We start from the raw sequence: 230,686 nt of genomic DNA, 5'->3' as shown, positions 1-230,686 counted from the left end.
GCACGCCCCTCGCGTCCGGAGGCACCCCGAGGCGGGCCACGTGAACCAGCGCCGCCTGCGGGACGCCTTCGGCCGCTTCGCCACCGGCGTCACCGTCGTCACCTGCGCCACCTCGGACGGCGGACGGCACGGCGCCACCGTCAACGCCTTCACCGCCGTCTCCCTGGAACCGGCCCTGTGTCAGGTCACCCTCACCCGGCAGTCCAAGGCGTGCAGCTACCTGGCGGACACGCCGTTCGCGGTGAACATCCTCGCCGCCGACCAGATCGACACGGCCTGGCACTTCGCGGGGCGGCCCGCGCACCCCGAGCCGGAGTGGTCCGACGGCCCCCTCGGCCCCGTGCTGACGGGCGCCGCCGCGACCCTCTCCTGCCGCCCCTGGCGCACCTACGACGGCGGCGACCACCTGATCGTCATCGGCGAGGTGGCCGAGGCCGAGATCACCGACCTGGAACCGCTGCTGTTCCACGCCGGAACCTTCCGCCACCTGGGCCGGCGCGACGCGAGTACCCACTGGGGCGCCTGCCTGGACAGCCCCGAGAGCGGCTGGTTCACCGGCGCCCCCGCCTTCACCACGATGCACGCGGACCGGGCCACGAACCGCGCCTCCTGATCCCCGTCCACCCATCCCGACACCAGCGAGGAACCACATGACCTCCCCCGACCCCCGCACCGAGGCCGCCCCGCCCGCGGCGGACGCCCCCGTGTCCCGCCCCCTGACCGGCGACGAGTACATCGAGTCCATCCGCGACGGACGGGAGGTGTGGGTCTACGGCGAGAGGGTCAAGGACGTCACCGAGCACCCGGCGTTCCGCAACTCGGTGCGCATGACCGCGCGGCTGTACGACGCCCTGCACGACCCGGCGAAGCAGCCGGTGCTCACCGTGCCCACGGACACCGGCAGCAACGGCTTCACCCACCCCTTCTTCCGCACCCCGCGCAGCCGCGAGGACCTGGTCGCCGACCGCGACGCCATCGCCGAGTGGGCCAGGATGACCTACGGCTGGATGGGCCGCAGCCCCGACTACAAGGCCGCCTTCCTCGGCACCCTCGGCGCCGACAGCGACTTCTACCAGCCCTTCGGCGACAACGCCCGGCGCTGGTACACGGAGTCGCAGGAGAAGGTCCTCTACTGGAACCACGCGATCATCAACCCGCCGGTGGACCGCGACCGCAACCCGGACGAGGTCAAGGACATCTTCGTCCACGTCGAGGACGAGCGCGACGACGGCCTGGTCATCAGCGGCGCCAAGGTGGTCGCCACCGGCTCGGCCATCACGCACTACAACTTCATCGCGCACTACGGACTCCCCATCAAGAAGAAGGAGTTCGCGCTCGTCTGCACCGTCCCGATGGGCGCGCCCGGCATGAAGCTGATCAGCCGGCACTCCTACGCGATGAACGCCGACGTCATGGGCAGCCCGTTCGACTACCCGCTGTCCAGCCGCTTCGACGAGAACGACACCATCTTCATCCTCGACAAGGTGAAGATCCCCTGGGAGAACGTCTTCATCTACGGCGACGCCGAGAAGGCCAGCACGTTCTTCCCCGGCTCCGGCTTCCTGCACCGTTTCACCTTCCACGGGTGCACCCGCCTCGCGGTCAAGCTCGACTTCATCGCCGGCCTGCTGATGAAGGGCGTGGAGGTCACCGGCACGAAGGACTTCCGCGGCATCCAGACCCGGGTCGGCGAGGTCATCGCCTGGCGCAACCTCTTCTGGGGCCTGACCGACGCCATGGCGAACAACCCGGACTCCTGGAAGAACGGCGCCTTCCTGCCGAAGCTCGACTACGGGCTCGCCTACCGCTGGTTCATGACCCTGGGCTACCCCAGGATCAAGGAAATCATCATGCAGGACCTGGGCAGCGGACTGATCTACCTCAACTCCAACGCCAAGGACTTCTCCGTCCCCGAGATCCGCCCGTACCTCGACAAGTACGTGCGCGGCTCCAACGGCTACGACTCGGTCGAGCGGGTCAAGCTGATGAAGCTGATCTGGGACTCCATCGGCAGCGAGTTCGGCGGCCGGCACGAGCTGTACGAGCGCAACTACTCGGGCAACCACGAGCAGGTGCGCGCCGAGATGCTCTTCACCGCCCAGGCGTCCGGCACCGCCGACGCCATGAAGGGCTTCGCCGAGCAGTGCATGGCGGAGTACGACCTCGACGGCTGGACCGTGCCGGACCTGATCAACCCGGACGACGTGAGCATCCACCGCCGCTGACGCCGCCGCCCTCCCGGGCCGGGGCGGTGCCGCACACCGCCCCGGCCGTCCGCCGCCCCCCGGGGCGGCCTGTTCCTGGAGCCGCACGATGACCGTACGAACGAGCCCGGCCCGCGCGGGCGCCCCGGCCACCGGCCCGGCGCCGGGCGCGGTGTGGACGGGACTGGGCGACGTCCCGTCCGACTGGCCGGGGTGCGCCGTGACCATGGGTGTCTTCGACGGGTTCCACCGCGGTCACACCGCGCTGGTCCGGCGGGTGCGCGAGCGGGCTGCCGAGCACGGGCTGCCGTCCGTGCTGCTCACCTTCGACCCGCACCCCCTCACCGTGACCCGTCCGGACCGCGCCCCGCGGCAGCTCACCTCCCTGGAGGAACGGGTCCGCCTCGCCCACGCACTGGGCGTCGACGCGGTGCTCGTGCTGCCGTTCACCACGGCGCTGGCCGCCGTGCCGGCCGGCGAGTTCGCCGACCGGGTCCTCGCCGCCGGGCTCGGGGCGCGGGCCGTGGTCGTCGGCGAGAACTTCCGCTTCGGCAGGGGCGGGGAGGGCGACACCGTCCTGCTGGGGCGCCGGGGCCGGCGGCTCGGCTTCACCGTGGACGCGGTGCCGCTCGTGGCCCGCGACGGGCACACCTGCTCCTCCACCCTGATCCGCAGCCGGCTGGCGGCGGGTGATCTCCGCGCCGTCGAGGAACTGCTGGGCCGCCCCTGGTGAGGGTCCCTGCAGCGACGCCCCGCGCCCCGGACCACAGCGGTCCGGGGCGCGGGGCGTCGGCGTGCGTGCGGCCCGGCGGGCCGGCCGCGGTCACCGGAAGTGGGCGGTGAGGACGGCGTCCAGGGCCTCGGGCCGCTCGACGGCGAGGTGGCCGCAGTCGACGATCTCCAGGGCGGCGCGCGGGATGGAGCCGGCCAGTTCCCGGGCGTGCTCCGGCGGGGTCGCCGTGTCCGCGCCGCCGCCGACCACCAGTGTGGGCGCGGTGATCCGGCCCAGGTCGGGCCGCAGGTCCAGCACGGCGAGCGCGTCGCAGCAGGCCGCGTACCCCGCCGGGTCGGCCTCGGCGAGCGTGCCGAGCAGCCGGCGTCCGAAGGCGGTGTCCGCGGTGGCCGCGTCGGCGAACCAGCGCTCGGGGCTGGTGGCCAGCAGGGGCGCGGTGCCCTCGCGCCGGACGAGGTCCGCCCGCAGGAGCCAGGGCGCGGCCGGTCCGAAGTGGGCGGAGGAGCAGACGAGGGCGAGCGAGGCGACCCGCTCGGGGTGGAAGGCCGCGAGGTGGGCGCCGAGCGCCCCGCCGAGCGAGATGCCCGCGTAGTGGAAGCGGTCCCAGCCCTGCGCGTCCGCGAGGCGGAGCACGAGCGCGGCCAGGTCCCGGGCCGTCGTCCGGCCGGGCGCGGGATCGGGCAGGGCGGCGGTGGGGGAGCCGCCGTGGCCGGGCAGGTCGAAGCGCAGCACGCGGAACGTACGCGCCAGGGAGGCGAGTTGGGGCTCCCAGACCGCCGACGAGGTGCCCAGGGAGGGGCCGAGGATCAGCGGCGGCGCGTCGACGGGACCGGCCAGGTCGTGGTGGAGCGGGGGAGCGGGGGACACGGCTCTCCTGGTACGGGACGGAAGGTGGGGAGGAACGGGGAGGGAACGCGGCGGGACGGGGCGGTACCGGGGTGTGCCGACGCCGACGCCGACGCCGACGCCGACGCCGACGCCGACGCCGATGCCGAGGACGGGGTGGCCGTCCTCGGCATCGATGGGCGCGGTGTGCGGTTCAGCGGCTCACGCCGCGGGGTCGCCGGCGGCCAGGTCCGAGGGGTGCTGGGCCAGCGGGGTGACCTCGATCCGCATGTAGGGGAAGAGCGGGAGCTGCCACAGGAGGGCGTGCAGCGCCTCGTTGTCGGCCACGTCGAAGACGCTGATGTTGGCGTACTGCCCGACGCAGCGCCAGATGTGCACCCACTGTCCGGACTTCTGGAGTTCCCGGCAGTACGCCTTCTCGCGGGCCACCAGGTCCTGCCTGACCCCGGGGTCGAGGTCACGCGGGATGTCGACGTCCATGCGCACGGCGAAGAGCACGGCCGATCACGCCTTGTCGAGGGCGAAGTCGTACGTGACCTCGCGGCCCGTGCCGTCGGCGACCGGGGTCGGGTCGAGGATCAGCTCGGGCTTGACGGCGGAGGCGATGTCGTCGCCCACGTACTCGCCGCCGCGGAAGTAGAGCTGCGTCGTGATGAGCCGGTGGCCCGGTGCCGAGACCTTCAGGTGCAGGTGGGCGGGGCGCCACGAGTGCCAGCCGGCCGCCTGGATGAGGCTACCGCAGGCGCCGTCGGTGGGGATCTGGTAGGGGGCGGGCTGGATCGTGTGGATCCGGAAGTGGCCGGTGGCGTCGACCGGGACCGTGCCGCGCAGGTTCCACTCGGGCAGGTTCGGCGCGAACTGGGAGTAGTACCCCTGGTCGTCCGCCTGCCAGATCTCGACCTTGGCGTCCGGCAGCGGCCTGCCGTCCACGGCGGTGACCTGGCCCTGGAAGAGCAGCGGGGTGCCCGCCTCGTCCTCGCGCATCGGCAGGGTGGCGGCGTCGCCGGGCAGCTCGGGCGCGTCCGGCACGTAGTACGGGCCCTCGATGGTGCCCTTGGTGCCCTCGCGGGAGTCGTTGGCGACCTCCTCGACGACGTGCTCCAGCCACACGTCGAGGAAGAGCGGCCACTCGCCGTCCTCGCCGACCCGGATGAGCCAGGACTTGAGGGCGTCGTACTCCGCGTAGGTGAGCTGGTGGCGGCGGATGATGTCGTGGGCCGCGGTGAGGAGTTCCGTGACGAGGGTGTCGACGCGCCCGGTGCCGGTGGCGGCCGTCTCCTCGCGCCGCTTGGTGCGGAAGCGCTCGGTGGCGGCGGCTCCGGAGGCGGCGGCCGTGGCCTGCTCGGTGATGATGTCGCTCATGATCGTCCCGTCTTCTGAGAGGTGGGTCAGCGGTCCTGGCGGTAGCGCGCCAGCTTGTCGGGGTCGATGTCGATGCCGAGGCCGGCGCCCTCGCGGACCCGCAGGGAGCCGTTCTCGATGGACAGCGGCTCGGTGAGGAGGTCGTCTGTCATACCGAGGAAGTTGGAGAGTTCGCCCGCGTGGCGGGAGCTGGCCCGGTGGGCCGCGCCGAAGGCGGCCGAGCACAACGAGCCGATCTGGCCGTCGATCTGATTGCCCATCACGACTTCGACGCCCAGGCCCTCGCACTCGTGCAGGATGCGCTGGGAGGCGGTGAAACCGGTGCGGGCGGTCTTGATGCTGATGGCGGTGGCGGAGCCGCCGAGGAGTTCGCGGGTCACCTCGCCGGTGCGCGTGGCGCTCTCGTCGGCGATGAAGAGCACCGGGCTCTGCGCCACCAGCCAGCGGCGGCCCAGCACGTCGTCGGCGGGGCACAGCTCCTCGGCGAAGGTCAGCCCGAGGTCTTCCATCTCCCGCAGGGCGCGGGCGGACTCGGAGACCGTCCAGCCGCGGTTGCCGTCGATGTACAGCTCCACGTCGGGGCCGAGGGCCTCGCGCAGCGCCCGGCAGGCGGCCACGTCCTCGCGGTAGGGGCGGCGGCCGACCTTCACCTTGAAGGTGGTGACGCCGTACGCCGACCGCATGTACTCGGCTTCGGCGACCATCTCGGCGGCCGGGGCGAAGCCGACCATGTGGCTGACCCGGACGCGGTCGGTGTAGCCGCCGAGCAGCGCGGAGACCGGGAGGCCGGCGGCCTGGCCGAGGATGTCCCACAGGGCCATGTCGAGGGCGGCCTTCGCGGCCGGGTTGCCGACGGTGCGGTCGAGGCGTTCGTGCACCGCCTCGCGTTCCAGCGGGGTCAGCCCGAGGAGCTGCGGCGCGAAGATCTTCTCGATCACCGCGACGATCGACTCCTGCGTCTCGCCGTAGGTGTACGGCCGTGGCGGTGCCTCGGCGGTGCCGACCAGTCCTTCGTCGGTGTGCACCCGGACCAGCACGTGGTCGGCGGTGTGCACCTCGCCGCTGGCGAACTTCAGCGGGCGGGCGTAGGGGATGGCGAAGGGGATGGTCTCCACCTGGACGATCTTCATGCCGGTCCTTCGAGAAACAGGTCGTTCTGCTCCAGCACCGTGAGGAGGCTGTGCAGCAGGGGGGAGTCGTCGTCCTCGCGCCAGGCCAGGGCCAGGGGGATGGACAGTGCGTCCTCGATGTCCTTGCACAGCACGCCCTCGCGGGGTGCGGCACGGATGGAGTCGGGCAGGACGGCGATGCCGAGCCCGGCGGCGACCAGCGCCAGCGCGGCGGAGGTCTCGGTGACCTCGTAGGCGCGGTGCGGGTAGAAACCGCTGGCCAGGCAGGCGCGGACGACGGCGTCGTTGACGACGGAGCCGAGCGTGGCGGCGTACATGATGAAGTCCTCGTGCCGCAGTTCGTCGATCCGCACGGTGTCCGCGCCGGCCAGCCGGTGCCGTTCGGGGACGACGGCGACCAGCGCCTCGTTGTCCAGGGGGCGGTGGGCGATGCCGTCCAGGCGGACCGGCGGCCGGAGGACGCCGATGTCGAGGCGGCGCTCGATCAGCCCCGACTCCTGTGCGGGCGTGAGCATCTCGGTGTGCACCTCCAGCATCACTTGGGGCATCTCGCGCTTCATCAGCCGTGCGAGGGTGGGCAGTTGTCGGTACGCGGCGGACCCGGTCAGGCCGATCCGCAGCACCCCCTCCGCCCCGGCGGCGAAGCGCCCCACCCGGGCGACCGCCTCGTCGACGGCCTTGAGGATGCGCTGCGCGTCGGTGCGGAAGACCTCGCCGGCTCCGGTCAGGGAGACCTGGCGGGTCGTCCGGCGCAGGAGTTCCACGCCCAGCTCCTTCTCCAGCCGGCGGATCGCCTGGGAGAGCGGGGGCTGAGCCATGTGCAACTGTTCCGCGGCCTTGCCGAAATGGCGGGTCTCGGCGACGGCCACGAAATACCGGAGGTGCCTGAGTTCCATCGGGTAGCCCCTTTCCTGTGATCGGGGCCCTCGAATACGCCACAGCGTAGGAGAGGCTCCCATACGGCACAAATACCTGATTGCAGGGTATTGAGACCGCAGGAATATCAATAGGTCTGTGCGGAAACCGCTCCGGGAGCTGCCCCGGCCGGGTGCGCGAGTGGAAGGTCCGCCACCGGGACGGGGAGCGCTCCCGCCGGAGCCGGCGGCCCGCGGAGCCGGGACGGGAGCGGAGGCGGTGGCGGGGCCGGGCCGGGACGGGAGCGGAGGCGGTGGCGGGGCGGGGCCGCTCGGGGGCCCGCCCCGCGCGGGCCGTCAGGGCCGCGTGCCGGTGTCGGCGTCGATGCCGGCCCGCGCCCGGTAGGACCGGACCAGGTCGACCGAGGCCGGGCCCCTCGGGCGGCGGCCCGGCCGGATGTCCACCGCGAACGCCTTGGCCTCCTGGATGTGGGTGTTCGGGTCCAGGGACAGGTGCAGCAGCTCGTTGGCGGCGTCACCGGTGCTGTAGCCGTTCGGGCCCCAGTGGTAGGGCAGCCCGACCTGGTGCAGCCGGCGGCCCTGCACGGTCAGGGAGGCCATCCGGTCGGTGACCAGCACCCGGGCCTCGATCACCGCGCGGGCGCTGACGATCGTCGCCCACCCGGCGTGCTCCAGCCCGCGTTCGGCGGCCAGCTCCGGCGAGACCTCGCAGAAGAACTCCGGCTGCAGTTCGGCGAGGTAGGGCTGCCAGCGGGACATGCCGCCCGCGGTGTGGTGCTCGGTGAGCCGGTACGTGGTCGCCACGTAGGGGAAGACGTCCGAGCCGGGTTCGGTGCCGCTGGGCTGGTAGCGGTTGTCCGGGTGCGGGGGCGGCAGGTGCCGCACCGGGTTGCGCTGCTGCCCGTACAGCCGGTTCGGGAACGGCGAGTCCTGCGGTTCGTAGTGGACGGGCAGCGGGCCGTCGGTGAGCCCGGACGGGGCGTACAGCCACGCCTTGCCGTCCGCCTGCATGACGAACGCGTCCGTCCCGCCCAGCGCCTCGGGCCCCCGCGCGCCAGCGGGCGGGACGTGGCCGGGGGCCTTGCCGGCCGTGAAGTCGGGGGTGTCGTGGCCGGTCCACCTGCCCTGCTCCTCGTCCCACCACACCAGCGACTTGCGGGCGCTCCACGGCCGTCCCTCGGCGTCGGCCGAGGCCCGGTTGTAGAGGATGCGCCGGTTGGCGGGCCAGGCCCAGCCCCACTCCTTCGCCACCCAGTCCTGCTCCTCGCCCGGCCGGCGGCGGGCCGCCTGGTTGACGCCGTCGGCGTACACCCCGCAGTAGATCCAGCAGCCGCACGCCGTGGAGCCGTCGTCGGCGAGCTGCTCGTAGGAGGACAGCGGGTTCCCGTCGGCGTCGTGGCCGTTGATCTCGGCGAGGACGGCCTCGGCGTCCGGTTCGGCGATCGCGCCGTGCGTCGGGTAGTCCCAGGTCAGGTCGAGCAGCGGCCGGTCCATCGGGTCACGGGAGGCGGCGAGCTTCTCCCGCACGAGCCGCCCGAGGTGGTACGTGAACCACAGGTCGCTGCGCGCCTCGCCGGGCGGCGGCACCGCCTGGTGGTGCCATTGCAGGAGCCGCTGGGTGTTGGTGAAGGAACCGTCCTTCTCCGTGTGCGCGGCGGCCGGCAGGAAGAAGACCTCGGTGCCGATGTCCTCGGTGCGCAGCTCGCCCGTCTCGATCTCCGGGCCGTCCTTCCACCAGGTGGCCGACTCGATCAGGGAGAAGTCCCGCACCACGAGCCAGTCCAGGTTGGCCATGCCGAGCCGCTGGAGCTTGGCGTTGGCCGAGCCGACCGCCGGGTTCTCGCCCATCAGGAAGTAGCCCTTGCAGGTGCCCTCCAACTGGGCCATGACCGTCTCGTACGTCGAGTGGGAGCCGGTGAGCCGCGGCAGGTAGTCGAAGCAGAAGTCGTTCTCCTCGGTGGCCGCCGGGCCCCAGTACGCCTTGAGCAGGCTGACCAGGTAGGACCGCATGTTCCCCCAGTAGCCCTTGCGGGCCGCCTCCGCCCGGACGAAGGCGTCCAGGTCCTGCCGCTGGTGCGCGTGCGGCATGGGGATGTAGCCGGGCAGCAGGTTGAACAGGGTCGGGATGTCCGTCGAGCCCTGGATGGAGGCGTGCCCGCGCAGCGCGAGGATGCCGCCGCCGGGCCGGCCGATGTTGCCGAGGAGGCTCTGCAGGACGGAGGCCGCCCGGATGTACTGCACGCCCACCGTGTGCTGCGTCCAGCCGACCGCGTAGGCGAACGCCGTGGTGCGCTCCCGGCCCGAGTTCTCCGTCAACAGCTCGCACACCTGAGCGAAGAGGTCCCGCGGCACTCCGCAGATCTCCTCGACGACCTCGGGCGTGTAGCGGGCGTAGTGGCGTTTGAGGACCTGGAAGACGCAGCGCGGGTGGGTCAGCGTCTCGTCGCGCTCGGGTTCGCCCGCCCCGATGTCGGCGCCGCCGGAGCCGTGCGACTCGCCGCGCGCCGCGTCCGACACGGAACCGATGCCGTCGGTGCGCCGGTCGGGTTCCCGGTCGCGTTCGCCGGAGACGGCCCGCATCCGCGTGCCCTCGTACTGCCAGGTGGCCGTGGAGTAGTGGCGGCCGTCCGGTTCGAGTCCGGAGAACACCCCGTCCAGGTCGTCGGGGCCGCGGTAGTCCTCGCGCAGGACGACGGGCCCGTTGGTGTACGCCACGACGTAGTCGTGGAAGTACCGGCCGCTGGTCAGGACGTGGTTGATCAGCCCGCCGAGGAAGGCGATGTCCGAGCCCGCGCGCAGCGGCACGTGCACGTCGGACAGTGCGCTGGTGCGGGTGAAGCGCGGGTCGATGTGCACCACCTTGGCGCCCCGCGCCTTGGCCTCCATCACCCACTGGAAGCCCACCGGATGGCACTCGGCCATGTTGGAGCCCTGGATGACGACGCAGTCCGCGTTCTGCAGGTCCTGCTGGAAGGTGGTCGCGCCGCCGCGGCCGAACGAGGTTCCCAGACCGGGAACGGTGGAGGAGTGTCAAACACGCGCCTGGTTCTCGATCTGCACGGCTCCCAGCGCGGTGAACAGCTTTTTGATCAGGTAGTTCTCCTCGTTGTCGAGCGTGGCCCCGCCGAGGCTCGCGATGCCCATGGTGCGCCGGGTGCGGGCCGCGTCGACCTCCCACTGCCAGCCCGCGCGCCGGGCCTCGATCACCCGGTCGGCGATCATGTCCATCGCCGTGTCCAGGTCGAGCCGCTCCCACTCGGTGGCGTGCGGGCGCCGGTGGAGGACCTGGTGCTCGCGGGCGCCGCCGGTGGTGAGCTGGAGGGTGGCCGAGCCCTTGGGGCAGAGCCGGCCGCGGGAGATGGGGGAGTCGGGGTCCCCCTCGATCTGGGTGACGCGCTCGTCCTCCACGTAGACGTTCTGGCCGCAGCCCACCGCGCAGTACGGGCAGATCGACTTGACCACCCGGTCGGCGGAGGCGACCCGGGGGGTGAGCCGCGCGCTGGGCCCGCTCTTGGCGGCGGCCCCGCGGCCCAGGGGGTCGGTGCCCTTGAGCTGGCGGTAGACCGGCCAGGAGTCGATCCAGGTGCGTACGCCCATCGCCTCTTCCCCTTCCGCGCCGCCGGTGCCGGTGCACCGCCGTGGTCCGGTACGGCCCTCCGCGTGCCCGTTTCCGGCGGGCCCAGTCCTCCGGCCCGCCGCGGGCGCGACCCGTGCCCTGCCCGCAGTCTGCCGCGACCGGGCGGGGACGGCATCCGCGGCGCGGGTCCCGGTGCCCCCGGCCGGTCCGGCGGCGACCCGCGCGGCGGGCCTCGTGGTGCGCCGTCCGGCCCCCGGTCTCAGAGGACGACGCGGAAGTGCGTGGTCAGCCGGTGGTCGTCGTCCAGGACGTGGTAGGCGAGGCCGGGCGGCCGGTCGCGGTCGGCGGGCTCGTCGCCCTCCCAGGGCAGGCGGAGCGTCCAGGTGACCGCCGGGGAGACGATCACCGGGCGCCCGGCGAAGGCGGACGCCGCCGCGGTGTGCGCGTGGCCGGTGAGGAGGGCGACGACCCGGGGGTGCGCGTCGAGCAGCGAGGCGAGGTCCCCGGTCTCCTGGAGCGGCCAGGTGTCGGGGAGCGGGTGGTGGACCGTGACCGGCGGGTGGTGGAAGGCGAGCAGCGCGGGGGTGCCCTCGGCGAGACCGGAGAGGGTGGCGTCGATCCAGTCCAGGGTCTCGGGCGCGAGGCGTCCCTCGTCGCGGCCGGGGACCGTGCTGTCGCACATGAGGATCACGGCGCCGGGCACGTGGTGCGCCCGGTTGACGGGGCCGTCGCCGGGGGGTTCGGAGAGCAGGACGGTGCGGTAGGCCGACCGTTCGTCGTGGTTGCCGGGGCAGAGGTACACGGGGAACGGCGCCTTCAGCAGGCGCGCGGCCTCCTCGTACTCCGCCTCCTCGCCGTGGTCGGCGATGTCCCCGGTGACCAGGACCGCGTCCGGCCGGCGGGGCAGCGCGCGCAGGTGGTTCATGACCCGCTCGGCGCGGCGGGTGGCCCGCTCACTCCCGTCCAGGTGCAGGTCGCTGATCTGGGCGAGCAGCAGCGTCATGACGTCAACCCCGTAATCTCCGCTGGACCCACTCGCCGCCGCCCGGTACCGGGCCCGGCGCAACACCCCGGCCCCCGACGGGAGTTCCCCGACTCACCGGGTGACTCTAGGCGCCGACCCATCCGACGATCAAGACACCTCAGCCAACCGGCGCAGTGCATGGCGAGCCTTCCGGCGGGGAGCCCCCCTGGTGACGTAGGCAGCCGTCCGCAGCCACATGAGTTGCCTGCTTGGCCTCGATGGGGGCGGCCGAAAATGATCTTGTCTGCCGCCTGAGTGATCAATACGCTCCGGCGAGCCACGATCTTTGATCATGGAGTGACGGTTGCGGAAATTCCGTGAACTTGACGGGCGTGGGGTGGGAAGTGCGCGGAAAAGTCGGGGTGTTCGGTGCTCTCCTGGGGCTGGTGGTGGCCTCGGCTGCCGTGCCGGGCAGCGCTCATGCCGGGCCCTCTCATGTGAGGGCGGCAGCGGCGGCGTGTCCGGGCACCGACTCCGACTTCAACGGGGACGGTCTGTCCGACCTCGTGGTCGCCGACCCCGAGGCATCGGTGGACGGAGTCGAACGCGCCGGACTGGTCCGCGTCGTCTACGGCGGAGGCAAGGGCACCGTGGAGCTGTCACAGGCGCTCCCCGGTGACAACGCAGTCCCGGAGCGCGGGGACCAGTTCGGGTTCTCCTGGGCGGTGTACGACGCGGATGGTGACGCGTGCTCGGACCTCGTCGTGGGGGTGCCGTACGAAGACGTGGCCGTCGACGGCGTGAACCAGCTCGATGCCGGTGCGGTCTTCGTCTATCACGGGTCGCCGTCCGGTCTGGGGCAGGGCGCTCCCATCGACAACTGGACGCAGCACGCGTTGAATCGCGGGGCGCTGACGGAAGCCCACGACCTGTTCGGATACTCGCTGGCGGCTGGACGCACGGTCTCGGGGCAGCCGTGGCTCGCCATCGGTGTGCCCGGTGAGGCACTGACGTCCGGCAACGCCCTCCGGCCGGAGGCGGGAGCAGTGGAGTACGTGCAGGGTTCCACCGTGTGCGGGTTCCACCAGGACAGCCCGAACGTGCCGGGAGTCGTGGAGGCCCACGACCGGATGGGTACGTCGCTCGCCGGCACGGACCGCTTCCTCGCAGTCGGCAGCCCCGGCGAGGCCATCGGGCCGGAGGCGTTCGCCGGCATGGTGACGGTGTTCGGCCACACCCTGCAGAACGGCTGCCCGACGCCACTGGCCGGCCTGGACCAGGCCGGAGTCGGGGACGGCCTGCCCGGCGTCGCGGAGGCGGGCGACCAACTCGGCGCCTCGGTGAGCATGGCCCCCTACCGGCCCGCGGACCAGAACCACACCTCGGACGCCTTGCTGGCGATCGGTGCCCCGGGTGAGGCGATCGGTGATGTGGCAAGCGCCGGACTGGTCCACGTGCTGCGCGTGCAGCCGTCGGGCAGCGTCGCGACCGTGACGACCATCGACGCCTCCCTCGCCGGTGTGGAGGGGCAAGCGACGACGGGAGACTTCTTCGGGCAACGGGTGACGATCGCGAACACCGACACGTCCGTGGTCACCGGAACGGCGACGGTCCGCCTCGCCGTCGGCATCCCGGGGAGGGACGTCGCCGAGGCCAAAGACGCCGGCGTCGTGCAGGTCTTCAGGCCGCTGGACGCCTCGGTCGGCACCTCGGACAAGGTGCTGTTCCGCCAACCTTCCGGCGGCCTGCTGCCCGGCGTGGCGACGGCCCGGGACTACCTCGGAGTGAGCCTGCGGTCCGACGGCACCGACCTTCACGTGGGCGTGCCGTACAGCAAGGAACCGGCCACCGCGAAGGGCGCGCTGTACTCCGTCTCCTGGGCCGCCGTGGACTCCGGATCGGGCGCGGCGACCGTGTACCGGCCCGGTGCGGGAGGTCTCCCCGACGCCGGTGTCTCCTTCGGCGTGGTGGGGTGAACATGAGGAGCACGTCCATACGGGGCAACGGTGGACGGAGCCGGGTCCGCCGGGTCCTGGCCGTGGGGATCATGTCCGCGGTCGTGGCCACCGGCCTCGGTGTGGTGCCCGTCGGCGCCGGGCAGCCGAGCCCCGTCACCGCAGCGGAACGAACCGGTGTGCCGCGGATGTCCGGAGAGGAGTCGGCCCTCAAGGCCGCCGCGGCCGGCGGCGAGAGCGTCGAGGTCACCGAACTGCGCACCGAGCGCGGTACGACGGTGGCCAACGCGGACGGCACCTTCACCCAGACGGAGTCCGTGCAGCCGGTACGGACCCGCAAGGAAGGTGTCTGGCGGGACATCGACACCACGCTGGAACGCCGCCCCGACGGGACATGGTCGCCCAAGGCCGCCGTGACCGCCATGTCGTTCTCCGGCGGCGGCGAACAGGCCTTCGCCAGGATCGAGAAGGACGGCCGGGAGCTGTCCCTGTCCTGGCCGAGCGCGTTGCCCCAGCCCCACATCGAGGGGTCGACCGCCACCTTCGCCGAGGTCATGCCGGGGGTGGACCTGCGCCTGACCGCGGATGCCGAGGGGTTCTCGCACATACTGGTGGTCAAGGACGCGGCGGCGGGCGCCAACCCGGACCTGACGCGTCTGGAACTGCCCGTGCGCACCCGGAACCTGGAGCTGACGGAGACCGAGACCGGAACGGTCGAGGCACGGGACGCATCCGGCTCCGGCGTCGTCTTCGAAGCCCCCGAGCCCCTCATGTGGGACTCCAGTCACACCGGGTCGGAGTCCGGTGCCGGCGCAGCACGGACACAGGGTGTGACCGCCGCTGAGTCCGCCGGCGCCGGCTCCACCCCGCCGGACGGTGCCCAGGTGGCGGATGTGGCCGTCGAGGTGGCCGAAGGCATGATGACCCTGCGGCCCGACACGAGCCTGCTGACGGGCAGCGAGACGGTCTTCCCGGTGTACATCGACCCGGTCGTGAAGACGGCCGGACGGTCCGGATGGACGATGGTGCCGTCCTACCACTCGTCCGCGGAGTTCTGGAAGTTCGGCGCCGACGAGGGTGTCGGACGCTGCCCCGCCAACGTCTCGGCCCGGTGCTCGTCGAGCAACGACGTGAAGCGCCAGCTTTTCGCCATCCCGACGGGCGCCTTCGAAGACAAGGACATCATCGCGGCGGAGTTCGCCGTGACCATGGTGCACGCCTACAACGACACTCCCCGTTCCGTGGTACTGGGACGGGTCAACTCCGGCGGCGCCGCAGCCATCAACTCCGCGACCAACTGGGCCAATCAGCCCTCCCTGAAGGAGACCATCACCACCCGCTCACCCACGAATCCCGCGGGCTCCTGCACCGGCACGAACCAGAACGTACGCTTCAACGTCAAGAGCACGGTGCAGAGGGCGGCGGACAGCGGCTGGGACACCACGACGTTCCGTCTCGCCGCGGGGAACGAGCAGGACTACTCCTTCTGGAAGCGCTTCTGCGGGAACGCGCAGTTGGAGGTCACCTACAACCGCCCGCCGGCGCAACCGCTCATGACCGACCTGAAGATGGCGCCGGGCGGGAGTTGCGAGTACGGGCGAGCCACGGATCACTACGTCTCCGAGGCACCGAAGCTCACCGCGGTGATCAGGGACTACGACCACGGTGACACCGGCGGCAACTCGGAACGCCTGAAGGCCCAGTTCTCGGTGTGGTGGACAGCCGGCGGAACGCTCCACCAGCACTACGCCACGACAGCGGCCAAGAGCACCGTGGACAGTACGTGGAGCGTCCAGACAGGGGTGGCCACCTTCACCTACACCGTGGGTTCGGACCTGGCCGGCGACGGTGAACCCGGATTCGCCCTCCCGCAGAACACGGTCATCGGCTGGTCCGTACGCGGCCATGACGGCACGTCCTACGGCAAATGGAGCCTCGACGGCGACGCCACGCGCTGCGAGTTCATCTACGACTCGACCGTACCCAAGGCGCCGGTCGTCACCTCCGACCGCTACCCGGACGACGAGGAGTGGCACGCCGGCGTCGGCGACTACGGCACCTTCACCTTCGACTCGCCCTCGGCGGACGTGGCCTCCTACAAGTACCGGTTCAAGGGCGAGAGCTGGAAGTCCGTGAACACCGCCACGCCGGGCGGCCCGGCGAGCACGTCGTGGATGCCTCCGGACCAGGGCCCGATGTTCGTGGACGTCCTGGCGGTGGACGGGGCCGGCAACGCCCAGAAGACGCCGACGACGTACACGTTCAACGTCGGCCGTGGACGCGCCCCCGTCGCGGGCTGGAGCCTCGGCGACGCTCCGGGCTCTTCCGAGGCGGCGGGCACGAGCGGCTCACCGGCCGCGGTCCCCGGGCCGGGGGCGACCTTCGGGCAGGCAGGGCCCCTGGGCGGCACGGACAGGGCCGTGACGCTCGACGGTACGGACGGCGGCTACCTGGACGCGGGGGAGCCCGCCGTGGACACCGGCTCCACCTTCTCGGCGAGCGCATGGGTCCACCTCACCGAGAAGCCGGACGACGACATCACGGTCGTCAGCCAGGACGGCGTCGCACAACCCGGCTTCGACCTCGGCTATGAGGCCGACACCGAGTCGTGGACCTTCTCCATCCCCGTCTCCGACATGCTGACCATGGGCTCCTGGAAGGTGTCCGGCGGGAGAGCCGTGCCCGGAGGCTGGACCCACCTCATCGGGGTCTACGACGGCGTCACGGGCCGGATGGCCCTGTTCGTCAACGGCGACCTGATCGAAAGCGCCGTCCAGCCCCGGCACACGGTCTGGACCGCGGACGGTGCCGTGCAGATCGGCCGGAGGATCGCGCCGGACGGCTACACCGACCACCTCAGGGGCGGTGTCGCGGACGTCAAGATCCACGACCGCGTGATCACCGAGGCCGAAGGGCTCGGCCTGGGCGGGGTTCCCGCACGGCAACTGGCCTACTGGGAGGTCGACAGCGTCACCGATGGGGTCTCCCCGGACGCGCAGGGCGGCACGGGCCTGACACTCGGCGGCGGCGCGGCGGTCTACGTGCCCGACGACTCCTGCGACCCCGATCTGGACTTCGGGTGCTCGCTGCCGGCCGAACCGCTCTGGGGCGACGGACACCTGCAACTCGACGGCCTCGGAGCCCATGCCGCCCGGGGTCCCGGCCTCCTGGCCGCGGAGGACAGCTTCACGCTCACGGCTCGGGCGAGGCTCGCCGCCGCCGTGCCGACGCGGGACCAGACGGTGTTCTCCCTGTCGGGAACCGGCGGCAGCGCCGTGACGGTCAAGTACCTGGCGTCGGCCGGGCGCTGGGCCGTGGTCACCACATCCGAGGACGGAGCGTCGGTCACCTCCACGACGACGGTGGCCGGTGCGGCACTCCCGAGCAGCGAGGGCAAGGGCGACCATCTGGCCCTAGTCTACTCGGCGGTGTTCGGCGACGTCCGGCTGTACGTGAACGGCGCGCTCGCGGCCACCGCCTCCTGGGACAACACCTGGGACTTCACCACCTCGTCTCTCCAGGTCGGACGCACTCTGGGCGGTGCCACGGCAGGCGCCCACTTCGCCGGAGCCCTGGACGAGATCCGGGTCTTCGCCGGGGACCTGGACACCGGCGTCGTCGCCCAGGTGAGCCAGTTGCCCGCGGGCTCCGGCCTTGAGGAGTCGGACATGGCGTCCTGACGCCCATCGGGGCGTCCGGTGATCCCCCGGACGCCCCGCGCCGGCCTTCAGCCCTCGCGGTACGTCCGCCTTCCCTCTCCTGGAGCTGACATGCGCTCGACACCCCGGCCGTCCGGAGCCGTGAGACGTGTTGCCGCCGTCCTGGGCCTGGCCCTCGCCGTGTCCCTGCTGCCACAGATCGCGCCGTCCCCGGCGGACGCGCGAGCCGCGGGGCTCGACCGGCTGCCCACGCAGACCGACTTCGACCGCCCGGTGCGCGGGAAGGACCTCAAGGCAAGCCGCTATCAGAAGGAGGACGCCGCAGCGAAGGCTGCGGTCACCGAGGCGGAAGCCTCCGCCTGGCCCGCCGAGGACCGTGCCAGAGTGACGCTGGGCAAGAAGGCGGTGCGAGCCGGCACACTCCCGGTCCACGTCTCCAAGGCGGGCGAGACCAGTCCGGCGGCGGTCGACGTGGCCTTCCCCGGCCGCACCACGGTGACGCGGGCCGGACTCGACGGCATCCTGCTGACCGTGACCCGCGCGGACGGCCGGGACGAGACGTCCGGCACCGTCCAAGTGACCTTGGACTACGCGAAGTTCGCCTCGGCCTACGGCGGTGACTACGCGTCCCGACTGCGGCTGGTGCAGTACCCGGCCTGCGTGCTGACCAGCCCCGAGAAGAAAGGGTGCGTCGAGCCGACCCCTCTGCGGTACGTCAACGACACCCAGGACCGCACCCTCACGGCCACCGTCGGAGTGACGGCGGGCTCGTCGGACGCCGACGGCACCGCCGCGCAGCCGACCGTCCTCGCGGCGACGGCCGGGGACTCCGGCGCACAGGGCAGTTACGCGGCCACGGGACTGGCCCCCTCCGCGCAGTGGAGCGTGTCCAACGCGTCCGGCGCGTTCAACTGGTCCTATCCGATCAGCGCGCCACCGGTGCCGGGAGGACTCGTCCCCGAGGTGGCGCTGAGCTACAACTCGCAGTCGATCGACGGGCAGACGTCGGCGACGAACAACCAGGGATCGTGGATCGGCCAGGGCTTCTCCTACGAGCCGGGCTTCATCGAACGCCGCTACAAGCCCTGCGCGGACGACGGCCACGACAAGACCAACGGTGACCAGTGCTGGGGCACCGACAACGCCACGCTCTCCATCGCCGGTGGCGCGTCCGGAGACCTGATCAAGGACGACACCACCGGCAAGTGGCATATCGCCTCCGACGACTACTCGAAGGTCGAGCGGCTCACCGGGGCGAACAACGGCGATGCCGACGGCGAGTACTGGAAGATCACCGACACCGACGGCACCCAGTTCTTCTTCGGCCTCAACCGCCTCTCCGGCTGGTCCAGCGGTGACGAGACGACCAACTCGGCCTGGACCGTCCCGGTCTACGGGGACGATCCCGGCGAGCCGTGTCACAAGGCCGTCTTCGCCGACGCCTACTGCGACCAGGCATGGCGCTGGAACCTGGACGCGATCGTCGACCGGCACGGCAACCAGGTCTCGTACTTCTACGGCACCGAGACCAACCACTACACCCAGGGTCTGAAGACGGCGGAGAACGGCAAGCCGTACATTCGCGGCGGCTACCTCAAGCGCATCGACTACGGTCAGCGGTCCGGTTCCGTCTACGGCTCCAAGCCCGCGGCACGGGTCACCTTCAGCACCTCCGAACGGTGCATCGGCGACCTCACCGACTGCGAGGCCGCCGACCTCACCGATGCCACCGCCGCGGACTGGCCCGACGTGCCGTGGGACCGCAACTGCAAGGCGAACAGCAAGTGCCCCGGCCAGAACTCGCCCACCTTCTGGACGCGTAAGCAACTCGACAAGATCACCACCCAGATCCGTACCGGCGCCTCCGCCTACACGGACGTCGACTCCTGGTCCCTGGGCCACCTCTTCACCGACAACGGGGACGGTTCCAAGTCCCTGTGGCTCAGCCGGATCGACCACAGGGGCCTGACCGGCACCGCGGTCTCCGTCCCGACCGTGAAGCTGCACGGGCTGCAACTCGCGAACCGGGTCGACAAGGCCGGTGACAACATCCAGCCCTTCATCCGGTTCCGGCTCACTGCTGTGGAGAACGAGTCCGGCGGCGTGCTCACCGTCGACTACGCGAGCACACAGTGCAACGGGACCAGCCTGCCGGCGCCGGGCGGGTCGAAGGTCCGCTGCTACCCGGTCAAATGGAACCCCCCGGGTGAGAAGGACCCCATCACCGACTGGTTCCACAAGTATGTCGTCTCCTCCGTGAAGGAGACGGATCTCATCGGGGGTGGCCCCGACCAGGTCACTTCGTACACCTACCTCGGTGACGCGGGCTGGCGGAAGGCCAAGCCGGACGGTCTGACCAAGTCCGAGTACCTGACGTGGAGCGACTGGCGCGGCTACCAGCGCGTCCGCGTCCAGACCTCCGACGGCACCAACCACCCATCGAACACCCGCACCGAGCACCTGTACTTCCAGGGCCTGGACGGAGACGCCACCGCCAGTGGCGGGACCCGGACCTCGACGGTGACCGACTCCACGGGGACGTCACACACCGACGACGACTGGAAGTCCGGCTTCGCACTCGAAACGCTCACCTACAACGGTGACAGCGTGACCGCGAAGTCCGTCAGCACCCCTTGGACCAAGGTCACCGCCACCGACGTCGAGGACTGGGGCACCCGCACAGCCCGCTACGTGCGCGGCCTCCGCACCGACACCTACGAGGCACTCGCCTCCGGCGGGTGGCGTCAGTCCGCGGCGTCCCACACCTTCGACGCGACGACCGGTCGGCTGGTGCGAACCGCCGACTACGGCGAGACCGCCGTGAACGACAACCAGTGCACCACCACCCAGTACGCGGACAACCCGGACCGCCACATCTACGGGCTCGTCGCCAGGGTCGAGCGACTCGCCGTGGACTGCGCCACCACGCCCGACCGGTCCAAGGACGTCATCTCCGACGACATCACCCTCTACGACGGCACCACGACCGTCGGCGCGGCCCCCACCAAGGGCGACCCGACCACCGTCAAGCGCCTGGCCACCCACGACGGCACCACCGCCACCCACCAGACGGTCTCCCGCGCCACCTACGACGATTACGGCCGCCCGCTGACGGTCACGGACGCCGCCGGGGAGACCACGCGCACCACATACACCGACACGTACGGTCTCGCCACGAAGAAGGTGGACACCAACCCGCTCGGCTGGGAGACCGCCACCGAGTACGCCCCTCAGTGGGGGCAGCCGGTCGCCGAGACCGACATGAACGGCAAGCGCTCCGACTTCGCGTACGACGGCCTGGGCCGTCTCACCGCCGTGTGGATGCCCGACCGGCCCAAGTCCGCCGACCTCACCCCGTCCATCCGCTACACGTACGCGATCCGCAAGGACGCGCCGACCTACGTCCGCACCGAGAAAATTGAGAAGAGCGGCAGCACCTACGGCAGTGAATACCGCCTTTTCGACGGCCTCCTGAGGACGCGTCAGCTTCAGACTCAAGGTCCGGGCGGCGGCCGGCTCATCGCCGACACCCACTACGACGGCTCCAGCCGTGTCGTGAAGGTCAACGACACCTATTACGTGAGCGGCGCCCCGGGCACCAGCTTGTTCCAGCCCGACCCCGTGGACATCGACGCCCAGACGGTGACCGAGTACGACGGGGCGGGACGCACCACCGCCACCATCTTCAAGGTCGGCGGAGTCGAGGAGAACCGCACCACCTACACCTACGGCGGTGATCGCGTCCACGTCGACCCCCCGAACGGACAGACACCCACGACCACCATCACGGACGTACGGGACCGGACGGTGGAGCTGCGCCAGTACAAGAGCGACGCGCCACGGCCGTTCGGAACCGCCGACGACTACGTCTCGACCCGGTACGCGTACACGCCGTCGGATCAGCTCAAGAAGGTCACCGACCAGTCCGGCAACATCTGGACCTACGACTACGACCAGCGCGGCCGTCAGGTCGCCGGAAGCGATCCCGACGCCGGCCGGACCACGTTCACCTACGACGACCTGGACCGCAGGGTCTCCGTCACCGACGCCCGCGGCAACACGACGACCACGACCCACGACGTCATCGGCCGGCCCACCGGAACCTGGCAGGGCCCGGCGGAGACCGGAACCCCCCTCTCGGCGATGCGCTACGATGCCGTGGCCAAGGGCGAGTTGTACGGGGAGTACACCTACCGCGACGGTGCGGTCTACAGCTCCGTGCTCTATCCGTCTCTCGACAAGATGTACCAGCCCGAGGCGGTCAGGTACACGGTGTCGAAGGCGGCCGAGCCCGAGTTGGGCGGCACCTACGAGTTCACCATCGGGTACAACCTCGACGGCACGATCCTGGCACAGGGCCTCCCGGCGGCCGGCGGGCTGCCCGGGGAAAGCGTGTCCTTCCAGTACGACGCGCTCCAACGGCCCATCGCCATGGGAACGTCGCTGAACGGTACGGGCAAGTACGTCAACGACGCGGTGTATTCACCCACCAGCGATCTGGAGGGGCTCGAACTGTGGACCGGGCGTTCCGCGGATCGCAGGACGTGGCTGGACTTCCGGTACGAGCGAGGCACGCACCGCCTGGTACGGCAGAGCGTGCGCGTGGAGGGCGCGGCCTCACCCGCCCTTGACGCCACCTACGGCTACGACGACGGCGGCAACGTCCGTTCCATCGCCGACCGGCCGGCCGGCGGACCGAACGACGTGCAGTGCCTCACGTACGACGCCCTCGGCCGCATGACGGAGGCATGGACCGCGGCGGGCACCCCCGACGGAGCGTCCGGCACCGGTACCCGGGACGCGGCCTGTACCCCGGCCCCCTCCACAGCCGGCTTCGGAGGGGTCTCCCCGTACTGGAACACCTACACCTACGACGCCACCGGCAACCGCACCGGCCTGACCCGGCACGGAATCGGGAGCACACCCACCTCCACCGCCGCGTACACCTACGGCGAGGGCGGCGCGGGTCCCCACCAGCTCGCCAAGACCGTGACGCGTACCGAGGCGGCGGGCACCGCCCCCGCCGTCACCTCCCAGGACACCTACACCTACGACCGGGCCGGCAACACCAGCAGCCGCGTGCTGAACGGGGACACCCAGAGCCTCACCTGGGACAAGCAGGGGGCCCTCACCGAGGTGAAGGAGGCCGACGGAAGCAGCACCGGCTACGTGTACGACGCCGCCGGCACCCGCCTGATCCGGGAAACGCCGCAGGAGAAGGTGCGGTACCTGCCGGGCCTGGAACTCCGGCTGAACAAGGCGAGCAAGACTGTCGAGGCCACCCGCTACTACTCATTCGGCGGGCAGACGATCGCCCAGCGCACTACCGGTGGGGTCACCTACCTGGCATCGGACCACCAGGGGACGGCCCAACTCGCCATCGCCGCGTCGGACGGCTCCACCCAGCGCCGGCGCATGGACTCGTTCGGTGTCGTCAGGGACCAGGGCACGGCGGGTACCTCCTCCTGGGTCAACGACAAGGGCTTCGTCGGCGGCACCAACGACGAGAGCACCGGGCTCGTCCACCTCGGGGCACGGGAGTACGACCCGTCCAGCGGGCGGTTCATCTCCATCGACCCTGTGATGAACCTCGCCAATCCCCAGCACATCAACGGCTACACCTACGGCAACAACAACCCGGCCACACACGCCGACCCGTCGGGCATGTGCCCGTTCATCGACTGCCCGACCCGGCCGTGTGCCCTGTGCGAGAACACCACTCCAGGACAGAAGCCCGGCCCGCCCAAGCTGTCGGCGAACGCGCTCGCGGCGGGATGGACTCTCGAGAAGGCCCTCGCCAACGATTCCGTCGCCGCGGTCAAGAAGCGGCAGAAGCAGGAGGTACAAGCCCAGGCGGACGCCGCCAAGCGGAGGGTCCAGAGCGCGGCCAAGGAAATAGCGAAGATAGTCTCGGACGAACTCGGCATCACCGCGGCGCTCGACTGCTTCACCACCGGCGCACTCGGCTCCTGTGCGGAGACCGCGTTCAATATCATCACGAGCTTCATCGGCGGCGTTGTCGGAAAGCTCATCACCAAATACGGCATCAAATGGCGCTGGGACAAAGCAGCCGCACTCGCCAAGAGGCTATACGCCTTGGGTGAGAAGCTCGTCGATGCGGCGAATGACTGGTGGAGCCATAGTCGACTGGCCCGGAAACTCGGCCGGGGATGCAACAGCTTCACGCCGGAAACACGCGTCCTGATGGCCGACGGGACGACCAAGGCGATCAAGGACGTCGACATCGGCGACGAAGTCCTCGCCACCGACCCCGAGACCGGTGAGACCGCCCCCCAGACGGTCACCTCCGAAATCAAGGGAAGTGGTGTCAAGCACCTCGTCCGCGTCACGGTCGACGCCGACGGAGACACCCCTGGCAAGACGGCTTCGGTCACCGCGACCGACGGCCACCCCTTCTGGGTCGAGGAACTCGGCGAGTGGATCGACGCCACCGACCTGAAGCCCGGCCAGTGGCTGAAGACCAGCGCCGGCACCTACGTAGAGGTCACCGCCATCCAACGATGGACGACCCTCTCCACAACAGTCCACAACCTGACCGTCGGCAACTTCCACACGTACTATGTGCTGGCGGGGCAGACTCCGGTACTCGTTCACAACTGCAACCTGAGTGGCTACGCCGACAGCATTCGCAACGAACCTGGGGTGAAGTTTGCCTCCGAGTACACATCCCCTTCAGGGGCGAAGTACTACGGCCGCAATAAGCATGGCCAGCAGGCGGAAGGGCCGTTGGCGGATGCACTCGAACGGACAGGTCACCATGGAGGGTGCGCGGAGGTGCACTGTCTAATTCAGGCGCAGGCAGCGGAAGGGCCCGAGGCCATCAGGGGTGGAACCATGCGAACGGTAAGAACGCGGAATAACTCCATGCCGACATCGAATACGGATGGGCATGGTGAACCGGCTCACCCCTGCGGCCGCTGTGGTCGGCTGCTAGAAGACCTGGGGATCAACTGATGTCCATGATTCGATTCGACTCGCTCAGTGAGGATCTGTGTGGGGCGCTTGTTGCGTCCGGATGGAGTGCGGACAGGGAAGTTGACGCCGGTCAATGGGTGAAGCCGTTGGAGGGTGAAGGATACCGGGCCCACCCGTTGGCTGAAGAAATCCTCGCGGCGGTGGGAGGGCTCTCGATCGATCCCGTCAATCGAGTCGGCCCGAACTTCAGTAATGACGAGCCTTACAATTTCGATCCCCTCGCCGCTGGATCGGGGCAGCGTGATCTAGCGGCAGAGGTAGAGGGTGTTCTCGGTGGAGACTATTTCCCTATCGGTGAATGGCTCAGCTATTCAAGCGTATTCGTCGAGGCTGGAGGGAGGGTGGTTGCTGCTGGTATGGGTTGGATTTGGGAGCTCGGTTCTACCTTTGCAGACTCCCTGGAGCTGGCAGTCTGCGCGAATCGCCCGCTGGTCTGTCTGCACTCCGATCCGGGACTCGATCCTTGGCCGAGACCTGATTCCCCTTAGTGAATCTCGGCCGCGTGGAGCTTCCTGTAACGGGGCCTCTGGCCGGGTTGACGGCAGTAGTTGACGGCAACGGAGGCGGACACCCAGGTGTCCGCCGCCGTTGCCGTACGTATGTCAGGGGTGGTCGAGGGCGCGTCCGAGTCGATGGCGTCTCGCTGGAGGCGGAGTCGGACGTGCGCGTAGACGGTGGCGGTGACGCCGATGTGGGCGTGGCCGAGTAGTTCCTTGATCACAACGAGCTCGACGCCCTGTTCCAGGAGCAGGGTGGCGGTGGAGTGGCGGAGGTCGTGGAAGCGGATGCGGCGGAGGCCGGCCTTGCGTAGGAGCGTGAGGAAGGTGCGGGTGAGGTTGGTCGGGTCGATCGGTCGGCCCTGCGCGGTGGTGAACACGTGCCCGTCGTGCTGCCACGTCGTGCCCGCAGCCTCACGCTCGCGCTTCTGCTATTCGTGGTGGAGCTTCAGCGACTGGAGGCAACGGGTGGGGAGGGCGATGCGGCGCTCGGAGACCCTGGTCTTGGTGGGCAGTGTGGTGAGGCCGCCAGTGCTGGTGCGCTGAAGGGTGCGGCGGATTGTGGCGGTGCCGGCGTCGAGGTCGAGGTCTTCCCAGCGCAGGCCTAGGTGTTCTGTCCCGGGAGGTTGTGGACGGGTGAGTCAGGTCTCGGTTGTGGGATCTTGAACAGGTGAGGGCCTTCCGGTTCGGTGTGGATTGCGACGTCTACACCTGACCGAAAGGCCCTCGTGCCCCACCGTAATGCACCCCTGACCGAGACCGGACGGCTGCGCCTGGCTCGCTGCGTGGTCGAGGACGGCTGGCCCCTGCGCCGGGCCGCCGAGCGCTTCCAGGTCTCGCCGACCACCGCCCAGCGCTGGGCCGGGCGCTACCGGCAGTTCGGCGAGGCCGGCATGTCCGACCGCTCCTCCCGCCCGCACGCAAGCCCGCGCCGCACCCCGACCCGCACCGAACGCCGGATCATCAAGGTCCGTCTCCTGCGCCGGTGGGGACCGGCCCGCATCGCCCACCTGCTGCGTCTGGTGCCCTCGACCGTGCACCGGGTACTGACCCGCTTCGGCCTGGCCCGCCTCACCCACCTGGACCGGGCCACCGGCCGGGTCATCCGCCGCTACGAACGCGAGCGGCCCGGCGAGCTGGTGCACGTGGACATCAAGAAGCTGGGCAACATCCCCGACGGCGGTGGCCACAAGATGCTGGGCCGGCAAGCGGGCCGCAGGAACCGCAAGAACGTCGGCTACAGCTACCTGCACACCGCCGTCGACGACCGCTCCCGCCTCGCCTACAGCGAGATCCACACCGACGAGAAGAAGGAGACCGCCACCGGCTTCTGGACCCGTGCCCACGCCTTCTTCAGCGAGTGCGGGATCACCGTCGAGCGCGTGCTGACCGACAACGGCTCCTGCTACCGCTCACGCGACTGGCGCGACGTGCTCACCGCGGCCGGGATCACCCACAAACGCACCCGGCCCTACCGCCCGCAGACCAACGGCAAGGTCGAACGCTTCAACCGCACCCTGCTCGACGAATGGGCCTACGCCCGCCCCTACCGGTCCGAAGCCGAGCGCCGCGAAGCGTTCCCGCGGTGGCTGCACACCTACAATCACCACCGCGGACACACCGCACTCAACGGCCAACCACCCGCCAGCCGCGTCCCCAACCTCACAGGGCAATACACCTAGGAGTTCGCCCTTGCGGAGTCCGGTGTGGAGGGCGAGTTCGAACAGCGCGTGCAACCGGTGACCGTGTGTGGTGGTGAGGAGCTGGCGGGCTTCGTCGGCGGTGAGGGGTTCGAAGCGGCGGGGGCGTGGGGTGCCGGTGCGGACGTTACGGGCGACGTTGCGCGGGATCTCCTCCTCGCGGACGGCGTGCTCCAAGGCGGACTTGAGCACGGAGTGGATGTAGGTCAGCGTCAGCGGGGAGAGCAGTTTGCGGCAGCACTGGCCGACGGCGCAGCAGCGGGGCTGGTCGCGCCGGACGTCGATGCCGCGCGTGCAGCACTGGCAGGTGGTGCGGAGCTGGTTGAGCCAGGTGCGGATGTCCTTGGCGGTGAGCTTGGTGAGCTTCTTCTTGCCGAGGCCGGGGATGAGGTAGCGGTTGACGCAGGTGGTGTAGCGGGTGTGGGTGTTCTCGCGGAGGTGGTGGACGGCGACGTTCTCCAGCCAATAGGTCAGGTACGCGGCCACGCTGCCCTGCGCGGAGGGGATGGGGAGGCCACGGTTGCTGGCGGCGATCTTCTCGGTGAGCTTGGCCAGGGCGTCTTTGCGGGTGGTGCCGTAGACGCGGATGCGCTTGCGGGTGTTGCCGGGGGCGAGGACGTATCCGGCGGCTTCCCAGCGGCCGTCCTTGCGCTGGTAGACGGTCCCATCGCCGTTGGCGCGCACGCGGCGGGAGGGGCTGGTGTCTCGGGGCGAGGTCATCAGGCGGCGTCCTGTTCGAGGCGGGTGCGGATGAAGTCGGTCAGGGCGTGGGTGGGGATGCGGCGGGCTCGGCCGAGGGTGATCGAGGCGAGCTGGCGGGTGCGGAGCAGGTCGTAGACGGCGGAGCGGCCGAGCTGGAGGCGGGCCATGACCTGGGGAACCGTCAGCAGCTCCTCCGGCGTACTCAGCGCCTGGTGGGGCGCGGCGGGCGCGTGCGTGGTCATCAGCAGCCCCCTTCGAACGCGGACTGGCGTGCCAGTTCTCTGCGGTGCCAGACGGCAGCGGCCAGGAGGGCGGCGCCGGGGCTGTAGCCGGTGCCGAGGTAGGCCCAGTGGCCGACGACGAGGGTGGTCGTCGGGTCGAGTTCGGGCAGGCCGGAGTGGGTGCGGGCCTGTCCGGTGCGCCAGACGCGGCGGGCGTCGCGCAGCGCGCCGAGGGTGGTCGAGTAGGAGCGGGACTTGGTGGAGAAGTGGCCGCGGAAGCCGAGCATGTGCGCCCACTTCCAGAGTTTGAGTTCGGCGAATTCGGGCAGGCGCCCCAGCTCCCAGCAGGTGCGGATCATCTGCCGCACGTGGCGGGCGACGGCGAGCCGGGGCAACAGCCGGGCCTGCCCGGTGCCGTCGCATGCGGTGCACGGGAGCGGGGTCCCGTGGGGCAGGAGGGTGGCGCCGCGTCCCTGGCAGGGGCGGCAGAACAGGGCACGGTCGAGGGTGCCGGAGGCGTCGGCGGACTTGGTGGCGTACTTGGCCACGTAGGCGGCGATCTCGCGCATGTCGAGCTGTTCGCCCCAGGTGAGTTCGCGTTCCCCGATCGCATCCGACACGACGGCCACTCGGACACGAAGGGCGGCGGCCCGGATGGCGTCAGCGAGCATGGCGACGGTGGCATACGGCGGTGGGGGCTGGCTGGTGCCGTCCGGGCCGTCGAGGCTTCTTGATCTCGGTGAGGATGTGCATCCAGTGCTTGGCGGCCTCACCGCCGTCGCCGGCCCACAGCCCGAGGATGTCGCGCCGGCCCTCGACGGTGACGGCCAGGGCCACGTGGACCGACGCGCGCCGGTCGGGCGGGAGTGGTCCGGTTGGGGAGATGGTGTGGTGGGGGGAAGGCGGGGGCTGGGGCGGTGGGGGAGGGGCTTCTAGCCTGGGGTGGTGGCTTCCGGGGGGCGAGGGCTGCGGGCGGCACAGGTCGTCTGCCTGGTCGGTCTGATCGGGCTGTACCTCTTCTCGGCGTTCGCCGATGTGCAGGGGCGGGCGAGGACCGGGCTGTCGGTGGCCATCGCCGTACTCACCACCGTGTTCTCCCTGTTGAACCGGCCGGTGCTGAGGCCGCCGGAGGGGCGTGGCGTACCGCGGTCCGGGTTCGTCGCGTTCGCCGGGCGGCTGGGGATCGTGGTCGTCTGGATCGTCCAGGCGGGCCTGTTCGGCTTCTCCGGCTTTCTCGTCTCCGCCAACTTCCAGGAGGAGCCCGGGTTTCACGGCCGGGTCGCGCTGATCGCCGCCGTCGGGCAGGTGCTGGCGTTCGGCGCGCTGTGCGCTCGGAGCATGGCGGGGTTCCGGCCCGACCGGGGTTTCCGCTTCACCGTGTTCGGCGTCCTGCGCCATCTGGTCGACAGGGTCGTCCTGGTGGTGCTCGCCGGGTACGCCGGCACCCTGCCGCAGGTCGCCGAGACCGCCGTCGCCTGGGTGCCGGAGCATCTGCACGACCGGGTCTCCGGGCTGCTGCCGGGATGGCTCGCCTGGCCGGTGACGATCGCCGCGTGCGCCGTCTGGTTCGTCGGCGTCCTCGTCGTCGAGAGCCTGGTGCAGCGGCTGATCGCCTCCGGGCTCGGCCCCGACAACTCCCTCGGCGCCTGGCTCGGCGACCACACCCCCGTCTCCTACCGCCGCACCGACACCGACGTCACCTTCGACTTCGACTTCCTGCTGGTCCGCCTCTACTACTACAACAGCACCCTCGGCTGGGCGTTCCTCGGCAGGGTGCTGATCGAGATGCGGTACAGCAGCAGCTTCGGGCCCCGCTCCCGGCCACCGACCCGGCGCCGGATCGCCAAGGGGCGACGGTACGAACGGCCCCTGGCCGAAGGGGAGATGGACCGGCTGCGGGAGGAGATCGCCGGCGCTGCCGTGGCGGCGGCCCCCCGGGAATGGCGGCTGCTGCTCCTGGAGTACCGGGCCGCCGGGCGGTACGAGGAGGCGCAGGTGCGGGTCGACCCCCGGGACCGGTGGGCCCGCGGCTGGGACCCGCCCGCAACGGAGGACCCCGAGGCGGACACCGACGCGGAACCGGGGGAGGAGAGCGAGGGAGAGGGGGCGTCCGGGGTGCCGGTCGACCTGCCAGGGTTCGCCGGGCTGCCCGCCCTGCGGAGGTGGCGCGAGGCGAGCTACACCGCCGAGAACGGCGTCGCCCACGTCCTCGTCGTCAGCGTCGAGAAGATCGATCCGACCGCGTACTCGTACTCCCCCGAGCACCCGTGGCGCACCGCCTCCTGGCAGGAGTACGACGCGCCCGGGTGGCGGCAGCCGCCGTCCGTCCGCGAGTACCGGCGTGACCTGCGCCGTTTCCCGACGGCGCGGGGAAGCCGGCCGTTCTGGCTGCGGAACCGGGTGAAGCGGATCGGCTGAGCCCCGCCCGCCGCACCGCGCCCCCGCCGTTTCACCGGCCGCGGGGAGGAAACCCCGGCCAGGGAGTGGAGGCAGCCATGCGATTCCCCCATCGCCGCGCGGCCGGCCGCGAACTCGCCCGCCGGCTCGTGGAAACGGCGCCCGGCGGCGCCCTGCCGCGCCCCGTCGTCCTCGCCCTGCCCCGGGGCGGCGTGCCCGTCGCCGCCGAGGTCGCCCGCGCGCTCGACGCGCCCCTCGACGTGCTTGTCGTCCGCAAGATCGGTGTCCCCGGCCGGCCCGAGGCGGGGATCGGCGCGATCGCCGGGGACGACCCGCCGCTCTTCGACCGGCGGACCCTGGGACGGCTCGGCCTCGACGAGGCCGACCTCGCGGCGGACGTGGCCCGCGAACGGGCGGAACTCGGCCGCCGCGCCCTGCGCTACCGGGGCGGCCGGCCCGCCCCCGACGTGCGGGACCGCACCGTCGTCCTGGTCGACGACGGCCTCGCCACCGGCGTCACCGCCCGTGCCGCCCTGCGCCACCTGCGCCGCCGGGCGCCCGCCCGGCTGATCCTCGCCGTGCCCGTCGGCGCCCCCGAGGCCGTCGCCGCGCTGCGCCGGGAGGCCGACGACGTCCTCTGCCTCTCCCAGCCGCCGGACTTCGGCGCGGTCGGCCTCTGGTACGACGACTTCGCGCAGGTCACCGACGAGGAGGTCATCGCCCTGCTGGACGCCCGCCAGCCCCCGGCCGGGGAACGGTGAGGGCGTACCGGCGTGTTGTTTGCCGCGTCGCCCACCGGGCTACCCGGGCCCGTGTGCGGCGGCGACGCCCAGCGCCCTGCCCGGCCACAGAGAGGCCGGCGGACTGGCCGGCGGGCCGGCGGCACAGCGTCCGCGGACGGCCGCGGACCGACCATGGACCCCCGTACGGACGACGGAACGGAGTGACGGCATGCGGATAGGGATCATCGGGGCGGGCCGGATCGGCTCCACCCTCGCCCGGCGCTTCGCCGGCAACGGCCACGAGGTGCGGCTCGCCAACTCGCGCGGCCCGGACACCCTCTCCGGCCTCGTCGCGGGCATGGACGGGCCCGTGGAGGCGTCGACCGCCGAGGACGCGGCCCGCTTCGGCGAGGTGGTGGTCGTCTCCATCCCCTACGGGCGCGTCGACGAACTCCCGCACACCGGACTCCGCGACAAGATCCTCGTCGACACCTGCAACTACTACCCGCAGCGCGACGGGCACGACCCCGAACTGGACACCGGCTCCACCACCTCCAGCGAGAAGGTGCGCGCGGCGACCGGCGGGGACGTGGTGAAGGCGTTCAACGCGATCTACTGGGAGAACCTGCGCGACCACGGCCGGCCCCCCGGCGACCCGGAGCGCATCGCCATCCCGGTCTCCGGCGACGACGAGGAGGCCAAGGCCGTCGTGGCGACCCTGATCCAGGACATCGGCTTCGACGCGGTGGACGCCGGCCGGCTGGACGCGGGCGGGCGCAAGCACCAGCCCGGCAGCGACGTGTACACGGCGGAGCTGGACGCCGAGGAACTGGACGCGCGGCTGCGGACCGCCTGACCCGCGGCGAGGGGCGGTCCGCGGACCGGCATCCGGCTACTTCTCGTACGTGGACAGCGCCAGTCCGAGGCCGAAGAAGGTCGGCGCCCATTCCCCGACGAAGATGCCCCAGCGGTCCGCCCGCTCCTCGCCCTTCTTCTCGACGCCGCGCGAGGCGCCCCAGGACAGGACGGACAGGCCGATGGACACGAACGCGGCGGCATAGGCGTGCTCGGAGCGGATGCCGGACTCGTGCAGCTTCTTGACGATCACCACTGACTCGCTTCCTGCGTGGAGGGGGGTTTCCCTCCATCCGAGGGCAGGCGGGCGGCCCCGGCGACCGCGCGGGTCCGAACGGCCCAACCGGTCACCCGGCCCGCCCCCTCACCCCGCCGCGCCGCCCGCGTTCTCCGCGGGGAGGTGACCGAGGCGGGCGGCGACGCGTTCGCGCAGGAGGAGGTACTCCGCCCGGCGCCGGGCGGGAGGTCCCGGCGGGCGGCGCACGAGGCGGGGCGCGTCGACGGTCTGACCGTCCCGGAACTGCTCGCGGGTCAGGTCGAGTTCCACCCCGGAGGGCAGCCGGTTCCACCAGTGGTGGCCGTGCCGTTCCGCACCGAGGTACACCTCGCCGACGACGAGGTCGCCGCCGAAGACGTCGTGCACGACGAGCGCCGTGATGTCGCACTGGCCCCAGGCCGGATTGTCCGGCTGCCAGGGGGCGCGCTCGGCGTCGTCCGGCGAGCAGGTGTCGGCGGCCCAACCGGCCCGCAGGGCACGGTCGATGGCGAGAAGGTCCCAAGGAGGCATAGGAGCACCCTCTCAGCCGCCACCGACAAGGGCCGCGAAACCGGTCCCCCGGCCCGGCCCGGCCCCGCCCGGCCCGACCTCGCCCGCCCGGCCCCCGGCCCCCGGACTGCCCGGCCCCCGGCCCGGCGGCGGCCCCGTGCCCGCCCGGCGCCGCCGAAGTCCGTACCGCGCCACGACGCGGCGCCGCGGGCACACCCCGCGGGGGCCGGGCCCGGGGACCGGCTCACCCGGGCCCGGCGACCGCCGGGGCCGCCCCGCCCGGCGCGTGTCCGCCCCGCGCCGCTCCGTCCGGTCCGGCACCGTCCCGCGCCCCCTTCTCCGGTCCCGGCCCCAGCCGGTCGAGGGCCGCCGCCGCCAGGGCCGCGACGGCCGGGCGCAGGGCACCGGCGAGGTGCGGGGCGAAGAAGGGGGAGTGGTTCGGGTGGGGCACGGCGCCCGGGGCCGGGTCCGCCACGCCCAGCATCCAGTAGGCGAGCGGGATCCCGCCGCGGCCGTGCACCGGCGTACCGGCGTCGCCGAAGAGGGGGAAGTCCTCCGTGGCCATGGAGCCGGGCCAGGGAAGGACCCGCCCCGGGCCGAGCAGCGCGGCGTGGGCCCGGCGCAGCGCGTCGGTGGTGTGCGGGTCGCACCACAGGGCCGCCGCGCGGGAGACGACCTCCACCTCGGGCTCCTCGGGGGCACCGGAGGCGGCGCCCTCGGCGCGGACGACCCGGCGCAGGGTGTCCAGCGCCCGGTCGAGGCCCGTCTCGGTCGCGGCGCGGACGGCGACGCCGAGGTCCGCGCGGTCGGGGACGACGTTGGCGGCGGTGCCGGCGTGCAGGGTGCCGACGGTCAGGGTCACGCGGTCGGCGGGGGCGCTCTCCCGGGCCACGGCGGCGTGCAGCCGGGTGACGAGGGAGGCCGCGGCGAGGACCGGGTCCACCGCGAGGTGCGGGGTGGCGGCGTGCCCGCCCCGGCCGTGCAGGACGATGTCGAGCACCGCGCCGGCCGCCGCCATCGGCGTCCCCTCGGACGCGTGGGCGACGGTGCCGGCGGGGAGCGGGGCGGCGTGCTGGGCGAGGACGACGGCGGGGGCGGGGAAGCGTGCGTAGAGCCCGTCGCGCAGCATCGCCTCGGCCCCGGCCAGCGTCTCCTCGGCGGGCTGGCCCACCACGACGAGGGTGCCGCGCCACCGGCCGGAGAGCCGGGCGAGCAGGCCGGCGGCGCCCGCGGCGGCGGCCAGGTGGAGGTCGTGGCCGCAGGCGTGCATGGCGTCGGTGCGGCTGGCGTAGGGCAGGCCGGTGCGTTCGCGCAGCGGGAGGGCGTCGAGTTCGGCGCGGAGCCAGACGGCGGGTCCGGCGCCGTTGCGGAGCACGCCGACGACGCCGTGGCCGCCCACGCCGTGGGTGACCTCGCAGCCGGCCGCCGCGAGCCGCCGTCCGAAGCGGTCGGCGGTGCGGGCCTCCCGGCCGGACGGCTCGGGGTGCGCGTGCAGGTCCAGGTAGAGGTCGAGGGCCGGGCGCAGGACCTCGCCGGTGCGGGCGAGGAGGTGCGCCGCGCGGTCCGGGGCGGGCTCGGGCGGGTGGCTCATGGGCGCTCCGGGGAGAGGACGGGCCGGGCCTCCCCCGCGGGGAGGCCCGGAAGGGGCACACGGGCACGGCGGCCCCACACGGTGGCGCCGGCGGACGTACGGTCCGAACGCGGTGCGTACGCCGGCGCCCTCACGGGAACGGGTGGGGGGCCCGGTGGACCTCCGCGTCGGTGAGGTCGTCGTCCCGGTGCCCGCCGCGCCGCAGCGCGGTGCGCAGCCGGGGCATCAGCGGGGCCCGCTGCCGGTTCCAGCCGAAGTCGATCGGCAGCAGTCCGGGCACCACCGTGCCGACCGTGCGCAGGCCCATCCGCTCCTGCTCGGGCGAGGTCTGGTCGACGACGATGACGTCGTGTCCGGCGCGCACCAACTCGTCCACGACCAGGGCGACGTCGTCGCGCAGGTCGCCGGTGCGGGGCCGGCGCCCGCGCTCCCAGTCGCCGTACGTCTCGTCGAACGACCGTGTCTCAGCCGGCTCCAGGTAGGCGCGGGCGTAGGCGGACATGCGGGGGAGCCCGTAGAGCTGCGGGTGGTCCTTCAGGTGCCGCACCAGGGTGAAGTCGTCGGCCATGGCCTCCAGTTCGGCCCGGCGTTCACCGGTCTGCCGGGCCAGGTGCGGGATGTAGCTGAGGACTTCGGACAGGGCGCCCTCGATCGCCGAGCGCGGGTCCAGGGAGGCCGCGGCGGCGAAGGACAGCGTGCCCGGACCGCCGTCGCGGCGGACGCCGACCACGGTGACGGCGGGCACCGCCAGGTCGATGCGGTTGTCGAAGGCGTGCACGTCGTAGCCCTGGAGGGCGGCGCGTTCGGCCATCGCGGCGGCGGTGGTGCCGCCGACGGTCGCCAGGTCGACGCGGGGCAGGCGGGCCGCCGCGTACCATCCGTTGAGGAAGGCGTCGCGCTCGATCAGTTCGAGCAGCCCGCCGAGGACCGCCTCCTCCAGACAGCCGCCGATGGCGCAGCCGTTGGAGCACTCGAAGACGAAGTTGTCCCCGGCCGTCGGCATGCTGTAGTAGACCAGCCGCGACGGCACCAGTACCGGGCGTTCGTCGCGCAGCGACCAGCCCCAGTCCCAGGGCAGGGGCCGGGCCGGGTCGAAGGGGTCGACGAGCGGGTCGTCCCGGTAGGTCCCGGCCGCGTACAGGCCGCACTCGGCCGGGTCGACGGCGTCGGCCCGCAACTCCTCGTACGAGCCGACGACCGGCGCGTGCCCGACGCGGCGGCGGGTGCCCGCGTACCGCTCCAGGCCCTCCAGGAAGGCCAGCCGGCGGCTGGTGGCGAAGGAGTTCTCCTGCCCGCTCCAGGTCACGTCGTGGAGCCCCGCGTACCCCCGGACGAAGGCGCTGCCCGCCACCGGCGCGGTGGTGGAGGACGTCACGTCGGTCCAGGTGCCCGCGCCGAGGGCCCCGCAGACCGGGTTGGCGAGGGCGTCGGTGGGCAGCGGGTGGGCGAAGGCGGAGCGCACCCGGTAGGTGCCGGGGTCCGGTTTCGGGCGGGTGGCGAGGGACAGGGGCGGGACCTCGTGCGCCGCCCGGGGACCGGCCTGGGGACCGCAGTCCGGGCAGAGCGGGTCGGCGAGCAGCGGGTAGGTGCGCACCCCCAGCGTGGCCAGGTCCAGCCGGGTCACCTGCGGCAGTGCCCGGTCGGCGGCCAGTTCGGCGGGCGGCACCGGGCGGGGCCCGCGCAGCAGCGCCTCGCACAGCGCGGCCACGCCGTCCAGGACGTGGGCGGCCGGCACCGGCCAGGCCCCGGCGGGGCGGGGGCCGTCGGGGCCGGCGGTCTCCAGGGCGTTGCGCTCGCTGCGGCTGCGCAGGCGCTGCCAGCGCAGGGCGAGGCAGCGCCCGCAGGCGGGGGCGGTGCCGTCGCCGCCCCAGGGGCCGAGCAGTACCGCCGAGGCGCTGACGTGCACCAGCGCCGTCGGCCGGTCCGCCGCCCAGGGATCGGGGGCGCCGGTGTCCGCGCCGCCGGCGCCGACCGCGCCCACCGGCACGACGCGCGGGGCGCCGCTGCCGAAGCGGTCCTCCAGGTACGCCGCGACCGCGTCGCGGGCCTCCCGCATCGGATGCGCGGGCGTGCGGGCCGCGGTGGTCATGAGGTCTTCGTCCAGCGGAAGAGGCGCGCCGCGAGCGCGCCGAAGACCACGGCGAACACGACCAGCCCGAGGCAGCCCACGCCGACGTCGGAGAGGTCGCCGCGGCCGACGAGGGCGGCCGAGACCGCGTCGTTCAGGTAGCGCAGCGGCAGCACCAGGGAGATCTTCTGGAGCCAGTCCGGCATGGCGTCCAGCGGGAAGAACGACCCGGACAGGAACGCCATCGGCAGCATCAGGAAGTTGGCGATGGCGGCGACCGACTCGGGGGTGTCGGCGATGCTGCCGATGACCACGCCGAGCAGCAGGAAGGTGGTGATGCCGAGGGCGAGCACGGGGATCAGCAGCGGCCACCGGGAGTCCGGCACCAGATCGAAGCCGGGCAGCATCGCCACCCCGACGAACAGCACCGACTGGACCAGGCCCACGCCCAGCGCGAGGACGTAGCGGGAGCCGATGACGGAGGACAGCGGGGCCGGCGACATGCGGATCATGCGCAGGATGTCGTCCGCGCGCCACTGCATCAGGGTGAAGCCGATGCCGAAGACGGCGGCGTTGGCCACGCCCCAGGAGAGCACGCCCGCGGCGGTGTAGGAGAGGTAGGAGAAGCCGCTCTCCTCGACGTCCCGGCCGCGGAAGACGAGGCCGAAGACGACGAGGAAGATCAGCGGGAAGGCGAAGGTGAAGAAGACGGTGGTCTTGTCGCGGACCTGGGCGCGGTAGCCCGCCCCGGTCAGCGCGGTGTAGGCGCTCATGCCTGCTGCTCCTGGTGGTTCGGGGCGAGGGGGGTGCCGGTCGGCCGGGTGGTGATGTCGAGGTAGACGTCCTCCAGGCTCGGGGTGCGGGTCTGCACCCCGTCCAGGCCGGTGAGGGGGTCGAGGGCGGCGAGGACGCGGCCGGTGGCGCGGGTCTCCAGGACGAGGTGCCCGCCCTGGACGCTGACGGCGTCCACGCCGGGCAGCGCGGCGGCCCGTTCCTCGTCGATGCGGCCGAGCGGGACCAGCAGGCGGCTGCCGGCGCCGAAGGTGCCGATCAGGCGCTGTGGTTCGTCGGTGACGACGAGGCGGCCGGAGACCAGGATGCCGACGCGGTCGCAGAGTGCCTCGGCCTCGTCCAGGTGGTGCGTGGTGTAGACGATGGTCCGGCCGCGCGCCTTCAGGCCGCGCAGCACCTCCCACAGATCGCGGCGTCCGGCCGGGTCGAGCGCCGCGGTCGGCTCGTCGAGGAAGATCAGCTCGGGTCCGTGGACCAGCGCGGAGGCGATGGCGAGCCGCTGCCGCTGGCCGCCGGAGAGGCTGTCGACCCGGACGCCGTGCCGGTCGCCGAGCCCCACCGCCTCCAGGGTGGAGTCGACGGCGGCGCGGTCGGCGCCGAACAGGGCGGCCACCGTGCGCAGGTGCTCGTGGACGGTCTGCCGCACGAAGAACGCCGAGGACTGGGTCTGCACGCCCATCCGGGGCAGCAGGCCGGTGTTGCGCGGCCAGGGGGACTCGCCGAGGACGGCGACCTCGCCGGAGTCGGCCTGCCGCAGCCCCTCCATGATCTCCACCAGGGTGGACTTGCCGGCGCCGTTCGGGCCGAGCAGCCCGAAGAACTCGCCGCGCCGGACGTCCAGGGACACCCCGTCGACGGCCCGCCGGCCGCCGTAACTCTTCGTCACGCCGGTGACGGACACGGCCGGTTCGGACGCGGCCCCGGCGGTGGGGGAGGTGGAGCTCATACGGGTACCTCATTCATGGTCGCGTGGTCTTTCGGGTTCGGGGCGTCAGTGCAGGACGAGCAGGACGACGGCGGTGACGGAGCCGGCCGCGGCGAGCAGCACGAGGGCGGCGGCGGTGACGGCGTAGGACGTGTAGAGGCGGCGGGCGCGCGGCGGGTAGGCGGATACGGCGTCGCGTCCGCGCCGGCGCAGCGCGAGGTAGGTGCGGGTCTCGGGGGCGAGGTTGGCGGTGTCGAGGGTGTGGCCGAGGATGCGGTAGCCGTCCAGCGGCGGCAGTGGCACCAGGTTGCTGAGGGCCTGGACGATGCCGACGAAGAGCATGCCGGTCAGGAGCGGCCGGACGGGGTCGGCCGGGTCCAGCAGCGCCCACCACGCCCCGAAGGGGAGCAGGAGCAGCAGGTTGGCGTGGGCGCCCGCGGCGGCGACCACCAGTTTGGCCCGGCGGCCGGGCAGGAACAGGTAGTTGTCGACCGTGCAGTACATCATGAGCGCCGGGAAGCGCCAGCGCAGCCCGATTTCGGTGACCTTGCCGCCGTAGTGCCGGGCGGCGACGCCGTGGGCGAGTTCGTGCAGGCAGACGCTGATCCAGAGGAACACGGCGAACGGCACCAGCGCGAGCGGCCGGCCGAGCAGTTCCCGGGTGCCGTCGAGCAGCGCCGGCGGATCGGCGAGGACGGCGCCGGTCATCACCAGGACGGCCGCCAGCAGGGGGAGCTGGACCCACCGGTGGAGCAGCGGGCGCAGCAGCCGGTGCAGGCGCCCCGCGGTGGCGTGCGCGTCGGCGACGGTGCGGCGGCTGCCCTTCCAGAAGGTGTTGGCGGGGGCCGGGGTCCGCTCGGGCGGGGCCGGGTCGGGGGAGCCGGCGAGCAGGCCCCGGGTGCCGAGCAGTCCGAGCAGCCGGGTCCACTGCTCCTCGGGCAGCCGGCGGCGGAACCGGTCCGCGTACGCGGTCACGACGTCGTCCAGGGTGCGGCTGCCGTCGAGGCGGCTGATGACGAAGTGCTCCTTGGGGCCGACCTCGAAGGCGGCGCCGCTCACCGGGTGCTTGATGAGGTGCACGGTGCGCGGTCCGCGCAGCAGGGCCGGGCCGATGAGCACCCCGGGGCGCAGGGCGGGCCGGTAGGCACGCAGCGCGGCGGAACGGCCGGCGGAACGGCCGTCGGGGCGGTCGGCGGAGGGGCCGTCGGCGGGCCGGGGCGCGGGGTCCGGGCCGGTCGCCGGGGCGGGGGCGCCGTCGGGGGCGGGCGCCGGGGTGGGCGCGTGGTCGGGGTCGGTGTGGCCGGCGGTGCTCATGAGGCGTTCCGTCCGGCGACCGGCTCGCGCAGCACACGGCCGAGGACGAAGGCGAGGTACGCCTCGTCCCGGATCGTCACGTGCAGCCGGTTGTTGGTCATGTGCATGTACGGCGAGAGCAGGCGGGGCAGCACCGCCGGCAGGTGGGTGACGGTGACCAGCGGGGCCGCGTCGGCGTCCTCGGTCCGCTGCTGTCCGCTGTCCTCGCGGGCGGGCCCCTCCCAGGCGGGGAAGGCCAGTTCGCCCCGCTCGGTCAAGTCGGCCACCCGTTCCCGGAGTTCGAGACAGTGTTCGGCCCAGCGGCGCAGGAAGGCGGGCAGCCGGGACAGGTCGCCGCTCGCCACCGCCTCCCGCAGCCGGGCGAAGCGCGCGCCGAGGGAGGGCGCCATCCTCTCGTAGGTCTTCTCGTACTCGGTGGAGCCGATGAAGCCGGTGCCCGGGAAGAGCCGGTGCCAGAAGGCGTAGTAGGAGTCCAGGTAGTCGGCGAGCCGGTCCTCCTCGGGCAGGAAGCAGCTCGCCATCACCATCATGAGCTGGGCGGAGGTGCCGAGCAGCACCGTGCGCAGGTGCAGGTTCATGCTCCGGTACGCCTCCAGGACCAGGTCGCTGGAGTGCCGGAAGTGCCATTCGGCGAGGTCCACGCCGGCCGGCCCGCCGTACTTGGCGTACTCGGGTGCGTAGACCTCGTGGGAGAAGGAGTTGTTGGGTCTGAGGTTCATGCGGCCGTCCGCGCCCATGTAGGCGTCCCGGTCCTCGCCGGGGAACTCGATGTCGAACAGGGCGTTGTAGAAGTCCTTGAGGAAACCCGAGTCGACCTCGTAGAGGGCGGGGCGGGTGGTGAGGAAGGAGCCGATGGCGTCCTCGGCGCGGCGGCGCACCTCGGCCTCGGCGTCGGGGCCGCTCGGGCGCAGGCGGAGCCTTACGTGCGGGCCCTCCAGCCAGTAATTGATGAAGAAGTAGCCGGACAGCAGGCCGTCCTCGGTGAGCCGGTCGACCAGCGGGCGCACGCAGTTTACCAGCAGGGGCTGGGGGTTGGCGGCGTAGAAGACGTGCAGGGCCAGCCAGGGCGAGGCGGTCGTGCCCGGGGCGGGCCGGAAGGCGGCGGGCTCGGTCAGTTCGGGCATGACGGGGCGACCTCCGGGACGGACTGCGGTGCGGGAGCGGGGAGTTGACGGTCGGTGTAGGTCTCGACGGCGAGTTCGGCGACGTGCCGGCCGTGGGGTGAGGTGAGGTGGAGTCCGTCCTCGGCGGGGAGCATCTCGCGGAAGGTCACCCGGTTGCCCGGCTCGCGTTCCACCAGCGCGTCGAGGACGGACAGGGAGAGCGGGCTGTCGAAGTCGACGTGGACGGGCTTGGCGCCGGCCGGCCCCCGGCCGGGCCGGGAGACGGTGGCGAAGCAGCGGTCGGGCAGGCCGTGGGCGCGCTGCCAGCGCCGCAGGCCCAGGTACTGCTCCGCCTCGCCGGCGCCGGGCGGTCCGGCCGGCAGGGCCTCTGCGTCGGCCGTCCAGCTCCGCCTGCTCACGACGACGTCGCCGTGCCGTACCCGGGGGCGGTGGGTGACGCCGTCCCGGGAGGCGCCCTCGGGGACCCCGGCCCACACGTCCAGGGGAGCCATGGTGGAGGGCGAGAGCAGGAGCAGGGTGCGGGGGATCTCCGGGAGCGCGATCGGCACGAGGTAGCCGAGGTAGACCGGCACGACCTCGCGGTCCAGGCGCCGGGAGCGCAGCACCAGGCGGCCGGCCCGCTCGTCGTGCTCGACGTACAGGTCGTCGAGGTGGATCTGCGCCTCCTCGGGCACGGTGCTGGTCTCGCCGGGGCAGACGATCTGGTGGCCGGTGAGCCGCCCGTGCAGGTTGAGGTTGCTGCTGACCGGGCCGCCGGTGACCTCCGCGAGCACGGCGCCCTCGGGGCAGCGGGCGGCCAGTTCCCCGCGCAGCGCCTCGGAGAGGCCCGGCGGCACCGCGTCCCCGGCCCCGTCCCCATCCCCGTCCCCGGACGGGGCCGGGGCGTCGTAGAGGTGGGTGAAGCGGCTGAAGGGGAAGGCCACCCCGCCGTAGGACTTGTTGAGCACGACCAGGGGCCGGTCACCGGGCGGGCGGGAGAGCTGGATGTGGTGGCTCTGCGGTACGAAGTGCCCGGTGAGCGGGGCGAGTTCGCCGGCCGTACCGGAGAGCAGCGCCGCCGGCAGCTCGATCTCCTCGCTGCCGCGGCCGGCCGCCTCCTCCCACAGGGCGCGCATACCGCCGTGGAAGCGGCGGCGGGCCCGGTCGAGGGTGCGCATCTCCTCCTGGCCGAGCCAGTTCTCCTCCGGCAGGTAGGAGCCGTCCTCGGCGAAGGAGCCCCGCTTGGCGGTGAACGACACGTACTGGTCGAAGAAGTCCTCGTGGAAGTCGTGGACGAGGCCCAGCAGGTCCTCGCACCGCCCGCCGCGGCCGTAGCGGGCGAGGAAGAAGCCGAGCAGGGTGATCCGCTGCGGCAGGGTCAGGTCGAACAGCGGCAGGACGCCCTCGACCGCCCGCAGCGCCCGGCCCGTCTCCCCGCCCAGCACGCCGGGACCGCACACCAGGTCCTCGCCCACGCTGACGTCCTCGTACACCAGGGTCTGCGGCAGCGTCGGTTCCCGGGCGCCCACCTCGCGCTGCGCGTCCAGGAGCCGGGCGCGCAGGGTGCTCAGCAGCGCGCGCCGCTCGGCGACCCCGGCCCGCGGGTAGCGGGCGAGGCAGCCGGCGGGGCCGTCCAGCAGCGCGGCGAGCCGGTCGGCCCAGTCGGCGCCGAGCGTGCGCAGCGCCGACCGGTAGGCGTCGAGCGGGTCGCGGTCGTGCACGTCCGGGCGGAGCACCGGCACCTGCACCATGCCGAGGTCCAGCAGGGCGGACGCGTACCGCTCGCACGCCTCGCGCCCGGCGTCGTGCTCGGCCTCCAGCCAGTCGACCAGTTCCCGGTGGCGCACCGGCGTCCGGTGCCCGCCGAGCCAGTCGAGGAGCCGTTCCAGGGTGCCGCTGCTGCGCAGGAAGAACAGCCGGTCGCGGACCGCGTCGAAGGTGACGGCGGCCCGGTCGTCGCCCGCGGTCGTCACGTGCCGCACGTAGCGGATGCGGTCGGCGTCGCGGCCCCAGCCCGGGGAGAGCACCACCGGCAGGTCCCGGCGCAACTCCGGGTCGGCGGTGATCAGCTCGGTCAGCCGGGCCAGCGCCACCACGTTGAGCCGCACCCGGCTCACCCACCGCTCTCCGGCGTCGAGCGCGGCCGGGCCGTCGGACGCCGCGCCCGCGAAGGTGCCGAGCCCGATGCCGGTGAAGGTGCTGAAGGGGCTGGTCTTCAGGGCCGTGCGGTACAGGTACGTGAGCGCCGAACGCTCGATCTTGCGCAGCCGGTTGGCCGGGCGGTCGGCGGTGTCGCGCAGGTAGGCGTCGAGCCGCCCGTCCAGCGCGGGGGAGGCGAGCAGCAGCCCGTGGCGCAGCCGGTCGTCGGCCAGCACCTTCCGCAACGCCCGCCTGCTCTCCCGCAGTTCGTCTGCCATCAGCGCGGCGCCCTCGGCCCGCAGTTCCTCCAGCCGGGCCCGGTCGCGCAGCCACTCGGCGGTGCGCCGGCCGGCCTCCGGGTCCCGCCCGGCCACGAGGCGGGCGGCGGCCTCCGGGTCGGCCGGGAGCCGGTTGTTGAAGACCTGCCGCCGCAGCGCGAGCAGTCCGCGGCGGGCGGCGGCGCCGTCCCGGTCCTCGTCGCGGCCGGTGGTCGACCTGACGAGGGAGTGCAGCAGGTCGCTGAGGTCCGCTCCGGCGGCCCGCAGCCGCTCCTCCTCGTCCAGGACGGCGTCGGCCCAGCGGCGGGCGCGGGGGCGGCGCAGGGGGTGCACGGCCTCGACGGGCAGCCCGGCCGCGCGCAGCAGGAACCGCCGGCCGACCTCCCAGCGGGCGTCGTCGGCGCGGGCGGGCGTGTCCGCGGGGGCGGAGTCTGTGGTGGTCATCGGTGTCCCCTCGGCCGTCAGGCGATCTCGTGGCGGAAGTCGGCGGGCGCCGGCCGTTCGTGGCCGAGGGCCATCACGAGCAGCGGGGCCTCGTCGCCGCCGTCCAGGGCGAGCCGTTCGACGTACGAGACGTTGTCGAAGCCGAGCGCCACCCCGGCGCCCAGCCCCACGGCGGCCGCCGCCAGGTAGAAGCTCTGGGCGACGGCCCCGGCGGTGCCCACGGCGAGCCGGTAGCCGCGGTCGCCCAGGGCGTCCAGCACGGCCGTGGTCCGCACGGTGGGCACCAGGACCGCCCCGGCCTGCTCCAGGTTGTAGTTGGCCAGGAAGTAGTTCTCCTGGAGGAACGTGCCCTGCGCCCCGGCGGCGACCAGACGCAGGTCGCCCCGGTCGGGGTCGTAGGCGTACGCGCCCTGCTCCACGCCCTCGACGTGGTTGACGAAGACGTACATCCGGGCGAGGCGCACCGCGCCGGCCGGGTCGGTGTCGCCCGCCAGCCGGGTCCGGGCGCAGGCCGCGAGCACCGCCGACAGCGGTTGGGTGCCGACCTGCCGGCGGGCGTCGAACCGGCCGAAGCTGGACCGGCGTTCGCGCAGCGTGCGGCGCAGGCCGGTCTCCGGGAAGGCCGGTGTGGGCAGGGCCACGCGGACCCCGGTGCCGTCGTCGGGGAGAGCCGCCGCGGCGGCCGGCGCGCCGGGGGCGGGCCGCTCGGCGGCGCCCTCCAGGGTCGCGGCGTGCATCGCGCTCAGCGCGTCGAAGTCCCGCAGGACCCGTGAGCGTTCGGCGTCCCGGTGGAGCACCCGGGGGTCCGGGCCGGGCCGGGTGGCCGGGACCGCGGGCGCCTCGGCCCGCCCGCGCCGCTCCCAGCGCAGCGGTACCACCGCGAACACCGCCTCCTGCTCGCCCGGCACGCCCAGCAGCCGGTTCAGGCGGGGCTCGTCGAACCAGAGCACCGGCGCGATCCGCAGACCCCGCGCGGCGCCCCAGATCCGCCACGTCTGCACCAGCGTGCCGACGTCCGTGCAGACCACGTGGAAGGAGAAGCTGTTGTACTTGAAGGAGTTCTGCCAGTACTTGACGCCGAGGATCAGGTACTGGTCGGTGTCGAGGGCGTCGGCGGGCGCGTCCGGGCCGAGCGCGTCGCGGACCAGGCCGGTGACGTCGCCGACGAGGAGCCGTTGCAGGGCGTGCCGTTGGACGTCGTAGTGGTGCAGCCCCGGGGTGAGCGGGCCGGAGGGGCCCGACGCCCAGTGCACGGTGACCGGGTAGAGGCCGCCGCCGCCCGCCGTGCCGCGCGACCAGTTGGCGTGCGGGTAGAACGGCAGTCCGGCGAGGTCGGTGTTGGCCTGCACGCCGAGCCGGCGCCCGGTCAGGCCGTAGGAGTCCCGGAGCATCGCCGACAGCAGCGGCAGCCCGAACCCGGCCCCCTCGCCGTCCGGTTCCGCCGGCCCGGTGCCCGGCAGCAGGCCCGGGGCGACCGGGACGTCGGGCAGGTCCTCGGTGCCGGGCAGGGCGAACGCCTCGGCGTCCGGGTAGAACTTGCCCTTGCGCGGGCCGTCGGCCCAGTTCACGACGTGGTCGGTGGGTTCCATCGGGACGCGGCCGCGGTGCAGCACGGCGTGCGCGTACTCATGGGCGTACCCCATGGGCTCCCCCTTTCCTCGGTTCCTCGGTTCCTCGGTGCGGTGGTCCCCGGGCGCGTTCGCGCCGGGTGCGTACGGGCGGCCGGTCACGGGAAGGGGTGCGGGCCGGGGTGGAGACCGGACTCGGTCAGGTCGTCCGGCCGCAGCCCCGCCTCGCGCAGCGCGGTGCGGGTGCGGGGCAGGTGCCGGGCGCGCTGCCGGGTCCAGCCGAAGTCGAGCGGGAGCAGCCCCGGCACCAGCACCTTCACGGTGTGCAGGCCGAGGGCGCGCTGCTCGGGCGCGGTCTGGTCGACGACGACCACGTCGAACCCGGCGGAGATCACGGCGCCGGCCGCGGCGAGCAGGTCGTCCCGTACGTCCGGTCCGGAGCCGTCGGCCTTCGCCCAGCGCAGGTCGGCCACGCTCCTGGTGCCGGGCGGCGCGGCGGGGCGGAGCAGGAAGTCCGCGTGACGGCCCATCTCGGGCACGGCGTAGACCAGCGGGTGGTCGTGCAGGCTGGTGATCTTCTCGTGGTCCTCGGCCATGGCCCGGTACGCGGCCTCGTCACGCTCGAAGCGCTGGAGGAGTTGCACCGAGTCGGTGGCGATCTCGCACAGGGCGGCGGCGAGCGCGGCCTCCGGGTCGAGTGCCGCCCCCGCGCCGAAGCACATCCGGCCGGGCCCGCCGTCGAACCGCTCGGCGACCCCGGTGACCACCGGCACGGGGAAGGTGATCCGGGTGTCGAAGAACCGGGCCCGGTACCCGTAGAGGGCCATCCGCTCGACCATGATCCGCGTGTGCGGGTCGGCGCTGCTCGACGGGTCGATCTCCGGCAGCGGCTGCCGGCCGTGCCAGGCGAGCAGGAACGCGTCCCGCTCCACCACCTCCATCAGCCCGCCGAGCACGGCCTCCTCCAGGCTGCCGCCGGAGGCACAGCCGTTGGAGCTCTCCTGCACGAACCGGTGCTCGATGCCCGGCTTGTGGTAATAGGCGAGGACCTCGGGTACGGGGCGGGGGCGCGCGTCGCGCAGCGACCACCCCCACACCCAGGGGACCGGCCGGTCCGGGGCGAACGGCGGCACCCACGGGTTGGCCCGGTGGAAGGCGTCGGTGTACAGGCCGGTCTCGCGCGGGTCGACGGCGTCCGGCCCCAGCTCGTCCAGCGTGGCGGTCAGGGTGACCTCGCGGCCCCGGGCGCGCATCCCGGCGAAGCGCTCCAGCCCCTCCAGGACGCCGATCCGGGTGCTGTCGTGGTAGCTGTCGGCGTGCCCGCCCCAGAACGTCTCCCGCAGGTAGTCGCCGGAGCGGCTGGAGAAGCAGCCCACCGTGGCCGAGGTGGTCGGCGAGGTCACGTCGCACACCACCGAGGGGCCGACCGCGCCCCAGTGCGGGTTGGCGAAGGCGTCCACCGGCAGGCCGTACGCGTCCAGGGGCCGGACCCGGCTCACCCCGGGCCGGTACTTGGGCGCGGGGCCGAGGGCGAGCGCGGCCGACGCGGCGGTCAGGGGCTCCGGGGTGCCGCAGCCGGGGCAGTCCGGCTCGGGCACCAGCGGGTGGTGACGTACCGTCAGGTCGTTGAGGTCGACCAGCCACACGTCGGGGAAGGGCCCGGTGTCCGTACGGGGCCCGGCGCCGATGCGGGCGATCAGCGCGGCGACGGCCTGCGCCGCGAACGGCACCCCGTAGGGCCAGGGGCCCGACTCCCGTGTGCCGCCCCGCAGTTCGAGCCCCTCCCGCAGGCCGACCGAGCGCACGCCCTGCCAGCGCCTGCGCAGGCAGGTGGCGCAGCCGGGACGTCCGCCGACGTCCTGACGGCCGGGCTCCCCGGCGGCTTGGCCGGGAGCCGTCCCGCCGGGCCACGGGCCGACCAGCGCGTGCCGTCCGTACAGATGCACCGGGAGCGCCGAACGGTCCGCGACCGGGGGCTCGGCGAAGGCGTCCCGCACGCCGAGCGCCGCCACGGCGACCTCGGGCAGCGGGCGTTCCGGATCGCCCGCCAGCTCCGCCAGGGCGCGGCGCAGGTCCCGCGCGAAGCGGCGGCAGGCCGCGTCCCGGGGCTCCGCGCCGACGGCCGGCGCGCCGACGAGGTCAGCGGTCATCGCCGGCCGCCTTGGTGAGCAGCACCCGCACGGTGTGCAGACCGGCGGCGGGCAGGTCGGCCGCGTGCGTCGGCACCACGAAGGCGTCCCGGCCGGCGGCGGCCAGCCGGGCCAGCACGTCCGCCCAGCCCGCGACCGGCGGCCGGCCCCCGGGGGAGTCCCCGTCCGGGGACGGCGCGGCCCCGGCCGTGACCGGTATCAGGGCCGGGTCGAGGTCGGCCAGGAGCGGGTCGCCGGTGTCGGGGGCGCCCAGCACGCCCTCCGCGGCGAGCTGCGCCTCCCCGAGCAGGTCCCGCAGCGCGTCCACGGCCGCCGCCGTACGCTCCAGCGCGGCGCCCACCGCCCAGCGGCCCCGCCCCTTCGCCGGCCGCGTCCGGGCCAGCACCACGCAGACGCCGCTGTGCCCGGCCTCCCCGAGGTCGAGCAGGTCGACGTCCAGCCCCAGGTGCCCGGCGGACCGCAGCAGGAAGGTCGTCTCCGGATCGTCACCGAGGAGCGCGGGGGGCAGCACCGCCGTCCGCCCGGCGCCCCGCACCGCCCGCAGCAGCGCGTCGTGGGCGAGCGCGGACAGCAGCCCGGCCGCCGCCGCCCCCGGCAGCCCCGCGCCCGCGCCCGCCCCGGCCCGGGTCGGCTCGAACCGGCGGTCCGCGTTGTCCGGACCGAAGGGCCGGACCGCGCCCGCCGGCACCCGCGCCCGCTCCTTCGTCAGCAGCGACACCGCCGCCGCCCACGAGCCGACCGGCCCCTCGCCGGCCCCGGCCGCCGTGGTCAGCGACTCCGGTGCCACCGCGGGCACCGCCTCGTCACCGGCCGCGGGCGCCGCGGGCACCACGTGCTCGGCGTAGACCGCGGCGGCGGCCTCCAGCGCCCGCAGCCGGGCCCCCGCCGTGTGGTGCACGTCGAAGGCGACCACGGTCCGGGTGCCGGCCGCGCCGAGCGGGACCTCCACGGCGCCCGCCTTCAGCGGGGTCTGGGTGACCGGCTCGTCCGCGTACCGGGTGAAGACGCCGACCGACGGCCGCACCGCGAGCCCGCGCTCGTCGAGGTCGGCGAGGGGGCCCTCGGCCGCCCCGTCGTCCGGCGCGGCGGCCACCACCGGCCGGAACGCGGGCCGCCCGGGAGCCTCGCCCAGGTCCACCGGCTCGACGGCGGCGGCCGGCGTCCGGCAGTGCGGGCAGCGCGGGTGCGGCAGCAGCCGTTCCGCCTGGACGTCGAAGGACGCCATGTCCTGGAGCAGCACCTGCCCCCGCGTCTCCGCCGGCAACGCCTCGGTGACCAGCCGGAACACCTCGTACCCGAGCAGGTTGCCCAGCATCGCGGCCAGCGGCCCGCGCGGCACCCGTCCGGGGGAGTCCCGGAGGGCCAGTCCGCTCCACAGTTCCGCCGCGACCGCCGGGTCCCCGCTCGCGCCGAGCCGCAGCGCCGCGCAGGCCGGGCAGCCCGCGACGCCGGGCGCGGCGACCGGCCCGACCACCGCCCGGCGCCCGAACGTCCAGGCGGGCAGCAGGAGCCGCCCTCGCGGCACGCCCTCCCCGAGCAGCGCGAGCGTGGTCCGGAACGCGTCGTGGCCCCCCGCCGCGATCACCACGCCGTACCCCTCGTACGCGGCCCAGCCGCCCGCGCCGCCGGACGCCGCGCCCGGCAGCACCGCCACCTCGGCCGGGCTGCCCGCCGCGGCCAGTTCCTCGGCCTCCTCCCGTACGGGGGCGAACTCGCCCTCCCCGGCCGGGTTCTCGGCGAGGGCCCGGTCCACGCCGACGTGGGCGCAGCCGTTGCGCAGCAGGGACAGCGCGCACCAGCGGGCGACCGGCCCGTCGCCGAGCACCGCCACGCGGGTGTCGCGGAACGCGGCGAAGCGGCGCTCGGCGTCGTCGGCGTAGTGGTCGACGTAGGCGATCTGCGGGGCGAAGCGCCCGGTGACCGCGGGGTCGAGGGCGGCCCCGCGTCTCGCCTCGGCCGGGCCGGGTACGGGGCGGGCGAAGCCGCGGGCGTAGAGCGCCTTGACCAGCCCGCCCACCATCGCCTTCTGCGGCTCCCGGAAGCCCTGGCAGATCTCCGCCACGGTCCGGGCGCCGTCCAGGTGCGGGACGAGCAGGGTGGCGAACCGGTAGGCGGACGGCGAGCTGAGCTGGAAGCCGCCGTCGGCGTTGTGGAAGACCACGCCGGTCGGCGTCTCGGTGTACAGCACGTCGCGGCGCACCCGCGGCCGGGTGTCGGCGGTCTCCTCGTACGGCGTCCTGGGCATGCGGGGTCACACCTCCGGGTCGGGGCCTGGGGGCCACTCGGGTGGTTCGGGGGGAAACGAGGTGGGCACGGGTGCGGGCCGGCGGGGCCGGGCCGGACCACGGCGCGCCCGGCGGCCGTCAGGTGGCTCCGGACGGCAGCGCCCGCCGCTGCGGGACGGCGACGGCCGGCGGGAGTCCGCCGGTCCGGGCGGCCCGGTGCAGCGCGTGCGCGCGGAACAGGGGGTTCATCTGGAGCGCGGCGGGTTGCTCCTCGTCCAGGAGCCCGGCATCGAGGAGGCGTTCGAGCACTTCCTCGGCCCGGGTCTCCGGAACGCGGAGCGCGCCGGCCGCGCCCGCCGGGGTGATCCGTCCGCCGAGCCGCGCCAGCCGCAGATGCGCCTCGCCCAGCGGACCGGGCAGCCGGTCCAGCGCCCCGTCCAGGGCCAGCGGTACGGACATCCGCGGATCGTCGGGCAGCGCGAGCCGGCCGGGCAGGTCCCGGCGCAGCCACGCCGTGTAGTCCGCCAGGCGCAGCTTCGGCCGGGTCAGCAGCCGGGCGGCGGCGATCCGCAGCGCCAGCGGCACGTGCCCGCAGGTGTCGGCGAGGGCGCGGGCGGCGGCGGCCTCGGCCGCGACCCGCCCGGCGCCCAGGACGGAGGTGAACAGCGCGTGGGAGTCCCGGGGCGGCAGCGCGCCCAGGCGCAGCACCGCGGCTCCGTGCGTGGCGACCAGCGCGGCCAGTCCGAGCCGGCTGGTGACCAGGACGGCACCGCGCCCGGTCAGGTCGAGCAGTCCGCGCACCTGGTCCGGGTGGACCACGTCGTCGAGGATCACCAGGCACGGGCCGCGGCCGGCGCCGGGGAGCGCGGCGCGCAGGGCCGCCGCGGCCTCCTCGGCGCGGCGCGGGCGGCCGTCGGGGCCGGTCAGCGGCACCAGCACCCCGCCCCCCGGATACCGGTCGGCCGCCAGCCGGGCGGCGTGCAGGGCCAGCGCCGTCTTGCCCATGCCGGGGCCGCCGGAGATCACCGCGAGGACGGGCGCGGCGTCGCTCCGCCCGTCCGCCGGTCCGCCGTCCAGACGGGCGACGAGATCGGCGCTCTCGCGGGCGCGGCCGGTGAAGCCGGGGACGCGGGGCAGCGCCGGTCGGGGCGGGTGCGCCGGCTCCGGGCCGACGGGGGGCGGGGGCGCGGGCGCGGCGGCGGGCGGGGAAGGGGGCGGGAGGTCGAGCGTGGCGCACCGGCCGGGTGCGGGCCCGTCGTCCCGGGCGGCGGCGGTGGTCCCGGCGCGGTCGACGGCGGGCGGCTCGTGCGGCGGGCGGGGCCGGGTGAGCGCCGCGGGCCCGTCGGCCGGGCGGTGGGGTTCCTCGCCGCGCAGGATGGCCAGTTCCAGCCCCCGCAGTTCCGCGCCGGGGTCGACGCCGAGTTCGTCCCGCAGGTGGGAGCGGATGCGCCCGTACTCGGCCAGCGCCTCCCGCTGACGGCCCGCCCGGTAGAGGGCCCGCATCAACTGGGCGGCGAATCCCTCGTGCTGGGGGTGGGTCCGGGTGGCCTCCCAGAGGTCCACCAGGACCTCCCGGGACCGCCCCCGGGCCAACTGGATCTCGCAGACCCGCTCCAGGACGCGCAGCCGTTCCTCGACCAGCCGGGGCACCTCGTCCCGGTGCAGCAGTTCCGAGGGCACGTTGGCGAGAAGCGGGCCCCGCCACAGCCCCAGCGCCGTGCGCAGCAGGGGGAGTTCGGAGTCGCCCGCGACGGCCGCCTCGGACACCAGGCGGCGGAAGTGCAGCAGGTCGAGGGTGTCGCCGTCGGCCGAGAGCCGGTAGCCGCCGGCCACCGCGAGCACCGACCGTTCCTCCACGCCGTACTTCGAGAAGAGCCGCCGCAGCCGCAGCACGCAGCTCTGCAGCGCGGCCTTGGCCGCCGCCGGCTGGGCCTCACCCCACACCGCCCTGCGCAGGCGGTCCGCCGGGACCACCTCACCGGGCCGTACCAGCAGCGCCGCGAGCAGTGAGGTGGGCTTGGCCGGCGGGAGGACGGCCACGTCGTGGCCGTCGGTGATGCTGAGCGGGCCGAGCAACTGAAAACGCACCGGGTCCCCCGTAGACGTCGAACACCTGCCGGGTCCGGCGCACCACGGCACCCTCCGGGAAGCCGTGTCCTGCCGCCGAGGCCGCCCCTCGTGGGGGGCGGTGGCTCACACAGGACCCCGGTCCTCCCGGTGTACGGGCGCACAGGGGACGGACGGAGCACGTGTGAAGTCGTTCCGCACGAAAACGTTCGGTCTTGTGGCAGTGGTGAGTGTCTACCGGCGTAGATCGGGGGTCAAGAGGGGATTGTGAAATGCCTGACCGACGGAATCCGGCCACTGACACCGTGTCAAATCCGCCTGAAGTCAGCATCGTTACAGGTGGCGGGCCTGTCTCCCGGCCCAGGCGGGAGGGGGCGCCCCGAGGGCGGCGCACCGGGGGCGGTACGGCGTTCGCGCCGGGTTGCCGGGGCGTTCACCCGCGGAACGCCGGCCCGGGCGCGGGGCCGTGCCCGGACCGGGGCGGGACGGCGTCCGCGTGTCCGCGTGTCCGCGTGTCCGGGTGTCCGGGTGTCCTGGGGAGTGTCCGCCGGCCGTTTCCGGGCACGCCGAACGCCCGGCCCGCGCCCGCCTCCGAAGGGGGAGGGGGCGCCGGCCGGGCGCCGCGTCACCTCGTGCGGGTCAGGCGGAGCAGGAGGTGGTGCTGCAGGTGGAGCTGGAGGTCGAGGTGGAGCTGGTGCTGGTGCAGCCGGCCAGCACGACCTCGCTGGCGTCCGAGTAGTCCGAGATCTCGAAGGTCTCGGCCTCCAGCTCGAGGATCTCGTCCGCGAGGGTGCTCAGGTCCTGGTTCATGGTGCCTCCCGTGGGTTCGGGCGGACCGCCGTGGCCGACGGCCGTCGCCGGGGTGGGGTACGCGACCCATTCCAGCGCCCCCCGCTCACCGTTCGGCATGCCTGCCGCTGGCATCCCGCTGGCATTCCGCTGACGGGGGCTGTCAGCGGGGTCGGGGGCGGACGGCGTCGGCGGGGCCGGGGCGGGGGTCCCGGCCGGGTGCTTCCGGCGTGTCCCCGGCCGGTATCGGGGCACCGGGAGACGATGGGCGCACCGCACCCGTGGACGAGGCGGGCGAAGCGGGTGAGCGAGGCGGACCAGGGGAACCGGGCCGGAACGGAGGGCGTACGTGGACCAGCGGGTCACGTCAGGGCGGCGAGTGGCGGGGGCCGCCGGGGCGGATGGCGGAACGGGGGCCGTCGGGGCGGATGGCGGAAGGGACACCACCAGGGCGGTGAGCGCGACGGGCGCCGCCGGGCCGGTTGGCGGAACGGGGGCCGTCGGGGCGGCCGGCGCAGCGGCGACCGTCGGCACGGGTGGCGGCACGGAGGCCGCCGGGGCGAAGGGCGGAACGGGCGCGGACGGGCCCGGTGCCCCCGACCCCCGTCGCCGCGTCCCCCGCACCGACCGCCTGCTGGCCGACCCCCGGCTGCGGGAGGCCGTCGCCCGGCTCGGCGCGGTACGGGTGAAGGCGGCCGTCCACCGGGCGCAGGAGCGCGCCCGCGCGGGCACCCTCGCGCCCGGCGAGGTCGCCGACGCGGCCGTCGCCCTGCTGCCGCGCGCCGCGAGCGGCCTGCGCCCCGTCCTCAACGCCACCGGCGTCCTGCTGCACACCAACCTCGGCCGCGCCGCGCTCTCCCCGGCCGCCCGGCACGCGGTGTGGGACGCCGCCGGGCCCACCGACGTCGAACTCGACCTGCGCACCGGCGCCCGCGCCCGCCGCGGCCGGACCGCGCTCGCCGCGCTCCACGACCGGGTGCCGTCCGCCGAAGCCGTCCACGTCGTCAACAACGGGGCCGCCGCCCTCGTCCTGACCGCCACCGCGCTCGCCGCCGGCCGCGAGATCGTCGTCAGCCGGGGCGAGATGGTGGAGATCGGCGACGGATTCCGCCTGCCCGACCTGCTGGTCTCCACCGGCGCCCGGCTGCGCGAGGTCGGCACGACGAACCGCACCACGCCCGCCGACTACGCCGACGCGCTCGGCCCCGACACGGCGTTCATCCTCAAGGTGCACCCGTCCAACTTCCGGGTCACCGGCTTCACCCGTGCCGCCGAGGTCGGCGACCTCGTCCCCCTCGGCGTCCCCGTCGTCGTCGACATCGGCTCCGGGCTGCTCGCCCCCCACCCGCTGCTGCCCGAGGAACCCGACGCGCGGACCCCGCTGCGCGCGGGCGCCGCCCTCGTCACCGCCAGCGGTGACAAACTGCTCGGCGGACCCCAGTGCGGACTGCTCCTCGGCCGCGAGGACACCGTCCGTACCCTCGCCCGGCACCCCCTCGCCCGCGCCCTGCGCGTCGACAAACTGACCCTGGCCGCGCTGGAGGCCACCCTCACCGGACCCGGCACCCCCACCGCCGAGGCCCTGGACGCCGACCCGGCCGCGCTGACCCGCCGCGCCGAACGGCTCGCCGCCGCCCTGTCCGCCGACGGCGTCGACGCGCGGGCGGTCCCCAGCACCGCCACGGTCGGCGGCGGCGGCGCCCCCGGCGTGACGCTGCCCAGCGCGGCGCTCTCCCTGCCCGAGCGGTACGCCGCCGCCCTGCGCGGCGGGACCGACCCCGTGGTGGGCAGGCTGGAGGCGGGCCGCTGCCTGCTCGACCTGCGCTCGGTGCCGGAGCCGGACGACGCCCGGCTCGCCAACGCCGTGCGGTCGGCGGCGGGGAGGTAGGGAGGATGCGGGTACTGGCCACCGCCGGACACGTCGACCACGGCAAGTCCACCCTGGTCCGCGCCCTGACCGGCAGGGAACCCGACCGGTACGAGGAGGAGCGCCGCCGGGGTCTCACCCTGGACCTCGGCTTCGTGTGGACCCGGGTGGACGCGGCCGGCACCACCGGGGCGGACGGGCCCCTGCCCGGCGCGCCCGCCCCCGCCGGGAGCGCCGGCGCCCCGGGCACCACGGCCGGCGCCCCGGGCGCCCCGGGCACCACCGGCACGTCGGACACCGGGACGGGCGCCGCCCACGACACCCTCGCCTTCGTCGACGTCCCGGGCCACGAACGCTTCGTCGCCACGATGCTCGCCGGCGTCGGCCCCGTCCCCGCCGTGCTCTTCGTGGTCGCCGCCGACCAGGGCTGGCAGCCCCAGTCGCAGGAACACCTGGAGATCCTGGACGCGCTCGGCGTCCGTCACGCCGTGCTCGCGGTGACCCGCGCCGACCTGGCCGACCCCGGGCCCGTACGCGCCGACGCGACCGAACGGCTGGCCGCCACCTCCCTCGGCACCGTGCCGTCGGTCGCGGTGAGCGCGGTGACCGGCGCCGGACTCGACCACCTGCGCTCCGAACTGGCCCGTCTGGCCGCCGCGTTGCCGCAGCCGCCGGCCGACGCGGACGTCCGGCTGTGGCTGGACCGGGCGTTCACCGTACGCGGCCACGGCACCGTCGTCACCGGCACCCTCGCGGCCGGCACGCTCCGCGTCGGCGACCGGCTCACCACCGGCGACGGCACCGCCGTACGGGTGCGGGGACTGCAGTGCCTCCAGGAGGAGCGTTCCGAGGTCACCGGGGTGGCCCGCGTCGCGGTCAACGTCCACGGCGCCGGCAAGGACGTCCTCGGCCGGGGCCGGGCGCTGACGACCCCGGACGCCTGGCTGCCGACCGGGCTGGCCGACGTCCGCGTCACCGGGTGCCCGGTCGCGGAACTGCCCCGTGCGGTGACCCTGCACATCGGCACGGCCGCCGTCCCGGTGACGGTCCGCCCGCTCGGCACGGACACCGCCCGGCTCACCCTCACCGGGACGCTGCCGCTGCGCGTCGGCGACCGGGCCGTCCTGCGCGAGCCGGGCGGCGGACACCGCCCGCGCGCCGCCACCGTCCTCGACGTGCGCCCGCCCCGGCTGACCCGGCGCGGAGCCGGCCGGCGCCGGGCGGCCGACCTGGCCGAGATGACCGGACAGCCCGACGCCGCAGGCGAGGTGCGACGCCGTGGCCTCGTCCGCCGTGCCCTTCTGAGAGCCATGGGCGTCCCGGCCGACATGCCGGCCGTCGCCGGGGACTGGCTGGCGGACCCGGCTCACTGGACCGGGTTGCGCGACCGTCTCGCCGCCGAGGTGGCGCGGCACGCCGAACGCCACCCGCTGGAGCCCGGCCTCCCCGCCGAGGCGGCCCGGCACCTGCTCGGCCTGCCCGAGAGGAGCCTGGTCGACGCCCTCGCGGACACCCCCGGCACGGTCCGGCTGCGCCGTGAACAGGGCCGGGTGTACGGGCCCGGCGGGGCGGGGCCGACACTGCCGCCGGCGGTGCGGGCGGCCGTCGAGGCCGTACGGGCGGAACTGGAACTGTCGCCGTTCCGCGCGCCGGAGGCCGGACGGCTGGCCGAACTGGGCCTCACCCGCAAGGCGATGGCCGCCGCGGTCGCCGCCGGGGCGCTCCTGCGGGTCGGCGAGGACATCCTGCTCCTGCCCGACGCCGCCGAACGCGCCGCCGCCGTCCTGCGGGAACTGCCGCAGCCCTTCACGCTGAGCGAGGCCCGCAAGGCCCTGGACACCACCCGCCGCGTGGCCGTCCCCCTCCTGGAACACCTGGACGCCCGGGGGCTCACCGCTCGCCCGGACCCCCGGCACCGCCGGTGCCCGCCCGCGGCCGGGCCCGGTCCGGACGCGCCGCGGTGAGCCCCGCGACGCGCCCCGCCGGGCCCGGGGCTCAGCCGTCCGCCACCTGCCCCGTCACCGCGTCCGGCACGGAGATCCGCCAGGCCAGGACCGCCGCCACGGCGAGCCCGGCGAGGGCGGGGACACTGCCCGCGAGGTAGGGGTCGACGCCGTGCACGGCGGGCGCGAACCCGACGCCGACACAGACCGCGACCCCGGTGGCCCCGCCCAACTGGTCGGCGGCGCGCTGGACTCCGGAGGCGATCCCGGCGTCCTCCCCGGTCACCCCGGACACCGCGACGTACTGCAGGGCGACGAGCCCGAAGCCCATCCCGGCGGCGACGAGCACCATGGCCGGGATCAACGCAGGCCCGCAGACGCCGAGTCGGGCACCCAGGCCGATCCACGCCATCGCCAGGGCGGTGAACCCGATCCCGGCCAGGACGCAGGCGCGGGGCCCCCACCGCCTGAGGAGCCGGGGCACCAGGACGGAGGCCGCGATCAGGCAGACCGCCAACGGCACCATGGTGAGCCCGGCCCGGAGCGGCCCGGCGCCCCACCGGTCCTGGAGGTAGTAGGCGAACAGCAGGAACGAGGTGGACAGCGCCGCGCTCAGCAGCGCGGTGGCGAGGTTGGCCAGGACCCGCGGCCGGTTGCGCAGCAGGCCAGGCGGTACGAGCGGGTTCCGCGCCCGGCGCTCGACGGCCGCGAACAGCGCCCCCGCCACCGCCGCGCCGGCCAGGGCCGCCGGCGCCGCCCACGGCCGCGCGCCGCCCGCGCGCCCCGCCTCGACCACCCCGAGCGTGAACAGCAGCGGCCCGGCGGTCAGCAGCAGCGCCCCGGGAACGTCCACCGGCGTCCGTCCGGCGGGCCGTTGACGCGGTACGAGCGCGGCCACCCCGGCGAGCACGAGCACCACGAACGGCACGGACACCAGGAAGATCCACCGCCACCCGAGCCACTCGGTGACGACCCCGGAGACCACGAACCCCAGCACGAGCCCCCCACTCGCCACGGCCGCCCACACACTCAACGCCCGTGACCTGAGCGGCCCTTCGGGAAACATCAGCACGATCACCGCCATCGCGGCCGGCAACGCGAGCGCCTCGCCGGCCCCCTGTGCCAACCGCGCCGCCACCAGCAGGCCGAACGACGGCGCGAGCCCCGCCGCCAGGGACGCGGCGCCGAAGAGGGCCGTGCCGAGCAGCAGGACACGCCGCCTGCCCACCACGTCGCCCAGCCGGCCGCCGAGCATCAACAGCCCGCCACCGGTGATCGTGTACCCGACCACGACCCAGGTCAGCGCGTGCCCGCCGACGCCGAAACGGGCCCCGATCGAGGGGAGGGCCACGTTGACCACGGTCACGTCGACCGCGACCAGGAACTGCAGCGTGGCCATGCAGCACAGCACCAGCCACGCGCGCACCGGGGACCATCCGTCCCGGCACGAAGGGAGAACACCTGAAACCACCGACTGCTCCGTCGCTCAGAAGTCTTCCGAGCAGCACGACATGCCGCTCCGGTCCGAACACGAAGCGGCTGGACGTCCTCCGAACGTGGGACGAACGCCCCGCCGCTAGCGGAGCGCCCTCGTCACCGCGGCACAGGCCGCCGCAGCAGAAGCAGACATACGTCAGACCCTACCGGCACCGGGCACCCCGTCCCGAGACCCCGGTCACCGTGCCGCCCCCGCCGACGGCCGCCGGTCCGGGGCGTTCGGTCCGGTTTCGGGCGTGCTTCCGCCGGGGCGGGGGAGGGGCGGGGTAGAAGGGTGGGGTGCCCCGGGTTTGGGGCGGGCGAGGAGGGCGACTCTCCGGCGGGAGGGAGAGCGGAGGCGGACGGGAATCGAACCCGCCTGCCCGAGATCCTCGGGCACCTCGGTTTTGAAGACCGGGAGGGCCACCAGGCACCCACACGCCTCCATCGCCCGCCCACCCTAACCGGAACGCCGTGTCCGGCGGCGGCCCGGCACACCCGAACGCCCCGACGCCCCGACGCCCCGACGCGCCGACCAGCCGACACGCCCGACGCGCCCGACGAGCCCGAGGAGAAAGACCCCGTATGACGCTCACGCGCGAGACCCCCGTACGCCTCACCCAGTACGCCCACGGCGGCGGCTGCGCCTGCAAGATCCCGCCCGGGGAGCTGGAGGACGTGCTCGGCGGGCTGGCCGGGCCCCGGCCCGGCACCGGCCTGCCGCTGCTCGTCGGCCTCGCCACCGGCGACGACGCCGCCGTCGTCGCCCTGCCCGCCGCCGGCGGCGCCCCCGCCCAGGCGATGGTCTCCACCGCCGACTTCTTCACCCCGGTCGTCGACGACCCGTACGACTGGGGCCGCATCGCCGCCGCCAACGCCCTCTCGGACGTGTACGCCATGGGCGGCCGGCCCGTCCTCGCCGTCAACCTGCTCGCCTGGCCCCGCGACGTGCTGCCCCTCGACCTCGCCCGCGAGGTGCTGCGCGGCGGGCTCGACATCGCCGCGGAGGCCGGCTGCCACGTCGGCGGCGGGCACAGCGTGGACGATCCGGAACCCAAGTACGGCATGGCCGTCACCGGGCTGGCCCACCCCGGCCGGCTGCTGCGCAACGACGCGGGCCGGCCCGGACTGCCGCTCTCCCTCACCAAACCGCTCGGCCTCGGCGTCCTGAACAACCGTCACAAGGCCACCGGCGAACGCTTCGCTCAGGCCGTCGCCACCATGGTCGAGCTGAACCGGGACGCCTCCGCCGCCGCCCTCGCCGCGGGCGCGGTCTGTGCCACCGACGTCACCGGCTTCGGCCTCCTCGGCCACCTGCACAAGCTGGCCCGCGCCTCCGGGGTGACCGCCGTGGTCGACACCGCCGCCGTGCCCTTCCTGGACGGCGCGCGCGAGGCGGTACGGGACGGCTACGTCAGCGGCGGCACCCGGCGCAACCTCGACTGGGTCGCGCCCACCACCGACTTCGGCACCACCGGCACCGACACGCGCCTCCTGCTCGCCGACGCCCAGACCTCCGGCGGGCTGCTCGTCGCCGGTGAGGTCCCCGGCGCCCCCGTGATCGGCCACCTCGTGCCGCGGGGTGCCCACACCGTCGTCCTGAGGTGAGCGGGACACCGGGAGGGGCGACCGGGTCCCGGGTGCCTCAGTCCGCGGCCGGGCCGGTACGCGGCCCGGCCGCGCGGGCCTCCAGGCGCAGGCGTTGCGGGATCACCGTGTAACGGGGGTCCTCGGCGGAGGCGACCCCGGCGTGGAAGACGCCGAACCGCAGGGCCGCCGAGCCGGCCAGCAGCGCCGCGCCCGCCACCGCCGCGGCGCCGCGCCCGCGCCCGCCCGCGCCGGCCGCCAGCACGGCGCCCCCGGCGGTGAGCAGTTCCGCCGCGCGCAGCAGCCGGCCGGCCCGCCCGGTGCCGAGGGTCTCGGCCGCCAGGCCCATCCGCCGGCGCATCACCTCGAAGGCGCCCACTTCGAGCGCCGCGCCCAGCAGGGCCGCCCGGCGCGCGGGCCCGGTCTGCGCCACGGGCGCACCGGCCAGGGCGAGTCCGGCCCCCGCGCAGGCCGCCGACCCGGCGAAGACGAAGGGCATCTCGCGGTGGCCGTCGTGCCAGGCGGGCACCGCCGTGTCGGAGATCAGCACCGCGGTGTACGTCGCCACCGCCGGGGCGAGGACGGCGGCGGACGCGGTGGCGGCGGTGCCGATGAGCCGGTGGCGGCCCGCGACGTCGGTCGCCGCGGCGACCATCGTGAGCGGCGCGTACCCGGCCAGCAGCCAGGAGCCGAGGTTCATCGGGGAGGTCGGCTTGAAGACGCGGAGCATGTTCACGAAGCGGGCCGGCCGTCCCAGGTCGTGGACGAGCGCGGCCAGCGAGAGGGAGATGGCGCCGGCCGCGCCCAGCTTCGCGGTCCGCGCCAGCGCGGGCCGGCCGGTGGCCTCGCCGCCCGCCGCCAGCAGCGAGGACGCCCCGGCGAGCCCGCCGAGGAAGAGGTAGCCCGCGATGTCGACCGCCTTCCACGTCGGCTTGTGGAGGATGGCCCGGCCGTAGTACGAGGAGAACTCGGCCTCGGGCACCATCGCCCGCTCGCCGCGCCCGCGCCGCCGCCTGCGCCGCCCGGCGTACGTCCCGGTGAGCGCGTCCCGCCCGGTGGGTTCGCCGGGCGTCCGGCCGGGCGGTGTCCCGGTGCCGGTCATCGGTGCCTCCCGGCGAAGGCGGCGGCCGTCAGCGCGGCCACCGACACGGCCGCCGCCGCCGCGTACCGCCACATGGCGGGCAGGTCACGGGTGGTGACGACCGGGTCGGGGGGCAGCCCGTACACCTCCGGTTCGTCCAGCAGCAGGAAGAACGCGCCGTCGCCGCCGACGCCGTCCCCGGGGTCCTCCCCGTACAGCCGCGCGTCGGGCACCCCGGCCGCGTGCAGCCGGGCGACACGGGCCGCCGCGCGTTCCCGCAGTTCGTCCAGCTCGCCGAACTGGATGGAGTCGGTGGGGCACGCCTTCGCGCAGGCCGGTTCCATGCCGACGCCGAGGCGGTCGTAGCAGAGGGTGCACTTCCAGGCGCGTCCGTCGTCGGGGCGCTGGTCGATGACGCCGTAGGGGCAGGCGGGGACGCAGTAGCCGCAGCCGTTGCAGACGTCCTGCTGGACGACGACCGTGCCGAACTCCGTGCGGAAGAGCGAGCCGGTGGGGCACACGTCCAGGCAGGCGGCGTGGGTGCAGTGCTTGCACACGTCGGAGGACATCAGCCAGCGCAGTTCGGGGCGCCCGTCGGGGGCGAGGGGGGAGATCTCCCCGGCCGGGGCGCCCGGGGGCGCCGTACCCGGCGCGGGCGTGGTCGCGGAGGCGTCGAGGCCGCGGGCGGCGGCGAAGACGTCCACGTGGTCGTGGCCGGTGCCGGGTTCCTGCCCGCCGAGCGGCTTGCGCTGCTCGATGAAGGCCACGTGCCGCCAGGTGCCGGCGCCGAGGCCCTGGGTGTTGTCGTAGGACATGCCGGTGAACTCGAGGCCGTCCTCGGGGATGGCGTTCCACTCCTTGCACGCCACCTCGCACGCCTTGCAGCCGATGCAGACGGAGGTGTCGGTGAAGAAGCCCATCCGGGGCGGGGGGTCGGTGTGGCCGGCGGCTCTGGCCACGTCCGGCTGGGGGCCGGAGAACAGGTGGGCACGGATCGCCTCGTCGTCGGCGTCCTCCCGGCGCGCGGTCGTCCCGTCCGTCATCTGCGCTCCTCCTCGCTCCCGTCGAGCCTGGCACGGGTGCCCCGGCCCCGGCCCGCCGAAACGGCCGCGCCCAGGGCCGGACGGGTGGAGAGGCGGGCCGAGGGGAGCAGCGCCGGGGCCCGGGGCGGGATCGGCCGGTGGGGCGGGGAGGTCGCGGGGACGGGCTCAGGCGGCCTGGAGCAGGCAGCCCAGCGCGAGCAGGGCCAGGACCTTCACGATCTCCAGGCCGACGTAGTGGAGATGGGCGCGGGACCGGGTCTCGGCGGGGTCCGCGCCCGCCAGCACCGCGTCCGAACGGCGGTTGAGCCGGGGCCGTACGAGGCCCAGTTGCACGGTGAGGACCACCGCCGCGACGGCGGTGAGCGCGACGACGGCCGCGGACGGGCCGCCCGTGGCGACCGCGACGACGACGCCGGCGGCGAGCGCGGCCTCCGCGAGGTTGAGGGCGCGGAAGACCAGCCGCCCGATGCCGAGCCCGAGGGGGATCGTCACGCCCGGGGCACGGAACTTCAGGGGCGCCTCCAGGAAGGAGATCGCCAGCACCATGCCCAGCCAGAGGAAGGTGAGGGCGCCCGCAGTGGCCGCCGACGTCGCGTGCATCGCTGGATCTCGTCTCTCCGCAGGGGGGTGGCCGGGGCGGGGGCGCCGGTCAGGCGAGGGGCCAGGAGGCGATGTGCGCCGCGAACTCGGGCGGCGAGGCCACCACCATCAGCGAGACGGGGCCGTCGCCCGGGTTCACGAGGGCGACCCGCTCCCCGGTGGCGATGTGCGCGCTCGTGCCGGGGGACAGGCGGTGTTCGTCCCCGGCGTGCCGCAGCAGGGCCGTGCCGGAGAGCGGGATCAGGACGATCTCCGAGGCGCCGTGGTCGTGTTCGGGCAGGCCGCCGCCCGCCGGGAGTTCGAGGTGGACGACGGCGACGCGGTCCGACGTGGTCCCGGCGGTGAGCGGCGTGGCGGTCGGGCCGCCCGTGAGCGGGGCGCGGTGGCGGGTGGCGGTGGCGGTGTCGGCGACGTGCACGGGGTCTCCTCGGGAAGGCCGGCGGGTGTGCCGGCGGATGGGGTCCGAAACGGGCGGGCCCGAACGGGCGGGACCGGACGGGTGACGGGTGGGACGGGTGACGGGCTGGACGGGTCCGGCGGCCGGGACTCAGGGCGCCGCGGTGACCGCCAGGTGGGCCAGGCAGGCGTCGGGTTCGGCGAAGGGCTCCAGACGGGTGGCGGCCAGCGGGGCGTCCAGCTCGGCCAGGGCGCCCTGCATCAGCCCCAGGTGCAGTGGGCAGACGATCTCGCCGTGCTCCTCGGCGAGTTCGAGGAACGGACAGTGCCGCAGCCAGACCCGGTCCGGCCGCCCGTCCTCCTCGCCGAGCCGCGGCGCGAAGCCCAGGTCGTCGAGCATGGCCGTCAGCCGTCCGGCCGCCTCACCGGCCGTCGGCGGCCGGGAGGGCGGGAACTGCTCGACGAGGTACCGGCCCCAGTCACGGCCCGCCTCGACGGCCGCCGCCCCGGCGCCCGGCCCCTCGGCCGCCAGCCGGCCGAGCAGCATCCGCGCCAGCAACTGGTAGCGGCGCGCCCCACCCCGGTCCATGCCCCGGCGGGCGGCGTAGACGGTGCGCGGGCGGCCGGGGCCCGAGGGCCGTTCCGCGGTCCGCTCGACCCGGCCCCGGGACACCAGCGCGTCGAGGTGGAAGCGCACGGTGTTGGGGTGCACCCCGAGCCGCTCGGCGACCTCGGTCACGCCCTGCGGGGCGGGGGACTCGCGCAGTGCGTCGAGGACGGCGCGGCGGCGGGGGGAGAGCGGTTCCCGCTCCTCGGTGGGGGACACGGCGGTCAGCCTTCCTGGGCGTTCGGGGGCACTGCGGCGACGAGCGGGTGGTCGTGCTCGACGAGCCCGAGCTTGGCGGCCCCGCCCGGCGAGCCGACGCGGTCGAAGAACTCGGCGTTCGCCCGCGTGTACTCGGCCCACGGTGACGGTACGTCGTCCTCGTAGAAGATCGCCTCCACGGGGCAGACCGGTTCGCAGGCGCCGCAGTCGACGCACTCGTCGGGGTGGATGTACAGCGAGCGCCGTCCCTCGTAGATGCAGTCGACCGGGCACTCCTCGACGCACGCCCGGTCCTTCACGTCGACGCACGGCTGAGCGATCACATAGGTCACGACACGCTCCTCACACCACCGGGAGGGGTTTCTCCAAATAGTACCTGTAATAATCGTGGCCCATCGCACGGCACCGGGAGGAGTACGTCGTGACATCGTCGTCCGAGGTGTACATCGAAGGGACGGCCACCGATCCGGCCGTCGGCGCACGCGCCGCCGTCGAGGAGGCGCACCGGCGGCTGCGGGCCGGGCTGGCCGCGGCGCGCGCCGCCGACGCGGGCGCGGAAGGGCCGGGCGCGGCAGCCGGGGGGAGCGCCCTGGCGGAGTTCTGCGCCGGTGAGCTGCGCCGGCACCTGTCCGCCGTCGACCGGACGCTGTACGCCGCCGCGTCCGGCGCCGCCGAGACCCGCCTGCTGGTCCGGGCGCTGCGCACGGTGACCACGGTCCTCGACCGGCATATCGACGCGCTGCCCGCCGCCGACCGCACGGCAGCGGGCGAGGCGGCCGCCGCCGTCGAGGCGGTGCTGGAGGCGCGGCTCGCCGCCGAGGAGGAGGCCCTGCTGCCCGCGCTGACGGGGCTGCCCGGCGCCGACCTGCCCGCGCTCGTCGCGGACCTGCGCATCCTGGCCGGGGGCGGCCGGCTCGACGAGCCGGCGGTCGTCGACGTCCGCGAGATTCCGCACGGGCGGCGCCACCCGCGGATCTTCACCCGCTTCGCCCGGCTCGCGCCCGGCGAGGACTTCGTCCTGGTCAACAACCACGACCCCAAACCGCTGCGCCGCGAGTTCGAGGCGACCCACCCGGGCGCGCACACCTGGGAGTACGTGGAGTCCGGCCCGGACGTCTGGCGGGTACGCATCGGCAGGCGGGCGGTGCCGGCGGACTGACCGGGGCCGGGGCCCTGTGGGGACGTGGGCCGACGCCGGGGCCGCCGACGCCTTCGGGGGCGGGGGGCGTTCCGGGCCCGGCAACGGCCCCGCCCCCGGGACGGTGACGCCGCCGCGCCCCGGGCGGCCCGCGGCTCCCCCGCGTCGGCGGGTCCGCGCGCGCCGGCGTCGGGGCGGCCGGCCGGTGGGCACGTCCTCGGGGTGAGCGGCGCGGCCCCGTCCGGCGCGGGGCGAGGCCGACGTCTTGAGGAGACCTCACCGCGGTGGCCCCGCCCGCGCGCGGGCGGCCCGGTGTGCGGAGCCCCGCCCGGTGCCTGCGCCGGACGCCCGCCCGATGCTTCCGCCGGACGCCGTCCGCCCGGCGCCGGCCGCCGCGGTGTGCGGGCCCCCGTCCCAGTCCGCTCCGCGGTCCCCGCGCCGGGACGAAGACGGGTGTCATCCGCCCTGGTCGCGCTCCGCCCGGCGCTCCAGCACCCTGCGCATCCGCTGGGTCAGCGCGGTCGCGGCGGCGGTGAGGAAGACGAAGCTGTAGAGGATCTGGATCACGGCCACCGTCCGGGAGGTCTGGCCGCTGGGGGCGATGTCGCCGTAGCCGACCGTCGCGAGCGTCACGATCGTGAAGTACAGGGCGTCCAGGCGGGTGCGCAGGTCCCCCGCGAACTGGCCGGGCTCCTTGGCGAGGGCGTAGTACGCGGTCGAGAAGACGTGCACGGTCACCAGGATCAGCAGCGTGATCATCACGCCGGGCCGGGTGCGCGGGCGGTCGACGAGGACGTTGCGGATCTCCCGCAGCAGCAGTCCGGCCACGACGCACAGCGCCCCCGCGAACAGCGCCCAGCTCAACGCCGGGCGTCGCGGCCCGAGTTGGTCGAGAGGGGCCAGGAAGTAGGCCACCACCATGCCCACCCCGGCGGCGGCGCACAGCAGCCAGGCGAGCGAACCGCGCCAGGCCGGCGTACCCGCGTCCGGGCCGGTGTCCCCGCCGCCGTCCGGCGGGACGGCCCGGTGGTGCCGGGTCACGGGGACGCCTCCGCCCGCCCGCGCGGCACGAGTTGGGCCACGACGAAGGAGACGACCGACGCCATCACGATGAGCGGTGTCTGCTCGTGCGCGTCGGAGCCCACCAGCAGCACCGCCAGCACCGCACTCGCCAGCGGCAGCCCCGTCACCGCCGCCGCGGCGGCCGCGATGCCGAGCGCCAGCGCCGGTGCCACACCGAAGCCGGGCAGGCCCGAGCAGGCCAGCGCCGTCGCCGCCCCGAGCAGCACCGAGGGGAAGATCGGGCCGCCGCGCAGACTGCCCAGGGCGACCCCCCAGGCCAGCCCCTTGCAGGCGACCAACGCCACCAGCGCGCCCACCGACCAGGCGTGCGGACGCTCCGCGAGCGCGGCCAGCGTGCTCTGCCCGGACAGCGCCGCCTCCGCCGGGGACCGGCCGGTGATCAGGGCGTAGGCGCTGAGGCACACCCCGACCGCGCCGGCGCACAGGACGGTGCGCGCCACCGGACGGCGACCGGTCCAGGAGGCGGTACGGCGCCCCAGCCGCCGGGCCAGCGTGATCAGCACCGCGATCAGCGCGGCCGTCGGCAGCCCCCACAGGAAGTCCCCGGCGTCCGGATTGGCGGACGGCGGCACGACGGGCAGCGCGAGCGCGCCGATCTTCAGCCCCGTCCACTGGCCGAAGCCGGTGAAGACCAGCGCGCCCGCCGCGCTCGCCAGCAGGCACGGCAGCAGCAGCGCGACCAGCCGCGCCCCGCCGAGCCCCGCGCCCTCGATGAGCAGGACGGCGGCGGCCACCGGACCGCCGAGGATGGTGGAGATGGCGGCGGTGGAACCGGCGGTGGCGACGATCCTCCCGGCGCCGCTGTCCTCGGGCGTGCCGGTCCGGCGCAGCGCGAGCAGGGCGAGGCCGCTGCCCACGGCCATCAGGGGCGCCTCGGGACCGAGGACCACGCCGAGCGGCAGGGTGGCCAGCGCGGCCAGGACCGCGCCCGGCAGCGCCCGGGGGCCGACGGGCGCCCCGCCGAGCCCGTCGACCGGCAGATGCCCGCCGGCGCCCGGCATCCGGGTGACGATCGGCGCGAGGATCACCCCGGCCAGGGCCAGCGCGGGCAACGGCCACCACCACGGAGGGGTGCGGTAGCCGACGGCCTCGGGCAGCGACGTCCACACCCAGTGCTGCACCTGGTGCTGGAGCCCGACGAAGAAGAAGCAGGCCACGGCGACGGGTACGCCGAGCAGCACGCACAGCAGCAACAACCGGGGATAGCCGGGACTGAGCAGTGTCTCGCGCAGAGTCCGCTCGGCCTGGTCGGGCGCGGCGCGCGCGGGCGCGTCCGCGGGATCGCCGGGGGCGCTCACCGGGCGTCCCGGCGCGGGCCCGGGGCGGGCGCGGGGGACGGGGGCTGACGCGTCACGGGCCCTCCTTCGTCCGCCCCTCGCTGCCGGGTCCGGCCTCCCGCGGGCCGCGGGGCGCGGGGCCGCGGACCGGCCGCACGGGGCCGTCTGTACCGTTCAGTTAACGCGAGGGCCCGGCCCGGCGCACGCGCGCCCGGACCGGCCCCTTCACCCGTTCGGCAGGTCCGTCTGGCCGGGCGGCCGGTGTGCCCGCAGGCTCGGACTCAGCCGGCCCGGCGCCCGCGGCGTCCCGCGGACCGGGCCCGTACGGGGGCTCGCCGAAAGGACTGCGCTCATGAGCCAGCACACCGCACCTCCCCCGGGTTCTCCCGGCTCTCCCGGCTCCCCCGGTTCTCCCGGAGGTCCCCCACACGGCTCCGGCGGACCGCACGGCCGGCCGCCGTCGAGCCACCACGAGAACTGGGTCGTCGGAGGCGTCGTCTTCGCCGGTGTCCTGCTGCTGCTGAACGGCATCCTCTCCGTGCTCCAGGGCGTCGCCGCCATCTCCGAGAACGACGTCTACGCCCGCGTCGGCACGTACGTCTACGAGCTGGACCTGACGGGCTGGGGCGTCATCCACGTCGTCCTCGGCGGCGTCCTGATCCTCACCGGCTGGGGGCTGTTGCGGGACATGGCCTGGGCGCGCGTGGTGGGCATCGTCCTCGCCTCGCTGAGCCTCATCGCCGAGTTCCTGTTCCTGCCGTACGCGCCCGTCTGGTCCATCGTGATGATGGCGATCGACGTCTTCGTGATCTGGGCGCTGGCCAGCCGTCACGAGCACCACGCCTGAGCGGCGGGGCGGGTCCGGCCCCTGGCCCGGCCGCCTCGGGCCGGGGTCCCTGCGGGCCGGCCCGGGTCCGTGGCCGCCTGCTCCTCGCGCCTCCTCGTGCCGGCGCCGTCGCGGGCCCGTGTCGGTGTTGGGCCGAACGGGTGACTTGGCGTAAGAATTGGCTGGTGCACGCAGTAAAGGCGAGGGAAATCGGGGGGAGCCGGTGAGCAGCCACGACGTCACCGATGAACAGTGGGAAGGGCTCGCCCAGGTCGTGCCGTTGCGCGGACGCGACGCCTGGCCGTCCGCCGTCGGCCACCGGGCGCTGCCCGACGACCGGACGGCGGCGCGGCGCCGCTTCGTCGTCCTGCGGGTCAGTGTCTTCGCGGACGCCCGCGAGGTCGCCGAGACGCTGATGGGGGGTATTCCCGTCCTGCTCGACCTGACCGGCGCCGAGACCGATGTCGCCAAGCGGGTCCTGGACTTCAGCACGGGGGTCGTCTTCGGGCTCGGCAACGGCATGCACCGCGTCGACCGCAACGTGTTCCTGCTGACCCCGGCCGGGACCGAGGTCAACGGCCTGATGGAGGGCGCCGCCGGGGTGTGAGGCGAAACGGGGGCCGGGGCCCTCGTCCGTCCCGGGGGCGGGCGGCACGGGGGCCGCGGCCCCGGAGCTCACGGTGCCGCGCGGACGGCCCGTGGCCCGGACGGGTGACGGCTCGCGGGGGAGACGAGGGCGAAGGCCCGGGAGTACGAGGCCGCAGGGGGCGAGGACCACGCGGTCCGGGGCCGGCCGGCGCGCCGGCACCCCGGTACCAGGGCGTCCCGTGCGCGTCGGCCGGGGGCGCGACGGTGTGCGGCCGGGGGTGTGACCGCGCGCCGGACGGCGGGTGGCGGCGGTGCCGTCCCCCGGGACGGCCGGGCGCGCCGCGTCCGCGCTCCGGCGGCGCCGTCCCCCGATCGTAGGAACGTCCCCCGGGTGGAACGGTTCGCCCCCCCACGGAGTCCTACGGTCGGCATATGGCAGCGTCACCTGCGAAAACGGCGTCCGCCGTCCTCGCCCCGCCCCGGCCGGACCGGCCCTGCGTCACCGAACTGCGGCTGTCCGCCTTCGCCGGGCACCGGCGGGCCGCGTTCCCGCTCGGCCCCCTCACGGTGCTCGCCGGACCCAGCGGCTGCGGCAAGACCAGCGCGCTGCGCGCCTACGAGGCGCTGGCCCGGCTCGGCGGCGGCGCCGAACTGGGCACGGTCTTCCCCGACCCGGCCGCCTGCGTCCCCGAACGGGCCCGGCCCGACGCCCAGCGCCGCCGGGGCTTCCGCATCGGCTGCACCGCCGACGGGCCGGAGGGACCGGTCCGCCTCGACGTCGCCGTCCAGGCCGAGCCCGAACTCCGCGTGGTGGGGGAGCGGTTGAGCGTGGACGGCCTCGTCCTGCTCCAGACCGCGCTGCGCGACCCGGGCCGCCGCGCGGTCCAGGCCGCCTGGTACACGGCGGGCCCCTCGCCGGTGACGCGCGGGCCACTGCCGGACGACCGGCTCGGCACCGCCCTCGTGCCGCTGCGCGTGGCCGGCAAGACCGACGGACAGCGCCGGGTGCTCGCCGCCGCCGAACAGATGCTGGTCGCGCTGCGCTCCGTCTTCGCCTGCGATCCCCGCCCCGGCCGCATGCGCGAACCGGTGCCCACCGGCACCGGTCGGCTCCTCGCCGGCTGCGACAACCTCGCCGACGTGCTCTGGCGCACGCGTCCCGTGTGCGCCCGGCGGCACGCCCGGTTCGTCGCGGCGGTCCGCGCCGGATGCACCGGCCCGGTGGCGGACGTACTGGCGGAGCCCGTCGTCGGCGGGGTCGTCCGCGGGCTGCTGGACCGGGGCGACGGCGTGCGCACCGGACTCGCCCGGCTCGGCTACGGCGAACTGCGCTACGTCGCCCTCGTCCTGGTCCTGCTCACCGGCTCGGGCGTGCTGGAGGCCGACGCGGCGGGGGAGCCGCCCGGCCCGCCCCGGACCCTCACCGTCCTCGCCGACGGCCTCGACCGCGGGCTGGACGCGCGTCAGCGTGCCCAACTCCTCGCCCTGGCCACCGAGATGTGCGAGCGGGGGGACATCCGCCTGGTCGGCTCCGTGCCGGACGCCTCGTGGGCGGCGGGGGCCGAGGGCGTCACGGTGGTACACCTGGAACCGTGACCGCACATCCCTCTCCCGACGCACCGCGCTCCCCCGTCCCGCAGCCGGACGCCCCGCGGCCGGGCGCCCCGGGCGCCGCCGACCTGCCCGCACTCCAGCGGCGTCTGGCCGACTTCGCCGCCGCCCGGAACTGGCAGCCGTACCACACCCCCAAGAACCTGGCCGCCGCGCTGAGCGTGGAGGCCGCCGAACTCGTCGAGATCTTCCAGTGGCTGACCCCCGAGGAGTCGGCCCGCGTCATGGACGACGCCGGCAGCGCGCACCGCGTGCGGGACGAGGTCGCCGACGTCCTCGCCTATCTGCTCCAACTGTGCGAGGTGCTGGGCGTCGACCCCCTGGATGCGCTGGCGGCGAAGATCGAGCGCAACGAGGACCGGTTCCCGGTAGGGGGCGCACGGCGCACACCGGGGGAGTGATATGCGCCCCCGGTCGGGAGTACTGCGCTCCGTTATCACTCTCCGGAGTCAGGGTCCGCCCGAAATCGATTTTCTGTCCAGAGTTTTCCGCCTTCCCCTGGCTTTTCCGGGTGCATGCCTTCACTCTGGGTAGTGAATCAGGGAGTTCGGGCGCACGCGCCGTGAGCGCGCTGCGAGAGGGACGGGGGCAGCGCATGGACGCTGTGCGGCTCATCGTGACGAGCGGGCGTGCGCTGGCCGCGGGCCGTGAGGTGCCGGACATGCTCACGGAGGTGTGGCAGGCACAGGCGCTGGCGCAGGCCATAGGCAGCAGACTCGCGGTCTCCGGGCCCCCCGAGCTGCACGGCGAGGCCCTGGGCCTGACCGAGCTGGCGCGGCGGGGCTGCGGGGTGCTGCGGCTGCCGGGCCCGGCCCCGGCGGAGCCCCGCGCCGCCCAGTTGACCGAACTGGGCGACGCCCGGCAGGTGTTGGTCCGGCTGGGCACCCTGCTCGGCGAGACGGGCATCGCCCTGGTCTCCCTCGCCTGCGCCGCGGACGACGAGGCGACCTACTGGAGTTGCCTGGAGGCCATCGACGCGGCCGACGAGTCCCGGGACCGCGTCCTGGAGATGCTCCGCAAACTGGCCGACCGGGAGGAGGCGGCCCTCGCGGCCCGCGAACGAGAGGCAGGCTGACCCCCGCCCCACCGCAACCGGCCCCGGCCTTCCGGCCCCGGCCTTCCGGCCCCGGCCCTGGCCTTCCGGCCCCGGCCCCGGCCTCCTGGTCTCGGCCTTGCGGCCTTGGCCCTGACCTTGCGGCCTCGGCCCCGGCCTCCCGGCCCCCGCCCAGGCCCCGGCCGCCGGGTCCTGGGGTCAGGGTCCGGCCGCCGGGCAGGCGGCGTCCCGGCGGTGCCCCCTCCGCCCCCACCTCGTCCGGTGCCCCCCCGCCACCGGGCCACCGGGCGTTTCGGGACGGCAGCCCCCGCCACCCCGCGGCCCCCGCCCCCGGGCCGCAGCCCCCGTCACCCGCCGGGGCCACCGGCGCGCACCCGCCGCCCCGGGGGATGTCCGAGGCGGACCGGCCGAGCAGGCAGGATGGACGGCATGGATCTCCGCATCTTCACCGAGCCCCAGCAGGGGGCCACCTACGACACCTTGCTCACCGTGGCGAAGGCCACCGAGGACCTGGGCTTCGACGCCTTCTTCCGCTCGGACCACTACCTCAGCATGGGTTCCGCGGACGGCATGCCCGGCCCCACCGACGCCTGGATCACCCTCGCCGGCCTCGCCCGCGAGACCCGGCGCATCCGCCTCGGCACTCTCATGACGGCCGGCACCTTCCGGCTCCCCGGCGTCCTCGCCATCCAGGTGGCCCAGGTCGACCAGATGTCCGGCGGACGCGTCGAACTCGGCCTCGGGGCAGGGTGGTTCGAGGACGAGCACAAGGCGTACGGCATCCCCTTCCCGAAGGAGAAGTTCGCCCGGCTCGAAGAGCAGCTCGCGATCGTCACCGGCCTGTGGGAGACCGAGGTCGGCCGGACCTTCGACTTCCACGGCACCTACTACGACCTCACCGACTCGCCCGCGCTGCCCAAGCCCGCGCAGGCCAAGGTCCCGGTGCTCATCGGCGGCCACGGCGCCGTCCGCACCCCGCGGCTGGCCGCCCGGTACGCCGACGAGTTCAACATCCCCTTCGCGTCCCTCGACGACACCCGGCGCCAGTTCGCCCGCGTCCGCGCCGCCGCCGAGGAGGCGGGCCGCCCGGCCGACGCGCTGACGTACTCCAACGCCCTCGTCGTGTGCGTCGGCAAGGACGACGCCGAGGTCGCCCGCCGGGCCGCCGTGATCGGCCGTGAGGTCGACGAGCTGAAGGCCAACGGCCTGGCCGGCTCCCCGGCCGAGGTCGTCGAGAAGATCGGCCGGTACGCGGAGGCGGGCTCGCAGCGGATCTACCTCCAGGTCCTCGACCTCGACGACCTGGACCACCTGGAGCTGATCTCCTCCCAGGTGCAGAGCCGGCTCACGGCCTGACGCCCGCCACCCGCCCGCACCCGTGACGCCCCGTCAGGAGCGGGCGATAACCGAAGGCGCCACCGTCCCCTCCTGTGCGATGGTGTGACCGCCCCGCCGCAGCCCCCGGGACCCGACCGGACCGGGGGCTTCCGCGCGCACGGGCGATCCCCCTTCCATCCCGCCGGAGAGGCCCTCCGCATGTTCCTGACGCTGACCACCACCGCCACCCCCGACGGCCCCGCGACCGACCTCGGTTTCCTGCTGCACAAGCATCCCGACCGGGCGCAGGCGTTCTCCACCTCCTTCGGGACGGCCCACGTCCTGTACCCCGAGGCGGAGGATCAGCGCTGCACCGCGGCGTTGCTGCTGGAGGTGGACACGGCGGCACTGGTCCGGCGGAACCGGGGCAGGGCCGGCCGCGGCGGCGCTCCCGACGCGGCGCTCGCCCACTACGTCAACGACCGCCCCTACGCGGCCTCCTCCCTCCTCGCCGTGGCGCTGAGCCGCGTCTTCTCCAGCGCCCTGCGCGGAGTCTGCCCGGCCCGCCCGGAACGCGCCGCCCGGCCGCTGCCGCTGCGCGTCGAGGTGCCCGCGCTGCCCGCCCGCGGCGGCCCCGACCTGGTCCACCGCCTCTTCGCCCCGCTCGGCTGGACCGTCACCGCCGAGTCCGTACCGCTGGACACCGAGTTCCCCCAGTGGGGCGACTCGCGCTACGTGCGTCTCGTCCTGGAGTCCGGCACGCTCACCCTCGCCGAGGCCCTGCGCCACCTGTACGTCCTGCTGCCGGTGCTCGACGACGCCAAGCACTACTGGGTCGCGCCGGACGAGGTCGACAAGCTGCTGCGGGCCGGCGAGGGCTGGCTGCCCGGCCACCCCGAGCAGACGCTGATCACCAGCCGCTACCTGTCCCGCCGCCGGTCGCTGACGCGTGAGGCCCTGCACCGGCTGGAGCTGGTCCGGCTGGCCGAGTCGGACGACAGCGAGGTCGAGGACGTCGACAACGCCGTCCCCGCCGAGCCGGCCGACGCCGCCGACGGCGCCGGGCCGGCGGATGCCACCGTCCCCGCCGAGGCCGCCGAGGAGGAGCGGCCCGTACCGCTCGCCGTGCTGCGCCGCGAGGCGATCCTCGCCGTACTGCGGGAGCGGGACGCCGCCCGCGTCCTCGACCTCGGCTGCGGCGAGGGCCACCTCGTGCGCGAACTGCTCGGGGAGGCGCGGTTCACCGAGATCGTCGGCATGGACGTGTCCGTACGGGCGCTCGGCATCGCCGCACGGCGGCTGCGGACCGACCGCATGGGCGAGCGGCAGGCGGCCCGCCTCCGGCTCCGGCAGGGCTCCCTCGCCTACGCCGACACGAGCCTCGCCGGCTACGACGCCGCCGTGCTCAGCGAGGTCGTCGAGCACGTCGACCCGCCCCGGCTGCCCGCCCTGGAGCACGCCGTGTTCGCCGCCGCCCGCCCGCGTACCGTCGTCGTCACCACCCCCAACTCCGAGTACAACGTGCGCTGGGAGACCCTGCCGGCCGGGCACCTCCGCCACCGCGACCACCGCTTCGAGTGGACCCGCGAGGAGTTCCGCGCCTGGGCCGGGGCCGTGGCCGCCCGGCACGGCTACCGCGTCGCGTACCGCCCCGTCGGCGCCGACGACCCCGAGGTCGGCCCGCCCACCCAGATGGCCGTGTTCGACCTGACCACCCCGTACGAGAAGGAGGCGAAGGCCGCGTGAACACCCCCGACTCCCGTGGTGACACCCGTACCGACGGCCGGGCCCTGCCCGTCACCGACCTGTCCCTCGTCGTGCTGATCGGCGCCTCCGGCTCGGGCAAGTCCACCTTCGCGCGCCGCCACTTCCGGCCCACCGAGGTGCTCTCCTCCGACTTCTGCCGGGGACTCGTCGCCGACGACGAGAACGACCAGAGCGCCAGCCGCGACGCCTTCGACGTGCTCCACCACATCGCCGGCAAGCGGCTCGCCGCCGGCCGCCGCACCGTCGTCGACGCGACCAACGTGCAGCAGGACGGCCGGCGCCGGCTGATCGAACTGGCCCGCGCCCACGACGTCCTGCCGATCGCCATCGTCCTCGACGTCCCCGAGCGGGTCTGCGCCGACCGCAACGCCACCCGCCCCGACCGGGCCCACCTGCCCCGCCGGGTCGTCCAGCGCCACATCCGCGAACTCCGCCGCTCCCTGCGCGGACTGGCGCGCGAGGGCTTCCGCAAGGTGCACGTGCTGCGCGGCGCGGACGAGGTGGAGGCGGCCACCGTCGTCACCGAGAAGCGGTTCAACGACCTGACCCACCTCACCGGCCCCTTCGACATCATCGGCGACGTCCACGGCTGCTCCGCCGAACTGGAGTCCCTGCTCGCCACGTTGGGGTACGAGGACGGCGTCCACCCCGAGGGGCGCACCGCCGTCTTCGTCGGCGACCTCGTCGACCGCGGCCCGGACAGTCCCGGCGTGCTGCGCCGGGTGATGGCCATGGTGAAGTCGGGCGCCGCGCTGTGCGTACCGGGCAACCACGAGCAGAAGTACGGCCGTCACCTGCACGGCCGCCAGGTCCGCCCCACCCACGGACTCGCCGAGACCCTCGACCAGATGGCGCGCGAGAGCGAGGAGTTCCGCGCCGAGGTACGGGAGTTCATCGACTCCCTGGTCAGCCACTACGTCCTCGACGGCGGCCGGCTCGTGGTCTGCCACGCCGGTCTGCCCGAGCGGTACCACGGCCGCACCTCGGGCCGGGTCCGCAGCCACGCCCTGTACGGCGACACCACCGGGGAGACCGACGAGTTCGGGCTGCCCGTGCGCTACCCGTGGGCCGAGGACTACCGCGGCCGGGCCGCCGTCGTCTACGGGCACACCCCCGTGCCCAGCGCCACCTGGCTCAACAACACCCTCTGCCTGGACACCGGTGCCGTCTTCGGCGGCCGGCTGACCGCGCTGCGCTGGCCGGAGCGCCAGATCGTCGACGTCCCCGCCGAGCGGGTCTGGTACGAGCCGGTCCGCCCGCTGCGCTCCGAGGCGCCCGGCGGACACGACGGCCGGCCGCTCGACCTCGCGGACGTGCACGGCCGGCGCGTGGTGGAGACGCGGCACGCCGGCCGGGTCACCGTGCGCGAGGAGAACGCGGCGGCGGCGCTGGAGGTCATGAGCCGCTTCGCCACCGACCCGCGGCTGCTGCCGTACCTCCCGCCGACCATGGCGCCCGCTCCCGCCTCCCGCGAGGACGGGTACCTCGAGCACCCCCGGGAGGCGTTCGCCCGGTACGCGGCCGACGGGGTGGCGCGCGTGGTGTGCGAGGAGAAGCACATGGGGTCGCGGGCGGTCGTCCTGGTCTGCCGCGACGCCGCTGCGGCCCGCGAGCGCTTCGGCGTGGACGGCCCCACCGGCGCCCTGTACACCCGTACCGGGCGCCCGTTCCTCGACGACGCGGCGGCGACGGGGGAGATCCTCGACAGGCTGCGCGCCGCGATCGGCAAGGCCGGGCTCTGGGACGAGCTGTCCACCGACTGGATGCTGCTCGACGCCGAGCTGATGCCGTGGTCCCTCAAGGCGGCCGGACTGCTGCGGTCCCAGTACGCGGCGGTGGGCGCCGCCTCGGGCACGGTGTTCCCGGGCGCGCTCGCCGCGCTGGAGGGCACCGCGGCACGGGGCGTCGACGTCGCCGGGCTGCTGGACCGACAGCGCGAACGGGCCGCCGACGCCGCCGCGTTCACCCGCGCCTACCGCCGGTACTGCTGGCCCACCGACGGCCTGGAGGGCGTCCGGCTGGCGCCCTTCCAGATCCTCGCCGTACGGGGCCGCAGCCTCGCCGCGCTCCCGCACGACGAACAGCTCGCGCTGATCGACCGGCTCGTCGCGCACGACGACGGCGGCCTGCTCCAGTCCACCCGGCGGGTGTACGTCGACACCGGCGACCCGGAGTCCGTGCTGGCCGGCACCGACTGGTGGCTCGACCTCACCGGCCGGGGCGGCGAGGGCATGGTCGTCAAGCCCGCGGACGCGCTCGTGCGCACCGACCGCGGCCACCTGGTGCAGCCCGGCCTGAAGTGCCGGGGCCGCGAGTACCTGCGGATCATCTACGGTCCCGAGTACACCCGCCCCGGCACCCTCGACCGGCTGCGCGGCCGTTCGCTGGGCCACAAGCGGTCCCTGGCGCTGCGCGAGTACGCGCTCGGCCTGGAGGCCCTGGACCGGCTCGCCGACGGCGAACCCCTGTGGCGCGTCCACGAGCCCGTCTTCGCCGTCCTCGCCCTCGAATCCGAACCGGTCGACCCCCGCCTCTGACCTCCGGCCCGCGCCGCCGACCCCCGGGACCCCCCGGGGGTCGAGGGCGGCCCTCATCCGCTCCCGTGGTCGGCCACTTCGGGGTGCGTGCTCCCGGGCCGGGCCGACTCGCACCGCAGCTCGCCCCACACCTGCTTGCCCCAGCGGTGCAGCTCGGTCCCCCAGCGCTCGGCCAGCGCGTCGACCAGGACGAGGCCACGGCCCCGGAGCTGATCACCGTGGGAATCGGTCCGCAGCACCGGGAGGTCCTTCGAGCGGTCGACCACCCCGAGGCGGACCCGGCCCTCTGCGGGCCGCGAGAGGAGCACGCGGATCGAGGTGTGGCGGCCGTGGTCCACGGCGTTGGAGACCAACTCCGTGATGATCACCGTCGCGTCATCGATCTGGTCCTCCAGGTCCCAGGCGGCCAGAGCGGTCCGCACGAGTCTGCGGGCGGAGGCCGCGCTCTCCGCCACGCGGGGGAGCGTCTCGGAGTATCCGGGGTGCCCCGTGGGGCGAGGCGTTGCCATCGCGGTCATCAGAACCTCGTAGGTGCGGGTTTGGGGTGTGGCCTTACCGAGTGAACGGCTCGGGACCGCGCGAGAGCCGGAAAAGTGCGGGCCGTGTGCATCGGCCCCGACCGGAAACTTCTCCGCCCCCGCTTACTGATGGCGGGTCAGTCGCTACCTTGGGTATGTGACGGGCAACCAAAGCCTCCACGGAGCCATGCGGGAGACCGGCCTCACCCAAACCGAGCTGGCCGGCAAGGTGAATACGTACCTGATCACTGCGGGGTACGAGGGGACGGTGAGCGACCGCACCGTCCGTAACTGGCTGACCGGAAGGACGACGTGGCCTCACCCGAGGCAACGCGCGGCACTGGAGGCGGTGTTCGGGTGCACCGCCTCTGGGCTGGGCTTCAGCCCGCCGGTGCGGAGCAGACGCATTTCGGACCCGGAGGAGGACCCCCTGAGGCGCCGGAACTTCCTCGCAGCCGCCGGCGGCACCACGGCAGCCGTGACAGTCCCCTTCGTCGGGGCCCCGCCCCGGGTCGGCACGTCGGATGTCCTCCGGCTCCGTAGCGGGCTGGACGAGCTGATGGCCCTGGACGACACGCGGGGTGGTCACGAGGGCCTGGAGCGAGCCGCGTTGGCCGGAGCCACTGAGGCACTGGAGAAGCAGAAGCTCGGTGCCACGCAGCGCATCCGCCTCCGGCTTTTCTCCATCGCCGCCGACTACACCGCCACGGCCGCATGGAGCGCCCTCGACGCCCGGCAGTCCGACCGGGCGCACGTCCTGTTGGGAAAGGCCCTGTACCTGTCCGGAATGGCACAGGACCCCGTGGCGGAACTGCGGGTGTGGAACTCGTACGCGATGCTGGCCCACCAGCGCGGGGAGCACAGGGAGGCCGTCGACTCCGCCCAGGCCGCCCAGGCCACCTCGATCACCAGGCGGGACCCTTTCTTCGCCTCCCTGGCTCATGCCCGTACCGCCATCGGCCACTCGAACCGTGGGGACCGCCGAGCCGCCATCCGTTCACTCGGGTACGCGCGGGAGGCGCTGGGAAAGGGGGACCTGACGGAACCCCGCCCGAGCTGGGCGGCCTTCTACGGCCCCGCCGAGCTCACGGTCATGACGGCGATCGTCCGGGATCGGATCGGTGACTTCGCAGAGGCTGAGGCCGCTTCGCACCAGGCATTGGGGGTGATTCCCGAGCAATTCCGCAGGAACCGAGCGCTGGCCACCATGCGGCTCGCCCTGGGACATCGATCAGTCCTGCGCCACGGCCTCCACCGCTTTCGCCCTGATGAAGGGGGCGCCGCTGCCGGGAAGGATGCGGTCCCTCATGGGTGACCACTACCGCGATTTGATCACTCTTGCGCCGGACGCGGCAGTCGCACGAGAGTGGGCCGACCGTCACCGAGCCGAATGGAGTCGACTGTGAGCGCCGCCGGTCTGGTCGTCCGCCGCTTTTCGCACCAGGACCTCCCGCAGATCCGCCAGGCACTGATCGACGTGCACGCCGACGCCTATGGCGACGCGATGGACGACGAGTTCAACCAGCGCTTCCCCTGGTTCGTCGACCACTGGGGCGGTCACCCCGAGTTCGCCTGTGTGATCGCCTACGACGGGGACGAGCCGGTGGCCTTCGCCTACGGGGCACCCGCGAACCCGGGCCGCGAATGGTGGCGCGAGCACCTGGAGCCCACCCCGGAGAAGGACCGGACCTTCTCCTTCTCCGAGCTGGCCGTACGGACGACGTGGCGGAAGACCGGGGCGGCGGAGCGGGTGAGCCGGGCGCTGCTGGCGGACCGGGACGAGGACCTGGTGGTCCTGCTCGTCGACCGCGAACACCCGAGGGTCCAGGCACTGTACGAGTCCTGGGGCTTGCGGAAGGTCGGCGACCGCCGGCCCTTCCCGGACTCCCCGGTGTACGCCGTCATGCTGGCCGAGCTGCCGCTCGCCCCCTGATCCGCGGGCCCGCCGGGAGGGCTCCTCAGGGCGCGGGAAGCCCCCACCCGGGCGCCGGGCCCACGGCGGGCCGCCACGCGGGTCCCCGGCGAGGGGGTGAAGTGGGGGGAGAGTGGTCAGGATGGAGGCATGGGATTCCATGTCGACTCCGAAGCCGGGCGGCTGCGCCGCGTCATCCTGCACCGGCCGGACCTCGAACTCAAGAGGCTTACCCCCAGCAACAAGGACGCCCTGCTCTTCGACGACGTGCTGTGGGTGCGGCGGGCGCGGGCCGAGCACGACGGGTTCGCCGACGCACTGCGCGACCGCGGCGTCGCCGTGCACCTCTTCGGCGACCTGCTCGCCGAGACCCTGGCCCTGCCGGACGCCCGGAGGCTCGTCCTGGACCGGGTCTTCGACGAGAAGGAGTACGGCGTCCTCGCCACCGACCACCTGCGGGCCGCCTTCGAGCCACTGTCGGCCCGGGACCTGGCGGCCTCGCTGGTCGGCGGCATGACCAAGCGGGAGTTCCTGGACGCGCATGCCGAGCCGACCTCCGTGGCCTTCCACGCCATGGAGCTGGACGACTTCCTGCTCCGGCCGCTGCCCAACCACCTCTTCACCCGGGACACCTCCGCCTGGATCTACGACGGCGTCTCCATCAACGCGATGCGCTGGCCCGCCCGGCAGCGCGAGACGGTCCACTTCGAGGCGATCTACCGGCACCACCCCCTCTTCCGCGACGAGACCTTCCACGTCTGGTCCGAGGGGCAGGCCGACTACCCGTCCACCATCGAGGGCGGCGACGTGCTGGTCATCGGCAACGGCGCCGTCCTCATCGGCATGAGCGAGCGCACCACGCCGCAGGCGGTCGAGATGCTCGCGTACAAGCTGTTCGCGGCGGGCTCGGCCCGCACCATCGTGGCCCTGGACATGCCGAAACGGCGGGCCGTGATGCACCTCGACACCGTGATGACGATGATCGACGGGGACACCTTCACCCAGTACGCGGGCCTCGGCATGCTCCGCTCGTACACCATCGAGCCGGGCGCGGGGGAGAAGGATCTGAAGGTGACCGACCATCCGCCGGAGCACATGCACCGGGCGATCGCCGCCGCGCTCGGGCTGAGCGAGATCCGGGTGCTGACCGCGACCCAGGACGTGCACGCGGCCGAGCGGGAGCAGTGGGACGACGGCTGCAACGTCCTCGCCGTGGAGCCCGGCGTGGTCATCGCCTACGAGCGCAACGCGACCACCAACACCCACCTGCGCAAGCAGGGCATCGAGGTGATCGAGATCCCGGGCAGCGAGCTGGGCCGGGGCCGCGGCGGCCCGCGCTGCATGAGCTGCCCGCTGGAGAGGGGACCGGTCTAGGGTCGTTCGTTTGGGTCACGCCGGGCTCGCGGGGCCGGTGCCGCGCCTCTCGCCGCGCGCACCGTGCCCGGGGCCGGGTCCCGGGCACGCCGGGGAGGCCGGCTGGGCGGACCGGCCCAGGACCCACCCTGTGTATAAGAATTCTGAGTTTTGTATAGTATTCCAGAGTCCTGTTCCCGTCCCGCAGCCCTGGAGCGCCCCTCATGGCGACAGTCCCGCCCGGCCTCACCGGCCGCCACTTCCTCAAGGAGACCGACTTCACCGCGGAGGAGTTCCGCGCGCTGGTCGGGCTGGCCGCGGAGCTGAAGGCCGCCAAGAAGGCCGGGACCGAGACACCGTACCTGCGCGGCCGGAACATCGCGCTGATCTTCGAGAAGACCTCGACCCGCACCCGCTGCGCGTTCGAGGTCGCCGCCGCCGACCAGGGCGCCGCCACCACCTACCTCGACCCGGCCGGTTCACAGATGGGGCACAAGGAGTCCGTCCGGGACACCGCCCGCGTCCTCGGCCGGATGTACGACGGGATCGAGTACCGCGGCGACAGCCAGCACAAGGTCGAGGAACTGGCCGCCCACGCCGGGGTGCCCGTCTACAACGGGCTCACCGACGCATGGCACCCCACGCAGATGCTCGCCGACGTGCTCACCATGACCGAGCACGGCGGCCGGCCCCTGTCCGGGACGTCCTTCGCCTACCTCGGCGACGCCCGTTTCAACATGGGCAACTCCTACCTGGTCACCGGCGCCCTGCTCGGCATGGACGTGCGGATCGTCGCTCCCAAGGCGTACTGGCCCGCCCGCGAGGTCGTCGACCGGGCCCGGGAGCTGGCCGAGGCGAGCGGGGCGCGGATCACGCTCACCGAGATCGTCGAGGAGGGCGTGCGCGGCGCCGACTTCGTCGCCACCGACGTGTGGGTCTCCATGGGCGAGCCCAAGGAGGTCTGGCGGGAGCGGATCGCCGCGCTGACCCCGTACGCGGTGACCATGGACGTGCTGCGCGCCACCGGCAATCCGGACGTGAGGTTCCTGCACTGCCTGCCCGCCTTCCACGACCTGGGCACCACCGTCGGCCGGGAGATCTTCGAGGAGTACGGACTGGACTCCCTGGAGGTCACCGACGAGGTCTTCGAGTCCGCGCACTCGGTCGTCTTCGACCAGGCCGAGAACCGGCTGCACACCATCAAGGCCGTCCTCGTCGCCACCCTGGCCCCGCCCACCGCCGCCTGATCCCGGCGCGAGCCCCGCTCGCCCCACCCCCCTCCCGCCTCCTTCCCGCTCCGCTCCCTGTTCCCCCAGGCATCCCCCACGCACACGCGGGCGGCCCGCACCACCCCTTTCGGGCCGCCCGGACGCGGCCACCGTCGCGTCCGCTCCACCAGAAACGAGCACCACCCGTCATGCCCGCCCCCCGCATCAAGTCGCCCGCGCTCCTCGTCGCCGAATCCGGCGGCGACCGCGAAGGCCACGGCCTCAGGCGCACGCTGGGCCCCTTCCAGCTGGTCTGCTTCGGCATCGGCGCGATCGTCGGCACCGGCATCTTCGTCGGCCTCTCCGACTCGGTCGCCCAGGCCGGACCGGCCGTCGTCGTCTCCTTCGTGCTGGCCGCCGTCACCTGCGTCTTCACCGCCTTCGCCTTCGCCGAGCTGGGCGGCGCCATCCCGGTCTCCGGCTCCTCCTACTCCTTCGCCTACGCGGGGCTCGGCGAGACCACCGCCTTCCTCGTCGGCTGGTGCCTGCTCCTGGAGTACGGCGTCTCCGTCTCCGCCGTCGCGGTCGGCTGGAGCCAGTACGTCGACGAACTCCTCCACAGCCTCACCGGCCTCAGCCTGCCGCACGCGCTCGCCGCCGGACCCGGCGACGGCGGGGTGGTCAACCTCCCGGCCGTGATCGTCATCGCGCTGGCCAGTGTCCTGCTGGTCCGGGGCGTCCGGGAGAGCGCCCGCGCCACCGCCGCGATGGCGGTCCTCAAGATCGCCGTACTGGTCGCCTTCTGCGCCATCGGCTTCGTCGCCTTCCGGGACGGCAACCTCAGCCCCTTCTCGCCCGCCGGGCTCGGCGGCATCGGCGCCGGCACCACCGCCGCCTTCTTCTCCTACATCGGCTTCGACGCGATCACCACCGCCGGCGAGGAGGCCCGCAACCCGCGCCGGGACATCCCGGTCGCCATCCTGGTGTGCATCGGCGTGGTCACCCTGCTGTACTGCGCGGTCGCCCTCGCCGCCATCGGCGCGCTCGGCGGCGACGGGGTCGGCGACCGCCCGGCGGCGCTGTCCCACGTGGTCAACGAGGTCACCGGCTCCGCGATCGGCGGCGGCGTGATCGCCTTCGGCGCGGTCGTCGCCATCGCCTCCGTGGTGCTCGCCGTGATGTACGGCCAGACCCGCATCCTCATGTCGATGTCCCGCGACGGCCTCGTCCCGCGCGTCTTCGAGAAGGTCTCGCCGCGCACGGCCACCCCCGTCGCCGGCACGCTCATCGTCGGGGCGGTCTTCGCCCTGCCCGCCGCCTTCGCCTCGCTGGACTCGGTGGTCAACCTCTGCACCATCGGCACCCTGGCCACCATGGTCACCGTCAACATCGCGGTGATCGCCCTGCGCCGCCGCGAACCGGGCCTCGCCCGCACCTTCCGGGTGCCGCTCTACCCGGTCACCCCGCTGCTCGGCATCGGCTTCTGCCTGTACCTGATCTACGAGACGGGTCCGGCCACCTGGCTCCAGTTCGCCGTCTTCCTCGCCGCCGGACTGCTCCTGTACGCGGGCTACGGGCGCCGCAACAGCCGGCTGGGCCGGGGCGGGGCCCGGGGCCTCACGTCCGGCGACGCTGAGCGGGCACCGCTGGGAGCCTGAACCAGACCGCCTTGCCGGAGCGCGTGGGCCGGTGGCCGCAGGACGCGCTCAGGGCGCGGATCAGCAGCAGCCCGCGCCCGTGCTCCTGCCAGGGGTCCGGGGGCTCCCGGTCCGGCCGGGTGAGGTCGGCGGGCGGCGCCGGGTCGGGATCGTGCACCTCGACCTGGCAGCCGCCCGGCAACAGCTCCACGACCAGCTCGATGGGGGACCCGCCGGAGGTGTGCTCCACCGCGTTGGCGACCAGTTCGGCGGTGAGCAGTTCCGCCGTGTCGCTGTCCGCCGGGTGCTCCACTTCGGCCAGCGCGGTACGGACCAGGGCACGGGCCACCGGCACGGCCGCGGTGGTGTGCGGCAGCGCGATGCGCCAGGAGGCGGGGGCGGGGAAGGGATCGTGCACGGCGGGTCCGTTCGTGGAACAGGCGGTCCTGTCCTGCATTCAACTTCCTGCATCGTACGGCGCCGCCCCGCGGTGCCTCCGCCGGGTCCGCTTTCGTCACGTTTATGTGACGATCGCCGCCCAAGAGGTCACGGCTCCGGTGGGCCGGAAGCCCCACGGCCGCGGGCCGGTCCGCAGCCCGGGGGCCGCCCGGTGTCAGGGCTCGTCCGGCCTCGGCAACCGGCCCGGTGTCAGTGCTCGTCGGGTGTCACGTAGCGGGCGCCCGCGTCGCGCAGCCGTTCGTGCAGGGCGCGGAAGAGCGCCGCCGACCGGGCGCCGGGCCAGTCGGCGGGCAGCAGCCGGGCGGGCAGGCCGGGGTCCGCGTAGGGCAGGTGGCGCCAGGAGTCCAGGGCGAGCAGGTAGTCGCGGTACGCCTCCTCGGGCGGCGTGTCCTCACGGCCCTCCCAGGCGCGCAGCACGGGCGTGTGGCGGTCGAGGAACGCCTCGTGCCGCGCGGCGATCGCGGGCAGGTCCCACCAGCGGGCCACCGACTCGCCGGTCGGGGCGAAGCCCAGGTGCTCACCGCGGAAGAAGTCCACGTAGGCGTCGAGTTCGAGCAGGCACAGCGCGCGCCGGGTCTCCTCGAAGACACGGGCCGGGGCTATCCACACCCCGGGGGCGGCGGTGCCGAAGCCGAGCCCGGCCAGGCGGGAGCGCAGCACGTGCCGCCGCTGCCGCTCCGACTCCGGCACGGAGAACACGGCGAGGACCCAGTCCTCGTCGTCCGCGCCCTGCCCGCCGTGGACGCGCCGGTGGCTGTCCTCCAGCAACCGGCGTGCCTCGTCGGAGGGTTCGTACCCGGCGGCGCCCCGGTCGGTCCGCGCGGGAAGCAGGAGGCCGCGCCGCTTCAGCCGGGACACCGACGAGCGGACGGAGGGGGCGTCGACGCCCACCGCGGCCAGCAGTCGGATCAGCTCGGCGACCGGCACGGGGCCGGGCGCGAACCGGCCGTACGCGCCGTAGAGCGTGACGATGAGGGACCTGGGGGTGTGCTGCGCGTGCTGCTCGGACACGTTGATCATCTTAAGTCGTCGGCATCGGGCCTGGTCACCCCGGTCGCCGCCACCGGGCGCGCGGTACTGACAGGGCCCGGCGCGGGTGTGGCGCGCATCGCGTGCGCGCGCCACCGGGAGCGGGCCGGTCGCCACGGACTCGCCCCGAAGGGGTGACGTTCATGGCGGGCGGCCCGAGGGGCGGGTACTGCTGGTAACCCCCACCGACGTCCCCCTCGGGAGGTTCCCCGTGCCCGTACCCCGCCTGGTGTCCGGCGCCGCGCTGCTGCTCCTCGGCCTGGCCTGTGCCGCCCCCGCGGCCCCGGCCTCCGCCGCCTCCGCGCACTCCGCCCCGGCGTCTGCCGCGCCCGGTGAGAGCGTCACGGTCGACCCGGTGGGCGTGCTCACCCCCGAGGGCGCCGTCACCCTCAGCGGCACCTACCGCTGCTCCGACGCCACCGGGCCCGTCTTCGTCAGCGCCTCCGTGCGCCAGGACCCCTCCGCCGTCCGCCGCGGCGTCGGCGGCACCCGCGCGGTGTGCGACGGGCGGGACCACCGCTGGCGGAACACGGCGCACCTGTCCGCCGACGCGCTGCGGGCGGGCGCGGCCGAGGTCGAGGCCACCGTCATGGAGCTGCGGACCCAGGGCGTGATCCCCCTGCCCGGCTTCCACGCGGCCGGCCACCGGACCGTCACCCTGGCCCACGGCTGACCGGGCCGGGCGTGCTCGGCGGGGGCCCGCGTACCCAGAGCGCGGAGGCGACGGCCGGACCGGTGTCGTCACCGGCGCCGGTGTGGCTGCCGGTGCCGGTGCCCGTGTCCGGTGGGTTCCGGCGTGCCGCCGTCGTCCCCCGGTCAGTCCGCTGGGCCGGGAGCGGTGCGGGAGGGGCAGCCGCCGAGGGTCGAGGCGCGCGCCTCCAGGGTGGGGCGCAGCCGCCGGGAGCGGCCCGGTTTGCCGTCGAGCATGTGGACGAGCGTCGTCGCGGCGACCTCGCCCATCCGGTACATCGGCGAGCGCACCGAGGTCAGGGAGACCGGCAGGGCCGCCGCCAGCGGTACGTCGTTGTAGCCGACCACGCCCACGTCCTGACCGACCGTCAGCCCGGCGTCGCGGACGGCGGCCATCACGCCGACCGCCGCGAAGTCGTTGACCGCGAACACGGCCGTGGGGCGCGGGGTCAGGCCCAGCAGGTGCTCGGCGGCGGCCCGGCCGCCCGGCACGTCGAACCGGGACGGGACGACATGGCTCTCCGGCACCGGCAGCCCCGCCGCCGCGAACGCGTCCAGGAAGCCCTGGGTGCGCTCCACCCCCGTACTCGCGTAGCGCTCGCCGGCCACCACGGCGACCCGGCGGTGCCCCAGGCCGAGCAGGTGCTCCGCGGCGAGCCGCCCGCCGAGGACGTCGTCCGTGGTCACCGAGACCCGGCCGGGCAGCCGGCGCGAGACCAGCACCAGCGGGATGCGCCGCCGGGCCAGCTCGGCCACGAGGTCGCAGTCGGAGCGCGCGTCGCCCAGCACCAGGCCGTCGACCCGGCGGGCGAGGAGCGCGTCGGCGCGGCGCCGCTGCATCTCGGGTTCGTCGCCGGTGTTCGCCACCACGGTGTGGTAGCCGGCCGTCGCGGCGGCGGCGTCGATCCCCTCGTAGATCGTCGCCAGCACGATGTCGGTCAGCCGGGGGACGAGCACGCCCAGCATCCGCGAGCGTCCGGTGCGCAGTGCCGCCCCGGCGGGGTCGCGCTGGTAGCCCAGTTCCTCGGCGAGCGCGCGGATCTGCGCGGCGGTCTCCGTCGCCACCCCGCCGCGCACCGCCTCGTCGGTGCTGAGCGCCCGGGACACGGTGGAGACGTGCACCCCCGCCTGCCGGGCTATCTGGGCGAGGGTGACCGGAGCACTGCCGGCCCGTGTGCCGGCCGCCGCCCGCGTTGCCTGCCGCTCCACTCCCGCTACCCCTCTTCTCGGACCGTGTGCCGGACCCGGACGGTGCGCCGGATCCCGGGCCGGACCCGGGGTCCGTCGCGCGCCCCGTTCCGGCCGGTGCGCCGGCCGACCTCGGATTCCCGTGGATTCTGTCGGATTCTGCGGGAAACCCCCAGTCGGCGTCTTCCGGCGCCCCTGAGCTTCGCACACACCCGAACGGTCGGACCAGGCAAGTGTGCGCCACCCATTGACCTGAGGGCAATCGTTTGCATAGCCTCACCGCAATCGATTGCGAAGAAGCGGAGAGAGGTCCATGCGTCGTATCCAGGTCGTGGCCACCGGCGGAACCATCGCGAGCCGGTCCGGGGCGGAGGGCCGCCGGGCAACCGTGCTCGCGAAGGAGCTGGTCGCGTCCGTGGGCCCGCTCCCCGAGCACGCCGAGGTCGGCACCCGGGACGTGGTCACCCGGGGCAGCTACGCCTTCGACACCGGCGATCTCCTGGCGCTCGCCCGCGAGGTGCGCACCACCCTCGACGACGGCGCCGACGGGGTCGTGATGACCCACGGCACCGACACCATGGAGGAGACCGCCTTCCTGCTCGACCTGCTCTTCGACGACCCGCGGCCGATCGTGCTGACCGGGGCCCAGCGCCCCTTCGACGACCGCGCCGCCGACGGCCCGGCCAACCTGGGCGACGCCCTGGCGGTGGCCGCCGACGACGCGGCCCGCGGCCTCGGCACACTGCTGGTCTTCGACGGCTTCGCCTTCCCCGCCCGCGGGGTGCGCAAGAGCGAGACCATGTCGGCCCACGCCTTCGCCGCCCCCGGACGCGGACCGGCGCTGCGCGTGGTCGACGGGCGCGTCGTGCCGCTGGCCCGGCCCGCCCCGAGCCCGCGGCTCCCGGTGGACCCGAACCTGCCGCGCCTGCCCAGGGTGGACGTCGTACCGGTGTACCCGGGCGCGGACGGGCTCTTCGTCCGGGCCAGCCTGGAGGCCGGCGCCGCCGGGGTCGTGGTGGCCGCGGCCGGGGCGGGCAACGCCGGTCCGGAACTGGTCGAGGCGGTCGCCGAGGCGGTCGCCGCGGGTCACCCCGTGCTCATCAGCTCACGTGTCCACTCGGGCCCGGTCGCCCCGCTCTACGCGGGCGGCGGCGCCGAGCTGCGACGGGTGGGCGCCCTCTTCGCCGACGACCTCAGCCCCTGGCAGGCCCGCCTCCTGCTGGCCGCGGCCAGCGCCGTACCGGACCGCTCGCCGCGGGAACTGGTCCGCGCCTGGCTCGCCGGGCGGGACCCGCTCGCCACCCCCGGCGACTGACCTCCCCGTCCGGCCCCCCGTCCCCCGCCCCCCCGACCCACCGCTCGATCCCCGGCCCACCCTCCCCGCTCGACCCGGCTCCCCCTCGGCCGGAGCCCCCACCTCCCGGCCCCCCACCCCCGGCCGGGCCCCTGCCCCCCCGCTTGATCCACCCCGCTCGATCCCCCCGATCCCTCATCCACACCCACGCCCTCAGGCAAGGAGACGCTCGATGACCAAGGAAATTCTCGTCGGCTTCGGAGTGGACGTCGACGCCGTCGGCGGCTGGCTCGGCTCCTATGGAGGCGAGGACTCTCCCGACGACATCTCCCGCGGCCTGTTCGCGGGCGAGGTGGGCGTGCCGCGCCTCGTGGAGCTGTTCCGCCGCCGCGGTCTGACCCAGACGTTCTTCTGGCCCGGCCACTCCGTCGAGACCTTCCCCGAGGAGTTCGACGCCTGTGTCGCCGCCGGCCACGAGATCGGCGTGCACGGCTACAGCCACGAGAACCCGATCGCCATGAGCCGCGAGCAGGAGGCCGCCGTCCTCGACCGCTCCATCGAGCTGATCGAGAGCCGCACCGGCCGCCGCCCCACCGGATACGTGGCCCCCTGGTGGGAGTTCAGCCCCGTCACCAACGAACTCCTGCTGGAACGCGGCATCAAGTACGACCACTCCCTGATGCACCGCGACTTCGAGCCGTACTACGTCCGGGTCGGCGACTCCTGGACGAAGATCGACTACAGCGCGCCCGCCGAGACCTGGATGAAGCCCCTGGTCCGCGGCGAGGAGACGGACCTCATCGAGATCCCCGCCAACTGGTACCTCGACGACCTGCCTCCGATGATGTTCATCAAGGCCAGCCCGAACAGCCACGGCTTCGTCAATCCCCGGGACATCGAGCAGATGTGGCGCGACCAGTTCGACTGGGTCTACCGGGAGATGGACCACGCGGTCTTCACCATGACCATCCACCCCGACGTCTCCGGCCGGCCCCAGGTGCTGCTGATGCTGGAGCGGCTCATCGACCACATCAACTCCCACGAAGGCGTCCGCTGGGTGACCTTCGACCAGATCGCGGACGACTTCGCCGCCCGCAACCCCCGTCAGAAGGGCGACAGCAGATGACCACCGCGCCTCCCCCCGAGATAGTCGACGAGACCGAGTGGCCCCGCGGCGGGGCCCCCTCGGACGAGGTCCTGTTCAAGGGCCCGCCCACCCTCAGCCGCCGGACCATCATGACCACCACGGTGGTCTGTTTCCTGGCCTGGGTCTTCTCGGTCTACGACTTCGTGCTCTTCGGCACGCTGCTGCCGAAGATCTCCGAGACGTTCGGCTGGAGCACCGGTGAGGCCACGGCCATCGCCACCGGCGTCACCGTGGGCACCTTCGTCGTCTCGCTGCTCGTCGGCCCCATGCTCGACCGGTGGGGACGCAAGCCCAGCCTGATCGTCACCACCGCGGGCGCGGCGCTGTCCTCGGGCTTCACCGCCCTGGTCGGCGGCGCCGCCTCGCTCATCGGAGTCCGGGCCATCTCCGGCCTCGGCTACTCCGAGGAAGTCGTCAACAGCGTCTACCTCAACGAGATGTACGGCAAGAGCCGGCGCCGCGGCTTCATGTTCAGCTTCGTGCAGAGCGGCTGGCCGGTCGGCGCCCTCCTCGCGGCGGCGTTCGCGGCCGTGCTGCTGCCGCTCATGGGCTGGCGCTGGATCTTCCTGCTCGCCACCTTCCCGGTCGTGGTCATCCTCATCGCCGGGTCGAAGCTCCGCGAGTCGCCGTCCTTCGTCGCGCTCAAGCGGACGCGGGAACTGCGCGCGGCCGGCCGCGAGACCGACGCGGCCCGCCTGGCGGAGCTGTACAACCTGGACATCAGCCGTGACAACGAGTCCGGCCTGCGCCAGCTCTTCGCCCCGGACCTGCGGCGCCACACCCTGTGCCTCTCCGGAGCGTGGCTCTTCAACTGGATGGGCATCCAGGTCTTCTCGGTGCTCGGCACCACCGTGCTCACCGACGGCAAGGGCGTCTCGTTCTCCAGCGCGCTCGTCGTGCTGATCCTGGCCAACCTCGCCGGTTTCCTCGGCTACCTCTTCCACGGGTACCTGGGCGACCGGATCGGCCGGCGGACCACCATCATGGCCGGCTGGACCATCGGCGGCATCGTGATGACCGCGATGCTCTTCGGACCGGACAACAGCGCCTACGTCATCCCCATGTACGCCCTCGGACTGTTCTTCCTGAACGGCCCCTACTCGGCGATGCTCTTCTACATGGGCGAGTCGTTCCCGGCCCGGGTCCGCGGCATCGGCTCCAACACCGCCCACGTGATGGGCCCGGTCGGCGCGATCCTCGGCTCCGCCCTGCTGAGCCTGGTCATCGGCTTCGGCGCCGACGCCACCACCGCCGCGTTCGTCGCGGGCGCGCTCGGGATGTTCCTCTCCGGCGTCCTGATGCTCGGCGCGCGCAAGGTCAGCCAGGACGAGGACGACGCCCCCGTCGCCCCGGCCGCCGCCTGACCGGCCCCTCCCTCCCGCTTCCCGGTGCGTGGCGGCCCGCACCCGCCACGCACCGGGAACTCCACGAAAGGCAGGACATGTCCTCCCACGAGCACACCGCCCCCGCCCGGGACGACGGGCTGGCCGGCAAGGTCGCCGTCATCACCGGCGGCGCGAGCGGCATCGGCCGCGCCCTGGCCGTGGCGTACGCCCGCGCCGGCGCCCACAGCGTCGTCGGCTTCTACCCCCAGGACCCGCACAGCGCCGACGAGACGATCCGGCAGGTGGAGGCCGCCGGCGGCCGCTGCACCGCGGTCGCCGTCGACGTCCGCGACAGCGCCCAGGTCGACGCCCTGGCGCAGGCCGCCGTCGACACCTACGGGCGCCTCGACATCGCCGTCGCCGGAGCGGGCGTACTGCGCAGGGCGGCGCTGGCCGAACTGGACGACGACGCCTGGAACGACATGCTGTCCGTCGACCTGACGGGCGTGCTGCGCACCTTCCGCTCCGCCGCCGCCGTGATGACCGGGCCCGGCGCCATGGTGGCCATCTCCTCCATCGCCGGCGGCGTGTACGGCTGGGACGACCACGCCCACTACGCCGCCGCCAAGAGCGGAGTGCTCGGGCTGTGCCGGTCGCTGGCGACCGAACTGGCGCCGCGCGGCATCCGGGTCAACTCGATCATCCCCGGGCTGATCGAGACCCCGCAGTCCCTCGACGAGACCAACTCCCTCGGCCCGGCCGGGCTGGAGCGGGCCGGGCGCGGCATCCCGGCCGGACGGGTGGGCAACGCGGACGAGGTCGCCCGCGCCATCCGCTTCCTCACCAGCGACGACTCCGCCTACGTCACGGGCCAGCAGCTCATCGTGGACGGCGGACTCACGGTGCGCTGGCCGGAGTGACGGCCGCGCCGCGGCGGCATCCGGCCCGCGGCGTCCGGCCGGTGCCGGGCGACGTACGGGGGAGGACGCACGGCGGCGCGGGAACGGTCCCCGGCGAGGGCGGGGGGCCGGTACACGAAGGGGCCCGGAGACGACCGGGCCCGGCAGGAACACGGCGGCGACGCAGCGGGCCGCGACGGGAAAGGTGAACGGCATGGGAGTCCTCCAGCAGAAGGTCGCGCTGGTGACCGGCGCGGCGAGCGGCATCGGATCGGCGATCGCGGACGCCTACGCGGCCGAGGGGGCACGGCTCTTCCTCGCCGACCGCGACGCGGGCAAGCTGGCCGAACTGGCCGAGCGCTACGCGGCGCAGGGCGTCGAGGTGGCCACGGGCGTCGTGGACGTGGCCGACGCGGAGCAGACCCGCGAGATGGTGGAGAGCTGCGTCGGCACCCTGGGCGTACCCGACGTCCTCGTCAACTCCGCGGGCATCCTCACCGAGGTCCCGCTGGTCGAGATGGACGTCGAGACCTGGGACGAGATGATCGCCATCGACCTGCGCAGCGTCTTCCTGTGCTGCCGCTGGGTGGTGCCGCACATGGTCGCCCGGGGCAGCGGACGGGTCGTCAACATCGCCAGTCAGCTCGGCCTCAAGGGCGGTGAGGGACTGGTGCACTACTCGGCCGCCAAGGCCGGTGTCATCGGCCTCACCAAGGCCCTGGCCCGCGAGGTCGCCCCGAGCGGCGTCCTCGTCAACGCCATCGCCCCCGGACCGGTGTTCACGCCGCTGGTGGACGGCATCAGCGAGGACTGGAAGGCGGCCAAGCAGGCGGAACTGCCCCTCGGCCGCTTCGGCGTCCCGGCGGAGATCGCGCCCACCGCGGTCCTGCTGGCCTCCGACCCGGGCGGCAACCTCTACGTCGGCCAGACCCTGGGCCCCAACAGCGGCGACGTCATGCCGTAGCGGAGCCGGCCCCGGACGGACGGACGACGGCGGGGGCGGGGGCGGTACGGGGCGCCCCGCCCGCCCCGTCTGCCGGAGCGCCCCGTACCGTCCGCCGTGGCGGGACCGCGCTCCCGCGACCGTCCCCTCCCGGGACGGTCTTCCCCCGTGTCCCCGCGACCCGTCGAACGAGAGGGCGGTGAGCCGCCTCGTGTGTGGAGCCTGCGGCGGAGGACGTTCCGTGCCGCGCTGGGAGGACGTGCTCGCGCCCCCGACCCGTACGGTGCTCGCCGCCCGCGCGGCGGCGGCCGGCCGGCTGCTGGAACCGGCGTCCGGACTGCGCGTGCGGGCCTGGCTCTCCGCCGGGTACCTGCTCGCCGACCGCGTCGGCCGCACCGTGCACGCCGCCGACCTGGACACCCTGTGGCGGGCGGCGGCGGACCGCGGCGCGCGGCCGGCCGGCTGGCGGCCCCTGCGCGCCACGCCGGCCGCGGAACGGGCCGGCCTGCCCGGAGCGTGGGACCTCGCCGCCGCCGCGGTCTGGTGTGCCGCGGTCGCCCGCGCCGAGCCGGACGCCGAGCTGGAGATCACCCTGCCCGACCCCGCCGCGCACCGCGCCGTGCGGGTCACCATCGCCGCCGGGACCGTCCGGGCCGCGCCGCTGGACACCGCGGACCCCGTGCCGTACGCCCGGATCACGGGACCCGGCGCGAGCGAGGCCGCCCGCCACGTGACCGCCCACCACCGCCTCTGACCCGTGGGGCCGGGGAGTGTCGGACCCCCGTGCCATGCTCGGCGCTACGGGCACCGTCCGGCGTCGCCGGGGCGGACAGGGCACCTGACGGGGGGCACGATGGCGGAGCTGTACTACCGGGCCGACAGCGAGGACGGCGACCGGATCGACGACCCGTCCGAGGACGCGCTGTTCCTGATGATCGGCGACCTCGACCGGCGGGGGAACACCTTCCTCGTCGTCCGGCCCGACGAGGACGACCCGCCCTGGTCCGCGTCGGTGACCCTCCGCCCGGAGGCGGACGGCGGCGGGTACGAGGTCGTGCGCCGGATCGGGGAGGCGTACGAGACCGTCACCACCGCCGACGCCCACGGCATCGCCCACGACCTCACCCGCTGGACGGCCGTCCGCACCGGCTCCTGACGGCCCGCCGGCACCTGACCCCGCCCCTCCGCCCCTCCGCCCCTCCGCCCCTACAGCCCCGCCCGGCGGCGGGCGAGGTCGGCGAGGGTGGCCCAGTCGCGCTCCGACCAGCCCGCGGCGAGGACCTCCAGCAGGGCGTCGCGCACCAGACTCCCGGTGGGCAGCGGCAGTTCGCGCTCCCGGGCCGCCGACAGGGCGAGGTCGACGTCCTTGAGGCCGAGCCGGGCGGTGAACCCGGCGGGCTCGTAGCGCCGCTCCGCCATCAGGCCGCCGTACCCCCGGTACACCGGGCCGGGGAAGAGGGTGCCGCCGAGCAGCTCGGCGAAGGCCGCCGCGTCCACGCCGTACGACTCCACCAGCGCCGTCGCCTCCGCGGTGGCCTCGATCGCCCCGGCCAGCAGGAAGTTGACGGCGATCTTGACCACGTTGGCGCGGGCCGGGTCCTCCCCGAGTTCCCAGATCCGTCCGGCCAGCGGCTCCAGCGGCGGGCGGGCCAGGTCCAGCGCGGACGCCTCGCCCGCCGCCAGGACGTTCAGCTTCCCGACGGCCGCGACCTCGGCGCGGCCCAGCACGGGGGCGGCGACGTAGCCGATGCCCCGGCCGGCGTGCAGCCGGGCCAGTTCGGCGGCGAAGGCGGCGGAGACCGTCGCCAGGTTCACGTGCACCCGGCAGCGGGCGGCCTCCAGCACCCCGCCGTCCAGGAGGAGCGCGCGCAGGCTCGCGTCGTCGGCCAGCATGCTCATCACCACCGGCCGGTCGAACACCTCCGCGAACTCCGCGGCGGGCACCGCGCCCTCCGCGGCCATCTCGTCGACTGCGGGGCGCGACCTGTTCCACACCACCACCCGGTGCCCGGCCGCCAGCAGCCGGCGCACCATCGGCCGGCCCATCGTGCCGAGCCCGACGAAACCGATCTCCTCCATCGCTCCTGTCCTCTCCCGCGCCCCGGCGGCGCCGGGACGGCCCTGGGCCGTCCCGGTCACCACCGGACCGCGATCATGGTGGTCTCGGTGTACTCCAGCAGGCCCTCGTGGCCGCCCTCGCGGCCCGGGCCCGACTCCTTCACCCCGCCGAAGGGCGCGGCCGGGTCGGAGACGACCCCGCGGTTGAGGCCGACCATGCCGACCTCCAGCCGTTCGGCGACCCGCAGGCCCAGCGCGAGGTCACGGGTGTAGACGTATCCCGCCAGACCCGTCTCGCACCGGTTCGCCAGCGCGATCGCCTCGTCGGCGGTGTCGAAGGGGGTGACGGACGCGACCGGACCGAAGACCGGTCCGGCATCCCCGCCGCGCGAACGCGCCGAGGTGCTGCTCCGCGCTGGTCGGCCAGTCGTCCGCGAGCGGTGAGCGCGGTGCGCGGGGCACGGGAGGGGGCGCGGAGGCGGGCGACACCGGCCGGTGGCGGCGCTGGTCCCGGCGCGGCTACGGCGGAAAGGTCACCGCGGCCCGGGATCCCGGCCGCGCGGCTCTCGCCCGGCGCCACCGCTGACGCCGAAAGGGTGCCTGCGACGGGCGGTGAGCACGCGCGTCACGGGCACCCCGGTGCCGGTCAGTCGGTCAGGCCCAGCCGGGCCCGGTCCCGCTGCTGGTCGATGAGGAGGAGGGAGAGGACGCCCGCGGCCACCAGCAGCAGGGCGGTGAGGAGGAAGGCGTGGGTGAAGCCCGCCGCCGCGGTCGCCGCCGAGCCGACCAGGAAACCGGCGACGGCGGGGGCGAACAGACCGCCCGCGCTCAGCAGCGCGTTGGTCACCTGCAGGACCGCGCCGCGCTGCCCGATCGTCGTCATCTCCGCCGCGACCAGGTACGTCACCGCGAACAGCGCCGGTGCCGTGCCGAAGCCGAAGGTGAACGCCACCACGCTGAGCGTGCCCGGCGGGACGAGCGCGCCGCACAGCAGCGCGAGCCCGCTGAAGACGGTCGCGCCGGAGAGGACCGCGCCCCGCGAGACCCGGGTGCGCACCCCGCGCACGTCGAGGTACTGGGTGACCCAGCTCAGCCCCACCGTCGCGGCGGCACCCCACAGGGCGGGGAAGACGATCATCGACCCGGCGTGCTGGGTGCTGTAGCCGAGGACCTGCTCGTAGTAGGTCGGCAGCCAGGACGTGGCGAGGGCGAAGGTCCAGTAGCCGAGGAAGGAGCACGCGACCGCGAGCAGCCACGACGGTGTCAGGAACGTCGCGCGGTACCGCACCGGAGCCACGGCCGGGGCGGCGCCCGCCGGGCCCGGGGCCACCGGCGCCGTTCCCTCGATCTCCGCCTCGGCCCGCTCCGAGGTGTACGGGCCTTCCTTGCCCATCACCAGCCACAGCACCGCCCACACCACGCCGATCCCGGCGAGGAAGACGAAGGTCGCCCGCCAGCCGAAGTCGGCGGCGATCCAGGAGAGCACCGGTGCGAAGCAGACGATGCCGAGCGTCACCCCGGAGGAGGCGAGGGCGGCGGGCGTGGCCCCCTTCTTCCTCGGGAACCACTGGTACACCGCGTGCATCATGATCGGCGCCAGCGGGCCCTCCCCGGCCCCCAGCAGGACGCGGCTGAACCACAGCGCCGGCAGCGAGGCGAAGACGAAGACCGGCACCTGGGCCACGGCCCAGATCAGGCACAGCGCGAGCAGGAACCACTTCGACTTCACGCGGTTGGCGATGGGCGCGGCGACGAACTGGGCCACGCCGAACAGGAAGAAGACCGCGCTGCCCAGGAGGCCGAACTGCTGGGGAGTGATGTGCAGTTCGCGCATCAGCGGCACCGCGACGATGCCGAGGATGGCCTTGTCGGCCCAACTGATCATCATCAGGACCAGCAGCATCACGGCCATCAGCCAGCCGTACGACGTGCGTTTCCCGGGTGTCCAGTGGCGGGGGTCCGCCGGGTCCGCGACCTGGGGGGCCGGGGCCGGCGCGGTGAGTTGGTGCGTCATGGAAGCCTCCGGAACGGAGAACGGCCGCGCGAGCGGACCGCGAGGGGAGGGAGGGGCGGGGCGGCCGCCGGTCGCACGACCGGCGGCCCCGGGGCCCGGCGGCCCGTACGGCTACGGCACCGGGACTGGACGGCCGCGCCCGCACGGAGACGGGCGGGGCGGGAGGGGTGACTCGGAGGGTGGTGAGGGGGAGGCGGGGAGGAAGCGTGCGTCCCGGGGCCCGTACGGGGCGGGCGCCGCGCGCGGGCGGCGGAACGGGCGGCCGGTGGCGGGGACCCTCCGGCTCCCGGTCCCGGCCCCGTACGCCCCCGCCCGTCCCCGGGGGGCCAGGGGCCCGCGGGCCGGAGCGCCGACGGCGCTCGTACGCCCACCGGCCCGGGCCCCGCCGGCCCGCCCCCGCGGCCCGGCCGCGTCCGTCAGGAGCGGGGGGTGACCCGGACCGGGAGGGACGCGAAGCCGCGCAGCACGTTGTGGACGAGGGGGACCGGTTCGCCGGCCGGCTCGATGGTCTCGACGCGCGCGGCGAGGGCCCGCAGGACCAGTTCGATCTCCAGCCGGGCGATCGGCTGGCCGACGCACTGGTGCAGCCCCATGCCGAAGGCGACGTGGCCCGACGCCTGCCGGTCCAGGTCGTAGCGGTCGGCGTCGGCGCCCCACTTGCGCGGGTCGCGGTTGGCGGCGCCGATGAACAGCAGCAGCTTCGCGCCCTCCGGGATCGCCACCCCGCCCAGCACGCTCGGGGCGGTCGTCGTCCGGTGGAACTTCTGGAACGGCGACTCCAGCCGCAGTGCCTCGTCCACCGCGAACTTGGCCAGCGACGGATCGTCCCGCAGCGCCGCCCACGCCCCCGGCGTCCGGGACAGGCAGGCGAGGGTGTTGCCGATGGCGAAGACCGTGGTGTCCACACCGGCCGACAGCAGCGCCCGGACCAGCAGGGCGGCCTGCTCGGCGCTGATCAGCCCGTCCTCGACCCGCTCCCAGATGCGCGCGCCGAAGCCGGTGTCGTCCAGGTTCTCCCGGGCGCAGTTGCGCAGGATCGCGGCGCTGTGCGCGTCGGCGTCGGCGAAGGCGTCCTCGAAGACGTCGTTCCGCGGGCCGAAGGCGTTGAACACCATGTTGCCGTAGGGCAGCAGGTGTTCCCGGCCCTCCTCGGGGATGCCGACCGCGTCGGGGAAGACGCGCAGCGGGTAGCGCTCGGCGAGGTCCTTGACCACGTCGAACTCGCCGCGGCCCACCAGTTCCGCGGCGATCTCCTCCGCCGGCCCGGTGAAACGTTCCCGCAACGGGCGGACCGTCGCCGGGTTGATGACACCGGTCAGCGCGCGCCGCATCACCGTGTGGACCGGCGGGTCCGACTCCAGGATGCTCGGCGGGCGCCAGCCCGCGTCCCGGCGGATGTCCCGGGGGCCGAGCCCGCCCGAGGAGCAGTACGTCTCGAAGTCGGTGAGGACCTCGTAGACCTCCTCGAAGCCGGCGACCGCGTACGCGCCGCACGTCTCCAGCCAGGTCACGGGGCCGTGCTCGCGCAGCCGTGCCAGCAGCGGGTACGGGTCCGCGATGTTCGCCGGCGAGAAGGGGTCGTCGGGGAGCGTCACGACGCCCCCGGCAGGTGCGATGGTCATGAGGGGAACCTCTTCGGCAGGGATCTCACAGGTCGAGGACGAGCCGGTCGCAGCCGGCGGCGGCGCGCGAGACGCAGATCATCATGGTCGAACCGGCGTCGTCGTCGGTCAGGACGGCGTCGCGGTGCTCGGGCTCGCCGGAGAGCACCGCGGTCTCGCAGGTGCCGCACAGGCCCTGCCGGCAGGAGGACAGGACGCGCACGCCCACGTCCTCCACCGCCTCCAGGACCGTCCGCTCGGCGGACACCGACACGGTCTTGCCGCTGCGCGCCAGCTCGACCTCGAAGGGGCCGGACGTGGCACCGGGCCCGAGCGCGGCGGCGGCGAACCGCTCGGTGTGCAGGGTGCCCGGCGGCCAGCCCATGCACAGCTCCTCCACGGCGCGCAGCATGCCGCCCGGACCGCAGGCGTACACCAGCGTGTGGGCGCGCGGCAGGGCCAGGACGGACCCGAGGTCCATGCGGCCCCGCTCGTCCTCCGGCACCAGCTCCACCCGGTCCCCGTAGGCGTCCACGAGCCGCCCGGCGAAGGCCATCGCGGCGCGGGACCGGCCGCCGTAGACGAGCCGCCACTCCCGGCCGGCCCGCTCGGCGCGCTCGATCATCGGCAGCAGCGGCGTGATGCCGATGCCGCCGGCGAGGAAGAGGTACTTGCGGGAGTCGCGGACGGGGAAGTTGTTGCGCGGTTCGGAGATCTCCAGGGTGTCCCCGGCGTTCAGCTCGCGGTGCACCCACCGGGAGCCGCCCCGCGAACCGGGGACGTCCAGCACGGCGATCCGCAGATGCGACAGGTCGCCCGGGGAGGAGCACAGCGAGTACTGGCGCACCAGGCCGCCGCCGAGGTGGACGTCGACGTGGGCGCCGGGCTCCCAGGGCTCGAACGGCGATCCGTCCGGGGTGACGAGGACCAGCGAGACCACGCCGTCGGCGACCCGTTCCACGCGCGCCGCGACCACCTCACGGGTACGGGGCACGGAGCCGTCCTCCGTGCGCGCACTGAGTCCGCCCATCTGCAGCCTGCTTTCTCACGTGGTACTCGGGGACCGGGCGACGCGGTGTCGCCCGGTGCGGGAATGCTAGGTACCGCGGAGTCCCTTTCCGCGCCGCTTTCCACTCAGTGGAACCCGCCTCGCCCGGCCGCCGGGCACCGTCTCCGACGCCGTGCTCACCGCTCCGCTCCGACCAGCGGCTTTCCGTTCGTCCGGGCTTTTCTTCGCCCTCCATGGGCCGTAATGTGCGGTTTCATGAGTTCCCTGGACAAGCGGACCGCCGAGCGGGGGGAGCCGTCCGGCGGCTCCGCGGGGCCGGTGCCGAAGTCCGTCGCCGCCCGCACCCTGAGAATCCTGGACACCTTCGACTCCGACCACTGCGAGCTGTCCCTGAGCGACATCTCCCGCCGCAGCGGGCTGCCGGTGGCCACCTGCCACCGCCTGGTCGGGGAACTCGTCGAATGGGGCGGGCTGCTGCGCACCGGGAGCCGCTACCGCATCGGGCACAAGCTGTGGTCCCTCGGGCTGCTCTCGGAGAGCCACCACGGACTGGCCGAACTGGCGGCCCCGTACATGCACGACGTGCTGTTCCTGACCAAGCACGTGGTGAACCTCTTCGTCCTCGACGGCGACCAGGCGCTGCTGCTGGAGCGGATCTCCGGCACCCAGCCGGGGCGGGCCCTGCACCGGGTCGGCGACCGGCTCGCGCTGCACGCCAGCGCCGGGGGCAAGGCGTTCCTCGCCTACGGGCCCCCGGAACTGGCCGGGGCCGCGCTCGCCAACCCGCAGCGGCTCACCCCGAACACGGTGACCGACCCGACCCGGCTGCGCCGCGAGCTGGAACAGGTGCGGCGCAAGGGGTACGCGGTGACGCTGGAGGAGGCGGTCCGGGGCGCCCACGGCATCGCGGTCCCGGTCACGGCGGCCGACGGTTCGGTCCTCGCCGCGCTCGGCGTGGTCACGGTGGGCACCCGGCCCCGGCCCGCCGCCATCGTGCCGGTGCTCCAGATCGCCGCGCGCAGCATCGCCCGCGAGGCGGGCCGCCTGGCAGTCAGGGGCGGACCGGCGGCGTAGGGGAGCGGGGCCCGCGGGGGCGGAAGCGAGCGCGCGCCCCCGTCGCGGTCACCGGGGCGGGACGAGGCAGAGCAGGGCGGTCGCGGCGGTCAGGCCCGCCGTCAGGGCCATCGCCGGACGCGGCGGCGGAGCGGTCTCCCGGCGCAGGCGGCCCGCGGCGAAGGTGACGCCGGTGGCGAGCGCGGCGCAGCAGGCCGCCGCCCAGGCCGCTCCCGAGGCGCCCTGCGCGGCCGTGTGCAGGAGCAGCAGCGCACCCACCGCCTGGGTCAGCGTCGTCCGCCGCCAGGCCAGGCGGGTGCGCTCGGGCTGGAGCCCGGGATCACGCACGGGCACGGGCCGGTTCACGCGGTGCCGCCGACCCAGACCAGCACGGTGGTGAAGGCGGCGACCGCCGCGAGGACGGCGGCCAGCAGCGGCAGCAGCCGCGAGGCGGGCAGCGGGCCGCCGCGCCGGATCGCCGACTGGGCCCGCCGCCAGTGCGGATAGGCCCGTACGGCGATGACGAAGGCCAGCAGCGCGCACACGGCGGCCAGGACCTCGCGCGCGTACGGGACGGAGAAGGGCGGCACGAGCTGGCGCACCGCCACCGCGGCGGCCAGCAGGCTGACGCCCGTGCGCACCCAGGCGAGGAAGGTCCGCTCGTTGGCGAGGGTGAAGCGGTAGTCCGGCTCGGCCCCGCCGTCCGCGCCCGCCAGGGCCCGCTCGTCCCCCCGCCCCCGCCGGCTCACGCCCCGCGGCCCGCGCCGGACGGGCCGCCCACCCGGTAGCGGGCGCCGCTGGTGGCCACGTCGACGGGGCCGTCGTACGTCGAGGCGGCCTCCCCGTGCCAGTGGGAGGCGTCGGCGAGGCCCGCGAAGTGGGAGAGCACCAGGCGGCGCGCCCCGGCGGCCTTGGCGACCCGGCCGGCCCCGGCCGGCGGGGTGTGCGAGTTCTCCTGGTGGGCCAGGAAGGCCGGCGAGAAGCCCCGGGCGCGGTAGTAGCCGAGGTGCACGGCCTCGTGGACGAGGACGTCGGTGCCCTCCGCCAGCCGCACCAGGTTCTCCGACTCCGCCGTGTCCCCGGAGAAGGTGACGGACCCGTACGCCGAGTCGATCCGGTACGCGAGCGCCGGGTGCACCGGCGGGTGGTCGACCAGGACGGCCGTGACGGTGATCAGGTCGTCGGCGTAGACCTCGAACGGCTCGCCGGCCTCGGCGGAACCGGGTTCCGGGGCCGCGACCTCCGTGGCCCGCACCAGGTCGGCCAGCGGCGGCCGGTCCTCGTCGCCCTCCCGGATGGCGATGTCGTAGGAGAACGCGTCCAGCGCGGAGGCGACCAGGCGGCCCGTGCCGGCCAGGTGCCGGGTGCCGTCCCGGGGGTCGGGGCCGGGGCCGACGACGTGGACGGGGGAGGAGAAGCCGTTCACCGGACGCCCCCAGTTCCACAGCAGGAACCCGGGCAGCTCGACCACGTGGTCGGAGTGCAGGTGGGTGACGAACCCGGCCCGGAAGCGGTGCCCGGCCAGCCCGGCCTCGCTCGCGGCGCGGGTGCAGCCGAGGCCGAAGTCGACGAGGTAGAAGGCGTCGTCGACGACGACCGCGCTGGCGATGCCGTGCTCGGGGCCGCGGATGGCGGGTCCGGCCGCGACGCCGAGCGTGAGGAGGTCCATGCCGCGCGGCGCGGTCAGGGGGTCGGTCACCGGAGGGTTCCTTCCGAAACGGGGGCCGCCTGCGGCGGCGGGGGGAGGTGGTGGGGACGGGCGTTGACGGTGCGGGTCTCGAGGTACTCCGCCAGCCCCCACCGGCCGCGCTCGCGTCCGAGGCCGGAGGACTTCCAGCCGCCGAACGGCGCGTCCGGCTCCACCTGCGTGTGCTGGTTGATCCAGACCGTGCCGGCCTCGATCCGCGCCGCCACCGCGTGCGCGCGGTCCGGGTCGGGGGACCAGACGGAGGCGCCGAGGCCGAACTCCTGCCCGTTCAGCCCGTCGAGGACCACGTCCAGGTCGTCGTAGGCCACGACCGGCAGCGCGTTGCCGAACTGCTCGCCGTCGACGAGGTCCATGCCGGGCTCGGCGTCGGTGACGAGGGTCGGTTCGAGGAAGTGTCCGGGCAGGTCGCAGCCGCGCCCCCCGCCCGCCGCGATCCGCGCCCCGGCGGCGACGGCGCCGTCCACCAGGGAGCGGACGATGCCGTGCTGGGCGGCCGAGTGCATCGGCCCCATGGTCGAACCTGCCGCCACCCCGTGGCCGAGCCGGTGCCGGGAGACGGCCGCCGCCATCGCCTCCACCAGCGCGTCGCGAAGCCCGCGCGGCACGTAGACGCGCTTGACGGCCATGCACACCTGCCCGGCGTTGCGGAAGGCCGAGCCGACGATGCCCTGGGCGGTGGTCTCCACGTCCGCGTCCGGCAGCACGACCGCCGGGTCGTTGCCGCCGAGTTCCAGGGTGATCCGCTTGACGGTGGCGGCGGCCTGCGCGGCGACGGCGGTGCCGACCTCCGTCGACCCGGTGAAGGAGATCTTCCGCACGCCGGGCAGGGAACTCAGCGCCACGTTCACCGCGCGGCCGGGGCTCGTGCGGCACTGGAGCACCCCGGCGGGCAGCACCCTGTTCATCAGCTCCACCAGCGCCATCGTGGACAGCGGCGTCGACGCGGAGGGCTTGGCGATCACCGTGCACCCGGCGGCCAGCGCGGGCGCGAGCTTGACGCACAGCAGGGAGACGGGGAAGTTCCACGGCGTGATCGTGCCGACCACGCCCACCGGCCGGTACTGCACCTCCACGGTGCGGTCGGCCCGGTCCGGGAGCCGCTCCGCCTCGGCCCAGTCGAGGGCGGCGTAGTGCTCCAGCAGCCCGGCGCCCACCCGGAACTCGCCGACCGCCTCGGCCAGCACCTTGCCCTGCTCCAGGGAGAGCAGCCGTCCGAGTTCGTCCTCGTGGGCGCGGACCAGCCCGGCGCAGGCGCGCAGGGCGGCCCGCCGCGCCTCCCGGTCGGCGGCCCAGCCGGGCGCCGCGGCCCGCGCGGCGGCGACCGCGCGCCGCACCTCGTCCTCGCCGTGCACCGGGGCCCTGCCGACCACCTCCAGGGTGGCCGGGTCGTGCACGTCGTACGTCTCGTGGGCCATCGGGGACGCTCCTGGTGGGCGGCGGGCGACCGCGTGCCGCGCGGTCCGTCGGGTACGGGACCGGCCGCGCGCCGCCGCGGACGGGGCCGGGCGCCCGCGCCGGGACCGGGCGCCGCCGGGACCGGCTCACACGATTCCCGGGCACCCGGCCGGGGACAAGCGGCTCATCCACTCAGTGGAAAACCGTGCCGCCCCGCCCCCGCGCCCCTCGGTCGTGCGGCGCCCCGGGCTTTCCGGGGAGTGGAAAGGCCGCTTGTCAAAGGCGCCGCCTCCCCGGAGCCTCGGGGCACCGTCCGACGAACGAGTGGAAGCCATGACGAACAACACGCAGATGCCCGTGGTCGTGACCGGGGTCGCCTCCGGCATCGGCGCGGCGACCGGCCGCCTCCTCGACGCGGGGGGCGTGCCCCTCATCGGCATCGACCGGTCGCTGCCCGGTTCCTTCCCCGGCACCTTCGTCCGGGCCGACCTGTCCACCCCGGCCGGCGCCCGCGAGGCCGCGCGGGCGGTACGGGACGCCGCCCCGGACGGACTCGCCGCGCTCGCCAACATCGCCGGCGTCCCCGGCACCGCGCCCTGGCGGACCGTGCTCGGCGTCAACGTCTTCGGCCTGCGCGAGCTGACCCGCGCCCTCGTTCCGGCGGTCCGGGAGGGCGGCTGCGTCGTCAACCTCTCCTCCGCGGTGGCCGACGGCTGGCGCCGACGCCTCGCGGAGGTACGGGAGTTCTCCCTCGCGGCGGAGCCGGAGGAGGCGCTGGACGCGGTCGCGGGCGAGGCCGAGGTGACCGGGAACGCGTACCGCTTCTCCAAGGAGTGCGTCCGCTACCTCACCGAGCACCTGGCGGCCGAGTACCTGTCCCGCCGGGTACGGGTCGTCTCGGTCAGCCCCGGTCCGGTGGCCACACCGATCCTCGACGACTTCAAACGCGACCACGGCGTCGCCAAGGTGGAGGGCGCGGGCGCCCTGCTCGGCCGGTTCGGGGCGCCGGAGGACGTCGCCCGCGTGGTGGCCTTCCTGCTGGGCGACGCGGCGGAGTGGGTCAACGGGACCGACCTGCGCGTCGACGGCGGTCTGACGGCCCACCGCACGGTGGCGGAGGCGGAGGCGGCGGGCTGAGGGCTCCTTCGCGGGGGCGCGGGCGCCCGTCCGTGCGCGGTCCCGCCTCCGAGGCCCCCGCCCCCGCGTCCCGGCCCCCGCCGTCGCCACGGCGCCGGGGGCCCCGTCCGCCACGGCGCGCCCCGGGCCCGGCCGCACGTGCGGCGCGCTCCGCCGCCGGCTGGTGGCCGCCGGGCAGCCGGCCGGCGATCGCGGGTGATCCACCCGGTCCGGTACGTCTCACCGCCGCGCCGCACCGGTGCGGCCGGGCAGGACAGCGCCGTGCCGGAGGTCAGCCCCGCGAGGGGCCGCGCCCGCCCTACATCACCCCTCTGTCTGCCCGGAATCGGGCAGGGCTCGCAAGATGGGGGCCGGAAGCGGGAATAAACGAGGTGCCTGATGCAGATGACAGTAAGTGGGGCCACACGTTTTTCCCGTGACGCCGGAGCGCGGACACCCGCGCGCGCCGGCCGTCGGGGCACCGGACGTCGGCCGCCCCCCAGTGCCCAGCAGACGGCGGGGCGGCCGAGCGTGCCGCTCCGTACCGCCCGAAGAGCCCGCAGGAAGGGAGCGCATGACCATCACCGTCCGCGACACCCCCGAGCACAGCCGCCACGAGATCCGTGACGGAGGGACCCCGGCGGGTCTCCCCGTACGCGGGACCACCTGCCGGAGGACCGAGGCCGTCGGTGCCGTCGTCCGCCCGCACGCCCTGGCCCCGGTACGGGTGAGCCGGTGATGGCGGCGCGGAGGAAAGAGGACCCGGCGATCCAGACCCGTGCCAGGCGGCACACCCTGGTCGCCCAGCTCTCCGGGCCGGTGCGCTCCTTCCTGAGCACCGAGGCCGGCAGTGTCGGCCTGCTCCTGGCCGCGGTCGTGGTCGCCCTGGTGTGGGCGAACTCACCCTGGTCGGACGCGTACGTCTCGCTCTGGGCCACCGACGCCTCGTTCTCGGTCGGCGGCGCCTCCCTCTCCATGGACCTGGGGCACTGGGTCAGCGACGGCCTCATGGCCATGTTCTTCTTCGTCATCGGCCTGGAGGTCCGCTACGAGATCTCCGTGGGCGAGATGACGGACCGCCGGCGCGTCGTGCTCCCGGCCCTGGCCGGCCTCGGCGGCATGCTCATCCCGGTGCTGCTGTACCTGGCGATCGCCCCCGGAGGCGAGGCCCTCCGGGGATGGGGTGTGGTCATCGGCACCGACACCGCCTTCATGCTGGGCGCGCTCGCCATCGTCGGACCCCGGTTCGTCACGCAACTGCGCGTCTTCCTGCTGGCCATCACCGTCATCGACGACATCGTGGCCGTCGCGGTGATCGGCTTCGTCTTCTCGGAGACGGTCCACCTGCGGGCGCTGCTGGTCGCCCTCGTCCTGTGCGTCGCCCTGGCCGCGCTGACCCGCCTCGGCGTGTGGCGCGCCGCCCCGTACGTGCTGATCGTGCTGGCGCTGTGGCTCGCCACTCTGGAAGCCGGCCTGCACGCCTCCATCGCCGGCATGATCGGCGGCCTGCTGATCCCCGCCCAGGCACCCGCGCGGCAGGCCGTGGAGCGGGCCGCCCGGCTCTTCCGCGCCTTCCGCCAGTCGCCCCGCGCGGACGTGGGCCTGACGGCACGCAGGGGACTCAAGCGCGCCGTCTCCGTCAACGAACGGCTGCAGACCGTCCTCCACCCCTGGACGAGTTACCTCATCGTGCCCGTGTTCGCCCTGGCCAGCGCCGGCGTCGACCTGCGCGGCGGTGTCCTGGCCAACGCCCTGACCTCCAAGGTCACCTGGGCCGTCATCGTCGGCCTCGTCCTCGGCAAGCTCATCGGCATCGGAGCCGGCGCGCTGCTGCCCGCCCGCCTCGGCCTCGGCAGCCTGCCCCGGGGTGTCGGTCCGGGCCACGTCCTGGGCGGCGGCGTGCTGTCCGGGATCGGCTTCACCGTCTCCCTGCTGATCGTCGGACTCGCCTTCCAGGACCCGCTGCTGCGCGCCCAGGCGACCGTCGGCGTCCTGCTGGCGGCCGTGATCTCGACGATCCTGGGCTGGGTGACGTTCCGTCTGGCCGCGGCGCTGCGCGGAGAGACGGACGCCGACCTGCCCCGTACCCTCGACCGCCCCGTCGACCCGGCCACCGACCACGTGCGGGGCCCCGACGACGCGCCGCTGACCCTGGTGGAGTACGGCGACTACGAGTGCCCCTTCTGCGCCCACGCCACCGGTGTCGCCCAGGAACTGCGACAGCGGTTCGGCGACCGGCTCCGCTACGTCTACCGGCACCTGCCGCTGCCCGACGTGCACCCCCACGCCGAACTCGCCGCCCGCGCGGCGGTCGCCGCCGACGCGCAGGGACGCTTCTGGGAGATGCACGACCGCCTGTTCGCCCACCCGCACGAGCTGGAGTTCGACGACCTCGTCGCCCACGCCGTCGAGGTGGGGCTCGACATCGAGCTGTTCCTCAAGGACCTCGACTCCGAGGAGACGGCCGACCGGGTACGCGCCGATGCCGCCAGCGCCGAGGCGAGCGGGGCGAGCGGCGCCCCGACCTTCTTCATCGGGGACCGCCGCCACACTGGCCCCACCGACGCGGTCACCCTCGCCCGCGAACTCGAGACGTCGCTCGCGGCCGTCGGCACCCGCTGACCCGCCCGGCCCGGGGCCGGCCGCCGCTCGGGGGAACCGAGGGCGGCCGGGTCCCTGCCGGGCCGCCGGTCAGCCGGACCGGACCGGCGGCCCGCCCGCGGCGGCGCCCTCGGAGGGAGCGGGGGCGTCCCCCGCGCGGGCCATGCTTCACGGCCCCGGGTGAACGCCTTCGACACGTCTACATGGCCACGGACGCGCAGCCGGGCCCCGGGGGGAGCGTCGTCCCCCGCATCGAGCACGCGGGCTCCCTCCGCATGTTCACCTCCCACGCCTGGGAGCGGGTCCGGGAACTCTTCGAGACGCACCTCGGAGGCGCCCCGCTGGTGGTGCCGTCCAGCGCCGACCGGCTCGGCACCCCCGCGGCAGCGGTCCACTACGCGGTGACCCGCCTGGTGGGCGAGGGACTCCTCGGCCGCGACCCCGAACGCGGGTACGTCACCGTCCCGTTGGGGCGCGTCTCCATCGAGGCGTTCGACAGCCGCCTCGCCCTGGAGATCGGCGTCGCGGCCAGCCTGCCGGGCCCCCTGGACCCGGCGGCGGTGCGGCGCTGGCGGGAGATCGCGGACCGGGCAGGGACCCACCTGGCCGACGGACGGATCACGGACACCGACGGGTACCTCACCGCGATCGAGGAGTTCCACGAGTACCTGATCGGCCTCGCCGGCAACCCGAGCCTGCGCCAGATCTACCGGCGGCTCGGCACGCCGGGCCTCATGGCCGCCGCGCTCAGCGGCAGCGGCACCCCCAGCGCCCACGCCATTGAGGAGCACCACGAGATCATCGACGCCTTCGCCGCCGGCGACTTCACCGAGATCACCCGCCTCCTCACCCTCCACAACCAGCACACGAAGCAGGCACAGCACCACGGCGTCAGCGGGGAGCCGTACGGGCTTTCGGCGCTCACCGACGCCACGGCGGACACCCGGGGGCGATGACCTCCGGCCGGCCCCGTCCGCGCTCCGGCCGTGGGGTCCGGCGCCCCGACGCTCGTCGGGACACCGGACCCCACCACACGCCGGGCGCCGCGTCCTCCCCCGGGGCCGGTGAGCCGGCCGGGGCGAAAGCCGGATCTTCGGGGCGGCCGGTCCCCAGACGCACGGGTTTGTGTGAAGGTTTGACCATGACCCATCCGCGTGAAGAAATCAGGGCGAGACTGCACACCGACCGGCCGCACTCGGCCCGGGTGTGGAACTACCTCCTGGGAGGCAAGGACAACTATCCCGTCGACAGCGAGGTCGGCGACGCCATCCTGACGTCGTTTCCGGAGTTCGCCGCCGTCGCCCGGCTGCAACGGCGCTTCCTCGCGCGCGCGGTACGTTTCCTGGCGGGCGAGGCCGGAATCCGCCAGTTCCTCGACATCGGCACCGGACTGCCCACCGCCGACAACACCCACGAACTGGCCCAGCGCATCGCGCCGGAGAGCCGCATCGTGTACGTGGACAACGACCCGCTCGTCCTCGTACACGCCGAGGCGCTGCTCACCAGCAGTCCGGAGGGCGCCTGCGCCTACGTCGACGCCGACGTCCGGGACCCGGAACGCATCCTGGCCGAAGCCGCCAAGACCCTGGACTTCAGCCGCCCGATCGCGCTGACCGCGCTCGGGATCATGGGGCAGATCTCCGACGCCGAGCGCCCCGCGGAGCTGGTCCGCAGGCTCGTCGAGGGCCTGCCCCCGGGCAGCTACCTCGCCCTGAGCGACGGGACCGACGGCAACGAGGCACTCAACCGGGCGGTCGAGGCGTACAACGCGCAGTCCGCGAACACCTACCACCTGCGGTCGCCGGAAGAGATCGGCACCTACTTCGCCGGGCTGGAGCCGGTGGAGCCGGGCGTCGTGTCCACGGCCACCTGGCGGCCGGACGCCGCCCAGTCCGGGGACGACACGCCCGACGTCTCCGTCTGCGGCGTCGCGCTCAAGAACTGACGCGCCCGGCAGGCCCGGTCACCCGTTCCTCGCCCCTGTCGCCTCCCCGCTGTCCACCGGCGCGGCCCTCCGGGCCGGTTCGCGTTCGTCGGTGAGGGCGGGCGGCAGGGGCGAGGACCCTCCCGAAGAGGTGCAGACCTCCTTGCCGCCCACCACCCCGCAGGCCCGCGCGGCGGCGGGATAGGGGGCCTCCACCATCGGGGAGTAGGTGTCGTTCTCGTAGGTCACCGAGCGCTGGTTGCGCACTCCCCGGGGGCCTTCCACTCGCGCGGTGTCACCCACCTCGGCGTCCGTGATGCGGGCCCACGCGGCCCGGCACCGCGGGCTGTAGCGCAGTTCGATGTAGGTACGGCCCGACCACGCGGCCGCGGCGGTCCACGCGCCGATGTGGCACTCCAGCCGCTGCGAGTCCTTGTCCCGGCATTCGTACTCGGTGCACCGGGGCTCGCTCCCGGCGCCCTGCCGGCCCGTGCGCTCCGCGTCGTTCCCGCCGAACATCCAGCCCCCGAGCAGGATGCCGGTGACCAGCGCCATGACCGCGGACGCCGTGGACACCAGCGTCGTCCTCATCCGGAACGTACGACGCGGGTGCCGCGGCGCGTCCCGCACCGGGGGCGCTTCCCCGGCATCGGAACCGCCGCCCGCCGCGCCCCGCGCGGCGACCGCCGCCCCCGCCGGTCCCCTCTCGCGCGAGGGGACCTCGTGCGAAGGGCCCGCCCCCGCCTCCGCGCCCGTCCCCGCGCCCGCCGTCGGCTCGCGGAGCGGCGGCCCGCCCGGGGGGCCGGCCCGCCAGGAGTGCCGTTCCTCCTCCCGTAACCGGTGGAGCGGGGGCGCCGCGACACCGACGGCCGCCGCGAACTCGGTGAGCGCGGCGCGGGGCGGCACGGCCTTGCCGTTGAGGTAACGCTCCCAGGAGGACCGGCTGTACGAGGTGCGCTCGGCCAGACCGCTGAGGGTCAGACCACTGCGGGCGCGCAGGAAGCGCAACTGCTCCGCCAGCGAACTCCGACCCTTGTGCCGCAGATCGTCCACTTCATACCCATCTGTCATCAAATCCGCCCTTCTCTTGCGCGGAGATGGTGTGGGACAGGAACCCCCATTCTTTCCCAACTCCCTTAACGGCTCCATAAGTTTCCAGGTCATCGGCGCGGCACGTCCCGGGACGTCCCGTCCCTGCCCGGGACACCCTGAGGTGCTTCCACGCCGTGTCCGGGGCCTCATAACTTCATGCCGTGCCGCCGGCCGGCCGACCGGCCAACGGCAACTCGCCCCAGAGACCCGGGGACCCCGGAAACCCGAGGACTCGGGCACTCCGGGCACCCCGGAAACCCGAGGACCCGGGCACTCCGGAAACCCGGAAACCCGGGGACCCCGGAACCACCACAGACAGGAAAGGGATTTCTCATGCGCTTCACCCGTATCGCCGCCGTCGCCTCCGCCGTCGCCTTCGCCGGAGGCGGCCTGCTGGTCACGGCGGGCCCGGCGCAGGCCGCGAAGTCGGACTGCCCCAAGACCTACCTGTGCTCGTGGGCGACGACGAACTTCTCGGGCACTCCCGGAAAGGTGCAGGGCGACAACTCCAACCTCCGCCAGTACGCCAAGTTCGCCAACTCCCGCTCCATGTACAACAACGGCACGAGCTGCAGCGTGCGCGTCTGGTCGGGGACCTCCTTCACCGGCTCCTCCACCGTGTTCAAGATCGGCTACCAGCTGCACGACACCGGCAACAGCGTCCTCAAGAACGGCGCGGGCTCGAACCGCTGGTGCTGACGGACGGCACCCGCCGAGAGGTGGCGCCCGCCCCGGCCGCCGGCCGGGGCGGTCCGTACGGGCGCCACCGCACCACCACCCGCGCCTTCCGAGGAGACGGCTTGAAGACCCGGATCAGCGCGGCGGCGCTGCTCGTCGCGGCCTGCGCCACGACCGCCGCCTGCGCCGCCCCGCCCGAAACACCCGCGTCCCGCCCGCAGACGCAGGTCCCGGTCCCCTTCGGCGGGTCCGTCCCGGCCCTGACGGACGGCCACCAGCGCCGACTGGACGGGCTGGAACGCCGGTTGGCCGACGCCTGCGTGGCGGAGCGGGGCGTCGAGGCCGAGCCGCTGGACCTTCCGGCACCGTCCGCCGTCAGCGACGAGACGCCCGCCTGGAATCCGTACGGCCTGCTCACCGAGGACTTCGCCGCCAAGGAGGGCTACGGCATCACCGGCCCGGTGCTGCGCGGCGAGCCGTCGCTCCGGGAGGAACCCGAGCGGGACACGGGCGACGACGAGGAGGCGTACCGCAGGGCGCTGACCGGCACGGACGCGCACCGGGAGACGGTCCGGCTGCCCACGGGGGAGTCCTTCACCGTCAACACCGACGGCTGCCAGTTCCGGGCCGGCGAGGAACTGTACGGCCGGGGCTGGGACCGGCTGATGTACACGTACCAGTTCCTCGCGAACCAGGTGGTCGAGGAGGTCGAGCGCAGCCCGGAGGTCGAAGGGGCCAGGAGCCGCTGGGCCTCGTGCATGGCGGACGCCGGTCACCCGGTCGCCGCCGGTTCCTCCGCCCAGGACCCGGTCGTGGAGCGGGCCGAGACCGCCAAGAACCGGGCCGCGGTCGGCGCCGGTGGGCAGACGGCGCTGCGGGAGGCGGCCGCGTACGAACTGGCCGTGGCCCGCGGCGACGCCCGCTGCCAGCGGGAGAGCGGCCTGTGGGACGCGGTAGCCGACGCCCAGCGCACGGCCGAACGCCCCCTGGCCGACGCACACCACGCCACCCTGACCGCCTACGCCAAGGCCCTGAACCAGGCCGTACACCGCCTCTGACCCCCACCACCGGCCAGGCCCGGACGACGAGCGCCCGGCCCCTTCGGGACCCGCATCGCGCGGACAGGATCGCGACGGACAGGAAGGGGGCAGGTGGCAGCCGTGGGTCAGGTGTCGGGTCCGCGGTCGTGCAGCCACGCTGGCGGCGGGTTCCTGGCGAGGGGCCGGTCGCCGCCGGCGGCCGGACGCGGCACGAGGCCGACCGTCTACTGGGGCTGGGTCGCGATCTGGATCAGGTTGCCGCAGGTGTCGTCGAAGACGGCGAGGGTGACGGGGCCCGCGTCCAGGGGTTCCTGGGTGAAGCGGACGCCGAGACCGCTCAGGCGCTCGTACTCCGCCCGCACGTCGTCGACGGCGAACTGGGCGAGCGGGATGCCGTCCCTGACGAGCGCGTCGCGGTAGGGCTTGACGGCCGGGTGGCCGGCGGGCTCCAGGAGGAGTTCGGTGCCGCCGGGCGCGTCGGGTGAGACGACGGTCAGCCACCGGGCCTCGCCGCCCAGCGGGACGTCGTGCTTCTTCACGAAGCCGAGGGTCTCGGTGTAGAAGTCCAGGGCCTTGGCCTGGTCGTCGACGAAGATGCTGGTCAGATGGATCTTCATGGCGTGCTCTCTTCTGATCCGGAGGTGTCGGGCACCGGCCACCGCTCGGCGATCTGCCGCAGTGGGGCGGTGTTCAGGTCGTGGAACTTGTAGCGGCCCTCCCGCCTGGTCTCGACGAGCCCGGCGGTCTCCAGCACGGCGAGGTGCTGGGAGATCGCCTGACGTGAGATTCCGAGCTGGTGCTTCACGCTCAGGCGCGAGCAGATCTCGAACAGTGTCTGTCCGGACTTCTCCGTGAGCACGTCGAGGATGGTGCGGCGGGTGGGGTCGGCCAAGGCTTTGAATAGGTCGTCGGCCACCACCACAGGATAGGCAAGTGATGGCTTGCCTATCAAGTCGAGGGGGCATCCCCTCGGAGTGGATCGTCTGTCAGCGGTTGACTTCGGGGTACGCCAGGGGCTCAGCCCGGACCGATCCCGGCTGCCTGGCCGGCTGTTCTTGGAGTGCGCCCAGCTCCGCCCGCCGCGCGGTGACCCTCTCCAGCGACCCGGGGTACCCGCACCGGATCGTAGAACGCCCAGCCCCGGCGAGCGGGAACCGGTGAACCCGGCCCCGGCAAACGATCCACTTCTCGGACAGCCGCCCACGGCCGGCTCTATCCGCGCCGCAGCGCCGAGAACGTGGCCACCGCCAAAGCCGCCACGATCGCCACCAGGTGCTCCCTGCCCGCGAGATTGGGCTTGGCGATCGCCTCGAGGACCACGACCATGCCGACCAGGGCTCCGGTGAACCAGGCATGGAAGCGGAGACAGAGGCAGACCGCGAGACCCACTACCGCGGCCGAGGGGCCGGTGTCGACGGTCCGGGCGTCGGCTGCGGGGAGTCCGAGCACCCCGCTGGGGCCGATCGCGACGCCGATCCGGGCGTATGCGAGGCCGGCCAGCGTGCAGACGTAGGCGATGAGCACGGTCTGTCGTCGTCCCAGTGCGATCTCGGCGATGCCGAAGATCACAAGAACCTGCGCCAGCGCACCCCATACCGGTAGGTCGGCGGCCGGAACGAACAGGGAGAGGGGGGCCCGCGCGAGCGCGAGCCACCAGGGGTCAGCCGCTCGTACGAAGCCGACGTCCTGGACAAGTCCGTAGCCCCAGTACCGGCCCCGCTGGTGCTGCGCCACCTGGAAGAGGGCGATGAGGCAGAGCGCGGTGAGCGTCAGGGGAATCGCCCGCACTCCCCGGTCCGCGAGCCCGCGGCGCACCACCGCCCACATGGGGCCCCACTCCCGTCGCGCGAGACGTGCTGCTGTCGTCACCGGGCGGCTCCTCGTATGCGGCTCTGCGACGGTTCGGGACCATGGGCGGCGGACGCACACCTCGCGACGGGCGCGACTGCTCCTGCCGCGTGCAGGAGGGAGACGCCCTCCCGTCCACACGGGCACGGAACGAGCTACCAGTGGGGATCCGTACCGCCCAGGCGCCGCCGGTTCAGCCACTTCGGTAGCTCCGGTGATCCGAGGAATCCCTCGGCGCGGGCGCTGGCCACGGCGATGCGCAGGAGGTCGGCACTCTTCTCGAAGAGCAGGTAGCGCGGTTCCCAGATGGGCCGGTACTTGGCGTTGGCCCGGTACAGCGACTCGATCTGCCACCAGCGTGAGAAGAAGCTGAGCAACGAGTGCCACAGCCGCAGCACAGGTCCGGCGCCGAGCCGGGACCCTCGCTCGAAGACGGAACGGAACATCGCGAAGTTCAGGGAGATCTGCCGGATTCCGAACTCGCCGGCCTGCTGGATGAGCTTGAGCACCATGAACTCGAAGAGGCCGTTCTCGGAGTCGCGATCCCGGCGCATCAGGTCCAGAGACAAGCCGTCGTCTCCCCAGGGAACGAAGCTGAGCAGGCCACATGGACGCTTTCCGTCATGACACACCACCATCAGGCACTGCCCGTCCTGCGGGTCCCCGAGGCGGCCCAGCGCCATGGAGAAGCCGCGCTCCGTCTCACCATCCCGCCAGTCGTCCACGAGGCGCACGAGACCGGCCATCTCCCGCGCCGGGATGTCCTTGTGCCGCAGGACCCGGACGGTGTAGCCCGCCCTTTCGATGCGGTTGTAGGCCTGGCGTACGCCGCGCATGGCGCGGCCTTCGAGGGTGAACTCGCCGAGGTCCACGATCGCCTCGTCTCCCAGTTCCAGGGCGTCCAGGCCGTGGCGAGCGTAGACCGTGCCACCCTCCTCACTCGCGCCGATCACGGCCGGAGCCCAGCCGTACTCCCGGGCCTGGGCCAGCCAGCGGTCGATCGCTCCCGGCCATGCCTCCGGATCGCCGATCGGGTCCCCGGACGCCAGTGACACCCCGCTCACCACCCGGTACGTGACCGCGGACTTGCCCGACGAAGACCACACGACGCTCTTGTCCCGCCGCAGTGCGAAGTACCCGAGGGAGTCGCGCTCCCCGTGCCGTTCCAGCAGCGCGCGCAGACGACCCAGGTCTTCCTCGGTCATGGCGCCGAAGGCCTGCCGAGAGCGGAACGCCGCGTACAGGACCAGCAGGACCAGCATCGTGCTCATGACGTTGATCAGAACATTGGTCCAGTTGGGTGTAGTGATGTCCCCGAAGGAGATGTCGTCATAGGCGAGGGAGACCATGCGGAGCACCCCGTAGTGCCAGCGTTCCAGGAAGTCGGAGCGCCCGGCGTCCGGGTCGGTGTTCGTCACCGTGACCAGTCCGGCGGCAAGCAGCGAGCATGTCAGGCCGCCCCCCACTGCGACCGAGGCCGCCAGTTTCGCATTGGACGGGTCCCCCTTCGCGTGGAATTCGCGCCGCCCGCCGAGCAGCACGGTGACGAAGAGGGCGGTGATGACCATCGAGAACCAGTTCTGGGCGTGCTGCCGGTAGACCGGCAGTCCCATCGCCAGGGCGCTGAGGATCAGGACCGGGCCGGCGAGCACAAGGTTGAGGGTCCATGCCGCGCGCTTGCGGCGCCGCATGGTGATGGCCAGGAAGAGAGAGACTGAGCCGGAGAAGAACCCGGCCGTCAGCAAGTAGGGCGTGAAGAACTCGTCGTCGTTGTGCCGCCGGATGTCGTTGCCGAAAGCGACCCATACCGCGGCGAGGAAGTTGACGAATGCCACGGCCCGCAGATACCAGACCGCCGCCAGGTAGAAACGCGAAGAACGACGTTCCCCGGTGCGACTCGCCTGCCGGCCTCGACCATGACCCATGAGAACGACAATAGGAGCTTCGAAAGCCGTAGGGTCGCTCGACGGAGCCCTCGGTGAGTTGCTGCTGCACGATCGGGGAGCGGCTGACGGAAACCGCCCAGAGGAAAGGATCGCAAGAACGTGCGACTCTGTTTCCTCGCCCTGGTGAGGGTGAGTGACTGGAGTGGTGGAGATGGCGACCGCCATGGTCACTCCGTTGTCGCAACGGTGTTTCCCGAGGGCACCCTGTTCGAAGCCGGGATGAAGCCGGGATGAGGCCGGTACGGTCCGGCGCTGCCGGTGCCGGAGCGGCCGTGCTGCTCGCGGTCCGGCCCGGCGCCGAGGGGCGAACAGCCGGTCGTGGAACGATCCCCACGCCACGGTCGTCTACATTTCCGTAGACGGTCTACCGGATCGTAGTCAGTGGTCGGGTGCTGCTGCGACGCGCCCGTTCCGCCGGACCGAAGGGACCGCGAGGATGCCGACACGCATCGACCCGTCGTTGCAGCTCGCTGTCAACGTGCTCGATGCCCATTCCCTGCTGGTCGCCTTCGGGGCCCTGGGAGTGGGGGTGGTGTTGTTCGCGGAGACGGGCCTGCTGGTCGGGTTCTTCCTCCCGGGCGACTCGCTGCTGTTCACGGCAGGGCTGCTGTGCACGGGCTCGTCCGAAGGGAGCGTGCGCCTGTCGCTGGGGCCCTTGCTGGTCGCGGCCGCGGCGGGTGCGCTGCTCGGGGCGCAGTGCGGGTATCTGCTCGGCCGTAAGGCGGGCGGAGCGCTGCTGGCCCGCAGCCGCTCGCAGCGGCTCCACGAGGGTGCGAGACGCGCCGAGGGACTACTGGAGCGGTACGGGTACGCCAAGGCCATCGTGCTGGCCCGTTTCGTTCCGGTGGTGCGGACCGTGCTCAACCCGGTGGCGGGCGCGCTGGGGGTGCCGATGCGGACGTTCACCGTGTGGCAGGTGGCCGGCGGGCTCGTGTGGAGCATCGGCCTCACCCTCGCCGGGTACGCGCTGGGCTCTTCCGTCCCGAACGTCGACCGGTACCTGCTCCCGCTGGTGGCGTTGATCGTCTTGGTTTCGCTGACGCCCCTCCTGGTCGAGTCGTACCGGGCTCGCCGTGCGCGCCGAGACGGTGAAACGGAGAAGGGAAATAGATGATCATGGCTTTCGACGGGGCGTCGATCGACGGCTCCGCCTACGTGAACGTGGTGCGTGCGGCGCGACAGGCGCCGGGCTGGCTGAACGAATCGGTGTCGCTCTGGTCGGCCTACGGGCTCGCGGTGTTCGCCGTCCTCGCGAGCGCCGGATGGTGGCTCGCCCGCCGGTCCGACAGGACCGCCGCGATGACGGCGTTGGCCGTGCCGGCGGCCGTGGTCGTCGCGTACTGCGTGAACGCCGCACTCAAACTGTGGGTCCGTGAGGACCGGCCGTGCCAGAGCCTCCAGGTCAGGACCCTGGAGGCGTGTCCGGCACCCGGGGACTGGTCCTTCCCCAGCAACCACGCGGCGATCGCGACCGCCGCCGCCGTGGCCCTGTTCTTCGTCTCGCGCCGACTGGGGGCGGCCGCGGCTGTCGGCGCACTGGCGATGGCGGCCTCACGGGTGTGGGTAGGCGCGCACTATCCGCACGACGTCATGGCCGGGATGGTGACGGGCGGGCTCGTCGCACTCCTGGCGATGCTCGCACTGAGCCGGGGCTCGCTCCCCGTGGCCCGGTGGATCGGCTCGAGCCGCCTTCACCTGCTGGTAACCCGCTCATGAAACGCATCGCGGTGTTCGGCGGGGCCGGCGCCATGGGTCTCGCGTCCGCGCGGTACTCGAGCGCCATCTGTCCTGGATCATGATCGGTGGGCAACGGAGGCCGTCCGTCGGGCCGCGCCTGGAAACCGATCGCTCTGAACCGCCTTTCCCGTAGCGGACACGGGCGCGAAACCGGCACCGCAGCCCCGCCCTCGCCTCCGGTCGGATGGTGAGAAACGGCATACGGCAGACGTGTGAATCGTGCGCCGTGATGACGATGACCCGGTCGCCGGCCGGAGCCGACGTCCGATCGCGGCAGTTCCAGGCCAAGGTGACACGGCCGACGTCGGGGTGGGGCCGGCTTTCGGTGTGTCGGTCGCTTCCGGTGCATCCGCTGGAAGATGATCCGTGAGGAGATCCGCCGACACGACAGGAGCCCGTGGTGGGCTGGAAGAGGTATCGGCCGGGCAGTTCCTCTCGTGTGCTGACGACCGCTGCGACCATGCTCGTCTGTGCTGTGCTGGGCACTGCCTGCTCGGCTCCGCCCGATTCCGCTCCCGGGGTGGTCAGGACAGCCGGGTCGTCCCCTCCGGCCGTGCGATCGAAGGTGCCGGGGCAATGCCGTCCCACCCTTGTCGGCGTGGCCCATCCCGATGACGACCTGTTCTTTCTGAACCCGGAGATCAGAAAGACCATCCGCGCCGGATGTCCGGTCGACACCGTGTATCTGACCGCCGGCGACGCCGGGCAGACGAATCGGGTCAAGGCGCTGGAGTACGTGGACCGCAGGGAGTACGGCGTGCGTGCCGCCTACGCGGAGATGGCGGAGGCGGCCAACCGCTGGCAGCAGGCAGATGTGCGGGCGGACGGCGTGCGGGTCAGGTCCTATCTGCTTGCCGACAAGGGTCGAGACGTCAATGTGCGGTTGACGTTCCTGGGTCTTCACGACGGTCTTCCGCACGGTCAACAGGAGAACAGTCTGCTCAGACTTTTCGACGGTGGCAGAAAGAGCATCAAACCTTTCCAGGGTGCCGAAAGCTATTCGGAAGACCGCTTGCTCGCGGTGCTGACGGAACTGGTCCGGCTCAGCGGAGCGGAACGCATCCTGACGATGGACCACGACAACGCGTCGTTCGCTTTCGGCCTTGGCGGCGGAGTCGATCACAGCGATCATGGTGTGGGGGCACGGTACTTTCGGAGGGCGGGTTACACGCTCGGAATTCCCGTGTCCTCCTATCTCGCTTACACGATGTCTTCGCTCAAGGAGAATCTCACGGCGGGGGAGTCCGCGGAGAAGGAGGAAGTGGCGCGTTGGTACCTCGCGAACCGGAAATGCCGGGAGACCGGAACCTGCGCCAACGTCCCGCCTTTCAGCGGCAGACTCCAGAAGGACTGGGACCTGTGGATCCACCGTCAGTACGAACAGTCACACCGCGCCCCGCGCTCCGGCGAAATCCTCGGGGACATCGGCCGGACGACGTACGCCACCGGAAGGGACCCCGCGCAGTGCCTCCACGCCGCTGCCGGTCCGCCGGACCTCGGTGAGGTGAGCATCCGCAGGTGCGACGGGTCGGCCTCGCAAAAGTGGGACATGGACCGCGACGGCACGATCAGACCCCGCGGAGACCGCGACTCCTGCCTGACAGCGCTCGCACGAAAAGCCGGGCTCACACAGTGCGAGCCCGGCCGCCCGAGCCAGCAGTGGCACCGAGAGCCGTGGCCGGACACCGCCTGGAAGCGTGACGCCTGGCAACTCTCCGGGAGCGGAAACCGCTGTCTGTACCAGGACGACCACAGCCTCCCGGCTCGATGGGACGATCGCGGCCGGCCGAGCCCCGAACTGGAACTGTCCGACTGCGGCACTCGGCCCCGGCCCGAACTCTACTGGCGCTGGGGCGGCTGACCGCCCGGAGTCCGCCCCGGCCTCCTGCGTCGCGACGCAGGCTCAGGCCCGTCTCGTACCTCCGCCGCAGGGTCGCCGAACCGCGTCAGGGCCAGCGCGCCCGCCACCGACGCCACGAACCCCGCGGCCGCCAACCACTCGAGCCCGCTGCGGGGACGGTCGCCCAGCCACAGGAAGCCCACCACGGCGGGCCCCGCCGTTTCGACCAGAACCATGCCGGCTGTCGCCACGGTCACCGAGCCGCGCTGCAACGCCGAGGTCAGCAGGAGAAACCCCGCCGCTCCGCCGAACACCAGTGCGTAGAGCGTGGGATCGCCGAAGATCCGGGGAACATCCAGGGGCCCGATCAGCCTGACCCCCACCTCGACCACACCGAAGCCCGCGCCCGCGCCGAGCCCCAGCAGCAGGGCGCGCGGCCGGTCCGCGAGCCGCCCGGCGAGAGCACCGGTGACCAGCACGACGAGGACGAGACCCGGCAGGGACCAGCGCAGGGCGGCTGCTCCCGGGTGCTGCCCCTGCGCTCCCGAGGCGAGGACGACCAGCGCCAACCCGACGCACATCGTCGCCACCGCGGCCCATTCCGCGACGCTCAGCCGGGCATCGAGCAGCCAGACGGCCACCAGGGCGGTGACGGCGAGACTGGTAGCGAGCGACGCACCTACCGCATACAGGGGAAGCGACCGCAAGGCGACGACCTGAAGCAGGAACCCGAGGCCGTCGAGGAAGAGACCGGCGGAATACCTCCACTGCCGCAGAGCGCGCAACAGCAGCACCGGGTCGACGCCGGAGCCGGATCCGGTCTCCACCGCACGTGCGGCGACGGCCTGGAGAACAGAGGCGGTCCCGAAGCAGCAGGCGGAAGCGAGTGCGCACACCATCCCCAAGGACACGACAGGGACTGTAGGCCAGAGCTTCGCGAACAGCCGTGGCCCGGCCTGCGGACACGCGGGCACACGCCCCACCCGGGACTGTTCCAGCCGGCGGAGTCGCGATCGCCGTCGCGGAGCCCGACGTGGTGTCCTCAACCGCGCCCGGACGTGAGGCCCGGGACGCGGTCGCGTGCGCGACGGCATCCGAGCGCCCGACATCCACTCCCCGGGTACCGGCAGGACGGCCAGCGCGGTGCCGGCGATGCCCCGCAGTGGCCCGGGGGACATGCCCGCCTTCCAGGGTCTGGACGGAGCGGTGGGCGCCCCGCCTGAGCTTCTCCTGTGCCGGCTCGGCGAACCGCCGCTCCACCGGGCTCGGTCGGGACGGAACCCGACGGCGGTCCGAACCCGGAGCGCGCGGGCGTAGGCTCCGGGAGATGCGGATAGGCGAGTTGTCCAAGCGCACGGGCGTGAGTCCGCGCTCCCTGCGCTACTACGAAGAACAGGGCCTGCTGACCAGTTCACGCTCCGACGCGGGGCAGCGTCACTACTCCGATGCCGCGGTCCAGCGCGTGTCACTCATCCGGCAACTGCTCGACGCGGGTATGTCCAGCAGGGTGATCGCGACTGTGCTGCCCTGTGTGGACATCCCGGGTGACCTGGGCATCGCCGAGGAGACGTTCACGGCGATGATGCGCGAACGCGACCGGATCGACGCCGACATCGCGCACCTGATCGAGACCCGAGACGCGCTCGACGTGCTGATCAGGGCCAACAGCCGGCACCGGGCGGAACTGACCACGGCCCCGGGAGCGGTGGCGCGGCCGGCCTGACGCTGTGATCTGCGTCTCAGCCGGTTGCCCCTCACATCGGTGTCAGAGGTGAGGATGGCAACCGCGCCCCGGAATCACCGGGTCGCTCGTACGAGAGGCGGCGGAAAATGGGCCAGGCATGGGGTTTCGGCAGGTATGGCGGGCCCGAGGTGCAGGAGTTCTTGGAGCGTCCCGACCCCGTCCCCGGTCGAGACGAGGTGCTGATCCGGGTCGACGTCGCCGGCGTGAATCCCCTCGACCACCTTCTGCGCTCGGGCCTGGTCGACGGGCTCGACGGCGGGCGTCCGTTTCCCCGCGTGCTGGGCATGGAGGCGGCCGGAACCGTTCTCGCGCGGGGCGAGGACGTCAACGGGCTCGAGGTGGGTGACGCGGTCTTCGGCTTCGCACTCACCGGTGGCGGCACCTACGCCGAGACGACGGTGCTGTCCGCGCCGAACACGGCGCGCATCCCGGAGGGTCTGTCCGCGACCGTGGCGGCAACGCTGCCGGTGGCCGGGACGACCGCGGTGGACGTGCTCGACCAGCTCGGCCTCCCGGCCGGTGCCACGGTCCTGGTCAACGGGGTCGGGGGCGGGGTCGGTCTCGCCGTCGCCCGCCTGGCCGCCGGGCGCGGGCTGCGTGTGATCGGCACCGGGAGTGCCGCCAAACGCGAGCACGCCGAGGCGGTCGGGGCGCGGTTCGTCGACTACACCGCCGAGGACGTCGCCGCCGCGGCACGCGAGCTGGTTCCGGACGGCTTCGACGGGATCGTCGACCTGGTCGGAGGCACCTCGCTGCGGACGGTCGCTCCGCTGGCCCGGGACCCCCGCAACGTCATCGCCGTGGGTGATATGTCGGTGCCCGGTCTCGGTGGGCGCTTCGTCGAGCGCCGCGTCGACCGCGAGAACCTGGAACGGTCGGCCCGGCTGGCCCTCGACGGACTTCTCGCACCCGTCATCACCGCGGTCCATCCGCTCTCCGACGCCCCGGCCGCCCTCGCCACCGTCGAGAACGGTCACGCCTCGGGCAAGGTCGTCATCAAGGTGGCATGACCGCTCGGGAGGCGGCTCGCGGGGCGAACGCGCGGCGACACGGCTGGTATGACTGGGGCATGCAGGAAGAGATTGCACGCTCCGCGATCGACACGTTCATCTCCGCGTTCAACGCCTCGGACGACGGCTATGTGACCGCCCTCCTCTCCCAGGCTCTGACCTCGGACGTGGTCTTCTGGGGGCCGTTGGGCCGCAGCGAGGGAATCGCGGCGGTCGAGCGGTTCGTGCTCGACATCCGGCGCCACCCGGCGGGGACCGGCACGATGGTGCGCTGCTCAGCGGTGGACATGCCTGACGAGTGGGCCCGGTACCAGTGGGTCTTCACCACGCCGGACGGAGGCCCCCGGCTGGCGGGAACGGACGTCGTCCATCTGCGGCGGAGCCTCATCGACCAGGTCATCGTCTTCGCGGGGGAGATCGAGTCGTCCGGCGCCTGAGTCAACTGTCACCGTCCTCCTCCCGGACCCGCCGCCTTCGGCGCTCGGGGGCCGCGGTTCGCGGTCGGTCAGGCCGCGGTGTCGAGGGGGTCCGCCCCGGCGGATGCCCTCTTCGCCGCGGATGCGGGCACGTTCCTCGCGCCGGGCGGTGAGCACGGACCTTGCCCCTTGATCCTGCACACGGGTCGTGCGGCTTCGGTTGACGCCCCACAGGCGGTCGTCCCCCACGCAGCAGCAGCCGTGGAAGCAGGTGAGAGCGGTCGCACCGGTCCGGAGGATGCCGGGCGGCGCAATGTGCGCTTACATGGGGAAAGGGCCGATCGGGATCGATGGCCTGCCGGTGTGGTGTGTATCCCCGACCGGAGCGCGGAGCCTCCCTCGAGGTGATTCCCGCAGTAGATCACTCGCCCAGGTCCAAGCCCTCCCCCTGCCCAAGCCCTCCTCCAGAAGGAACGAGGAATTGGTATGAATTCCGTACGCGTCCGTACCACCGCTGTCACCGTGGCCGCAGCGCTCAGCATCCCGCTGTCGCTGGGCGTACTGGTGCCCCAGGCATCGGCGTCCGACTCGTCGCCGACCGACGGCGACACCGCGTCTCCGTCACCGAGCGACCAGCCCTTCGGCCCCAACTGTTCCATGCTGCCGCAGAGCGGCAACGGAAGCGCCGCACAGATGGCGCACGAGGACGTCGCGACGGCGGTGGACAACAACCCGAACCTGTCCATGCTGGCCGATGCCATCAAGAAGACCGACCTGGCGAACACCCTGAACGGTCTCAAGGACAGCACCGTCTTCGTGCCCACCAACGACGCGTTCAACAAGCTCGGCACCGCCAAGAAGGACGCGCTTCTCAACGACAAAGCCCAGCTCAAGAAGGTGCTGACCTACCACGTGGTCGAGCACAAGAAGATCACCAAGGCACAACTGCCGCACGGCAAGTTCACCACGCTCGAGGGCAGCACCCTCACCACCTCGGGCTCCGGTGACTCCTTCAAGGTCAACGGCAGTGTGCCGATCGCCTGCGGCAACATCCCCACGAAGAACGCGACGGTGTACATCGTCGACGGTGTTCTCATCCCGCCGACTGCCACCCCATCGACGTCGCCGTCGCCGTCCTCGTAGCGTCGCCTGCGCCGGGACACCGCGAAGGTTCGAGCACCGCCTCCCCTTCCCCCATGAGGGAACGTCGCGCCACCGTGGGCTCCTGCCGACGGTGGCGCGACCGCCCCACCTCACACAAAAGGCATCTCCGCCGTAGTGCCGCGCCTTGATCCGAGGGATGAAGGTCCACGCGAGGCGAACAGCCGGCTGGTGAGAAACCCCGAACCTCCTGCCGGCCCTCGCCGCCATCCGGCGCGGAAATGGTGTAGCCCTATGAGGTCTCGTGATGCGGCCGAACGGTGCACTCACAGGCGCGGTGCCGTGTCCTTGGCCGCGGGCTGGTGGAATACATGGTGAGTGCGGCGGCATTCAGCACCTGTCTGGCCCGGTCGGGCCCGCCTCGTACCCCGCGAAACGGACATCGCCGTACTGGCGTGTTGGTCAGGAGTCACTCTTGACGACTACCCAGCTTTCCGTGGTCGTTCCGTGCTTCAACGAAGCCGCCGTTATCGAGAAATTCCACTCGGTCATCGGAAACGTGCTGGGACCGGCCGAGCTCGACTACGAGATCTGCTACGTGGACGACGGCAGCACTGACCGAACATCGGACATCATCAGGCAGCTTGGTCTCGCGGATCCGCGGGTCAGGTACGCGGTGCTCAGCAGGAACTTCGGCAAGGAAGCCGCGATGCTCGCCGGCCTGCGGATGTCCCGGGGCCAGGCGGTGGTCCTCATGGACGCGGACCTGCAGCACCCCCCGGAGCTCATTCCCCGGATGCTCGAACTCCACGCTCGGGGGTACGACCAGGTGGTTCCCCGGCGAGATCGTGCGGGTGACGGCGTGACACGCGCCCTGTTGAGCCGCGGTTACTACGCTCTGGTCCGACACCTCATGGACGTGGAGGTACTCGACGGCGCCGGCGACTTCCGACTGCTGTCGCGCCACGCGGTGGACACCGTACTTTCACTCCCGGAGACCAATCGGTTCTCCAAGGGCATCTTCTCCTGGGTCGGGTTCTCCACGGCCACGTTCACCTACCGGAACGCGCAACGGCTGGCGGGCAGCTCGAAGTGGGGGAGCCGCCGTCTGCTCAACTACGGCATCGACGGTCTACTGTCGTTCAACAACCGCCCACTGAGAATGGCCATCTACACGGGCTTTTGGTGCCTTCTGGTAGCAGTTGCCTATGCGGCGTGGGTAGTCCTGGACGTGGCAATCCACGGGAGCGTTGTCCCCGGTTATGTGACGCTACTGATGGTGGTGGTAGCGCTGGGTGGAATCCAGCTGATCACCCTGGGGATCATCGGCGAGTACGTGGGCAGAATTTATCACGAGGTGAAGCGCCGTCCCGCATTTGTGGTGCAGGAGACCGATGAGTTCCCGTCTCAGCGACCGCACCCAGCACATCATGAAAAAATCACGCCTTCTGGAAATCTTCCCAAAACGTCACGGCAGTTCGCCACCTTCGTGGCAATCGGATTCGTCAATACCGCCGTATACCTGAGCATTTTTGCCGCTCTGCACCAGTGGATCCCGTACCTCGTGGCGCATGCGCTCGGATTTGCCGTCAGTGTCGGATGCTCTTTTCTGCTCAATTCCTACCTCACCTGTCGAACCCATCCGACATGGCGCGCGTTCCTCCGGTTTCCGCTTTCCAGTGTCTTCAATCTCGTGGCGTCGGGCGCCCTTCTCTACTTGGCCGTGAGTCAATTCGGAATGGATAAGAATGTCGCTGCACTCGTCGCCGGAGTCGTGGTCACCCCTGTCTCCTTCCTCATCGCGCGGTGGGCCATCAACTCCGGCCGGCAGCCGGGGGGCGCCAAGGTCACTGCGGGAGCGCTTCGGCGCTCTGTCCCGGAGGCGAAGCAAGACGACCCCACGCTCGGCTAGCGCCGCTCGCTCGGAGGGCGACGAACAGCCGGCTGCCGGACAGCCGGTCGAGACACAGGACGCGGACGTCCGTCAGCGCGTGGCAGACGGAAGGCCGGCCTTCCCCTCACCACGCCTCACCGCAGTGGGTACGACTCTGTTGACGCTCCTCCCGCTCTCGCTTTTCGCCGGAGCCGCGTGGTACGCACGCTGGGTGCGTCCGAGCGGAGACGAATGGTGCTTTCTGCCCCGCGTGCGTGACGAAGGCTTCATGGCGCTGGTGGACAAGTTCTATTCCACGGACAACGGCCGGATCGCCAACGGATTCCTCGTCGCCTCCTACTCCGCGTTCGGCGTTCCGGGACAGCAGTGGTACGCGGGGATCAGTGCCGTCGTGATGCTGGCCCTCCTGTGGGCATGGGCGGCGGCGTTGCGACGGTGCAGCGGTTGGCAAGTGCCCAGAGGATTACCGCTGTTCTCGGCCGCCATGATCCTCGCCCTCTTCTGTTTCGCCTCCACGAACACCTACAAGACGTTCTTCTGGCCGGCCTCATCGGTCTCGCATACCCTCCCGCCTGTACTCACGGTCGCCGCGACGATCCCCGCTCTGCTCGCCACCTCCCGTCGCGGGCGGGCTCTCGCCATCGCCACCGCATGCGTGGTCGGTGCCGTCATGGGCACGCTGTCGGAAGAGACATCAGTCGTCGCCTTGACGCTTCTTGCCCTGACCATGCTGCTCGCTCGGAAGCTCTTCCCAACGGAACGGCTCGCCTTCGTACGGACGTGGTGCGCGTCCGCCGCAGGAGGCATCGTCCTCGGCACCGCGGTACTCCTCACCTCCCCCGGCTCACGGAACCGGCGCGCACATCACCATGCGGGGGCCATGTTCGCGCCCGAATCGCTGGCGGCATCGCTGCGGGGCTACACGCACATCCTTCTGACCTTGGTGACGAACTGGCAGTACCTCGGAGCGATCGCCGTCGGCACGCTCATCGGAGTTCTTGTTCGCCGCGAGGACGGCGGCATCCCCCGGCCGGATCACCGAGCACCCCTGATACTGAGGTTCGGCGTACTGGCCCTGCTGGTGTCGGGATACGTGTGCACGGTCATCACTCATCCCGTGTTCGGATCCTCGGTCGCGTCCGCCAACCGCCTGTGGAACGACTACTTGTTCCTGCTGCTCCTGCTGCTCCTCGGTGCGGGCGGTCTTCTCGGGAACCTGCTGGTGAGGCGGTACCACCGCAGCACACGGCCCGTGGCCGTGGGTACGACGCTGTTGTGCGTGGGCGTCACGGTCGTCTTGGCTGTGGCGCTGCGTGATCTGGGGTCGGACATGCGGGCACGGGGCATGGCATGGGACAGCCAGGACCGGCTGCTGAGGAACGAGGCTGCGGCAGGGGCGACGGTTCTGCGCTACAAGCCGCTCGTCATCAGCAAGATGACAGAACCCTTCGGCAACAAGGACAAGCGGTCGTGGCCGGCTGCTTGTGTCGCCACCTACTACCACGTGAAGGAGATCACGGACGGCACGCCAGGGCCCTGACCCCGGGTTCGGACACGCGTGGTGGGTCCGCTGGAGGACAGCGGCTGACACGACGAGCCCGCTCGGCAGCCCCGGGCGTCCATGCCCACGCCGGCCCGGTCCGGCGCCGGCGTGGGTGCGAGCGGCCTATCCGCCGGAGGGCGAGTACGGCGTTCCGCGCGGGTGGTGCGGGCACCGGCCGCCGGGTGGAGCGGTGCTACGCCTTCGGCCCGGTGCCTCCTGCGTCTGTACCGGCGTCGCCCTGCGGCTCCGCGGGCTCCACCACCGGGACGGCTCCCGTGGTGGTCACGACCGGCGGTGGCGGTGTGAGCACCGAGGCGTAGTCGCGCTCGGTGGAGTAGGCGAGGAAGCCCAGGTGCGCCTCGTAGCGGTCCAGGACGTCGTCGATCACCTGCTGGTGGGACAGGCCCATCAGGTCGTAGCCCTCGGAGCCGGTCTGGGCGAAGACCTCGACCCGGTAGTAGACGTCCGTCTGGCGGGACATGCGTCCGCCGAACATCGGCACCGGGGCCTCGACGGCATGCACCTGGTAGTGGAAGTCGCGGTGCTCGGGGATGGTGACCACCAGCGCGTGGCCGATGATGCCGGTCTGCTCGTTCGGGGCCGGGTCCAGTGTGGCCTGGTAGCCCTGCTTCCCGAACTCGCGGACCACGTCGGCCAGTGCCGGCTGCACGGTGCGCTCCATGAACTGGGCCACCTGCTTCTTCGAGGGGTAGGAACGCATCCGCTCCAGCCGCTGGCGCCAGGTGCGCTCGGGCACGTGGCCGCCGTGCACCGCCGTCGACTGCCGGCGCATGACGCGGCCCTCGCGCTCGGCCCGCTCCATGCGCAGGACCTTGGAGAAGGAGGCCATCACCAGCCAGGCGATGACCGTCACCGGCAGGGCGAAGATGAGCGTCGCGTGCTCCATGGTGGTGACCCCGCCGGCCACCAGCATCGCGATGGTCAGCACCGCGGTGAGCACCGCCCAGAAGACGCGCAGCCACTTCGCCCCGTCCTGCGACGGTTTGGGGATCGAGGAGGAGAAGTTGGACATCACCATGGCGCCGGAGTTGGCGCTGGTGAGGTAGAACAGCAACCCGGACAGCGTGCCGAGGCCGATCAGGAAGGCGGCGCCGGGGAACATCTCCAGCAGCGAGAACCAGCCCTTCTCCGGGCTGTCCATGGCCTGCCGGGCGAACTCCTTGTTCCCGTTCAGGACCTGGCGCATGGCGCTGTTGCCGAAGATGCTCACGATCAGGAAGTCGCAGAGCACCGGGGCGGTGATGGCGGCGATGACGAACTCGCGCAGCGTCCGGCCGCGGGAGATACGGGCGAGGAACAGGCCCACGAACGGGCCCCAGGCCAGCCAGAACGCCCAGAAGAAGAGAGTCCAGCCGGCCATCCACTCGGAGCCCCCCTCCTGGTAGGCGAAGGTCTGCAGGGTCCGGTCCGGCAGCGAGAAGACGAACCGGCCGATGTTCTCCACCAGAGCGTTGAGCAGGAACGCGGAATCCCCGGTGACCAGGATGTACAGCAGCATGGCCGCCGCACTCCAGATGTTCAGCTCGGAGATCAGCCGGATCCCCTTGTCCATGCCCGAGGTGCAGGCCGCGATGGTCATGATCACGGCCACGACCACCAGCGCGATCTGCAGGGCCAGGCCCTGGGGGAGGCCGAACAGCCAGGCGAAGCCGACGTTCAGCAGCACCACGCCGATGCCCATGGAGGTGGCGACGCCGAAGACGGTGCCGACCAGGGTGACGATGTCGATGGTGTCGCCGATCCCGCCGCGGACGCGCTTGCCGAGCAGGGGGTACAGGACGGCCCGGATGGACAGCGGCATGCCCCAGCGGTAGGCGAAGTAGCCCATGGCCATGCCGAGCAGCGAGTACATGGCCCAGCCGGCCACACCGTAGTGGAACATGGTCCACACCACGGCGTCCTGGGCGGCCGCGCCCGTCTGGCCCTCGCCCGTCGGCGGAGCCATGTACTGGGTGATGGGCCCCGTGACGGAGTAGAAGAGCATGTCGATGCCCACACCGGCGGCGAACAGCATGGCCACCCAGGTGAAGAGCTTGTACTGCGGCCGGGAGTGGTCGGGGCCGAGCCGGACGGAGCCCTCCTTGGACAGCGCGACCCAGAGGACGAACACGATCACGGCGGTGATGGTGAGGACGTAGAACCAGCCGAGGTTCTCCGCGATCCAGGCCACCATGGTCCGCATGGTGCCGGCGGCGTGCCCGGGAGCGAACATGGCCCAGAGGGAGAAGGCGACGATGACGGCCGAGGCGATGACGAAGACACGCCAGTTGACCTTGGGGCCGGGCTCCTCCACGAGTTCCGCGGGAGCTTTGCTGAGTTCCTGGCTGGAGACGGGAGGGCGGTTCTCGGCCTCCGGGCCGTGGCGCCGCCGTTCGGTGCCGCCGAGGTGGCGGCGTTCGATCGGGGCCTTCGGCGACTCGCCTCCGGGGCGGGGTGTGTTCACGGCTTCGGTCATGCAGTCCTCCTCCTGTCGGCGACGGGTTCGAGCGGGCGCCCGCGTTGGCGGACGTCCGCGGCCTCGGTCCGAAAAAGAGGGGGAGGCCGTGCACGGTGAGCACCCTGGCCTGGGACGCACTTGGCCATGCTAATACTCCTGACGAAATGATCTGGTGGCCCGCTCGGGAGCGGTGAAGGCCTCGGATGTCGGCTGTGACCTGGGCTTTCGTGGTACTCAGGCTGTGAGCGGCGGCTCCGTGTCCAGTGGGGGAAATATGCATAATCTCACCGTTGGGCAGGTTCTGGTCGTACCAGTCGGCCGCTGCCGCGCGGGCGGAGGGGAGCAGCCGGTGTTCCGGCGCCTCGCGGGCGGAGGCGGGGCCGGCGCTCTCCGGAAGACGGTGAGGGGAGTCCTCGCCTCAGCCGATCGGCGCCCTCAAGGACAGGCTGGTCCGTGGACGGCATGACCCGCACCGGCATCCGGTGCTCGAGGTCCTGGGCCGGGCAGTCCCGGAACTGTGCGCGCTGATGGATCGCGGCGGGGGAAGCGAGGACCGCGCCGTGACGGGTGGCACGCAGCGCCCGCAGGGCTTCGCGTTCGCCACGGAGGCCGACGGCTCGGGTGAGCTGGGCGGCGTAGGAGTCGAGAAGCGGCTTCGTCTGCTGGTGGAGGGCACCTCGTGCTGCCGGGTCCCGTGACCGATGGGGGACCGGTCCTGGCTCCACGCAGCGTCGTGCTCGGGGGCGTTTCGGGCTGCGGCCGGTTGTGGGGTGAATGGAAATTCGCCGTGTGTGACTTGGGTCCGGAGGCAGGCCGTGGTGGCGAGGCGTGCGCGGTCGTCGGAGACGTGGTGGGGGCTGGGCCGGCGTTTCCGCTGGGTAGCCGATCAGTGGTGAGGAGGCGAGATCTGCGGCGATCGCGCTCCGGAGAAGGCCGTTCGGCTGCCGGTGTGCCGGCAGCCGAACGACATGCCCTTGGGGACCAGAGCCGCCGTCCGTTGGCGGTGGTGACCGAGGTCCACCCAGCGGTGCCGGGGAATGGGCCCGGGGGCCGCGGGCCGCCGCGCACACCTGAACGCCGAACGCGGAGACCCCTCGTCCGATCTGGGTACTTCGCCTCCCCTTTCGCCGCTGGGGCGAGTTACGGCTTGGTGTACTTCAACGGGCGAACGTACAGGTCCCCCTGGATCGCCCAGAGCTTCGCCTTGCGCATGGTGATCCTCATCGCGTAGAAGGACTCACGGTTCAGATCCATGACGGACGCATTGCGCCAGGTGAGCCGGTGCCACCCATCGCCGAGATCCCGGAGTGTGCTGTTGTCGGCCTCGAAGCCGCTCTGGACGACGGTGCCCCCCTGGTTCATCAGGTCCACCCTGACCCAGCCGCCGTCTTCGATGTCGACCAGCAACTCGACGTTCTCACCGAAGAAGTTGAAGCCTTGTGAGGTGACGGAAGCGGACCTGTTCCCGGTTCGGCTGCCGTAGCAGGCGAACTTGTCCTTCTCGATGTAGCCCCTGCCGAGCGCGGACTCGCGCCAACCGGTGTGACGGCCCTTCCCGCCCATGTAGTAGAAGTAGAGCTTGTCGTCGATCTCTACGGGGATCGAGGAGAAGATGACGCTGCTGTCGAAGTCGCCGCGCGGGTACGTGCCCATGCCCTTGCCGTGCGGAATGAACGTGCTGCCCTCGGGTGCGACGTCGTTCCACTCCGTCAGGTTGACGGACCACTGCAGTGCCAGGTCGACGGTGTCGTGGTGCGGAAGCGTGGTGTCGCCGTCGCGGTACAGCGAGGCGAGCCCGACGTAGAGGTCGCCGTACTCGAAGACCGGCATCGAGTAGATCTGGGAGTCGAATCCGTTGCCCCGGTGGACCTCGACCGGCTTGGACCAGTTGATGAAGTCCGTGGACCGCGACATCGCCGACACGCGGATGTTGCTGTCCCACAGCCGTGTGATGAGTACGTACTCATTCGTGCGGGAGTCGCGGAAGACGAGGTTGTGGCAGTCCGCACCAGGGGACGGGCTGTTGGCCGGCCAGGGCTTGAGAGCACTGAAGTGGATGCCGTCGGACGAGAAGGCCACGCACAGGGACGTTCCTCCCGACTCGCGCAACGTGATCAGCTTGTACCGGCGGGTGGGATCCGGGTCCGCGGGGTCGTAGAGCACGGACGTTCCCTGGACATGCTCGAACAGGATGTTGTTCTTCTTGCTGCCGTCGAAGCTGACCAGACCCAAATCGGGCTTCGTCCAGTGCACGCCATCGGTGGACTCCGCGTAGCAACAGCCGGTCTGTCTGTTGGCTATGACGTACTCCCGCCCGCTTCGTTCCTCCGGAGAGGTGTTGAGTGACGCAGGATCGCGGAGGAAGAGCGTGTAGTAGCAGCGGAACTTCTTGTGCTCCGGGTCCCAGAACACGTTCGGGTACCCGTTGTCGAAGCGCGGCTCCCACGGCAGCCGGGGGTTCTCGAAGATCCCCTCTCGGAAAAGAGGGTTGTGGTCCGTGTCCTTGACGAAACTGCCCATCTTGACTTGGCAGTTCGTCATTCCCCGATGGCCGTTCCAGATTCCGGTGTCGAACGCGAAGTACTTGTGCGGCCGGCTCGTCGGGTCAGCCAGCGGAGAACCGCCGGCGGTGGGAACCGCGGCCAGCGGTCTGGCGCTTGACGGTCCTGCCGCGGCCGGCGTGCCCGCAGCGCCCAGCGCCGTCGCGGCCAGGCCACCGAGCAGGACACCCCGCCTCGACAGCGGTCCGAAGGTCTCGCGGCTCATGTGCTCTCCTTGCCCTGAAAGCGGGAAGATTTCAGACAGCAGACGTATGATGTCTCCTGTTTGCGCAGCAAGGCTGCCAGCGCTCTCCATGCGGCGCAAGACTCAGAGCACGTACTTCTTGCCTGCCGATCGCCCTCGCACCGAGGCCCGTTTCACCCCTGATCGGTTCCCGTTGCGGTACTCGCCTCCGCGAGGCCGGAGCAGCCCCAAGCCAAGGCTTCGACCAGCCGACCGGCCGTGCGTACGCACCCGGCATCCACGCTCACCTCGCCAAGTGAGGCGCTCGGTCACGCGGTTTCGTCCTGGTGGTCCGGCGGATCGGCCCCCTTTGAGCCGGGAGCCGGCGGCGGATCGGTGCGGGCACCGGCGGCATGCTGATGAGCCCCGGTCTTTGTGACGGGCAAGGCCGGTTGCAGAGGACCCCGTGCACGAGCTCCTCAGACCCGGTCCTAAGACCGTGTCCTACGTGGTGAGTCGGTCGTTGGGCTCAGCATGGGGAGGGGTACTTGGAGTTGGATTGTTCCCGACGGACTGTGGGAGATCGCGGAGCCGCTGATCCCGCCGTCGAAGGTGCGGCCGCAAGGCGGCGGGACTCAGGACACGCCTGACGAGACGCTGTTCGCGGCGATCATCTATGTCCTGGTCAGCGGATGTGCCTGGCGGGCGTTGCCGCCGTGCTTCGGGATATCGAAGTCGACGGCCCACCGCAGGTTCCTGATCTGGTCGAGAGCCGGTGTCTGGGGCCGGCTCCACGAGGAGATCCTGCACCGTATGGACGACGCCGGCCTGCTCGACCTGTCCCGGGCCGTGCTCGACTCCGTCCACGTCAGGGCTAAAAAAGGGGCGAACTCACAGGTCCGAGCCCAGTGGACCGAGGCAAGCCGGGCTCCAAGATGCACGTCCTGTCGGACGCGAACGGACTGCCCCTCCTCGTCGGCCTCTCCGCGGCCAACGTCCACGACAGCCTCGGGCTGAAGCCCATGATCACGGGTCACCAAACGAGACACGACCCCCATCGTGGCCGCCACTTCAAACCCCAGCGACTTCACGCCGACAAAGCATACGACGTCCCTCACCTGCGGAAATGGCTATGGGGCAAGCACATCGGCGTCCGCATCGCCCGCAAGGGAGTCGAGTCCAGCGAACGCTTAGGCCGCCGCCGATGGGTCATCGAACGCACCATGTCCTGGCTGACCGGCTACCGCAGACTCAACCACCGATACGAACGCCACCCCCGCAACTACCTGGCCCTTCTCGGCCTCGCCGCCGCCCTCTGCTGCTACAAGCGACTCCTCCGACTCACCACGTAGGACACGGTCTAAGCCTTCAGCCCGTTACGCCGCCGTGCCGCCTCGCCTACCGTCCTCGCCATGGACACAACGGGCATTCTCGATGAGGCGCTCCATCGACTGCACGGTTCAGGTCAGGAGCGGCTTGGGCGGCTTACCAACCACGCTCCAATGGGACCCCGAGCGGGACCTCGGGCTGAATCCGTTGCCCCATCGTGCCATTCAGATCGGGCTGTCGGGCGAGGCCGTGGACCGATACGTGGACGACTGGACCACGTCGATCCGGGACGTGACGCCACTCGCCCACGAGGTGCACGCGGCGGTCATCGCAGGTGACGAAGGCGCGGCCCGGGGGCTTCTTCCCGCTGAACGGCCATACCCGCTGACCGGCAACCTCGTGGACCGGATCGGCCGACGACGAGTGTGGGGGGCCGCTTTCGCCGTCAGGTCCTCAGCAGGCCCCCAGCGGCGCCCATGCCCCCTTCCGCCGTCGGCGTCCTTGGAGCCCACCGGCGACCAGACCTGGCCTACCTCGGGGACGGTGGCCGTCGACTGGCACTCTGTTCCTCCCCGGGCACGCGCGGCGCGGCGCAGCCACGTGGACGTGTGACGTCGTATCCGGCTGCTCGGAGCGGATCAGAACGGCGCTGAGAACTGACGACCCGTACGCCGCCAGAGCGCCTGGCTGGGCGGCGGCCTCCGGCAGACGCACACCGAGGACCTGCCTGGCGGGCTTGTCGTCGGACCAAGCCGGCGACCGACTGCTTTCCGCGCACTCATTCCTTGCACCCTTGCTCTGACCCTCGATCCACCGCGTAGCGGACGGTCTGTGAACGGAGGTGCCAGAAGAGGTGCCCGCTGGCACTCGGCCCAAAAGTCCCCGAGAAGGCCCACAGGCGAAGCCGAACCCCTCCTGGCTCGCATACACACAGGTCAGGAGGGGTGTAGTGACGTTGTTTCTGAAGACCTTCAGATGTCCCGGAAGATCTCGATCTGGGCGCCCACCGAGTTCAGGCGTTCGGCGAGGTCCTCGTAGCCGCGGTTGATGACGTAGACGTTGCGCAGGACCGAGGTGCCCTCGGCGGCCATCATGGCGAGGAGGACGACGACGGCGGGGCGCAGGGCGGGCGGGCACATCATCTCGGCGGCGCGCCAGCGGGTGGGGCCCTCGACCAGGACGCGGTGCGGGTCGAGCAACTGGAGCCTGCCGCCGAGGCGGTTGAGGTCGGTCAGGTAGATGGCGCGGTTGTCGTAGACCCAGTCGTGGATGAGGGTCTGGCCCTGCGCGGAGGCGGCGATGGCCGCGAAGAACGGGACGTTGTCGATGTTCAGGCCGGGAAAGGGCATCGGGTGGATCTTGTCGATCGGCGCCTCCAGTTTGGAGGGCCGGACGGTGAGGTCCACCAGCCGGGTGCGGCCGTTGTCGGCGACGTACTCGGGCGTGCGGTCGTGGTCGAGGCCCATCTCCTCCAGGACCGCCAGCTCGATCTCCAGGAACTCGATCGGCACCCGGCGCACCGTCAGCTCGGACTCGGTCACGACGGCGGCGGCCAGCAGGCTCATCGCCTCGACCGGGTCCTCGGAGGGCGAGTAGTCGACGTCCGCGTCGATGACCGGGACGCCGTGCACGGTGAGCGTGGTGGTGCCGATGCCCTCGACCTTGACGCCCAGGGCCTCCAGGAAGAAGCAGAGGTCCTGCACCATGTAGTTGGAGGAGGCGTTGCGGATGACGGTGACGCCGTCGTGCCGGGCGGCGGCCAGCAGGGCGTTCTCGGTGACGGTGTCGCCCCGCTCGGTCAGCACGATCGGCCGGGTGGAGCGTACGGTGCGGTCGACGACCGCGTGGTACTGGCCCTCGGTCGCGGCGACCTCCAGGCCGAAGCGGCGCAGCGCGATCATGTGCGGCTCGATGGTGCGGGTGCCCAGGTCGCAGCCGCCCGCGTAGGGCAGCTTGAAGCTGTCCATGCGGTGCAGCAGCGGGCCGAGGAACATGATGATGGAGCGGGTGCGCACCGCCGCGGCGGCGTCGATGGCGGCCATGTCCAGTTCGGCCGGCGGCACGATCTCCAGGTCGACGCCCTCGTTGATCCAGCGGGTGCGTACGCCGATGGAGTTGAGCACCTCCAGGAGGCGGTAGACCTCCTCGATGCGGGCGACCCGGCGCAGCACCGTGCGCCCCTTGTTGAGCAGCGACCCGCACAGCAGCGCGACGCACGCGTTCTTGCTGGTCTTGACGTCGATGGCGCCGGAGAGCCGGCGTCCGCCGACCACGCGCAGATGCATCGGGCCCGCGTAGCCCAGGGAGACGATTTCGCTGTCCAGCGCCTCGCCGATCCGGGCGATCATCTCAAGGCTGATGTTCTGGTTGCCGCGTTCGATGCGGTTGACCGCGCTCTGGCTGGTGCCGAGGGCGTCCGCGAGCTGCGTCTGCGTCCAGCCACGGTGTTGCCGGGCGTCACGGATGAGCTTGCCGATGCGTACGAGGTAGTCGTCTGCCATGAGCTTGAGGCTATCTCAGATATGAGATGGCGCCTCTCGGGGGGTCCGTCCGAGTGATGCCCCGTCATGCCGGCGCCCCTCGCGCCCCGTCCCAGGGTGCCTCATCGCCGGCGCGGCGGCGAACGGGGGTCTGCGGCCGGGGGCGGCTTCGCGGTGTACGTCCGCCTGTGAGGTGTCCGGTGGCCATGGGCGAGGTGCCTGGTGATCCGGCGGCCCGGCCGGCGGGCGGGGCGGGGCGGGCGCGTCGGGTCGCGCCGGCGTGTGCCCTTCCGGTCCCGGGGTGATGATGGGACGGTGTCCCGTTCGTCCGGTTCCGCCTCCCGTCCCGGCCTCCCTGGCCCGTGGTCGTGGCGGAGAACGGCGTGTCCGCGATGCGGGCCGGGCATGACCAGCTCGCCCCTATGTACTAGAGTTATCTCGACATCGAGATATCTGCCGAGGCGCACCGCAGCCGCCACCCCGGTAAGGGCTACCTAACTTAGCCTTACCTTATCGGATCGGCCAGGGTGGCGTGGCGGCACGATGCGGTGGTACGCGCACATCAATGAAGGAGACTGTCGTGTCGGCGAACAGCTTCGACGCCCGCAGCACGTTGCAGGTGGGCGACGAGTCGTACGAGATCTTCCGGCTGGACAAGGTCGAGGGCTCCGCGCGCCTTCCCTACAGCCTGAAGGTGCTGCTGGAGAACCTCCTCCGTACCGAGGACGGCGCGAACATCACCGCCGACCACATCCGCGCCCTCGGCGGCTGGGACTCCCAGGCCCAGCCGTCGCAGGAGATCCAGTTCACGCCGGCCCGCGTGATCATGCAGGACTTCACCGGCGTGCCCTGCGTCGTCGACCTCGCCACCATGCGCGAGGCCGTCAAGGAGCTCGGCGGCGACCCGGCGAAGATCAACCCGCTGGCCCCGGCCGAGCTGGTCATCGACCACTCCGTCATCGCCGACAAGTTCGGCACCAGCGACGCCTTCAAGGTCAACGTCGACCTGGAGTACGGCCGCAACAAGGAGCGCTACCAGTTCCTGCGCTGGGGCCAGACCGCGTTCGACGAGTTCAAGGTCGTCCCGCCCGGCACCGGCATCGTCCACCAGGTGAACATCGAGCACCTGGCCCGTGTCGTCATGACCCGCGAGGGCAAGGCGTACCCCGACACCCTGGTCGGCACCGACTCGCACACCACGATGGTCAACGGTCTCGGCGTCCTCGGCTGGGGCGTCGGAGGCATCGAGGCCGAGGCCGCGATGCTCGGCCAGCCGGTCTCCATGCTGATCCCGCGCGTCGTGGGCTTCAAGCTCACCGGCGAGCTGCGGCCCGGCACCACCGCCACCGACCTCGTGCTGACCATCACCGAGATGCTGCGCAAGCACGGCGTCGTCGGCAAGTTCGTCGAGTTCTACGGCGAGGGCGTGGCCGCGACGAGCCTCGCCAACCGCGCCACCATCGGCAACATGTCGCCCGAGTTCGGCTCCACCGCCGCGATCTTCCCGATCGACGGCGAGACGCTGAGCTACATGCGCCTGACCGGCCGCTCCGAGCAGCAGGTCGCGCTGGTCGAGGCGTACGCCAAGGAGCAGGGCCTCTGGCTGGACCCGCAGGCCGAGCCGGACTTCTCCGAGAAGCTGGAGCTCGACCTGTCCACGGTCGTGCCCTCCATCGCCGGCCCGAAGCGCCCGCAGGACCGCATCGTCCTCGCCGAGGCGAAGTCCCAGTTCAGCCAGGACGTGCGCAACTACGTCAAGGACGGCGGCGACGTCGACGAGGCCAGCAAGGAGTCCTTCCCGGCCTCCGACGCCCCGGCCATCTCCAACGGCGCCCCCACCCACAAGGTGAAGGTCACCGCGCCCGACGGCACGGAGTACGAGCTGGACCACGGCGCGGTCACCGTCGCCGCCATCACCTCGTGCACCAACACGTCCAACCCGTACGTCATGGTCGCCGCCGCCCTGGTGGCCAAGAAGGCCGTCGAGAAGGGCCTGACCCGCAAGCCCTGGGTCAAGACCACCCTCGCCCCCGGCTCCAAGGTCGTCACCGACTACTTCGAGAAGGCGGGCCTGACCCCGTACCTCGACAAGATCGGCTTCAACCTCGTCGGCTACGGCTGCACCACCTGCATCGGCAACTCCGGCCCGCTGCCGGACGAGGTCTCCAAGGCGGTCAACGAGCACGACCTCGCGGTCACCTCGGTGCTCTCCGGCAACCGCAACTTCGAGGGCCGGATCAACCCCGACGTCAAGATGAACTACCTGGCCTCCCCGCCGCTGGTGGTCGCCTACGCGCTGGCCGGCTCCATGAAGGTGGACATCACCCGCGAGGCCCTCGGCTACGACCAGGACAACAACCCGGTCTTCCTGAAGGACATCTGGCCCTCCGAGGCCGAGGTCAACGACGTCGTCGCCAACGCCATCGGCGAGGACATGTTCACCAAGTCCTACAGCGACGTCTTCGCCGGTGACGCCCAGTGGCAGGCGCTGCCGGTCCCGACCGGCAACACCTTCGAGTGGGACGCCGACTCCACCTACGTGCGCAAGCCCCCGTACTTCGAGGGCATGGGCATGGAGCCGGAGCCGGTCGAGGACATCTCCGGCGCCCGTGTCCTGGCCAAGCTGGGCGACTCGGTCACCACCGACCACATCTCCCCGGCCGGTGCCATCAAGGCCGACACCCCGGCGGGCAAGTACCTCACGGAGCACGGCGTCGAGCGCCGCGACTTCAACAGCTACGGCTCGCGCCGCGGCAACCACGAGGTCATGATCCGCGGCACGTTCGCCAACATCCGCCTGCGCAACCAGATCGCGCCGGGCACCGAGGGCGGCTACACCCGCGACTTCACCCAGGACGGCGGCCCCGTCTCCTTCATCTACGACGCCTCGCGCAACTACGTCGCGCAGGGCACGCCGCTGGTCGTCCTGGCCGGCAAGGAGTACGGTTCCGGCTCGTCGCGTGACTGGGCGGCCAAGGGCACCGCGCTGCTCGGCGTCAAGGCCGTCATCGCCGAGTCCTACGAGCGCATCCACCGCTCGAACCTCATCGGCATGGGCGTGCTGCCGCTGCAGTTCCCCGAGGGCCACACCGCCGACTCGCTCGGCCTGACCGGCGAGGAGTCCTTCTCCATCGCCGGCGTCACCGAGCTGAACGAGGGCACCACCCCGAGCACGGTGAAGGTCACCACCGACACCGGCATCGAGTTCGACGCGGTCGTCCGCATCGACACCCCCGGCGAGGCGGACTACTACCGCAACGGCGGCATCATGCAGTACGTGCTGCGCGGTCTCATCCGCAAGTGAGCCGGCCGGGCCGCCCCCGGGCGGCCCGCGACGGCGGTCAGGGCCGCACCCCCGGTCACGGGGGTGCGGCCCTCCCGCGTCGGCGCCCTCCTCGTGAACCCCGCCCCGAGCCGCGCCGGGTACGCCCGGTACGCGCGCCGGGAGCCGTCCGGCACCGCGCGCGGGCTCCCCGGCGAACCGGGGCGCCCCGGGCCGGGCCGGCACGGTCCCCTCGTCCGGGACGGCGCCCGTCCTCGCACCCGCGCCGCGGACCAGCCGCCCGGAGGCGGGGAGGCCGGCCCGGCGACGGGATGCCCAGAACCCCGGTCCCGCCGCCCCCCCCGGTCGCGGTCCCGCCGGTCCTCGTGCGGGCCCCCGGGGACGGGGCGGGCGCGGCGGGCCCCGGCCGCGACCGGAGCCCGCCGTGGGGGAGTCGCCGGATCAGGCGAGCAGTTCCACCTCCGCCAGGGTGTGCGTGCCGTCCAGCACCAGGCGGTAGCGGTCGTACGTGCCGGGCGAGGCGATCGTGAACGCCCGGGTCTGCCGGTCCCAGACGAAGGACTCGCCGGAGCGCCGGTCGAGCGTGCGCCAGGTGGTGCCGTCGTCGGAGCCCTGGAGCGTCCAGCCGGACGGCGCCGCGGTCCGGTCCGCGGGGGAGGTCAGCGTGTACTGGACCGCCTTCACCCGCCCGCTCACCGGCAGGTCCACGGAGCCGGCGGCGGCCTCCGTCGCGGAGGTGTCGTCGAAGAGGGCGCCTCCCCGGACGAGGGCGTCGGTGCGCGGGGCGGGCACCCGGTCGTCCTGCGTGACGGAGACCGGGGCGGCGTTCTCACCGGTGCCCCACGAGGACGGCCGCGGGCCCATGGCGAACTCCAGCACCCCGCCCCGGGCGATCAGGTCGTGGGGGAGCGCGGTGGAGTCCCAGCGCTTGCCGTTGACCTTCAGGCCCTGCACGTACACGTTCTTCGCGCTGTTCTGTGGCGCCTTGACCACCAGGGTGCGGCCGTTCTCCAGGTGGACGGTGGCCTTGGTGAACAGCGGGGAGCCGATCGCGTACTCGCCGCCGCCCATCACCAGCGGGTAGAAGCCGAGCGCGGAGAAGAGGTACCAGGCCGACTGCTCGCCGTTGTCCTCGTCGCCGTGGTAGCCCTGCCCGATGTCGCTGCCCGTGTAGAGCCGGGAGAGGACCTCGCGGACGTTCCGCTGCGTCTTGTGCGGCTGCCCGGCCGCGTCGTACATGTACAGCGCGTGGTGGGCCACCTGGTTGGAGTGGCCGTAGTTGCCCATCCGCACGTCCCGCGCCTCGGTCATCTCGTGGATGACACCACCGTAGGAACCGGCGAACTCGGGGGCGGCCGTCTCGGGCGTGGCGAGGTAGGTGTCGAGCTTGTCGGCGAGGCCGGACCGGCCGCCGTAGAGGTTGGCCAGGCCCCGGCTGTCCTGCGGGGCGGTGAAGGCGTAGCCCCAGCCGTTGGTCTCCGTGTAGTCGTACCCCCACACACGCGGGTCGTAGCGGTCGGAGTCGACGCGCCGGCGGCCCGCGGCGTCCCTGCCCTGGAAGAAGCCGGCCTTCTCGTCGAAGAGGTGGACGTAGTCGCGGGCCCGGTTCAGGAAGTAGGCGGACTCCTCCCGGTAGCGCTCCTCCCCGGTCTCCCGGTACAGCTTTTCGCCCATCCTGGCGATGCCGTAGTCGTTGACGTAGCCCTCCAGCGCCCAGGACAGGCCCTCGTGGGTCTCGGTGGAGGTGTAGCCGAGGAAGGGCGAGGTGGCCATGCCCTTGCGGCCGACGCCGGAGGACGGGGGCACGACGGTGGCGTTCTTCACCGCCGCGTCGTAGGCGGCCTCCGCGTCGAAACGCACGCCCTTGACGTAGGCGTCCGCGAAGGCGACGTCCGAGGAGGTGCCGGTCATCAGGTCCGCGTAGCCGGGGGAGGACCAGCGCGACGTCCAGCCGCCGTCCTTGTAGTGCTGCACGAAGCCGTCGACCAGTTCGCCCGCCGTGGACGGCGTCAGGAAGGAGTACGCGGGCCAGGTGGTCCGGTAGGTGTCCCAGAAGCCGTTGTTGACGTACACGCGGCCGTCGACGACCTTCGCGCCGGTGCGGGTCGGCGTGTCCGGCCCCGTCGCCTCGGAGAACGGCGAGGCGTACCGGTCCTTCCCGCCGACCCGCTCGAAACCGGAGTTGGGGTACAGGTACAGCCGGTACAGGCTGGAGTACAGGGTGGTGAGCTGGTCCCGCGTGGCGCCCTCGACCTCGACGGTGCCGAGCAGCCGGTCCCACTGCCGCTGGGCGTCCCGGCGGACCTTCTCGAACGAGGTGCCCCGCGGCGCCTCCTGGCGCAGGTTGTCCCTGGCCTGGTCGACGCCGATCAGCGAGGTCGCCAGGCGCAGGGTGACGGTGCGGTCCCGGCCCGCGTCGAAGCGCAGCCAGCCGGTGGCGCCGTCCGAGCCGCCCCCGGTGGCCTTCCGGTCGAACTCGCCGTACACGAAGAGCCGGGTCGCGCCGGTGGAGAGCCCGGACTTGACGTCCGACCAGCCGCTGACGGTGCCGTTCTCCCGGTCCAGGGTCAGGCCGGCCCGGTCCGTGACGTTGTCGAAGACCAGGCTCGCGTCGTCGCCCGGATAGGTGAAGCGGAGCAGCGCCGCGTGGTCGGTCGGCGCCATCTCGGCCCTCAGGCCGTTCTCGAAACGCACCCCGTAGTAGTGCGGGCGGGCGGTCTCGTTCTCGTGCCGGAAGGGCAGCGCCCGCGCCTCACGGCCGGTGGCGGGGGTGCCGGCGGCGGCCGAGGGCATCACCTGGAAGGTCTGCCGGTCGCCCATCCACGGGCTCGGCTCGTGGCTGGCCGAGAACGCCTGGAGGGTGGGCAGGTTGTCGGCGTTGTTGCCGCGCGCGTACTCGTAGAGCCAGCTCGTGGAGGCGGCGTTGGTGACGGGGGTCCAGAAGTTGAAGCCGTGCGGGACGGCGGTGGCGGGGATGGTGTTGCCCCGCGAGAAGCTGCCGCTGGAGTGGGTGCCGCGGGTGGTCAGCACGTGGTCCGACGGGTGGGCCTTCGGACGCTCGGGCTCGGCCCGCCGGATGGCCACGTCGTCCAGCCAGCCGCGGAACTTCGCCGGGCCCTTGGGGGAGTCGTAGGCGACCAGGACGCGGTCCACGGTCTTGCCGGCCGCGACCGTGCCGATCGCCGAGGTGACGCTGTTCCACTGGTTGACGTAGAGGACCTTGGCGTCGCCCTGGCCGCGCGGCGACAGCGGGAAGCCGTGCTGGTCGGTGGCGCCGAGCCCGCTCAGGTAGGTGCCGTCGGTGAAGGCGAGGTCGACGGAGACGTGGGTCGCGTCGTAGTCGAGGTCGCCGTCGGCCATCGACGGGAAGACCTTGTACGACAGCTCGGTGCGCCGGTCGACCTTGACGTCGACGTCGAAGACCTTGTTGTACGAGTACCCCCGCCCGTCGGCGGTGTGCCGCCCGGCGTAGCGCAGCGCCCGGACGCCGGTGAAGCCGGCCCTCGCCTTCGCGGTCGGCGAGCCGGACGGCCCCCGGTCGACGCGGGTGAGCATGTCCGGCGGGACGGTGGTGTCGTCGGATCCGGTGGAGAACTGGACGTCGGCGAGCTGGAGGATGTCCCCGCCGTTGGTGCGGGTGACCTCCAGCCGGAAGTGCCGGTACTCGCCGGGCTCGGCGAGGTCGTACGTCCGCGTCTGGAAGCGCTGCCCGAAGGTCTGGCCGGAGCGGGTGTCGAGGGTCCGCCACTGCTCACCGTCCGCGGAGCCCTTGAGGGTCCAGTCGGCCGGGTCGCGTTCGGCGTGGTCGTTGGCCGAGGTCAGCGCGTACCGGGCCACGGTGGTCGGCCGGTCCAGGTCGAACTCGGCCCAGCCGGTCTTCTCGAACGCCAGCCACTTGGTGCCCGGTTCGCCGTCGACGAGATTCTCCTTGACCTCACCGCCGGCGGTGTTCTCGGCGCTGGCCCGGACCGCGGTGACCCGGTCGGTGACGTTGCCGGGTATGCCCGTGGTGTCGCCGCCGTCGACGCCGGAGGCGCGCTTGGCGCCGCCCCGGGTGGTGTCGACGGTGTCGGTCCAGTCCGGTGCCGGGTCGTCCGCCTCGAACGAGGACGCGAACTCCCGGGCGGGGGCGGCGGGCGCGGACGGCAGCGCGACCGCCGCCCCCTGTGCCGTCGCCGCCAACGCGAAGGCGGTCGCCGTGACGACCGCCGGACCCCATCTGTGCCGAGTTCTGTAGCGCATGTTCCCGCACCCTCCGTGCGCCTGCCCCGGATATGCGACACCGGGGAGTGGACAACGTTGTCAGATTGGAGCGCAAGAACCAGTAGCGCGTGAAGGGGCCTGTGATGTCAAGGGTGTTGACTGCGGCATCCGGGGCGGACGCATGCCGGATTTTCTTCGGGGCAGCCTTCGGGGGCCCTTTTTTCCGTCAGGTCTCAACTCGGAAAAGACGTGGGGGGAACCTTGCGTTCGATCTTGCTCCGTCGACCGGAAGTGGACTATACCTGTCGGCCACCGGTGGAACCGTGGGCCGTCGCCCAGGGCGCCCGTACAGCACGACATCCGCACTTCCTGCACGACCCAGCGTGACCCGAACGCGGTGCCGGGAGGAATCCGGCGCACCGCCTGAGTCCTGGAGAAGGCGAGGACTTGAGCATGGGAACGATGTCCGCCGAGAACGGTACCGACGGTGTCGGCCGCCGCGATCTGATCAAGCGGTCCGCCGCGCTCGGACTGATCTCCGTACCGGCCATGGGCTTCCTGTCCGCCTGTGCGAGCGGTGGCGGGGACGACCAGAAGAAGGCCGGGGCGGGCAAGAAGACCGCGAAGAACCCCCTCGCCGTGAACGAGACCGCCCCGATGGAATTCGTGCTCTTCGACGGCGGATTCGGCAAGGAGTACGCCGAGGACGCGGTCAAGGTCTACGAGAGCAACTTCCCCGGCGCCAAGACGAAGTTCTCCGCCACCCAGAAGATCCAGTCGACGCTCCAGCCGCGTTTCAACCAGGGCACGCCGCCCGACCTGATCGACAACTCCGGCGCGGAACAGATGGACATGGGCGTGCTCGTCTCCAAGAACCAGCTCGCCGACCTCACCCCGCTGCTGGACGCCCCCTCCTACGACGACCCGTCGAAGAAGGTCCGCGACACCCTGCGCCCCGGCATCGTGCAGATGGGTCAGTTCGACGGCGAGAAGGTGTGGATCCTCTACTACGCCTACACCGTCTACGGCGTCTGGTACTCGCAGAAGGCGCTCGCCTCGCTCGACGCGGAGTACCCGAAGACCTGGGACGAGATGCTCGCGGTCTGCGAGAAGGCGAAGAAGAAGGGGATCGCCGGCTGGACCTACGCGGGCAAGTACCCGTACTACGTCCCGTTCTCGCTGTACCCGATGATCGGCAAGGTCGGCGGCGCCGAAGTGCTCGACGCCATCGACAACCTGGAGCCGAACGCCTGGAAGCACCCCGCGGTCAAGGCGTGCTTCGAGGCGTACTACGAGCTGTACCGCAAGGGGTACGTGCTCAAGGGCACCCCGGGACTGGACCACATCCAGTCGCAGACCGCCTGGGCCAAGGGCAAGGCGCTCTTCCTCCCCAACGGCTCCTGGGTGGAGAACGAGTCCGCCAACGTCATCCCCGCCGACTTCGACCTGGCCGTCTCGGCCCCCTCGGGTCTGGACGACGGCGACAAAATGCCCTTCGGCACACTCTGGGCCTCCGGCGGCGAGCCGTTCATCGTGCCCGCCAAGGCGGCCAACGCCCCCGGTGGCATGGAGCAGTTGCGCATCATGCTCGGCGAGGAGTCCTCGAAGAACTTCACCGGCAAGGTGAAGTCGCTGACCGCGTACAACGGCGGCACCGACGGCGTCGAGCTGACCCCGGGCCTCAAGTCCGGTGTGGCGGCGCTGGAGCTGGCCGGCGACAACGTGGTGAACCCGCGGCTCCAGGACTGGTACGTGCAGCTCCAGAAGGAGAAGATCGGCGTCTCCGGCCTCGGCGAGATGATGGCCGGCCGGCTCACCCCGGCCGAGGCGATCAAGAAGATCCAGGGCTTCGCCGACGAGGCGGCCAAGGACTCGTCGGTCAAGCACTACAAGCACCAGTGAGCAAGCGTCACCGGACCGGCGGCAGGCGCGCGGCGCGCCGCGCCGGTTCCGGTGGCGCGGCCTGCGCTCGGCCGGGGAGGCCCTGGGAATGCAGCACGGAAAATACCGCTTCGTCGTGGGGTTCCTCGCGGTCCCCCTCGGGCTGTACACGCTCTTCGTCGTGTGGCCGTTCGTCCAGTCCATCTACTACTCGTTCACGGACTGGACGGGACTGAGCCCCGACTTCCGGATGGTCGGCTTCGACAACTACTCCCGCATGCTCGACGACGACATCTTCTGGAAGTCGCTGCTGCACAGTGTGATGTTCGCCCTGCTGGTGCCGTTGGTCACCCTCGGCCTGGCGCTGTTCCTCTCCTTCATGATCAACGTCGGCGGGCGGCGCCGCCGCGGGGGACCGGCCATCACCGGCGTCCGCGGCTCCGGGTTCTACAAGATCGTCTACTTCTTCCCACAGGTGCTCTCCATCGCGATCGTCGCCCTGCTCTTCGCGTTCGCGTACAACCCGGACAGCGGAGCCGTCAACTCCCTGCTGCGCGGCATCGGTCTCGACGGGGTCCAGCCGCTGTGGCTCGGCGATCCGGACCTCGCGCTGTGGTGCGTGATGGCGGTGCTCGTCTGGTCCACGGTCGGCTTCTTCGTGGTGCTCTTCTCCGCGGGCATGGCCTCGATCCCGGTCGAGCTGTACGAGGCGGCGCTGCTGGACGGGGCGAGCCGCTTCGTGACCTTCTTCAGGGTCACCCTGCCGCTGCTGTGGGACACCGTGCAGTCCGGCTGGGTCTACATGGGCATCCTCGCGCTCGGGGCCGAGTCCTTCGCGGTCGTGCAGATCATGACGACCGGGCCCGGCGGACCGGACTACTCGACCACCGTCATGGTCCTGTACGTGTACCAGAAGGCGTTCCGTGACGGTCAGGCCGCCTACGCCACCACGATCGGCGTCGCCCTGCTCGTCGTCACGCTGGCCTTCGCGGCCGTCGTGATGCGGCTGGGCCGGCGCGAGCGGCTGGAGTACTGAGCAGATGACGACGACCGAGACCCCCGCGTCCCCGCCCGCCGGCCCCGGCGCGGCCCCGAAGAGCGCCCGCGCCGCCGGGCCCCGGACGGCGAGGAAGGAGGGCACGACCCTCAACGTCTTCTCCCACGGCGTCCTCGTCATCTGGGCGATCATGGTCGCCCTCCCGCTGGTGTGGGCGGTGATGACCTCTTTCAAGGACGACGCCGCCATCTTCGGCTCGCCCTGGTCGCTGCCCGACAGGCTGCGCTTCGACAACTGGTCGCGGGCCTGGTCCCAGGCCCACATGAGCGACTACTTCCTCAACACCGCGCTGGTGGTGGGCGGTTCGCTGGTGGGCACCCTGGTGCTGGGCTCCATGGCCGCCTACGTGCTGGCCCGCTTCGACTTCCCCGGCAACCGGTTCGTCTACTACTTGTTCGTGGGCGGCATGAGCTTCCCGATCATGCTCGCCCTGGTGCCCCTGTTCTACGTGGTGGACAACATGGGGCTGCTGAACACGATCCACGGGCTGATCCTCGTCTACATCGCCTACTCGCTGCCCTTCACGGTCTTCTTCCTGACCGCGTTCTTCCGCACCCTGCCGACCTCGGTGGCGGAGGCCGCCTTCGTCGACGGCGCCTCGCACAGCCGCACCTTCTTCCAGGTCATGCTGCCCATGGCCAAGCCGGGGCTGATCAGCGTGGGGATCTTCAACTTCCTGGGCCAGTGGAACCAGTACATGCTGCCCACGGTGCTCAACACCGACCCGGACAAGCACGTCCTCACCCAGGGCCTCGTGCAGCTCGCCGTCAGCCAGGGCTACAAGGGCGACTGGTCGGGCCTCTTCGCCGGACTGGTCATGGCCATGCTCCCCGTACTGGCCGCGTACATCGTCTTCCAGCGCCAGGTCGTCACCGGTCTCACGGCCGGCGCCCTGAAGTAGGCCGGCCGCGAACGGCCCGCCCGCACCGCCCGCCGCCATGCCGCTCCCGGCCCCGGGGGCGGCATGGACGCGTCCGGGGCGGGTACCCGGATGAGGTTCAACCTCTTGACGGGAGGCGACCCGAACGGCTCAGCTTAGAGTTCACTAGTTGGACATGGACGGGGCCTCGTCGACGCGGTCCCGCGCGCAGGAGGTTCGTCGTGGAGACTCCCGGGTCGCAGTCGTCGCTGCACCGAGCCAACCTGGAACGGGTCGTACGAGCGGTACGGCTCGCCGGTTCGCTCACGCAGGCGGAGATCGCGCGGACGACGGGCCTGTCCGCCGCGACCGTCTCCAACATCGTCCGCGAACTGCGCGAGGGCGGGACGGTCGAGGTCACCCCCACCTCGGCGGGCGGCCGGCGGGCCCGCAGCGTCTCCCTGAGCGGGGACGCCGGGATCGTCATCGGCGTGGACTTCGGGCACACGCACCTGCGCGTCGCGGTCGGGAACCTCGCCCACCAGGTGCTCGCCGAGGAGTCCGAGCCGCTCGACGTCGACGCCTCCTCCACCCAGGGCTTCGACCGGGCGGAGGCGCTGGTCAACCGCCTGATCGCGGCGACCGGCGTCGAACCGGACAAGATCACCGGGGTGGGGCTGGGCGTCCCCGGCCCGATCGACGTGGAGTCCGGCACCCTCGGCTCCACCGCCATCCTGCCCGGCTGGGGCGGCACCCGGCCCGCCGAGGAGCTGCGGGGGCGGCTCGGCGTGCCGGTGCACGTGGACAACGACGCCAACCTCGGCGCCCTCGGCGAACTGGTCTGGGGCAGCGGCCGGGGCGTGCGGGACCTGGCGTACATCAAGGTCGCCAGCGGCGTCGGCGCCGGTCTCGTGATCAACGGCACCATCTACCGGGGCCCCGGGGGCACCGCCGGCGAGATCGGGCACATCACCCTGGACGAGTCCGGACCGGTCTGCCGCTGCGGCAACCGCGGCTGCCTGGAGACCTTCGCCTCCGCGCGGTACGTGCTGCCGCTGCTCCAGCCGAGCCACGGCAGCGACCTGACGATGGAGGGCGTGGTCCGGCTGGCCCGGGAGGGCGACCCCGGCTGCCGCCGGGTCATCGCCGACGTGGGCCGCCACATCGGCAGCGGTGTCGCCAACCTGTGCAACCTGCTCAACCCGAGCCGGGTGGTCCTCGGCGGGGACCTCGCCGAGGCCGGCGAACTGGTCCTCGCGCCGATAAGGGAGTCCGTGGGCCGCTACGCCATCCCCAGCGCCGCCCGCCAGCTCTCGGTGCTCCCGGGGGCGTTGGGCGGCCGGGCCGAGGTGCTGGGCGCGCTCGCCCTCGCTCTCGGCGAGATGGGTGATTCGACGCTTTTGGACGGGACGGCCGCGGGGTCGCTGTCCACAGCCGCTCCTGCCTTCACTTAGAGAACGGATGGCACCGTTGCCATCTCGTTAAGGATTTACTTCTTGACGTCGCACCTGTGGCCGAGTTGACTTCCAGCCACCTCGGCCGCAAGGACGCGGCCTCGTCAGGGAGGTTTCTGAAGTGAACACGCGTATGCGCCGTGCCGCCTTCGCCGTTGCCGCCGGTGCGATGGCCGTCTCGCTCGCCGCTTGTGGCAGTGCCAAGGAGTCCGGCGACAAGAAGGACGCGTCCGCCGCGCCCGCCGGGAAGGGCGACGCCATCACGGTCGGCCTGCTCCTGCCGGAGAACCAGACCGCGCGGTACGAGAAGTTCGACAAGCCCTTGATCGAGAAGAAGGTCAAGGAGCTGACGAACAACAAGGGCAAGGTCGTCTACGCCAACGCCAAGCAGGACGCCAGCCTGCAGAACCAGCAGGTCGACACCATGGTGACCAACAAGGTCGACGTGCTGGTCGTGGACGCGGTGGACGCCAAGGCCATCGCCGGCTCGGTGAAGAAGGCCAAGGACGCCGGCATCCCGGTCGTCGCCTACGACCGCCTGGCCGAGGGCCCGATCGACGCCTACACCTCGTTCGACAACGTGACCGTGGGCAAGACGCAGGGCGAGGCCCTGCTGGAGGCGCTGGGCGACAAGGCCAAGGACGGCCAGATCGTCATGATGAACGGCTCCTCGACCGACCCCAACGCCGCCCAGTTCAAGGAAGGCGCCCACTCCGTCCTCGACGGCAAGGTCAAGATCGGCCGCGAGTACGACACCAAGGAGTGGAAGCCGGAGAACGCCAACGCCAACATGGAGGGCGCCATCTCCGCCCTCGGCAAGGACAAGATCGTCGGCGTCTACTCCGCCAACGACGGGATGGCGGGCGGCATCATCACCGCGCTGAAGGCCGCGGGCATCGCCGACATCCCGGTCACCGGTCAGGACGCCGAACTCGCGGGCGTGCAGCGCATCGTCGCGGGCGAGCAGTTCATGAGCGTGTACAAGTCCTACCCGCAGGAGGCCGCGGTCGCCGCCGAGATGGCCGTCGCCCTCGCCAAGGGCGAGCCGCTGGACATGGCCAAGGACAAGGCCGACAGCGCCACCAACAAGGGCATTCCGACGGTGCTCGTCCCGGTCGTCTCGCTGACCAAGGACAACGTCAACGACACCGTCATCAAGGAGGGTTACTACACCCTCGACGAGATCTGCACGGACAAGTACAAGGCCGCCTGCGAGAAGGCCGGCCTCAAGTAAGCGGTCCCCGGGCCCGGTCACGGGCCCGCCGGACCGTACGGGTGCCCGCACCGGACGCCCGTACGGCCCGGCGACCGCCATGAACTCCGCCGGCGCCCCGCAGACCGACAGCCCCGCAAGCTCCGCCGCGGGGCGCCGGCGGAACACCCCCCTCAAACTGCTGCACAACCTCCCGCCGGGTCAGGCGGCGAAGGAGATGGTTCACGTGTCCGCTACGCCCGTGCTGGCGTTGCGCGGGGTCTCCAAGCGATTCGGTGCCGTCCAGGCGCTCACCGACGTCGAGCTTGAGGTCCACGCCGGTGAGGTGGTCGCCCTGGTCGGCGACAACGGTGCCGGAAAGTCCACGCTGGTCAAGACGATCGCCGGCGTGCATCCCATCGACGAGGGCGTCGTCGAGTGGGACGGCAGGCCCGTCACGATCAACAAGCCGAACGACGCCCAGAGCCTGGGCATCGCGACGGTCTACCAGGACCTCGCGCTCTGCGACAACATCGACGTCGTCGGCAACCTCTACCTCGGCCGGGAGATCCGCAGGCGTGGCGTCCTCGACGAGGTCGAGATGGAGCGCCGCTCCCGGGAACTGCTGGACACGCTCTCCATCCGGATACCCAGCGTCCGCATCCCGATCGCCTCCCTGTCCGGAGGCCAGCGCCAGGTCGTGGCCATCGCCCGCTCCATGCTCGGCGAGCCCAAGCTGGTCATCCTGGACGAACCCACCGCCGCCCTCGGCGTCGAGCAGACCGCCCAGGTCCTCGACCTCGTCGAACGGCTGCGCGAACGCGGTCACGCCGTCATCCTCATCAGCCACAACATGGCCGATGTGAAGGCCGTCGCCGACAAGGTCGCCGTGCTGCGCCTCGGCCGCAACAACGGCGTCTTCGAGGTCAGGTCGACCTCGCAGGAAGAGATCATCTCCGCCATCACGGGCGCCACGGACAACGCCGTGACCCGTCGTGCGGCGCGCACCCATGGGGAGATCCGGAAGTGAGCATCGACAAGACCTCCACGTCCGCCGAGGAAACCGCGGTGGAGAACCCCGAGGCGGCAGCCGCCGCCGTCACCGCGGTCGACCCGCGGCTGCTCGTGCGCGAGCAGGGCCTCGCCGGCTACGTCGGCGAGTTCAAGCGGAAGCTGAAGGCCGGCGACCTCGGGTCGATACCGGTCGTCATCGGCCTGCTGGTCATCTGGGCCATCTTCACCAGCCTGAACGGCAACTTCCTCACCGCCGGCAACTTCTCCGACATGTCGGTCGCCATGGTCGGCACCGGCATGATCGCCGTCGGCATCGTCTTCGTCCTGCTGCTCGGCGAGATCGACCTGTCGGTCGGCTCGGTCAGCGGTGTCGCGGGCGCCACCTTCGCGGTGCTCAGCGTCACCCACGGGATGAACGAGGTCCTGGCCCTCGTCCTGGCCATCCTCACCGGCACCGCCGCGGGCGCCATCCACGGCTTCTTCTTCGCCCGCATCGGCGTCCCCGCCTTCGCCGTCACCCTCGCCGGACTGCTGTTCTGGCAGGGCTTCATGCTCCAGATCCTCGGCAGCAACGGCACCATCAACCTCGACTCCGAGGGCCTGGTCGCCCAGCTCACCAGCCACTACTTCAGCGACGTGGCCGCCGCCTACGGACTCGCGGTCGTCGTCACGGCGGGCTACTTCCTCACCGCCTTCTTCGGCAACCGCCGCCGCGAGGCCGCCGGGGTGCCGTCCCGCCCGCTGAGCGAGACGATCGTGCGCACCGTGCTGCTGGCCGTCCTGGCCTTCGCCGTCGCCATCGTCTTCAACCAGCACAAGGGCCTGCCGCTGGCCGTCGTGATCTTCCTCGCGGTCCTGCTGCTCACGGACTTCGTGCTGCGCCGCACCGCCTACGGCCGCAAGGTCTTCGCGCTCGGCGGCAGCGTCGAGGCATCCCGCCGCGCCGGCATCAACGTGGAACTGGTCCGGATCTCGGTCTTCGCCATCGCCGGCACCTTCGCCGCGATCGGCGGCCTCTTCGTCGCCTCGAAGATCGCCTCCGCCAACCAGGGCGCGGGCACCGGTGAATTCCTGATGAACGTCATCGCCGCGGCCGTCATCGGCGGCACGTCCCTCTTCGGCGGGCGCGGCCGCACCTGGAACGCCCTCCTGGGTGTCATGGTCATCGTCTCGATCCAGTACGGCCTCGCCCTGGAGGGCATCGCCTCGCCGGTCCAGTACATGATCACCGGCGGCGTGCTGCTGGCGACCGTCGTCATCGACGCCGTCACCCGCAAGACGCAGAAGACGGCGGGCCGCGCCTAGCCGCGCCGACCCGTGCCGTCCGCTCCGCCCGCCTGTCCCCGTCCCCGGGGACCGGCGGGCGGAGCGCTGTGCCCACGGCCCGCACCACCCGTACGGGGGCGCCCGGAACCTCCCGCGCGCCTCCCCCGTGTCGTAGGAGGGGGCGTTGTTGGGTACAGCCGAACGGGTGACGTACGACGCACCGCCCGGACATCTTCCGGCGCAGCGGAAGATTAGACTCGACCCGCCCGGTAACAGCTCGATCAGCTCTATTGCAAGGAGGCACGGGTGCCGCTGCTGACCCGCATCAGGGGACCGCGCGATCTGGACCGGCTCAGCCTGGAGGAGCTGGACCGGCTGGCAGAGGAGATCCGCACCTTCCTCGTCGACGCCGTCGCCAAGACCGGCGGCCACCTCGGCCCCAACCTGGGCGTGGTGGAGCTCACCCTCGCTCTGCACCGCGTCTTCGACTCGCCCGCCGACAAGGTGCTGTGGGACACCGGCCACCAGTCCTACGTGCACAAGCTGCTCACCGGACGGCAGGACTTCTCCCGCCTGAAGATGAAGGGCGGCCTGTCCGGCTACCCCTCGCAGGCCGAGTCCGAGCACGACGTCATCGAGAACAGCCACGCCTCCACCGTCCTCGGCTGGGCCGACGGCATCGCCAAGGCCAACCAGGTGCTGGGCCGGGACCGGCACGTCGTCGCGGTCATCGGCGACGGCGCCCTCACCGGCGGCATGGCCTGGGAGGCGCTCAACAACATCGCCGACGCCAAGGACCGCCCCCTGGTCATCGTCGTCAACGACAACGAGCGCTCCTACGCGCCCACCATCGGCGGCCTCGCCAACCACCTGGCCACCCTGCGCACCACCGACGGCTACGAGCGCTTCCTCGCCCGCACCAAGGACCTCCTGGAACGCACCCCGGTCGTCGGCAAACCGCTCTACGACACCCTGCACGGCGCCAAGAAGGGCCTGAAGGACTTCATCGCCCCGCAGGGCCTCTTCGAGGACCTCGGCCTCAAGTACGTCGGCCCCATCGACGGCCACGACCTGGAGGCCCTGGAGTCCGCCCTCACCCGGGCCAAGCGCTTCGGCGGTCCCGTGATCGTGCACTGCCTCACCGAGAAGGGCCGCGGCTACCAGCCCGCCCTCCAGGACGAGGCCGACCGCTTCCACGCCGTCGGCAAGATCCACCCGGACACCGGCCTGCCCATCGCCAGCTCCGGCGCCGACTGGACCTCCGTCTTCGGCGACGAGATGGTCAAGCTCGGCGAGGAGCGCGAGGACGTCGTCGCCATCACCGCCGCCATGCTCCAGCCGGTCGGCCTCGACAAGTTCGCCCGCGCCTTCCCCGAGCGGGTCTACGACGTCGGCATCGCCGAGCAGCACGGCGCCGTCTCCGCGGCGGGCCTCGCCCACGCCGGCGTCCACCCCGTCTTCGCCGTGTACGCCACCTTCCTCAACCGGGCCTTCGACCAGGTGCTGATGGACGTGGCCCTGCACAAGTGCGGCGTGACCTTCGTCCTGGACCGGGCCGGCGTCACCGGCACCGACGGCGCCTCCCACAACGGCATGTGGGACATGTCCATCCTCCAGGTCGTCCCCGGCCTGCGGCTCGCCGCCCCGCGCGACGCCGAGCAGGTCCGCGCCCAGCTCCGCGAGGCCGTCGCCGTCGACGACGCCCCGACCGTGGTCCGCTTCTCCAAGGGCGCCGTCGGCCCCGCCGTACCCGCCGTCGGCCGCGTCGGCGGCATGGACGTGCTGCGCGCCCCCGGCACCGAGACCCCGGACGTGCTGCTGGTCTCCGTGGGCGCCCTCGCCCCCATGTGCCTGGAGGTCGCCGGCCTCCTGGACAAGCAGGGCATCTCCACCACCGTCGTCGACCCCCGCTGGGTCAAGCCCGTCGACGAGGCCATGGCCCCGCTCGCCGACCGCCACCGCGTCGTCGTCACCGTCGAGGACAACATCCGCGTCGGCGGGGTCGGCTCCGCCGTCGCCCAGGCGCTGCGCGACGCGGGTGTGGACGTGCCGCTGCGCGACTTCGGCATCCCGCCGCGCTTCCTCGACCACGCCTCCCGCGCCGAGGTCCTGGCCGAGATCGGGCTCACCGCGCCCGACATCGCCCGCCAGGTCACCGGCCTCGTCGCCAAGCTGGACGGCCTCCCGCACTCCCGCCTGCGGACCAACGGCACGAGCCGCGCCGGTGCCGCCCCCGACCCGGTGGAGGCCGCCCGCGACTGACCGCGACCGGGCACGAGGTACCGCCGACGGGCCGGTGCCACCGCGCGTTGCGGTGGTGGCACCGGCCCATCCGCGTGAATCCGGCCGCTGCGGGGCATACGCACTACGCCCGCTCTCGATCATGTCGAGGACGCCCAGCGTGGAGGCCCCGTGAGCAACTCTCTCTTCCGGACCAAGAAGATCGAACAGTCCATCCAGGACACCGAGGAGCCGGAGCACGCGCTCAAGAAATCCCTGTCCGCGCTGGACCTGACCGTGTTCGGCGTCGGTGTCATCATCGGCACCGGCATCTTCGTCCTGACCGGCACCGTGGCCAAGGACAACGCCGGGCCCGCGGTGGCCCTCGCCTTCGTCGTGGCCGGCGTCGTCTGCGCGCTGGCCGCGCTCTGCTACGCCGAGTTCGCCTCCACGGTCCCGGTGGCCGGCTCCGCCTACACCTTCTCCTACGCCTCCCTCGGCGAGCTGCCCGCCTGGATCATCGGCTGGGACCTCGTCCTGGAGTTCGCGCTGGGCACGGCGGTGGTGGCCGTCGGCTGGTCGGGCTACATCCGCTCGCTGCTGGAGAACGCGGGCTGGCACATGCCGGCCGAGCTGGCCGGACGGGACGGCGCCCAGGGCTTCGGCTTCGACATCCTCGCCGCCGCGCTGGTGCTGGTGCTCACCGGCATCCTCGTCCTCGGCATGAAGCTGTCCGCGCGGGTCACCTCCCTCGTCGTCGCCATCAAGGTGACCGTCGTCCTCATCGTGATCGTCGCCGGGGCCTTCTTCGTCAAGGGCGCCAACTACGACCCCTTCATCCCGAAGGCGCAGCCGGTGGCCGCGGGCGGCGACCTGAAGTCCCCGCTGATCCAGCTCATGTTCGGCTGGGCCCCGTCCAACTTCGGCGTGATGGGCATCTTCACCGCCGCCTCCGTGGTCTTCTTCGCCTTCATCGGCTTCGACATCGTCGCCACCGCCGCGGAGGAGACCCGCAACCCGCAGCGCGACATGCCCCGCGGCATCCTCGGCTCCCTGCTGATCTGCACCACGCTGTACGTCGCGGTCTCCATCGTCGTCACCGGCATGCAGCACTACAGCGAACTGTCCGTGGACGCCCCGCTCGCCGACGCCTTCAAGGCCACCGGGCACCCCTTCTTCGCCGGTGTGATCAGCTTCGGCGCCGCCGTCGGCCTCACCACGGTCTGCCTGATCCTGCTCCTCGGCCAGACCCGGGTGTTCTTCGCCATGAGCCGTGACGGACTGCTGCCCCGCTTCTTCTCCCGGGTCCACCCGAGGTTCCGCACCCCCTACCGCCCGACCATCCTGCTCGGCGTGGTCATCGCGATCGTCGCGGGCTTCACCAGCCTGAGCGAGCTGGCCGAACTGGTGAACATCGGCACCCTCTTCGCCTTCGTCGTCGTCGCCGTCAGCGTCGTCATCCTGCGCCGCACCCGGCCCGACCTGCCGCGCGCCTTCCGCACCCCGCTGGTGCCGACGCTGCCGATCCTCTCGGTGTGCGCCTCGCTGTGGCTGATGCTCAACCTGCCCGCCGAGACCTGGCTCCGCTTCGCCATCTGGATGGCGATCGGCTTCTTCGTGTACTTCCTCTACGGCCGCCGGCACAGCCGCCTCGCCACCGGCGAGTCCACCCCCGCCGAACGCCCGTAGCCCGCCCACGATCCGGCCCCGTAGGTCCGTTTCCTGACGGCGGTGCTGTACGTCCGTAGGGCGGGCCGGGGGACCGGGACGGACGCCGGGGGCGCCCTGCGGGGCGGGTGGAGCGGGCCCGCGCCCGCCCTCACCGGCCGCGGGGCGGGTGAGGGCGGGGCCGTCCCGCCGGGCGGCGGCGTGCCCCCGGCCGGCGGCGGGTCAGTCCGGGCGGACCCTGCGGGGGCCCGTGACCTCGGCGCCCGACTCCGTGACCCGGCGGCGCAGTTCGCGGTCGGCGGTCACGACCAGGACCGGCCGCCCCCCGGCGGCGCCGGCCAGCTCGGCGATCAGGTCGTCGCCGCTGCCCGGCGCGGACTCCACCCGTACCCCGGGCACGGACTCCACGCCCCGGGCCGCGCCCTCCACGACGAGGACCATCTCCACGGGGCCGGAGTGCCCCGGCAGCCCGTCCGACGCCAGCCGGTCCCGCAGCCGCTCGGCGGCCCCGTGCCGGTCGCGCCACCAGCCGTCGGGCACCGACCCGACCACGTTGGCGCCGTCGACGATCACGAGCAGGGCGGCGGCGTCGGTCATGCGCCCAGAATGGCACGTCCCGGCCCCCGGACGCGCGAGAGGGCCCCCGCGGTTGCGGAGGCCCTCGTCACGTGGGGCGGCGGCGCGGCGTCAGGCCGGGACCGAGGCCACCCCCTGCGCCAGGAACGGCTTGCCGTTGACCCGCTCGGAGACCCCCTCGCGGTCCAGGTACGGCGTGATGCCGCCCAGGTGGAAGGGCCAGCCGGCGCCGGTGATCAGGCACAGGTCGATGTCCTGGGCCTCGGCGACGACGCCCTCGTCGAGCATGAGCCCGATCTCCCGCGCCACCGCGTCCAGCACCCGCGCCCGCACCTGCTCCTCGGTCAGGACGGTGTCGCCCTGCTCGAGCAGCGCGGCGACCTCCGGGTCCAGCTCGGGACGGCCGCTGTCGTAGACGTAGAAGCCGCGCTTGCCGGCCTCGACGACCGCCTTGAGGTTCGGCGAGACCGTGAAGCGGTCCGGGAAGGCCGCGTGCAGCGTCTCCGAGACGTGCAGGCCGATCGCCGGGCCGACCAGTTCCAGCAGGACCAGCGGGGACATCGGCAGGCCGAGCGGCTCGACCGCCCGCTCCGCCACCTCGACGGGGGTGCCCTCGTCGATGACGTTCTGGATCTCGCCCATGAAGCGGGTCAGGATGCGGTTGACGACGAACGCCGGGGCGTCCTTGACCAGCACCGCGGTCTTCTTCAGCTTCTTGGCCACGGCGAACGCGGTGGCGAGCGAGGCATCGTCCGTCCGCTCGCCGCGCACGATCTCCAGCAGCGGCAGGACGGCGACCGGGTTGAAGAAGTGGAAGCCGACGACCCGCTCGGGGTGCTTCAGCTTCGCGGCCATCTCGGAGACCGAGAGGGAGGAGGTGTTCGTCGCCAGGATCGCGTGCGCCGGGGCGACCGCCTCGACCTCCGCGAACACCTGCTGCTTGACGCCGATCTCCTCGAAGACGGCCTCGATGACGAAGTCCGCGTCCGCGAAGCCCTCCGCCTTGTCCAGCACGCCGCTGACCAGGGCCTTGAGCCGGTTGGCCTTGTCCTGGCCGATCCGGCCCTTGCCGAGCAGCTTGTCGATCTCGGCGTGGACGTAGCCCACGCCCTTGTCGACGCGCTCCTGGTCGATGTCGGTCAGCACGACCGGCACCTCCAGGCGGCGCAGGAAGAGCAGCGCGAGCTGGCTCGCCATCAGACCGGCGCCGACGACGCCGACCTTGGTGACGGGGCGGGCCAGGCTCTTGTCCGGGGCGCCGGCGGGGCGCTTGCCGCGCTTCTGCACCAGGTTGAAGGCGTAGATGCCGGACCGGAGTTCGCCGCCCATGATGAGGTCGGCGAGGGCCTGGTCCTCGGCGTCGAAGCCGGCCTGGAGGTCGCCGTCCTTGGCGGCGGCGATGATGTCCAGGGCGCGGTAGGCGGCCGGGGCGGCGCCGTGCACCTTGGAGTCCGCGAGGGCGCGGCCCTTGGCGACGGCCTGGTCCCAGCCCTCGCCGCGGTCGATCGCCGGGCGCTCGACGGCGATCTCGCCCTTGAGCACGGACGCGGTCCAGGTCAGGGACTGCTCCAGGAAGTCCGCCCCCTCGAAGATCGCGTCCGCGATGCCGAGCGCGTGGACCTGCTTGCCCTTGAGCTGCCGGTTCTGGTTGAGGCTGTTCTCGATGATCACCGAGACGGCCTTCTCCGCGCCGATGAGGTTCGGCAGCAGCGTGCAGCCGCCCCAGCCCGGGACCAGGCCGAGGAAGACCTCGGGCAGCGAGAAGGCGGGCAGTGCCGCCGAGACGGTGCGGTAGGTGCAGTGCAGGCCGATCTCGACCCCGCCGCCCATGGCCGCGCCGTTGTAGTACGCGAAGGTCGGCACGGCCAGCTTCGCCAGCCGCTTGAAGACGTCGTGGCCGCCCTTGCCGATGGCCAGCGCGTCCTCGTGCCGCTTCAGCAGCTCGACGCCCTTGAGGTCGGCGCCGACCGCGAAGATGAACGGCTTGCCGGTGACGCCCGCCCCGACGATCTCGCCGGCCGCGGCCTCCTTCTCGACCTGGTCGATCGCGGCGTCGATGTTCGCCAGCGACTGCGGGCCGAGCGTGGTCGGCTTCGTGTGGTCGTGGCCGTTGTCCAGGGTGATCAGCGCGAAGCGCCCGGCACCCAGCGGCAGGTCGAAGTGGCGCACGTGCGCCTGCGTGACGACCTCGCCCGGGAACAGCTCGGCCGCGCCCTTCAACAGTTCTGCGGTGGTGCTCACTTGTCCCCCTCGAAGTGCGGGTTCTCCCAGATGACCGTGGCGCCCATGCCGAAGCCGACGCACATGGTGGTGAGGCCGTAACGGACCTGCGGCTGGTCCTCGAACTGGCGGGCGAGCTGGGTCATCAGCCGGACGCCGGAGGAGGCCAGCGGGTGGCCGAAGGCGATGGCGCCGCCGTACTGGTTGACGCGCGGGTCGTCGTCGGCGATGCCGTAGTGCTGCAGGAAGGCGAGGACCTGGACGGCGAACGCCTCGTTGATCTCGAACAGGCCGATGTCGGAGATGGACAGGCCCGCCTGCGCGAGGGCCTTCTCGGTGGCCGGGATCGGGCCGTAGCCCATGACCTCGGGCTCCACGCCGGCGAAGGAGTAGGAGACCAGGCGCATCTTGACCGGCAGCCCGTTCTCGCGGGCGAAGTCCTCGGAGGCGATGAGCGAGGCGGTGGCGCCGTCGTTGAGGCCGGCCGCGTTGCCCGCGGTGACCCGGCCGTGGACGCGGAACGGCGTCTTGAGCCCGGCGAGGTTCTCCAGGGTGGTCCCCGGGCGCATCGGCTCGTCGGCGGTGACCAGGCCCCAGCCGGTCTCGCCGCCCTCCGGGGTGGTGCGGCGCACCGAGATCGGCACCAGGTCGGCCTGGATCTTGCCGTCGGCGTACGCCTTGGCGGCCTTCTCCTGGGAGCGGACCGCGTACTCGTCGGCGCGCTGCTTGGTGATGTCCGGGTAGCGGTCGTGCAGGTTCTCGGCGGTCATGCCCATGAAGAGGGCGGACTCGTCGACCAGCTTCTCGGAGACGAACCGCGGGTTCGGGTCCACTCCCTCGCCCATCGGGTGGCGGCCCATGTGCTCGACACCGCCCGCGATGGCGACGTCGTAGGCGCCGAAGGCGACGGAGCCGGCCACCGTGGTGACGGCCGTCAGCGCGCCCGCGCACATCCGGTCGATGGAGTAGCCGGGGACCGAGGTCGGCAGGCCCGCCAGGATGCCGGCGGTGCGGCCGATGGTCAGACCCTGGTCGCCGATCTGCGTGGTCGCGGCGACGGCGACCTCGTCGATCTCCTTCGGGTCGAGTCCGGGGTTGCGGCGCAGCAGCTCCCGGATCGCCTTCACGACGAGGTCGTCGGCGCGGGTCTCGTGGTAGATGCCCTTCGGGCCCGCCTTGCCGAACGGGGTGCGGACGCCGTCGACGAAGACGACGTCCCTGACGGTACGAGGCACGATGGCTCTCCTCCAGGGTGCGGGATGGCACTGCTGCGGCACGCATGCGCTGAGCGCGCGCTCAGGCTCATGCTACTTGTGGGTAACGTAGCTGCCCAGTCCCCCCGCCCGGAGCGGTGAACGTCACACCCGGGCAGCGGCACCCGGGCGCCCGCTCCGGCCGTGCGGGCGCCGGTTCGCGGGCGCGAGTCCGGTACGGAGGACCCGCCCCGGGCACGTTGGCGGGAAATCGACGCTGCCGAGATGCCGAGAATCCGTACCAAGGGACGACACGCCGGGCGCGGCGCGGGCACGGCGCGCGGGACGACACGCCGGTCCGCGACCCGCCCGGGACGGGCCCGGTACGCCGACGCCCCCGTGGCCCGCGACCCCCGGGGGGCGTGCGGTCGCGCACGTCCGGGCCCGGCTACGCCTCCACGTCCGCCGCCAGCGCCGGCACCAGCACCGGCGTCACCTGCTCCACCTGCCAGGGCCGCGCCCCGTACCCGGCGAGGGCCGCCGCCACGGTGTCCGCGTCCGCCGGCTTCGGCGGCTCCCAGCAGACCCGGCGCACCGTGTCCGGGGAGATCAGGTTCTCCTGCGGCATCGACAGCCGCTCGGCCAGCGCCGACACCGCCGTACGGGCCGCCGAGAGCCGCGCCGCGGCGGCCGGGTCCTTGTCCGCCCAGGCCCGCGGGGGCGGGGGGCCGGTCACCGGCTGACCGGGCTGCGGCAACTGGGACTCCGTCAGGCCCTTCACCCGGTCCACCGCCGCCTGCCACTGCTCGAGCTGGCGGCGGTTCATCCGTCCGAAGCCGTTCAGCGCGGCCAGCGCGGACGCGTGCGCCGGCACCGCGAGCGCCGCCTCGACGATCGCCGCGTCACCGAGCACCTTGCCGGGGGAGACGTCCCGCCGCTGGGCGATCCGGTCGCGGGTCTGCCACAGCTCCCGCACCACCGCCAACTGACGCCGCCGGCGCACCTTGTGCATGCCGGACGTACGCCGCCACGGATCCTTGCGGGGCTCCGGCGGCGGCGCCGAGGCGATCGCGTCGAACTCCTGCCGCGCCCACTCCAGCTTGCCCTGCCGGTCCAGCTCCTTCTCCAGCGCGTCCCGCAGGTCCACGAGGAGTTCCACGTCGAGGGCCGCGTAGCGCAGCCACGGCTCGGGGAGCGGACGGGTGGACCAGTCGACGGCCGAGTGCCCCTTCTCCAGGCTGTAGCCCAGCACGTTCTCCACCATCGCGCCGAGCCCGACCCGGGGGAACCCGGCGAGCCGTCCGGCCAGCTCGGTGTCGAAGAGGCTCGCGGGCAGCATCCCTATCTCACGGAGGCAGGGCAGGTCCTGGGTGGCGGCGTGCAGCACCCACTCGGTGCCGGAGAGCGCCTCGCCGAGTCCCGACAGGTCGGGGCAGGCCACCGGGTCGATCAGCGCCGTACCGGCCCCGGCGCGGCGCAGTTGCACCAGATAGGCGCGCTGCCCGTAGCGGTAGCCGGAGGCGCGCTCGGCGTCGACGGCGACGGGGCCGGTCCCGGCGGCGAAGGCGGCGGTCACGCGGTCCAGCGCGGCGGCGTCCGCGACCACCGGCGGCACGCCCTCACGCGGGTCGAGCAAGGGGATCGGCGCCTCGGTCACAGAAGATCCGGCGTCGTCCGGAGGGGCGCCTCCGGTGGTTCGCAGTGAACGGTCTGCTGCGGTTTCGTGGGCGTCGGTCACCTGTCAAGGGTATCCGTACCGACCGGTGCCCGACGGGCGCCTACGCTCGGAAACGAGGGTGGCCAGCCAAAACTGGCCTCGGCGCCGGAGCACGCCCCCGCGGGGCCCGTGCCGGCGGCGCCGGAGGTCCGGACGGCGCCCCCGTCCACGCCCGCACCAGCGAGAACGGAACCGCCATGACCCCCTGGGCCACCCGCCCCGAGACCGCCGCCGACGCCGAGGCCGTCCGCGCCGTCAACCTGGCCGCCTTCCCCACCCCGGGGGAGGCCGATCTCGTCGACGCCCTGCGCGCCGACCCGGCGGCCTGGATCGAGGGCCTGTCGATGCTCGCCGTCGAACCCGACGGCACCCCGGCCGGCCACGCCCTGCTCACCCGCTGCCACGTCGGCGGCCGGCCCGCGCTCGCGCTGGCCCCCTGCGCGGTGCTGCCCCGGGCGCAGCGCACCGGCGCCGGTTCCGCGGCCGTCCGCGCCGTCCTGGACGCCGCCCGCCGGCGGGGCGAACACCTCGTCGTGGTCCTCGGCCACGCCGCCTACTACCCGCGCTTCGGCTTCACCCCGGCCTCCCGCCTCGGCATCCGCGCGCCCTTCGACGCACCCGACGAGTCCCTGATGGCGCTCGCCTTGGACGAGGGGCGTCCGGTCCCGTCCGGCACCATCCGCTACGCCCCGGCCTTCGGCGTCTGACGGCCCGGCGGGCCCGGAACGCCCCGTACGGCGGCCCGGCGCGCGGGGGAGCGGGCCAGGACGGCGCCCGCCGACGGAACGTTCCGTCGGCGGGCGCCGGGAGGGTGGGCGAGCGGACCGGGCGGGGGCTCGGACTCGGTCGCGCCGGGGGAGGGGGCGGGGGAGGGAGGGGGCGGCAAGGGGGAGCGGGGTCAGTGGATGATGCCGGTGCGCAGGGCCACCGCGACCATCCCGGCACGGTCGCCGGTGCCGAGCTTGCGGGCGATGCGGGCGAGGTGGCTCTTGACGGTCAGCGCGGACAGGCCCATCGAGACGCCGATCGCCTTGTTGGACTGGCCCTCGGCCACCAGCCGCAGCACCTCGACCTCGCGGCCGGAGAGTTCGCGGTAGCCGCCCGGGTGACTCGGGGCGCCCGGCGGGCGGCGGTGCAGACGGGCGGCGGCGGCACCGATGGGGGCGGCGCCCGGACGGCTCGGGAGGCCGATGTTGGTGCGGGTGCCGGTGACGACGTAGCCCTTCACACCGCCGGCGAGGGCGTTGCGCACGGCGCCGATGTCGTCGGCGGCGGAGAGGGCCAGCCCGTTGGGCCAGCCCGCTGCGCGGGTCTCGGACAGCAGGGTCAGACCCGAGCCGTCGGGGAGGTGGACGTCGGCGACGCAGATGTCGCGCGGGTTGCCGATGCGGGGACGGGCCTCCGCGACGGACGAGGCTTCGATGACGTCGCGCACACCGAGCGCCCACAGATGGCGGGTGACGGTGGAACGGACGCGCGGGTCGGCCACGACGACCATGGCGGTCGGCTTGTTCGGGCGGTAGGCGACCAGGCTTGCGGGCTGCTCGAGGAGAACGGACACCAGGCCTCCTGGGGTGCGGGACGGGACCGGCTCGTGGGGGTGGAGCCGGGGCGAGCCGTGCTTTCAAGGTCACAGTCGTCTTCGGCATCGATCGCGCCCGCCTTTAGAAAATGATCACGATCTGGTGAGTAACAATCCGAGCAATTCGGACAGGCTGTCGATCATTCGAAGATCGAACGGTTTCACTCGGTGTCTAAACGCGGTCGAAAGTGGCCGTATCGACAAAGTGACCTACGGCGAACGGGTGAAGCGGGGGTTGGGCGCGGTGAACGTGGTGAGGGAGGGGCCGGCGGGCCGCGGGGGAGGCGGCCGACGAGGCGCGCGGGAAGGCGGCCAGGCCCGAGAGGGAAGGGGAAGCCGGCCCCGGGGGAAGGCGGCCGGTCCCCGACACGCGAGTCGCCCGGTCCGGCCGCGACGTCGTGTCGGGGCCGGACCGGGCGACGGGGGTGCCGAGGTGCCGGGGTCCGGATGCCGGGGCCGTGGCACCGGGCGGAATCCGGGGAGGGTCCGGTGGGGGAGGGAGCGGGCGGGGAGGGGCGGGTCAGCGGGACTGGGGGCCGCGCCGCTGCGGCAGCGTCACGACCGACGCGTCCCCGGGACCGGCCGGCGGCAGCCCCGCGACCTGCGCCAGCAGATCGCACCAGGACGCCAGGTGCGTGGCCGTGTCCGGGACCCCGCCCAGGCCCTCCCGGGGCGTCCAGGACGCCCGGATCTCGATCTGCGAGGCCGAGGGGCGGGCCGACAGCCCGCCGAAGTAGTGGGAACTGGCCCGCGTCACCGTGCCGCTGGGCTCGCCGTACGCCAGGCCGCGGGCCTGGAGCGCGCCGGTCAGCCAGGACCAGCACACCTCGGGCAGCAGCGGGTCCGCGGCCATCTCCGCCTCCAGCTCCGCCCGCACCAGCGTCACCAGCCGGAAGGTGCCGTGCCAGGCGTCGTGCCCGGCCGGATCGTGCAGCAGCACCAGCCGCCCGTCGGCCAGGTCCTCGTCGCCGTCGACGACCGCCGCCTCCAGGGCGTACGCGTACGGCGCGAGCCGCCGCGGGGCCGGTGTCGTCTCCACCTCGATCTGCGGTCGCAGCCGTGCCGCCCGCAACGCCTCGACGGCCGCCGCGAACGGTGGCGGCGCCGTGCCGTCCGTAGGCCGGAGACCCCCCTCGGTGTCCTTCTGATCGTCCATGTCGCCAGCGCCGTCCGACAGTCGTCCCTGAGCCGCAGCCATGCGGGGAAGATTAGGCGGAATGCCGCCCCCGCGCAGGGAGGGACACCCCCGTTCGAGTGCGATGGCCGGATCGCGCGCCGCCGGCCGGCCCGGCGGAGCCCCTTCCCGGGTGTGCGCCCGCGAACCGTGACGGAGCCACCCGTGGCCCGGAGCGCGGGCGGACCATGGGACACTGGGCCGTGTGAGTGCGAACCAGAGCCCTGCGGGCAACCAGCCGACCGCCGCGTACGACTCCGCGTTCCTCAAGGCGTGCAGGCGTGAGCCGGTGCCGCACACGCCCGTGTGGTTCATGCGGCAGGCCGGACGCTCACTGCCGGAGTACCTCAAGGTGCGTGAGGGCATCCCGATGCTCGAATCGTGCATGCGTCCCGACCTGGTGGCCGAGATCACCCTGCAGCCGGTGCGCCGGCACGGCGTGGACGCGGCGATCTACTTCAGCGACATCGTCGTGCCGCTCAAGGCCATCGGCATCGACCTCGACATCAAACCGGGCGTCGGCCCGGTCGTCGAGCAGCCGATCCGTTCCCGGGCGGACCTGGCGCGGCTGCGCGACCTGACCCCCGACGACGTCTCCTACGTCACCGAGGCGATGGGCATCCTCACCGGCGAGCTGGGCGCCACCCCGCTCATCGGCTTCGCGGGCGCCCCGTTCACCCTCGCCAGCTACCTGGTGGAGGGCGGCCCGTCCCGCAACCACGAGCACACCAAGGCGCTCATGTACGGCGACCCGCAGCTCTGGGCCGACCTGCTGGACCGCCTCGCCGAGATCACCACCGCCTTCCTCAAGGTGCAGATCGAGGCCGGCGCGAGCGCCGTCCAGCTCTTCGACTCCTGGGTCGGCGCGCTCTCCCCCGCCGACTACCGCCGCTCGGTGATGCCCGCCTCCCGCAAGGTCTTCGACGCCGTCCAGGGCCTCGGCGTGCCCCGCATCCACTTCGGCGTCGGCACCGGCGAACTGCTGGGCCTGCTCGGCGAGGCCGGCGCGGACGTCGTCGGCGTCGACTGGCGGGTCCCGATGGACGAGGCCGCCCGCCGGGTCGGCCCCGGCAAGGCGCTCCAGGGCAACCTCGACCCCGCCGTCCTCTTCGCGCCGACCCCGGCCGTCGAGGCCAAGACCGACGAGATCCTGGACGCGGCGGCCGGCCTGGAGGGCCACGTCTTCAACCTCGGCCACGGCGTCCTGCCGACCACCGACGCGGACGCGCTGACCCGCCTCGTGGAGTACGTCCACACGCGGACGGCCCGCTGACGCACCCGGCGCGCGGCGCGCACCCCGGCGGTACGCCGAGGGGTGCGCGCCGCTCCCGTTCCACCGCACGTGCGGGCGGGGGCCGTTGGCACGCACCGGCATGAAGTTCCCCCGAACACTGCCGGAACCCTGCAATGCGCACGGATCTTCCGCGGGGCAGGATGGACCACGGGGAGCACACCGGATGGTCCCGGTGCCGGAGCCCGGCACGTGACCGGCACCGGGACCCCGGGGGACGCGCCGGTCCCGGACGACCGGGCGGCGCGGGCACGGACGACGGGGGTGGGGGACATGCGCACGCTGGTGACGGCCGCGACCGGACTGCCCACCCTTCTGCCGACCACCGCCCTCGCCGCGGTCGTGTGCTTCTGGCTGCTGGTCGCCGTGGGCGCGGCCGACGTGGGCACCTTCGACACGGACATCGACCTGCGCGCCTGGCGCCTGGGCGGCGTGCCCGTGTCGGTCGCCCTCTCCGTGCTCACCCTGCTCGCCTGGTCCGCGAGCGTCGGCGCGGCGGCCCTGCTGGCCGTGACCGCGCCGCCGGGGCCGGGCGCCGGTCTGCTGCGGCTGGCCGCCCCCGCGGTGGCCCCGGTCGCCGCCTGGCCGCTGACCTGCCTCTTCGTACGGCCGCTGCATCGACTGCGCCCCGACGAACCCGAGTCCGGACCCGCCGCCGACGCGGGACCGGACGACCGCCGGCCGGCGGCGCGCGCCCCGCGCACCTCGCGCGACCGCGCCACCTGAGCCGCACCACCCAGGGGCCTCCTCGCATGTGCCGCCGGGGTGGCGCCGAGCCGCGGTGCACGGGCCACGGGCCCGAGCCGTACCGCGGGCCGGCACCTCCCGAGGCGGACCGTCCGGGCCGTGCCCCACGCCGCACCGCCGCCCGGCGTCGTGCGGACCGCACGTTCCCTTCTTCCACGCCGCAAGGACGTATGCCATGAACACCATGACCGTGGGCATCGCCGCGCTCGCCGCCGCGTGCCTGCTCATCCTCCTCGCGCTGTCCGCGCTCTTCCGCAAGGTGGAACAGGGCAAGGCCCTGATCGTCTCCAAGCTGCGCAAGGTCGACGTGTCCTTCACCGGGCAGGTCGTGCTGCCGGTGCTGCACAAGGCCGAGGTGATGGACATCTCGGTGAAGACGATCGAGATCACCCGGGCCGGCCGCGAGGGCCTGATCTGCCAGGACAACATCCGCGCCGACATCCGGATCTCCTTCTTCGTCCGGGTCAACAAGACCGCCGAGGACGTCATCCGGGTCGCCCAGGCCGTCGGCACCGCGCGGGCCAGCGACCGGGAGACCCTCCAGGAACTGTTCCACGCCAAGTTCTCCGAGGCGCTCAAGACGGTCGGCAAGCAGCTCGACTTCACCGACCTCTACACCAAGCGCGAGGAACTGCGCTTCCGCATCATCGAGGTCATCGGCGTCGACCTGAACGGCTACCACCTGGAGGACGCGGCGATCGACTACCTGGAGCAGACGCCGCTCTCCCAGCTCGACCCGGCCAACGTCCTCGACGCCCAGGGCATCCGCAAGATCACCGAACTGACCGCCGTGGAGCACGTGCGCACCAACGAGGCGCAGCGCACCGAGGAGAAGGAGATCACCCGGCAGGACGTCGACGCCCGGGAGGCCATCCTGGAGCTGGAGCGGCGCCGCACGGACGCCGAGATCAAGCAGAAGCGGGAGATCGAGACCGTCCGGGCCCGCGAGGAGGCCGAGACGGCGCGGGTCGTCGAGGAGGAGCGGCTGCGGGCGCAGAGCGCCTTCCTGAAGACGGAGGAGGAACTGGGGGTCCAGCGGGAGAACCAGGCCCGCGAGGTCGCCGTCGCCGCGAAGAACCGCGAGCGGGTCATCGCCATCGAGAGCGAGCGCATCGAGAAGGACCGCCTCCTGGAGGTCATCGCCCGGGAGCGGGAGACCCAGCTCACCCGGATCGCCGCCGACAAGGAGGTCGAGGCCGAGCGGCGCGAGATCGCCGAGGTCGTCCGCGAGCGGGTGGCCGTGGACCGTACGGTGGCCGAGCAGGAGGAGTCCATCAAGAGGCTGCGCGCCGTCGAGGAGGCGGAGCGCGACCGCCAGGCGGTGATCATCGCGGCCGAGGCGGAGGCGCAGGAGCGGCTGGTCAAGGACATCAAGGCCGCCGAGGCCGCCGAACAGGCCGCCGTCCACCGCGCCGCCGAGGAACTCTCCCTGGCCGAGGCCCGGCTGAAGAGCGCCGACCTCGACGCGCGGGCCAAGCTGCGGCTCGCCGAGGGCATCCAGGCGGAGCGGGCCGCCGAGGGGCTGGCCGCCGTCCAGGTCCGGGAGAAGGAGGCCGAGGTCATCGAGAAGGCCGGCCGTGCGGAGGCCGAGGCCACCGAGGCGCGGCTGCGGGCCGAGGCCGAGGGCGCGCGGGCCCGTGCGCTGGCCGAGGCGGAGAGCATCGGCGGCAAGCTGAAGGCGGAGGCGGAGGGCCTGACCGCGAAGGCCGCGGCGATGGCCGCCCTCGACGAGGCGTCCCGCACCCACGAGGAGTACCGGCTGCGGCTGGAGGCGGAGAAGGAGATCCGCATGGCCGGGCTGGACGCCCAGCGGCAGATCGCCGAGGCCCAGGCCACCGTGCTCGCCACCGGTCTGGAGAACGCCGACATCGACATCGTCGGCGGGGAGTCCGTCTTCTTCGACCGGCTCATGTCCTCGATCTCGCTCGGCAAGTCCCTCGACGGCTTCGTCGGCAACTCCGAGACCGCGCAGGCCCTGGCGCGTCCCTGGCTGGACGGCTCGTCGAGCTTCACCGACGACCTCACCCGTGTCCTCGGGTCGGTGTCCACGGCCGACGTGCAGAACCTGACCGTCTCCGCGCTGCTGCTCCGGCTCGTGCGCGACGGGGGCCCGCACTCCGGGGGGCTTCGCCAACTGCTGGACAAGGCCGCCGAACTGGGCCTCGGTGACCTGCCCCTGTCGGCGGTCGCCGGTCCCGTCCTCTCCGGCGAGGGCACGGAACTCGCCCCGGCCCCCCACGCCAACGGCCACGGGGCGCCCGCCGGCGGGGGAGCGGGCTGACGGAGCTCCGGCGGGCCGGTGCGGGGACGCGGCCCCGGCCCGGCCGGGAGCGACGGTGGGCGGTACGGCGGCGGGCTGGTGCCCGCGCTCGTCCGCCCCCGCCCGGCGGGGGCCTTCACGGGGCGTGACGGCGCGTCGGCCCGGCCCCGGCGAGGCCCCCACCCCGGCCCCCGCGGCCGGCCCCCATGACTGACTGAGAGGTGTGCCATGACCACCGGTCTCGATGCCGGTACGTACGAGGTGCTGCGTGACCGGCTGGCCGCGCAGGCCGCCGAACTGGCCCGGCGGGCCGAGGCGCTCGACGCCCGGCGGGTCGAGGAGTTCGGGTCGCTGCGGCTCGGGCTCGCCGGCACCGAACGGCTGCACACCGCGCAGCCCGGCGTGCCCCGCGACACCGTGGCCGTCGCCGACACGCTCCTGCTCGGCCACAACACCACACCGGGCCGGGGCGCCGGCACCGCCGTCGGGGACGTCTTCACGCTGTACGACCGTGAACTGAACCCGCTCCCGGCGGACACCGTCCCCGGGCTGCTCGACGACCCCGCTTTCGTGCACGAGTTCACCGCCCTGCACCGCTACTACCGGCAGGCCCGCCTGCTGCGGCTGCGCCGCGTCGAGGACCGGCTGCTCGCCGTCTTCCAGACCGGCGAGAAGACCGACGACATCCGCGTCCTGCGCTGGGAGGTGACGGACGACGGCCGGGCCGCCTTCCTCGACGCCCGCGGCGAACGCGACCACGTCCTGCCGCCCGCCCACGACTTCCCCTGGACCGAGACCACCCGCGAGGACCACGTCCTCGGCCGGCACCCGCACGTCTCCGTGGGCGGCGGCCTCTTCGTCACCACCGTCGGCGGCAGCCTCACCGTCAAACGGGAGAACGACACCGAGACCCCGGACGGCATCCACAGCGAGCCGGTCGCCGAACCCCTCCAGTCGCTCGCCGACGCGGACATCGCCCACGCCCGGGTCGGCGCGCTGATCCTGCTGCGCGTACGCCCGTACAAGGAGGACGCCGACCGGTACCTGGTGCACAACACCCTGACCGGTACCGTGCTCCGCCTCGACGGCATCGGGCAGGCGTGCAGGCGGCTCCCCGAGGACCAGGGCATCGTCTTCCCCGGCGGCTACTGCCTCTCCGCCGGCCCGCACAAGCTCTTCGACTCCGTCGACACCGACGGGCTGGAGTTCGAGCGGGCGGTGCGCTCGCCCAACGGCGAGGACACGCTCTTCGCCTTCCACGCGCCGGCGAGCGGCCGGAGCCTGCTGCTGCCGTACAACATGCTCCGCAAGGAGATCGCCACCCCGCTCTCCTGCACGGCCTGGGCGCTCTTCGACGACGGCACCCTGGCGGTGCTCCGCTCCGGTGACGAACCGGCCCGCGTGCACACCCTCCAGCTCTGGGAGTCACCCTACCTCTCCGACACCCACGCCGCCGCCCTGCCCACCGGAAGCGGAGCGCTCGCCCGCGTCGGCAACGCCGACCTCGTCCGCGGCATCTCCGACTGCCTCTCCATCACCCGCGCCGTCACCGAGACCACCCCCACCAGCGAGGTGTACGAGGAGCTGGCCGCCTCCTGCGTGCGCCTCGCCGACTCCTGCCACTGGCTCGACGACGCGGAACTCGGCTCCCTGCACGAGCCGTTGGCCGAGGTACGGGCCACCGCCGAACAGGTGCTGGCCGAGTTCCGCACCGTGCAGGAGCTGACCCGGCACGCCGCCGAGCGGCTGGACGAGGCCGCCGAACGCCTCGACGCCGTGGTGCGCCGGCTGCGCGGCGAGAGTCCCCGCGACGCCGCCGCCTGGGTCGACGGACTGACCGAACTGCGGCGGGCGCAGGGACAGTTGCTCACCCTGAAGGACCTGCGCCACCTCGACGCCGAGCGGCTGGAGGAACTGGCCGAGGGCGCCGAGGCCGACCTCGCCTCCTTCGGCCGCCGGGCCGTCACCCACCTGGCCCGCGACGAGGCGTTCGCCGGACACCACGCCGACGTCGGGGAACTGCTCGACGCCGCCGGGGCCGTCACCACCGTCGCCGAGGCCGAGCCCGTCGCCGCCCGCCTGGAGGAACTGGGCGACCGGCTGCGCACGGTCACCGAGGTCGTCGCCGGCCTGGAATTCGGCGACGCCACCGTCCGCACCGCCGTACTGGAGCGCATCGCCACCGTCCTCGGCGGGGTCAACCGGGTCCGCGCCACCCTCGACAACCGGCGCCGCGAACTCCTCGACCACGAGGAACGAGCCGCTTTCACCGCCGAGTTCGCGCTGCTCGGCCAGTCCGTGACCGGCGCCCTCGCGGCGGCCGACAGCCCCGAGGAGTGCGACGGACAACTGGCCCGCGTCCTCGTCCAGGTGGAGAACCTGGAGTCGCGGTTCGGCGAGTTCGACGACTTCCTCGACCGGCTCGCCGACAAGCGCGACGAGGTGCAGGAGGCGTTCTCCGCCCGCAAGCAGACCCTCGCCGACGCGCGGGCCCGCCGCGCCGAACGCCTCGCCGACTCCGCCGCCCGCGTCCTCGCCACCGTGACCCGCCGGGCCGCCGCCCTGCCCGACGCGGACGCCGTCACCGCCTACTTCACCTCCGACCCGATGCCCGGCAAGGTCCGCCGCATCGCCGGGGACCTGCGCGCCGAGGGCGACACGGTCCGCGCCGAGGAGATCGACGGCCGCCTGGAGGCCGCCCGCCAGGAGGCGCTGCGCGCCCTGCGCGACCGCGCCGACCTGTACGCCGACGACGGCCGCGCCCTGCGGCTCGGGGACCACAGCTTCGCCGTCAACACCCAGCCGCTCGACCTGGGCCTGGTCCCGGACGGCGACGGCCTCGCCTTCGCGCTCGGCGGCACCGACTACCGCCGCCCGGTCACCGACCCCGGCTTCGCCGCCACCCGCCCCTACTGGGACCGGCCCCTGCCCTCCGAGTCACCCGAGGTCTACCGCGCCGAACACCTCGCCGCCCGGCTCCTGGACGAACACGGTCCGCGCGCCCTGGCCGCGGCCGACCTGCCCGACCTGGTCGCCCGGACCGCGCAGGCCGCGTACGACGAGGGGTACGAACGGGGCGTCCACGACCACGACGCCGTGCTGATCCTGCGCGCCCTGCTCGCCCTGTACGACGCCGCCGGACCGCTGCGCCACGAGCCCGCCGCACGCGCCGCCGCCCAGCTCTTCTGGGCCCACGGCACCACCCCGGGCCGGCGCGAGGAATGGACCCGGCGCGCACGCTCGCTGGAACGGGCCCGCGCCGCCTTCGGCCGGGCACCGGGCGCCGACGACCTGCGCGCCGAACTCGCCGAGGCCATCGGCGGCCCCGCCGCGACCGCCGCCGCCTCCTACCTCTTCGAGGAACTCACCGGCGGCCCCGAGGGGTTCGTGCTCGCCGCCGCCACCGGCGCCCTGCTCGACGCCTTCCGCGAGGCCGTGGACGCACCCGCCTACGACGAGGACCTGGCCGCGCTGCCCGACCCGGCGGCCCGCCACCAGCTCGTCGAGGCGTGGCTCACCGCCTACGCCGGCGCGGCCGGCACCGACCTCGACCCCGGCGACCTGGCCGAGGCGGTCGCCGCCGAACTCTGCCCGGACCTGCCCCGCTACCCCGGCGAGGCGCCGCTGACCACGACCGTCGAGGGACTGCTCGGCAGCCACCCGCGGCTGACCGGCCGCGCCCTCACCGTCCGGATCGACGAGTTCCTGGCCCGCACCCGGCGGTTTTGCACCCACGACGTGCCCGGACACCGCGCCTACCAGCGCCGCCGCACCGAACTGGTGGCCGCCGAGCGCGCCCGGCTGCGCCTGGACGAGCACCGGCCGCGGGTCATGTCCGCCTTCGTGCGCAGCCGCCTGATCGACGAGGTCTACCTGCCGCTGATCGGCGACAGCCTCGCCAAGCAGCTCGGCACCACCGGCACCTCCCGCCGCGCCGGCACCGGCGGCCTGCTGCTCCTCGTCTCCCCGCCCGGGTACGGCAAGACGACACTGATGGAGTACGTCGCCGACCGGCTCGGACTGCTGCTCGTGAAGATCGACGGCCCCGCCCTCGGCCGCGTCGTGACCTCGCTCGACCCGGCGGAGGCCCCGAACGCGACGGCCCGCCGCGAGGTCGAGAAGATCAACTTCGCGCTGGAGGCGGGCAACAACACGCTCCTGTACCTCGACGACATCCAGCACCTCTCGCCCGAACTGCTGCAGAAGTTCATCCCGCTGTGCGACGCCACCCGCCGGATCGAGGGCGTCCGCGACGGTGAGCCGCACAGCCACGACCTGCGTGGCAAGCGCTTCGCGGTGTGCATGGCCGGCAACCCCTACACCGAGTCCGGCACCCGCTTCCGGGTCCCCGACATGCTCGCCAACCGGGCCGACGTGTGGAACCTCGGCGACGTCCTCACCGGCAAGGAGGAGGCGTTCGCGCTGAGCTTCGTCGAGAACGCGCTCACCGCCAACCCGGTGCTCGCCCCGCTGGCCGGCCGCGACCGCGCCGACCTGGAACTGCTGATCCGGCTGGCCGGCGGCGACCCCGCGGCCCGGTCCGACCGGCTCACCCACCCGTACCCGCCGGCCGAACTGGAGGAGATCCTCGCGGTCCTGCGCCACCTGCTCGCCGCCCGGGAGACGGTCCTCGCGGTCAACGCGGCCTACCTCGCCTCCGCCGCCCGGACCGACGGCAGCCGCACCGAGCCGCCCTTCGGCCTCCAGGGCTCGTACCGCAACATGAACAAGATCGCCCAGCGTGTCCGGCCGGTCATGAACGCCGCCGAACTGTCCGCCGTCGTCGACGACCACTACGCCGCCGAGGCCCAGACCCTCACCGGCGGAGCCGAGGCCGGCCTGCTCAAACTGGCCGAACTGCGGCACGCCCTCAGCCCGGAGCGGGCCGCGCGCTGGGCCGAGGTCAAGGCCGCCTACGTCCGCGGCCAGGCCCTCGGCGGCGCCGACGAGGACCGGCTGACCCGGGCGGTCGCCGCGCTGACCCTGCTCGCCGACCGCATGGCCGCCGTCGAGCAGGCCATCGACCGCGCCGCCGACCCGCGCCGCCTGATGGCCCGCCCGGTCACGCCGGTGCCTCCGGTCCCGGTGTGCCCGGGGCCGGGGGAAGCGTGAGGCCCGGTCCGCGGCCTGCGGGCGCGGCTCAGTACGTCGGCGCCTTCAGCAGGTGGTCGCGGCGGTCCGCGATCTCCGGCCGGTAGACCTCGGCGTCCCACCGGTCGGGCGCGACGGGCAGCAGCGCGATCGACACGCTGCCGTCGTCGACGCCGAAGGCCTCCCGGAGGGCCTCCGTGATGCGGGCGGCGAGGCGGGCGCGGCGCTCGTCGTCGAGCGGGGCGGGGAAGTGCTTGACGGTCACGTGGGGCACGGTGCTGCTCCTTCTGGGGTGTCAGTCGAGTGAGTGGCGCAGGACATGGGCGAGTTCGTCGACCCCCGGGTCCCGCAGGAGCCCGTAGTGGTCGGTGTCCAGGCGGACGACGGTGGCCGGGCCGGCCACGAGGGCCGGGTCGCGTTCGACGAAGGACTCCTCGTCGCCGCGGGCCGCCAGGACGGTGACCGGGGCCGCGACGGGCCCCGGCGCCGGCGTCCAGCCGTACGTGCGGCAGGCGACGCGGACGACGCGGCGGACGGTGGCGGGGGCGAGGCCGGGGAAGTGGCGCAGCACGAACCGCGTGAAGCCCTCCTCGTCGGTGCCCTCGCGCAGACAGGCGTCGAGCAGGGGGCCGTCGGTGCGGCCGGCGAAGACGGAGTAGAGGACCGTGCGGAACGTCCGGTCGCCGAAGTCGGCCCCCGCGGCCGTCCAGGACGGCGGGCCCGGCAGCCTCGGTGACCCGGGCGCGAGGAGGACCAGGCGGTCCACCTCCTCGCCCGCCCGCTCCAGCAGGCGGGCGGCGGCGAAGGCGACCCGCGCGCCGAAGGAGTACCCCCACAGCGTGTACGGGCCCTCCGGCTGCACCCGGCGCAGGGCGCGCACGTCGGCCGCGGCCATCTCCTCCAGGCCGTCGTGGGGGATCTCGCCCTGGTTGAGGCCGTACGCCTGGACCCCGTACAGGGGGCGGGAGCCCGGGGCCTCGGCCAGCCGGGAGGCGAGCGGCCGCAGGTTCATGGCGTAGCCGCCGAGGCCCGGCCAGCACAGGACGGGCCGCTCCCCGGTGCCGCCCCGCCCCGGGGACGCGGCCCGGTGGCCCCGGGCGAGGGGCACCAGCCGGGGCGGCGGGGCCGTGTCGGCGATGCGTGCGGCCAGGCGCTCCACCGTGGGTGCGGTGAACAGCACCTGAAGCGGCAGGGAACAGCCGAACTCCCGGTTGATCCGGTGCACCAGGGACACCGCGACCAGGGAGTTGCCGCCGCACTCGAAGAAGTCGTCCCGGACGGAGACCGTGTCGCGGTGCAGGGCCGCCTGCCACAGCGCGCACAGGCGGGTCTCGGTGTGGGTGCGGGGCGGTACGACGGGCCGGGCGTCCTGGGCCACCGCGGTGTCCGCGAGTGCGGTGAGGGCCCGGACGTCCAGCTTGCCGTTGGCGGTGTGCGGGAGCCGCTCCAGGACCAGGAGCCGGTTCGGGACCATGAACTCCGGCAGCCGGGCGGCCAGGTCCTCCTTGACCAGCTCGGCCGGGCCCTTCATGTGGACGGTGTCCTCGGCCATGCCCTCGTGCGCGATCTGGTCGTCGCTCACCCGGCCGCCGACGCAGAAGTACAGGGGACCGGTGGGCAGGCCGAGACCTTCGAGCAGGCCGGTCATGCGACGGGCGGCGGGCAGGTCGCGGCCCGAGCGCGAGCTGTAGCCGGCCGGCATGAAGCCGAGGCCCGCCGTGTTGTGCTGGAGGTGCTGGAGGGCCCGGCCGAGGTTCACGTAGCCCGGTTCGTCCCCGGGGGTGTGGGCGGTGAAGGTGACGCCGAGGGACGCCCGCCGGTAGACCTGCTGGTTGATGGCGATGACGTGCCGTCTCAGCACCAGCTCGTCCGCGATCCGCTCCAGGCGCCCGGCGCGGTGGCGGTACTGGCCAGGGCGCAGCCCCGTCCCGCTGCCGGGGTGGATCTGGACGTGGACGTCCACGCGGTCGCGCCACTCGGGGCGGGCGCCGGGTTCCGCGGGGACCAGGGCGTAGGAGCCGAGGAAGGGGTCGTCGCCGGCGCCGCCGCACCGGTCGCGGGCCCGCGGGTCGTGGGGCAGCGTCCGCAGGCCCAGACCGTACGCGGGCAGGACCTCGTCGAAGAGGCCGAGCAGGTGACCGGCCTCGATCTCCAGGACCTCCTGGACGTTGGTCTTGTAGACCGGTTCGATGGCGGACCGGCGGCCCACGAGGTGGAAGGTGACGCCGGGTGCCGCGCCCGTGTCCCGGTCCGGGCGGACGAGGACCAGCCGGTGGCGCAGCGGGTGGTAGTAGTACAGGCCGGGGGCGAGGCCGGGCAGGCCGCCCGTGACCTCGGCGTGGAGCTGGGTGGCGTACAGCGATCCGGGAGACGCGTAGGCGTACTTGGGCAGCAGGCGTTCGGCGCTGGTGTGCGGGCCGAAGTTCCGTAGGATGGCGCCGAGTTCGGTGAGCGTGAGCCGGCCGGGCGGGCGCGGCGGGGCCGGTGGCACCTCGCGGGAGAGCGCGGCGAGGACGTCCCGCTCGGTGGGCGCCCCTCCCTCGTAGAAGCGGTAGGTCTTGCGGGCGAAGGCACGGCGGCGCTGTGCGGGTGTGGCCTCGGCGCCGGGCAGGGCCACGGACCGGGCCCCTTCGAGGTCGTCGCGGACGCCGGGCGCCGCCAGTTGTGCCCGGACCTGGAGCCGGGAGTCCTTCGAGAGGTGGTGCTCGCCGAAGGTGCCCTGGTCCATGAGCGCGGCCTCGCGCGGGCTGAGTTCGAGGCAGGCGACGAGGTGCCGGAATCCGGTGCGGGGGTCGTCGCGGACCAGGACGGCCGCGTTCTTGACCCAGGTGTGTGCCTCGATCGCCAGGCGTATCTCGTCCAGTTCGATGCGGTGGCCGCGCAGTTTGACCTGGTTGTCGGCGCGGCCCGTGAACTGCAGGGTGCCGTCGGTGTTCCAGTGGGCCAGGTCGCCGGTGCGGTAGAGCCGGTCGTGCGGCGCGGGGTGCGGCGAGGGGACGAAGCGCTCCGCCGTCGCGTCCGGGCGGTGCAGGTAGCCGCGGGCCAACTGTACGCCGCTGATGTGCAGTTCCCCGGTCTCGCCAGGCGGGACCGGGCGGCCCCGGTCGTCCAGGACGTGGTGGCGCAGGCCCGGTACGGGGCGGCCGATGGGCACCGACCGCGGGCCGTCCGGGAGGGAGAGGGCAGCGGGGTCGACGGTGTGCGCGCAGGTGTTGATGGTGCATTCGGTGGGTCCGTAGAGGTTGACCAGGGTGCAGTGCGGCAGGGTCCGGGCGCAGTGCAGGGCCAGTTTCCGGGACAGGCTCTCGCCGCCGCTGAACATCTGCCGCAGAGAAGTGCAGCGGCGCACGTCCGGGTGGTCGAGCAGGGCGGCGAGAAGAGTCGGGACGCATTGCAGCGTGGTCACCGAGTGCGTCACGATCTCGTCGATGACGCGGCCCGGGTCGCGGTGCGCGCCGGCCGGGGCCAGTACTGTTCCGGCGCCGCACGCGGGGGCCAGGAATTCCCATTGCGCCGCGTCGAAACTGAGGGGGGTCTTCTGCAGGACGACTTTCCCGGGGCCGATGCCGAACGCGCTCTTCAGCCACCTCATCTGATGGACGACGGCGCGGTGCTCGATCATCACGCCCTTGGGGCTTCCGGTGCTTCCCGAGGTGTAGATGACATAGGCCAGGCCGTCCGGATCCGGTGGCGGAAGCGGAATGTTCCGCGTGTTCTCGTCGAGGTTCTTCCGGAATTCCTCCGCATCCTTTTCCGTGACGAGGCGGACCCCGTTTCCCGCGAGTTCCCGGGCCCGGTCGAGCAGTTTCTCCTCGGTGTGCAGGACGGTGATTCCGGAATCCTCGATCATGGTGCGTACGCGGTCGTCCGGATAATCCGGTGACAGGGGCAGATAGGCGCCGCCCGAGCGCAGGACACCCCAGACCCCGATCGCCTGCCGTAGCCCCGCACCGGTGAACAGGCCGACGCAGGTGTCCTTGCCGACCCCGAGAGTGCGCAGGTGGAGCGCCTGGTAGTGGGCCGCCTCGGCCAGTTCGCGGAACGTCAGGGTGTCGTCGCCGTGGACGACCGCGACGGCGTCGGGCCGGGTCCGCACCTGGATGCCGAGCAGTCCGGTCAGATCGCCGACGCCGGCGGATTCCGCGCTTCCGGCCGATTCGGTTCCGGTTCTCCCGGTGTGGTTCACCGTATTCATTTCTCCCCCATCCGGTGCCGTTTCGCCGCCTCGGGCGAAAGAAACTATGGGTTCGGACCGCAGATCTTGGCAAGGGCCGGTTCCCGGTGTGCCCGCCACGACGGAATGGGGCCTATGTCCCGGTTCGGGTGTTATGTATCCCCGCACTGTGTGCAGTGCGGGGACCCGAGCTATCGAACGGGTGGCCACCGCACCCCGCGGACCTGCACAATTCACTGCGTCAATGGGGGAGGGCATTCTCATGCAACAGAATTCACATTCCGAAGCAACCATCGAAGACCTGCGCGCGGAACTCGACGCGATCGACAGGCAATTCCTCGAAACCCTGCGTTCCCGCATCGAGAAGTGCGTCGAGATCGGCCACTTCAAGCGTGAGCACGGCGTGCCGATGATGCAGCCGCAGCGCATCGGCGTCGTGCAGGAGAGGGCCGCGCGCTACGGCGCGGAGCACGGCATCAGCCAGGAGTTCCTGCGCGCCCTCTACGACCTGGTCATCGCCGAGACGTGCCGCGTCGAGGACGTCGTGATCGCGGGGCGCCCGGCATGAGAACACTGCTCATAGACAACTACGACTCGTTCACCTACAACCTCTACCAGCTTCTCGGCGAGGTGAACGGCCTGCCGCCGGTCGTCGTCAGGAACGGCGCCGACTGGGACACACTGGACCTCACCGCGTACGACGCGATCGTCGTCTCGCCGGGCCCCGGACACCCGGGCCGGGAACGGGACTTCGGCATCAGCGCCCGCGCCGTCCTGGAGAGCGGTCTGCCGGTGCTCGGCGTGTGCCTCGGCCACCAGGGCATCGCGCACCTGTTCGGCGGCGAGGTGGGGCTCGCCCCGCAGCCCATGCACGGCCGTGTCTCCGCCGTGCGCCACACCGGCGTCGACGTCTTCAAGGACCTGCCGAGCCCCTACGACGTCGTGCGCTACCACTCCCTGGCCGCGACCCGGCTCCCCGACGAACTGGAGGCCATCGCCTGGACCGAGGACGGCGTGGTCATGGGCGTGCGGCACACCTCGCTGCCGGTGTGGGGCGTCCAGTTCCACCCGGAGTCCATCAGCAGCGAGTACGGCCGCGAACTCCTCGCCAACTTCCGTGACCTGGCGCTGGCCCACGCGGGGGCGAAGGACGGCCGCCGGCCTCGCGCCTACACCGTGCACGTGCGCACCGTGGCGGTGGAACCCGACACCGAGGCCGCCTACCGGGAGCTGTTCGCCGCCGGGGAGCACGGGTTCTGGCTGGACAGCGGTGCCGTCATCGACGGCCTGTCCCGCTTCTCCTTCCTGGGCGACGGCGGCGGTCCGCTCGCCGAGTACGTCGACTACCGGGTCTCCGACGGCTTCGTCACCGTGCGCTCCGGCGGCACGGAGGAGATCGTCGAACAGAACTTCTTCGAGTACCTCGACGAGCAGCTCGCCCTGCGCCGGGTGCCCGTACCACCGGGCCTGCCCTTCGAGTTCAACCTCGGCTACGTCGGCTACCTCGGCTACGAACTGAAGGCCGAGGCCGGCGCGCAGGCCGTGCACAAGGCCGAGACCCCCGACGCCGCCCTGCTCTTCGCGGACCGGATGCTCGCCGTCGACCACGCCGAGGGCGTCAGCCACCTGCTCGCGCTCTCCCTCGACGGCGACACCGCGGAGGCCGGGCGCTGGCTCGACGAGACGGAACGGCGCCTGCGCGCCCTGCCCGCGGCGAGCGGCGCGACACGGGATGGGGACGCGCCGGCCGCGCTGTGCGGGGGCATGACCGCGCCCGAGGCCGTGCCCGTGACCCACCCGCGGCACGACGAGGAGGCGTACCTCGCGCGGATCGCCGAGAGCCTGGAGGAGATCCGGCAGGGCGAGACGTACGAGGTGTGCCTGACCAACACGGTCACCATGGACGTCGCGATCGACCCGCTGACCACGTACGCCGAACTGCGCAGGATCAGCCCCGTCCCCTACGGCGCGCTGCTCGACTACCCCGGGATCGCGGTGCTCAGCGCCTCCCCCGAGCGGTTCCTGACCATAGGCACCGACCGGGTCGCCGAGTCCCGGCCGATCAAGGGCACCCGCCCGCGTGGCGCCACGCCCGAGGAGGACGAGGCGCTGCGGCGGGACCTGCTCGGGCGGGAGAAGGACCGCGCCGAGAACCTGATGATCGTGGACCTGATCCGCAACGACCTCAACGTGGTGTCCGAGGTCGGGTCGGTGCACGTGCCACGGCTGTTCCACGTGGAGACGTACGCGCCCGTGCACCAGTTGGTGTCCACCATCCGCGGCACCCTGCGCCACGGCGAGTCGGCGGTCTCCTGCGTCCGCGCCGCCTTCCCCGGCGGATCGATGACCGGGGCGCCCAAGCTGCGCACGATGGAGATCATCGACCGGCTCGAAGAGGGCCCGCGCGGCGTCTACTCGGGGGCGCTCGGCTGGTTCGCCCTGAGCGGCGCCGCCGACCTGAGCATCGTGATCCGCACGCTGGTCGCCACCGAGGACCGGGTCGACTTCGGCGTCGGCGGCGCGATCGTCTCCCTGTCCGACCCCGCCGAGGAGTTCGAGGAGACCGTCGTCAAGTCGCGGGCCATGGTGACGGCGGTGCTGCGCACGGCCCTCGACCGCAACGCGGCGCCGGAGCGCTCGCGGAGCACGTCGTGATCAGGCGGGCGGCGGTCGTCGGCGGGGCCGGCGCGGTCGGACGCCTCCTCACCGGGCGGCTGCTCGCCTCCGGCGCCGAGGTGACCGTGATCGACACCGCCGCGTCCCACGACGCCCCCGGCGCGCGGTACGTACGCGGCGACATCACCGCACCCGGCTTCCGGGTCGGCGCCGAGGTGGGCCACGCCGACCTCGTCGTCCTCGCCCTGCCGGAGACGGCGGCCCTGGCCGCGGTGCCGGAGGTGGCGCGCGAACTGCGCCCCGACGCCGTGCTCGTGGACACCCTGTCCGTCAAGCAGCCGATCACGCGCGCCGTCCGTGACGCGGCGCCCGGCGTCCAGGCCGTCGGCCTCAACCCCATGTTCGCGCCCTCGCTCGGCTTCGAGGGCCGCCCGGTCGCGGCCGTCGTCGGCCACGACGGGCCGCGCGCCGGGGAGGTGCTGCGCCTCGTGGAGGAGTGGGGCGCGCGGATCGTGCGCGTCGGCGCGCGGGAGCACGACAGGATCGCCGCGGCCGTGCAGGCGCTGCCCCACGCCGCGGTCCTCGGCTTCGGACTCGCCCTGCGCGCCCTCGACGTGCCCGTCGCGGACGTGGCCGCCCTCGCGCCGCCGCCCGCCAACACCCTGCTCGCCCTGCTCGCCCGGATCACCTCCGGTTCCCCGGAGGTGTACGGGGACGTGCAGGGGGCCAACCCCGAGGCGGCAGCGGCCCGTTCGGCCCTCGACGAGGCGCTGCGGCGGCTCGCGGAGGCCACCGGCGACGCCGCCGCGTTCACCGCGCTGCTGGCCGACGCCCGCGCCGCACTCGGAACCGGCCTCGACCACCACCGGGACACCTGCGCCCGTCTCTTCCAGCACGTCTGAGGCGCGCCCGCGCCTCCCGCACACCCCGGAGCCCGCACGGCACTTCGGCCCGCCCGGCACACGACCCGGGCCCGCCCGGCCGGGCCCCGCACCCCTTCGCATCGACGTCCGAACCGGAACACCGAAAAGGTGCCTCATGACCACATTCGCCCCGACCGTCCTCACGCCGGAGCAGCGCGCGGCCGTGGCCGCCGACAGCTCGATCGGCGGCGGCAACCTGCTGCGCAAGGCCCTCGCCGTGAACCCGCGCCCGGACGTGCCGTTCATCCACGCCACGCGCCCCATCGCCACCCCGGACGGCGGGTCCGCGCAGGACTTCAGCCTCGCCGAGTTCGACGCGCTCGCCCAGAGCTGGTCGGCCTGGTACCGGGAGCAGGGCGTGCGGCCCCGGGACCGCGTCGCCGTCTGGTTCGAGGACTCCATCGCCTACTCCCTGCACTTCTACGCCCTCGCCCAGATCGGCGCGGTCGCCCTGCTCGTCAACTCCAACGCCTCGCGGGCCATCGCGGTCTCCCTGATCGAGCAGACGACACCGGTCGGCCTCTACGCCGACCAGGACCGCGTCGACCTGCTCGGCCCCGCCGCCCGGGAACTGCCGAGCCTGCAGTGGATCCGGTCCGCCGCCGAGCTGCCGGCGCCGCCCGCGGCGACCCTGCCCGAGGACGCGTACTGGAACCACCACGACGACGACCCGGTCGCCCTCCTGCACTCCTCCGGGACCACCGGCCGGCCCAAGCCCACCATCCACACCCACAAGTCGATCGTCTCGGGACCGAAGTTCCGCCTGGTCGACCACGAGGAGCAGCCGGGCGCCCTCATGATGACCGCGCTGCCCCAGTCGCACCTGGGCTGCGTCGCGTACACCGTGTACGCGGTCCTCGGCGGCACCCCGATCGTCGCGCTCAGCGACCGCAGCGGCGGCGAACTCGCCGCGGCCGTCGGGCGGTACCGGCCCACCTCCGTGATGTCGTTCGCGCACGGCTACGCCGAGCTGGCCGCCATCGACCCGGAGCCGGGCTCGCTCGACTCCGTCGACGCGTGGGTGTCCATCGGCGACGCCGTGCACCAGGCGCACATCACCAAGGTCCTGTCGATGCGCGGCGAGGGCCTGGCGCCCGCCCTCTTCTTCGACCGGCTCGGCACCACCGAACTCGGCTGGGGCGTCCTGCTGAAGGTCCGCACCCTGGACACCGAGCGCAACGACCGCTGCGCCGGCAAGCCGGTCGGCGTCGCCGAGGTCACCATCCTGCGCACGGACGGCAGCGAGGCCGACGACAACGAGGTCGGCCACCTCGCCGCCAAGGGGCCCGCCATCACCCCCGGCTACTGGGCCGACTCCGACACCACCTACCGCTTCAAGCTGGGCGGTTACTGGCTGCCAGGCGATATGGCATACCGTGACGAGCATGGCGACTTCTTCCTCGTCGACCGCGCCGCCGACGCCATCGAGACCGAACACGGCACCGGCTATTCGGTGTTCATGGAGGAGGTCGTCCTCAACGACGTGCCCGACACCGGCGACGTCGCGGTGATCGCGGGCCGCAAGGCCGGGCGGGTCGTCCCGGTCGCCGTGGTCACCGCCGCCGGCGCCGACCCGGACAAGCTGCTCCTCCAGGCCAACGAGGCGCTGCGGGCCGCCGGCCACCCGCCGCTCGGCCTGCTGGAGATCGCGCGGAGCGAGGCCGACTTCCCGGTCGGCGTCACCGGCAAGGTCCTCAAGCGGCAGCTTCGGGACAAGTACGCGGACCTGACCGCCTACCTCGCCGCCGCCGACGGCAAGGTCCTCGCCGCCACCGCCGAGGTGACCGCGTGACCGAGACCCGCGTCCCGAAGGTCGACTTCTACTTCGACCCGGCCTGCCCCTTCGCCTGGATCACCTCCCGCTGGATCACGGAGGTCGCCCGGCTGCGCGAACTCGACCTGCGCTTCCGGCTGATGAGCCTGTACGTGCTCAACGAGGGCCGCGAGCTGCCGGACTGGTACCGCACCCTCGTCGACAACTCCCTCGCGCTGAACCGGATCTGCACGGCCGCCGCCCAGGAACTCGGCGAGGAGGTCCTGGCCGGCCTCTACACCGAACTCGGCACCCGCATCCACAACGGCGGCGACAAGGACTACCGGGCCGTCGCCGCCCGGGCCGTCGCCGCCCTCGGGCTGCCGGCGTCGCTGCTCGACGCCGCGGACGACGACGCGTACGACGAGTCCCTGCGCAAGAGCCACCACGAGGGCATGGACCCGGTCGGCGAGGACGTGGGCACCCCCACGATCCACATCGACGGCGTGGCCTTCTTCGGCCCCGTCCTGAACTCGATCCCCCGCGGCGAGGAGGCGGCGAGACTCTTCGACGCGGCGCGCACGCTGGCGGGCCACCCCGACTTCTTCGAGCTGAAGAGGACGCGTACGGGGTCGCTCCGCTTCGACTGAGGCCCGGCCGAGTCCGGGCCGGGGCGCCGGGGGCGGCGCGGCGCCGCGCCGCCCCCGGCACCCGCCGCTCACGACCCCACCGGCACCCGTACCGACAGAGGAAGACGTGACCACCAACGAGCCGAATCCCCAGACCGTGCAACCGGACGCCTTCGTCCTCACCGGATCCTTCCTGGTCGTGTGCCGCGCGCCCCTGTACCTGGAGGAACTGGCCCGGCGCGGGCTGAGGATCCTGCTCGTCACGCCGTCCGCGTGGCGGACCGAGGCCCTCGCCGCGTCCCGGGACCCGGCCCACCCGGCCGCCCTCGTCGACGAGTTCGCCTTCGTCGACGGCGACGTCGCCCGCGACAACTCCTACCTGCCCGGCGTACTCACCGCGGCGCGGCGCTGGCGGGAGACGTACCGGATCGTGGGCGCCTACGCCGTCGGCGAGACCCAGGTGGAGCCGACCGGGCTGCTCGCCGACGCCCTCGGCGTCCCCACGCCGGGGCTGCGCGCCACCCGGGCCTGCCGCAACAAGTACCTGCAGCGCTGGTACCTGCCCGAGTTCGCCCCCGTGTCCCTGACCGTGCCGCCGCAGGAGCGGGCCCTGCTCGACACGGAGGCGGTGCCGTACCCGGCCGTCGTCAAGCCCGCCGCCCGGCACTCCAGTTCGGGTGTGCGGACCGTGGCGGACGCCGACGCGCTGCGGTCGCTGCTCGACACCTACCCGGACCACGAGACCGTCCTCGTCGAGGAGAAGGTCGCCGGGCAGGAGTACTCGGTGGAGTCCCTGGTGCAGGACGGGCGCGTCCTGTTCGCCTCCGCGACCCGCAAGGACACCACCGACTCCCACGCCCGCACCTTCGTCGAGCTGTCCCACACCGTGCCCAACGACCGGCCCGCCCACGACGCGGTGCTGCTCGACGCCAACGCGCGCACACTCGCCGCGCTCGGCTTCCGGGACGGCGTGGCCCACGCGGAGTGGCGCATCGACGCGGGGGGACGGCCGTACCTCATGGAGGCCGCGGCCCGCACGCCGGGCGACGGGCTGTGCGTGCTGTACGAACTGGCCACCGGGGCCCCGCTGGAGCCCGAGATCGTCCGCATCGCCCTCGGCGAGCCCGCCTCCTACCCGGCACCGGCCCGGGTCGCCCGGCAGGTCTACCTGGAACACCCGCCCGGCGTGCTGCGCGACGTCACCGTGGACGGCTTCGGCACCGAGCCCGTCTGGGTCGGCGACGGCGGCCTGTGGCCCCGGATCGCGCCCGGGGCCGCCGGCGAGGCGCCCGCCCTGCGCGCCGTCCTCGTGCACAAGGACCGGGGCGCCCGCCTGACCGAACTGAGCGACTCCGAGGACCGCGCCGTGTCCTTCTTCATCGACGCGCCGACCGTCGCCGAACTCGACGCCCTGGAGGAGCGGGTGCGCGCCGCGATCACCCTCGACGTCGAACCCGCGGCGCCGCCCGGCGTCACGCACGTCCTCGTCGGCTACAGCCCGGTCATGCTCGCGAAGCTGGACACCCGCCTGCCCGCCGGGTCGGTCCTCGTCCTGGAGGAGCCCGCCGTCATCGCGGCACGCGGCCTCGCGGGCCTGCCCGAGCGGCACCCGTCCGTGGCCGCGCTCGTCCCCGCGCCGACCCAGGACGAGGCGCACCCCGAGCGGATCGCGGACACCGTGCCGCGCCCCGAGCGGGTGCGCGCGGTCGTCCCGGTCGTCGAGTACGCGGTCGTCACGGCGGCGGCGCTCGCCGAGGCGTGGGGCCTGCCCGGCGCGGGCCCCGACGCCGCCCGGATCCTGCGCGACAAGGGCCGGCTGCGCGCCGCGCTCGACGGGTCCGGGGTCGCGCAGCCCGCGTGGGCGGTGGTCGACACCGCCGCCGACGTGGCCGCGTTCCGGGACGCGCGGGGCGGCGAGGCCGTGCTCAAGCCCGCCAACCGCCAGGCCAGCCTGGGCGTCCAACTGCTCGGCCCGGCCGACGACGTGGCCGCGGCCTGGCGCCACACCACCGCCGCCGACGAACCCACACTGCGCGCCGCCTACCCGGACGCCGCCCGCTTCCTGGCCGAACAGCGGCTGCGGGGAGCCGAGTTCAGCGTCGAAGCCCTCGTCCACGAGGGCGGGATCGGCTTCGTCAACATCACCGCCAAGCGGGTCCAGGACTCGCGGTACCCGGTCGAGACGGGCCACACGGTGCCCGCCGACCTGCCCGCGAGCACGGCCGACGCGCTGCGCGACGGCCTGGCCCGCATCGTGAAGACCGTGGGTTTCCGCACCGGCGTCCTGCACTCCGAGTGGATGCTCGCCGGCGACGGACGGCCGTACCTGATCGAGTGCGCGGGCCGGCTGCCCGGCGGCGCCATCACCGTGCTGATCGACCTCGCCCACGACACCGACATCCTGGCCGGTCTGCTGAAGGTCCTGGAGGGCCGCGGCCCCGCCGACCCGCTGCCCGTGCGGCGCGGCGCCGCCGTGCGCTTCCTGACCGCGCCGGCCGGCCGCGTCGACGGGATCGACGGCGCCGAGGAGGCACGGGCCGCCGAGGGCGTGCGGGAGCTGCACCTGGCCGTGGAAGCGGGCGCCACCCTCGGCCCGGTCACCAGTTCCTGGGAGCGGGCCGGGTTCGTCGTCGCCACCGGACGGGACGGAGCCGAGGCCGCCCGCCGCGCCGAGCGGGCGCGGGATCTGATCACGGTGCGCACGACGGGCGCGGAGGGGGAGCGCTGATGCGGCTGCCGACCTGGCGCGACTACGTCCCGGCCACCTCCGGCGGCCGCACCTTCACGGTGATCTCGCTCGTCAACGCCATCGGCACGGGCCTGTACCTGGCCGCGTCCGCGGTGTTCTTCGTGCGCGCGGTCGGCCTCACGGCGGCGGAGGTCGGCACCGGCCTCGCGATCTCCGGCGCGGTCGGTTTCCTGGCCACGGTGCCGATCGGCGCGGCCGGCGACCACTTCGGCGCCCGGCGCACGCTCGTCGCGCTGCAACTGTGGCGGGCGGGCGGGTTCGTGGCGCTCTGCTTCGTGCACGACGTCGTCGGCTTCACCCTCGTCTCGTGCGCGCTCGCCACGGCCGAGGCGGCGACCCAGCCGATGACGCAGGCGGTGGCGTCGGCCACCGTCGCGGGCAGCGACCGCACGCGGACCATGGCCATCATCCGCACGGTCCGCAACGCGGGCTTCTCGCTCGGCGCCCTGCTCGCGGCACCGCTGCTCGCCGCCGACGGCGTGTGGACGTACCGGGCGATCGTCCTCGGCACCGCGACCGCGTTCCTCGCCTCGGCCCTGATGCTGGCGCGGCTGCGCATCCCCGGCGCCGACCGACCGCAGGCCAAGGTGGCCCCGCTGACCGCCGTACGCCGCTTCCGCGACTGGCGCTACGGGCTGCTGACCGTCCTCAACGGCGCGCTCAACCTGCACGTGACGATCCTCTCCGTGGGCCTGCCGCTGTGGGCGCTCGCGGCCACCGAGATGCCGGCCGGGCTGCTGCCGGGCCTCGTCCTGATCAACACCGTGCTGTCGATCGTGCTGCAGGTCCCGGTCGCCAAGGCCGCCGAACGCGAGGGCGGCGCGGTCCGCGCGCTGCGGCTGGCCGGGATCGCGATGGTCCTGTGCTGCCTCGCGCTCGCCGCCGCGAGCGGACCCTCGGCCGCCTGGGCCGCGGGCGCGCTGCTCGTCCTCGGCTGCGTGCTGCTCACGTTCGGCGAGATGTGGCAGGCGACCGGCGGCTGGGACCTGAGCTACAACTACGCGCCCGAGGACCGCAAGGGCATCTACCTCGCCGTGTTCAGCCTCGGCGGAACCGGGCAGCGCATCGTCGGGCCGGTCCTCGTCACGGCCGTGGTGACCGCGGCGGGGCCCGCCGGATGGTTCGGGCTCGCGGCGGTGTTCGCCGTGGCGGCCCTCCTCGTCGGTCCCGTGACGCGGCTGCTCGGCCCCGTCGGCCCCGTCACGCCTGCCGAGGCCACGGGCGCGACCGACCCCGCCGAGGCCACGGGCGCCGCCGACGCCACCGAGCCCGCCGCGCCTCCCGTGGAGGCCGCCGCGCCCGCCGCGCCGGCGCAGGACGCCGGCCCCGCCCCGGTGCCCGACGCCGGCACCGTACCCGTCGAATCCACCGAAGGAGGCACCCGATGACGACCGCGACGCCGGGCCCCGAAGGCCCGTACGACACCAGGGAACTGCTGCTCGTCGGCGTCGGCGTGATGGGCCGCCCCTACCTGGAGGCCGCCGCCCGGCTCGGCCTGCGCGTGCGGGCCGTCGAGTCGGCCGCCGCCTGGGACGGCCGCCCGCTCCACCTGGCCGAACGCTTCCACCGGGTGGACGGCGCCCACGACGAGTCCTGGGTGCGCGCCGTCACCGAGGCCGCCGCCGAGGGCCCGCCCGACGGCCTGATCGCCTTCGCCGAGCCGCACGTCCTCGCCGGCGCGCTCGCGCAGGAGCGGCACGGACTGCGCGGCCCCTCGCTGCACGCGGCCGTCGTCTCCCGCAACAAGGCGCTGCAACGGGCCACGTTCGCCGCCCACGGCGTCCCCCAACCCGGCCACGTGCACGTCGGCTCGGTCGCGGACGCCCGTCAGTGGATGCTCGGCCGGCTGCCGGTCGTCGTCAAACCGCTCACCCTCGCCGGCAGCCGGGGCGTCGAGCTGGTGAGTGACGCGGCGGCCGTCGACGAGGTGATCGCCCGGCGCGCCGCCGAGGGCGGGGTCCTGGTCGAGGAGGCCGTCGAGGGCCCCGAGTACAGCTGGGACGCGCTGCTGCGGGACGGCGAGGTGCTGTTCTCGAACGTCACCGCGAAGGAGACCACGCCGCCGCCGCGCTTCGTCGAACTGGCCCACCGCTGCGGACACCGCTTCGAGGGCGAACTCGCCGCACAGGTCGAGGACTTGACCACCCGTGTGTGCGCGGCCGCCGGGATGCGCACCGGACTCGTGCACCTGGAGTTCAAGGTGGGCGCGAGCGGCCCCGTCCTCATCGAGATCGCCGTCCGCACGCCCGGCGACTACCTGCCGGACGCGATCGGCCGCACGTACGGCTTCGACCTGTACGAGGCCATGGTGCGCCTCGCCACCGGCCTGCCCCTCGCCCCCCTGCCGCGGCGGCCGGTGTCGTACGCGGCCACGGTGTTCCCGACCGCGGAGCCCGGCACGATCCGGGAGATCACCGGCACCGAGGAGGTCCTCGCGCACCCCGCCGTGGTGCGGGTCAGGCTCCGCAAGGGTCCCGGGGACACGGTGCTGCCGCTCACCTCGTCCGGCCGGCGGCTGGGCCACGTCCTGGTCGACGCGGCCACGCCGGGCGAGCGCGAGGACGCCCTGAAGTTCGTGCGGGAGACCCTGCGCGTCCACGTCGACCCCGCCGGCCGCGGCGCGGCGAACTGAGACGGGGAGGACGCAGCCATGGTGAACCAGGTACGCACCCGCCCCTTCGCCACGTCCGTGGAGGACCTCGTCGGCGACACCCCCCTGCTCCGGCTCACCCTCGACGGGCTGCCCGCGACGGCCCGGGTCCTCGCCAAGCTGGAGTCCGCCAACCCGCTGTCCAGCATCAAGGACCGGGTCGCCCTGTTCATGCTGCGTGCCGCGCAGGAGTCCGGCGCGCTCGCGCCCGGCGCCACGGTCATCGAGTCGACCTCGGGCAACACCGGGATCGCCCTCGCCGCGCTCGCCGCCGCCGACGGCCACCCGTGCCGGATCGTGCTGCCCGACAACGCCTCGCGCGAGCGCGTCCTCACCCTGCGGATGCTCGGCGCCGAGGTGGAGTTCACCGACCACGCGCTGGGCTTCGCGGGCTGCGTCGAGCGCGCCGGGCAACTGCACGCCGGGACGCCGGGGTCCTGGTACGCGCGCCAGCACGAGAACCCCGACAACGTCCGCGCCCACTACGAGACGACCGGCCCCGAGATCTGGCACGGTGCCGGCGGCCGGGTGGACCACCTGGTGTGCGGGGTCGGCACCGGCGGCACCCTGACCGGCTGCGCCCGCTACCTGCGCGAGCGGAACCCGGACCTGACCGTCGTCGCCGTGGAACCCGCGGGCTCCCCGCTCCTGTCCGGCGGCGAGCCGGGTCCGCACCGCATCCCCGGCCTCAACGGCGGCTTCATCAGCCCCGTCACCGACGTGGACCTCGTCGACGAGGTGATCGTCGTCGGCGACGAGGACGCCGCCGCCACCACCCGCGCCCTCGCCGCCCGCACCGGGCTCCTCGTCGGGATCTCCTCGGGCGCGGCGGCGTACGGCTGCCTCGAACTCGCCCGCCGGCACGACCTGACGGACGCGGTCGTGGCGACCGTGTTCCCCGACAGCGGCGAGCGCTACCTGAGCTGGTGGCCGGGGACGGAGCCCTCCGGTGAGCGCTGACGCCTCCCGCGAGGGACTGCTGCGACGCGCCCGCCAGGTCCTCGACGTGGTCGTGGCCCGCGACCCCTCCACCCGTTCCCGGCGCGAGGCCCTGCTGCACCCGACCGTGACCGCCCTGCTCGGCCACCGGGTGGCCCGCCGGCTGTACGGGCGCGGCCACTTCGCCACCGCCCGCCTGGTCTCCGTACTGGCGAAGGGCCTCACGGGCGGCATCGAGATCCACCCCGGGGCCCGGATCGGGCGGCGCTTCTTCGTCGACCACGGCGCCGGCGTCGTGATCGGCGAGACGGCGGTCATCGGTGACGACGTGTCGCTCTTCCACCAGGTGACACTGGGGTCGCGCGGATGGTGGCACGACAGGGAGCAGGGGCTCGCGGACGGCCGGCGCCGGCATCCACGCCTCGGCAACGGGGTGACGGTCGGGGCCGGGGCGACGCTGCTCGGACCGATCACCGTGGGGGACGACGCGCTGATCGGGGCGATGGCGCTCGTCACGGCCGACGTGCCGAAGGGCGGCAAGGTCCGGGCCGCCGTCCCCGGGGCCGCGCCCTGACCGCGGCGGGCGCCGGGGACGGCGGCCCGCGCCTTTTGTGCCGCTAACGGATACCCCCGGTCCCCGCACTGCCACGACCCGAACCCTCGCGCCCATGGCCCCGCCGCCCTCGCGCGGGACACAGTTTCCGCGGACGCAGGCGGCAGAGAGGGACCGAGATGAACCCCGAGCGCACCCTGGTGCTCGTCGGCGGTACCGACGACACCGTGCGAAAGGCACGCGACCTCGGGCTGAGCGTGCTGCTGCTCCAGCACCCCACCAAGGTGAGCGAGGAGCAACGCCGCTGCGCGAGTGCCGTCGAGGTCCTCGACTACACGGACTGGACGCTGGTCGAGCCAATCGTGCGGGCCTGGCACGACAGCCCCGGGTTCACCGCGGCCACGTCGCTGACCGAACCGGGACTGGAGAACGCCGGGCGGATCAACGACGCGCTGGGACTGGGCGGCACCGGACACGAGGTCACGCGCCGGTTCCGGGACAAGGCCGTGATGCGGCGCCACCTGGCCGCGCACGATCCGGCGCGGGCCGTACGGGCCCGGCCCCTGCGCCGCCGCGAGGACCTGGACGCCTTCGGGGCGGCGTACGGCTTCCCCTTCGTCGTCAAGCCCGCCGACGCCACCGCGAGCATCGGCGTCCGGCGCGTCGGGGGACCGGATGCCGTCGGCCGGGTCTGGGACGAGGTGGACGCGCTCGCCGGCACCCGGACCGACCGGGTCTCCTCGCTCTTCGTGCTGCGGGACTTCCTGATGGAGGAGTACCTGGACGGGCCCGAGTTCAGCGTCGAGTCGTTCAGCTTCGCGGGCCGCCACGTCGTCGTCGCGGTCACCGAGAAGTTCACCGCGGAGGACCACTTCGCCGAACTGGGCCACGCCGTGCCGGCCCGGCTGTCCGCCCCGGACGAGGAGGCGCTGCGGGAGGCGGTGCGCGGCTTCCTCGACGTGATGGGGATGCGCGACGGCGTGTGCCACACCGAGGTGCGCCTGACCCGCCGGGGCCCGCGCGTCGTCGAGAGCCACAACCGGATCGCCGGCGACGCCATCGACGCACTGGTGCGCGGCGCGTACGGCGTCGACCTGATCTCCCTCGCCCTCGCCCACCCCTTCGGCCTGGCCGAGGAACTGCCGGACCGGCCCCGGCCGCACGGCGGCGCCTGCGTCCGCGCCCTGGTCGGCCCGCCCGGCGCCCGGGTGGAGTCGGTCACCGGCGTCGAGGAGGCGCGCGCCGCGGACGGCGTCATCGACGTGCGCGTCGGTGCCCGGCCCGGCGACACCGTCCGGCCGCTGCGGGACAACTGGGACCGGCTCGGCCTGGTCGCCGTCGCCGCCGCCGACACGGACACCGCCGTACGGCGCGGCGCCGAGGTCGTCGAGGAGCACCTCAGGATCGTCCTCGCGCACCCCGACGGCCACCGGAGCCTGGCGCGGCCGGCGGGGACCGGGGACCAGGCCCACCTGCTGGTCCTGCACCGCAATCCGCTGGGCCCGTTCCCCTACCGCGCCTGGCTGCCGGACCACACCGGCGACCTCGTGGTGCTCGCCGCCCGCGACCGGATCGAACTGGCCGGCGAGAAGACGCCCGACGGCACCCTCGGCTACACCCGGCTGGAGATCTTCGACGACTTCGACTCCGAGGACGTCGACGCCCGCGCCCTGGAACTCGCCGCCGCGCACGGCGTCACCCACGTGATCGCGCTGCACGAGGCGGACCTGCTGCGGGCCGCCCGGCTGCGCGAGCGGCTCGGCCTGCCGGGCGCGTGGCACGCCGACGTGCTGCCGTTCCGCGACAAGGCGCTGATGAAGGAGCGGGCGCGGCGGGCCGGCATCGCGGTCGCTCCGTACGCCCGCCCCCGGTCGGCCGGGCAGGCCCGGCGGTTCGCCGCGGAGCGCGGCTTCCCGCTCGTCCTCAAGGACCGCCTCGGCTTCAACTCGGTCGGACTGCGCGTCCTGCGGGACGCGGCGGCCTTCGAAAAGTGCCTGGCGGACGCCTACGGGGCGGGCGAGCGCGAGGACCTGCTGCTGGAGGAGTTCGTCCCGGGCCGCATGTGCCATGTCGACGGTTTCGTCGCCGACGGGCGGACGGTCGCGGCCTGGCCCTCGCAGTACCAGTACGACCTCGCCTCCTTCGCCTCGGACCCGGGCCCCCGCATCGACGTGACCCTCGACCGGGACGACCCGCTCACCCCGCGGCTGCTGCACTTCGCCGAGAAGGTCCTCTCCGCGCTGGCCCCCGAGGGCTCGCGGCTGCGCGACTACGCCTTCCACATGGAGGTCTTCCACACCCCCGACGACCGGCTCGTGCTGTGCGAGAGCGCCTGCCGCTCGGGCGGCGCGAAGATCCGGGAGGTCTTCCACACCCTGTTCGGCGTGCACCTCGGCGAGTACGCGGCGCGCGCCGAGGCCGGGCACGTCCGCTCGCCGGCCACGAGGGCGCTGACGGAGAGCGCCGGACCGCCCGCGCCCCGGTGCATGTCCGGGCAGATGCTCACCATGAAACGGCCGGGGCGGGTCCGCGCGCTGCCGGCGCGGCCCGACGAACCCTGGCTCGCGGGCTTCTGGCTGTTCGCCGAGGAGGGCCAGGTCATCGCGCCCGCCGCGGGCTCCGCCGACTTCCTCACCGCCGCGGTGGGCTCCGCGCCGACCCGCGCGGAGTGCGAGGACCGGCTGCGCGCGCTCGGGGAGCGGGTGCGGGAGCACACCGACATCGCCGAGAGCGCGGAGGCACCGTGACGACGAACGGCCCGTCGGCGCGAGCGCGTTACATGCTGGGCATGGTGGTCGACGCCACCGGCAGCGGCATGTACCTGCCCCTGTCCCTGCTGTACTTCCACCACGTCACCGGGCTCCCGCTCACCCGGGTCGGCACCCTGATGACCGCGGCGGCGGTGATCGGCCTGATCAGCAATCCGGCGGCGGGGGTCCTCATCGACCGGTTCGGCGCCCGTGCCGTCGTCACCGGCGGCTATCTGCTGCGGGCCGCCGGGTTCTGCACGTACCCGCTGGTGGACAACGGCGCGAGCATGTTCGCCGTGCTGCTGGTGGTGGCGCTCGGCGACATGTCGTACCCGCCGGCGATCCAGTCCTTCATCGCCGAGTTCGTCCGGGGCGCCGACCGTGACAAGCTGCTCGCCGTCCAGCGCAGCCTGCGCAACGCCGGTCTTGGCGTGGGCGGTCTGCTCGCGGGCGCCGTGCTCGCCCTGGGCAGCACGGCGCTGTACCACGTGATCGTGTTCGGGGCCGCCGCCGGTTACGTGGCCGCGGCCCTCTGCATCGGTTCCCTCCCCGTACACAGGGCGGCCCCGGCGGGCCCGCGGGTCTCCCGCAAGGGCGGCTACCGGCTCGTGGCGCGCAACCGCCCGTTCCTCGCCCTGACCCTGCTCAACGTGCCGACGGCCTTCGGCTACACGGTGCTCTCGGTCGGCATCCCGGTCTACGTCACCCGGGACCTGGGCGCGTCCCACTCGCTGGTGGGCGTCCTGTACGCCGTCAACACGGTGGGCATCGCGCTCCTGCAGATCCCGGTGACCCGGGGCCTCGTCGCCTTCCGGCGCACCCGCACGGTGGCGTTCGGCGCGGCCGTGTTCGCGGTGTCCTTCGTGGTGTTCGCGCTCCTCGCCTCGGTGGGGGACAGGACGGTCGTGCTGGCCGGTGTCTTCGTGGCGACGCTGCTGTTCACCGGCGGCGAGCTGATGCACGGCGCCACGGCGTCCGCGCTGTGCGCCCAGGCCGCGCCGGAGGAGACGCGGGGCCGGCACCTCGCGGTCTACCAGCTCTCCTGGGCGGTGCCCATCGCCCTGGCGCCCGCCGCGCTGACGGCCCTGCTCACCCTGTCGCCGACGGCGATGTGGCTGGTCCTCGCGGTGGGCGCGACGGTCTCCTGCCTGGGCGTCCTGCGCCTGGAGCGGCGGCTGCCCAGGGAGGCGGTGCATCCCTGTCCGGGCGTGGCCGAGGCCGAGCCCGGTGGCGGGCCGGCGGAGCGGGCCCCGGCCTGACCCGGGCCCGGCCCGCCGCGCACCGCCGTACCCCGCTCCGTCCTTCCCGGCGCGCGCCGCTCGCTGTGGCGCACGCCCCGCTTTCCTTCTCCACGTGCGAAAGGTCGTGATCGTCGATGGGAGTCTCCAGTTGGCTGGTCCTCGGGGAGGAGGACCCCGAGTTCGTGCGGTCCGACACCCCGGGCTCCTGCGGCATGGTGGCCCAACTCCGGCCGTTGATACGTGAGTTCAGCCAGCCCGGCGATGTGGTCTTCGACCCGTTCGCGGGCTGGGGCACGACCCTGGTGGCCTGTGGGGCCGAGGGCAGGCGCGGCGTCGGCCTGGAGATCGACCCGGACCGGGTGGAGCGGGCCCGGGACCGTATCGCGCCGTACCCCGGCCAGCGGATGCTGTGCGGCGACGCCCGCAAGCCGCCGCTCGACGCCGCTTCCGTGGACCTGGTCCTGTGCGACCTGCCCTACTTCGGGACGGCGCTCGACCCGGCCGGGGCCGCCCCCGCCACCCTGTACGCGCTGCGGGAGTACGACGTCTACCTGGAGGCGCTCGACGACGCCTTCGGCGCGATCGCCGCGGTGATGCGGCCGGGCGCGTACGCGGTGATCGCGGTGCAGAACCGGCGGATCGACGGCGCGGTCGTCCCCCTGGCCTGGGACGCGGCCCGCCTGCTCGGCCGTCACCTGACCCTGGGCGACGAACGCGTGCACCTCTACGGCTGGCCGGCCGGCGGTGACGACCCACTGGTCACCAACCGCTCGCACGAGTACCTGCTGACGGCGCGGAAGCCGGCCGCGTAGCCGGCGATCCGCCCCCGGGCGTCAGCCGGCGAAGTCCGCCGCCACCCGCACCACCACGGCGTTGGCCGCCGGCTCGCCGACGGTCACGCGCGCGCCCTCCCCGTCGAAGGCCCGCACCCGCACGCCCCGCGCCGCGCACGCCTCGGCGAACGCGGTGGTCCGCCCGCCGAGGGGAAGCCACAGGAAGTTGGCCTCCGACGGCGGCACCTCGCAGCCGGCGGCGAGCAGCGCGTCCCGTACCCGTTCGCGCTCCTCGACCAGCGCCGCCACCCGCTCGGTCAGTTCGTCCTCGGCGCGCAGCGAGGCCACGGCCGCGGCCTGGGCGAGGGAGCCGACCCCGAACGGCACCGCGGCGCCGCGCACCCCGGCCGCGACGGGTTCGTGGGCGACGGCGAATCCGACGCGCAGCCCGGCCAGGCCGTATGCCTTGGAAAAGGTGCGCAGCACCACGAGGTTGGGCCTGTCACGGTACAGTTCGATGCCATCGGGTATGTCCGCGTCCCGGACGAATTCCCGGTATGCCTCGTCGAGTACGACGAGCACGCGCTCCGGAATCCTGGCGAGAAAGCGTTCCAGTTCCCCGCGGCCGACCACCGTGCCCGTGGGATTGTTGGGATTGCATATGAACACCACGCGGGTACGCGCGGTCACCGCGTCCGCGAGCGCGTCCAGATCGTGCCGGTGGCCCTCCAGCGGCACCGGGACCGGATCGCCGCCGCACACCCGGGTCAGATGCGGATAGGCCTCGAACGAGGGCCAGGCGAAGACGACGTCACCACCGCCCGTGCCGAGCGCGGAGTGCAGCAGGTGCAGGGCCACGCCCACCGATCCGGCGCCCAGCGCCAGGTGTCCGGCCGGCACGTCGAACCGGCGTGCGAGGGCCTCGGTCAGGGCGACGGCGTGCCGGTCGGGGTAGCGGTTGACGCGGGCCGCCTCGGTGTGGAGGAGTTCCCGCACGGAGGGCAGCGGCGGATAAGGATTCTCGTTGGCGAAGAGACTGTACTGCGTCGGCGATGTCATGGAATTCGGCGTGTCCTTCGGAGAGGAAAGTGAACGGTGCGGCCACGGGGTCCGTAATGCGCGTGATCGGCCCATGGGGCGTGAGCCTAGATTCCCGCGATTTCCTCCGCAAGGTCCCGCAGTGGTTCATCCGATTCCCCTTTCCTTTCCCTGGATTTCGCCGCCGCCTGTGCCTCTTCGATTCCCATGAGGTATCCGAGTTGCAGCCGGTGCTGGGCGCCGTACTGGTCCTTGAGGCGGGCGACATGGGACTGCAGTGAACGCAGGCTGAAGCCGAGGCGCCGGGCCACCTCCCGGTCCGACTTGCCCTCCGTCAGGAGTTTGCAGATGGCGTCCCGCATCGCGGGCACGATGTCGGTCGCCGCCTCGGCGGCCCGCACCGGCAGGAACGGGTGGGACTCGGCACGGTCCCACGCCCGCTCGAAGACGTCGGTGAGGAAGCGCACGATGGCCGGCTCGGTGACTAAGACCGCCGTGGTGCGGTCCGCGTTCCCGGGGATGAACGCCAGCCTGCGGTCGACGATGATCACGCGGTCGAAGAACTCGGCGAGCGTACGGACCTGGACGCCGTAGCCGGTGACCGCCCGGACGTACTCCTTGGTCGGCTCGTCGAACCGCGTGCTGTGCTGGTAGAGCGTGCGCATCGACACCCCGGCGGCGATCCGCTCGCGGACGCCGCCGAGCGCGTCCTGGAGCACCGCCTCGGGACGGGGCCCCTCCGGCTGCGCCGTGAGGATCTCGGACACCGACCGGTCGACCGCCCGCTGGATCGTGGCCTGGATCTCGGGCATCCCCTGGATGTACGTGACGCCCGCGGTGGCCTGAGCGGGGCCGTGGCCGGAACGGTCCGGCTCCGCCCGGTCCGCCTGGGTGGACACGGTGTCCGCGAGTTCGCGCAAGGTGCCCGCGACGTGGTGCAGCGTACTCGCGTGATCGCTCGGTATGTTCATCTGATCCCTCGTTTCCCGGCAGTGCGCCGACCCGAAGTATTGATGATCTGTCGCGGGAACTCCAGGGGTGACAGATTTCTTCGCAGAGCCGCAGTGCGGAGCCGGGGGAGAGGAAGTCGGCTCCGGATGCGCGTCTCACGGAAGCGACGCGACACGGATGTGTTCATTCCGTTATTGCGTCTGCGAACCATTGACTGAAGGCGGCGGGGGAATTCCCGCGCGCCGGTTTCCACAGTGGACGGAAATGGGGAGTTCTGTGTCCAGGGGGATCTTCATCGCGCAGCGTGCCGTCGCGAGACCCGTGGTGGGCGGGATCACGGCCCTGCTGGTCGGATGCGTGCCGGCCGCGGCGGCGTCCGCGGTGTCGCGGGACATCGGCTGGAACCGGGTCCAGGCGTCCGACATCGGCTGGAACGTGGTGGACGGCCCGGCGCGGGACATCGGCTGGAACGGGTCCGGAGCGTGACTCTCCCGGCCGCCTCCCGCCGTCCCCGCCTCCGCCCGCCGGCCGGAGAACCACCGGCGGACGGGCGGCGACACGCCATCGGGCTCGTCGGCGCGGGCCCGCGCGGCCTCTCCGTACTGGAACGGCTGTGCGCGCGGGAACGCAAGTCGCCCTCGTGCGACCGGCTGACGGTCCACATCGTGGACCCCGACCCGCCCGGCGCGGGCCGGGTCTGGCGCACGGCGCAGCCACGTGAACTGCTGATGAACACGGTCGCCTGCCAGGTCAGCATGTTCACCGACGCGAGCGTCGCCGTCGAGGGCCCGATCGAGGAGGGACCCAGCCTCCACGCGTGGGCCCGCGCGCGGGCGCGCGGGGACGACGGCGACGGCCTCGACGCCGACGACCTCGCCGAGGCCCGCGCGCTCGGCCCGGACTCGTACCCCTCCCGCGCCTTCTACGGCCGCTACCTGGAGTGGGTCTTCGACCGGCTCGTCACCACCGCGCCCGCGCACCTCACCGTCCGCGTGCACCGGGCCCGCGCCGTCGACCTCACCGACGAGGACGACGGCGCCCGGCAACGCCTCGTCCTGTCCGACGGCACCGGACTGCCGGGCCTGGACGCCGTGGTGCTCGCCCAGGGCCACCTCGACGCCGAGCCCACCCGCGCCGAGGCCGGCCTCGCCGCCCACGCGGCCCGCCACGGCCTGCGCCACGTCGGCCCCGCCAACCCGGCCGACGTGGACCTCTCGGACATCGCACCCGGCGAAGCCGTGGTCCTGCGCGGCCTCGGCCTCAACTTCTTCGACCACATGGCCCTGCTCACGCTCGGCCGCGGCGGACGGTTCGAGCGCGACGCCGACGGCCGCCCCGTCTACCGCCCCTCGGGCCGTGAACCCCGCCTGTACGCGGGATCACGGCGCGGCATCCCCTACCACGCGCGCGGCGAGAACGAGAAGGGCGCCGACGGACGCCACCACCCTCGCCTGCTGACCGCCGCCAAGGCCGCCGCACTGCGCGCGCGGGCCGCCCGCGGCGCACCGGCCGACTTCGAGGCGGACGTGTGGCCGCTGATCGCCAAGGAGGTGGAGGCCGTCTACTACGCGGCGCTCCTCACCTCCCGCGGACGCGACGGCGCCGCCTTCGCCGACCGCTACCTGGCCGCCGCGCCCGGCGCCGGCGAGCGGGCCCTGCTCGACGAGGCCGCCGTCGGCCCGGCGGACCGCTGGGACTGGCGGCGCGTCGCCCGGCCCCAGGGCACGCGCGAGTTCACGGACGCCGACGACTTCCGCGACTGGCTCCTCGCGCACCTGCGCGCCGACGTGGCGCACGCCCGCGAGGGCAACGTCAGCGGCCCGGTCAAGGCGGCCCTCGACGTCCTGCGCGACCTGCGCAACGAGATACGCCTCGTCGTCGACCACGGCGGCATCGACGGAGCCTCGTACCGCGACGCCCTGCGCGGCTGGTACACCCCGCTCAACGCCTACCTCTCCATCGGGCCGCCGGCCTCCCGGATCGAGGAGCTCATCGCGCTGATCGAGGCCGGCGTCGTCACCTGCCTCGGTCCCGGCCTGCGCGTCACCGCCGAGGACGGCGCCTTCGTGGCGAGCACCACCGCGCTGCCGGACGTACGGGTACGGGCCAGGACGCTCATCGAGGCCCGCCTGCCAGAGCCCGACCTGCGCCGCACCACCGATCCGCTGCTGCGCCGGCTGCGGGAGACCGGGCAGTGCGCCGCCTACCGGATCCCCGCCGGGGACGGCGAGGCGTACGAGACGGGGGGCCTCGCCGTCACCGAGCGCCCCTACCGGCTCGTGGACGCCGGGGGCCGCGCCCACCCGCGGCGCTTCGCCTACGGCGTGCCCACGGAGTCGGTGCACTGGGTCACCGCCGCCGGCATCCGCCCGGGCGTCGGCTCGGTGACGCTGGAGGACGCGGACGCGATCGCCGGCGCGGTCCTCGCGGTCGTCTCGGCGGACCCGGCCGGCACGCGGATCGGAGCGGACACGTGACCGGCACCGAACCCGCGCCCGCCGCCCACCCGGCCCCGGAACCGGACACCGGCCTGCTCGCGCCGGTCCGCGCCGCCACCCCCGTGGAGGCGGCGACCTCGGACCGGGCCTGGCTGCGGGCCATGCTGGACGCCGAGGCCGCCCTGGCCCGCGCCCAGGCCCGCCTCGGCACCGTGCCGCGGCGGGCCGCGGAGACGATCACGGACGTGGCCGGCACCTGTGACCTCGACGTGCGCGCCCTCGCCGTCGCCGCGCGGGAGACCGCCAACCCCGTCGTCGGCCTGGTCGCCGCGTTCACGGCCGCCGTCGCGGAGCGGGACGCGGACGCCGCCGAGTACGTGCACCGCGGCTCCACCAGCCAGGACGTCCTGGACACCGGGTCCATGCTGGTCGCGGCCCGCGCCCTCGACCTCGTCCTGGCGGACCTGCGGCGCGTCGCCGCCGCCCTCGGCGCGCTCGCCGCCCGCCACCGCGACACGCCCCAGGCGGGCCGCACGCTCGCCCTGCACGCGGTGCCGGTCACCTTCGGGCTCAAGGCAGCGGGCTGGCGGCACCTCGTCCTCGACGCGATCGAACGGCTCGCCCGCGTACGCCACCACGGCCTGCCCGTGTCCCTCGGCGGCGCGGCCGGCACCCTGGCCGGGTACCTCCAGTACGCCGAACTCGCCGCCCCCGGCGGCGAGACGGACCACGGCGCCTACCCGGACCGGCTCGTCGACGCGTACGCCGCCGAGACCGGCCTCGCCCGGCCCGCCCTGCCGTGGCACGCCCTGCGCACCCCGGTCGCCGACCTCGCCGCCGCCCTCGCGCACACCGCCGCCGCCCTCGGCAAGATCGCCGTGGACGTGCAGGTCCTCGCCCGGACCGAGATCGGCGAGGTCGCCGAGCCGGCGCCGGCCGGACGCGGGGTCTCCTCGGCGATGCCGCACAAACGCAACCCGGTCCTCGCCACCCTCATCCGGTCGGCGGCCCTGCAGGTACCGGTGCTCGCGGCCGGGCTCACCCAGTGCCTCACCACCGAGGACGAGCGTTCGGCGGGCGCCTGGCACGCCGAGTGGCCCCTGCTGCGCGACTGCCTGCGCCTGGCCGGCGGCGCCGCCCGCACCGCGGTCGAACTCGCCGAGGGGCTCACCGTGGACGCGGCCCGGATGCGCGCCAACCTCGACCTGACCGGAAGCCGGATCGTCTCCGAGCGCCTCGCCGCCGTCCTCGCGCCCCGCCTCGGCAAGGCCGCCGCGAAACGGCTGCTCACCGACGCCTCCACCGCCGCCGAACGGCAGGGACGCCCCCTGGCCGACGTCCTCGCCGGACTGCCCGCGCTGCACGGCGTGTGCGAGCCCGGGGAAGTGGCCGCGCTGCTCGACCCGGCCCGGTACACCGGAGCGGCGGGACACCTGGTCGACCGTGCGCTGAGCCGGCCGTGCTCCGACGAGAAGGGGGACTTCCCGACGTGATCCCGACCCAGCCCACCGGGCCGCCCGAAGAGCCGGAGGCCCCGCCGTGTGCCGAACGGGCCCCGGACGTACCGGAGTTCCCCGGCCTGCCCGCCGCGCAGCAGCCCGCCTGGCCCGACCCCGCCGCCCTCGCCGCGGCCGTCGCCGCACTCCGCCGCGCCCCCGGCCTCGTCCGCCCCGCGGAGTGCGACGCCCTGCGCGCGCGGCTGGCCGCCGTGGCCCGCGGCGAGGCACTGCTGCTGCAGGGCGGCGACTGCGCCGAGACCTTCGATCAGGCGCGGCCGGACCGGATCGACGCCACCTTCCGCACGCTCGGCCAGATGGCGGCGATCCTCTCCGAGGCGTCCGCGCTGCCCGTCGTCACCGTCGGCCGCATCGCCGGCCAGTACGCCAAACCGCGCTCGCGGCCCCACGAGACCCGCGACGGGACGACCCTGCCCGTCTACCGCGGCGACCTCGTCAACGGCCACGCGTTCACCGCCGGGTCCCGCACCCCCGACCCGTCCCGCCTGGTCCGTGCCCACCGCGTCTCGGCCGCCACCCTGGAGGTGCTGCGCGCGCTCGCGGCCCGGCGGGACGCCGAGTTCTGGACCAGCCACGAGGCGCTCGTCCTCGACTACGAGCACCCCCTGACGCGCGGCACGCCCGAGGGCCCCTACGCCCTGTCCGGCCACCTGCTGTGGGTCGGCGAACGCACCCGCGCGCGCGACGGCGCCCACATCGACTTCGCCGCCCGCATCCGCAACCCGGTCGCGGTCAAACTCGGGCCCACCACCACCCCGGACGAGGCGGCCGCCCTCGTGGACCGGCTCGACCCCGGGCGCGAACCCGGCCGCCTCGCCCTGGTGACCCGGATGGGCGCCGACGCCGTGCGCGACGTCCTGCCCGGCCTCGTGCGGCGGGTGACGGCGGAGGGCGCCCGGGTGGCGTGGATCTGCGACCCCATGCACGGCAACACCGTCACGGCCCCCGACGGCCGCAAGACCCGTAGACTCGCGGACGTCCTCGACGAGATCCGGGGCTGGTTCGAGGTGCACCAGGAGCACGGCACCCACCCCGGGGGAGTCCACGTCGAACTGACGGGGGAACACGTCACCGAGTGCCTGGGCGGCACCTACGAGGTCACCCCCGGTGACCTGTCCGCCCGCTACGAGACGGCCTGCGACCCGCGGCTGAACCGGGGACAGTCCCTCGACCTGGCGTGGGAGCTGTCCGACCTGTACGCCAAGTACCAGCTCAGCAGGAGGTAAGCAGTGGAGACCCTCGCCGCCGTGCGGCGGTTCTGCGCGATGCACGAACGCCCCGACCCGGCCGACCCCCTGGTCGTCCCCAACGTCTGGGACGCGGTCAGCGCCCGCGCCTTCGCCGACGCCGGCTTCCCCGTCCTCGCCACGTCCAGCGCGGCCGTCGCGGCCACCCTCGGCTACCGGGACGGTGGCCACACCCCGCCCGCCGAGATGTTCGCCGCGATCGCCCGCATCGTGAGGTCCGTGCCCGTACCGGTGACCGCGGACGTCGAGAACGGCTACGGACTGGCGCCCCAGGAACTCGTCGACCGCCTCCTGGACACCGGCGTCGTCGGCTGCAACCTGGAGGACTCCGACCCGCTGACCGGCAGCCTCAAGGACGCCGGCCGGCACGCCGACTGGCTGGCCGAGGTCAGCGTGGCGGCGGGCGAGTACCTGCTGCTCAACGCCCGCGTCGACACGTACCTGTTCGGCGAGCGCTCGGTGGAGGCCACGGTCCGGCGCGCCGTGCTCTACGTCCGCGCCGGCGCCGACGTCATCTACCCGATCCTGGCCCCGCCGGAGCTGCTGCCGGACATCGCCGGCACCGTCGACCGCCCCATCAACGCGCTCTGCCTCCCGGACGGCCCCACCCCGTCGGAGCTGGGCACCCTGGGCGCGTCCCGGGTGACGTACGGCCACACCCTGCACGCCCGGACCACGGAGACGGTCCGTGCGATGGCGGCGTCCCTGCGCTGACCTACCAGCCCCGGCGGGCCCGCCTGCCGAAGAGGATGCCCGGGGGTTCCGGCGGGTGGGGGGTGCCGGGGCGCAGGGGCCAGGCGAGGAGCATGCCGACGAGGAAGCCGACGATGTGGGCCACGTACGCGACGGTGCCGGCGTCGGAGACGGCGCCGCCGGAGGAGTAGAGGGCCTGCAGCACGAACCAGGAGCCCAGCACGATCCAGGCCGGCAGCCGCAGTGGCAGGAAGATCAGGAAGGGGACGAGGACCCAGACCCGTGCCCGCGGATAGAGCACGAGGTAGGCGCCGAGGACCCCGGCGATCGCGCCCGAGGCGCCGATCAGGGGTTCGGCGGAGCCGGCGTTCAGCAGGGCGAAGCCGTACGTCGCCACGTAGCCGCAGAAACCGTAGAAGAGCAGGAAGCGGACGTGGCCCATGCGGTCCTCGACGTTGTTGCCGAAGATCAGCAGGAAGAGCATGTTGCCCAGCAGGTGCAGCCAGCTCCCGTGCAGGAACATCGCGGTCAGCACGCTCAGCTCGGGCGACTTCTCGTACCCCGGCGGGCCGATCACGCACCCCGCCCCCTGCGGGCCGACGCCCACCGCGCCGGTCGGCACCAGGCGCGGCAGCCGGTGGTGCACCAGCTCCTGCGGCACCGCCGCCCACTGCTCCAGGAACGACTGGAGGTGGCAGAGCTGCGCGAGGCCGCCCCGGCCCGTCAACGAGCCGGTGGCGCCGGGGGTGAGCAGGACGAAGACCAGGATGTTCGCGGTGATGAGCGCGTACGTCACCCAGGGCGTACGCCGCACCGGGTTCACGTCATGGACGGGGATGACCACGTGTGACTACTGCCCCCTCCGCGGGGAGTGAACCGGGCGGCGGCCCCGAACGCGTCCGTCCGGGTGCCCGGGGGCGGCGGGACGCCCCCGGGCACCCCCGGTGGTGGCGAGGGGGCCGTCAGCAGGTCTGCCGGACGGCGGTGGCCGCCTTGCGGGCCGCCACCAGCACCGGGTCCCACACCGGGGAGAACGGCGGCGCGTACCCGAGGTCGAGGGCGGTCATCTGCTCCACCGTCATCCCGGCCGTGAGCGCCACCGCCGCGACGTCGACCCGTTTGCCCGCCCCCTCGCGGCCGACGATCTGGACGCCGAGCAGCCGCCCGGTGCGCCGCTCGGCGATCATCTTCACCGTCATCGGCGCGGCCCCGGGGTAGTAGCCGGCGCGGCTGGTGGACTCGATGGTGACCGTCACGAAGCGCAGCCCGGCCCGCCGGGCGTCCTTCTCCCGCAGCCCGGTCCGGGCGATCTCCAGGTCGCACACCTTGCTGACCGCGGTCCCCACCACGCCGGGGAAGGTGGCGTAGCCGCCGCCCACGTTGGTGCCGACGACCTGCCCCTGCTTGTTGGCGTGGGTGCCCAGGGCGATGTGCCGCTCCTGACCGGAGACCAGGTCGAGGACCTCCACGCAGTCGCCGCCGGCCCAGATGTCCTCGTGGCCGCGCACCCGCATGGCCCGGTCGGTGAGCAGCCCGCCGTGCGCGCCCAGCGGCAGTCCCGCCGCCGCGGCGAGGGACGTCTCGGGGCGGACGCCGATGCCGAGCACGACCACGTCCGCCGGGTACTCGGCGTCCCGGGTCGCCACCGCGCGGACCCGGCCGTCCTCGCCGGTCCGGACGGCGGTGACCTCCGCGTCGTCGACCATGGTGATGCCGAGCCCCGTCATCGCCTCGTGCACCAGGCGGCCCATGTCCGGGTCGAGGGTGGACATCGGTTCGCTGCCCCGGTTGACGACCGTCACCTCGTAGCCGCGGTGGATGAGGGCCTCGGCCATCTCCACGCCGATGTACCCGGCGCCGACGACCACCGCGCGCCGGCCGCGGGTGCGGGAGAGCGTGTCGATCAGGGCCTGCCCGTCGTCGAGGGTCTGCACGCCGTGCACCCCGTCCGCGTCCACGCCCGGCAGGTCCGGCCGCACCGGCCGGGCCCCGGTGGCGACGACGAGCTTGTCGTACGGGGTCCAGTACTCGCTCCCCGTGCCGGCCTCCCGGGCGCGGACCCGCCGGCCGGCGGGGTCGATCGCGGTGACCTCGGTGCGCATCCGCAGGTCGATGGCGCGTGCCCGGTGCTCCTCGGGGGTGCGGGCGATCAGCTCGTCCCGGTCGGCGACCTCGCCGCCGACCCAGTAGGGGATGCCGCACGCCGAGAAGGAGGTGAAGTTGCCCCGCTCGAAGGCCACGATCTCCAGCTCGTCGGGCCCCCGGAGCCGGCGGGCCTGCGACGCCGCGGACATCCCCGCGGCGTCGCCGCCCACGACCACCAGCCGTTCCCGTACACCCTTGGCATCCCGCGCATCGTCGACGTCCATACGGACACGCTACGCGGGCGGCGCCGCCCGGCCCTCGCCCGGCTCCCGCGGGTCCGCCGCCGGCCCGGCGCGGCCCGGGTCCCCGGCGACCGGCGGGGCGACCGGCAGCCCGCCCGTCCCGGCGTCCGCCCCCGTCCCGGCGTCCGCCCCCCGTGCCGCGGCGGGAGCCTCCGGCGTGGCGGTGCGGGCGGCGGCGCGCCGCCGCAGCCACGGGCGGACCACCCGGCGCCACAGCAGCACCAGCGCCAGCAGCGGGACGACGAACGGCAGCAGCGCCCCGCACACCACCGCCAGCCAGCGCAGCGCCGTCACGAAGGCGTCCCAGCCGCCCGCCAGCGCGTCCGTGAAACCGGGGCCGTCGTCCCCGTCGTCCCCCACCGGCCGCGTCTCGGTCAGCGACAGGGTGACGGTGGCCAGCTCGGTGCGGTCCGCCAGAGCCGCCCGCCGTGCCAGCAACGCCTCCAACTCTGCCTCGCGGGAACTCAGTTCGCCTTCCAAGAGCACCACGTCGTCCAGCGCCGCGGCCCGCTCCATCAGCTCGCGGACCCGGGCCACGCTGGCCCGCTGCGAGGCGATGCGGCTCTCCACGTCGACCACCTGCCCGGTGACGTCCTCCGCCCGGGCCGAGCGCTCCAGCAGCGTCCCGGCCTCCTCCAGCTCGTCCAGGACCGCCTGGTACCGGTCGGCCGGCACCCGCAGCACCATCCGGGTCCGCTCCCGGCCCTCCCGGTCCCGGGTCGTCGTCTCCTCGCCGACGTGCCCGCCGGCCCGCTCGACGCCGCTCCGCGCCGCGTCACGGGCACCGGGCACGTCCTCCACCCGCACGGTCAGCGAGGCCGTGCGCGCCACGTGGGTGCGCTCGGCCGCCGCCGACCCGTCCCGGCCGCGCTTCGCGCCGCTCCCCGTGCCGCCGGCGCCCTCCTCGCCGTCGGCCGCCGCCCCCGCCCCGGCCGCACCGGGGGCGTAGGCCGGCTCGTCGCGGGCCGCGGCGGCGTCGGACGTCGCCGACTTCGCCGAGTCCCGCGCGGCGCCGCAGCCGGCCAGGGCCAGCGAGGCGGCGAGCAGCAGCGCGGACAGGGCGCGGCCCGGCCGCGCGGATCGTCGTCGTACGGGCATGGTCCGTCCCCCCGGGGCTCGTGATGCTTGTCGTACGTTCGACGTCCGGCGGGCGCGGACGGTGGCGTCGGTCAGGTCCCGAAGCGGTCACGATCCGGCCGCTCCGGGCAGGCGGCGGAGCATCCCGCGGGGTCTGACAAGCTGGTGCCATGAGCGCTAGCGAGAGCCCCGCGGACCCGGGGCACGTCGTCGTCATCGGGGCCGGCATCGCCGGACTGGCCGCCGCCCACCGCCTGCTGGGACACGGCGCCCGGGTGACCGTCCTGGAGGCGTCCGGCCGCGTCGGCGGCAAGCTGCTCGCGGGGGAGATCGCCGGGGCGCGCGTCGACCTCGGCGCCGAATCGATGCTGGCCCGCCGCCCCGAGGCCGTCGGCCTCGCCCGCGAGGCGGGACTCGGCGACCGGCTCCGGACGCCGGCCACCGCCACCGCCTCCCTGTGGACCCGCGGCGCCCTGCGCCCCCTGCCCAAGGGCCACGTGATGGGCGTCCCCGGCACCGCCGCCGCCCTCGCCGGGGTGCTCTCCGCGGAGGGCCTCGCCCGCATCGAGCGCGACGCCGACCTGCCCCGCACCGAGATCGGCGACGACGTGGCCGTCGGCGCGTACGTCGCGGCCCGCCTCGGCCGCGAGGTCGTCGACCGTCTCGTCGAACCCCTCCTCGGCGGGGTCTACGCGGGCGACGCGTACCGCATCTCGCTGCGCTCGGCCGTCCCCCAGCTCTTCGAGGCCGCCCGCGCCCACACCTCCCTCACCGCGGCCGTACGGGAGATCCAGGGGCGCACCGCCACCGCCTCGACCGGACAGGGGCCCGTCTTCGCGGGCATCGAGGGCGGCGTCGGCACGCTCCCCCTCGCCGTCGCCGCGTCGGTGCGCGCCCGGGGCGGCGAGATCGTCACCGGCGCCCCCGTCACGGAGCTGCGCCGCACGGCCGCCGGCGGCTGGCGGATCGCCGCCGGGGACCGGGTGCTGCACGCCGCCGCGGTCGTCGTCGCCGCCCCCGCGCCCGCCGCCGCCGGACTGCTGCGCGCCGAGTGCCCGGCCGCCGCGGCCGAGCTGGCCGCCGTCGAGTACGCCTCCATGGCCCTCGTCAGCCTCGCCTACCGGCGCGCCGACGCCGCCGCGCTCCCCGAGGGCAGCGGCTTCCTCGTCCCGCCGGTCGACGGGCGCACCATCAAGGCGTCCACCTTCGCCTCCCGCAAGTGGGGCTGGATCGCCGAGGAGGACCCGGAACTGGTCGTCGTGCGCACCTCCGTCGGACGGTACGGGGAGACGGAGATCCTCGGCCGCGACGACCAGGGCCTCGTCGACGTCTCCCGGCACGACCTGAGGGAGGCCACCGGACTGGCCGCCGCGCCCGTCGCCACCCGCGTCACCCGCTGGGACGACGGCCTGCCCCAGTACCCGGTCGGCCACCACGCGCGCGTGGCCCGCGTCCACGCTCAGGTGGCGAAACTGCCCGGCCTCGCCCTGTGCGGCGCGGCCTACGAGGGGGTCGGCATCCCGGCGGTCATCGCGGGCGCCTACGCCGCCGCCGACCGGGTCCACGAGGAGCGCGCGCACACCACCGACCCGGTGGGTCGCGCCGAGGGGGGAGCGGGAGAATAGGGCCATGAGTGACAACGCCTCCACCCCCGCCGCCGGCCGCATCCCCAACAAGGGCAAGCTGGCCAAGGACCTCAACGACGTCATCCGCTACACCCTCTGGTCCGTCTTCCGGCTCAAGGACGTGCTCCCCGAGGACCGCGCGGGCCACGCCGAAGAGGTCCAGGAGCTGTTCGACCAGCTCACCGCGAAGGGGGTGACCATCCGCGGCACGTACGACGTCTCCGGGCTCCGCGCCGACGCCGACCTCATGATCTGGTGGCACGCCGAGACCGCCGACGAACTGCAGGAGGCGTACAACCGCTTCCGCCGCACCCGGCTGGGCCGCGCCATGACCCCGGTCTGGTCGAACATGGCGCTGCACCGCCCCGCCGAGTTCAACCGCTCGCACATCCCGGCCTTCCTGGCCGACGAGACGCCGCGCAAGTACGTCAGCGTGTACCCGTTCGTGCGCTCCTACGACTGGTACCTGCTGCCCGACGAGGACCGCCGCCGCATGCTCGCCGACCACGGCAAGATGGCCCGCGGCTACCCGGACGTGCGCGCCAACACCGTCGCCTCCTTCTCGCTGGGCGACTACGAGTGGCTCCTCGCCTTCGAGGCCGACGAACTGGACCGCATCGTCGACCTCATGCGCCACCTGCGCGCCTCCGAGGCACGGATGCACGTCCGCGAGGAGGTCCCCTTCTTCACGGGCCGCCGCAAGGACATCGCCGAACTGGTCGCCGGCCTCGCCTGATCAGGCCGCGGGCACCGGCTCCGGTACCGGCCCGGAGGCCGGTGCGGCGAGCGGCGAGGGCTCCGGGCGCGGGGCGCAGGACGTGTCCCGCGCCGGGAGCCGGCCCCGGAGGAGGTACGCCTCCAGATGGGCGTTCGCGCAGGCGTTGGGCCCGCCGGAGATCCCGTGCGTGCCGGCGCCGCGCTCGGTGACCAGCACCGACCCGGACAGGCGCCGGCGCAGCTCCCGCGCGCCCGCGTACGGGGTGGCCGCGTCGTGCTCGGCGGCCAGCAGCAGCGTCGGCGGCAGTTCGCCGGGCGGCGTGCGCACGTCCAGGGGGCGCTGCCGGGGCGCGGGCCAGAAGGCGCACGGCAGGTTGGTCCACACGTTGTCCCAGGTCTCGAAGGGCGCCGTGCGGGCCAGGAGGGTGTTGTCCCGGTCCCACACGCGGAAGTCGGTGGGCCAGGGCGCGTCGTTGCACTCGACGGCCGTGTAGACCGCGGCGGCGTTCTCCGCGCCGGCCGCCGCCGCTCCGCCGGGCGGTGCCGCCTGCTCCGTCAGCGGCCCGGCGTCCCCCTCCAGATAGGCCGACAGGGCAGCCGCCCGGTACGGCCAGTAGCCGTCGTGGTAGCCGGTGTCCAGGAACGCGCCGTGCAACTGCGCCGGGCCCACCGTCCCGCCCGCGGGACGCGCCGAGAGGCGTTCGCTCGCGCGCTCGTACGCGTCCTGCACCTTCCCGGGCGTGTCGCCGAGCCCGTAGACGTCGTCGTGGGCCGCCGTCCACGTCTTGAACGCCGTCCAGCGGTCCTCGAACGCCGCCGACTGGCGCAGGTTGTTGCGGTACCAGAGCCGTCCGGGCGCCGGGTTCACCACCGAGTCGAACACCATCCGCCGCACGTGCCCCGGAAACAGCCCAGCGTACAGCGCCCCCAGGTACGTCCCGTACGACGCGCCGAGGAAGGTCAGCCTCCGCTCGCCCAGCGCGGCGCGCAGGACGTCCAGGTCCCGGGCGTTGTTCAGGGAGTGGACGTGGCGCAGCGCCTCACCGGTCCGTTCGGCGCAGCCGCGCGCGTAGGAGGCAGCCTCGGCGGCGCGCTCCCGCTTGACCGCGGGGGAGGGGTGCGTCGGCGCCTGTGCGGGGCCGCGGAAGAAGCGCGCCGGGTCCCGGCACGAGACGGCGGTCGAGGGGGCGACCCCGCGCGGGGCGTAGCCGACCAGGTCGTAGGCGGCGGCGATCCGCTGCCAGGCGGGGGCCTCGGCGGCGCGCGGGAAGGACAGCCCGCTGCCGCCCGGACCGCCCGGGTTGAACACCAGGGAGCCCTGCCGGGGCACCGGGCGCCCGGTCCCGTCCGGGTCCTCGCCGGAGGCGGGCAGGAGGCTGACCACCAGCCGGATCCGCTCGCCGCCGGGGTCCGCGTAGTCGAGAGGGACGGCGAGCGTGCCGCAGCGCGCGGCGGGCGGCAGTTTCAGGTCCGCGGGGCAGTCGCCGTAGGCGATGCCGGTGGCGGCGGCACGGGCGGCGGCCACGGCGGTGCCGCGCGCCTCCGCGGTGCCGGACCCCTCGGGGGCGGCCCCGGCCGGCGGGACGGCGAGGGCGGTCAGGAGCAAGGCCCCGACGGCCGGGCGGAGGGCGGCTGTTCGCATCGGTGTCCCTTCGGTGCGCGGCGACGACACCGGGGATGCTCCGGGGCGGGCCGGGGCCGGGCAAGCACCGTCCGGCGTGTCGGCGCCGGGGCGCTTCCGTGCGCCCCCGGGCGGGTCAGCCCACCGGACCGGTGGTTCCGGGGTCCCCCTCCCGGCGGTCCCGGGGCGGCCGGGGGGCCTCGGGCGGGCGCTCGGCGGGCCGGGGCGACCCGGGCCGCCGGGTCCCCCGGGGGAAGCCCTCGACGTGCTCCTCGTGGTGGGCGAAGGCGGCCCGCAGGTCCGGCTCGCCGATGGCGTGGACGCCGCGCACGGCGACCGACACGAGGAACGCGCGCTCGTCGCCCCGGCCGACGCCCCGGGCCTGCCGGGCGACCGCACCGAGCAGCCGCTGCCCGGCGGGGGACGCCCAGTGCGGGTACGGGTGCACCTCCATGCGGGCGATGGCCAGGCAGCTCAGGGCGAGGGTGAGCGGCAGCGCGAACCACAGGGCGATCAGATGGCGCGGAGCTTCCAGCGGGACGGGCAGCGCCAGGGCGACGCCGGCCAGCGCGCACACGGCCGCAGCGGCGAGCCGCACCCGCCGGACCCCGGCGGCGACGCTGCGGCTGCCGTCCGGCACCGCGAGCCCGGCGCCGACCAGCCGGTCGGCGAGGGAGCGGACCGGGGCGGCGTCGGCCGCCACGGCCCGTACCGGTGCTATCCGGGACTGGCCGCCGGGCCCTATGGCGCCGATGACGGATCGTTCCATCGCGTCCCGCGCGCACGGGTCGACGACGGTCGCCCAGCCGGTGTGCGCGAGCAGCAGCCGCCGCTGACGGGCCATCGCCACGAGCGTCAGGTCGGCGACGCGGCGCGGGCCGCCGGAGAGGAACGCGGCCTCGTACAGCGTCAGCGGGCGCTCCCGCCCGGCGTCACGGTCGAGCGCCGCGGAGCGGACGGCCGCCAGACACAGCCGCGCGCACGCCGTACCCGCCACGGCCCAGGCGGTCAGCAGCAGAGGGACCCAGAACATGCGGTACTTCTATGTCACCGCCGCCCGCCCGCGCCATGCCCTGTTCACATTCCGGACGCGGGGTGACGGCTCCCCGGACCCGGGGCCGGAGCCGGGTTCAGCGGCGTGCCAGCACCCGCCGGGCGGCGCGGGCCAGGCGCGCGGCCGGTGTCCGGGGGCGGGGCGCGGGCCCCGACCGGTCGAGCCACCACTCCCGCAGCCGGTGCCGGGCCCGCGCGTCGGCCGGCCGCCCCTCGCGCAGCAGCCCCTCGGCGAAGTCCAGCGCGTCGCGCCGGTACCCGCCGGTCAGCGGACGGCCCCGGGCGTGGGCGAGGAAGGCGGGCCGGTACTCCCCGCCCAGGATGGCGGGGAGTTCGGGCGCGACCCCGGCGACGACGTCGGCCCGCTTCGCGGCGAGGGCCCGCGCCTGCACCCCGATCCGGGCCCGGTCGAAGCCCTCCGGCACGGGCGTCCCGGCGACCAGCGCCGACAGCAGCGAGGTCTGCGCGAGGCCGAGCCGCCGCCGGGCCGCCTCGGTGGCGGCCCCCGGTGCGCCGGGCCGGGCCGGTCCCGGGGCGGCGGGCGCGGGCGGAGCGGGGGGCGTGGCGGGCGCGGAGGCGACCGGCCCGGCGGCGGCGTCGGCACGGGTCCCCCGACCGGGGTCCGGGCCCGGGGCCACGGCGGCGCGGCCCCGGGCCACGGCGGCGCGGACGGCGTCCAGCTCCGCCGCCAGTTCCCCCGGCGGGGGGAAGTTCTCGTCGCGTTCCAGCAGCACGCCCGGCGGCGCCACCCGCGAGGCGAGGTCGGCGAGGATGTCCAGCACCACCGGCGGCACGGGGTGGGCGTGGCTGTCGTGCCAGACGCCGTCGCGCACGAAGCCGCCCGCGACGTGGACGTAGGCCAGGGCCTCCAGCGGCAGGTCGCGCAGCGCCTCGGCCGGGTCCTCGCCGCGGTTGACGTGGTTGGTGTGGAGGTTGGCCACGTCGATCAGCAGCCGCACGCCGGTGCGGTCGGCCAGTTCGTACAGGAACTGTCCCTCCGTCATCTCCTCGTCCGGCCAGGACAGCAGCGCGGCGACGTTCTCCACGGCGAGCGGCACGGGCAGCGCGTCCCGCGCGACGCGCACGTTCTCGCACAGCACGTCGAGGGCGTCGCGGGTGCGCGGCACGGGCAGCAGGTGCCCGGCCTCCAGGCGCGGGGAGGCGGTCAGCGGCCCGCCCGCCCGCACGAACGCGATGTGCTCGGTGACCAGCGGCGACTCCAGTACCCGTACCCGCTCGGCCAGCGCCGCCAGCCGCCCGGCGTCCGGCCGCTCGGCGCCCCCGAGGCCGAGCGAGACGCCGTGCGGGACGACGGTGACGCCGCGTTCGCGCAGCCGCAGCAGCGAGTCGGGCACGTGGCCCGGACAGACGTTCTCCGCGACCGCCTCGACCCAGTCGACGCCGGGCATCGCCTCCACCACGTCCGCGATCTCCGGCCGCCAGCCGATCCCCGTCCCGAGCCGCACCATGCCGTTCCCCCCGTTCCGTTCGCGTTCCCGTCCCCGTCCGCGTTCCCGTCCCTGCCCCCGTCCCGGGAGCCGTCCCGTATGCCGCGTGCCGTGGCACGGGGCACCGCGGTACGAGGGCTATGTCCCGGATCTCCCGGCCGGAACCCCGGGGAGGGCTTCCTCAGAGCAACATCTGAGGTTCACGCGGGACGGCGGCGCAGCGCCGGGTGGTCCGCGACCACCGTGCAGGAGCCGGGCGCGATCTCCGTGAAACCGGCGTCCCGGACCGTGGGCAGGCCGGCCTCGGTGAGGGAGGGCCAGCGGGCCGGGTCCGCGGCGCGCACGGCGAGCGGGAAACCCGCGTCCCGCCAGGCGGCGCGCGGTGCCGGTGCGAGCGCCCGCCAGGCGAGCTGGGCGCCGTGCCCGGCCTGCGCCATCGCCTTGCCCGCCGTCATCTCCAGCCCGGGGTTGAGCCACAGCACGGGCACCGAGGGACCGGCGTCGGCCGGGGGCTCGGGGTCGTCCAGGTCGGTGCCGGAGACCTGGAGGCGGGCAAGGTCCTTCGGCCAGCCGTCGAGCGGCACCGGCGGGAAGACCCGGACCTCGGCCGAGCCGCCGGTGACGGTGATGCCGGGCAGCGCCCCGGCCCGCCGCCACTCGGCGCCGCGCGCCCGCCGGACCACCTTGCGGATGCGGGCGTCCTCCCAGTCGCGCACGGCGCGGGCCCAGTCGCCGTCGCCCCGCGCGCGTTCGTCGGCCAGCAGGAGCAGGACGGCGCGGGCGGCGGTCTCCAGCGCGTCCGTGCGGGCCGGCGGGCCGGCCCGTTCGATGCGGACGACCAGCGGCAGGACGAACTGCGGCGCGAGGTCGCGGGCGCCGGGCGCGGCGCGGAAGGGGCTCGCGGGGGCGGACGTCGGTTCGGTGCTCACGCCCCCAGTCTGCCAAGCGGGCCGCTCAGGCCGGCACCGCACGGCCGCCGGGGTCCGGCGGTCCGGACCGGCGGCATGCCTCAGTGGTGCCCGTTCGCGGCACCGATCAGGTCGGAGACCTTGACCAGGGTGTACCCGCGCTCGCGCAGCGCGGGCACGATGGTGCGCACCGCCTCCTCGGTCACCGGGGCGGCGCTGTCGGTGCAGTGCATGACGACGACGGAGCCCGGCCGGACCCCGTCCAGCACCTGCCCGGCCACCGCGTCGGCGTCCGTGGCGAAGGCGTCCCCGCTCACCACGTCCCACTGCACGGCGGTGACGCCGGTCGCCGACAGTTCCTGGAGGGCGGTGCGGTCGTAGCAGCCGCCGGGGAAGCGGAAGTACGGCATCGGGTCGGGCACCCCGGCCGTGCGGAACGCGGCGTAGGCGCGCTCGACGTCGGTGCGCATCCGCTCCCGGGACACGGTGGGCAGGCCGTAGCAGTCGCCGGTGTAGGCGTAGTGGCTGTAGGAGTGGTTGGCGATCTCGAACTGGGGGTCCCGGCCGAGCGACCGGGCCTCGTCCGGGTACTCCTCGGCCCAGCGGCCGGTCATGAACACGGTGGCGGGCACCTTCAGCTCCCGCAGCGTGGCGATCAGCTTCGGGTTGTCGAAGCGCTCGCCTGACGCGGCCCGGGGCCCCTGGTCGGCGGTCATGTCGGCGTCGAAGGTGAGGGCGACCGTCTTGCCCCGGGTGCGGGACCCGTGCTCGAAGACGGGGGTGAGCCCGCCGGGCCCCGGGGCGAGGGTGGGCGGCTCGGCGGGGCCGCCGGTCGACGGCGCCGGCGACGGGGAGGCGGCGGAGGGCGCCGAGGCCCCGGGCCGGGGCGCCTGCGGGCCGTCGGCGGTGCCGCAGGCGGCGAGGGCGGCGGACACGGCGCCCAGGGCGCACACGAGGGCGGTACGTCGTACGAGAGGAATCACCGTACGAACGTAGGAGTGCGGTGATCGGAAGATATGACGATGCGGGGCGACGTGCCCGGGGCGTCACCCTCCCGGGCCAGAAGCGCCCTCAGATGTCCCGCCGCTCCAGGGGTGTGGTCGCCGGGCCCTCGATCACCTCGCCGTCGACGCCGAACCGCGAGCCGTGGCAGGGGCACTCCCACGCCTTCTCGGCCGCGTTGAACGCCACCAGGCAGCCCAGGTGGGTGCAGCGCGCCGAGACCGCGTGGGCGGTCCCGTCCTCGTCCCGGTAGACGGCGAGCCGGTCGCCGCCGGCCCGGACCACGGCGCCCTCGCCCGGTGGCAGGGCCTCCAGCGGCGGCACCGGCCGCAGCCGGTCCCCGACGAAGCGCCGGGCGATGTCCGCCTGCTTGCGCAGCAGCGCCGGCGCCTCGCGCACGGCGGTCGCCAGCCGCCGCGGGTCGTAGAGCCCGCTCCAGGCGCACTCCTCGCCCTCGATCTGCCGGGTGAGCAGCAGCCCCGCCATGATGCCGCCGCTCAGCCCCCAGCCGCCGAAGCCGGTGGCGACGTGGACGCGCCGGGTGCCGGGGTGCAGCGGGCCCACCATCGCCACCGTGTCGGTGGGGTCGATGTCCTGGGTGGCCCAGGCGTACGCGGGCGACACGCCCGGGAAGTGCCGGGCGGCCCACGCGGTGAGCCGGTCGAAGCGTTCGCGCGTGTCGCCGGTGCCGGGCGTGAAGTGCTCCCCGGTGACCAGGAGCAGCCGCCGCGAGCCGTCGTCTCCGAGGGGGGCCGTGCGCACCGAGCGCGTGTTCTCCTCCGGCGTGATGTACATGCCCCGCGGGTCGAGGCCGGCCGGGACCGGCCCGGCCACCACCAGCTCGCGGCGCGGGACGAGCCGGGTGAACAGCAGCGCCCGGTCGAAGACCGGGTAGTGCGAGGCCACGACCACGTCCCGCGCGGTCACCGTCGCCCCGTCCCTGGTGGAGACCCGGCACGGATCGCCCTCGGTCAGGCCGTCCACGGTGGTGTGCTCGTGGATCCGCCCGCCGCGCGCCTCCAGGCCGGCGGCGAGCGCGAGCAGGTACGCGCGCGGGTGGAACTGGGCCTGCCCGGTGACCCGGACCGCGCCCGCCACCGGGAACGGCAGCCCGGTCTCCGTCACGAAGGAGGCGGGCAGCCCGGCCTCCCGCGCCGCCTCCGCCTCGGCCCGCAGCGCGTCGGCGCGGGCGGGGTCGCGCACGTAGGTGTACGCGTCCCGGGTCTCCCAGTCGCAGTCGACGCCCAGTTCGCCGGCGATCGCGGCGGCGCGCTCGAGGGCCTCGGTCTGCGAGCGGGCGTACAGCAGGGCGGCCTCGGGGCCGCGGGTGCGGCGCAGCCGGTCGTAGATCAGGGTGTGCAGGACGGTCAGCTTGGCGCTGGTGCGGCCGGTGACCCCGGCGGCGATCCGCCCGGCGTCCAGCACCACCACCCGGCGGCCGGTCCGGGCCAGCTCCCAGGCGGTGCTCAGCCCGGCCATGCCCGCGCCGATCACGACGGCGTCGGCGTCGGTGTCGCCCTCCAGCGCGGGCCGGGCGGGACCGCCGGGCGCGGTCCGGAGCCAGTACGAGTCGCCGGTGTGTGTCGAGTCCGTCATGCGCGCCGGGTACCCCTCGGAAGCGGCGCGTCACCGCCCCCGGAGGCAGGAGGGCGGGGCCCGGCCCGAAGGGCCCTCCGGGGGCGGTGGGGCTTTCCGGAGGAGTCAGCCGTGCCAGGGGCCCGTGACGGCGAAGGTGGTCCCCGGCGTGTAGCAGTTGACGTACATCGTGGCGCCGTCGGGGGAGAAGGTGACCCCGGCGAACTCGCCCCACTCCGGCTTCCCCGGCGTGCCGATGTCCTGCCGGCCGCGGGCCACCGCGTAGACCTCGCCGCGCGGGGTGACGCCGAAGACGTGCTGGGCGCCGTCGCCGTCCTCGCAGACCATGAGGCCGCCGCTGGGCGCCAGGCAGATGTTGTCCGGGGACTCGCCGGGCAACTGCACGTCGGTGTCCGGGCCGAAGACGACGACCAGGGTGAGGCGGCGCCGCTCGGGGTCGTAGCGCCAGATCTGGCCGTAATGGTCGGCGGCCGAGCCCTCCGCGCTGCGGGCGAAGGACGACACGAAGTACACGCCGCGCCCGCCCCAGTAGCAGCCCTCCAGCTTCTGCGCGTGGGTGATGCCGCCGCGGCCGAAGTCCTGGAAGCGGACCGGGGTGCCGGACGCGAGCGGGTCGGGTACGTCCACCCACTCGACGGAGTCGAACCGGGTGCCGGGCTCCCGGATCGTGGACAGGTCCGGCACGCCGGGCACCCGCATCGCCTGGAGCCGGCCGCCCGCGCGCAGGGAGCCGGTGCCGCCCAGCGGCTTGGCGGGCAGGAACCGGTAGAAGAGGCCGAACGGCTTCTCGAAGGCGTCCTCGGTCTCGTAGATCACGCCCAGGCGGGGGTCGACGGCGATCGCCTCGTGCTGGAAGCGGCCCATCGCCTTCAGCGGCACCGCCCCGGTGCGGTGCGGGTCGGCGGGGTCGACCTCGAAGACGAAGCCGTGGTCCTGCTCGTACCCGTTGGTGCCGGCCCGGTCCTCGGTCTCCTCGCAGGTCAGCCAGGTGTTCCAGGGGGTGGGTCCGCCCGCGCAGTTGACGGCCGTACCGGCGATGGCGACGCGCTCGTCCCGGACGTGGCCGCCGGCGTCCAGGGTGAGGACGGTGCAGCCGCCCTTGCCGCCCCGGTCGTAGGTCAGGCCCTCGACGGTGGGGACGGGGAAGCGGGCGTCGACGCGGTTCTCGTGGTTGCGCACCAGGCGGACCCGGCCCCGGCCGCCCGGCGTGCGGACCGGGAAGGCGGCCATGCCGTCGTGGTGGGAGGGGACCGGGCCCTCGCCGGAGCGCAGCGGTTCGCCCTCGCGGGACAGGACCCGGTAGCGGAAGCCGCGGGGCAGGTCGAGCAGGCCGTCGGGGTCGGGTACGAGGGGGCCGTGGCCGGCGGGGCGCGGGGTCCGGGCGGCGGCGGTGCCGGCGAAGACCTCGCCGAGGGCCCCGGTGAAGACGATGCCCGCTCCGAGGGCACCGGAGCGGGCGAGGACCTCCCGGCGGGAGGCGGGACGCGAGACGGACATGGGCGGGGGCCTTCCTGCTGGGGGACAGGACAGTGACCCCGTCGTGTCTACCACCTGGACGGCACCCCGGGAACCGCACGTGCCGCGGGAGTCACCGTGCGTCACCCCGCGGACCGGACGCCGGGGCCGGGGAGGCCACCCCGTCACCGTGCGGCCCGGCCGCGCGGGTCCCGCCCGCGGCGGGGTCGAGCTGGGCCCGCTCCAGGAAGCGGAGCAACTCCACCGGGAAGGGCAGGACCAGCGTCGAGTTCTTCTCGGCGGCGACGGCGACCATGGTCTGCAGCAGCCGGAGCTGGAGCGCCGCGGGCTGCTCCTCCATCTGCCGGGCGGCGTCGGCGAGCTTCTTCGACGCCTGGTACTCGGCGTCGGCGTTGATGATCCGGGCCCGCCGCTCCCGGTCGGCCTCGGCCTGCCGGGCCATCGAGCGCTTCATCGTGTCCGGCAGGGAGACGTCCTTGATCTCCACCCGGTCGATCTGCACGCCCCAGCCGACGGCCGGGCTGTCGATCATCAGCTCCAGGCCCTGGTTGAGCTTCTCCCGGTTGGACAGCAGATCGTCCAGGTCGCTCTTTCCGATGATCGAACGCAGCGAGGTCTGCGCCATCTGGGAGACCGCGAACCGGTAGTCCTCGACCCGGACGAGGGCGTTGGCCGCGTCGACCACCTTGAAGTACACCACCGCGTCGACCCGCACGGTCACGTTGTCCCGGGTGATGCCCTCCTGGGCGGGGACCGGCAGCGTGACGATCTGCATGTTGACCTTGTGCAGGTGGTCGACGAAGGGGATCACCATCGTGAACCCCGGCTGCCGGACGGGCTCGGCGAGCCGGCCGAGCCGGAAGACCACCCCGCGCTCGTACTGCTTGACGACCCGTGCCGCCGACAGCACGTAGAGAACCGCGACGCCCGCGAGGACGGCGATCACGGTGAACAGCACCTGGACCATGGCGACCTCCTCGCCCGGGGGCCCATTTCGGCCTCTCTTGCCACGATATGCCCGGCGAGGGGGGTGAGGCATGCCCGCGGGCGCGTGCGTTCCGCGGGGCGGGGGTCAGGCGTCGACGAGGCGCCCGGCGTCCCTGGCCAGGGCGGTGAGCCGGGAGATGGCCCGGAAGTACTTCTTCCGGTAGCCGCCGCGCAGCATCTCCTCGCCGAACAGCCGGTCGAAGGGGAGCCCGGAGGCGAGGACCGGTATCTCGCGGTCGTAGAGCCGGTCCGCGAGGACGACGAGGCGCAGCGCCGTCGACTGGTCCGGCACCGGCCGCACCCCGGTCAGGCACACCGCCGTGATGCCGTCGGTGAGCGCGCCGTAGCGGCTGGGGTGGACGCGGGCCAGGTGGTCCAGGAGGTCGGGGAAGGCGTCCAGGGAGGCGCCCCCGGTGGTCTCGGCGACCCGGGTCACCTGCTCGTCGGAGTGCGGCGCCGGCGCCTCGGGCAGGCCGCGGTGGCGGTAGTCCTCCCCGTCGATGCGCAGGGCGCGGAAGTGCGCGGACAGGCCCTGGATCTCGCGCAGGAAGTCGGCGGCGGCGAAACGCCCCTCGCCGAGCTTGCCGGGCAGGGTGTTGGAGGTCGCGGCGAGGGCGACGCCCGCCTCCACGAGCCGGCCGAGCAGGGTGGAGACGAGGACGGTGTCGCCGGGGTCGTCCAGTTCGAACTCGTCGATGCACAGCAGGCGGTGCCCGGAGAGGGTCTGCACGGTCTGCTGGAAGCCGAGGGCGCCGACCAGGTTGGTCAGCTCGACGAAGGTGCCGAACGCCTTGCGGGAGGGCTCGGCGGGGGTGGCGTGCCACAGGGAGGCGAGCAGGTGCGTCTTGCCGACGCCGTAACCGCCGTCGAGGTAGACGCCGCGGGGGCCGGCGGGGGCCTTCGGCGCCTTGCTCCGCCCGAAGCCGAGGAAACCGCGGCGCGCGCCGCCCGCGGGGGCGCCGTCCAGTCCGGCGGCGAAGCCCTCCAGGACGCCGACGGCCTCGCGCTGGCTCGGCCGGCCCGGGTCGGGGAGGTACGTCCCGAAGCGGACCGAGTCGAAACGCGGCGGCGGCACCATCTCGGCGACCAGCCGGTCCGCGGGGACGCGCGGCTCGCGGGCGCACAGGGACAGCGGGGCCGTGCCGGCTATCGGGGACGAGCCGGGGAGGGCGGAACCGGGAGCGGAGGAGGACGACACGATCCCCCATCGTAGGCCCTCCACCCCGTGGCCCCGGCCCCCGAGTGACGAGAGCGACCCCGCCGGGCCGCGGGCGCCCGCGGCCCGGAGCGCCCTGAGCCGCCCCCGCCGAAGCGCCGGGGGCCGGGCCCGGCGGGACCGCCCGCTCCGCCCGCGCCCCCGTCCGCCCCGCCGCCCGTGCGGAGCCCCCGCGCCCCGCCCGGGGGCCCCGTGGGAGACTGGGCGGTATGCGACGGCTGTTCCCAGTGACCGATCCGACCGATCAGAGCGTGGAGCCCGCGGCCGAGGCGGACGGGGAGTGGGGCCTCGGCGAGCTGGCCGACTTCTACGCGTACCCGGAGCCGGGGGAGCGCGGCGGGGCCGCGGCGTGGCTGCGGGCCAACATGGTCACCACGCTCGACGGCGCCGGTCAGCACGACGGCCGTTCGCAGCCCATCTCCAGCGCCGCCGACATGCGGGTCTTCGGCACGCTGCGGGCGCTCGCCGACGTGGTGATCGCCGGGGCCGAGACGGTGCGCCAGGAGGGGTACCGGCCCGCCCGCGCGCGGGCGGAGTTCGCCGAGCGGCGCCGGGCCGCGGGACAGGGCCCGGCCCCGGCGATCGCGGTGGTCAGCGCCGGCCTGGAGCTGGACTTCACGCTGCCGCTGTTCACCTCGCCGCTGACGCCCACCCTCGTGCTGACCGGCGCCGCCGCGGCCCCCGACCGGATCGCCGCCGCCGAGCGGGCGGGCGCCCGCGTGGTGATCGCCGGCGACGGCGTCGGTGTGGACCCCGCCCGCGCCGTCGCCGCGCTCGCCGGGCTCGGCCACACCCGGCTGCTGACCGAGGGCGGCCCGCGGCTGCTGGGGCAGTTCGTCGCGGCCGGGGTCCTCGACGAGCTGTGCCTCACCGTCTCGCCGCTGCTCACCGCGGGCGACGCGCAGCGGATCGCGGGCGGACCCGGGGTGCGGGTGCCCCAGCGCTTCGCCCTGGCGTCACTCCTGGAGGAGGAAGGTTTCCTCTTCAGCCGCTACCGGCGCGGCTGACCGCGCGGCCCGGACCGGGGTCCGACCGCGACCGGATCGCGACCCGACCGTGACCGGACGGGTGTTCGCCCCGTACTGCGGACCCGGTAATCGGCGGAATCAACCGTTCCGTTTAGCCCGCGCCGGGCACACTGAATCCGGCAGCACCCGTGCGATCACGGGGCAGGATGGTTTCCGCAGGGTCCCGTACGGCCCACGGAGGGTGGGCCCCGCGAGGGCCCTCGAAGGAGAAGGGGCGCCTGGTGTTCACAAGCGTACTGATGATCGAGAAGGCCCTGACGTCCGCCGACGTGGAGTTCGTCACCACCTTGCACGGGGACGAGCCGGTCACGTTCCGCGTGCTGCTCCAGCCGCGCGGCGACCAGGCGGACCGGCTGCTGCGGGCCATCGACGACGTCGCCCTCGGTGAACTGGACGACGCCGTCCGCGAGGGCGAGACCCCCGAGGGGCGGGAGGCGCGGAGTGTCGGCCGCCGGGCCCTGGACGTCTCCCTGACCGCGCTGCGCGCCGCCGGCGCCGAGGCCGAGGGGCGCCTCGTCGAGGACCACCCCCTGGACGGACTGCGCTCCCTGGTCGAGGAGACCGGCGCCGACGAGGTGATCGTGCTGACCGACCCGCACTACGTGGAGGAGTTCTTCCACCGCGACTGGGCCTCCCGGGCCCGCCACAAGGTCGGTGTGCCGGTCCTGAAACTCTTCTCCCACAGCAAGGCATAGGCTGGGCCCGCGCTCCCGCCACCGGGAGCGCGCTCACGCCGTACCCGGCCCTCGGCGCGTCCGCCGCCGACACCACCGTCGCACCCTGGGGAGAACAGCGCATGGCACCCGGCCTTCCGTCCGCCATGGACCGACCGCACTTCATCGGCATCGGCGGCGCCGGGATGTCGGGCATCGCCAAGATCCTCGCCCAGCGTGGCGCCGCGGTGGCGGGCAGCGACGCGAAGGACTCCGCGACCGCCGAGGCCCTGCGCGCGCTCGGCGCCACGGTCCACATCGGGCACGCCGCGGAGCACCTCGCCGACGACGCGAGCTGCGTGGTCGTCTCCTCGGCGATCCGCGAGGACAACCCCGAGCTGGTCCGCGCGGCCGAGCTGGGCCTGCCCGTGATCCACCGCTCCGACGCCCTCGCCGCGCTGATGGCGGGCCTGCGCCCGCTCGCCGTCGCCGGCACGCACGGCAAGACCACCACCACCTCGATGCTGGCGGTCTCCCTGACCGAGCTGGGCCGCGCCCCCTCCTACGCGATCGGCGGCGACCTGGACGCCCCCGGCTCCAACGCCCTGGACGGCGCGGGCGAGATCTTCGTGGCCGAGGCGGACGAGAGCGACCGCAGCTTCCACCGCTACGCGCCCGAGGTCGCCATCGTCCTCAACGTGGAACTCGACCACCACGCCAACTACGCGTCCATGGACGAGATCTACGAGTCGTTCGAGACGTTCGCCGCCCGGATCGTGCCCGGCGGCACCCTGGTGATCGCCGCCGACCACGAGGGCGCGAGGGAGCTGACCCGGCGCCTGGCCGGCTCGGTGCGGACGGTGACGTACGGGGAGGCCGAGGACGCCGACGTCCGCATCCTCTCGGTCGTCCCGCAGGGGCTGAGGAGCCGGGTCACCGTCGTCATCGACGGCGCCGAGCTGACCTTCGCGCTGTCCGTGCCCGGCCGCCACTACGCCCACAACGCGGTGGCCGCCCTCGCCGCCGGCGCCGCCCTCGGCATCCCGCCCGCCGAACTGGCCCCGGCGCTCGCCGCGTACACCGGCGTCAAGCGGCGCCTCCAGCTCAAGGGCGAGGCCGCCGGGGTCCAGGTCGTCGACTCCTACGCCCACCACCCGACCGAGATGACCGCCGACCTGGAGGCGATGCGCGGCGCGGTCGGCGACGCCCGCATCCTCGTCCTCTTCCAGCCGCACCTCTTCTCCCGGACCCAGGAACTGGGCAAGGAGATGGGCCAGGCGCTGGGCCTGGCCGACGCCTCCGTCGTCCTCGACGTCTATCCGGCCCGCGAGGACCCCATCCCCGGCGTCACCAGCGAACTGATCATCGAGGCGGCCCGCGCCGCCGGCGGCGACGTCACCCCCGTCCACGACCGGGAGGAGGCCCCCGCGGTCATCGCGGGAATGGCGAAGGCGGGTGACCTCGTTCTCACCATGGGGGCGGGCGACGTCACGGACCTCGGCCCGCGCATCCTGGACCAGTTGTCGAAGCGGTAGTACGCACACCGCGGAACGAGGGACTGAGGGCTCATGCCGTACGACGTCGAGAAGCCGGACGAGCAGTGGCGCGCGGAACTGTCGCCGTCGGAGTACGCCGTCCTGCGCCAGGCCGGCACCGAACCCGCCTTCACCGGCGAGTACACCGACACCACCACCGAGGGCGTCTACTCCTGCCGCGCCTGCGGCGCGGAACTGTTCACCTCGCGGACGAAGTTCGCCTCCCACTGCGGCTGGCCCTCCTTCTTCGACCCGAAGGACACCGACGCGGTGGAACTGCTGGAGGACCGCTCCCACGGCATGGTCCGCACCGAGGTGCGCTGCGCCCGCTGCGGCTCCCACCTGGGACACGTCTTCGAGGGGGAGGGCTACCCCACCCCCACCGACCAGCGGTACTGCATCAACAGCATCTCCCTGCGGCTGACCCCCACGGAGGGCTGACCCCCCCCCGGGCCGGGGGCCGCGACGCCCCCGGCCGGCCCGTTTCCCCACGTTGCACGGCGCGAACCGGTCACGCTCCGCGCTCGCGCGGTGACGTCGCGCGGCCGTGGGGGTGACGTGCCGCACTCGGGCCGGTGATGGCCGAAAATCACCGGTATGAAAATCCGCAGAACGGGAACGAGTCGCCCCAGGCACCGGGCCCCACGACACCGCCGACCGCACCCAGGACGGCAACGGCCCCACCGACCACGGCCGGAGCGGGCAGCTTCTGCCAGACCCGAAGGGCGTTCGGCGTTTTGATACGGATGGAATCGGTCACCAAGCGGTACCCGGACGGCACGGTGGCGGTGGACCGGCTGTCGCTCGACATACCCGACCGGGCGATCACCGTCCTCGTCGGCCCCTCGGGATGCGGGAAGACGACGACCCTCCGCATGATCAACCGCATGGTGGAGCCCACCGAGGGCACCATCCTCCTCGACGGCGAGGACCTCCAGCGGCAGCCCGTCACCGCCCTGCGCCGCTCCATGGGCTACGTCATCCAGAACGCGGGCCTGTTCCAGCACCGCACCGTCCTCGACAACATCGCCACCGTGCCCCGCCTGCTCGGCTGGGGCAAGGCGCGAGCCAGGCAGCGCGCCGCCGAGCTGATGGACCGCGTCGGACTCGACACCGCCCTCGCCCGCCGCTACCCCTACCAGCTCTCCGGCGGACAGCAGCAGCGCGTCGGCGTGGCACGGGCGCTCGCCGCCGACCCGCCGGTGCTCCTCATGGACGAACCGTTCTCCGCCGTCGACCCCGTGGTGCGCAAGGGACTCCAGGACGAACTCCTGCGCATCCAGGACGAACTCGGCAAGACCATCGTCTTCGTCACCCACGACATCGACGAGGCCGTCAAACTCGGCACCATGGTCGCCGTGATGCGCACCGGCGGCCGGCTCGCCCAGTTCGCCACGCCCGCCGCCCTGCTCTCCGATCCCGCCGACGCCTTCGTCGAGGACTTCCTCGGCGCCGACCGCGGCGTCCGGCGGCTCTCCTTCTTCCCCGCCGCCGATCTGGAGCTGGTCACCGACGCCGTCGTCCCCCTCGACGCCCCCGCCGCGCGGCTCGCCGCGCCCGACGCCCCGTACCTGCTCGTCACCGACGCCGACGGCCGCCCCCTGGGCTGGGGCGAGCCGCGCGACCTGATCGCCGGCGCCATCGCGCCCCGGCGGCTGCTGCCCTACGGCCGGCCCTTCGTCCCCGGCACCGACTCCCTGCGCGCCGCCCTCGACTGCGCGGTCCTCTCGCCCACCGGCTGGGCCGTCGCCGTGGACGCCGACGGCCGGGTGACCGGCGTCGTCTCCCAGCAGGCCATCGGCGAGGCCATCCGCAGCGCCCACGCCGCCGGCCGGGGGGACGTCGCCGAGATCGCCGAGGTCGCCCCGTGAGCGGCTTCTTCGACATCCCGAGCGACCTCCAGCACAGCTACGCGGGCCTGATCGGCCTGCACCTGCGCGAGGCCCTGCTGCCGGTCCTGGCCGGGCTGCTGCTCGCCCTGCCGGTCGCCCAGCTCTGCGTCCGCGCCCGCTGGCTCTACCCGCCCGTGCTCGGCGTGACGACCGTCTTCTACGCCGTGCCGTCGCTCGCCGTCTTCGTCCTCCTCATCGACTACACCGGCCAGAGCGAGCTGACGGTGATGATCCCGCTCGCCCTCTACAGCCTCGTGGTGCTGGTCCCCGCGATCGTGGACGGGGTCCGCTCGGTGCCGCCGGAGACCCTGGCCGCCGCCACCGCCATGGGCCTCGGGCCGGCCCGCCGCTGGTTCCAGGTACAACTGCCGATCGCCGTGCCCGCGATCCTCGCCGGGCTGCGGGTGGCCACCGCGTCGAGCATCTCCCTGGTCAGCGTCGGCGCCCTCATCGGCAACCAGGGCGCCCTCGGCAACCTCCTCGCCGACGCCCAGCGCTACGACCGGCCCGAACTCGCCCTCAACTCCGTGCTCACCACCGCCGTCCTCGCCCTCGCCTGCGACGCGCTGCTGGTCCTCGCCCGGAACCTGCTCACCCCGTGGATGCCACGCGGCACGCACGCCTCCGCGAAGCCCGCGCGCCGGCCCGAGCCGTCCGAACCGGAGGGCGCCGCGCGGTGAACGTCCTGACCCACGTCCACGCCTTCTTCGCCGACCCCGCCCACTGGCAGGGCTACGACGGCATACCGCGGCGCCTGCTGGAGCACCTCGGGTACACCCTGCTGGCGCTCGGCCTCGCCGCCGCCGTCGGGCTCCCGGCCGGCCTGCTCACCGGGCACACCGGACGCGGCGGCAACGCCGTCGCCTTCGTCGCCACCGCCGCCCGCGCCCTGCCCAGCTTCGGCCTGCTGGTGCTCATCGCGGTCGGCATCGGCATCGGCCTGCTGCCGGTGATGGTGCCACTGGTCGTCCTCGCCGTCCCGCCGATCCTCGTCACCACGTACGAGGCGGTCCGCTCCGTCGACCCCGCCCCGGTGGACGCGGCGCGCGGCCTCGGCATGTCCGAGGCGGGCATCCTCTTCCGGGTCGAACTCCCCGTCGCCCTGCCGCTGGTCCTCAGCGGACTGCGCTCGGCCGCCATCCAGGTCGTCTCCACCGCCACCATCGCCGCCTACGTCAGCCTCGGCGGAGTCGGCCGCTACATCATCGACGGGCTCTACCAGCGCGACTACGAGAAGGTGGTCGGCGGCGCCACCCTGGTCGCCCTGCTGGCGCTGGCCACCCTCGCCGTGTTCTGGGGCGCGGGCCGGCTGGCCGTCTCACCGGGGGTGCGGCGGCGCTGAGCGGCGGGCGACCGGCCGGGGGCGAGGAAACCGTGACACGGCGGCACTTGACTCGGCGACGAGCGGCGGGTTGGGATCGACGGATGACTTCTACCGCGAAGAACAGCAGGTCCAGGACGAGACACACCGGCGTGGCGGCCGTCGCCCTCACCGCCGCGGCGGCTCTGCTCGCGGGCTGTTCCTCCTCCGGCGGGACCGCCGACAACCCTCTGGCGGAGGAGAAGGCGGAGAAGGGGACCGTCGTCGTCGGTTCCAACAACTTCGCCGAGAGCACCCTGCTCGCCGACATCTACGGCGAGGCGCTCAAGGCCAAGGGCCTCAAGGTCACCTACAAGCACAACATCGGCAGCCGCGAGACGACGTACGGGCTGATGAAGAACGGTTCCGTCACCGTCCTGCCGGAGTACAACGGCTCGCTGCTCGCCTACCTCGACTCCGCCGCCGGGCAGGAGTCCGCCGAGGCGGTGACCGCCGCCGTCAAGGAGAAGCTCGATCCCCGGCTGACCCTGCTGGAGTCCTCGCCGGCCGAGAACAAGGACTCGGTCGCCGTCAACGCGGCCACCGCGAAGAAGTACCGGCTGACCGCCGAGTCCTCCCTCGCCGACCTCAAGGAGGCCGCGCCGGACCTGGTGATCGGCGGCTCACCCGAGTTCCAGACCCGCCGTCAGGGCCTGGAGGGGCTCCAGTCCGTGTACGGGCTGCGCTTCGCCTCCTTCAAGGCGCTCGACGCGGGCGGACCCCTCACCCAGTCCGCGCTGACCAGGAACACGGTCCAGGCGGCGGACATCTTCACCACCGACCCCACCATCGTCAAGGAGGGCTTCGTCGTCCTCCAGGACCCCGAGAACCTCTTCGGCTTCGCCAACGTCACCCCGCTCGTCGCCAAGGACGGCCTGCCCCGGGAGGGCGTCGAGGCGCTGAACGCGGTCTCCGCCAAGCTGGACACCGAGACCCTGCGCGAGCTGGACGCCCGGATCCAGCTCGACAAGAAGGACCCCCTGGACGTGGCCAAGGCGTGGCTGGCCTCGGCCGGACTGGACTGACCCCGGGCGGTACGCGGCTCAGGACGCCGTGGCCCCGGCCGCGGCGTCGATGAGCTGGTCGATGAGGGCGATGAGCACGTCCCGGCTCGAGGCCCGCTCCCGCGCGTCGAACAACAGCACCTGGACGTGGTCGGGCAGTGCCAGGGCCTCGCGGATGTCCTCGGCCGGGTACGGGTGACGGCCGTGGAAGCCGTTGACGCCAACGACGAAGGGGATGCCCCGGCGTTCGAAGAAGTCTATGGCGGCGAAGCTCGTCTCGGGCCGGCGCACGTCGACCAGGACCACCGCGCCGAGCGCGCCGATCGCCAGGTCGTTCCACATGAACCAGAACCGCTGCTGGCCCGGGGTGCCGAACAGGTACAGCACCAGTTCCCGGCCGATGCTGATCCGGCCGAAGTCCAGGGCGACGGTGGTGGCCCGCTTCTTCTCGATGCCGGCCAGGTCGTCGACGTCGAGGCCGGCCGCGGTCAGCGGTTCCTCGGTGCGCAGCGGGGCTATCTCGCTCACCGACCCGACCATGGTGGTCTTCCCGACGCCGAAACCCCCGGCGATCAGGATCTTGACGGTGTCGGGCGCGGGCGCCGGAGCGGCGCGGTCAGAGCCGGCCAAGGCCGTCCCTCACTTTCTGCAGCAGGTCCAGGTCCGGGGTGGTGCGCGAGACGGAGTGCGGCGGCCGGGCGGTGATCCGGCCGGCCTCCAGCAGATCGCAGAGCAGGATGACGACCACGCTCACCGGCAGGTCCAGCCGGGCCGCGATCTCGGCCACGGCGACCGGCTCGGCGCACAGCCTCAGGATCCGCTGGTGCTCGGGCTGCGGCCGGGCCGCCCGCACGGGCTGCGGATCGACCGCGGTCACCGTGGTGATGAGGGTGAAGTCGGCGCGGCTGGGCCGGGTCCGTCCGCCGGTCAGGGTGAACGGCCGGACGAGCCGGCCCCCCGCGTCGCCTCCTGTCACGTCACTCGCCGGGGCCGACGGTGGCCCGCGGTGCCGCGCTCAGGTGCTCACCGATCTTCTTCACCAGCATGTTCATCTGGTACGCCACCACACCGACGTCGGCGCCCGGTCCGGTGAGCACGACGAGGTGGGCGCCGGGGCCCGCGGTGGTCAGGATCAGGTAGCCACCGGCCATCTCGATCAGCGCCTGGCGTACCGGCCCGCCCCGGAAGTCCATGCTGACGCCCTTGCTGAGGCTCATCAGACCGGAGGCGGTGGCCGCGAGACGTTCGGCGTCGTCGCGCGGGAATCCGGTGGACTTGCTGACGACCAGGCCGTCCTCGGAGAGCACCACGGCCTGGTTCACGTCGGCGACCCGCTCCACGAGTCCGGTGAGCAACTGGTCGAGCTGGGTGTGCGTGGCGGGGGTGGGTCGTGTCATGGAGTGTCCTTCGTCGGCGGTCGTGCGGTCGGCGCAAGTGTGGCGGTCAGCGGTCGGCGGTGGGGAGAGGGGGGTCGGTGGGGGGAAGCCCGGCGGCCGGAGGGAGGGGGTGTTCGCCGGATTCGTCGTCGCGCGCCCGGAACGTGCCGCGCTGGAAGCCGCCCAGCGAGGAGGCGGCGCGCTCCGCGGTGAACTCGGCCTCGTCGCCGGTGGCCGCGGCGGCGGACGGGACCTCCTCGCGCAGTTCGGCCGCGAGGCTGGTCTGCGGCACCCGGCGGGGCAGCGGGGCCAGGCCCCCCGGACCGGCGACGGTCGCCGCGGGGACGGGGGCCGCCAGGGAAGGGGCGGCTGGGCGGGGGGCCCGCGCCGCCTCGGGGGCCGCCGCGCCAGGCCGGGCGGGCCGGGGCACGGGCACCGGGTCCGCCCCGGCGGGGGCCGCGGTGTCCTCGGCCGGCGCGGTGGCACGCGGTTCGCGCACCACGATGTCGTGCGGGATCAGCACGATGGCGGTGGTCCCGCCGTACGGCGACGGGCGCAGCGTCACGGTGATGCCGTGCCGGTGCGCGAGCCGGGCCACCACGAACATGCCGAGCCGCAGGTCGTCGGCGAGGGCCACCACGTCGAACTGGGGGACCACGGCCAACTGGTCGTTGAACGAGGCGTAGTCCTCCTCGGACAGGCCCAGTCCGCGGTCCTCGATCTCGACGGCGAGGCCCCGGGCGACCATCGCGGCCCGGACGCCGACCGGCTGCGGGGCGGGGGAGTAGGCGGTCGCGTTGTCGATCAGTTCGGCCAGCAGGTGGATGACGTCCGCCACCGCGGGCGGGGCGAGCGCCACCTCCTCGTCGGTGTGCACCTCCACCCGCTGGTACTCGGCGACCTCGCCGACCGCGCCGCGCAGGATGTCGACCAGCGCGACCGGGTCCCGCCAACTGCGCCGGGGCTGCTCGCCGCTGATGATGACGAGGTTCTCCTCGTAGCGGCGCAACTGGCTCGCGGTGGAGTCCAGTTCGTACAGGCCCTTGAGCACGTCGGGGTCGGTGTGCCGGCGCTCCAGCGCGTCCAGCTTGGCGAGCTGCACGTTCACGAGGTTCTGGCTCTGGCGGGCGATGCCGAGGATGACCTTCTGGAAACCGCGCCGGGTGTCGGCGAGTTCGACGGCGGTGTGCACGGCGGTGCGCTGGGCGGTGTTGAACGCCTGGGCGACCTGGCCGAGTTCGTCGTGCCCGTAGTCGAGCGGCGGGGTCGCCGACTCCACGTCGACCTTCTCGCCGCGCTCCAGCCGGGCCACCACGTCGGGCAGCCGCTCCTCGGCGAGACCGAGCGTGGCGAGCCGGAGCCCGCGCAGCCGGCGGGAGAGCGAGCGGGTGATCCGCCAGGACATCAGGACGCAGACGAGCAGGCCGAGGAACCCGCCCGCGCTGACCGCGGCGGCCTTGACGAGCAGTCCGTGCGCCTCGTCGGCGCTGCGGCCGAGCAGGCCGGAGGTCTGCTCCCGGATGAGCTGCGTGTGCTGCCCGGAGACCTTGTCCAGCGCGGCGGACCACCGCTTGCGGGCGTCCGGCAGGTCGATGCGCCCCTCTCCGCCCTCGGCGCGGGCCGCCAGGACCTCGTCCTCGACGGCGTGCAGGGTCTGCCACTCGGGGCTGCGCAGGATGCGCTCGGTCTGGGTCTTCGCGCTGCCGCGCAGCGAGGGCACGATCTGGTCCTGGACGAGCCAGCGGCGGGTGTGGGCGAGCTGGGCGAACCGCGCCCACTCCTCCTCCTCGAACTGTCCCGAGGGCCAGGCGAGGGTGAGCGCGGCGTCCTCCTGGGACATCAGTTCGGCCGCGTGCGCGAGGGCGACCAGTGGCCCGGCCTGGGAGGTGAGGTCGCCGTTGTCGACCTGGGACAGTTCCTGGAAGGCGTGGATCTGCTCGTCGATGATCGACGTGTACTGGCCGAGGGCCTGCTGCGCGGTGATGTCGGTCGGGTCGTCCACCTGGTCGCGGTAGTACTCCAGGCTGCCGACGGCACCGAGCACCGAGTACAGCCGGTCCGAGACGCGGGCCGGGGCCTGGTTGATCGTCTCGGGGCGTCCGGCGAGCTGGGCGACGGCGTCGTCGGTCCGGCGGCGCTGGGCGTCCAGCGCGTCCCGGTTGCCGTCGGGGGAGGCCAGCCAGGCGGCCGAGAGGCTGCGCTCGCGTTGCAGGGCGAGCGTGGCCTCGGTGCCCATGGCACCGGTGGACCTGCTCAGTCCGGTCTGCGAGCGCAGTTGCAGACCCTCCGAGAACATCCGGATCGTCGTCACGCCCCACACGGCGGCGAGGGTGACGCCGGGAACCAGCGCCAGGAGGATCAGCGAGAGGCGTATGGAGCCGAGACGGCGCCGGGAACCTGTCCGTGCAGACATCGTCGTCCTAGGCGGTCAGCGGGAGGGGGCGGCGGGCCCGCGCGGGACGCGCGAGCGGCGCGGACTGCGCCGGGGCGTGCTCGGTGCGCGCTCCGGCGCTCGGTGCGTCCGCGTGCGGTACGGCCGTACGGGGTGCGT

Annotated in this window: 177 protein-coding genes, 1 tRNA gene and 6 pseudogenes; 99 read left to right on the top strand and 85 right to left on the bottom strand. The window is 73.6% G+C overall.

What is annotated here, in order from left to right; translation table 11 throughout:
* The first annotated feature begins 40 nt into the window (after nt 1-40).
* The 3 genes from VM636_RS06275 to VM636_RS06265 all read left to right on the top strand — a co-directional run bounded on the left by VM636_RS06275 (nt 41) and on the right by VM636_RS06265 (nt 2,937).
* Nucleotides 41-613 carry a flavin reductase family protein gene (locus tag VM636_RS06275; protein ID WP_030421424.1) on the top strand — a complete coding sequence of 191 codons (573 nt, stop codon included), beginning with the start codon at nt 41-43 and terminating at the stop codon, nt 611-613.
* A gap of 37 nt (nt 614-650) precedes the next feature.
* Nucleotides 651-2,225 (top strand): 4-hydroxyphenylacetate 3-hydroxylase N-terminal domain-containing protein, encoded by a 1,575-nt coding sequence (locus tag VM636_RS06270; protein WP_030421423.1) that lies wholly within the window; start codon nt 651-653, stop codon nt 2,223-2,225.
* An 88-nt stretch (nt 2,226-2,313) separates the two neighbouring features.
* Nucleotides 2,314-2,937 carry an adenylyltransferase/cytidyltransferase family protein gene (locus VM636_RS06265; protein WP_051821427.1) on the top strand — a complete coding sequence of 208 codons (624 nt, stop codon included), beginning with the start codon at nt 2,314-2,316 and terminating at the stop codon, nt 2,935-2,937.
* A 90-nt stretch (nt 2,938-3,027) separates the two neighbouring features.
* On the opposite strand, the gene VM636_RS06260 is transcribed toward VM636_RS06265, so the two are convergent.
* From VM636_RS06260 to VM636_RS06230, 7 genes are all read right to left on the bottom strand, one after another.
* Nucleotides 3,028-3,804, bottom strand: a complete 777-nt coding sequence (locus VM636_RS06260; protein ID WP_051821426.1) for an alpha/beta fold hydrolase — start codon at nt 3,802-3,804, stop codon at nt 3,028-3,030.
* Between the two features lie 180 nt (nt 3,805-3,984).
* Nucleotides 3,985-4,281 carry a muconolactone Delta-isomerase gene (gene catC, locus VM636_RS06255; RefSeq protein WP_030421420.1) on the bottom strand — a complete coding sequence of 99 codons (297 nt, stop codon included), beginning with the start codon at nt 4,279-4,281 and terminating at the stop codon, nt 3,985-3,987.
* 6 nt (nt 4,282-4,287) lie between these two features.
* A complete protein-coding gene (catA, locus tag VM636_RS06250; RefSeq protein ID WP_338483751.1) occupies nt 4,288-5,145 on the bottom strand; it encodes a catechol 1,2-dioxygenase in 858 nt (285 codons plus the stop codon).
* A gap of 26 nt (nt 5,146-5,171) precedes the next feature.
* Nucleotides 5,172-6,275 (bottom strand): enolase C-terminal domain-like protein, encoded by a 1,104-nt coding sequence (locus VM636_RS06245; RefSeq protein WP_338483749.1) that lies wholly within the window; start codon nt 6,273-6,275, stop codon nt 5,172-5,174.
* A complete protein-coding gene (locus VM636_RS06240) occupies nt 6,272-7,171 on the bottom strand; it encodes a LysR substrate-binding domain-containing protein (protein ID WP_030421417.1) in 900 nt (299 codons plus the stop codon). The genes VM636_RS06245 and VM636_RS06240 overlap by 4 nt, the downstream gene beginning before the upstream one ends.
* A gap of 315 nt (nt 7,172-7,486) precedes the next feature.
* The gene (gene fdh, locus VM636_RS06235) at nt 7,487-10,747 is read right to left on the bottom strand and encodes a formate dehydrogenase (RefSeq protein ID WP_234340502.1); all 3,261 of its coding nucleotides are present in this window, start codon (nt 10,745-10,747) and stop codon (nt 7,487-7,489) included.
* A gap of 239 nt (nt 10,748-10,986) precedes the next feature.
* On the bottom strand, nt 10,987-11,730 hold the full coding sequence (locus VM636_RS06230; protein ID WP_053914727.1) for a metallophosphoesterase: 744 nt from the start codon (nt 11,728-11,730) through the stop codon (nt 10,987-10,989).
* Between the two features lie 383 nt (nt 11,731-12,113).
* On the opposite strand from VM636_RS06230, the gene VM636_RS06225 reads away from it, so the two are divergent.
* From VM636_RS06225 to VM636_RS06210, 4 genes are all read left to right on the top strand, one after another.
* The gene (locus tag VM636_RS06225) at nt 12,114-13,667 is read left to right on the top strand and encodes a VCBS repeat-containing protein (RefSeq protein WP_234340501.1); all 1,554 of its coding nucleotides are present in this window, start codon (nt 12,114-12,116) and stop codon (nt 13,665-13,667) included.
* 2 nt (nt 13,668-13,669) lie between these two features.
* Nucleotides 13,670-17,326 carry a LamG-like jellyroll fold domain-containing protein gene (locus VM636_RS06220; RefSeq protein WP_338483743.1) on the top strand — a complete coding sequence of 1,219 codons (3,657 nt, stop codon included), beginning with the start codon at nt 13,670-13,672 and terminating at the stop codon, nt 17,324-17,326.
* Between the two features lie 120 nt (nt 17,327-17,446).
* Nucleotides 17,447-24,280 (top strand): polymorphic toxin-type HINT domain-containing protein, encoded by a 6,834-nt coding sequence (locus tag VM636_RS06215; RefSeq protein ID WP_234340500.1) that lies wholly within the window; start codon nt 17,447-17,449, stop codon nt 24,278-24,280.
* 5 nt (nt 24,281-24,285) lie between these two features.
* Complete coding sequence (locus VM636_RS06210) at nt 24,286-24,789, top strand: SUKH-3 domain-containing protein (RefSeq protein WP_158786473.1); 504 nt, start codon at nt 24,286-24,288, stop codon at nt 24,787-24,789.
* Here VM636_RS06210 and VM636_RS06205 read toward each other — a convergent pair.
* Nucleotides 24,786-25,412: pseudogene (locus VM636_RS06205) on the bottom strand (site-specific integrase); the annotation flags it as partial. The gene VM636_RS06210 and the pseudogene VM636_RS06205 sit on opposite strands and share 4 nt — an antisense overlap.
* 114 nt (nt 25,413-25,526) lie before the next feature.
* Between VM636_RS06205 and VM636_RS06200 the strand changes: the two are divergent.
* On the top strand, nt 25,527-26,480 hold the full coding sequence (locus tag VM636_RS06200) for an IS481 family transposase (protein WP_338483739.1): 954 nt from the start codon (nt 25,527-25,529) through the stop codon (nt 26,478-26,480).
* Here the strand turns inward: VM636_RS06200 and VM636_RS06195 are convergent.
* The 4 genes and pseudogenes from VM636_RS06195 to VM636_RS06180 form a co-directional block, all read right to left on the bottom strand.
* Nucleotides 26,475-27,218: pseudogene (locus tag VM636_RS06195) on the bottom strand (site-specific integrase); the annotation flags it as partial. The gene VM636_RS06200 and the pseudogene VM636_RS06195 overlap by 6 nt on opposite strands.
* Nucleotides 27,218-27,442, bottom strand: a complete 225-nt coding sequence (locus VM636_RS06190) for a helix-turn-helix domain-containing protein (protein WP_199809409.1) — start codon at nt 27,440-27,442, stop codon at nt 27,218-27,220. The gene VM636_RS06190 and the pseudogene VM636_RS06195, both read right to left, overlap by 1 nt.
* Nucleotides 27,442-28,146: pseudogene (locus VM636_RS06185) on the bottom strand (replication initiator); the annotation flags it as partial. The gene VM636_RS06190 and the pseudogene VM636_RS06185, both read right to left, overlap by 1 nt.
* Before the next feature lie 4 nt (nt 28,147-28,150).
* Nucleotides 28,151-28,264 (bottom strand): annotated as a pseudogene (locus VM636_RS06180) (transposase); the annotation flags it as partial.
* Nucleotides 28,265-28,366: 102 nt separating this feature from the next.
* On the opposite strand from VM636_RS06180, the gene VM636_RS06175 reads away from it, so the two are divergent.
* The 3 genes from VM636_RS06175 (at nt 28,367) to VM636_RS06165 (ending at nt 31,396) form a co-directional block, all read left to right on the top strand.
* On the top strand, nt 28,367-29,839 hold the full coding sequence (locus VM636_RS06175) for a hypothetical protein (protein ID WP_199825482.1): 1,473 nt from the start codon (nt 28,367-28,369) through the stop codon (nt 29,837-29,839).
* A 77-nt stretch (nt 29,840-29,916) separates the two neighbouring features.
* A complete protein-coding gene (locus tag VM636_RS06170) occupies nt 29,917-30,579 on the top strand; it encodes a phosphoribosyltransferase family protein (protein ID WP_053913737.1) in 663 nt (220 codons plus the stop codon).
* Between the two features lie 190 nt (nt 30,580-30,769).
* On the top strand, nt 30,770-31,396 hold the full coding sequence (locus VM636_RS06165; RefSeq protein ID WP_030421831.1) for an NAD(P)-binding domain-containing protein: 627 nt from the start codon (nt 30,770-30,772) through the stop codon (nt 31,394-31,396).
* A 36-nt stretch (nt 31,397-31,432) separates the two neighbouring features.
* On the opposite strand, the gene VM636_RS06160 is transcribed toward VM636_RS06165, so the two are convergent.
* The 14 genes from VM636_RS06160 to VM636_RS06095 all read right to left on the bottom strand — a co-directional run bounded on the left by VM636_RS06160 (nt 31,433) and on the right by VM636_RS06095 (nt 51,635).
* Complete coding sequence (locus tag VM636_RS06160; RefSeq protein WP_030421830.1) at nt 31,433-31,648, bottom strand: hypothetical protein; 216 nt, start codon at nt 31,646-31,648, stop codon at nt 31,433-31,435.
* Between the two features lie 111 nt (nt 31,649-31,759).
* Complete coding sequence (locus tag VM636_RS06155; RefSeq protein ID WP_030421829.1) at nt 31,760-32,182, bottom strand: hypothetical protein; 423 nt, start codon at nt 32,180-32,182, stop codon at nt 31,760-31,762.
* Between the two features lie 223 nt (nt 32,183-32,405).
* Nucleotides 32,406-33,752 (bottom strand): amidohydrolase, encoded by a 1,347-nt coding sequence (locus VM636_RS06150; RefSeq protein ID WP_078962662.1) that lies wholly within the window; start codon nt 33,750-33,752, stop codon nt 32,406-32,408.
* A 130-nt stretch (nt 33,753-33,882) separates the two neighbouring features.
* Nucleotides 33,883-35,808 carry a TOMM precursor leader peptide-binding protein gene (locus VM636_RS06145; protein WP_053913875.1) on the bottom strand — a complete coding sequence of 642 codons (1,926 nt, stop codon included), beginning with the start codon at nt 35,806-35,808 and terminating at the stop codon, nt 33,883-33,885.
* 29 nt (nt 35,809-35,837) lie between these two features.
* The gene (locus VM636_RS06140) at nt 35,838-36,593 is read right to left on the bottom strand and encodes an ABC transporter permease (protein ID WP_030421826.1); all 756 of its coding nucleotides are present in this window, start codon (nt 36,591-36,593) and stop codon (nt 35,838-35,840) included.
* Entirely contained in the window at nt 36,590-37,558 is a 969-nt protein-coding gene (locus tag VM636_RS06135) for an ABC transporter ATP-binding protein (RefSeq protein ID WP_030421825.1), read from the bottom strand. The genes VM636_RS06140 and VM636_RS06135 overlap by 4 nt, the downstream gene beginning before the upstream one ends.
* Before the next feature lie 45 nt (nt 37,559-37,603).
* A complete protein-coding gene (locus VM636_RS06130) occupies nt 37,604-38,851 on the bottom strand; it encodes a M50 family metallopeptidase (RefSeq protein WP_234312697.1) in 1,248 nt (415 codons plus the stop codon).
* Nucleotides 38,848-39,975: a lantibiotic dehydratase C-terminal domain-containing protein gene (locus VM636_RS06125; RefSeq protein ID WP_030421823.1), complete on the bottom strand. Its 1,128-nt coding sequence runs from the start codon at nt 39,973-39,975 to the stop codon at nt 38,848-38,850. Before VM636_RS06125 ends, VM636_RS06130 begins: the two co-directional genes overlap by 4 nt.
* Nucleotides 39,963-42,815 (bottom strand): lantibiotic dehydratase, encoded by a 2,853-nt coding sequence (locus VM636_RS06120; protein WP_030421822.1) that lies wholly within the window; start codon nt 42,813-42,815, stop codon nt 39,963-39,965. The genes VM636_RS06125 and VM636_RS06120 overlap by 13 nt, the downstream gene beginning before the upstream one ends.
* Nucleotides 42,816-42,832: 17 nt before the next feature.
* Nucleotides 42,833-44,458, bottom strand: a complete 1,626-nt coding sequence (locus tag VM636_RS06115) for a nitroreductase family protein (protein ID WP_053913738.1) — start codon at nt 44,456-44,458, stop codon at nt 42,833-42,835.
* 83 nt (nt 44,459-44,541) lie between these two features.
* Nucleotides 44,542-46,533: a TOMM precursor leader peptide-binding protein gene (locus VM636_RS06110; protein ID WP_053913739.1), complete on the bottom strand. Its 1,992-nt coding sequence runs from the start codon at nt 46,531-46,533 to the stop codon at nt 44,542-44,544.
* Nucleotides 46,523-48,778 carry a TOMM precursor leader peptide-binding protein gene (locus VM636_RS06105; RefSeq protein WP_053913740.1) on the bottom strand — a complete coding sequence of 752 codons (2,256 nt, stop codon included), beginning with the start codon at nt 48,776-48,778 and terminating at the stop codon, nt 46,523-46,525. The genes VM636_RS06110 and VM636_RS06105 overlap by 11 nt, the downstream gene beginning before the upstream one ends.
* A 118-nt stretch (nt 48,779-48,896) precedes the next feature.
* Nucleotides 48,897-50,846: an AfsR/SARP family transcriptional regulator gene (locus tag VM636_RS06100; RefSeq protein WP_051821469.1), complete on the bottom strand. Its 1,950-nt coding sequence runs from the start codon at nt 50,844-50,846 to the stop codon at nt 48,897-48,899.
* A 618-nt stretch (nt 50,847-51,464) separates the two neighbouring features.
* Entirely contained in the window at nt 51,465-51,635 is a 171-nt protein-coding gene (locus VM636_RS06095; RefSeq protein ID WP_030421834.1) for a thiazolylpeptide-type bacteriocin, read from the bottom strand.
* Nucleotides 51,636-52,068: 433 nt separating this feature from the next.
* On the opposite strand from VM636_RS06095, the gene selA reads away from it, so the two are divergent.
* Together selA and VM636_RS06085 are read left to right on the top strand one after the other, a co-directional pair.
* The gene (gene selA, locus VM636_RS06090) at nt 52,069-53,502 is read left to right on the top strand and encodes an L-seryl-tRNA(Sec) selenium transferase (RefSeq protein ID WP_078962663.1); all 1,434 of its coding nucleotides are present in this window, start codon (nt 52,069-52,071) and stop codon (nt 53,500-53,502) included.
* A 5-nt stretch (nt 53,503-53,507) separates the two neighbouring features.
* The gene (locus VM636_RS06085; RefSeq protein ID WP_053913741.1) at nt 53,508-55,445 is read left to right on the top strand and encodes a selenocysteine-specific translation elongation factor; all 1,938 of its coding nucleotides are present in this window, start codon (nt 53,508-53,510) and stop codon (nt 55,443-55,445) included.
* Between the two features lie 31 nt (nt 55,446-55,476).
* On the opposite strand, the gene VM636_RS06080 is transcribed toward VM636_RS06085, so the two are convergent.
* Nucleotides 55,477-56,823 (bottom strand): MFS transporter, encoded by a 1,347-nt coding sequence (locus VM636_RS06080; RefSeq protein ID WP_053913877.1) that lies wholly within the window; start codon nt 56,821-56,823, stop codon nt 55,477-55,479.
* A 430-nt stretch (nt 56,824-57,253) separates the two neighbouring features.
* Nucleotides 57,254-57,346, bottom strand: a tRNA-Sec gene (locus tag VM636_RS06075).
* 139 nt (nt 57,347-57,485) lie between these two features.
* Here VM636_RS06075 and selD point away from each other — a divergent pair.
* Complete coding sequence (gene selD, locus VM636_RS06070; protein WP_053913742.1) at nt 57,486-58,508, top strand: selenide, water dikinase SelD; 1,023 nt, start codon at nt 57,486-57,488, stop codon at nt 58,506-58,508.
* Between the two features lie 37 nt (nt 58,509-58,545).
* On the opposite strand, the gene nrfD is transcribed toward selD, so the two are convergent.
* The 6 genes from nrfD to fdxA all read right to left on the bottom strand — a co-directional run bounded on the left by nrfD (nt 58,546) and on the right by fdxA (nt 62,765).
* A complete protein-coding gene (nrfD, locus tag VM636_RS06065; protein ID WP_030421813.1) occupies nt 58,546-59,589 on the bottom strand; it encodes an NrfD/PsrC family molybdoenzyme membrane anchor subunit in 1,044 nt (347 codons plus the stop codon).
* Complete coding sequence (locus tag VM636_RS06060; RefSeq protein WP_234312700.1) at nt 59,586-60,488, bottom strand: 4Fe-4S dicluster domain-containing protein; 903 nt, start codon at nt 60,486-60,488, stop codon at nt 59,586-59,588. The genes nrfD and VM636_RS06060 overlap by 4 nt, the downstream gene beginning before the upstream one ends.
* Before the next feature lie 288 nt (nt 60,489-60,776).
* The gene (locus VM636_RS06055) at nt 60,777-61,211 is read right to left on the bottom strand and encodes a hypothetical protein (protein WP_053913743.1); all 435 of its coding nucleotides are present in this window, start codon (nt 61,209-61,211) and stop codon (nt 60,777-60,779) included.
* Between the two features lie 49 nt (nt 61,212-61,260).
* Nucleotides 61,261-61,629: a cupin domain-containing protein gene (locus VM636_RS06050; protein WP_030421810.1), complete on the bottom strand. Its 369-nt coding sequence runs from the start codon at nt 61,627-61,629 to the stop codon at nt 61,261-61,263.
* A 129-nt stretch (nt 61,630-61,758) separates the two neighbouring features.
* Nucleotides 61,759-62,433, bottom strand: coding sequence for a helix-turn-helix domain-containing protein (locus tag VM636_RS06045; protein ID WP_030421809.1), 675 nt, complete (start codon nt 62,431-62,433; stop codon nt 61,759-61,761).
* A 5-nt stretch (nt 62,434-62,438) separates the two neighbouring features.
* Entirely contained in the window at nt 62,439-62,765 is a 327-nt protein-coding gene (fdxA, locus tag VM636_RS06040; protein WP_053913744.1) for a ferredoxin, read from the bottom strand.
* Nucleotides 62,766-62,854: 89 nt separating this feature from the next.
* On the opposite strand from fdxA, the gene VM636_RS06035 reads away from it, so the two are divergent.
* Nucleotides 62,855-63,592: a DUF2249 domain-containing protein gene (locus VM636_RS06035; protein WP_030421807.1), complete on the top strand. Its 738-nt coding sequence runs from the start codon at nt 62,855-62,857 to the stop codon at nt 63,590-63,592.
* Between the two features lie 435 nt (nt 63,593-64,027).
* Here VM636_RS06035 and VM636_RS06030 read toward each other — a convergent pair whose 3' ends face one another.
* Together VM636_RS06030 and VM636_RS06025 are read right to left on the bottom strand one after the other, a co-directional pair.
* On the bottom strand, nt 64,028-64,612 hold the full coding sequence (locus VM636_RS06030) for a potassium channel family protein (protein ID WP_324616665.1): 585 nt from the start codon (nt 64,610-64,612) through the stop codon (nt 64,028-64,030).
* Nucleotides 64,609-65,952: a chloride channel protein gene (locus tag VM636_RS06025; RefSeq protein WP_030421805.1), complete on the bottom strand. Its 1,344-nt coding sequence runs from the start codon at nt 65,950-65,952 to the stop codon at nt 64,609-64,611. Before VM636_RS06025 ends, VM636_RS06030 begins: the two co-directional genes overlap by 4 nt.
* A gap of 331 nt (nt 65,953-66,283) precedes the next feature.
* Between VM636_RS06025 and VM636_RS06020 the strand changes: the two genes are divergently transcribed.
* The 8 genes from VM636_RS06020 (at nt 66,284) to VM636_RS05985 (ending at nt 75,631) form a co-directional block, all read left to right on the top strand.
* On the top strand, nt 66,284-66,778 hold the full coding sequence (locus tag VM636_RS06020) for a hypothetical protein (RefSeq protein ID WP_030421804.1): 495 nt from the start codon (nt 66,284-66,286) through the stop codon (nt 66,776-66,778).
* 202 nt (nt 66,779-66,980) lie between these two features.
* On the top strand, nt 66,981-67,364 hold the full coding sequence (locus VM636_RS06015; RefSeq protein ID WP_030421803.1) for a cell division protein SepF: 384 nt from the start codon (nt 66,981-66,983) through the stop codon (nt 67,362-67,364).
* Between the two features lie 413 nt (nt 67,365-67,777).
* Nucleotides 67,778-68,941, top strand: a complete 1,164-nt coding sequence (locus VM636_RS06010) for a hypothetical protein (protein ID WP_030421802.1) — start codon at nt 67,778-67,780, stop codon at nt 68,939-68,941.
* An 83-nt stretch (nt 68,942-69,024) separates the two neighbouring features.
* Complete coding sequence (locus tag VM636_RS06005; RefSeq protein ID WP_107091370.1) at nt 69,025-69,357, top strand: nucleotide pyrophosphohydrolase; 333 nt, start codon at nt 69,025-69,027, stop codon at nt 69,355-69,357.
* A 194-nt stretch (nt 69,358-69,551) separates the two neighbouring features.
* A complete protein-coding gene (locus VM636_RS06000) occupies nt 69,552-70,031 on the top strand; it encodes a DUF6099 family protein (RefSeq protein WP_030421800.1) in 480 nt (159 codons plus the stop codon).
* A gap of 408 nt (nt 70,032-70,439) precedes the next feature.
* Nucleotides 70,440-71,366 (top strand): LLM class F420-dependent oxidoreductase, encoded by a 927-nt coding sequence (locus VM636_RS05995; protein ID WP_030421799.1) that lies wholly within the window; start codon nt 70,440-70,442, stop codon nt 71,364-71,366.
* A 180-nt stretch (nt 71,367-71,546) separates the two neighbouring features.
* Nucleotides 71,547-73,073 (top strand): 3' terminal RNA ribose 2'-O-methyltransferase Hen1, encoded by a 1,527-nt coding sequence (locus VM636_RS05990; protein ID WP_053913746.1) that lies wholly within the window; start codon nt 71,547-71,549, stop codon nt 73,071-73,073.
* A complete protein-coding gene (locus tag VM636_RS05985; RefSeq protein WP_338483719.1) occupies nt 73,070-75,631 on the top strand; it encodes a polynucleotide kinase-phosphatase in 2,562 nt (853 codons plus the stop codon). The genes VM636_RS05990 and VM636_RS05985 overlap by 4 nt, the downstream gene beginning before the upstream one ends.
* Before the next feature lie 53 nt (nt 75,632-75,684).
* Here the strand turns inward: VM636_RS05985 and VM636_RS05980 are convergent, their stop codons facing one another.
* Nucleotides 75,685-76,086: an ATP-binding protein gene (locus VM636_RS05980; protein ID WP_338483717.1), complete on the bottom strand. Its 402-nt coding sequence runs from the start codon at nt 76,084-76,086 to the stop codon at nt 75,685-75,687.
* Nucleotides 76,087-76,306: 220 nt separating this feature from the next.
* Between VM636_RS05980 and VM636_RS05975 the strand changes: the two genes are divergently transcribed.
* From VM636_RS05975 to VM636_RS05955, 5 genes are all read left to right on the top strand, one after another.
* Nucleotides 76,307-77,464: an XRE family transcriptional regulator gene (locus tag VM636_RS05975; protein WP_338483716.1), complete on the top strand. Its 1,158-nt coding sequence runs from the start codon at nt 76,307-76,309 to the stop codon at nt 77,462-77,464.
* Nucleotides 77,465-77,539: 75 nt separating this feature from the next.
* Nucleotides 77,540-78,082: a GNAT family N-acetyltransferase gene (locus VM636_RS05970; RefSeq protein WP_030421794.1), complete on the top strand. Its 543-nt coding sequence runs from the start codon at nt 77,540-77,542 to the stop codon at nt 78,080-78,082.
* A 129-nt stretch (nt 78,083-78,211) separates the two neighbouring features.
* Nucleotides 78,212-79,435 (top strand): arginine deiminase, encoded by a 1,224-nt coding sequence (locus tag VM636_RS05965; RefSeq protein ID WP_030421793.1) that lies wholly within the window; start codon nt 78,212-78,214, stop codon nt 79,433-79,435.
* A gap of 203 nt (nt 79,436-79,638) precedes the next feature.
* A complete protein-coding gene (argF, locus tag VM636_RS05960) occupies nt 79,639-80,661 on the top strand; it encodes an ornithine carbamoyltransferase (RefSeq protein WP_030421792.1) in 1,023 nt (340 codons plus the stop codon).
* A gap of 170 nt (nt 80,662-80,831) precedes the next feature.
* Nucleotides 80,832-82,280, top strand: coding sequence for an amino acid permease (locus VM636_RS05955; protein ID WP_030421791.1), 1,449 nt, complete (start codon nt 80,832-80,834; stop codon nt 82,278-82,280).
* Here the strand turns inward: VM636_RS05955 and VM636_RS05950 are convergent.
* The gene (locus VM636_RS05950) at nt 82,240-82,716 is read right to left on the bottom strand and encodes an ATP-binding protein (RefSeq protein WP_030421790.1); all 477 of its coding nucleotides are present in this window, start codon (nt 82,714-82,716) and stop codon (nt 82,240-82,242) included. The genes VM636_RS05955 and VM636_RS05950 overlap by 41 nt on opposite strands.
* A 191-nt stretch (nt 82,717-82,907) precedes the next feature.
* A complete protein-coding gene (locus tag VM636_RS05945) occupies nt 82,908-83,738 on the bottom strand; it encodes a PaaX family transcriptional regulator C-terminal domain-containing protein (protein ID WP_030421789.1) in 831 nt (276 codons plus the stop codon).
* Nucleotides 83,739-83,958: 220 nt separating this feature from the next.
* Here VM636_RS05945 and VM636_RS05940 point away from each other — a divergent pair, with 220 nt between their 5' ends.
* Nucleotides 83,959-84,420 carry a DUF6299 family protein gene (locus VM636_RS05940; RefSeq protein ID WP_338483711.1) on the top strand — a complete coding sequence of 154 codons (462 nt, stop codon included), beginning with the start codon at nt 83,959-83,961 and terminating at the stop codon, nt 84,418-84,420.
* Between the two features lie 143 nt (nt 84,421-84,563).
* Here the strand turns inward: VM636_RS05940 and VM636_RS05935 are convergent, their stop codons facing one another.
* Complete coding sequence (locus VM636_RS05935; protein WP_051821466.1) at nt 84,564-85,646, bottom strand: substrate-binding domain-containing protein; 1,083 nt, start codon at nt 85,644-85,646, stop codon at nt 84,564-84,566.
* Nucleotides 85,647-85,938: 292 nt separating this feature from the next.
* Between VM636_RS05935 and VM636_RS05930 the strand changes: the two genes are divergently transcribed.
* From VM636_RS05930 to VM636_RS05900, 7 genes are all read left to right on the top strand, one after another.
* Nucleotides 85,939-86,940 (top strand): asparaginase, encoded by a 1,002-nt coding sequence (locus VM636_RS05930; protein ID WP_078962665.1) that lies wholly within the window; start codon nt 85,939-85,941, stop codon nt 86,938-86,940.
* 211 nt (nt 86,941-87,151) lie between these two features.
* Nucleotides 87,152-88,045 (top strand): polysaccharide deacetylase, encoded by an 894-nt coding sequence (locus tag VM636_RS05925; protein ID WP_030420636.1) that lies wholly within the window; start codon nt 87,152-87,154, stop codon nt 88,043-88,045.
* Nucleotides 88,042-89,430 carry an MFS transporter gene (locus VM636_RS05920; RefSeq protein ID WP_078855963.1) on the top strand — a complete coding sequence of 463 codons (1,389 nt, stop codon included), beginning with the start codon at nt 88,042-88,044 and terminating at the stop codon, nt 89,428-89,430. The genes VM636_RS05925 and VM636_RS05920 overlap by 4 nt, the downstream gene beginning before the upstream one ends.
* A gap of 77 nt (nt 89,431-89,507) precedes the next feature.
* Nucleotides 89,508-90,311: an SDR family oxidoreductase gene (locus VM636_RS05915; RefSeq protein WP_030420638.1), complete on the top strand. Its 804-nt coding sequence runs from the start codon at nt 89,508-89,510 to the stop codon at nt 90,309-90,311.
* A 193-nt stretch (nt 90,312-90,504) separates the two neighbouring features.
* Complete coding sequence (locus VM636_RS05910; protein WP_338483705.1) at nt 90,505-91,254, top strand: SDR family NAD(P)-dependent oxidoreductase; 750 nt, start codon at nt 90,505-90,507, stop codon at nt 91,252-91,254.
* A 220-nt stretch (nt 91,255-91,474) separates the two neighbouring features.
* Nucleotides 91,475-91,987, top strand: coding sequence for a hypothetical protein (locus VM636_RS05905; protein ID WP_338483703.1), 513 nt, complete (start codon nt 91,475-91,477; stop codon nt 91,985-91,987).
* A gap of 99 nt (nt 91,988-92,086) precedes the next feature.
* Entirely contained in the window at nt 92,087-92,389 is a 303-nt protein-coding gene (locus VM636_RS05900; protein WP_030420640.1) for a hypothetical protein, read from the top strand.
* A 50-nt stretch (nt 92,390-92,439) separates the two neighbouring features.
* Here the strand turns inward: VM636_RS05900 and VM636_RS05895 are convergent, their stop codons facing one another.
* The 5 genes and pseudogenes from VM636_RS05895 to VM636_RS05875 form a co-directional block, all read right to left on the bottom strand.
* Nucleotides 92,440-93,312, bottom strand: coding sequence for an NAD(P)-dependent oxidoreductase (locus VM636_RS05895; protein WP_030420641.1), 873 nt, complete (start codon nt 93,310-93,312; stop codon nt 92,440-92,442).
* Nucleotides 93,313-93,368: 56 nt separating this feature from the next.
* Nucleotides 93,369-93,647 (bottom strand): annotated as a pseudogene (locus VM636_RS05890) (aldehyde dehydrogenase family protein); the annotation flags it as partial.
* Nucleotides 93,648-93,937: 290 nt separating this feature from the next.
* Nucleotides 93,938-95,305, bottom strand: a complete 1,368-nt coding sequence (locus VM636_RS05885; RefSeq protein WP_078855964.1) for an MFS transporter — start codon at nt 95,303-95,305, stop codon at nt 93,938-93,940.
* A gap of 416 nt (nt 95,306-95,721) precedes the next feature.
* Complete coding sequence (locus tag VM636_RS05880; RefSeq protein ID WP_030420644.1) at nt 95,722-96,927, bottom strand: cytochrome P450; 1,206 nt, start codon at nt 96,925-96,927, stop codon at nt 95,722-95,724.
* Nucleotides 96,928-96,952: 25 nt separating this feature from the next.
* On the bottom strand, nt 96,953-97,900 hold the full coding sequence (locus tag VM636_RS05875; protein WP_234340422.1) for a PDR/VanB family oxidoreductase: 948 nt from the start codon (nt 97,898-97,900) through the stop codon (nt 96,953-96,955).
* A gap of 270 nt (nt 97,901-98,170) precedes the next feature.
* Here VM636_RS05875 and VM636_RS05870 point away from each other — a divergent pair, with 270 nt between their 5' ends.
* The gene (locus VM636_RS05870; RefSeq protein WP_159042124.1) at nt 98,171-98,989 is read left to right on the top strand and encodes an IclR family transcriptional regulator; all 819 of its coding nucleotides are present in this window, start codon (nt 98,171-98,173) and stop codon (nt 98,987-98,989) included.
* A 48-nt stretch (nt 98,990-99,037) separates the two neighbouring features.
* On the opposite strand, the gene VM636_RS05865 is transcribed toward VM636_RS05870, so the two are convergent.
* From VM636_RS05865 to VM636_RS05850, 4 genes are read right to left on the bottom strand one after another with little or no spacing between them, the layout of a single operon-like run.
* The gene (locus tag VM636_RS05865; RefSeq protein ID WP_030420647.1) at nt 99,038-99,334 is read right to left on the bottom strand and encodes a DUF202 domain-containing protein; all 297 of its coding nucleotides are present in this window, start codon (nt 99,332-99,334) and stop codon (nt 99,038-99,040) included.
* Nucleotides 99,331-99,717, bottom strand: a complete 387-nt coding sequence (locus tag VM636_RS05860; RefSeq protein ID WP_199809392.1) for a DUF202 domain-containing protein — start codon at nt 99,715-99,717, stop codon at nt 99,331-99,333. The genes VM636_RS05865 and VM636_RS05860 overlap by 4 nt, the downstream gene beginning before the upstream one ends.
* Nucleotides 99,714-100,667, bottom strand: a complete 954-nt coding sequence (locus VM636_RS05855; protein ID WP_030420649.1) for an MBL fold metallo-hydrolase — start codon at nt 100,665-100,667, stop codon at nt 99,714-99,716. The genes VM636_RS05860 and VM636_RS05855 overlap by 4 nt, the downstream gene beginning before the upstream one ends.
* Nucleotides 100,664-102,091 carry an aldehyde dehydrogenase family protein gene (locus VM636_RS05850; RefSeq protein WP_338483697.1) on the bottom strand — a complete coding sequence of 476 codons (1,428 nt, stop codon included), beginning with the start codon at nt 102,089-102,091 and terminating at the stop codon, nt 100,664-100,666. Before VM636_RS05850 ends, VM636_RS05855 begins: the two co-directional genes overlap by 4 nt.
* 313 nt (nt 102,092-102,404) lie before the next feature.
* On the opposite strand from VM636_RS05850, the gene VM636_RS05845 reads away from it, so the two are divergent.
* The 5 genes from VM636_RS05845 (at nt 102,405) to VM636_RS05825 (ending at nt 107,733) form a co-directional block, all read left to right on the top strand.
* Nucleotides 102,405-103,208, top strand: coding sequence for an SDR family oxidoreductase (locus tag VM636_RS05845; protein WP_030420651.1), 804 nt, complete (start codon nt 102,405-102,407; stop codon nt 103,206-103,208).
* A gap of 553 nt (nt 103,209-103,761) precedes the next feature.
* Nucleotides 103,762-103,926 (top strand): hypothetical protein, encoded by a 165-nt coding sequence (locus VM636_RS05840; RefSeq protein WP_158786457.1) that lies wholly within the window; start codon nt 103,762-103,764, stop codon nt 103,924-103,926.
* Nucleotides 103,926-105,809 (top strand): Na+/H+ antiporter NhaA, encoded by a 1,884-nt coding sequence (gene nhaA / locus VM636_RS05835; protein WP_053913756.1) that lies wholly within the window; start codon nt 103,926-103,928, stop codon nt 105,807-105,809. The genes VM636_RS05840 and nhaA overlap by 1 nt, the downstream gene beginning before the upstream one ends.
* Nucleotides 105,810-105,991: 182 nt before the next feature.
* Entirely contained in the window at nt 105,992-106,744 is a 753-nt protein-coding gene (locus VM636_RS05830; RefSeq protein WP_338483693.1) for a GntR family transcriptional regulator, read from the top strand.
* 185 nt (nt 106,745-106,929) lie between these two features.
* Nucleotides 106,930-107,733, top strand: a complete 804-nt coding sequence (locus VM636_RS05825; protein WP_030420654.1) for an SAM-dependent methyltransferase — start codon at nt 106,930-106,932, stop codon at nt 107,731-107,733.
* A gap of 18 nt (nt 107,734-107,751) precedes the next feature.
* On the opposite strand, the gene VM636_RS05820 is transcribed toward VM636_RS05825, so the two are convergent.
* On the bottom strand, nt 107,752-108,783 hold the full coding sequence (locus tag VM636_RS05820) for an XRE family transcriptional regulator (protein WP_078962667.1): 1,032 nt from the start codon (nt 108,781-108,783) through the stop codon (nt 107,752-107,754).
* Nucleotides 108,784-109,137: 354 nt separating this feature from the next.
* Here VM636_RS05820 and VM636_RS05815 point away from each other — a divergent pair, with 354 nt between their 5' ends.
* Together VM636_RS05815 and VM636_RS05810 are read left to right on the top strand one after the other, a co-directional pair.
* Nucleotides 109,138-109,503, top strand: coding sequence for a peptidase inhibitor family I36 protein (locus tag VM636_RS05815; protein ID WP_030420655.1), 366 nt, complete (start codon nt 109,138-109,140; stop codon nt 109,501-109,503).
* A 101-nt stretch (nt 109,504-109,604) separates the two neighbouring features.
* Nucleotides 109,605-110,540: a hypothetical protein gene (locus VM636_RS05810; protein ID WP_158786459.1), complete on the top strand. Its 936-nt coding sequence runs from the start codon at nt 109,605-109,607 to the stop codon at nt 110,538-110,540.
* A 206-nt stretch (nt 110,541-110,746) separates the two neighbouring features.
* Here VM636_RS05810 and VM636_RS05805 read toward each other — a convergent pair whose 3' ends face one another.
* From VM636_RS05805 to VM636_RS05790, 4 genes are all read right to left on the bottom strand, one after another.
* Nucleotides 110,747-111,139 (bottom strand): VOC family protein, encoded by a 393-nt coding sequence (locus tag VM636_RS05805; RefSeq protein ID WP_053913758.1) that lies wholly within the window; start codon nt 111,137-111,139, stop codon nt 110,747-110,749.
* Complete coding sequence (locus VM636_RS05800) at nt 111,136-111,438, bottom strand: metalloregulator ArsR/SmtB family transcription factor (protein WP_053913879.1); 303 nt, start codon at nt 111,436-111,438, stop codon at nt 111,136-111,138. Before VM636_RS05800 ends, VM636_RS05805 begins: the two co-directional genes overlap by 4 nt.
* Before the next feature lie 296 nt (nt 111,439-111,734).
* Nucleotides 111,735-112,349: a hypothetical protein gene (locus VM636_RS05795; protein WP_199825488.1), complete on the bottom strand. Its 615-nt coding sequence runs from the start codon at nt 112,347-112,349 to the stop codon at nt 111,735-111,737.
* A gap of 176 nt (nt 112,350-112,525) precedes the next feature.
* Nucleotides 112,526-114,295: a phosphatidylglycerol lysyltransferase domain-containing protein gene (locus VM636_RS05790; RefSeq protein WP_053913760.1), complete on the bottom strand. Its 1,770-nt coding sequence runs from the start codon at nt 114,293-114,295 to the stop codon at nt 112,526-112,528.
* 457 nt (nt 114,296-114,752) lie between these two features.
* On the opposite strand from VM636_RS05790, the gene VM636_RS05785 reads away from it, so the two are divergent.
* The 3 genes from VM636_RS05785 (at nt 114,753) to VM636_RS05775 (ending at nt 117,914) form a co-directional block, all read left to right on the top strand.
* Nucleotides 114,753-115,430, top strand: a complete 678-nt coding sequence (locus tag VM636_RS05785; protein WP_053913761.1) for a DedA family protein — start codon at nt 114,753-114,755, stop codon at nt 115,428-115,430.
* The gene (locus tag VM636_RS05780) at nt 115,427-116,032 is read left to right on the top strand and encodes a phosphatase PAP2 family protein (protein WP_053913762.1); all 606 of its coding nucleotides are present in this window, start codon (nt 115,427-115,429) and stop codon (nt 116,030-116,032) included. Before VM636_RS05785 ends, VM636_RS05780 begins: the two co-directional genes overlap by 4 nt.
* Nucleotides 116,033-116,651: 619 nt before the next feature.
* A complete protein-coding gene (locus VM636_RS05775; protein WP_338483684.1) occupies nt 116,652-117,914 on the top strand; it encodes a ricin-type beta-trefoil lectin domain protein in 1,263 nt (420 codons plus the stop codon).
* Here the strand turns inward: VM636_RS05775 and VM636_RS05770 are convergent.
* Nucleotides 117,893-118,792: a hypothetical protein gene (locus tag VM636_RS05770; RefSeq protein ID WP_053913881.1), complete on the bottom strand. Its 900-nt coding sequence runs from the start codon at nt 118,790-118,792 to the stop codon at nt 117,893-117,895. The two genes, VM636_RS05775 and VM636_RS05770, sit on opposite strands and share 22 nt — an antisense overlap.
* A 428-nt stretch (nt 118,793-119,220) precedes the next feature.
* On the opposite strand from VM636_RS05770, the gene VM636_RS05765 reads away from it, so the two are divergent.
* The 6 genes from VM636_RS05765 (at nt 119,221) to VM636_RS05740 (ending at nt 125,598) form a co-directional block, all read left to right on the top strand.
* Entirely contained in the window at nt 119,221-119,616 is a 396-nt protein-coding gene (locus VM636_RS05765) for a MerR family transcriptional regulator (RefSeq protein ID WP_030420659.1), read from the top strand.
* Between the two features lie 107 nt (nt 119,617-119,723).
* Nucleotides 119,724-120,647, top strand: coding sequence for an NADP-dependent oxidoreductase (locus VM636_RS05760; protein WP_107091361.1), 924 nt, complete (start codon nt 119,724-119,726; stop codon nt 120,645-120,647).
* A 59-nt stretch (nt 120,648-120,706) separates the two neighbouring features.
* Entirely contained in the window at nt 120,707-121,084 is a 378-nt protein-coding gene (locus VM636_RS05755) for a hypothetical protein (protein WP_053913882.1), read from the top strand.
* Between the two features lie 465 nt (nt 121,085-121,549).
* Nucleotides 121,550-122,206: a fasciclin domain-containing protein gene (locus VM636_RS05750; protein ID WP_053913764.1), complete on the top strand. Its 657-nt coding sequence runs from the start codon at nt 121,550-121,552 to the stop codon at nt 122,204-122,206.
* Between the two features lie 433 nt (nt 122,207-122,639).
* On the top strand, nt 122,640-124,076 hold the full coding sequence (locus VM636_RS05745; protein ID WP_053913765.1) for a glycosyltransferase: 1,437 nt from the start codon (nt 122,640-122,642) through the stop codon (nt 124,074-124,076).
* Nucleotides 124,077-124,308: 232 nt separating this feature from the next.
* The gene (locus VM636_RS05740) at nt 124,309-125,598 is read left to right on the top strand and encodes a DUF6056 family protein (protein ID WP_234340424.1); all 1,290 of its coding nucleotides are present in this window, start codon (nt 124,309-124,311) and stop codon (nt 125,596-125,598) included.
* A gap of 196 nt (nt 125,599-125,794) precedes the next feature.
* Here the strand turns inward: VM636_RS05740 and betT are convergent, their stop codons facing one another.
* Nucleotides 125,795-128,077 (bottom strand): choline BCCT transporter BetT, encoded by a 2,283-nt coding sequence (gene betT / locus VM636_RS05735; protein ID WP_030420668.1) that lies wholly within the window; start codon nt 128,075-128,077, stop codon nt 125,795-125,797.
* A gap of 542 nt (nt 128,078-128,619) precedes the next feature.
* Between betT and VM636_RS05730 the strand changes: the two genes are divergently transcribed.
* Nucleotides 128,620-128,757, top strand: coding sequence for a hypothetical protein (locus tag VM636_RS05730; protein WP_158786463.1), 138 nt, complete (start codon nt 128,620-128,622; stop codon nt 128,755-128,757).
* A gap of 442 nt (nt 128,758-129,199) precedes the next feature.
* On the opposite strand, the gene VM636_RS05725 is transcribed toward VM636_RS05730, so the two are convergent.
* Entirely contained in the window at nt 129,200-130,600 is a 1,401-nt protein-coding gene (locus tag VM636_RS05725) for a hypothetical protein (protein ID WP_158786465.1), read from the bottom strand.
* 717 nt (nt 130,601-131,317) lie between these two features.
* Between VM636_RS05725 and VM636_RS05720 the strand changes: the two genes are divergently transcribed.
* Both VM636_RS05720 and VM636_RS05715 read left to right on the top strand, forming a co-directional pair.
* Nucleotides 131,318-132,135 (top strand): IS5 family transposase gene (locus VM636_RS05720; RefSeq protein WP_107091362.1). Its coding sequence is split into 2 segments (ribosomal slippage): nt 131,318-131,666 and nt 131,666-132,135, totalling 819 coding nucleotides; the frame shifts between segments, so codons are not numbered across the junction.
* A 145-nt stretch (nt 132,136-132,280) separates the two neighbouring features.
* Nucleotides 132,281-132,496 (top strand): annotated as a pseudogene (locus VM636_RS05715) (DUF4291 family protein); the annotation flags it as partial.
* Between the two features lie 587 nt (nt 132,497-133,083).
* On the opposite strand, the gene VM636_RS05710 reads toward VM636_RS05715, so the two are convergent.
* Entirely contained in the window at nt 133,084-134,613 is a 1,530-nt protein-coding gene (locus tag VM636_RS05710) for a UDP-N-acetylglucosamine 1-carboxyvinyltransferase (protein ID WP_030420671.1), read from the bottom strand.
* Between the two features lie 559 nt (nt 134,614-135,172).
* On the opposite strand from VM636_RS05710, the gene acnA reads away from it, so the two are divergent.
* Complete coding sequence (acnA, locus tag VM636_RS05705; protein ID WP_053913769.1) at nt 135,173-137,896, top strand: aconitate hydratase AcnA; 2,724 nt, start codon at nt 135,173-135,175, stop codon at nt 137,894-137,896.
* Between the two features lie 420 nt (nt 137,897-138,316).
* Here acnA and VM636_RS05700 read toward each other — a convergent pair whose 3' ends face one another.
* Entirely contained in the window at nt 138,317-142,117 is a 3,801-nt protein-coding gene (locus VM636_RS05700) for a GH92 family glycosyl hydrolase (protein ID WP_338483675.1), read from the bottom strand.
* 414 nt (nt 142,118-142,531) lie between these two features.
* On the opposite strand from VM636_RS05700, the gene ngcE reads away from it, so the two are divergent.
* From ngcE to VM636_RS05655, 9 genes are all read left to right on the top strand, one after another.
* Complete coding sequence (gene ngcE, locus VM636_RS05695) at nt 142,532-143,980, top strand: N-acetylglucosamine/diacetylchitobiose ABC transporter substrate-binding protein (protein ID WP_030420674.1); 1,449 nt, start codon at nt 142,532-142,534, stop codon at nt 143,978-143,980.
* An 88-nt stretch (nt 143,981-144,068) separates the two neighbouring features.
* The gene (locus VM636_RS05690) at nt 144,069-144,995 is read left to right on the top strand and encodes a sugar ABC transporter permease (RefSeq protein ID WP_030420675.1); all 927 of its coding nucleotides are present in this window, start codon (nt 144,069-144,071) and stop codon (nt 144,993-144,995) included.
* A 4-nt stretch (nt 144,996-144,999) separates the two neighbouring features.
* The gene (locus VM636_RS05685) at nt 145,000-145,917 is read left to right on the top strand and encodes a carbohydrate ABC transporter permease (protein WP_030420676.1); all 918 of its coding nucleotides are present in this window, start codon (nt 145,000-145,002) and stop codon (nt 145,915-145,917) included.
* Nucleotides 145,918-146,117: 200 nt separating this feature from the next.
* Complete coding sequence (locus VM636_RS05680; protein ID WP_030420677.1) at nt 146,118-147,329, top strand: ROK family transcriptional regulator; 1,212 nt, start codon at nt 146,118-146,120, stop codon at nt 147,327-147,329.
* 133 nt (nt 147,330-147,462) lie between these two features.
* Nucleotides 147,463-148,563 carry a substrate-binding domain-containing protein gene (locus tag VM636_RS05675; protein WP_053913771.1) on the top strand — a complete coding sequence of 367 codons (1,101 nt, stop codon included), beginning with the start codon at nt 147,463-147,465 and terminating at the stop codon, nt 148,561-148,563.
* Between the two features lie 196 nt (nt 148,564-148,759).
* Nucleotides 148,760-149,551: an ATP-binding cassette domain-containing protein gene (locus VM636_RS05670; protein ID WP_030420679.1), complete on the top strand. Its 792-nt coding sequence runs from the start codon at nt 148,760-148,762 to the stop codon at nt 149,549-149,551.
* Nucleotides 149,548-150,840, top strand: coding sequence for a sugar ABC transporter permease (locus tag VM636_RS05665; protein WP_338483669.1), 1,293 nt, complete (start codon nt 149,548-149,550; stop codon nt 150,838-150,840). The genes VM636_RS05670 and VM636_RS05665 overlap by 4 nt, the downstream gene beginning before the upstream one ends.
* A gap of 267 nt (nt 150,841-151,107) precedes the next feature.
* Nucleotides 151,108-153,063 (top strand): 1-deoxy-D-xylulose-5-phosphate synthase, encoded by a 1,956-nt coding sequence (gene dxs, locus VM636_RS05660; protein ID WP_053913772.1) that lies wholly within the window; start codon nt 151,108-151,110, stop codon nt 153,061-153,063.
* Between the two features lie 150 nt (nt 153,064-153,213).
* Nucleotides 153,214-154,710 carry an amino acid permease gene (locus VM636_RS05655; RefSeq protein WP_053913773.1) on the top strand — a complete coding sequence of 499 codons (1,497 nt, stop codon included), beginning with the start codon at nt 153,214-153,216 and terminating at the stop codon, nt 154,708-154,710.
* Between the two features lie 201 nt (nt 154,711-154,911).
* Here the strand turns inward: VM636_RS05655 and VM636_RS05650 are convergent, their stop codons facing one another.
* The 4 genes from VM636_RS05650 to VM636_RS05635 form a co-directional block, all read right to left on the bottom strand.
* A complete protein-coding gene (locus VM636_RS05650; RefSeq protein ID WP_030420683.1) occupies nt 154,912-155,286 on the bottom strand; it encodes a hypothetical protein in 375 nt (124 codons plus the stop codon).
* A gap of 90 nt (nt 155,287-155,376) precedes the next feature.
* The gene (locus tag VM636_RS05645; RefSeq protein ID WP_053913774.1) at nt 155,377-157,506 is read right to left on the bottom strand and encodes a 3-hydroxyacyl-CoA dehydrogenase NAD-binding domain-containing protein; all 2,130 of its coding nucleotides are present in this window, start codon (nt 157,504-157,506) and stop codon (nt 155,377-155,379) included.
* Nucleotides 157,503-158,720, bottom strand: coding sequence for an acetyl-CoA C-acyltransferase (locus tag VM636_RS05640; RefSeq protein ID WP_053913775.1), 1,218 nt, complete (start codon nt 158,718-158,720; stop codon nt 157,503-157,505). Before VM636_RS05640 ends, VM636_RS05645 begins: the two co-directional genes overlap by 4 nt.
* A gap of 406 nt (nt 158,721-159,126) precedes the next feature.
* A complete protein-coding gene (locus VM636_RS05635) occupies nt 159,127-160,416 on the bottom strand; it encodes a ribonuclease D (RefSeq protein WP_030420686.1) in 1,290 nt (429 codons plus the stop codon).
* A 176-nt stretch (nt 160,417-160,592) separates the two neighbouring features.
* On the opposite strand from VM636_RS05635, the gene VM636_RS05630 reads away from it, so the two are divergent.
* Nucleotides 160,593-161,102 (top strand): N-acetyltransferase, encoded by a 510-nt coding sequence (locus VM636_RS05630; RefSeq protein WP_030420687.1) that lies wholly within the window; start codon nt 160,593-160,595, stop codon nt 161,100-161,102.
* 191 nt (nt 161,103-161,293) lie between these two features.
* Here VM636_RS05630 and VM636_RS05625 read toward each other — a convergent pair whose 3' ends face one another.
* Both VM636_RS05625 and VM636_RS05620 read right to left on the bottom strand, forming a co-directional pair.
* Nucleotides 161,294-161,956 (bottom strand): response regulator transcription factor, encoded by a 663-nt coding sequence (locus VM636_RS05625; RefSeq protein ID WP_030420688.1) that lies wholly within the window; start codon nt 161,954-161,956, stop codon nt 161,294-161,296.
* Nucleotides 161,957-162,497: 541 nt separating this feature from the next.
* On the bottom strand, nt 162,498-163,175 hold the full coding sequence (locus VM636_RS05620) for a DUF3000 domain-containing protein (RefSeq protein ID WP_078855970.1): 678 nt from the start codon (nt 163,173-163,175) through the stop codon (nt 162,498-162,500).
* Nucleotides 163,176-163,356: 181 nt separating this feature from the next.
* On the opposite strand from VM636_RS05620, the gene hemE reads away from it, so the two are divergent.
* From hemE to VM636_RS05600, 4 genes are all read left to right on the top strand, one after another.
* Nucleotides 163,357-164,424 (top strand): uroporphyrinogen decarboxylase, encoded by a 1,068-nt coding sequence (gene hemE, locus VM636_RS05615; RefSeq protein ID WP_030420690.1) that lies wholly within the window; start codon nt 163,357-163,359, stop codon nt 164,422-164,424.
* A gap of 291 nt (nt 164,425-164,715) precedes the next feature.
* Nucleotides 164,716-165,168 carry a hypothetical protein gene (locus VM636_RS05610; RefSeq protein WP_199809394.1) on the top strand — a complete coding sequence of 151 codons (453 nt, stop codon included), beginning with the start codon at nt 164,716-164,718 and terminating at the stop codon, nt 165,166-165,168.
* A 196-nt stretch (nt 165,169-165,364) separates the two neighbouring features.
* A complete protein-coding gene (locus VM636_RS05605; protein ID WP_078855971.1) occupies nt 165,365-167,470 on the top strand; it encodes a hypothetical protein in 2,106 nt (701 codons plus the stop codon).
* A gap of 207 nt (nt 167,471-167,677) precedes the next feature.
* Complete coding sequence (locus VM636_RS05600) at nt 167,678-172,561, top strand: DNA repair ATPase (protein WP_338483663.1); 4,884 nt, start codon at nt 167,678-167,680, stop codon at nt 172,559-172,561.
* A gap of 28 nt (nt 172,562-172,589) precedes the next feature.
* Here the strand turns inward: VM636_RS05600 and VM636_RS05595 are convergent, their stop codons facing one another.
* Together VM636_RS05595 and VM636_RS05590 are read right to left on the bottom strand one after the other, a co-directional pair.
* Nucleotides 172,590-172,814 carry a tautomerase family protein gene (locus VM636_RS05595; RefSeq protein WP_030420694.1) on the bottom strand — a complete coding sequence of 75 codons (225 nt, stop codon included), beginning with the start codon at nt 172,812-172,814 and terminating at the stop codon, nt 172,590-172,592.
* A gap of 21 nt (nt 172,815-172,835) precedes the next feature.
* Nucleotides 172,836-176,726, bottom strand: a complete 3,891-nt coding sequence (locus VM636_RS05590; RefSeq protein ID WP_234312607.1) for an amino acid adenylation domain-containing protein — start codon at nt 176,724-176,726, stop codon at nt 172,836-172,838.
* Nucleotides 176,727-176,976: 250 nt separating this feature from the next.
* Here VM636_RS05590 and VM636_RS05585 point away from each other — a divergent pair, with 250 nt between their 5' ends.
* The 13 genes from VM636_RS05585 (at nt 176,977) to VM636_RS05525 (ending at nt 194,329) form a co-directional block, all read left to right on the top strand.
* Complete coding sequence (locus VM636_RS05585) at nt 176,977-177,282, top strand: chorismate mutase family protein (RefSeq protein WP_030420696.1); 306 nt, start codon at nt 176,977-176,979, stop codon at nt 177,280-177,282.
* Nucleotides 177,279-179,369, top strand: coding sequence for an aminodeoxychorismate synthase component I (gene pabB, locus VM636_RS05580; RefSeq protein WP_030420697.1), 2,091 nt, complete (start codon nt 177,279-177,281; stop codon nt 179,367-179,369). Before VM636_RS05585 ends, pabB begins: the two co-directional genes overlap by 4 nt.
* Nucleotides 179,366-180,232 (top strand): prephenate dehydrogenase/arogenate dehydrogenase family protein, encoded by an 867-nt coding sequence (locus tag VM636_RS05575; RefSeq protein WP_030420698.1) that lies wholly within the window; start codon nt 179,366-179,368, stop codon nt 180,230-180,232. The genes pabB and VM636_RS05575 overlap by 4 nt, the downstream gene beginning before the upstream one ends.
* 136 nt (nt 180,233-180,368) lie before the next feature.
* Complete coding sequence (locus tag VM636_RS05570) at nt 180,369-182,045, top strand: class I adenylate-forming enzyme family protein (protein ID WP_037858359.1); 1,677 nt, start codon at nt 180,369-180,371, stop codon at nt 182,043-182,045.
* Complete coding sequence (locus tag VM636_RS05565) at nt 182,042-182,656, top strand: DsbA family protein (protein WP_338483658.1); 615 nt, start codon at nt 182,042-182,044, stop codon at nt 182,654-182,656. The genes VM636_RS05570 and VM636_RS05565 overlap by 4 nt, the downstream gene beginning before the upstream one ends.
* Nucleotides 182,657-182,762: 106 nt before the next feature.
* A complete protein-coding gene (locus VM636_RS05560; RefSeq protein ID WP_338483656.1) occupies nt 182,763-185,363 on the top strand; it encodes an ATP-grasp domain-containing protein in 2,601 nt (866 codons plus the stop codon).
* Nucleotides 185,363-186,772 (top strand): MFS transporter, encoded by a 1,410-nt coding sequence (locus VM636_RS05555; protein WP_338483654.1) that lies wholly within the window; start codon nt 185,363-185,365, stop codon nt 186,770-186,772. Before VM636_RS05560 ends, VM636_RS05555 begins: the two co-directional genes overlap by 1 nt.
* Complete coding sequence (locus VM636_RS05550) at nt 186,769-188,016, top strand: ATP-grasp domain-containing protein (RefSeq protein WP_051821375.1); 1,248 nt, start codon at nt 186,769-186,771, stop codon at nt 188,014-188,016. Before VM636_RS05555 ends, VM636_RS05550 begins: the two co-directional genes overlap by 4 nt.
* A gap of 18 nt (nt 188,017-188,034) precedes the next feature.
* Nucleotides 188,035-188,994: a cysteine synthase family protein gene (locus VM636_RS05545; RefSeq protein WP_030420704.1), complete on the top strand. Its 960-nt coding sequence runs from the start codon at nt 188,035-188,037 to the stop codon at nt 188,992-188,994.
* Nucleotides 188,984-189,547 carry a serine O-acetyltransferase EpsC gene (gene epsC / locus VM636_RS05540; protein WP_051821376.1) on the top strand — a complete coding sequence of 188 codons (564 nt, stop codon included), beginning with the start codon at nt 188,984-188,986 and terminating at the stop codon, nt 189,545-189,547. Before VM636_RS05545 ends, epsC begins: the two co-directional genes overlap by 11 nt.
* 158 nt (nt 189,548-189,705) lie before the next feature.
* Entirely contained in the window at nt 189,706-192,273 is a 2,568-nt protein-coding gene (locus VM636_RS05535; RefSeq protein WP_338483649.1) for an ATP-grasp domain-containing protein, read from the top strand.
* Nucleotides 192,270-193,535: an MFS transporter gene (locus VM636_RS05530; RefSeq protein WP_037858361.1), complete on the top strand. Its 1,266-nt coding sequence runs from the start codon at nt 192,270-192,272 to the stop codon at nt 193,533-193,535. The genes VM636_RS05535 and VM636_RS05530 overlap by 4 nt, the downstream gene beginning before the upstream one ends.
* 116 nt (nt 193,536-193,651) lie before the next feature.
* Nucleotides 193,652-194,329, top strand: coding sequence for a DNA methyltransferase (locus tag VM636_RS05525; protein ID WP_051821378.1), 678 nt, complete (start codon nt 193,652-193,654; stop codon nt 194,327-194,329).
* Between the two features lie 21 nt (nt 194,330-194,350).
* On the opposite strand, the gene VM636_RS05520 is transcribed toward VM636_RS05525, so the two are convergent.
* Both VM636_RS05520 and VM636_RS05515 read right to left on the bottom strand, forming a co-directional pair.
* On the bottom strand, nt 194,351-195,349 hold the full coding sequence (locus tag VM636_RS05520) for a histidinol-phosphate transaminase (RefSeq protein ID WP_053913784.1): 999 nt from the start codon (nt 195,347-195,349) through the stop codon (nt 194,351-194,353).
* Between the two features lie 86 nt (nt 195,350-195,435).
* A complete protein-coding gene (locus VM636_RS05515) occupies nt 195,436-196,299 on the bottom strand; it encodes a hypothetical protein (RefSeq protein ID WP_051821380.1) in 864 nt (287 codons plus the stop codon).
* Nucleotides 196,300-196,555: 256 nt separating this feature from the next.
* Here VM636_RS05515 and VM636_RS05510 point away from each other — a divergent pair, with 256 nt between their 5' ends.
* From VM636_RS05510 to VM636_RS05490, 5 genes are all read left to right on the top strand, one after another.
* Nucleotides 196,556-196,765, top strand: a complete 210-nt coding sequence (locus VM636_RS05510; RefSeq protein ID WP_030420710.1) for a hypothetical protein — start codon at nt 196,556-196,558, stop codon at nt 196,763-196,765.
* Nucleotides 196,766-196,842: 77 nt separating this feature from the next.
* On the top strand, nt 196,843-198,756 hold the full coding sequence (locus VM636_RS05505) for an FAD/NAD(P)-binding protein (RefSeq protein WP_030420711.1): 1,914 nt from the start codon (nt 196,843-196,845) through the stop codon (nt 198,754-198,756).
* Nucleotides 198,753-200,210 carry a 3-carboxy-cis,cis-muconate cycloisomerase gene (pcaB, locus tag VM636_RS05500; RefSeq protein ID WP_030420712.1) on the top strand — a complete coding sequence of 486 codons (1,458 nt, stop codon included), beginning with the start codon at nt 198,753-198,755 and terminating at the stop codon, nt 200,208-200,210. Before VM636_RS05505 ends, pcaB begins: the two co-directional genes overlap by 4 nt.
* An 86-nt stretch (nt 200,211-200,296) precedes the next feature.
* Entirely contained in the window at nt 200,297-201,460 is a 1,164-nt protein-coding gene (locus VM636_RS05495; RefSeq protein WP_199825490.1) for a 3-deoxy-7-phosphoheptulonate synthase, read from the top strand.
* A 39-nt stretch (nt 201,461-201,499) separates the two neighbouring features.
* Nucleotides 201,500-202,195 carry an isocitrate lyase/phosphoenolpyruvate mutase family protein gene (locus VM636_RS05490; RefSeq protein WP_051821387.1) on the top strand — a complete coding sequence of 232 codons (696 nt, stop codon included), beginning with the start codon at nt 201,500-201,502 and terminating at the stop codon, nt 202,193-202,195.
* A gap of 1 nt (nt 202,196) precedes the next feature.
* On the opposite strand, the gene VM636_RS05485 is transcribed toward VM636_RS05490, so the two are convergent.
* The 3 genes from VM636_RS05485 to VM636_RS05475 all read right to left on the bottom strand — a co-directional run bounded on the left by VM636_RS05485 (nt 202,197) and on the right by VM636_RS05475 (nt 205,659).
* Nucleotides 202,197-203,018 carry a rhomboid family intramembrane serine protease gene (locus VM636_RS05485; RefSeq protein WP_030420715.1) on the bottom strand — a complete coding sequence of 274 codons (822 nt, stop codon included), beginning with the start codon at nt 203,016-203,018 and terminating at the stop codon, nt 202,197-202,199.
* 118 nt (nt 203,019-203,136) lie between these two features.
* On the bottom strand, nt 203,137-204,543 hold the full coding sequence (locus VM636_RS05480; protein ID WP_030420716.1) for an FAD-dependent oxidoreductase: 1,407 nt from the start codon (nt 204,541-204,543) through the stop codon (nt 203,137-203,139).
* A gap of 9 nt (nt 204,544-204,552) precedes the next feature.
* On the bottom strand, nt 204,553-205,659 hold the full coding sequence (locus VM636_RS05475; protein WP_078962677.1) for a DUF4349 domain-containing protein: 1,107 nt from the start codon (nt 205,657-205,659) through the stop codon (nt 204,553-204,555).
* Nucleotides 205,660-205,808: 149 nt separating this feature from the next.
* Between VM636_RS05475 and hemG the strand changes: the two genes are divergently transcribed.
* Nucleotides 205,809-207,263, top strand: coding sequence for a protoporphyrinogen oxidase (gene hemG, locus VM636_RS05470; protein ID WP_053913785.1), 1,455 nt, complete (start codon nt 205,809-205,811; stop codon nt 207,261-207,263).
* Nucleotides 207,264-207,267: 4 nt separating this feature from the next.
* A complete protein-coding gene (gene hemQ / locus VM636_RS05465) occupies nt 207,268-207,999 on the top strand; it encodes a hydrogen peroxide-dependent heme synthase (protein ID WP_030420719.1) in 732 nt (243 codons plus the stop codon).
* Here the strand turns inward: hemQ and VM636_RS05460 are convergent, their stop codons facing one another.
* From VM636_RS05460 to zapE, 9 genes are all read right to left on the bottom strand, one after another.
* On the bottom strand, nt 208,000-209,622 hold the full coding sequence (locus VM636_RS05460; protein ID WP_030420720.1) for an alpha/beta hydrolase: 1,623 nt from the start codon (nt 209,620-209,622) through the stop codon (nt 208,000-208,002). It abuts the gene before it with no gap.
* Between the two features lie 115 nt (nt 209,623-209,737).
* A complete protein-coding gene (locus tag VM636_RS05455; RefSeq protein WP_078962678.1) occupies nt 209,738-210,634 on the bottom strand; it encodes a TIGR04222 domain-containing membrane protein in 897 nt (298 codons plus the stop codon).
* Between the two features lie 97 nt (nt 210,635-210,731).
* Nucleotides 210,732-212,123 (bottom strand): DUF692 domain-containing protein, encoded by a 1,392-nt coding sequence (locus tag VM636_RS05450; protein ID WP_078962679.1) that lies wholly within the window; start codon nt 212,121-212,123, stop codon nt 210,732-210,734.
* 179 nt (nt 212,124-212,302) lie between these two features.
* A complete protein-coding gene (locus VM636_RS05445) occupies nt 212,303-213,031 on the bottom strand; it encodes a peptidyl-tRNA hydrolase (protein WP_030420723.1) in 729 nt (242 codons plus the stop codon).
* A gap of 80 nt (nt 213,032-213,111) precedes the next feature.
* Nucleotides 213,112-213,993: a polysaccharide deacetylase family protein gene (locus VM636_RS05440; protein ID WP_053913786.1), complete on the bottom strand. Its 882-nt coding sequence runs from the start codon at nt 213,991-213,993 to the stop codon at nt 213,112-213,114.
* A gap of 88 nt (nt 213,994-214,081) precedes the next feature.
* Entirely contained in the window at nt 214,082-215,608 is a 1,527-nt protein-coding gene (locus VM636_RS05435) for an FAD-dependent oxidoreductase (protein WP_053913787.1), read from the bottom strand.
* 105 nt (nt 215,609-215,713) lie between these two features.
* Nucleotides 215,714-217,105: an alkaline phosphatase PhoX gene (locus tag VM636_RS05430; protein ID WP_030420726.1), complete on the bottom strand. Its 1,392-nt coding sequence runs from the start codon at nt 217,103-217,105 to the stop codon at nt 215,714-215,716.
* 91 nt (nt 217,106-217,196) lie between these two features.
* Nucleotides 217,197-218,051 (bottom strand): slipin family protein, encoded by an 855-nt coding sequence (locus VM636_RS05425; RefSeq protein ID WP_078855980.1) that lies wholly within the window; start codon nt 218,049-218,051, stop codon nt 217,197-217,199.
* A 105-nt stretch (nt 218,052-218,156) separates the two neighbouring features.
* Nucleotides 218,157-219,272, bottom strand: coding sequence for a cell division protein ZapE (gene zapE, locus VM636_RS05420; RefSeq protein ID WP_030420728.1), 1,116 nt, complete (start codon nt 219,270-219,272; stop codon nt 218,157-218,159).
* Between the two features lie 224 nt (nt 219,273-219,496).
* Between zapE and VM636_RS05415 the strand changes: the two genes are divergently transcribed.
* From VM636_RS05415 to VM636_RS05380, 8 genes are all read left to right on the top strand, one after another.
* Nucleotides 219,497-220,294, top strand: a complete 798-nt coding sequence (locus tag VM636_RS05415) for a pyrimidine reductase family protein (protein ID WP_053913788.1) — start codon at nt 219,497-219,499, stop codon at nt 220,292-220,294.
* Nucleotides 220,295-220,536: 242 nt separating this feature from the next.
* Complete coding sequence (locus tag VM636_RS05410; RefSeq protein WP_199809395.1) at nt 220,537-221,010, top strand: indole-3-glycerol phosphate synthase; 474 nt, start codon at nt 220,537-220,539, stop codon at nt 221,008-221,010.
* 101 nt (nt 221,011-221,111) lie between these two features.
* Nucleotides 221,112-222,503 carry a UDP-N-acetylmuramate--L-alanine ligase gene (murC, locus tag VM636_RS05405; RefSeq protein ID WP_030420731.1) on the top strand — a complete coding sequence of 464 codons (1,392 nt, stop codon included), beginning with the start codon at nt 221,112-221,114 and terminating at the stop codon, nt 222,501-222,503.
* Between the two features lie 33 nt (nt 222,504-222,536).
* Nucleotides 222,537-222,944: a peptide-methionine (R)-S-oxide reductase MsrB gene (gene msrB / locus VM636_RS05400; RefSeq protein WP_030420732.1), complete on the top strand. Its 408-nt coding sequence runs from the start codon at nt 222,537-222,539 to the stop codon at nt 222,942-222,944.
* A gap of 296 nt (nt 222,945-223,240) precedes the next feature.
* On the top strand, nt 223,241-224,374 hold the full coding sequence (locus tag VM636_RS05395) for an ABC transporter ATP-binding protein (protein WP_030420733.1): 1,134 nt from the start codon (nt 223,241-223,243) through the stop codon (nt 224,372-224,374).
* A complete protein-coding gene (locus VM636_RS05390) occupies nt 224,371-225,075 on the top strand; it encodes an ABC transporter permease subunit (protein WP_030420734.1) in 705 nt (234 codons plus the stop codon). The genes VM636_RS05395 and VM636_RS05390 overlap by 4 nt, the downstream gene beginning before the upstream one ends.
* The gene (locus VM636_RS05385; RefSeq protein ID WP_030420735.1) at nt 225,072-225,737 is read left to right on the top strand and encodes an ABC transporter permease subunit; all 666 of its coding nucleotides are present in this window, start codon (nt 225,072-225,074) and stop codon (nt 225,735-225,737) included. Before VM636_RS05390 ends, VM636_RS05385 begins: the two co-directional genes overlap by 4 nt.
* Before the next feature lie 83 nt (nt 225,738-225,820).
* Nucleotides 225,821-226,780: an ABC transporter substrate-binding protein gene (locus VM636_RS05380; RefSeq protein ID WP_030420736.1), complete on the top strand. Its 960-nt coding sequence runs from the start codon at nt 225,821-225,823 to the stop codon at nt 226,778-226,780.
* Between the two features lie 18 nt (nt 226,781-226,798).
* Here the strand turns inward: VM636_RS05380 and VM636_RS05375 are convergent, their stop codons facing one another.
* From VM636_RS05375 to VM636_RS05360, 4 genes are read right to left on the bottom strand one after another with little or no spacing between them, the layout of a single operon-like run.
* Nucleotides 226,799-227,389: an ATP/GTP-binding protein gene (locus VM636_RS05375; protein WP_030420737.1), complete on the bottom strand. Its 591-nt coding sequence runs from the start codon at nt 227,387-227,389 to the stop codon at nt 226,799-226,801.
* Entirely contained in the window at nt 227,376-227,735 is a 360-nt protein-coding gene (locus tag VM636_RS05370) for a DUF742 domain-containing protein (RefSeq protein WP_030420738.1), read from the bottom strand. Before VM636_RS05370 ends, VM636_RS05375 begins: the two co-directional genes overlap by 14 nt.
* Before the next feature lies 1 nt (nt 227,736).
* Nucleotides 227,737-228,156: a roadblock/LC7 domain-containing protein gene (locus tag VM636_RS05365; protein ID WP_030420739.1), complete on the bottom strand. Its 420-nt coding sequence runs from the start codon at nt 228,154-228,156 to the stop codon at nt 227,737-227,739.
* 46 nt (nt 228,157-228,202) lie between these two features.
* On the bottom strand, nt 228,203-230,548 hold the full coding sequence (locus tag VM636_RS05360; RefSeq protein WP_030420740.1) for a nitrate- and nitrite sensing domain-containing protein: 2,346 nt from the start codon (nt 230,546-230,548) through the stop codon (nt 228,203-228,205).
* Between the last annotated feature and the right edge of the window lie 138 nt (nt 230,549-230,686).

Origin of the sequence: Streptomyces sp. SCSIO 75703, from assembly GCF_036607905.1 — a bacterium.
GTDB lineage: Bacteria > Actinomycetota > Actinomycetes > Streptomycetales > Streptomycetaceae > Streptomyces.
Note: the sequence above shows the minus strand (reverse complement) of the source record. Positions and strands in the feature narration are given on the sequence as shown.

Bases quoted from the DNA above. Each gene is read 5' to 3' on its own strand.
- VM636_RS05965 (WP_030421793.1), top strand. From the start codon at position 78,212: ATGGGATTCCATGTCGACTCCGAAGCCGGGCGGCTGCGCCGCGTCATC.
- VM636_RS05685 (WP_030420676.1), top strand. From the start codon at position 145,000: ATGACGACGACCGAGACCCCCGCGTCCCCGCCCGCCGGCCCCGGCGCG.
- VM636_RS06245 (WP_338483749.1), bottom strand. From the start codon at position 6,275: ATGAAGATCGTCCAGGTGGAGACCATCCCCTTCGCCATCCCCTACGCC.
- VM636_RS05415 (WP_053913788.1), top strand. From the start codon at position 219,497: ATGCGACGGCTGTTCCCAGTGACCGATCCGACCGATCAGAGCGTGGAG.
- VM636_RS05930 (WP_078962665.1), top strand. From the start codon at position 85,939: ATGCGTCGTATCCAGGTCGTGGCCACCGGCGGAACCATCGCGAGCCGG.
- VM636_RS05450 (WP_078962679.1), bottom strand. From the start codon at position 212,123: ATGGTGCGGCTCGGGACGGGGATCGGCTGGCGGCCGGAGATCGCGGAC.
- VM636_RS05620 (WP_078855970.1), bottom strand. From the start codon at position 163,175: ATGGCTGCGGCTCAGGGACGACTGTCGGACGGCGCTGGCGACATGGAC.
- VM636_RS05690 (WP_030420675.1), top strand. From the start codon at position 144,069: ATGCAGCACGGAAAATACCGCTTCGTCGTGGGGTTCCTCGCGGTCCCC.
- VM636_RS06110 (WP_053913739.1), bottom strand. From the start codon at position 46,533: ATGACCGCTGACCTCGTCGGCGCGCCGGCCGTCGGCGCGGAGCCCCGG.
- VM636_RS05950 (WP_030421790.1), bottom strand. From the start codon at position 82,716: ATGCAGGACAGGACCGCCTGTTCCACGAACGGACCCGCCGTGCACGAT.
- VM636_RS05780 (WP_053913762.1), top strand. From the start codon at position 115,427: ATGATCATGGCTTTCGACGGGGCGTCGATCGACGGCTCCGCCTACGTG.
- VM636_RS05725 (WP_158786465.1), bottom strand. From the start codon at position 130,600: ATGACGAACTGCCAAGTCAAGATGGGCAGTTTCGTCAAGGACACGGAC.
- betT (WP_030420668.1), bottom strand. From the start codon at position 128,077: ATGACCGAAGCCGTGAACACACCCCGCCCCGGAGGCGAGTCGCCGAAG.
- VM636_RS06135 (WP_030421825.1), bottom strand. From the start codon at position 37,558: ATGAGCTCCACCTCCCCCACCGCCGGGGCCGCGTCCGAACCGGCCGTG.
- VM636_RS06085 (WP_053913741.1), top strand. From the start codon at position 53,508: ATGCGGGTACTGGCCACCGCCGGACACGTCGACCACGGCAAGTCCACC.
- VM636_RS05885 (WP_078855964.1), bottom strand. From the start codon at position 95,305: ATGACGCACCAACTCACCGCGCCGGCCCCGGCCCCCCAGGTCGCGGAC.
- VM636_RS05845 (WP_030420651.1), top strand. From the start codon at position 102,405: ATGACGAACAACACGCAGATGCCCGTGGTCGTGACCGGGGTCGCCTCC.
- VM636_RS05490 (WP_051821387.1), top strand. From the start codon at position 201,500: ATGCACGAACGCCCCGACCCGGCCGACCCCCTGGTCGTCCCCAACGTC.
- VM636_RS05750 (WP_053913764.1), top strand. From the start codon at position 121,550: ATGAATTCCGTACGCGTCCGTACCACCGCTGTCACCGTGGCCGCAGCG.
- VM636_RS06230 (WP_053914727.1), bottom strand. From the start codon at position 11,730: ATGACGCTGCTGCTCGCCCAGATCAGCGACCTGCACCTGGACGGGAGT.
- VM636_RS06115 (WP_053913738.1), bottom strand. From the start codon at position 44,458: ATGGGGTACGCCCATGAGTACGCGCACGCCGTGCTGCACCGCGGCCGC.
- VM636_RS05535 (WP_338483649.1), top strand. From the start codon at position 189,706: ATGAACCCCGAGCGCACCCTGGTGCTCGTCGGCGGTACCGACGACACC.
- hemQ (WP_030420719.1), top strand. From the start codon at position 207,268: ATGAGTGACAACGCCTCCACCCCCGCCGCCGGCCGCATCCCCAACAAG.
- VM636_RS05790 (WP_053913760.1), bottom strand. From the start codon at position 114,295: ATGGGTCATGGTCGAGGCCGGCAGGCGAGTCGCACCGGGGAACGTCGT.
- VM636_RS05805 (WP_053913758.1), bottom strand. From the start codon at position 111,139: ATGAAGATCCATCTGACCAGCATCTTCGTCGACGACCAGGCCAAGGCC.
- VM636_RS05785 (WP_053913761.1), top strand. From the start codon at position 114,753: ATGCCGACACGCATCGACCCGTCGTTGCAGCTCGCTGTCAACGTGCTC.
- VM636_RS05550 (WP_051821375.1), top strand. From the start codon at position 186,769: ATGACGACCGCGACGCCGGGCCCCGAAGGCCCGTACGACACCAGGGAA.
- VM636_RS05915 (WP_030420638.1), top strand. From the start codon at position 89,508: ATGTCCTCCCACGAGCACACCGCCCCCGCCCGGGACGACGGGCTGGCC.
- VM636_RS05850 (WP_338483697.1), bottom strand. From the start codon at position 102,091: ATGGCCCACGAGACGTACGACGTGCACGACCCGGCCACCCTGGAGGTG.
- VM636_RS06155 (WP_030421829.1), bottom strand. From the start codon at position 32,182: ATGCCTCCTTGGGACCTTCTCGCCATCGACCGTGCCCTGCGGGCCGGT.
- VM636_RS05760 (WP_107091361.1), top strand. From the start codon at position 119,724: ATGGGCCAGGCATGGGGTTTCGGCAGGTATGGCGGGCCCGAGGTGCAG.
- hemG (WP_053913785.1), top strand. From the start codon at position 205,809: ATGAGCGCTAGCGAGAGCCCCGCGGACCCGGGGCACGTCGTCGTCATC.
- nhaA (WP_053913756.1), top strand. From the start codon at position 103,926: ATGGCGGCGCGGAGGAAAGAGGACCCGGCGATCCAGACCCGTGCCAGG.
- VM636_RS06150 (WP_078962662.1), bottom strand. From the start codon at position 33,752: ATGAGCCACCCGCCCGAGCCCGCCCCGGACCGCGCGGCGCACCTCCTC.
- catA (WP_338483751.1), bottom strand. From the start codon at position 5,145: ATGAGCGACATCATCACCGAGCAGGCCACGGCCGCCGCCTCCGGAGCC.
- VM636_RS05830 (WP_338483693.1), top strand. From the start codon at position 105,992: ATGGCCACGGACGCGCAGCCGGGCCCCGGGGGGAGCGTCGTCCCCCGC.
- VM636_RS05700 (WP_338483675.1), bottom strand. From the start codon at position 142,117: ATGCGCTACAGAACTCGGCACAGATGGGGTCCGGCGGTCGTCACGGCG.
- VM636_RS05515 (WP_051821380.1), bottom strand. From the start codon at position 196,299: ATGAACATACCGAGCGATCACGCGAGTACGCTGCACCACGTCGCGGGC.
- VM636_RS06270 (WP_030421423.1), top strand. From the start codon at position 651: ATGACCTCCCCCGACCCCCGCACCGAGGCCGCCCCGCCCGCGGCGGAC.
- ngcE (WP_030420674.1), top strand. From the start codon at position 142,532: ATGGGAACGATGTCCGCCGAGAACGGTACCGACGGTGTCGGCCGCCGC.
- nrfD (WP_030421813.1), bottom strand. From the start codon at position 59,589: ATGACCGGCACCGGGACACCGCCCGGCCGGACGCCCGGCGAACCCACC.
- VM636_RS06210 (WP_158786473.1), top strand. From the start codon at position 24,286: ATGATTCGATTCGACTCGCTCAGTGAGGATCTGTGTGGGGCGCTTGTT.
- VM636_RS05570 (WP_037858359.1), top strand. From the start codon at position 180,369: ATGACCACATTCGCCCCGACCGTCCTCACGCCGGAGCAGCGCGCGGCC.
- VM636_RS05900 (WP_030420640.1), top strand. From the start codon at position 92,087: ATGGCGGAGCTGTACTACCGGGCCGACAGCGAGGACGGCGACCGGATC.
- VM636_RS06220 (WP_338483743.1), top strand. From the start codon at position 13,670: ATGAGGAGCACGTCCATACGGGGCAACGGTGGACGGAGCCGGGTCCGC.
- VM636_RS05675 (WP_053913771.1), top strand. From the start codon at position 147,463: ATGCGCCGTGCCGCCTTCGCCGTTGCCGCCGGTGCGATGGCCGTCTCG.
- VM636_RS05795 (WP_199825488.1), bottom strand. From the start codon at position 112,349: ATGTGGGCGGTGGTGCGCCGCGGGCTCGCGGACCGGGGAGTGCGGGCG.
- VM636_RS06170 (WP_053913737.1), top strand. From the start codon at position 29,917: ATGCGATTCCCCCATCGCCGCGCGGCCGGCCGCGAACTCGCCCGCCGG.
- VM636_RS05755 (WP_053913882.1), top strand. From the start codon at position 120,707: ATGCAGGAAGAGATTGCACGCTCCGCGATCGACACGTTCATCTCCGCG.
- VM636_RS06010 (WP_030421802.1), top strand. From the start codon at position 67,778: ATGGCAGCGTCACCTGCGAAAACGGCGTCCGCCGTCCTCGCCCCGCCC.
- VM636_RS05475 (WP_078962677.1), bottom strand. From the start codon at position 205,659: ATGCCCGTACGACGACGATCCGCGCGGCCGGGCCGCGCCCTGTCCGCG.
- VM636_RS06055 (WP_053913743.1), bottom strand. From the start codon at position 61,211: ATGCACGCGACGTCGGCGGCCACTGCGGGCGCCCTCACCTTCCTCTGG.
- VM636_RS05555 (WP_338483654.1), top strand. From the start codon at position 185,363: ATGCGGCTGCCGACCTGGCGCGACTACGTCCCGGCCACCTCCGGCGGC.
- VM636_RS05670 (WP_030420679.1), top strand. From the start codon at position 148,760: ATGGTTCACGTGTCCGCTACGCCCGTGCTGGCGTTGCGCGGGGTCTCC.
- VM636_RS05605 (WP_078855971.1), top strand. From the start codon at position 165,365: ATGAACACCATGACCGTGGGCATCGCCGCGCTCGCCGCCGCGTGCCTG.
- VM636_RS05820 (WP_078962667.1), bottom strand. From the start codon at position 108,783: ATGACAGATGGGTATGAAGTGGACGATCTGCGGCACAAGGGTCGGAGT.
- VM636_RS06190 (WP_199809409.1), bottom strand. From the start codon at position 27,442: ATGACCACGCACGCGCCCGCCGCGCCCCACCAGGCGCTGAGTACGCCG.
- VM636_RS05365 (WP_030420739.1), bottom strand. From the start codon at position 228,156: ATGACACGACCCACCCCCGCCACGCACACCCAGCTCGACCAGTTGCTC.
- VM636_RS06145 (WP_053913875.1), bottom strand. From the start codon at position 35,808: ATGCGGGAGGCCCGCGACGCGGTCGCGGCGTACCTGGAGGACCGCTTC.
- VM636_RS05970 (WP_030421794.1), top strand. From the start codon at position 77,540: ATGGAGTCGACTGTGAGCGCCGCCGGTCTGGTCGTCCGCCGCTTTTCG.
- VM636_RS06240 (WP_030421417.1), bottom strand. From the start codon at position 7,171: ATGGAACTCAGGCACCTCCGGTATTTCGTGGCCGTCGCCGAGACCCGC.
- VM636_RS06080 (WP_053913877.1), bottom strand. From the start codon at position 56,823: ATGGCCACGCTGCAGTTCCTGGTCGCGGTCGACGTGACCGTGGTCAAC.
- VM636_RS05425 (WP_078855980.1), bottom strand. From the start codon at position 218,051: ATGGTCCAGGTGCTGTTCACCGTGATCGCCGTCCTCGCGGGCGTCGCG.
- VM636_RS05765 (WP_030420659.1), top strand. From the start codon at position 119,221: ATGCGGATAGGCGAGTTGTCCAAGCGCACGGGCGTGAGTCCGCGCTCC.
- VM636_RS05840 (WP_158786457.1), top strand. From the start codon at position 103,762: ATGACCATCACCGTCCGCGACACCCCCGAGCACAGCCGCCACGAGATC.
- VM636_RS05630 (WP_030420687.1), top strand. From the start codon at position 160,593: ATGACCCCCTGGGCCACCCGCCCCGAGACCGCCGCCGACGCCGAGGCC.
- VM636_RS05525 (WP_051821378.1), top strand. From the start codon at position 193,652: ATGGGAGTCTCCAGTTGGCTGGTCCTCGGGGAGGAGGACCCCGAGTTC.
- VM636_RS06060 (WP_234312700.1), bottom strand. From the start codon at position 60,488: ATGGGCTTCTTCACCGACACCTCCGTCTGCATCGGCTGCAAGGCGTGC.
- VM636_RS06020 (WP_030421804.1), top strand. From the start codon at position 66,284: ATGAGCCAGCACACCGCACCTCCCCCGGGTTCTCCCGGCTCTCCCGGC.
- VM636_RS06130 (WP_234312697.1), bottom strand. From the start codon at position 38,851: ATGAGCACCGCCGGCCACACCGACCCCGACCACGCGCCCACCCCGGCG.
- VM636_RS06105 (WP_053913740.1), bottom strand. From the start codon at position 48,778: ATGCCCAGGACGCCGTACGAGGAGACCGCCGACACCCGGCCGCGGGTG.
- VM636_RS05880 (WP_030420644.1), bottom strand. From the start codon at position 96,927: ATGACCATCGCACCTGCCGGGGGCGTCGTGACGCTCCCCGACGACCCC.
- VM636_RS06265 (WP_051821427.1), top strand. From the start codon at position 2,314: ATGACCGTACGAACGAGCCCGGCCCGCGCGGGCGCCCCGGCCACCGGC.
- VM636_RS05520 (WP_053913784.1), bottom strand. From the start codon at position 195,349: ATGACATCGCCGACGCAGTACAGTCTCTTCGCCAACGAGAATCCTTAT.
- VM636_RS05600 (WP_338483663.1), top strand. From the start codon at position 167,678: ATGACCACCGGTCTCGATGCCGGTACGTACGAGGTGCTGCGTGACCGG.
- VM636_RS06140 (WP_030421826.1), bottom strand. From the start codon at position 36,593: ATGAGCGCCTACACCGCGCTGACCGGGGCGGGCTACCGCGCCCAGGTC.
- VM636_RS05710 (WP_030420671.1), bottom strand. From the start codon at position 134,613: ATGGCAGACGACTACCTCGTACGCATCGGCAAGCTCATCCGTGACGCC.
- VM636_RS05990 (WP_053913746.1), top strand. From the start codon at position 71,547: ATGTTCCTGACGCTGACCACCACCGCCACCCCCGACGGCCCCGCGACC.
- VM636_RS05380 (WP_030420736.1), top strand. From the start codon at position 225,821: ATGACTTCTACCGCGAAGAACAGCAGGTCCAGGACGAGACACACCGGC.
- VM636_RS05955 (WP_030421791.1), top strand. From the start codon at position 80,832: ATGCCCGCCCCCCGCATCAAGTCGCCCGCGCTCCTCGTCGCCGAATCC.
- VM636_RS05920 (WP_078855963.1), top strand. From the start codon at position 88,042: ATGACCACCGCGCCTCCCCCCGAGATAGTCGACGAGACCGAGTGGCCC.
- VM636_RS05360 (WP_030420740.1), bottom strand. From the start codon at position 230,548: ATGTCTGCACGGACAGGTTCCCGGCGCCGTCTCGGCTCCATACGCCTC.
- selD (WP_053913742.1), top strand. From the start codon at position 57,486: ATGACGCTCACGCGCGAGACCCCCGTACGCCTCACCCAGTACGCCCAC.
- VM636_RS05585 (WP_030420696.1), top strand. From the start codon at position 176,977: ATGCAACAGAATTCACATTCCGAAGCAACCATCGAAGACCTGCGCGCG.
- msrB (WP_030420732.1), top strand. From the start codon at position 222,537: ATGCCGTACGACGTCGAGAAGCCGGACGAGCAGTGGCGCGCGGAACTG.
- VM636_RS05430 (WP_030420726.1), bottom strand. From the start codon at position 217,105: ATGTCCGTCTCGCGTCCCGCCTCCCGCCGGGAGGTCCTCGCCCGCTCC.
- VM636_RS05650 (WP_030420683.1), bottom strand. From the start codon at position 155,286: ATGACCGACGCCGCCGCCCTGCTCGTGATCGTCGACGGCGCCAACGTG.
- argF (WP_030421792.1), top strand. From the start codon at position 79,639: ATGGCGACAGTCCCGCCCGGCCTCACCGGCCGCCACTTCCTCAAGGAG.
- VM636_RS05770 (WP_053913881.1), bottom strand. From the start codon at position 118,792: ATGGTGTGCGCACTCGCTTCCGCCTGCTGCTTCGGGACCGCCTCTGTT.
- VM636_RS05480 (WP_030420716.1), bottom strand. From the start codon at position 204,543: ATGGACGTCGACGATGCGCGGGATGCCAAGGGTGTACGGGAACGGCTG.
- VM636_RS05895 (WP_030420641.1), bottom strand. From the start codon at position 93,312: ATGGAGGAGATCGGTTTCGTCGGGCTCGGCACGATGGGCCGGCCGATG.
- VM636_RS05945 (WP_030421789.1), bottom strand. From the start codon at position 83,738: ATGATCAACGTGTCCGAGCAGCACGCGCAGCACACCCCCAGGTCCCTC.
- VM636_RS05910 (WP_338483705.1), top strand. From the start codon at position 90,505: ATGGGAGTCCTCCAGCAGAAGGTCGCGCTGGTGACCGGCGCGGCGAGC.
- murC (WP_030420731.1), top strand. From the start codon at position 221,112: ATGGCACCCGGCCTTCCGTCCGCCATGGACCGACCGCACTTCATCGGC.
- VM636_RS05610 (WP_199809394.1), top strand. From the start codon at position 164,716: ATGCGCACGCTGGTGACGGCCGCGACCGGACTGCCCACCCTTCTGCCG.
- VM636_RS06125 (WP_030421823.1), bottom strand. From the start codon at position 39,975: ATGCCCGAACTGACCGAGCCCGCCGCCTTCCGGCCCGCCCCGGGCACG.
- VM636_RS05460 (WP_030420720.1), bottom strand. From the start codon at position 209,622: ATGCGAACAGCCGCCCTCCGCCCGGCCGTCGGGGCCTTGCTCCTGACC.
- VM636_RS05545 (WP_030420704.1), top strand. From the start codon at position 188,035: ATGGTGAACCAGGTACGCACCCGCCCCTTCGCCACGTCCGTGGAGGAC.
- VM636_RS05925 (WP_030420636.1), top strand. From the start codon at position 87,152: ATGACCAAGGAAATTCTCGTCGGCTTCGGAGTGGACGTCGACGCCGTC.
- VM636_RS05455 (WP_078962678.1), bottom strand. From the start codon at position 210,634: ATGTTCTGGGTCCCTCTGCTGCTGACCGCCTGGGCCGTGGCGGGTACG.
- VM636_RS06120 (WP_030421822.1), bottom strand. From the start codon at position 42,815: ATGACCACCACAGACTCCGCCCCCGCGGACACGCCCGCCCGCGCCGAC.
- VM636_RS06000 (WP_030421800.1), top strand. From the start codon at position 69,552: ATGGACGCTGTGCGGCTCATCGTGACGAGCGGGCGTGCGCTGGCCGCG.
- VM636_RS05870 (WP_159042124.1), top strand. From the start codon at position 98,171: ATGAGTTCCCTGGACAAGCGGACCGCCGAGCGGGGGGAGCCGTCCGGC.
- VM636_RS06095 (WP_030421834.1), bottom strand. From the start codon at position 51,635: ATGAACCAGGACCTGAGCACCCTCGCGGACGAGATCCTCGAGCTGGAG.
- VM636_RS05825 (WP_030420654.1), top strand. From the start codon at position 106,930: ATGACCCATCCGCGTGAAGAAATCAGGGCGAGACTGCACACCGACCGG.
- VM636_RS05995 (WP_030421799.1), top strand. From the start codon at position 70,440: ATGGATCTCCGCATCTTCACCGAGCCCCAGCAGGGGGCCACCTACGAC.
- VM636_RS05815 (WP_030420655.1), top strand. From the start codon at position 109,138: ATGCGCTTCACCCGTATCGCCGCCGTCGCCTCCGCCGTCGCCTTCGCC.
- pabB (WP_030420697.1), top strand. From the start codon at position 177,279: ATGAGAACACTGCTCATAGACAACTACGACTCGTTCACCTACAACCTC.
- VM636_RS06165 (WP_030421831.1), top strand. From the start codon at position 30,770: ATGCGGATAGGGATCATCGGGGCGGGCCGGATCGGCTCCACCCTCGCC.
- VM636_RS05435 (WP_053913787.1), bottom strand. From the start codon at position 215,608: ATGACGGACTCGACACACACCGGCGACTCGTACTGGCTCCGGACCGCG.